The following is a 230,686-nucleotide window of genomic DNA, read 5'->3' as shown; positions in this document are numbered from 1 at the left end:
CATCCGAAGTTCGCGATCGTCGGCCAAGACGGCGTTCCCTACTCCGAGGTCCGCCTACCGGTCGGCGGCGACGGCACTAGTCTCGTCATCCCGCCCGCGTCGCGCTACGCGATCGCGGTGACGATGCCGAAAACCGGCGATCTCGTACTCGAGATGCCTCCCATGCCCAGAGCTCGCCCCATCACGAATCCCGGTGTGCTCTATACGAACAACGGCACCGACAACCCTCCCGCCGTACTGGGCACGGTCGCCGTCGACCCCTCGGTCATCAGCTACGAAGACGGCTTCTTCACCTTTCCCACCCAAAAGCTCATCCAAGTGCGACCCGACAGTGGCACCGGACAGACCACGCCGTTCATGCCCGGCCAGCAGCTCTACGCGTACACGTCTTTCGTCGATACTTCGGTCGGCGCGCCCGACGTGCGGCGCACGCTCACCGTCTCGGGTGGCTTCGGCAACGAGAAGGCCAGCAGCAGCGATCCCAAAGCCTTCACCTACGAATTCGACGACAACACCTTCCCGAACATTCCGCTGCTCCAGCCGCGACTCGAGTCGATCGAGGAGTGGCTGATCACGAACCTCAACAACGACGAGCACCCGATGCACATCCACGTGAACGATCTGCAGGTGATGCAGATCGTGGATCCAGTGGCGAATTCCAGGACCGGAGTGCAGATGTGGGGTCAGGACAACGTCAACGTGCCGGCCCCCGTGACCGACGAGAACGAGAACCCGCTGGTGCCCGCTTCGGTGGCGTTGCGTATGAAGTTCGACGACTACACCGGCACCTTCGTCATCCACTGTCATCGCCTGAATCACGAGGACAACGGCCTGATGGCGCTCGTCAACGTCATCCCCGCGGTATCGACCTATGCGGTGGCGATTCCGGGTTCGCCGGGCAAGTCCGCGACCGTGCAGGTCTACGACGGCAATGGCGACCGGCCGGTCGCGACGGTCACGCCGTTCACTTCGTTCGAGGGCACACCGACGGTTGCCATGGCCGATGTGAACGGCGACGGTGTACTCGACCTCGTGGCCGGTACCGGTGCGGGAGTGGCCTCGGAGGTCGTGGCGTACAACGGCGCGGACGTCGCACCCTTCAGCGCCGAACTGACTCGGTTCGCACCATTCGGCCCCGACTTCCGTGGCGGCGTCACCGTCGCGGGTGCCGGTATCGAGGGCAACGCGTCGACCGACAACATCATCGTCGGCTCGGGGCCCGGCATCGAATCGCAGGTGAAGATATTCACCTCTACCTTGCCCAGTGCGCGCGGCAAGGCGCCCGAGCAGTTTTCGAGTTTCACGCCGTATCCCGGCTCGACGACCGGAGTCACCATCGCCACCGGATTGGTCGACACCGCTTCGGGCCGAGCCAGCATTGTGACCGCCCCCGGGCCCGGCGACTCCCCTCGGGTCAAGACCTTCCGCTACGACTTGTACACCTCGACCGCCGCCGCGGCAGCGAAAGGCGAAGCGCACACCGATCATTCCGACGAACCGATGATGACCTCGGAATTCCTCGCCTTCGACGAGAGCTACCGCGACGGTGTCTCGCTGTCGACAGGATGGGTGGCCGGCGCCGAGGGCGGGGCGAAGAGCATCATCACCGGCATGCTCGGCGGCGACAGCACGGTGCGCGTGTGGTCGAGCGGGTCGCGGCTCGACGGGCAGCCCGTTATGTACACCGAGAGCCCGAACCACCATGCGGGCCCGGTCGCGTTCCGAGAGATCATGTCGTTCGTCCCGTTCGCCGACGGACCTGCGGGCGGCGGGGTGCGGGTCGGGACCACCAGTACAACCTCCGGCGCGGATCTGCTCGTCAGTGGGCAGTCGGGCAATGGGACCGAGGTCCGAAAGTTCGGACTGGGCCGAGCCGACCCACAGGTCACAAACCTGATGCCGACGCTGTTGACCACGATTCCCGCACCGACCGGGCCCGCACCGCTCGGCGGCCGATAGCAAGGAGTCGGATCTCAGGGCAGCGTCCAGAGCTGGGTCGTCACCGTATAGAAGACGACGACCCAGACCAGGTTGAGAGCGGCGACGACGGCAATACCCTGGAGGTTCGTCTTGGCGACCGGAGCATCCGAAGGCGGCCGCAGCCATCGCCGCAGCAGCCGGTTCACGTAGTACGGCATCGTGAAGAAAGTCATCACGAAGCTGGACAGCAGGTTGCCGATGAGCAAGCCCAGCCAGAGCGGCATCTGCAAGGGCGACAATGCGAGGGTGAGCAGCACGACGGTCGGATAGAGGCCGACCCATACCGCGACGGCGGTTTTGGTATCCGATGGAGTGGGAGCCTCGTTGCCGTCCTCGTCGAAGGCGAACCAGCTGCCGAACGAGTTCTCGATGGTGCGCAACTCGAAGTCGTTGAACTTCTCCCCCTCGGCGAGCAGTTCCTGACGCCGCTCCGAGGTGAGCCACGTGGCGAGGTTCGCCGCGGTATCGAAGCGGTAGAGCGCGGTCCACTCGTCCTGAACTCCCTCGATCGGGCGGAAGAGCTCGGAACCGCGGAAGCCTTCGAACTTTGCCTCCTCCTGACTCAGATGCGCCTGCCACGCAAGGAAATCCGCGACGCTGTCCGGAGTAACCCGATGGGTGACGACGACCGTCACCAGGGGTTGCGCGGCCCGCGTACCGCCGCTGATGACCTGCTGGGTGGCGGGACCGTCGAAGTATTGCCGCCCGTCGTCCAGGAATTCCTGACGGGTGGTGCTGTTGATCCAGTCCTGGAGATGACCGACGGAGTCGAAGCGGTAGACCACGATCCACTCCTGCTGCACGGCGGTAGGGACGGCGATCTCGGCACCGAGGAATCCGGTGTGGCCCGCGGCCGCACTGTTCAGGTCCTCCTGCCAGCTCTTGAAGGCTTTCTCGAAACCTGGGCGCACCTTCTGGCCGATGATGACGGTCGCGGCATTGTCGGAACCTTTCCCGGCGTCCATCGCACTCTCCTCACGGCTCGGATCGCGTCGGAACCGGGGTTTTCGCGATGAGCCGCCGGTAGATGCGCTCGGGAGTCAGCGGCAGCGCGCGGTATCGGATCCCCGTCGCGTTCTCGAGCGCGTTGGCCAGCGCGGGCGCTACCGGGTTGACGCAGCACTCCGCGATACCCTTCGAGTGCATCGCCCCGACCGAATCGGCGGAGTCGACGGTCAGCACCTCGGTGCGGGGAATATCGGCATAGGTCGGGATGCGGTAATTGCGCAGGTTCGGGTTGACCATGACGCCGTTGTCGTCGACGTGGAAGTTCTCGGTCAGCGCGAAGCCGATGCCCTGTGCGACGCCGCCCTCGATCTGGCCCCGGACCTGCGCCGGATTGATCAGGACTCCTGCGTCGGTGGCGTGCACGCTGTAGAGGATGCGGATCTCCCCCGTCATCGGGTGGACCGCGATTCGGAAGCCATGGGAGTTGAAGACGACGCTGCGCGGCGACCCGAAGGCCTTGCGCGCCTCCGTCAATCGGATGCCGCGTCGGTGCGCGACCTCGATCAGCTCCGACAGCGCTAAGCGGCTGTCACCGCAGATGACCCCGGTGTCGTCCATCACGCACGAAGCGATGTCGACTCGGGCATGTGCGGCCGCCAAAAACAGGATGCGATCGCGCAGGGCATCGGCTGCCCGCAGCACCGCATTCCCGGCGACGAACAGCCCGGCGCTGGCGAACGCGCCGGTATCGAAGCCGGTCCGGTCGGTATCGGACTGCACAAGGCGCACCCGTGACGGCGTGGTGCCGAGCTGGTTGGCCGCGATCTGCACGTGGGCGGTCGGGGTGCCCTCGCCGAACTCGACTGTGCCGATGGCAAGCTCGTAGATGCCGTCATCACCGAGGGTCAGCCAGGCTTCGGAGAGGTGGTCGGTCGGCGGCGCGGTCTCGTGCAGCGAGCTGGCAGCACCGATGCCGATCAGCCACCCGTCTCCCGGTGGCGGCTCGGTGGCGTTGCGCCGCAGCGCGTCATCGACCAGATCGATGCAGCGCCCGAGGCCCTCCTCGCGGAACATGACATCGTCCGGGCCATCGTCGAATGCGACGAGCGCATCACCCGGACGCACGATATTGCGCCGTCGCAGCTCGAGCGGATCCATATCGAGCGCGACCGCCAGCTCGTGCATGGCGGACTCCATCGCGAACGCGGGCTGAGTCATGCCGTAGCCGCGCAACGCGCCGCTGGGCACCGTATTCGTATAGACCGAATACGCGTCGAACTTCTTGTTCGGGCAGCGGTAGATCGCGACGGCCGTTCCACCGGCGAATAGTGTTTCGCCGCCGTGGTTTCCGTATGCGCCCGTATTGGACACATTGCGGACCTGGATCGCGGTGAGCATACCGTCGACTCGCGCGCCGAGCTTGATCGTCAGCGACATCGGATGCCGCGGCGACGCCGTCGTGAACTCCTCTTCGCGGGTGAACTCGAAACATACGGGTCGACCGGTGTCCAATGCGGCGAGGGCGACCAAATCCTCGGTGATGACCTCCTGTTTGCCGCCGAACGCGCCGCCGACCCGCTGACAGAACACACGCAGCTGATCGGGACGCAGGTCGAACAGATAGCCGAGCTTGGCCTTGGCGATCGACGGGGATTGGGAGCTGGTGCGAATGTGCAGACGACCGTCATCGATCCACGCGATCGAACCGTGCGTCTCGAGATGCGCATGCTGCACGCGCGGCGAAGAATACGTGCCCTCGTGAATCACATCGGCCTCGGCGAATCCCGCCGCGACGTCACCGACGTGCCCGTGGATCTCGAGCAGGATGTTCCGCTCCGGATCGTGCACGAACGGGTCGTGCGAGCCGTGCAGTTGTGGAGCGCCGTCGGTCATCGCCGCTTCGGGATCGAAGACCGCGGGCAGCGCCTCGTACTCGACGATCACCTTGCGACAGCCTGATTCGGCGGCCCCGACGGTGTCGGCCAGCACCGCGACCACCCGTTGTCCGACAAAGCGCACCACATTGTCGAGGATGTAGGTGTCGCTGGGATCGACGAGGTGGTCGGTGTGTATCGCGGTCGTGAACCGTTTGCGCGGCACATCCTCCCAGGTGTAGACGCGATGCACGCCGGGAACCGCGAGCGCCGCGCTCGTGTCGATCGACACGATGCGGGCGTGGGCGTGCGGAGAGCGCAACACCTTCAGATGCAGCATGCCGTCGATCGCTGTGTCCATGGTGAATTCGGCGCGACCGGTCACCACCTCGGTGCCCGCCGGAGTACCGACGCTGGTGCCGACGGCTCGGCCCGGCAGGGCGACCTCGATCCCGGTGACACCCTGCACCGCGTCTTCGATCGCCCGATAGCCGGTGCAGCGGCAGAGGTTTCCCTTCAGCGCGCGCGACAGATCCTGCTTCTGGGCGTCGGTGAGCGCCGCCGTGGTCATGATCATGCCCGCGGTGCAGAAGCCGCACTGGAAGCCGGGAGCGTCACGGAACTGCCGCTGCATCGGATGCAGGTCCGTGGGCGAACCGAGACCCTCGATCGTCGTGACCGCACGCCCGTCGGCTCGGAACGCGGGCGTAATGCAACTGTGCACCGGATCGCCGTCCAGCCACACCGTGCAGGCGCCGCAATCGCCCGCGTCGCATCCCTTCTTGACACCGTGGAAGCCGAGCGCGCGCAGGAATGTGCGCAGGCATTGGCCGGGATTCGGCTCGTCCTCGAAGGTGTCTCCGTTCACGATGTACGTCACGTAGGACCGCCTAGTTCGACGCGGATCTCCTCGGCGAAGTGCGCGGCCAGGTGGTGCCGATGGTCGGGCGTGCCGTTCGGATCGCTGAACCACAGGTCATCGGGTATGGCCTCGATGCGGTGCCGTAGTGCCTCGGCGTCGGGCATGCGGTCGAAGGCCAAGCGCACCGGCCGGGTGGTACCTGCGGTGATGGTGAGCAGCAGGTCCGCGGTCCCCGGTGACCGGGTGGCGATCATGAACAGCGTCGAGCGGCCCAGCCGCGTCAGGCTGAAGCGCCGGTGCGCGCAACGCTTACCCAGCGCGACGACCGGGATGTCGACGCGCCGCAGGATCTCGCCGGGCGCGAGGACGTTCCGGTGGTCGCCGATGACGAAATCGGCGGCATCGACGGTGCGTTCGGAACCATCGGGTGCCCACACGGTGTATGTGGCTTCGAGCGCGACCGCCAGCGTGATCATCGGGCCCGCGGGCAGCGACATGCAGATATTGCCGCCCACCGTTGCCGCGTTCCATACCTTGAACGACGACAGGAAGGCCTCGCAGCATGTGGTGAACAAGGCGCAGGCGGGCCAGTCGCTCAGCGGCACAAAGGCATTCAGCTCACGGATGGTGCACGTCGCGCCGATCTCCAGGCCTGCGGCGCTCGGCACCAGGCTGTCCCAGCCGAGTGCGGTGAGATCGACCAGACGGCGCAGATCCGGCTGCTCGGTCGAGAACAACCAGGTGCCCCCGGCCAGCCACGCGTCGCCGTCGCGCCAGGCCGCGCCCGGTCGGTCGGAAGGTCGCCGAACGATATCGGTGATCGTATTGAGATCCATAGCGCCGCTCCTTCGGAGAAGGTGCCGTGCCGCCGATCGCCCGCCGAGTTCGTCACGCCACGAATCCGCCCTGTCCGGAGGAATCGCCGTTCACGTACTCGCCTTCGGTCAAGGTACCCGACTGGACTACGGCCATGTCACCGATCAGCCCACAACCCGATCATCGACCGCGGCTACCAGCGCCATGTCCGTGTAGCACTGCTCCATTCGGCGCGTCGGCACGTAGGGCACACACGTTATCCGTGTGGGCTTTCCAGGATTTATCGGAGGAGGCGGCGCTCGAGTTGTTGGAGTACGGATCGGTTTCGGTTTGCATCCAGGGTCAGCGCGGCGGCCCAGATATGTGCCGAGATGATTCCGTTTTCGACGCGGTCCATCCAATCGCGGGTCGTGCTGCGTTTGTCCAGGGTGTCACTGTCCCAGGTGATCGGCTCGAGGTCGGGCAGGTGCACGTATTGCATCCGTGTGTACTCCCCGCCCCGGGCGTCGAAAATCGTTGCTACCCAGACTTCCTCGGCGTTCGAACCGTCGCGCGGCTCGTCCGGCTTCGCGGCAGTGGTTACTTCCGGTGGATTGCGAATCTCGCGCACCACCAAGTTCGCCGTGATCCGGCAGGCCAGCCCGAATCCCCACAGCTGGCCACCCATGCCCGACATCATCCGTCCGGCGATGTCCAGGATCGGTGAACCGGCGGTCGTGGGAGCGCTGTCGGACCAGAACTCCGCGACGCCTGCAGCACTGGCGTCGCCGGGCTCGCCGGTGCCCATGAATCCCCATACATGCACGAGCGCAGGGGCGGTGGTCTCCGCGCCGCGGCGACGCTCGATCATGGTTGGGAACAGAGTGTCGATGATGGACCGGTCCGGGTAGCGGATCACTGCTCCTACTCTAGAGATAGTAGGTCCCGGGCAGGAATGCGCACCGAACGAAACGTCATCCGAGCACGTCCCGACCGCCACAACGGCGATGAGTTACCACCACGCCTCGCGCAACTCGCCCGTCGTGGCCCCGTCGCCAGCAGCGATAGCGTGTTCTCGATCATCGCGGAGCCGTACACCCGCGCGGACATGATCGAGGGCAAGCAGGTGGCCGCCGCCGGACACGAAACCCCCGGCGTGCGAATGCAGCCGGGGGTTTTGGTCGTGCCGAATCGCGGTCAGCCCTTGACCAGTTCGGGGGCCGCGATTTCGGACTCGTCGGACGCTTCGGGGGCGGCTGCCCGGCTCGGCAGGAGCACTGCCATGACGATCACGATCAGCGCCAGGGTGGCGGAGACCAGGAAGGCCAGGCGCATGCCGTCGAGGTGCGCGGTGACGGGGTCGGTGCCGTCGGCGACGAGGCTGGTGCTGCGGGACGACATCACCGTCACCACCAGCGCGGTACCGAAGGCCGCAGCGACCTGCTGCAGGGTGCCGAGCATGGAGCTGCCGTGTGAGTAGAGATGCTGTGGGAGCGCGCCGAGGCCGAGTGTGAAGACCGGTGTGAAGGTTGCGGCCAGCGACACCATCAGCAGCACGTGCAGTGCGATCAGCTGCCAGTACGGCATGGTCATCGAGATTTGGGTGAACCCGGCCAGCGCCACGGCGATCCCGATCGACCCGGGAAGCACCAGCAGGCGTCCGCCGAACCGATCGAACAGGCGCCCGACGGTCGGTCCGAGCAGACCCATCGCCAACCCGCCCGGCATCACCAGCAGGCCGGTCGCCAAGGGGCTCAGGCCACGCAGGTTCTGCAGATACAACGGCAGCAGGATCATCGACCCGAGCATCGCCATGAACGCGACCGACATCAGCACCAACGCTTTTGTGTAGGTGCCCGCCCGCAAGACCCGCAGGTCCAGCAGCGGAGTGCCGGTGCGCTGCAGGCGCAGCTGACGGAACACGAACGCGGCAATGAGGGCCACGCCCGCGGCGACGATCAGCGCCGGGCTGGTGAGGTTGCCGCTCTCGAACCGGCTCAGCCCGAACACCAGGCCACCGAATCCGATCGCCGCCAGCACCACACTGGCCCAATCGATCGACCCGGCCTGCGGTTCACCGACGTTCTCCAGCTGACGAAGGCCGAGCCACGTGACGACCGCGGTGATCGGCAGCACCAGCACGAAAAGCCACCGCCACGAACCGATCTGCAGCACCAACCCGGAAATCACCGGCCCCATCGCGGGCGCCACCGAAATCGCAAGGGTGACGTTGCCCATCACCCGGCCGCGGTCCTGCTCGGGCACAACCGTCATCAGCGTGGTCATCAGCAGTGGCATCATCACCGCCGTGCCACCGGCCTGGATTACCCGCCCGAGCAGCAGTACCGCGAAGGACGGCGCGACGGCCGACAACGCGGTACCGGCCAGGAAGACTCCCATCGCCACGGCATATGCCTGCCGGGTCGATACCCGCTGCAGGAACCAGCCGGTGGTCGGGATGACGGCCGCCATCGTGAGCATGAACGCGGTGGACACCCACTGTGCCGCCCGTTCGGTGACCTCCAGGTCGGCCATCAGGCGCGGTATCGCGTTGATCATGATGGTCTCGTTCAGGATCACCACGAACGTCGCGAGTACCAGTACCCGGATGACGGTTGGTGTCCCTCCCGAAGCGGGGGCGGATCGTTCGGTGGACATCGGGTACCTCCGGAGCGCAGGGCGTTGACAGGACTATGTGTGGCCCGTTGCCGAGTCACCGAATCGCGTCTCGGCGCCACAGTGATCGAGACGGAAACGGTCGCTCGAACTCATCGGGCGCGCGTCAGTATTCCGGTCGGCACCGACACAAATCACCCGATTTTCCTGTCAATCCACCCGCGCGCTACCCGGAAATTGCTGTTCAGCCACCTTTCTCACAAGAGCGGACATCGAATCGTGAGCCTGGTCACATGGCCACGGCCGACTCGACAATCGAAGCCATCAGACTGGGCTCGGCCCGATTGCCGACGACGCCACGAACGCCGCGCCCGCAGCAAGCCGCTACGCGACGATCCCGTCAGATCTCAGCAGTTGGACGGCGCGGACTCTCCGCGAACCCGAGCGTCGAGCCAATCCATTACCTCCGGCGCACCCTCCACCGCCGCGGACAAATGCTCGGGCGCGGACACCCGCATCGTCTGCAACCGCACGCCGGCGTTGCACCAATGGCGGTCGGTGTCGTTGATGGCATCGACTGGAATCAGCGGGTCGCTCAACGAATGCCATTCGAACATCGGGATTTGCGGCACCCCTGCGTAGAGTTCCAGACTGTTCGCCTCCACCACCGACCGGGCTTCGGGACTGTCGGCGAACGATGTGGTGGTGACGAAGTCGCGAGCGCTGCCGTTGGCGCCGATGGCGAGGATTTCGTTGGTGCAGCGGTTGGCCATGGCGTCACGGAGCGCAAGGCCACGCGGGTTGAGATACGAGCTGGTCGGCATCTGGTCCGGGTACTCCCGCTCCAGCCCGATTGCCGCTGCCATGGCCAGCCCGAAGGCCGGGTGCGGCTCGAAGCCCAGCTCCTGCGCCATCGTCACCAGGTTCACCGGGACGCCGCCGACGGCCGCGCCCGCGAGCCGCAGCTCGGATGCGTACGACGGCTGCAGCGTTGCCGCCCACGCGGTGGCCAAGCCGCCACCGGAGTACCCGGCCAGCACCGCGGGGCTGTGCTGCACGGCGAGTTCGGGCAGCCGTTTCACCGCCCGGATGCCGTCCAATACGATCTGGCCACCCAAACGCCCGGCTCCGAGGGCGAACTGCGGTCCGAGATGATCCGGCAGCGCAATACTCCAACCCCGCATCAGGACCGCGTTCAAAAGCGACGCCGTCGTCCCCAGATTCAGATCCCCGCTGTACAGCGTGTGCGATACCGCGCACCCGGTGCCGAGCGAATTGATGAAATGCTGATACGACAGCAACGGCGCATCGGGCTGATGATTGAGGGGGGTAATGATCGTGGTGGTCGCCGCGATCGGCGCACCGTGCGAGTCATTGGACCGGAACTTGACCAAGGTAACGGCGGCGCCGGGGAAGACAGGCACCGGCGGCATTTCCCGCACGTCGAGTACGTCACCGGGGCCGTGCGCTCCTAAATCCGCCGGGGCGGCGTAGAACGGGTCCGGATCGGGCTGCGGATACAGCGGCGCGGCGGTTGCCGTCGTCGCCAGCAGCAGCGCGAATGCCACGCCGCCGAATGCACCGAGGGCATGGGCCCAACCAAGGCGCCTGCTGCCGCGGAAGAGAAGAAACAGACGAGCCACGAAGTTGACCTCCACTGGTCGCGCCTGGCATGCGTCGACCAGCCAGGCTGAATCCAAGCGCCGCCGTTGGCAAACCTTCAGCGACACACCGAAGAGAGAGCCGAACATGTCGAAAGCCGACACTGCACATGCGATATAGCCCAGGCCGGTAGCACTGTTGTCGAGGTTTCCAGTGCAACACGGCAGATAAGCCGCGCCGAAACGACCCGAAACTCGACAGCCCGATATTTCAGGGAACACGCTACCCGGATGAACGCAGGCTCGGGCACAAGTTGACATACGTTCTAGCGTTCACTGAGCAAACAGAAGAACGCCGCCTTTTCACCATAGGAATACGACCGCAGCCTTCCGCGTGGACCGGCCAACACTTCACTCAGCTCGACAAGAGCACGCATGGTGTCGCGCCTCGACGCGGTCGTCAGAACTAGGCGTGCCACGCACGGGTCAGTGCGAGCCGGAAGTTGTCGGTTTCCTCGGGGATGAGGCTGCTGATCGTTCTCTGTTCGAACTCGGCCACTTCGTCGGCGAGACCGGCCATGCCGTCTGTCGTCGGGTGAGGTGGATCAGCTCGACGCCAGCGCGCCCACCATCTTGATCGTCGCCCCGATGTCGACCGCGCCAAGACCGGCCCCTGCAAAGGAACCATCGCCCACGGCTATTCGACCTTGGCGCTGCTGATCCCGCTCTGGTCGCAGATCCTCGTCATCGAATACCGAGGCATGGCGATCAACTACGGCTACGCACCGCCCGAGGACGGTGGAGCGGAACCGAGATTCGGCATCAGCCACGGTGCCAGCGCCGACAGATCGGCCGCGGTCAGGCGCGGCAGCGGGCGCACGCGTTGCCACCTCTTCGATGGCGTGGATATTTCGCGTTCGCCTCCCTCGTACAGAACCTCGCACAGCGACTGGTTGCGCATATTGGTGTACCCGGACTGCCGGACGGCCGTGACCGTGCGTAGAACCCGCCGCCCGTCGTCCAGGAACACCCGATCCCCCGGGCGCAGATCCGATGTTCGTACGTTCTCGATATCCATTGCCTGTTACCGTCTTTCGATATTTTGGGCGAGTCTCGCGATGAGCCGTCGCGCCGCCAGCGCGCCGGAGTCGATATTGATCGACAGGTCCTGGAAGGCGATGCCGCCCCTTTCCTCTTCCGCGATGACCTCCTCTACCAACTTCAGCGCTACGACGTCCTGCATCACGGCGGTGTGGTTGCTGGTGTAGAGGAAGTCGGAGACCCACTGGTCATCGGTCGCGAAGTCTCGTGCCACAGCCCAGAAGTCGTGCACGGAGCGCGCGGTCTCGGGGGTGAGGGCGTACACGATCTCGGTATGGAACGCGCCCGAATCTGCGGCGGCGTCGTAGCCGCAGACATAACCATCCGGTGGGAAGCGGTCCAGTGGCGCGACCCGACTGTGCAGTCGGTAGAGGCACGGTGGAGAGAACTCGATATCGTGCCAACGTGTGATTCGGTCGTTGAGGCCGGTCGATTCGGTAAAGAACACCGGGCATGCGGCGTCATCCATATGCCTGCTGACCCGCACTACCCCCGCTGCCTCGTCGACCTGCGTGGTGCTCGGCGTGGCGGCCACTTCAGGCGAATAGCCCCCGTGCAAATAGGTTTCGTGCGACAGGTCCATCAGGTTGTCGATCACCAGGGCATAACGGCACGGGATGGTCTCGCGGCCGCAGATCGTGGTCCATCCGTCCTCGGTCAGCCAAGGTGCGCGCGGAATCGCCGCCGGTTCGGCGTCTGCGCGGTCGCCGATCCATACCCAGACGAAGGAATCCTGTTCCACCACAGGGTAGGAGGCCGCTGGGCCGCTGTGCGGGAGGCGTTGCCGCGCGAGTGCCTCCGCGCAAGTTTCGTTCTGGCCGTGCGTGAAATCGTGGTGGCCGCAGGCAATCCGGTCATCGCCGATCAGTTGCAATTTGGACAGCGGGTGGCTTCGGTGGCCGTAGTGGTCGGTCAGTGCCACGACGCCGCCGTCCTCGGTGCAGTGGAACACCAACAGCTCGTCGCAGATGGTCCGAGCGAACGGAACACGGCCGATCTCATCGCTGTAGGCGGCCACGTACCACTGCTCACGGACAATCCTGGGCGTCGAGCTCATCGGGATCTCCTGATCTGGGTACTGAACGGTCTGTTGCGCTGCAATCGTGTGACATAGGACCGTGTGAGCCAAGACACACTTCCGCTGAGCGGAAGTGCGGTCTATCGCCCTGTCAGCTCCCTGCTGATCCCGTGAGCCGCGGTGCGGACCGCGGGCGCCCAGGCGGCACGGCGAGAATCGGTCATCGGTAGGACGATCGAGATTGCGGCGACGACCTTGCCATGTGCGCCGAATATGGGAGCGGCGACCGAGTAGGCATCCAGCGTGATCTGGCCCTCGCTGATCGCCACACCGATGCGGCGCACCTCGGCCAGCGCCCGACGCAGTTGCTCAGGGCTACTGATCGTCTTCGAGGTGAACACCGCAAACGGGCGGTCGGCGACTGCGGCTACGAGCGCAGCCGGGGAATACGCGAGAATGGCCAGTCCAACGCCGGTCGCGGGCATCGGCCATCGTGCCCCCACCTTGGTGCGCACGGACACCGCGTTGCGCGCCGTGAGGAACTCGACGAACACCACGGCCGTGCCATCGGGAACCGCCAGTTGCACGTTCTGGTGGGTCGCCTCGTAGAGGTCCTCCATGAACGGCAGCGCGACGTCCCGCAGCGGACGGGCGCGCGGGCAGTAGGACGCGATTGCCACCATCCGCATACCGATCTGATATCCGCCTCCCGGCGCCCGATCGAGCGCGCCCCAGCGCAGGAGATCGACGACATGCCGGTAGACCGTGGTTTGTGGCAGTCCGGTGCGCTCGGCCAGTTCGGACAATTTGAGCACCATGTGCGAGCTGTCGAACGCTTCCAGCAGCAACAGCGCCCGGCCCAATACCGACAATTCGGTAGTCGCCATCGAATTCCCTTACCCGGACGCGACAGTGATCTCTGCGATCTGCGGGCCGCCATCCGCGAGGAATCGCGTCAGGCCGGTCAGCTGGCCCAGCGCCCGTTGTTTCCAGACGAATTGCTCGCGCTCGTCGCCACGGACCTCCGACATCAGCACCTTGACGGCTACATGACCCTCGAGCGGGTACTCGTAGTAGCGGTAGACCACGCCGAATCTGCCGCGACCGATCTCCTCGGCGGCCTCGAACCCCGCGACCGCTAATTCTGCTGCGATCCCGGTGTGCAGGTCCCGCTGTGTTGCGGCTTCGTCCAACTCCGACATCGAATCGTGTCGGCGATCGTCAGGTGCCCCGCGATGCGGCAGGCCAGAGTCCACGGACCGCCTCCTCATGTCCGCTGTCGAACTCTCGAACCATGCGATCACCTCCGCGACAGGACGGGTGCCGACCTGTAGCTCAACGATAACTCCGATGCCCTGGACAGATACCTCGCCGCGCGTCATCGCGCGACGTGAAGCGCGGTCAAGCCCCGGGGCATGGAGTAACTGAATTGTCGCCGCCTAATCCGGTTTTCGGTCAGGCGGTGAGTTGAAGATGCCGACCACGTCGGTGCGCGAGGCGGAGTCCGCGGCCGACTGGCGCGGATCGAGGCCTGATCAGCTATCGACGCCGTAATCGGTCCAGGCGACAGCGCGCAGCGGAAACGAGCCCATCCCACGCACCGGCGTCGGCAGTGCGACCAGCCGGGCTCCGGTGTCGGGGACCAGGTCCAGATTTGTCATCTGCTCGATGATCGGGATTCCCGCTCCGAGCAGCGCGTGGTGACACGCACGCGTCGGCAGGGACGTATCGTCGATGTCGAGCGAGTCGATTCCGACCAGCGCCACATTGGCGGCGACCAGCGCATCCGCGACCTCGCCGACCAGGAATGGGTGTCCTGGGCCCCGGTACGCGGGCGAACCCCACCGGGACGACCATCCGGTGTGCACGAGCACCGCCTTGCCCCATAGTCGCGCAGGGTCGCCGAGCACATCCGGTCCAACCGCGCGAATCCCCGCTGCGCGGATCATCACGATCGGCACGTTCAACAACCGCTCCAGTGGCAGCTCGGCGACGTCGGCGCCATCGGCGTGGAAAAGGTTGGGCGCGGCGATATAGGTCCCGGTGTTGCCGACCATATCCACGCGCGCAATGTCGTAGGTCATGTCGATCAGCGGCGACTGCCCACCCGAAGACTCTGTAGTGACTCGCGGTCCAGGCAGGCCCGGATAGGTGAGCATGCCAGCCGAGATCTGATGAGACAGCTCCACCATCGCCTTGCTCATGTCACAGACCGTACCGGCCGATCCCGCCATAAGCGGCGAGCTGCACAACCGGCATCGGCGCCGAATCGGCTGGATGAACAGCTGACCATGCGCTCCAACGTTTCGCCGAGGTCGCCGCGCACCAGCACCATTGCCCTGACCGGTGACAACCATCGACAACAGAAACGCCGCCGAGGTACGCACCCCGCCAGCAGGCACGTGCGTGCAGATCGGGCGGCCGCCGATACATGATCGGGATTATTCGATGAGGCCGTCAGCCGTTGCCGTAGACGCGGTCCGTTAGGACCAGGACGACCGCGCGGCGCTCGGCGGCCATGACCCTGTCGTACTCATCCCAGTCCTCGTGGGTGCCACCGGCCGCAGTGAATACCTCGCGCAGAAGTAATCGCAGCCGTTCGGCGTCCATACCGGGGGCCGGATCGTCCGGACCGGCGATCCAAACCAGCCCCTCCGCCGCGGCCCACTCCCAACCGACACGGACGACCACCGTCATGCGTGGCCGGGCACGCAGGTGGTCGAGCTTGCGGGTACCGCCACGTACCACCATCCCCACCACTTGCTCACCGGTCTCGGGGTGGTTCAACACACCCGCGTTGACCAGGGACGACTGGATCGTGTCGTCCGCCCGCAGCGTCGAGACGACGCATAGGCCGTGGTCACCGGCGATCAGCCGCGCGAAGTCCGCCAGATCGGTCACGCAAGGAGTCTACTTATCGGTGAACCTGCGGGCGACGAAAGACAGCGACGCCCCGCTGATCGGAACGCCCTACTCCGGCCAGCCGCTCTCCTGAACAGCCTTCGGCCACACACCCTTTCGCACGCGGGATCCGCGCAGACGCTCACCGCCCATGGGGCGTTCGGCTACACGCAGCGTCAGGTCTCGCGCCGCGAGGCTGCCGGGTATGGCAGACGTCCTCCCGTTTGGTCCGATTAGCGGCGCGTGGATGAGTTGGCGGCCACGCTGAGTTGCAGGGCTGGGATCGGCGGCCGTCGACGATCTGTTTGTATGTAACGATCTGCTGCGTTGGTGGAGGTACCTGGCGGCGATCGATGTGGCATGGGGTCAGCCAGACGACGCCTCGACAACATCTGCGACGGCCGATGTACAAGTTCAGTCTGGCCCGAGGCTTATCTGTCAGTCTGTCCGGTGAGCTTGTTTGCGCAGTGTTGGCCGGGCGGCGAAGGGCAGGCGATGAACAGCATGAGGACGGATGGTCTGACGATCCGGCATCTGCGGTATTTCGTGGCGGTGGTCGAGGAGCGCAACTTCACGCGGGCGGCGGCGCGGCTGCATGTGGCGCAACAAGGGGTCAGTGAACAGGTACGCCAGTTGGAGCAGAATCTGGGGGTGCGGCTGCTGGAGCGTTCCTCGCGGCGGGTCGAGCCGACCTCGGCTGGGGCGGCGTTCTACGCCGACGCCACCGCGATCCTGGCGCATCTGGATCGCGCGGCCGAACGGGCGCAAGCCATCCACCGGGAAGAGACGGGTTTGCTGCGGGTGGGATTCTGCGAGGGCGCGGCGTTGACGTTGACCGAGCCGATCCTGGATGCCATCCGGGAACGTCACCCCGAGGTGCAGGTGGAGTTGCGGCAGTTCAACTATGACGATCCGTCGGCAGGGTTGAGCGCGGGGGTGGTAGATGTGGCGTTGCTGCGGTTGCCGGTTTCGACACCGAGGCTGGTGGTCGAGAGGTTGTTCGCCGAGCCGGTGGTGTTGGCGTGCGCGGCCGGGCATCGGCTGGCCGGGCGAGCGGAAGTGACGGTCGCCGAGGTGCTGGAGCAGCCGCTGCTGGGTTCGGCAACCGATGATCCGGTGTGGAATGCGTTTTGGCAGTTGGAGGAGTTCCGTGCCGGTGCCGCTGCGCCGGTGGTGTCGCGGTCGACCACTCTGCTCGAGGAGATGGCAAAGGTCACGACCGGTGTCGGTGTCGTGGTGACCGCGGCCGCGGCTCGGTGGATCCCACTCCCCGGGGTGGCATATGTGCCGATCGCCGACGCCCCGCGCAGTGTCGTCGCGGTCGCGGCGCGTGGTGATCATCTGACTCCACTGGTCCGATCGTTCTTCGAGGTGAGTTGCGAGGTGCGTGATGCTCACCCGGAGTTGATCGTCGCGTTGGAGGCGCCGACGACTGCGGATCCACCGTGGTAAACAACTGATGAACAGCTACTAGCTGAGCCGGTGGATCGACGGATAACCGGTGTTTCCGTTCTCGCGCCGCGATTCCTAGCGTCGATACCGTGCAGAAGCCAGTGCAATGGACAAACTTCGCGGGTGATCAATCGTGTCGTCCCGCGGTGATCGAACGACCATCCGATCGATTCGAACTCATCTCCGCGATCGAGCGCGCAACCCAGGCGGGCCGCAGGGTGCGGGTAGCCGGCGGCGGGCATTCGTTCACCGACGGCGTGCTCACCGATGGCACGCTGATCACGCTCGAGCAGATGAACCGGGTGCTCGACATCGACACCAGCGCGGGTCTGGTGCGTTGCGAGGCCGGTATCACTCTGGGTGAGCTGAGCCGGGAGATGTGGCGGCACGGACTGGCCTTCGCCAACCTGGGCGATATCGACGTGCAGTCCATCGCCGGAGCAACGGCGACCGGCACCCATGGCGCGGGGGTGCGCCTGCCGAACCTGTCGGCCTCGCTGATCTCGGTCGAGATGACCCTCGCAGACGGCAGCGTCGTCGTAGCCGATCGGGGCCGACCCGAGCTGCTGCGCGCCGCACGGGTGTCGCTGGGCGCACTGGGGGTGGTCAGTGGCGTCACCGTGCAGGCGGTTCCGGCGTTCGTCCTTCAGAGCGTGGAGACGACCATGCCGCTGGAGGAGGTACTAGCCGATCTGGACGAATTCGTGGACGGCAATGACCATTTCGGGTTCTTCGCCTTTGGTCACAGCCCGTTGGTGATGACCAAGACCTGGAACCGCACCGACGTGCCGCCTCGTCCGCCTCGCCGGATCCAGCGCTGGTTCACCGATGAGTTCATCACCAACTACGCCTATTGGGGTGCGTGCGCAGTCGGGCGTGCGGTGCCCGCCTGGATCCCAGCGATCAACCGCGCCTGTACCCGGGTGTCGGGCACCCATCGCAGCGTCGACCGGTCCTACCGTGTCTTCGCCACGCCGCGGCGGGTGCCGTTGACCGAGATGGAATACGCCATCGACCGCGCCGACGCCGCGGAAGCGGTCCGTCGGGTCCTCGACGTCGCGCAGCGCCATCCCGCGCCCACTCCGCTCGAGGTGCGGTTCGTAGCCGCCGACGACGCCTACCTCAGCCCGGCACATGGCCGCACCAGCTGCTACATCGCCGTGCACCAGTACCGCGGCCTGCCCTGGCAGCCGTTCTTCGGTGAGGTCGAGCAGATCATGATGGAGTACGGCGGGCGCCCGCACTGGGGCAAGCGGCATTTCCGTACCGCGGACACACTGGCTCCGGCGTATCCGGAATGGAAACGCTTCTCCAACTTGCGCTCCCAGCTCGACCCGAACGGTGTTTTCGCAAACCCTCATCTGACCCGCGTGCTGGGACCGGTGCACTCGTGACATCTGTGCTGCACGCCAGGTTCCCGGAGCTGACCGGTTCCCTGCCGCGGCTGCCGCTGGGGTCCGGCCACACCCCGGTGCGCGCCTTGACCCACCTGTCGCCGGCCTCCGTGCCGATCTGGGTCAAGGACGAAGGTGCCTACGGGGACGGCGGGTGGGGTGGTAACAAGGTCCGCAAACTCGAGTGGCTGCTCGCCGACGCTCTGCGTCGAGAGCGCCGCACCGTCCTCACCGTCGGCGGGCTGGGCACCAACTGGGGCCTGGCCACGGCCTGCTACGCCCGCGAGTACGGGCTCCACACCGCCCTGGCACTGGTCGATCAACCCGCCGACGACCACGTGCGCGTGCAACTGCGCCGCCTGGCCGAATCCGGCGCGTCCTTGCACTTCACCCACACCAAGACCCGCACGATCGCGGCAGTGCCGCTACTGCTGGCCTGCTACCGGCGGCCCTACCTGATTCCGCCGGGCGGCTCGAACCCTCTCGGGCTACTCGGCTACGTCGAAGCCGCGTTCGAACTGGCCGACCAGGTCCGCACTGGTGCCCTACCGGAGCCGACCCACATCGTGGTGCCAGTCGGGTCCGGCGGCACCGTCGCCGGGCTGTGGCTGGGTCTGGAACTGGCCGGACTGACCGATGTCACGATCGTCGCGGTGGTTGTCAACGACACCCTGCGGCTGGACCGGCCCGCGCTGCGGCGGCTGGCACGCCGCAGCGCGTCCCTGCTCACCCACCGCGGCGCACAGTTGCCGGCAGCAGTGCTGGCAGACCGGCAGTTGCTGATCACCACCGAATGGATGGGTGCCGGTTACGGCCACCCCACCCCCGCGGCCACGTCAGCGGTCACCACCGCGCGCCACCGCGCCGGACTCGAACTCGAACCCGTCTACACCGGAAAGGCCATGGCCGCGCTTCTATACATGGTCGGCGCCGGTCAGCTCGGCACAGGACCCGTCTTGTTCCTCAATACCCATGGACCGCGATGACCGCTCTCACCCACCGCTCCGCCGTCGCTTTCGCTGTGCTCGGTTCCGGTTGGTGGCGCGCAGGCTCGCGCGGCGGTAGCGAGATTCCAGCCGGATGCGGTGCTGGCTACCGGTGGCTATGTGACTGTGCCGGTGGGGGTCGGGTCGTGGTTGTGCCGTCGGCGGCTGGTCATCCACGAGCAGACTGTCCGTTTGGGCTTGGCCAACCGGCTGCTGGCACGTATCGCGACGCGCATCGCGGTGTCCTCCGAATCGAGCTTGTCCTACCTGCCACACTCAGTGCGCGCAATGGCGGTCGTCACGGGCAACCCGGTGCGGTCGGAAATCCTCGAGGGAGGCAAGGCGGACAACGCAATCGAGGCGCTCGGATTGCTCCGACGCGGAGCGCCGCGCGGCCATCGCTGCACAAGCCCGGCTGCGTGCGCGACCGGAGGCAGCCGATCAGCTCGCCCAACTCGTGCTGTCGGTAGCGGACCAAAGACAATGGCCTGGTGCGGATTCCGCGAGTGTCAGTATCGACACGCCCTGGTCGGACATTTCGGGGTGGAACGGCAAGCTCATGATCTGTCGCGCTGCGGTCTCGGTGATCGGCAAGAGCCGAGACCACCGCGCGAATGCGGGCTGTAGGTGGTTGGGCGGGTAGTGCACTGAACCAATCGGCTGCCCGGACCTCGAACGGGTTCAACCGACGGTCATCTCGCCCATCTCCGACCATTCGCTCGCGTCGATGGTCTGGCTGATGATCCGTGGCGTCGATGCGAGGGCTTGCGGCAACTCGTCCATCGCGGTCGCGAAGTGGGCGCTGCCGACGTGGGCGGCGCCCGCGGCCTGATCACGGAAGGCTTCCACGAGAACGAATTCGGTGGGATCGTCGACACTGCGGGACCAGTCGAACCAGAGGTTGCCGTCCTCGGCGCGAGTGGCGGCGGTGAACGGAGCGACGAGGTCCAGCCAGCGGTCGCTCCATTCGGGCTTGGTCTTGAACTTCACGACGATGAAGATCATTGCGTTTCTCCTCGGTGAGTCAGGCAGCCCGCCCCCCTGGGGGTCGGGCGGTGCGTATTGCAAACTACCCATGGGGTGATCGCGCCAGCCTCGGATCGGTTGGGCGCGTCGAGCCGATGCTCAGGTCAATGCATGGAGGGTGTGCAGGACCCAGTGCCCTTTTAGATTTGTTTTGGCGTAGTAGAGGCTGGCGTCGGCGGCGTCGAGGAGGGATTCGGCGTTGGCACCGGCGATCGGTGTGACCACTGCGCCGATGCTGGCCGCTATGCGCAGCTGATGGCCGTCGATGGTGATCGCGTCGGAAAATACCGACATCAGTTGGTCCGCGATCACTGTTATCCGGTCGGCGGTGGCCGGCGGCGGGACCAGAACGACGAATTCGTCACCGCCCAAACGGGATATGAGGCAGCCGTGCTCCTGTAGTTCGTCCTGCAGGCGGGTCGCTATCGCGACAAGAACTTTGTCGCCCATGCCGTGACCGAAGCGGTCATTGATGTGTTTGAAGTGGTCGAGATCAGCGAAGCACAATCCGGCCCGGTCGCCTTCGTCCGCGGTGGCGATGAGCTCTTCGATCCGGTCGAGCAGGTAGCGACGGTTGGGCAGACCGGTGAGCGGATCGTGTCGGGCTTGCCGGCGGAGTTCCTGCTGGAGCCGGTGTTGTTCGGTGGCGTCGGCTCCGATGGCCAGTAGGTAGTCGGGTTGGCCGTCGGTTCCTTTGACATACGAAATGGCGAATGACATCCACCCGACGCTGCCATCGGCCCGCACCAAGCGCCGGTCGAGATTGACCGTGCCTTCCCCGGCGGGAACCAGCTTGTCGTACAGGAGAGCTCGGATCTCGTCTCGGTCGTCGGGATGGGCGAAGTCATAAACCGAGATCCCACGCAATGATTCGACAGGTACGCCGATCATGTCGGCGAGCCCGCGGTTGGCTTCCAACAGTGTGCCGTCGGTATCACCGATGGCGATCGCGACGGCCGTATTGTCGAACAGGATGCGGTACCTAGCGTCCTGGTTGTCGCGGTCGTTCTGCTCGGTCGGCCGATCAGCAGCAGGCTGTGCGTTGCGTGACTGGTCCATATGTTCCTGGTGGCCTTGGCCCAGCGCGGCCAACAGTCCGGCGAGCCGCTGTCGGGCGTCGGGTCGATCGCTGTAGTCGGCCAGCCGGTGCAAGACCTGAGCAGACAACGTCGGCACCCGCGGATCGGTGAATTGCGCGGTCGACAGCGCTGCCCCGACTCGAACACCCGCGCGCACGTCGAACGGATCGGCCTCCAGGGCTGCGGAAAGCTCACCGATCATGCCGGATAGTCGGTGATGTCCTCGGTCTGTCGGTGCGGATATGACACCAGCGTCAGCAAGCGATTGCCACCAGGTCCGAGCCAGCTCCACGCTCTCGGTGTCGTCCACCACAACCCTTCGATACGTTGCGCCGCTCGACCCCCTCGCCGAGCGCGGCGATGCATTCATCCGACGATAGACCGTACAGCTGACTATCGTGTGGAAGTTTCCCAGATAGCGGGACAATTACGCGAGATGGTTTTCGTTGAAGATCGAAATTCCCTTATACCTCAGGGTGGTGGTCTGCCACACCCAGGTAGCCTGCACGCATCCGAGCAGATCCTCGACATGAGCCGAAACCGGTTCCACGACAGACCTGTCGGTGAGTTCGCCGCAATACCGGCCGATCCTGGCCCGAACCCGGTGGAACTCGGTCAGCCGATCGCGCACGATCCGCCCGGCGTCGAGCACAGCCTCGGCAAGCGTGGCGCCAGGATTGTTCAGCAGGCACAGCGGGATCAGATTGAAATCGGCGCGGTCGTGGATGCATTCCTTCTCGAAGGAGAACACGTCGTTCATCAGCGCCCCGATCTCCACCGTCAACCGCCGCAACCGGTGCAGGTCGGCATCGAGCCCGGCGGCCTGAATCCGGTGCCACGGCAGATACTCATCGCGGCCGAACTCGCACAAAGCGATCGCCGGATACATCCCGGACACCTGCGCACGCAGGTCGATGTAGTCCGGTACCGCGAGCAACTCGCCGCGGGCGCGGGCGTTCTGATCGCGGATCGCCGGGCGCAGATGGTCGATGGTCGAATCGAGGAACCGACCCAACCAGTCCGGGTCCGCGTAACCGTCCAGCAGTTCCAGGAATTCGACGGTCGCGGCTTCAACCGGTGTCGGATCCATTGCGGCATTACGTGTATCGAGCAGTCCGCACAGACGTTCCACCGTTGCAGCGGCCTGACGCTGTTCGGTATCGGTCAGGTGGGCGAACTTCTCCCGTCCGACAGTGTCGTTGAGCCAGAACAGGATCGCGTTGTAGATCCCGATGGTCGTCATCCGCTGCGCGGTAGCAGCGTATGGATGCAGGTATGGAGTCATGCTGTTGTAATGCGCGCCCCCGACCTCCAACCAGATTCCGAACCGGCGGCAGAAACCTTCGACCTCCGCAGCCGCGCGCACCCCGAACCGATTCGGCGCGAACCCTTCGCAAAAGTCGACGATGTCACAGTCGGGAGTACTGAACAGCGTCCGCAACGACCACCCTCGCCCGGCCCCGACCAACGCCTCGTACTCGGTCCGCATCGCGGCGAGTTCCGCCTCAACCGCTGGCCCGTACTCGCCCACCATGAACTCCCTCCCGACCACACTCCGCCACAGCTCGACAACGAAATCCGAAGTGTGCCGGACCGATTCGGCCGCTGGCCGTGACTCGGTCATCGAATGATAAACGAATGTGAGCCAGATTGCTCCGTCGGATCCGCCGGCGCGACACCATCGATCCCCTTCGTGCCACGATGCGGATCGACTACTGATCCCAGCCAATGTCTTTGCACAGCAGGGCAAATGGCGCAGCGGCGCGCGGGCACAACGCGCGCGAACGCGAGGACGGCCACTGGGTATGGCGCTACGACCGGCTCCGCCCCACCATCGACGGCCGAGTCGACTTCACGGCGCTACGGGACGACGTGTCCGCCGTCCAAGCGCCTGCTACCGGTGCGCGGATCCACATCACCAATCGTCGACGACGCGGAACTGCTCCGCCGCCAACCATGTGCACGGGTGGCGGTGGTCGACGGCGCCGGACACTCGGTCCAGGGCGACCGCCCCGTCGAGCTGGCCGAACTCATCGGCGACTTCGCCATGAAGCCCTTGGGCGCGTAGCGCAGTGATGAGGCGGTCGTCGCGGCAGGAACGGCGCTACCCATGCACTGCCGCGGACCTCGCCTCGTGGCAGCCGCAGTGGCACGACGCCTGCGAGAAAGGTTTCGCCGACCTGGCCATCGCCTCTGCCCGGGTGCGCGATATGGCGGTACTCATCCCTACAGTCGATGAGTTCCTGAGCCATCTGGCTGTGCAACGGCGGCGATCGGGGCAGACTCTTAACCGGCTCGATCCCCTTTTTTCGAACCAGTGCAAGGCCGCCGCCGGATCTCGGATTCGCCGCGGCGGATCCGCCCTCGATCAAGGAGACAAACCATGCCCACTCGTGACTCCGTTTGGCCCCAGGGCACACCGTGTTGGGTCGACTGTCAGGTCGACGACACCGACAAGGCCCGCGAGTTCTACACCAATCTCTTCGGCTGGGAGATCATGGACAGCCCAGCCGACGCGGGCGGCTATCTGATGGCGCTGCGCAACGGCAAGCCCGCTGCGGGTATCGGCCCGAAGCCCGAAGGTATGCCGATGCCGTCGGCGTGGACCACCTACTTCGCCGCGGACAGTGCCGACGATATCGCCGGTAAGGTCACCGCGGCGGGTGGGCAGGTGTTCATGCCGCCGTTCGACGTCATGGACGTCGGGCGGATGTTCGTCGCCGCCGATCCCACGGGCGGCGTATTCGGTGTGTGGGAAGCCAAGGCGCATAAAGGCGCGGGCGTCTACAACGAACACGGCGCGTACTGCTGGAACGAACTGCACACTCGCGGCTACCAGCCTGCACAGGACTTCTACCGCAAGGTGTACGGCTGGAGCTACGCCGAGATCGGCGACGGGGACCAGTTCATCTACTCCACCTTCACCACGCCCGGCGGCGGCGACAGCGTCGGCGGCATGATGGATTCCAGCAAGGCGCCCGGCGAGGATATGAGCTACTGGCTCGCCTGGTTCCAATACGACGATGTAGACGCCGCCCTCAAACGTGCCGCCGAACTCGGCGCCACGGTCATGATGGGCCCCGAGGACAGCCCCTTCGGCCGCATGGGAGTGCTGAAGGCGCCACAGGGCGAGGTATTCGGCGTCATCGACACCAACGTCACCGTCGGCAAGCCGCCCGCCGGATCCTAGATTCACCTCGGCGGATCCGCCACTGAACCGGCGGATCCGCCACCGGCACAAGACAATTCGCGACACAAGGCCGTGGCCTCCGCCATCGGGTTGTGCCGCGACCAGGAATAAGCTGATCGCGCCGTAGCTGCGACTATCCGAGGAGTGTGCGGTGGACCAGTTTGCAATAGCCCGGATGCTCATCCGGCCCCCGCACAACGCCCGTCCGCAGCCGTGTTCAGGGGAACGGCTGATCAATATCAACCGCGATTTGCAGGAACACGATGCGGCGCACCATGATTCGCCTTGGGCGCACTACGCCGTCAGCTCGACCCGCTAGCCGACGGGCGGCAGGAAGGTCGTCACGAGCATGGTGTTGTAGTTCGGCAGCTGGGTCGACTGGTCGATCTTTCCTTGAGCCTTGGCCCAACTGCCGAGGCTCGTGAGGTTGTCGGCGAGATCGAGCTGCAGCTGAATCGTGTAGTCGAATTCGGGCAGGATCTTCTGGAGTAGCTCGGGTGCGAGCTGGGTGGCGCCGGCAACAGCGGAGATCGCGCTGTCGGTGCGCGTCGACAGCGCCGTGCTCGCCTCGTTCAGAGCTGCGAAGAATGCGCTCAGGGACGCCGATTTCTGGGCTACCGCGGTATCGGAGGCCAGGTAGAGGCTGTGCTGGTTGTAGCTGCCGCCCGGGAGTTGGACCGCGTCGTCGCCCAGGGCGGCGATCACCTGCGCCTGATACGGCTGGAAGATGGAGACGGCGTCGACGTTGTGCTGGACCGCGGCTGTGAGCGTCGCCTGCGGCGCGACCTGCACCAGATCGGCGTTGATTCCCTTGTCGGAGAGCGCTTTCGAGGCGAAGTAGGCCGCACTGGTGCCGAGCGGGGTGCCGATGGATCGTCCAGCCAAGCTTTCGAGCGAAGTGATTCCGGCACTGGGCCGGGCCACGATTCGTGATCCCTGCCAACGGGACCCGTCGGCGACGACGCGCAGTGATGGGGACCGCGTCAGGGTGGCGGCGGCCGGGACATCGGCGGCGGTGGCGACGTCGACCTGGTGCGCGGCGAGCGCTTGCAGCGCTTCCACACCCGAGGGGAAGTTCACGACTTTGACGTTCACGCCCTTCTTTTCGAACAATCCACCCTTCTGGGCGACGGGTATCTGTGCCCAGGACGGATCGACGACGAACGCGACCGTGAGGGTCCTGGAATCGGACCCGTCGGAGGTGGCGCATGCGGCGAGCGTGCTGGATATCGCGGTGACTGTCAGGACTGCGGTGAGCAGCCGCTTCGTGAGTGTTTTCACGGGGTCTCTTTTCGTGTTGCGGCAGGGAGTCAGCTGTCCAGCAGCTGTCGATCGTGGTGCTCGACGCCGAGTTCGTGATGCAGAGTGCGGCGGAGCTCGCTGTAGCCGGGTCGGTCGGCGAGCGCATCGGCGGGGCGCGGGCGGCTCAGCGGATTGGTGATGTGCCGGGTGATCTGCCCGCCCCTGAGCACACTGATGGTGTCCGACAGCCGAATTGCTTCGTCGACATCATGGGTGACGAAGATGACGGTCCGGTTCAACCGCGTCCACAGATCGATGAGCAAGTCCTGCATGCGCAGGCGGGTCAGGGCGTCGAGCGCCGCGAACGGTTCGTCCATCAGCATGACGGCGGGTTCGCCGGCGAGCATGCGCGCGATGCCGACGCGTTGGCGCATGCCGCCCGAGAGCTGGCTCGGGCGCTGCTTGCCCACCTCGCCGGACAGTCCGACGAGATCGAGAAGTTCGTCGATGCGCGCACGCCGCTGTTGGCGCGGAACGCGATGTGCACGTAGGGCGTAGCCGATATTGCCGGAAACGCTCATCCACGGAAACAGCACGTCGCGCTGGAAGGCCACGCCGCGACGCGGGTCCGGAGCCGTCACCGGTTCGCCGTTGTCGATCACCGTGCCGGAGGTGGGCGTGATGAGCCCGGCGAGACAGTGCAGCAGCGTCGATTTGCCGCTGCCAGAAGCGCCGACCAATACGGTGAACGAGCCGTCGGGCACATTCAGCGCGATATTCCGCAGTGCGGGGGCGGACTTGTTCGGGAATTGAACGACGAGATCCTGCGTCACGATGGTCATGTCAGTGCTCCTCATGCGCCCATCGCGTGATCGGTGCGGACATCGAGGCAATCGCCAGATCACATGCCGCCCCGATTATCCCGAGCACTATCAGGCAGAAGATCAGGCGATCGGCCTGCGAGAACAGTTGGGCTTGATAAATGCGGTAACCGATTCCCGCTGTGGTCCCGGTCATTTCGGCGACGACAATGAGTACGAAAGCCATGGCCGCGCCCACCCGGAGGCCGGAAACCACATCGGGCGCCGCCTCGGGCAGGACAATCCGAGTCATGGACTGCCAGCGCCCGGCGCCGAGGCAGCGCGAAGCCTGCAGGTAGTCGGCCGGGGTGCTCGCGAATCCGGCATGGCTGTTGATCCACACCGGGACAAATACGCCGAGAGCGATCACCAGGGTCTTGCTGCTCTCGCCGATCCCGAACCAGAGAATCGCCAGCGGCACGATGCCGATCGTCGGAATGGGAGAAAGCAACCTGAGCACCGGTTGCAGAAATCTACGCCCCAGCCAGGTGCTCGCGGTGATGATCGCCGCCGAGATTCCGGCGATTGCGCCCATGACGAATCCGAACAGCGCCCGCTGCAGGCTCGCTGCGATATCCGGAATCAGCAGACCCTCGGACCACAGGCTGTGCCCGGCCCGAATGACCTGCGGCACAGGTGGAAACAGCTCCCTGGGGAAGCGCCCGGTAGCCACGATGAGGCTCCACAGAATTCCCGCCAGAGCTAGGCCGCCGACGATTCCCCCGATCGCTCCCCAACGTTTGTCCGACGTCTTCATGGCGCGGTCCGCCGGTCAACGGGTTCGGGAGCCGACTGCGGGGCCCCGACGGGCACCCACTCGAACGGAACCGCCTGTGCGCGGTAGATGAGCGAGGTCCGGCTGAGGCGATCGACGCCCGGCACCCGGGGTTCGCGCACTTCCGGTTCCCCGGCTACCCCGTGGCCTTCGTACGGAGTCTGATACTCCCAGACCACCTCGCCCTCCGGTGTCACCTGGAACAGACGGCCATTCATGCCCTCGGCGATGAGGGTGTTGCCATTGGGCAGGCGCTGGGCGTTGCTCACGAAGGAGCTGAAGAACGTCCACGACGGCTGCCCGGAGTCCTCGGCTGTGTACTGCCACACGATCTGCTCGGTCGCCGGGTCGATCTCCAGGACGCGTGATCCCGCGTAGATCCCCAGCGCCGCAGGCGGATAGCCAGCCCCGCCCTGATTGTCGAACACCAGAATATTGCCCGCGCCGGGGATGCCGTCGGCGATGAAGTGCGGATTGTGCTGTCCGGAGATCTGATCGAGCGGGCGCGGCACCTTGTGCGCGTTGATCCGCTGATGCTGCGCTCCGGGATCGGCCGCGAAATACGGACCCAGTTTCCACACAATGGCTTTGGTGGACTTGTCGATCAGCGCGATCACATTCGCCTTGCGCAGACTGATGAGGATGTTGTCGGGATGGAATACGCTGCGCGGATCCGCGCGGTGCCACCGGTTCGGTCCCAACGTCTTGGCGCTGTTCATCTCGAGATAGCCCCAGGGATCATCCGGATCACGATCCACGGTATCCCGCAATGCTTTCCAGCCGACCTCGGAGAAGCCGAGCTCGTCGAGGTGATCGCCTGCCCGCCACTCCCACACGATCTCGCCTGCGGGCGTGACCTCGTACAGTCCTTGGTCGCCGACGATCTCGTTGCCCAGGCCGGGCACAATACGCGGGATGGTGACCAGCAACAGCCGATTCCCGTTCGGCAGTAGTTCCCAGTCGTGGTTCTGCCGCGCGGACCCGCCCGGGGCCTGCTCACCCCATTCCCATACCTGGTCCCCGGACCAAGTCAGTTGCCCCACCGTGCCATTCGCGTAGATGCCGCCCCTGGCGTCACCGCTGTGCGCGAGTTGTACGCCGACATCGCCAAGCCGGCCACCGGTGAGCGCGGGATCGATGATGCGCGGCGGCACGCCCGCGAACGGCCACTCGTGGACGACCGCACCGTTGAGGTCGATGAGGCGGGTGATCGAATCCGATCCGGTGTAGAGGACATAACTGTTGTGCGCCAGATCGGGATCGTAGTAAGTGACGCCAGTGAGCCGAACGAATGCCATGCCAATTACTCCACCAGTCGGTTGTTAAGTGCGTGAATCGCGAGCGTTACCAATCTAATCGATTTGCGTGGTCTTTCCGGCAGCCGTAGCGTGTGAGAATCAGGACGATTCAAACCATGTCCGACCTGCGCAATGTCGACCAGAATGGGGCAGTTGTGACCGTCAAGCGCGTGACCCTCGCCGACGTGGCCCGGCGGGCGGGGACCTCCACCGCTGTCGTCAGTTACGTCCTCAACGACGGCCCACGACCAGTATCGGATGCCTTGCGCGCACGCGTGATCGAGGCGCTGGACGACCTCAACTATCGCCCGGACGGCGTCGCCCGAGCCCTGCGGCGGCCGAACCGATGGCGGCAGATCGGGCTGCTCATCCCCGACGTGACGCTACCGCTGTTCGGAGCACTGGTCGGGCATATCGAGGTCGAGGCGCGACTGCGCAACCATCTGACGCTGATCGGCAACACCGGCTACGACCCGGAGCGGGAGCTCGAATTCGTCGGCGCCTTCGCCGACTCGGGCATCGACGGCCTGATCGTGGTGGGCGGCGCCAACGGTGCCGCGACCGCGAAACTCTGTGCCCAGAACCGGATTCCGATCGTCTGGGTGCACAACAACAGGGACCACGTCGATGCGCCCGTCATCGGCGCCGACCATCTCGAGGCCGGCGCGCTGGCCACTGGTCACCTCGCAACCACGCACCACCGCAGCGACATCGTGTTCGTCGGCGGATTCACAAGCGAGGACGTCCAACACGGTGACCGCGAAACCGTGGCGCAGCGCTATGCGGGCTACACCTCCGTCGTGGGCACTGCGGCCGCACGCCAGATCCGCACCGATCTCACCCCGGCGGGTGCGTACCACGCGGTGAGCCTGTACCTGGCCGACAACCCGACGCCCGGCGGCATGGTCGTCGGCACCTACGGACAGGCCGCCGCGGCGCTGCGTGCCATCACCGACGCGGGAGCGCGTATCCCCCAGGACATTTCAGTGGTCGGCTTCGACGGCGACCGCACCAACACCTACGGGCAACTGGTCCTCACCACGGTGCAGCAACCCATCGACACAATCGCGCGCGCGGCCCTCAATGCCGTGCTGAGTGCACACAGCGCCGCCGACGAGAGCCCCGCGGCCATCGATGTCCAGCTCGATCTCGCGGAGACGTGCGGCTGCCGACCGCCGATGCCCTTGGCACAACCGCCCCTGCCGCGTCTCCGCTAATCGGCCGGATCGGGAATATGGGTCAATTCCCCCTCCGGACATCACCGTCCGATTCCCGAATTCCACAGCAGTCGCCTATCTTTCGCCGAAATCCGAGACCACTGGTTACATCTTGTTGGACTTCGGCGTCCACTGCGATGGTTGCGAAAGCCAACGCTGCACCGGCACACCCGCGAGTAATAGGCAGGGGTCGTACGTTTGCACAGAATTAACGTGCAGAGCACACGATCGCGGCCGACAGGACCCGGCCGACCACTAAACTCGATGACGCGTCTTCGACACGGACACCGGCGTCACCGGAAGAGCGGAGCGGCTCGAACGGTTCTCAGCGCCCGCAGACACCGACAGACCATTGATGCGTCACGGCACTATCACACCGGCCGTTGAACAGCATCGACAGTCTGTCCCGAAACCAGCGACAACGCGGAGACCCTATGCCTCACGCCGACGTTAAAACCGCCCGCCACCTGGACGTCCGCATCATGACACCGGGCCAACTCGCCAGCGGCACATCCGCTGACCCAGCGACACCATCGCACAGAATTCCGCTTTCGGGCGATACCGGGCCATCCCGGCAACTCAGTTCGCTCGACGTCGTGCTGCTCAATGCCGAATCACCCACCATGCTGCTCCACGTCGGGTCGGTCACACTGCTGCAACCCCCCGCAGGTGGCGCGCTGAACGTCACGGCACTGCGGCGATTGATCGCGAGCCGACTACATCTGGTCGCGCCCCTGAGGTGGCGATTGCGCACCGTCCCGTTGGGTCTCGATCTTCCCTATTGGGAAGACAGCGACACCATCGACCTCGGGTATCACGTGCGCGAGACGCGCCTTCCTGAAGGCTCGACCGACGTGGCGCTGGCCGATCTCGCCGCCCGTCTGCACGCGCAGCCGCTCGACCGAAGTCGACCACTGTGGGAATGCCACCTGATCTCAGGGTTGGCCGAAGGCCGCCAAGCCATCTACACGAAGGTGCACCATGCCCTGATCGATGGCGTGTCCGGAGCGGAGGTCATGGCCGCGATCCTCGATATCGTGCCCGAGTCCCCGCCCATTCCGCCGCCGCCCGACGGGGTCCGATTGGGACGAACCCCCAATCCCGCCGAAGTCCTCGGCCGCGGCATCGCGCACACAATGACCCGCCAAGCCGATCGGGTGCGCCTGCCGCTGCGCCTGGGACCGATACTGCCGAACGCACTCGCCGACATGCGCAAAGTGAATCCCACGCTGCCGGGCAACGGCCCCAACGGCACCGACCGGTCCTTCGCCTTCGTCTCGCTATCGCTCGACACTGTCAAACAGGTCAAGAACAGCTTCGGCGGCACCGTCAACGACGTGGTAATGACGTTGTGCACCACCGCATTCCGCCGCTGGTTACTGGACCACGACGCACCGGCCGACGACCCGGCCGTGGCCGCGATCCCGGTATCGGTGCGCACCCAGGAGCAACTCGGCACCGCAGGCAACCAGTTCTCCATCATGCTGTGCGAACTACCGATCGGCGAACCCGACCCACAACACCGTCTGAAACTCACCCACGCCGCAATGCTGGACGCCAAGGACCACTTCCAAGCCACCCCACCAGCCCTGCTGCACTACGCCACCGCGGCCCTACCGCAGATCCTGCACGGCCTGGCCACCCGCCTACTCCTGCGCGTCGCCGCCCCCGCACTCCCAGTGGCCAACATGGTCGTCTCCAACGTGCCCGGGCCGCAGATACCGTTGTACGCCGGGGGAATTCCGGTGGCCGGGAGCTACCCCATCTCCATCCTCACCGACCTGTCGGGCCCGCTCAACATCACCGTCATGTCCTACAACGGCCACCTCGACTTCGGCATCCTCGCCTGCACCGACACCATCCCCGACGTCTGGAACATCGCCACCTACTTACAAGACGCACTCGCCGAACTAATTCAATAGCCGCTCACCCGGACCTGGGCATCCACTCGGGCCCAGGCTCTGCGCTGACAACTATCGGCAGATCATCACCACGTTGCCGATAACTTCCTCGACATGGCGCTGAAATGCCAGGCGGCCGCGCGCCTGGCGGTCCGAGACATGTTCGCTCACCGAATCTCGTCATAGCTCACGAGATCCGAATGCCGAGCCGGAGTTCGGACGCTGCGCAGCCCCAGCTTCGGCGGCCCGTGAGCACCACCGCCACGGCGGTTCAACCGCTGGCCCAGGTCGACGCCGATCACCGTTGAGGCACTATGGACAGTCGGCACAGGTGACGAGGAGGTCCAAATGACATACATTCCCGAGCCCACCAGGTACGACGGTGCAATGCGCTACCGCCGTTCCGGCAGGTCCGGCCTGGATCTGCCGCTGCTCTCGCTCGGCTTCTGGCACAACTTCGGCGACGATCGTCCATACCTCGTCCAGCGCGAACTCGCCCTGCGCGCCTTCGACCTCGGCATCACCCATTTCGACCTGGCCAACAACTACGGCCCTCCGTACGGGTCGGCCGAGATCAACGCCGGACGAATCCTGAGCGAGGATCTCGCGGCGTATCGCGACGAACTCGTCATCTCCACCAAGGCGGGATGGGATATGTGGCCCGGGCCGTACGGACAGGGTGGCGGGTCACGCAAATACCTGCTCGCTTCCCTCGATCAGTCGCTGACCCGACTCGGGCTCGACTACGTCGACATCTTCTACTCGCACCGATTCGACCCGACGACCCCGCTCGAGGAAACTGCGGCGGCACTGAATACCGCTGTCCGACAAGGGAAAGCGTTATATGTGGGAATTTCGTCGTATACCGCGAAGGATGCCGTCACGATGGCGACGATCTTGCGTGAGCTCGGCACACCACTACTGATCCACCAACCGTCCTACTCGATGCTCAACCGCTGGATCGAAACCGAAGGGCTGCTCGACGCCGCCGCAGCAGAGGGGTTCGGCGTCATCGGGTTCACCGCGCTCGCACAGGGCCTGCTCACCTCGAAGTACCTCGACGGCATTCCGGCGAAATCGCGTGCCACACAAGGCAAGTCGTTCCAGACGGACTTACTCGCCCCCGACATGATCGAGCGGCTACGCAAGCTGAACGCGATAGCGGATCGGCGCGGACAAACACTGGCGCAACTGGCGCTGTCCTGGGCGCTGCGCGACGACCGCGTGACCTCGCTGGTAATCGGCGCATCCACCACCGACCAACTCGATCAGAACGTCGCCGCGCTGGAAAATCTCGATTTCGACCCCGCCGAACTCGCCGACATCGACGCCCTCCTCGACAACGACGGCGAAGTCGATCTGTGGCAGTCGGCGCGCCGAGGCACGCTCTGAACAGGTGCCACTACGACACCTTTCGCGTCGCCCAGAGCGGCGCGAGCGATACCCTACAAAAGGCGCGGACCAGTTCGTGTCAGCTGCGAATCTCACCGGCTACGAGCGAACAACCGCCGTCGGCTCCGCATCCGGCCTCTTCGCCGGGAGAATATGGGGATTGAGTATGAGCGCGGGGTCCATGCCGTGCCGAATCGCCTTCATCAGGTCGATATCGACCGAGGATCTGCCGAGATGGATCCACGGGGCTTTCGAACGGCCGACTCCGTGCTCCGCGCTGATACTTCCGTCGTGGGTCGCGACCAACTCGAATACGAATTCGGTAATCCGCTGGGCGACCGCGGGAGCCACATCCAACAGATTCACATGCACATTGCCGTCGGCGATATGACCGAACACGATCAGCCGGACGGACGGAAATTCCGACTCGATCTCACGACGAAGAACATCTATGAAGGACTCCAACTCCGCGACAGGCGTCGTGACATCCAGTTTCACCGGCGGCGTCGCGGAGGAGGCGTTGACGGATTCGGTGTGGCTTTCCCGGAATTCCCAGAGCCGCTGACCACGCCCGTGCTCGAGCGTCGCGTCCACAACGAGATCGCCTGCCTGTTCAAGGGTTTCGAGCAACACCATGGCCACGTCCGGCGATCCGGATGCTTCGACGAGCAGATAGTACGGCGCGCTATCGCCGAGGGGATGGCGCAGGTTTCGGTGCTGTAGGACCAGTGTCATCCCGTCGTCCGTCATGAGCTCCGCTGCCTCGATGGTGAGCCCGGCCCGTCGGAACGCATCCGTCAAAGCCAATGCCGATTCGACGGTTTCGACCCCGGTCAGCACCACCTCGGTACGTGTCGGCGGTACGTGCAGCTTCATCAAGACCTTGGTAATGACCGCCAGCGTGCCCTCCGATCCAGCGAGCAGTCCCGGCAGGTGGTAGCCCACATTGTCCTTGGTGAAGTTCTTCCACCGGGTGAGCACACTGCCGTCCGACATCACGGCCTCGATGCCGAGCAACTGGGCTCGGGTGTCGCCGTACTTGATCACGCGAACACCGCCGGCATTGGTTGCCACGATTCCGCCCAGCGTGGCCGAGTCGCGGGAGGCGAGGTCGACACCGAAAGTCAGGCCCACCCGTCGTGCGGCGGTATGCGCCGCGGCGACGGTGGTGCCTGCCCCGGCCGCGAGTGTGCGGGCGACCGGATCGACCGCCTCGATCGCGTCGAGACGTTCCGAGCTCAAGACGATCTCGCCGTCCATCGGAATGGAACCACCCACCAGTCCGGTATTGCCGCCTTGGGCGACGACCCCGATTCGGGACTCGTGGCACAGTCGCATGATCCGGACTACTTCTTCGGTGCGGCCTGGACGCACCACCGCGGTGGTGCCACCGTGCCAGCGACCGGTCCAGTCGGTGACATAGCGCGCGGTCATCTCGGGATCGGTGAAAACGTGAGCCTTTCCGACGATATCGGACAGTTCGAGGACAAGACGTGCCGTCGCCTCGGGACTCATCCGACGGATCCTTTCAGCCGTGACGTGCGGGTCAAGAACCATCCGCCGACCAAAGCCGGAACCATGATCACCCCGGCCGCGATCACCGCGCCTCGTTGCACGCTGTCGGCGCTCGACGCCATCAACGCGACCACTCCGGCGAGGAACACCAGCGTCGCGATACTCGTATACGGCGCACCGATCAAGCGGAACGACGGACGCTCGACCAAGCCCTTGCGCCACCATTGCCACAGTTTCAGCTGGCACAGGATGATCGCCGCCCAGGCGGTGATGGTGCCCAGCGCGGACATGTTGAGCACGATCTCATAGGCATGCTCGGGTACCACGGCGTTCAATCCGACGCCGGTCAGCGCGATGGCACCGGTGGCGAGGATACCGACGTAGGGCACACCGCCGCTGGACATCCGCGCCGCCGCCTTGGGCGCGCTGCCGTTCATCGACATCGAGCGCAGAATGCGGCCGGTCGAGTACAGACCCGCGTTCAGGCTGGAGAAAGCCGCCGTCAACACCACCAGGTTCATAACCGAATCAGCGCCCTGCACACCGAGCTTCGAGAAGAACGTGACGAAAGGGCTTTCACCGGATTTGAATGCGGTGTAGGGCAGCAGCAGTCCCAGCAGCACCAATGAGCCCACGTAGAACAGGGCGATACGGGCAATGACCGAATTGATGGCCCGCGGCATGATCTTTTCCGGATTCTCCGCCTCACCAGCCGCCGTACCGACCAATTCGACGGCGGAATAGGCGAATACGACGCCGGTGGTGACGGTGACCAGTGGCAGCAAACCGGTCGGGAACAGCCCACCGTGGTCGGAGAGCACGCTGAATCCGGTGGACTCGCCTTGAATGGTGAATCTGCCTGTGAGGAAGACGGTTCCGATGATCAGGAAGCCGACCAGCGCAACCACCTTGATCAACGCTGCCCAGAACTCGAGCTCACCGAACCAGCGCACCGATACCAAGTTGATTGCGACGACGAGCGCCAAGGCGATGAGTGCGATGAGCCACTGGGGAACTACGTGGAACGTTCCCCAGTAGTGGACGTATGTGGCGATGGCAGTGATGTCCACGATCCCGCTCATGCACCAGTGGAAGAAGTACATCCATCCGACCGCGAAAGCCAGTTTCTCGCCATAGAACTCACGCGCATAGGAAACGAACGATCCGGAGGACGGACGATGCAATACCAGCTCGCCCAGCGCCCGCAGGATGAAGAACACGAAGATGCCACAAACCGCGTACACCAGGAACAGTCCGGGACCGGCAGTGTGCAACCGACCACCCGCGCCCAGGAACAGGCCGGTTCCGATCGCGCCGCCGATCGCGATCATCTGCAGTTGTCGCGGACGCAGGGCCTTGTGGTAGCCCGCATCCTCGGCGTGGAACGCGTCCGCGGGCGCCGACACCTCGGGATCGGGACGAACTGTCGCCATCGGTTGGTCTCCTCCGGTGACGGGGAATATATCGCCAATCAATGTACCGACGAATATTGGCACGATCAATAGGGGTGCGAAGCGGAGCGCAGTGGCTCGGCGAATTCGTCGACACCTTCGGCCTCGTCGGCGCGGTGTGGGTGCGCACACGGACCCGCCCGACGGCCGTGCCCGACCTCGAAACACACTGATATGCCGCATGATGCTGGTCGACCCGACCACACGACGTACTCAAAGATCCAGGAAGGCTCCTGGCCTGCCGCTTAGAATGGCGATGTGCAGCGCGCTGCAGTGACCGATCCCTGGCGTGTCCTGGTTCTCGGGTCCGGATTTGCGGGTCTGTGGGCGGCGCTCGCGGCGGTCCGGCGGCTCGACGAGCTGGGTGTGGCGGTCGGAACCGTCGATGTCACGATGATCAGTTCCACGCCGTACCACGACATCCGCGTACGCGACTATGAGACCGATCTGAGCACATCCCGCATCCCGCTGAGCGCTCTTCTGGACCCGGTAGGAATCGAGCACATCATCGGCGAAGTGACGGCGATCGATGCTCTGGCGCGAGTCGTGGAATCCACCGCGGGCGCACACAGCTACGACCGGCTGGTGCTCGCGTTGGGCAGCCAGGTAGTCAAACCCGATATCCCTGGCCTGCGGGAGTTCGGTTTCGACATCGACACCCATGACGCAGCGACCAGACTGCAAGCCCACCTGCGCCGGCTTGCCGAGGGCCCCACTGACCCGGCGGCCGCGACAGTAGTCGTCGTCGGGGCAGGCTTGACGGGGATCGAAGAGGCGACTGAGCTGCCCACGATGCTCGCCGACGCCTTTGCCACGCATGCCGTCGCACCGCGGGTCATCCTGATCGACCGCAACCCGTCGGTCGGCTCGGACATGGGTGCATCGGCGCGACCGGTCATCGAGGCGGCGCTGGCCCACACCGGGATCGAGACCAAGTTGGGCGTCGGGGTCCTCGCCATCGACGAGCGCAGCGTGACGCTCTCCTCGGGTGAAGTGGTGACCGCCGCCACCGTCGTCTGGTGTGCCGGCATGCGGGCCAACCCGCTGACCGCAGACTTCGGGGTCGACCGTGACCGGCTGGGTCGACTCCCCGTCGACGACTATCTGCGGGTCTGCGGTGTGCCCGGGGTATTCGCCGCCGGTGACGTCGCCGCCGCGAAAATGGACGACGAGCATATGTCGGTGATGTCCTGCCAGCACAGCCGCCCGATGGGCCGATGGGCCGGATACAACGTCATCGGCGATCTGCTGGGCCAGCCCGTGAAGCCGTTGCGGATCCCTTGGTATGTAACGGTTCTCGATCTGGGACCGGCAGGCGCGGTGTATACCGAGGGCTGGGACCGCCACGTGGTCGCATGCGGCGAGGAGGCCAAAGACACCAAGCGCGCCATCAACACCCGACGTATCTATCCTCCGTTGAACCGCGACCGAGATGCATTGCTGGCCGCCGCCGCGCCCGACCTGCAGGCCGCGCCCGAGCACGGACCCGAGTCCACCCATTGACTACCAATCGCGCTGATGGACACATGATCCGAGAGAAGCGGCAACGATCTCGGTGGTGACGGGCGCCTTCCGCACAGCACATGTCTCGCCCCCGCGCTCGACTCCCGACGCAGCCACTACCGGCACCGATCCCGACTCACACCATGATCACGGAGTCCGGCTGGAGCACGGGCAAGTATCGAGGTCAGTGAACGTACCGGGCGCTGAGGGTCGGTTGGCTCACACTTTGCGCAACTTGGAATCCATGGGATGATTACCCGGTGAGATCAGGCTTATCGACGTGATCCGCTTGGCTCATCTACAGAAAAGAATGAAGTAAGCAATGACTCAAGGCAGTGTGAAGTGGTTCAACGCCGAAAAGGGCTTCGGTTTTATCGCGCAGGACGGTGGCGGCCCTGACGTCTTCGTGCACTACTCCGCCGTATCCGGCTCGGGATTCAAGTCCCTCGAAGAAGGACAGCGCGTGGAGTTCGAGGTCGGACAAGGACAGAAGGGCCCGCAGGCCCAGGACGTCCGCGCTATCTGATCGACGCGGCTCGGTACAGCCCCGCACCCTCAGGGTGTGGGGCTGTTGCGTGTCCCGGGGCGGCATTGTTGGCCGTCCATCGGAGAACTCGCCTGATTCCAGCCGTACAGAATCGGGTCGAGCGCAACGGTTCCCCGAGGGGCACCACTCGATCGACGATGGGGGCGTTTCGGTCGAGGCGAAGGTGACTCCCCCTGTCCCCCAGGCGAAATCGGCGAGTATGCAGCCGAGACGCCAGCTACTGGCCGAGGTTACCTACCTCAACAGCGAACGTGGTGGTCAGGAGTTTGTCGCGGCCGGTGTCCGGATGGCTATTTCGCCACCCAGTTCGTAGCCACCGGACAGCTGCAGTCTGTCTCCGCTCCAGAATCGCCCGGGGTCATACCAGTTGGGGCTATGGCGCTGCGGCAACAGTCCCATCTCCTGGTATGTCGCCGCCACGATCTCCGCGCAATACGCGCTCTCCAAATCTCGGGCGGCCGACTGGCGCGGCTTGTGGCGCGGGAGTCGCGCGCGGCCGCGTAGCCAGCGACCGGCGAGACCGGCGGTGGATGGGAACGGGGTTCCGTCGAGTCGGGCGATGGTGCGCAGCAGGCTGTCATCCATCTCTCGGGTGGTCGGACGGTTCAACTGGCGCAACCAGGCCTGCTGACCGTAGCGGTGTGTCCACACCGACACGGCATCGCGCAGATTGTGCAACTGCACGCCGCGGTGCGCGACTCCCGACCACATGTCGGGCAGCGATCGGCCGAGCTCCGCATGCCAGATCAGCGCGGGCAGATCGTCGATCACGACGGACATGCCGACATGGTTCACCGGACTGTTCGTCGTCATCCGGATCGCGCGGTCGGCGGCCGAATGACCACGGAACAGCCAGATGTCGCCAGTTCTGGTGAGCTCGAGCGCTCGGTCGAGACTGATGCTCGTACCCGTCATGGCCGTAGCCTATGCGGTATGAGGTGGTGGAAGGCAGTGGGATTGGCGGGTGCGGCCGGTGTAGTCGCGACCGGCGTGGTGATCGTGCGCGCCGAGCGCCGTCGGCGTGCCTACACCCCCGACCAGGTCCGCGAACAACTGCACGAGCGATTCGCCCAAGCGACCTCGGCCCAGACGGCCGCTGAACACACCGCTCCGGGGTCGCGGGACGTCTCGGGTATCCGTCGGCGAATCCGGCGTTTGTTTCGGAGTGCTTGACCCACGCACCAACGCGACGTGCGTCAGGAGCCGATGACGTCGCAGGCGCGCCCCACGAGGAGCGGGTCGGCGGGGGTGACGATCTCGGGGTCCTTGTTGTCGTAGTCGAACAGACCGAGCACATGGCGCATCGCGTTGAGGCGGGCGCGTTTCTTGTCGTTGCTCTTGACCACGATCCATGGGGCGTAGTCGGTGTCGGTGTGCTCGAAGCTCTGTTCTTTGGCGGCGGTGTAGTCGTCCCACTTATCGAGCGATGCCAGGTCCATCGGGGACAGCTTCCACTGGCGGACCGGGTCGACTTGGCGGATGGCGAAGCGCGTGCGCTGTTCCAGCGGGGACACCGAGAACCAGAATTTGACGAGGTCGATGCCGTCGTCGACGAGCATGCGCTCGAAGAGAGGGACTTGGGCCAGGAATCGCCGATGTTGTTCGGAGGTGCAAAACCCCATGACCCGCTCTACTCCGGCACGGTTGTACCAGGAGCGATCGAACAACACGATTTCCCCGCCGGCGGGGAAGTGTTCGACGTAGCGCTGGAAGTACCACTGAGTGGACTCGCGAGTGGTCGGCTTCTCCAGTGCCACCACGCGTGCACCGCGTGGATTGAGGTGCTCCGTGAACCGCTTGATCGTTCCGCCCTTGCCTGCGGCGTCGCGGCCCTCGAATACGATCACCAGTCTGCGTCCGGTGGCTTTGACCCAGTTCTGCAGTTTGAGCAGTTCGATCTGCAGCAGGCGTTTGTCGGCCTCGTAGATTTCGCGGGCCAGACGCTCGTCGTAGGGGTAGCCCTCGCGCCAGGTGTCGACGGCGAAACCGCCCTGGGCAGTAATCAGGATCGGATCGTCATCGTCGAAGTCGTCGATGACGAAACCGGCGGTGTCGGAAAGGTCGACCGCCGACTCGAGGTCGCCGATCTCACTGAAGTCACGCAATAGCTGCCGCGTCGCGGAATCGGTCATTCCCTGGACACTATCGATGGATTCTGACCGAAAGGTGAACAGCAGCCGCGTAACTCGTACACGTCGCACTCCCAACACCCGTGCGGCCCATCCCGCCGGGCATTGGCAGTACGAGTCCGCAGTGACGAGTTGCCCTGCACAGGGCGGACTCTCAGTCGGTGAAGCCGGTCAGAGGCCATCCACCCGCGGCGAGTTTCGCGGCCACCTGCCGCAGTTCCACTTCGACCGGCTGGCTCTGGGTCACCTTGATGATGGCGTCCTCCACGTGCGCGCGGTCGACGGTGTCGGGGCGCTCAGCCAGCAATCGACCGAGTACCTGATGAAGTTCGTCATCGCTGAGCGACTTCTTCAGCAACGCCAACAGCGGGAAATAATCCTTCGGCGGTACGCCTTCGGGGTAGCCCGCGCGCAGCCAGTCCAGGATCTGGGTCAGGATGCTGTCGCTGTTGTTCTTCTGGTTCACCTGCGGTCCCCTACTTCTCGACCAGAGTCGGATAAATATGCTCGAAGCTGACCATCTTCCCGAAGCCCGACGCGACGATGATCGTGATGCCGAGAGCGATCGCGGCGATCACGACCAGAAACGAGACGGCCGCGAGCACATTGCCGAGCAGGTTGGGTTTGTGGACGACGCCGTCGGCCGATTCGTGGCCGTTGCCGATTGCCAGGCCGCGCACGCCGATGGCGAACAGGGCGGGCAGACCGGCGCCGAGCACAAGTCCGACCAGCAGGATCTTCCAGACGGACTCGAGGACGAGCTTGATGGTTTCCATTCGTTAGACCCTCGCGATCGCGTCAGCCGGGGTGACGGAATTGCTCTCGTCGTCCCATTCGGCATTGACATTGTTGTGGTCGACCTTCTGCTGCTGTGCGCGCCAGTACATGTAGCCCGACAATCCGCACAGGATCGCGAACGCGACCAGCGGCCCGGCCAACGTCGGGATCTTGGCGGCCACGAACCACATGACCGCTCCCACCACGGCCGCAGCGGGCAAAGTAATGACCCACGCGGCGACCATGCGCAGCGCAATGTTCCAGCGAACCGTGGCACCCGGCTTGCCGACACCGGAACCAAGGATCGAACCAGTAGCCACATGCGTCGTGGACAACGCGAAACCAAGGTCCGGCAAACTCATCTCCCGGTCGGCTCACACGAACGACTGCGACAGATCCCGCTGACAACGAATTCTGTGATGGCACCATCGGATTCCGCCCACGCGGACCACCCGCCCTCGCCGGCCTGCGGACTCAGGGGTGACCAGTGTCCGGGCCGGATCGCATGCGGGCCACGAACTGCTCGATGGCGGTCCACATCTGAGGGTTGAGTTGGGTGTGCTTGCCGGTGCCCACGACGGTCTGGGAGTCGACGCCGTGAGCGGCGAGTTGGGCGACGAGGATGCCGTGCAGTGGGGACGGGACGGTGGTATCGGTGACGTTGACGCACAACAGGATCGGGGCGTTGTAGCCACTGGTGGGTACGGTCATGTAAGCGTCGACGGCAGCAGGCATGGGCGCGACGGCCAGGGGCTTCGCCAGCACCTGGCCGATGCTGACACCGCGGACCCTGTCCATGATCTGGGGTGTGCACATCCCGCCGACGCTGTCGAGCACGGACCGGCCCTCGGGGGTGAGGTACTCGTCGACACTCACCTCGGGGCGGGCGGCGCGGAGCCCGGCCAACATGCTGACGAACAGGTCCATGAAACCGTCCGCAATTGCGGCCGGGGTGGGAGTGGCTGGGCCGAACATCGGCGCAAGCTTCTCCACGTCGGACTCGGGGTCGATCGCGATGGTGCCGCGGAAGTCCAGGTCCGGGGCATCGGTGGCCTGCAGGTGGCCGGTGCCGAGCGCGGCCTGCCCGCCCTGCGACGCGCCGACGACCGCCCATGTCCGCGACAGTTCCGGGTGAGCGGCGCGGGCGGCGCGCAGGAGGTCGATCGTGGCAGTGGCCTCGGTGTCGATCCCCAGGAAAGGATGCGGTCCGGTGTCGAAGCGGCCGAGGCCGAGGTAATCGGGCGCGATCACGGCGAGTCCCTGCGACGTCAGGTACCGGAGCAGCGCATCTTCATCTCCCGCAATCGTCTGGGCGGGGTGCTCGAGCGGATCGGACTGGCCACCGCAGCCCGGGCCGAGCCCGCTGGTGCCGTGGCCGTAGGCGATGATCGGCCAACCGGATGGCGGCGGGGTACCGCCCGGAACATACAGCGCTCCGCTAGCCGGCTGGATCGTCTCGTTCGGGCCGCGCATCCAGTACTCGATCACCGACCCATCGGCATCGGATATCCCGCGCGTGCCGTCGGGCAGCGGGTACTCCGCGATCAGGGTTCCCGGGGTTTGCGCATGCGCCGGAGCGGTATGGATCAGGAGTGCGGCGCCGACCGACAACGTGACCAGCGCCACCGCTCGCTTACCCACGTGGACAACTCGCATCGAACACCTCACATCCGGTCCGACACCCGTCACAATCGTGAACGAGCGTATAGATCAGAACGCGACAGCCAGGTCCAACACGCTGCTGCCGAAATCGGGTCGTACGCCCGCGCGCGACGGTCAGCACCCAGGGCATCCACAGCTTCCACGCCGAATAGCTGACGCCGACGACCATTCGAGCCACCGCCGATCAGGAATGCGCCGCCAAGCCATTCCGCGCGATCACATCGCTGAACCAGGCGGCGCTCTGCTTCGGTATCACCTGCTGACTGACGAAGTCGGTCCAGGTGAGGCCGAACTTGATCGAGTAGCCGTTGGTCGAGGCGAAGTTGTCCTGAAAGCACCAAACGATCAACCCGCGAAGGTCGACGCCATCGGCGATCGCATCATGGGCGGCACGCAGGTACGCATCGAGGAACGCGATACGGTCGCCGTCGCGGATCTCGCCAGAGGGCTCGACATAGTCGTGGTAGGCGACGCCGGTCTCGGTGATGTAGAGCGGGATCCGGGTGTACTCGTCGCGGACCCGGCGCAGCACGGAGGTCAGTCCCTGCGGAGCGACCCGCCACCCCATCGCGGTGATATCGGATCCACTCGACCCGAAACCGCCCTGCGTCGGCGACGAGACCGGCGGAACGGTTCGGTAGCCGGGCGGCTCGGTCGCCGCAGCGACGACGTTGCTCGTGTAGTAGTTGACGCCGAGAAAATCCAACGGGCTGTTGATTATCGCTAGGTCGTCTGCCTCGATGACCTTCGCGGTGTCGCCGAGCTTGCCGTAGTAGTCCAGCACATCGGCGGGATAGGCACCTGTGAATATCGGTCCGAGATAGGTTCGGTTCCAGATGCCGTCGAAGAGCTTCGCCGCCGCGGTGTCCGCCGAGCTATCGCTCGCCGGAAGGACCTCGATGATATTGAGCGTGGTCCCGATCGAGGCATTCGGATGGTTGACCGCGCGCATGGCTCGCACCGCCAGCCCCTGGCCGAGCAGCTGATGGTGAGCCGCAGGAAAGATAGCCCGCGGGTCAGCGATTCCCGGCGCGATCTGCCCGGTTCCATAGCCGAGCAGCGCCTGCGAGTTCGGCTCGTTGAGGCACAGGAAATGAGGCACACGGTCACCGAGTGCCTCGTAGACCGCGGCCGCGAAATCGGCGTAGCGCTCGGCGGTGTCGCGCACCGTCCAGCCGCCGGCGTCCTGCAGCGCCTGCGGCAGATCCCAGTGATAGATCGTGACGAAGGGCGATATACCGCGCATGAGCAGGGCATCGACCACGCGTTGATAGTGATCGAGCCCGGTCGGGTTGATGGGCCCCGTGCCGGTGGGCACGATGCGTGACCAGGAGATCGAGAATCGATAGACGCGAAAGCCCAGGGCGGCCATGAGATCGAAATGCTGCTCGAACCGGTCGTATTCCTCGCAGGCGATGTCGCCGGTGTCACCGTTGACGGTCTTACCATCGGTGTGGCTGAAGGTGTCCCAGATCGACGGTCCGCGCCCGTCCTGAGTGATCGCTCCCTCGACCGATTCGGCCGACGAGGCGGTTCCCCAGACGAAGCCGACAGGAAACTGAACCGACCCTGCGGGCGCCACCGGACCGGTGGGTCCGCGCGATGGTGCGACCGACGTCGCGACGATCGGTCCGCCGAATCCGAGCGCCCCGGCCAATACGCCTGCCGCCGCCAAGCGGCGCCGCGACAAGCGGGGTATCGCGCCGCGGACCGCGCGCGACGTAGCGTCCTCAGTCATCGCCCGCTCTTGGTGAAACTCTGGTACCAGATCCGCGCGGCGCGGTTCACCGTGTCCACCGCATCCCAACCCTTCCGGGGCGGATCAGGCAAACGATTGCCACCATGATCGTCCCGTTTGCTGTCGTTGTTCGAGTCAGCGGTTGCGGGGGCGCGCCGGTCGAGCGCATGGAGGTTAGGGACCTTGTTGATCAGCACGCCTCCAACAGGCAGGCTAGCGCGACAAAGTCACTGGGACTGCCGGTTCGGCGGATTTGATCTAGATGCGGACAGTCGTCGACGGCTCGGGACTCGACCGATGCGGCTGCACAACACTGTTCACCCCGCACAGGCGGCCCGGCGAGCACCCGAGCAGCATATGAAGGCGTCTCGGTGACTGCGGCGTCGGGTCGGCTCGTCGCGAACCTAGCGGCACGCGAGTCCGGCACAGGTGGTCAGTTCGGCAAGGCGACGGTCGAGTTCGGTGATGGTGGTGGCGTGCTCGGCTCGGCCGGTCGGCGTCTTGATCAGGTTGGTCAGTTGGTAGGGATCCGCGGTGAGGTCATACAGCTCGTATTCGCGCTCGCCGAGCGGGCGTTCACGTTCGTACCAGCGCACATACAGATACCGTTCGGTGCGCACCGCGATCCAGGACGGCATGTCGAAGGCATATATCGCCGGTGTCTCGGTGCCCGGAATCTGTTCCTGGACAATGCCGTTGCGGCCGTTGCTGCCCGGGCCGCCGTATTCGGCGGCGAAGTCGGTGCGCCAGCCGCCGGTGTCACCGTGCAGCACCGGTGCGAGCGAACGACCGTCCATCCGGTCGGGGATGGCGATATCGGCCCAGTCGAGGATGGTGGGTGCGAGGTCGATCGACAGGCCCATCGCATCGGTGGAGCCGTGGCTGATACCGGGACCGGCGACAGCGAGGGGTACCCGCATGGATTCCTCGTAGGGCGCCATCTTCTGGGTGAGGCGGTGGGCACCGAGGCTGTAACCGTTGTCGGAGGTGAAGATCAGATAAGTGTTATCGAGTTGACCGGTGCGGTCGAGAGTATCGACGATCGCGGCGACCATCTCGTCCAACGATTTCAGTGCGCCGAGCCGGTTGGTGTAGTCGATATCGTTGGTCGCCGCGATCGTCGCCGCGCGGGCGTCCGCGGTGTCGATAAGCCAACTGGGCTTATCGGAAACGTCGGGCTCCTGGAAGTTCGCCGACCGTGGCGCTGCGGTCGGCGTGGTCTCGGCCAGATGCCGTGGCGCGGGCGGGATCGGGAAGTGCGGGGCGGTGGACGCGGCGTACCAGAAGAACGGCTGCTCGGTAGTGGCGGCGTCGGTGATGAACCGCACGGACTTGTCGCTGATGACGTCGGTTTCGTAATCCTTCGGCGCCACACCGTATTTCACGTGAGTGCCATTCTCGTTGAGAGTGTAGTTGTAACCGGCGTACAGGAAGTTGTCGATGCCCGCGTTCCAGTCGTCCCAGCCGGGCGGAATGTGGTCGGGGTCGTGTTCGAGGCCGTTGAGATATTTACCCGCCATCCCGGTGCGATAGCCGGCGTCGTGCAGATATGTCGCGATGGTGTGGGATTCGTTGCCGTTGGCACGGAAGGCTTCGAAGCCGCCGACTTCGCCACCGTTGGTGAGAACGCCGGTGTTGTGCCCGTATTCTCCGGTCAAGATCGACGACCGGGCCGCGCAGCAGATCGGCATCGGCGCGAAACCGTTGGTGAAATCCACACCGCGGTCACGGATCAGCGCGGCGGTGCGCGGCATCGCCTGCCACACCGGCGTGGTCATCGCGTCGAGGTCATCGGCGAGGATCATCACGATATTGGGGCGGCGAGCATCAACGCGATCGGGGGTCGCCGACGCGACGGACAGGCACGTCGCAACCGACAGCACCAGCACGGCGGCCATGGCCGACCAACGCGACGAATCACGCCAATCCATCGAGGACTCCCTACCTGGAATATCGAAACCGGTACACGGCACATATCGACGCGCTGCATGGTATCGGCAGTATTTCGGCCGCCCTCATCTGCCTGGCGCGACGCCGCTGCGATGTCCTCTACGCCATGCTCAAAACCGAACGGCCCTACCGAGATCCCAGACCAGCCACGGCCTGAGCCTTGGCACGACCAGCCGACCGTGAACAACGCTTCGCAATATCGCGACCCGCCCCCATGAACAACACACCACCGATCACGAACCACGGATTCCACAACATCAGACTCCACCGAGTCTGATGCGGCCCGACCTCGCGACGGACACCTCCGGCATCCGCCGCCAGCGCGACCTCGACCAGGACACCGCGAGCCAGCAACAGCAGCCCAGCAAGCCCGATCATCCACGCCATAACCCAGCGCCACCGGCGCGGCATATTCATGGCTGCCGCCACACCGACGAACACAGCGCCAGCCAGAAGCGCAACAGCCACGCCCCACAATCCGGCAGCAACGAACATCGGCGGACGACGAGCCGCCAAATCCGAGCCCGCTGAGGACGCCAGCCCCACAGACCCACCCAAGGCCCAGAACAAGTGCACCGCTGCGAACACGCAGCTCCATATGACCGCAGCCACCACGGCCCAGCCCCTACAAGCAAACCTCATCCCACGCAGCATACGTCCCGACTTCCCCAATCCCATTGGCGGAGAACATAGGGACACCCCCCGACACCGAACGCTGGAGCCGCGTTGGCGAGCCACCGGCACAACCGACCGCAGCGGGCTCGGCGCGGCGTTCGGTGATGGCAATCAACGCTTTTCTGATAGCTCTTGTTCGTATGTTGCACAACATCTTTCACATTCCGCCCTCGCGCTCACGGGTCCACGTCGCGCATCCAGCACCAGAATGGCGGCCATCGACGTGTCCGTTCGCCAGCCGGGGAGCGAACCGCACATTTGCCGCGGTTCGCGTTCCGGTGTCCTGGTCCCGCCGCGGGCACCGGTTCCCAGGCAGCGATCATCGCCGACCGAACACTTCATCTCTTCAAGCGGTCGCTGATAATGTCGGCCGCGCGCAGCGACAACGCCATGATCGTGAGCTGTGGGTTCACGCCGAGTGACGTAGGCACCGCGGAACCGTCGACGACGTAGAGTCCGCTGTAGCCGAATACCCGATTCTCTTGGTCGAGGACCGCGCGTCGCGGATCTGTTCCCATCTGCGCGGTACCCAACGGGTGGAAGCCCGCCATCGTGATCCGGGACGGCGCGATCCGATACTTGGCCAGATCCCGCGCTGCGGCGACACTGGTGACGGTGGGGATGCCCTCGATGCGGTGCGCGACTTCGGTAGCACCGCCGTGCAGGAACATCTCGCTGACCGTGGCGATTCCTTCCTGGACCAGGGCCTGGGTTCGGCGAGTCACCGAGTAGCGGATGAGCGGTCGGCCGCCCGGTCCGCGGTACACGCGTCCGACTCCCTCGTCGCGGACCATCAGGCCGAAGTGTTCGACGCGGTCCCAGGAATCCATCCACCGGCTCAACTCCGAGCCGACGAACGGCAGCGCCGCCGCCCCGAGGCTGGGCGGGCTATTGACCCCTTCGTAGCTGATGCGCGGGTCGCCGTGGCCGAAGACGTGGTAGCCCTGCGGGATCGACTGCCAGGGGCGTTTATCGTCGACGCCGTCCATCAAACCGAGCACGCTTACCGCGGGATGGATGGAAAGGTTGGTCCCGAGCGCAGGTAGGTCGATGTTGTTTTCTTGCAGCAGCAGGGGTGTCCGCAGAGTTCCGGCGGCTATCACCACCGCCCGCGCCCGCACCTCGAGCGTACGTGGACTTCCATCGGGCGTATGCCCGTGTGCCAGCACGCCGATCGCGCGGTTTCCATGCATCAGGATGCGGGTCAGCGACATCTCGGTAACCAGTGCCGCTCCGGCGGTCATGGCGCGCGGGATCCAGCTGACGTTGGTGCTGCGTTTGGCATCAGTGGGGCAGCCGAATACGCAGGTGCCCTGACCGTCACAGGCGGGAGCATTGCGCGGCAGCGGTCCGTGGTGCGCGCCGATCGCTTCGGCTCCCGTAGCCATGACTGTCGAGACGCGGCCGAGCATGGACTGCTCGGCGTCGGCCACATCCAGTTCGACCTCGACTGCGTCGAGGTACTTGCCGAATGCCTCTGGCGTGAAATCGCTGCCGAGTCCCTTCTCATGCCGCCACTGCGCCAGGACAGCATCGGGGGTACGGAAGCAAGTGCCCGAATTGATGGCGGTGGTGCCGCCGACGAGTCGTGCGGTCGGGACGGTGACGACTGCGTTGCCGAGGGCGAATGTGGCTCCCGCGTCATGCCAGTACCGGTATCGGCGGTCGTCCGGGTGGGCTCGGAAGTCGTGGCGGGACGTCAGCGGCCCTTCCTCGACTATGACGACACCGAGACCGGACTCGGCCAGTCGCGCCGCCAAAGGTGCGCCACCGGCGCCCGACCCGACGACCACCACATCGCACTCGATCGAATCGGTGACGGCCAAGTCGGTCGGTGCCATGACATTGGCCTGCCATTTCGGCTCCGGGAGCACGACCGGCGAGGGTGTCGGCGTCGGGAAGCCGATGGCGGACAGGTAGTCCGCACGACCGAAATGCGCCGAACGCACCAGGGTGGCGATGGCGGCCAGCGCACGGGCAGCGCCCGAACTCGGTTTGCGTACGGTGGCTTGCACCAGCTCACGGCGAGTTCCGAGGTCCAGGCTGCGAAAGGGTCTGCCTGCTCGTAGTCGGATGCGGACATCCCATGCGGTGAGCGCAGCGCGCAGACCGCTCGAGATGTGGACGGGCATGTGCGAGAGCTGTTCCTGCAGCCGATCGATGGTTCGCTCGTCGGCGGCCGGCACGCGATCGGTGGGTACGACGACCGCTTCGGCGACCGCGAGCAGCTGTCTACGACGGACGGCGCTGAGCGGACTCGCGCCGGAGGAGGGGGTGTTTGCCGGCCGCAACGCTGTCCACGGCTTCCACGACAGCATGAACTCGACGACGGAGTTCATGAAGAACTGCATGTCACCGGTCGCGACCGACTGGTCGTCCTGGTAGAGGTGAGCGTGCATCGTCGTCTGGCTGGCCAGGTAGCCGCGCCCCCAGGTGATGTTCTTCTGGCCTTCCAGCCGCCACCTGCCGCCGTGTACGTCGACGAAACGCATCCGGTATCGGATGAGCCGTTTGGTCAGCGGCAGCACGATCACCTCGCCGGTGACCGCCGCACCATCGGTCCACGGCAGAGCCCGGATCGTTCCGGTCAGTCGAGTCCTGCCGTCGGTCAAGAACCTGGTAAAACTGCCGGCCTCGAGCCGCAGGTCGACCGCCACATGATGATGGGAGCCTTGCGAGTCGCGAAGCTCACCGCTCATCGTCTCGAAGAATGACACTGGCATGGTGGTGGTCCTAGTCGAAGGGGACAGTGGCGTCGGGAAGCAGCGATCGGGGGTCGTCCACGAGGAATTCCAGCGCTCCGCCGTGGTCGCTGCGCAGGACGAAGCCGTCGCCCGTGTGGGGTTGAATCCGCAGTTCCACCTGGGCGAGCTTGCTGTTGAGGCAGTAGCGGGTGGGGGCGGCGGGGTTCTGGTAGGGCAGGATCACGAACTGCTCGGGGCGCGCCGTCATCGACAGCGTCGCCGTCCCGGCGGCACCACGCATTCGAAGCCACCAGCGCGGGAAGGACGCGTCCACGCGTTGACGATGCAGGTCGAACAGCCGGTCGAAGCGGTAGATCTCATCACCACGCCGGACTGTCATCACGGAGAAGTACGGACTCATACGGTTGCCGATGGCCACGCGCGCGCTCGCCGCTTCGACATAGGCAAAGGGTTGCTGGTCGGATCGCTCGGAGAACACAGCTTGGCCCCAGACGTACTGCCGACTATGTGCGGGACCCCAGTTGTGCCCCTGCATGCCGGACCACCCGTCCAGTGCCCACACCTCACGGCCGATGGTGACGGTGCCGGAGCAATGCACAACCGGAAAGGGAGACACGACCTTGTTGGCGGGGAACCGCGATCGGCGCACGTTCGCCGCAGTGCCGATCAGGACCAAGGGGTCGGCAAGTTCGTCTGCACCGCGGGAGAAGGCGATGTCCCAACGGATGTCCTGACCGTCGCGGTCGAGGTGTCCACGCAACGCACCGCCCTCGCCGGAGACGGTGAAGGACGTTTCGCCGATGGTGATCATGTGGTCTCCATCGGCGGAGATCACTTTCGCGGCACCGTAGTCGATGCTCCGCCATACCGCGGTGGCGCTGTCACCGTCGAACACCGAGACCCACGCCTGGGCGAGGTTGCGACCCGAAGTCGAGGTCAGGAAGGTGGCTTTGATCCAGATCGCGCGTGGCGTGCTGGGGCAGTTGGCGCGAAAGAACCACGACTCGACCCGATCGGTACCGGGCTCCGTGACGGGGTCGTTCAAGTCGAAAGTTGTGTGCATGCGGGATTCCTAGTTCTTGGAGAAGCGGGCGAGCATCCGCGCGGCGGCCGATCCGATCCGAGGTGTCTTCGTCAGACCGGACAGCGTCGTGCGGGCGTCGGCCAGGGGCAACAGTGCCTCGAAGAAGGATTCGAGTTCGGGTCCGTAGGGATACCACCACGGGCGTTTGGGCCCGAAGGCTCCCACCGCCGGATATTCCACGGTGTGCAGCCAACTCGCGTCGATCAGCGCCTCGGGGCCGTGCGCGCGTCCGAATCCCGACTCGCCTACACCGCCCCAGGGAATCTCGGGCGCGGAGTAGAGGATGGCCGCGACGTCGTTGATCGACACCACACCGGCTTTGAGCCGTTCGGCGACGCGGCGAGCGGCGGTGACATCGCCGCTGAAAACGGAGGCGGTGAGTCCGAAACGGGTGTCGTTGTGCAGCGCGACCGCTTCGTCGAGAGTCGTAAAAGTTGTCGCGACAACCACTGGACCGAACGTTTCCTCCCGCCATACCGCCGTCGCGCACAAGTCCTCGCTCGTTGGCAGATCTCCCCCGGTGACCAATGCCGGACTCACCACCGATGAGGCGGGGTCTGGCGGCGGGAGGACGCGCAGACCGGAAGCCGTGGCTTGGCTGAGGTGCGCGCGCCAGGTGTTCTGTTGGCGAGCATTGATCGGCGGCGCGAGATCGGCTTCGGTGTCGATCATGGCCAGCTTCGCTTCTATTCTGGTCAGCAGCTGGTCGGCGATCGGCTCGGCCACGATCAAACGCTCGATCGAACAACAGGCTTGTCCACCATTGAAGGTGGCGCCCCAGGCGATCGCCGATGCCGTGAACTCCACATCGGCGTCCTCGCACACGATCGCCGCATCGACGCCCCCGAGTTCGAGCGTGACCGGGATCGGAAACTGCGCGGCTGCCGTCATCACCGCACGACCGGTCGCGACGGACCCAGTGAACAGCACCTTGTCCGGCCGTGACGACAACAGCTCTGCGGCGACCTGCCCGTCGCCCGTGACGACCTGACACACCCCGGGGGGCAAGCCCACCGCGTTGATGATGTCACCGACCAGCTGCCCCGTCCCGGGGGTGAGCTCCGAAGGTTTCAGTACCACGGCGTTGCCGGCCAGCAGCGCGGGTAGGACCTGGCTGAACGGAATGATGAACGGCAGGTTCCATGGCGCGATGGCCAGCACCACTCCATGCGGGCGATATGTCGCGACCGCCGAGCGCAGCGGAGAGGTCTTCTGTCGGATCCGCCGCGCAGCCAGGACCTCTTCGGCGTGCTCGAGATAGTACCGGGCGACCGCGACGGCAGAGGCGACCTCGTGCCCGAGCGCTTCGGCTCGCGGCTTGCCGTTCTCTCGACCGATCACCTCGGTGATTCGGTCGGCATGACGAATGATCGCCCGCGGCAGCTGAGCCAACGCGGTGACTCGCTCACCGACCGACATCGCTCCCCACGCGTCCTGCGCGGTACGGGCAACTGCGATGGCGTTCGGCGCGCGTGAATTCATGACGGTCGATCCTTCTCTTTTCCCGCCGGGGTTCGGCCGATGCCGGGCAACCCGATACTCAGCGACATGGACAGGTGGTCAAGTGGTCAGACCAATATAGACCGCCCCTTCGTCCAGGATCAATCCCCATTCCGAAATCCAGCGATCCTGCTCGGACCGCTAGGCTTACCGGCCCGGCCGGCGCTATCGGCCGCCACCTCCTGGGCGATGCCCACGCGCGGTCTGCGTCGGGCCGGCCACACTCCACCCGGCTCCCGAATCCGTCATCGACCAACTCTGGGCGTTCGTCCGAGGCCGGTCGGGCGCACCGAAAACAGGACGGTAGACACGGATTCGAGACCGCCGGGGATCAGACCGCCGCGGTTCATATTCCGGTGAGCACCGCCGGACGATGTTCGGTCAGTGCGGTGATCCCCGCACGAGCGTGCAGCCGCGCCAGCGCGATATCGCGTAGCTGCTGCCGCGTCGGCCGAGTCAGGACAGACAGCAGCGCGAGCCTCGGCGGGAGTGGCCTGCACTGCCAGCGGCGCCTTCGCCGTCGCTGGTTCGTCGCGTCACAACCACTCGTGCAGGATCTCCGCGACACGCCGGAGCGCCGCATCGGTGGTCATCCGCCAGTGTGTCGTGGCAATCGGGTGGTTGTGTACGGAACCCGCCACTGGGGCCATCCAGGTTGCGGCACCGACAGAACCCGTCGGATCGTCGTGGGCCGCGGTGAAGTAGACGAGGTCCCCGTCGAAGGACCGCGCACGATATGCCGCGCTGAGAGCCGCCGAACCGATGGCTGCGCTCACGACCCGTTCGATCCGTGCGGCCCCGAAGGATGCGAACGGCTCGGGAAGCGTGCTCAACCGCTGTGCCAACTGGGTCAATTCCACGGTTTCGTCCAGGCCGAATTCCGCGGCCCGATCGCCGAGCAATCCACCGAGCAGTTCCGGCGCCGTCACCTCGATCCCCGCGAGGCTGGATTCAGCGGCGGTGTCGAGCAGTCGACTGTCCATCATGCCCAGCAGCGCCACCTGCGCGCCCTCGTCCTGGAGTTGGACGGCCATGGCATGCGCGAGCACACCGCCGAGTGACCAGCCGAGCAGGTGGTAGGGACCCGCCGGTTGCACCGCACGAACGTGTTTGACGTAGAGCCGCGCCCAATCCTCGATCGAATCCGGTAGTGGGGCCGCCGAACCCAGAGCCGGTGACTGCAGTCCGTAGATGGGCCGATCCGCATCGAGGTGGGCTGCCAGCCCGGCGAACGACCACGCGATGCCCCCGATCGGATGGATGCAGAACAGCGGCTCGGCGGTGCCAGCGGTCCGCAGCGGCAGCAGCACATCGAATGCCGCGTCGGCACCGGCACCCTCCGCGCCGCGCGCCCGCAACTCCGCGACGATGCCCGCCGGGGTGGGGGCGGTGAACGCCCACATCACCGGAACCGTTTGGGCCACCGCCTCACTCAACCGAGCCGTCAGCTTGGTCGCGATGAGCGAATTTCCGCCGAGTTCGAAGAAGTTGTCATCCAATCCGATGCGATCGAGACACAGTACATCCGCGAAAATCTCGCAGACCAATGTCTGCAGCGGTGTCGTCGGTGCGCGGTAGGCGCGGGTCCCGAGCTCCGGTTCGGGCAGCGCCGCGCGGTCGAGTTTGCCGACCTGGGTCAACGGGACGTCGTCGAGGACCACGATCGCTGCGGGCACCATATGCGACGGCAAGGTCCGTGCGGCCCACTGGATCAGCCGATCCGGATCGATCACCCGGTCCGCGGCGGCCACCACGTACGACACCAGAACCGTTGCCCCAGCGGAATTCTCCCTGCCAACCGTAACGGCGAAATCCACTTCCGCATGGGCGGCCAGTACCGCGTCGATCTCGCCGAGTTCGATTCGGAAGCCACGAATCTTCACCTGGAAATCGGTACGGCCACGATGGTCGAGCCCGCCGTCGGCATTCCATGCCACCAGATCACCGGTGCGATACATCCGCGCACCCGGCTGAAACGGGTTGGCTACGAAACGATCCGCCGTCAGGTCAGCGCGACCGAAATAGCCCCGCGCCAACTGCACTCCGGCCAAGTACAACTCACCCGCGACGCCGACCGGAACCGGCCGCAACCGCGAATCCAGTACGTATACCCGACTGTTCCACGCCGGCCTGCCGATCGGTACGGCCGGCTCATCGAACCGGCCCACCTGATGGCTGGTGATCGACACCGCCGCCTCGGTCGGGCCGTACAGGTTGTACAGCACCGTCCGCGACACTGCCGCCTCGAACCGGCGCGCCAGCGCGGCAGGCAGGGTCTCGCCGATGGCCAGCACCCGGCGCAACGAATCCGGCAGCCGACCCGTCAGCAATGCGTCCAGCATCGACGGCACCGCGTGCAGCGTGGTCACGCCCTCGTGTGCCATCAGTTCGTTGAGGTACACCGGGTCGCGGTGGCCGTCCGGCGCAGAGATCACCAGCCGGCCGCCGCAGACCGCGGCCGACCAGAATTCCCACACCGACAAATCGAACGTCGCCGCCGTCTTCAACAAGACCGCGTCATCGACAGTCAATCCGAATTGCGCTGTCTTCCAGACCAACTGATTGACAATCGCACCGTGTGAGACCGCGACGCCCTTCGGGCGGCCCGTGGAACCCGACGTGAAGATCACATAGGCCGCGTGCTCGGCGCGCAGCGGCGCAATCCGCTCTGCGTCGGTGATCGGGGCCGCGTCCACCGCGGACAGGTCCAGTCGATCCAGCAGCACCACCGGCGCAGCGGAAGTCCCGAAACCCGCATCGGCATTCGTCAGCACACAAACCGGTGCCGTCGTCCCCAGAATGTAGTCGATGCGCTGCGCGGGTTGATCCGGATCGACCGGCACGTACACACCACCGGCCTTGCTCACCGCATACATCGCGACGACCAGATCCACCGAACGCCGAATAGCCAACGCCACCCGCGACTCCGGGCCGACACCCAATGAAATCAAGTACCGCGCAACCCTGTTCACGCGTCCATCCAGCTCACCGTAGGTGATCCGAGTACCATCGGCCGCGACCAGCGCCGTGGACTCCGGTGTGGCGGCGACGGTCTCGTCCAGCAACGACACCAGTGTGGCGGCCGTATCGACCTGGTGCGCGGTATCGTTCCACGCCGTGCGGATCCGTGCACTTTCTTCGGTCGCGAGCAGCTCGATCGCACCGACCGGTACCCGCGGATCCGCGATCACGGCATCCAGCACCCGCACGAACCGGTCCACGAAACTCTGCACCGTCGACTCGTCGAACAGGTCCGTGGCGTAGGTGAAGAAGCCGCCGATACCCGTCGGCGCACCGTCCTCGTCGTAGCTGTCGGCCATGATCACATGCAGATCGAACTGCGACAGCTGTCGATCCGTTGCCAACCCCGCGACGGTCAAGCCCGGCAACTCCATCCTGGCCGGGGCCAGATTCTGGAACGACAGCCCCACCTGGAACAGCGGATGTCGCGCCGTCGAGCGCACCGGATTCAGCACTTCGACCAACCGCTCGAACGGCACATCGGCATGGGCGAACGCTTGGACGTCGATATCACGTTGCCGCGCAAGCAACTCCGTGAAATCCGCACCCGCATCCACCCGGGTACGGAACACCAGGGTGTTGACGAACATACCGATCAGATCATCGAGTACCGCCTCGCCCCGACCCGCTATCGGTGTACCGATCGCAATATCGTCGCTACCCGACAATCGGGCCAGCAACACTGCCAATGCGGTATGCACAACCATGAACAGCGTCGCGCCCTCGGCCCGCGCCAGCCCCGCCAGCGCGGCATGCGCATGCGCATCAATGCGCAGCTCCACCCGGCCGCCTGCGAAGGACTGCACCGCGGGCCGCGGCCGATCTCTCGGCAACTCCAGCTGATCCGGCAGGTCGGCAAGGGCCCGCCGCCAGTAGGCGATCTGCTCGGCCGCCATCGACCCCGGCTGGTCCTCACTGCCGAGCACAGCACGCTGCCACACCGTGTAATCCGCGTACTGCACGGCCAACGGCGGCCGATCCGGGGCCTGCCCCAGCGCACGAGCCGCATATGCCGACGCCAGATCACGCGTAAGCGGGCCGCCGGAGTAGCCATCACCCGAGATGTGATTCACGACCATAGCCAGGACGAAGTCGCCGTCCGCGATCCGGAACAGTACGGCGCGGACGGGCACCTCGGCGGTCACGTCGAAAGGCGTCGAAACCAGTTCCAGCACAGCCGATTCCGCCTCGGCGGCACCGACGGTCCGGACCTCCAGCCGCGGCACGTCGCAGTGTCCGGGCGGCAGGATGACCTGCACCGGATCTGCTGCACCCGAGTCACCCACCCCCGGCTGCGGATACACGGTTCGCAGGATCTCATGTCGCACAACGACATCGGTGAAGGCCTGCCCCAGCGCAGCGATATCCAGATCGCCCGTCAAGCGGATCGCGACAGGTATGTTGTAGGCGGCCGACTCGGTATCGAACCTGTTGAGAAACCACATCCGCTGCTGTGCGGGCGATAGCGGAATTCGTTCCGGCCGTCGGCCTGCCACCAGGGCGCGGCGACTCCCGGTACCGGTGAGCTTCGACACCTCCCGCGCACAACCTGTGACGGTGGGCGCGGCGAACAGCACACGCACCGGAACCCTGGCATCCACCGCCGCGCCGAGGCGAGCTGTCACCCGCGTGGCGAGCAGCGAATTGCCGCCGAGCTCGAAGAAATTGTCGTCGGCGCCGATCCGCTCGATGCCGAGCACCTCGGCGAAGACACCGGCCACGGCGCGTTCGGCCACCGTCGACGGTTCGCGGTAGGTACGCGCCGCGAACTGCGGTTCGGGGAGGGCATTCCGGTCGAGCTTGCCGACCGCGGTCAACGGAATCTCGTCGAGCACCACGACCGACGCGGGAACCATATGTGATGGCAGGCTCCGCGCTGCCCACCGCGCCAGTTGATCCGGATCCAGCGACCGGCCCATCACATAGGACACCAGAATTGTGGCCCCGCTGAGGTTTTCGCGTCCCAGTGTCACCACGTAGTCCACATCGGGGTGCGCGGTGAGCACCGCGTCGATCTCCCCGAGCTCGATGCGGAAGCCCCGGATCTTGACCTGGAAGTCCGTGCGGCCGAGGTACTCCAACTCCCAGCCGGTAGCTGTGGCCTCCGGTACCTCGACCCATCGGACCAGATCGCCGGTCCGGTACATCCGCTCGCCCGGCGCACCCCACGGATTCGCGACGAAACGTTCCGACGTCGAGCCCGGACGGCCGTGATAGCCGCGGGCGAGCGCCGGGCCCGCCAGATACAGCTCACCGGTGACACCCGCGGGCACCGGGTGCAACCGCTCATCGAGCACCGCCGCCCACCCGCCGGGTACCGGACGGCCGATCGTAACCCGTTGTCCCGCAAGCAGAGTCGTATAGGTGGCGCCGATCGTCGCCTCGGTCGGACCGTATCCGTTGATGAAGCGGCGACCCGGCTGCCACCTGGCCAGCAGCTCCGGTGTGGTGGCCTCACCACCTGCGGACACCACCTCCAAGTTGTCCAGGCCGGTGGGATCGACAGTGCCGAGCAGCGCCGGGGTAATGATCGTATGCGTCACCCGTTCGCCGCGCAGCAGGTCGTGCAGTTCGGTACCGCCGACGATATCCGGTGCGGCGACTACCAGGGTGGCGCCGCTGTAGAAGGCGCTGGACCACTCCTCGACCGATTGGTCGAAACTCGGCGAACACACATGCAACATCCGATGTTGCGGCTCGAGTTCGAGCATGTCGACGGTGTGGCCGATGAGTGCACCGAGCCCGGCGTGGGTGACGGTGACACCCTTGGGTAATCCCGTCGACCCCGACGTGTAGATCACATAGGCCGGATGCGATATGCGCAGCGGCGCACGACGGTCCGCGTCGGTCACCGCTGCGTCCGAGTGAGCGGCGCAGCGAGCGAGCACCGCGGGATCATCGAACACCAGCCAATCCACCACGTCGGGTAGACCGGCCTGCTGAGCGACCGTAATGCCCACCACCGCACCGGAATCGGCCACCATGTGCCGCACCCGGTCCACCGGATAGGTCGGATCGACCGGCAGATATGCGCCACCTGCCTTGGCCACCGCCCATACCGCGGCGATCATCTCGTACGAACGTCGCATCGCCAGCGCCACCACCGTCTCCGGCGCGACACCTCGATCGATCAGTACGCGCGCCAGACGCGACGACAGCTCGTCGAGCTCACCGTAGGTGTACGCCCGCCCCGCATCGCGCACCGCGACTCGATCACGTCCGAAATCGAGTCCCCTGGCCAGCAGATCCGGCAGCAGCCCGACGGTAACCGGGGCGTCGCCGCCCATCCGGGTCAGCCACTTGTATTCGTCGTCGGCCAACAGCGGCAGATCGCCAACCCGCGCCGTGGGCTGGTCCGCGATCGTCGTCAGCACCCGAACGAACCGCTGGACGAACATCTCCGCCGTACCGTCATCGAAAAGATCACGCACGAAAGACATCTCGCCGCGCATCTGGGCCGAGGCGCCGTCGGCGGCCGAGATGGCCAGTGCCAGATCGCCGACCGCATCCGGCGGACTCTCGAACGACAGCGCCACCTGGAACAACGGATGCCGCCCCGGCGACCGCCGCGCTCCCAGCAGATCGACCAACTCGTCGAACGGAATGCCGGCGTGCGCGAACCCTCGCATTTCATCTTGGAATGCGTCGGGTAGGAGGTCGACGAAGCGCGCGCACCGATCCACGCGGGTACGCAGCACCAGCTCGGCTCGGTGACTGCCCGGCATCGGTGTCCCGATCGCGATGTCATCGGCGCCTGATAGTCGCGCGAGCACTACCGCCAATGCCGTGCGCACCACTGCGGTCCATGTCACGCCCGCCGTGTGCGCAAGCCGTCGTAGACCCAGGTGCACCTCGTTCGGCACCGAGAACTCCACCCGCCCACGGACATCGGACCGCACCGCGATGCGCGGCCGCTGCGTTGGCAGCTCCAGCCGATCGGGCAGGCCAGCCAATGCGGTGCGCCAGTACCGGGACCTGGTGATCGGATCGTCCGATTCGGCGTCGAACAGCAGCGCGATATCGGCCGCAGCACGGTCCGGTGTCGCGAGCAGATCGCCGAGCACGCGGCGAAGCCGGTCGGCTACCGCCTGCGCTGTCGCGTCGGCGACGATATCGCGCCGGTACTTCACCTGCACCAGCGTGCGGGTATTCAGGAAGACGACAACGGTGATCGGATAGTGCGTGAAATCGGCCCCGCGCATCTCCTCGATCCGCAACCCGTCGATGGCGCCGCTGGCCTGCTGTAGCCCCTCGGCGTCGACCGGGTAGGACTCGAAGACAAGCATCGTGTCGAACAGTTCACCATGGTGCACGGCAGCCGACGGAGCTTGCGTGAACGACGGTGTGGGTGAGGACAACCCGGCGATGCGCTGGATCGCGGCCAGTCCGAGGTGGTGATGATCCAGCAGCGACGCCTGCTCGGCCTGCAACCCATCCACCAGGGCCCGCACCGTCGTGTCCGGATCGAACCGGATCCGCACCGGGATGGCATCCACGAACAGGCCGATCATGTCGCCGATACCGTCGAGTTGCGGCGGTCGGCCGGAGACCGTCGCGCCGAATACGACATCGTCGCGTCCGGTGCTACCGGCGATGACAAGACCCCACGCCGCCTGTATCACGGTATTGGCGGTGACCTCGGCCGTAGCCGCGTACGCGGTGAGCGCCGAGGTCTGTGCGGTCGACAGATCGAATTCACAGAGGCCGAACCCGTCGCCAGCTGCCGCGGGCCACGCCAGTTCAGGGCCAAGCATGGTCGCGGTGGCGCCGGTCAACATGTCCGACCAGGCGCGTTCCGCGGCCTCCCGGTCTTGTTGCGCGAGCCACCGCAGGTAGTCGCGGTAGGGCCGGACCGGTGCGAGCAGTGACGTGTCGCCGCCGGTCGCGTACAGGACCAGGAGCTCCTTCATCAACAACGGCATCGACCAGCCGTCGAGCAGGATGTGATGTCCGGTCAACACGAGGTGGCTGTGCTTACCCACCCCACCGGCTGCGCCGTCTGCCGTCCCCAAGTGCTTACCCACCCCACCGGCGCCACCGTCTGCCGCCCCCAAGTGCTTACCCACCCCGCCGGCTCCGCCGTCTGCCGCCCCCAAGTGCTTACCCACCCCACCGGCTCCGCCGTCTGCCGTCCCCGAGTGCCCGGAGTCGGTGGTGTACACAGTGAATCGCAGCAGCGGCGCCACCGCCGGATCGAATCCGCGTCGCCGCTCGGCAACCAGCAGTTCCGGCAGCTCGGCATCGGACACGCCGTCGACAATCTGCCACGGCACCTCGACCTCGTCCACCACCAGCTGCACCGGCGTTCCGTCGACCGTGGGTACGAAGGCCGACCGCAGGTTCGCATGCCGGTCCAGAATGGTCTGCGCGGCTCGGCGCAACCGCCCCATATCCAGCTCGCCCGTCAGCCGCGCCGCCAGCTGGATGATGTAGGCGTCGATCGAACCGTCCAGTAACTCGATGAGCACTCGCAGCGAACCCTGCAGCGGTGACAGCGGCAGCACATCCGACAGTCCAGGATGGTTCCGCCGCCACTGGTCCAACTCGACCTGCGAGACCCGCACCAGGGGCACATCCGACGGAGTCAGACCGCCGGCAGCCGGATCCGTCGAGTGGTCGGCAATCGCGGTGAGCGCGGCCAGCCAGTCCTCGGCCAGCTCCCGCACTGCCGCCTCGTCGAGAATCGCGGCGGCAAAGGCGAACGACGCCACCATCCGCGGGCCGTCCGCGGTATCGCTGACGATCGTGTTGATGTCGATCACCGCGGACAGTGGCAGGTCCGGATTCGGCTCTGCGGCAACGGCTCCCAGTTCTGCAGTCGGCAACCAGCCCGCATCCGACAGGCCGTCGGCCACCGCACCGGCGGAGACACGGCCCAGGTAGTTGAAGCTGATCTGCCCGAGATCACCGGCCAGCGCGTCGGCGGTATCGGAATTCAGATGCCGCAGTAGTCCGAAACCGATCCCTCGATCCGGCACGGAAAGCAGTTGCTCCTTGACCGATTTCAGCACCGCGGCGGTCGCCTCGCCACCGGCGAGGGCGGCCTCGGTGTCGATACCGGACAGGTCGATGGCCACCGGACTGATGCTGGTGAACCAACCGACCGTGCGGGTCAGGTCAGCGCCGGGCACCGCGTCTTCCTCGCGACCGTGCCCCTCGAGCCGCAGCCGAGTGACCGGAGCGTCGATACCGCGCCGCGCCCGCCAAGTACGCACCGCCAGCGCGAGCGCCGCGAGCAAACTGTCGTTGGCACAGCCCTGGTACAGCGCGGGAACCTTGGTGAGAACCGCATCGGCGACCTCGACCGGCACCCGGATATCGAACACGCCTCTGGTCTGGAAGGTATCGGCCACCGGGTCCACGGCACGCGCGCCGAGCAGCGGATCCGGCGCGGCCAACACCCGCTGCCAATAACCGACCTCCTCGACACGGTCTCCCGTGGCGGCCACTTCCACCAAGGCGTGCGCCCAGCGCCGGAACGAGGTGCCGACGGTGGGCAGCGCCACCGGCTGCCCGGCGGTGCGCTGCGCCCACGCCAGCACCAGATCCGGGATCAGGATGCGCCACGACACACCGTCGACCGCGTAGTGATGGACCGCGACGGCGAGAGCATCGCGCGCATCGGGTCTGCGCAGCCACGTGAACGTGATCATCCGGCCCACAGCCGGATCCAACATGGCCAACGCGGAATCCATGGCAGCGTTGGCAATTCGGTTCAGCTCGGCCCGGTCGACACCAGCGGGTACCTCGACCTCGGCCACCAGCGCGTCGACCTCGACGTCACTACGCGCCAACACCTCGAACCGCCACGACCCGTCCACCTGCCGCACCCGCGAGCGCAGCACATCGTGATGATCGAGCACCGCGCCGACAGTGGCCACCACACCTGCTCGATCGATCCCCTCCGGCAAGCCGAGCACCATGCTCTGGGCGAACCGACCGAACGAACCGTTGGCGAGGAACCATGCCAGCACCGGGGTCAGCGGAACCGCGCCGACACCACCGCCGGGCAACTCCGCCAAAACCACCGCGGCCGACTCGTCACCAACCACGGCAACACGGGCCAACCCCGCGACTGTCTTGTGCTCGAACACATCCCGCGCGGTGAATACGATCCCCGCCGCCTTGGCCCGCGACACCAACTGGATCGACATGATGCTGTCACCACCGACCGAGAAGAACGAATCGTCCACCCCGACCCGCTCCACACCCAGCACCTGGGCGAAGAGTTCGGCAAGCCGCGACTCCACCGCGCCGACCGGAGCACGCGACACCGTCGTCGTGAACACCGGCTCCGGCAATGCTTTACGGTCCAGCTTTCCATTCGAAGTCAACGGAACCCGGTCCAGCACCACAATCGCCGCGGGCACCATATGCGACGGCAGCATCCCCGCCGCATACTCCCGCAGCCCGACCGGATCCACGACCCGCCCCGGCGCGGCCAGCACATACGACACCAAAGCCGTTGCACCGCCAGGCATTTCACGCCCCAGGGTGACCACGACATCGATGTCGACATGCCGGCCGAGCACCGCATCGATCTCGCCGAGCTCGATACGGAAGCCGCGGACCTTCACCTGGAAATCAGAGCGGCCGACATAGTCGAGCTGCCAATCCGCCAACGGATGGGCCACATTCCCCGACCGATCCTCGGGCGCCGCGTACCAGCGGACGAGGTCGCCGGTGCGATACATCCGCGAACCCGGCCCACCCCAGGGATTGGCGACAAACCGATCCGCGGACAACCCGGCACGGTTCCAGTAGCCACGAGCCAACGCGGCGCCGGTCAGATAGAGCTCCCCCGCAACCCCGGGCGGTACCGGATTCAACCGCGAATCCAGCACGAACGCCGAGCTACCCAGAATCGGCCTGCCGATCGTGATGTGCTGTCCCGCAACCAGTTCCACATTCGACGACATGACCGTCGCCTCGGTCGGACCGTAGGCGTTGAACAACCGGCGGCCCGGCTGCCACCTGGCCAACAGCTCCGGGGTCAGGACATCCCCGCCCACGAAGAGCACTTCCAGCTGGTCAACACCGGCCGGGTCGACCGTGCCGAGCACTGCGGGAGTGATGATCGTGTGCGTCACCCCCTCGGTCCGCAGCAACTCGCCGAGTTCCGCTCCGCCCAGGACCGTCGACGGCACGATCACCAACGTCGCCCCGACCGAGAACGCGCACATCCATTCCATCACCGACGGATCGAAACTCGGTGAACAGATATGCAGGTACCGATGGTGCGGCTGGAGGCGGTATTGACCGACCGAATGTTCGACCAAACCGCTCAATCCGCCATGGGTTACCGCGACACCCTTGGGCAAGCCCGTCGAGCCCGAGGTGTAGATCACGTAGGCCGGATGCTGCGTCCGCAACGGCACATTCCGCTCGCCATCGGTCACCGCGTCGGCGGACTTCTCAGCGCACAACACCGCGGTCGCCGGTGCATCCAGCACCAGCCAATCCACCTCATCGGGCAATCCGTCGACACAGTCGGACTCGGTAATGCCCAGGGTCGCACCAGAGTCGGTCAACATGTGCCGCACCCGATCCGAGGGATGAGCCGGGTCGACCGGCAGGTGCGCGCCGCCGGCCTTGGCGATCGCGACTGCTGCCAGCACCATCTCGTAGGAACGGGGCAGCGACACCGCGACCGGCAGTTCGGGACCGACACCCCGATCGATCAAGACTCTCGCCAACCGCGAGGACTGTTCGTCGAGTTCGCCATAACTGACCGACCGACCCTGGTATCGCACCGCAACCCGGTCCCGCCCCAGCGCGACTCCACAGGTCAGCAGATCGGGCAGCAACCGGGGCGCCCGCACATCATCGTCGTGGACCCGGGTGAGCAGGGCCAGTTCGTCGTCGCCGAGCAATGGCAGGTCACCGACCGGGTCCCCAGGTCGGTGCACCGCGGCCGCCAGCAACCGCAGGAATCGCTCGGCGAAGACCTCCGCGGTGCGACGGTCGAACAGATCGGGCGTGAAGGAGAGGTTCGCGGCGACGCCCGCGCCGTCTCGGTTCTCCCGAATGTGCAGGGACAGATCGAACGCCCCGCGGCCGACCGGAGTCCGATCACCGGCGGACAGCATCACCTGGACCAGCGGGTGACGCGCATCCGACCGGACCGGATCCAGCAATGCCACCAACCCGTCGAAGGGCAGGTCTGCTCGCGCGAATGCCTGTGGGGCAATATCTTTCGCCTTCGCAAGCAGATCGTCGAAGGAGATTTCACCCGGCACCCTCGTACGCAGTACCACCGTGTTGACCGGTCCACTTGTTTCGGCGGGGGTGCCGATCGCGATGTCATCGGTACCCGACAGTCGCGCAAGCAGTACCGCGAAGGTCGCGTGTACGACGGTGAACACCGTCGTCTCACGTGTCCGCGCGACCTGGCGTAGCCGATGCTGCAAATCCGCACCGATCTCGAACTCGACGCAGGAGTCCGCACGGGAGGACACCGCAGGCCGTGGGCGATCCGTGGGCAGGTTCAGCTCATCCGGCAGCCCCGCGAGCGCGGCGCGCCAGTAGCGCGTCTGCGAAATCGAGTCGCCGCGATCATCGAAGATCCGATTGATTTCCGCCGGCGTGCGCTCCGGCGTCGCGACGAATTCACCGATCAGCACCCGCAACCGCTCGGCGAGGGCCTGCGCGGTTGCGGTGCTGATCATGTCGCGCCGGTACTGCACCCGTAGCTGTAGTCGGGTGCCCAACTCGACCTGGACGGCCACCGGATAGTGGGTGAAGTTCCCACCTTGGAGATCGACGACTTCCAGCCCATCGATAGTCCCGTGGGCCTGCCGCAAACCATCGGTGTCGACGGGATACGACTCGAAGGCCACGAGAGAATCGAATAATTCACCCGTACCAGCGGCGCGCTGAATATCGGCCAACCCGATGTGATGACAGTCGAGCAGCGAAACCTGTTCGGACTGAAGCCGAATCAGCAGTTGCCGCACTGGCGCATCGGCGTCGACTCGAACCCGAACCGGGACCGTGTTCGCGAACAGGCCGACCATTTCGTCGACCCCGTCGACCTGCGGCGGCCGCCCGGAAACCACCGCGCCGAACACAACATCATCGGCTCCGGAACAGTCCGCGAGCACCAGAGCCCATGCTGCCTGGACCACGGTATTGACAGTTACCTCGGTCGCGGCGGCGAACGCCAGCAGGGCCGCCGTCTGCGCAGGTGGCAGGTCGGCGGCGCAGACCTCGTGGCCATCGGCCGGCGGCACGGGCGGCGGCATGGTCGCGGCCAGCAGAGTCGGCGTCAGGCCGGCCAGCGATTGGCGCCATCTCTTTATGGTGGCGTCCCGGTCGTACCGCGCCAGCCAGGCGAGATAGTCCCGATACGCCCGGACCGGCGGCAGCGGCGTCGAATCACCGTCGGCCGCATAGGAAACCAGTAGTTCCTTCATCAGCAACGGCATCGACCAGCCGTCCAACAGAAGGTGATGTGCCGTCAACACCAGATGTACGCGTCCGGAGTCCGTGCGATACACCGTGAATCGCAGCAGCGGCGCCACCGTCGGATCGAATCCGAGGCGCGCCTCGGTGGCCAGTAACGACGCCGGATCGGCGTCCGGTGTGTCGACGATCCGCCACGGGACCGCCAGACCCTCGGCGACGATCTGGACCGGGGTGCCCGTCGCCGAAGTTCCGAACGCGGCCCGCAGGATCATATGCCGGTCCAGCACCGTTTGCGCCGCCCGCCGCAGGCGATCCAGATCGATCACGCCGGACAACTCCACCGCCAACTGCAGCAGATAGGGATCCGCCGAATCATCCGAAAGCTGTGTCAGGAAAAGCAATCCGAGCTGCAGGGGCGACAGCGGCAGGACATCGACCAGACCAGGGTGCTCCCGCTGCCAGATATCGAGCTCCCCCTGGGTGACCCGCACGAGCGGGACATCCGCGGGCGTCAGGCCACCGGCCGCCGGATCGTGCACATGTCCGGCAAGCATGGTCAGTGCGGCCACCCAGTACTCGGCCAACTCCCGCACGGAGGCCTCGTCGAGGATCTCGGACGCATATGCGAACGAGGCATTCATCTGGGCGCCTGCGTCGGTATCGGTCACGACCGCGTTGATATCCACCACCGCGGCCGCGGGCATCGCCCGATCTTGGTCGGCCTCCGGGGTGCCCCAGTCGGCGGTCGGCAGCCAACTCCGATCCGTCAGCCCTTCCGGCACGTCGCTCGCGGAAATCCGACCGAGATAGTTGAAACCGATCTGGCCCAGCGCACCGCCGAGCTCATTCGCGGTTTCGGTGTCGAGATAACGCAGCATGCCGAAACCGATGCCTTTATCCGGCACCGCGACCAACTGCTCCTTCACCGCTTTGAGCATCGCCGCGGTCACGTCACCGTTGTTCCACACAGCATCGGCGTCGATGCCGGACAGATCGAGCACCACCGGATACATGCTGGTGAACCAGCCGACAGTGCGGTTCAGGTCGGCACCGGCAACGGCGGTTTCTTCACGACCATGCCCCTCGAGCCGTACTCGCGTCGCCGCGGCATCGACACCTCTTTTTGCCCGCCACGAGCGCACCGCCAGCGCCAATGCCGCGAGCAGACCGTCGTTGGTCCCACCTCGATACAGCAGCGGCAACTCGGTCAACACCGCATGGGTGACCTCGGCCGGCACCGCGACGGTGAAACGCCGCACCGTTGCCGCGGTGTCGACGCCCGGGTCGAGCGCCCGCGCCCCCAGCAGCGGATCAGCGACGGCCAGCACCTGCCGCCAGTACGACAGCTCGCTGGTACGGTCCGCGGCGGTCGCCGCCTCGACCAGACCGTGCGCCCACCGCCGGAACGACGTGCCGACGCCGGGCAGAGCGATCCGGTGCCCACCATCGCGTTGCGTCCACGCGGTCACCAAGTCCGAGATCAGAATCCGCCACGACACGCCATCGATCACGTAGTGATGCGCGACGAAGATCAGCGCATCCGGGCCGTCCGGTCGAGACAGCCAGGTGCATGCGATCATCCGGGCCGACGCCGGGTCGAGCGTGTCCAGAGCGGAATCCATTGCCGCACTGGCAGTTCCGCACAACTCATCGATGTTCAGACCCGCGGGTAGGTCGATACGAGTGAGCAGCGCGTCCACGTCCACCGCACCCGGCGGGAGAGTTCGCAGCTGCCATCGCCCGTCCGCGGACCACACCCGTGCGCGCAGCATGTCGTGGTGGTCCAGTACCGCGGCAAGTGTGGCCACCACACCGGCTCGGTCGATGTGCTCGGGTAGGGCGAGCACCATGTGCTGGGTGAACCGGCCGAACGACCTCCCGCCGGCCAGATAGGCGGCCAGCACCGGTGTCAGCGGAATCTCCCCGACACCGCCGCCGGGAAACTCCGCGAGCCTCGGCACGGGCTCGGCACCGACCACCGCGACTCGCGCCAACCCGGCCACGGTGCGCTGCTCGAACACATTCTGAGGGGTGAACACGATCCCTGCCGCACGGGCCCGCGACACCAGCTGGATCGACAAAATGCTGTCTCCACCGGCAGCGAAGAACGAATCCTCCGCCCCGACCCGCACACCGAGCACCTGGGCATACAACTCGGCGAGTCGAGATTCCACGGCGCCCACCGGGGCACGCGAGACCGCTGCCTCGAACACCGGCTCGGGCAACGCCGGCCGATCGAGCTTTCCATTGGAGGTCAAGGGGATCGCGTCGAGCACAACGATCGCGGACGGCACCATATGGCCGGGCAATGAGGTTCCCGCGAAGCGCAGAAGTTCTCCGATATCGATGGAAATGCCGTTCCGCGGCAGCACATAGGAGACCAGTACGGTCGACCCCGAGGGCGCGACCTTACCGAGAGTCGCGGCGTATTCGATATCGGAGTGATCGGTCAGTGCGGCGTCGATCTCACCGAGCTCGATACGGAAGCCGCGGATCTTCACCTGGAAATCCGAGCGGCCGAGATACTCGATTGCGCCATCGGTGATGCGGCGCCGCACCAGATCGCCGGTGCGATACATCCGCACACCAGGGGTACCGGCTTCCCCACCGAACGGATTGGCCACGAATCGCTCCGCCGTGAGCGCCGCCCGCCCCAGGTAGCCCTGCGCCAGCGCGGGACCGGAAAGGTAGAGTTCGCCGATCACTTCGGCGGGTACCGGCCGCAACCGCGAATCCAGCACCACCGCACCGACACCCGCGAGGGCGGTGCCGATGGTGATCGGCTGTCGAGGCACCAACTCGGCGCTACCCGTGGCGAGAATGGTGACCTCGGTGGGCCCATAGGCATTGTAGAAAGACCGTCCGACCGCCCACCGCTCCACAAGCCCTGGACCGAACGCATCACCCGCGACGACCACGACCCGCAAGGCGTCGAGTCCGACGGGATCAACCGACTCCAGCGCCGCGGGTGTGATCAGCATGTGCGTGACCCGCTCACGACGTAACAGGTCGGCGAGTTCGGCACCGCCGAACACCCTCGGCGGGGACACCACGAGCGTCGCACCGGAACTGAAGGCCAGCAGCAGCTCGAGCACCGATACGTCGAAGCTCGGCGAACAAACGTGCAGCACCCGGGAATCGCCGGCGACCGCATAACGCTCCCGCTGAGCGTTGACCAGCATTGCAAGACCTGCGTGGGTCACCACGACGCCCTTCGGGCGACCGGTGGAGCCGGAGGTGTAGATGACATAGGCCGGATGCTGTTCGGTGGGTGTGCGCTCCCGATCGACGTAGGAGATCGGATGTGCGGGCCGTGCCGCGATCCGCTCCCGGTGCAGCGGATCATCGATGTCGAGCCAGTAGATCCCGGTGCCGAGCCGCGAGCGATGCATCGAGTTGGTGAGCCCGAGCACCGCGCGAGAGTCGGCGACGATGTATGCGCTGCGCTCCGGCGGAAGGGTGGGATCGACCGGCACGTAGGCCGCACCGGTCTTGGCAATAGCCCAGACGGCCAGGACCGATTCGATCGAGCGGGTGAAGCCGACGGCAACGATGTCGCCGGGGCCCACGCCCCGATCGATCAGTTCCCGTGCCAGTCGCGATGACGACTCGTCCAGCTCCGTGTAGGTGAGTTCGCGCTGATCAGCCGGTTCGCCGGTCGGGTTGTAGCTGATCGCAATCGAGTCCGCCGCGGATTCGACCGCGGCGACCAGCAACTGCATGAAGAGCGGGCTACTCGATTTGCGGCGAATTCGACCCCGAACAGTGCGACGAACCCTATCCATTCGAGTACTACAGTCCTCTCGCCTCGAGCCCGCAGGTTGTGCCGAAACCCACGAACCCGGCTGGATCCCGGCACACCCTTGGCGGACCAGTGTCGAACAAAGCGAGAAGGAATCGATTTTGGAGCATTTGTGCCCTATCAAAGCACAGGCAGCGGCGTCATGATGTCACAACCGCTTCCGTCCCCGGGCCAGAGCACTTGCCGGTTGCCGAATCATAGCTATCCTTGCCGCGCGGCCCGGAGGCCCGCCTGGAACCGAGTTATCGGCAACCAAATCGCCACAGTCCGGGTGAAACTCACCGCCAGAGGCCGGGCGACCGAACAGCAGACCATATGCGCAGCGACGAACCCGGTGAGGTGAGCGTCGACGACATCGCTTCGGCCCACCGAGGCGATTCGATCAGTGCGTGACACCGCGCGGCATACGGGTCGTTCGTGACCGTGCTGCGGCCCGCCGTCCGTGGTGGCGACCACTGTCTCTTTCGTCGACAGAGCATGGGTCGGCGAACTTCGATCAGCTCGACAATCGAACTCCCTCGCCGGCGACCACACGGCCGCCGGGATCGGGCCGAGCACAGTCCTCGCGGAGGCCGGATCAGCGCGGTGGTCGGCTCATGTCCCGGTTCATCTGTGGGAGTTCGATGCTGATCGGCATCCGCAGCTCTGCCAGGTAGATCAGGGCTGCTTGCCGGAGGAATTCGTCGAAGAGCCAGTAGGCATCCGGCGCCAGCGGGACGACGGGGAGCAGTCCCTCGCGCACGGCGATGAAGGGACCCCAGCTCACCTCGAGCAGCGGAGACCAGACCGGTTCCCTGGGGATCGACAGCCCGTCGGCGATCTTGTCACCGAGTAGGAAGCGAGTGAACGCGCCGAGGACCGGCTTGCTGAGTACGGCGAGGTCGAGGTTGACACCGAGTCGCAGGAGCCTGTCGGCCAGTTGGATGCCTTCGGGGGTCGGCGCCAGTATCGGATCCAGAACCTGTGCGGCCTGGGAGTCGGCCTCGGCCCACGAGTTCGGGATGTACTCATCGCGGATGCCGAGCATATGCGCGCAGATCTGCCACGAGTGCAGGAAACCCTCCGACTCACCGGCAGGGATCGGCACTTTCCACGCGGTCAAATGCTTCATGACGGTGGTGGGCAGGCTGTGCCAGGTGACCATCATGTCGTTCTGGCTGATCGGAATCTCTTCCTCGGCGGAGTACATCCAGTGCGGGGACTGCGGCAGCAGGTGACGCACCGCCGCATGCACCAGCCGGGTCTTGACGCAGGTCACGACCATTTCGCCATCAGGGGCGTAGGCATTCGCGGTGCCGATGTCGTAGCCGAGTTTGGCGGTCTTGGAGATGCGGTCCTTCAGATCGTGACCGCCCTTGGAGTAGTAGACCGCACGCGCCTCTTTGGGAATGACCGTGCTCATCATGCCGCTGGCCAGCCCGTACAGCACGCCGAGATAGAGACCTCGCTTCTTGTTGAAGTCAACCGCGGTGGCCAGCTTGCCCTGATCGGCCCAGGGTGGCAGCTGACGGGCGTACTCCATGAAGTCACGCAACTCCGACGGCAGACCAGCAGGCAAGGGCTGACCGTTCCTGGTCCAGGTCCGCAACAAATCGTTGACCCTCGACACCTCTGCCCGGTCGAGCAGTCCGGCGACCAGTTCGTCGGCTTCTGGATCCCAGACGGTGAGCGGGTCGGCCCCTGCACCGGTGCCCGCCACTGAACCCTGCGGTGACCACGTCCACGGCTCGGCGCGCGCCGGGGTCACCTTGGTCAGTGCGCCCAACGCACCCAATACCCCGCCGGCCTTCAATGCGTTACGCCTGCTGAGTCCATCCATAGCTTCGCTACTCCTCATTGAGCCCGAGCATCGACGCGCATGCGATCCGTAGGCAGCGCCCGTTGCGCGGTTCCATCGATCAGAATACTCATTAACATAACAGGATTAAAGTCGGCCGGTCGGACTTTTCGCGATTTTGCTCGCACCCGCAACTCTCCGGACGAAGCCGACCCGGGGCGGCATGCGACAGACGGATAAACAGTACGGTAACAAGGATTTTCGCAATGGGTATGCCACAACCAGCCGAGGCCCGAAGACGAGCGGCGCTGGTCGCGTCAGTAGCCCGTTGCGGGAACCATCAGAACCTCGAATACGTAGTCACTTAATTGTGAAGACAGGTCTCTCGACGATGCACTTCAGCGATCAGGTCCGGTCCTGATGGGCGCGCAGCGCGCCTGAACATCTAGCCGCATCAAGGTGGCCGGTCCAAGAGCCCGCGCGGCATGATGGCGCTGCCAGCGGGCCATGAGCGTGGGATCCTCGGGGCCGGTTCGCCATTTGATGGTGCGGCGGAAGGCTTTTCGTCGTTCCCCGGCTTGCCGGGCTTTGCACGTCGTTCCTTGCGGGGGAAGACGACGGTGCGCATGCCGGGATCATGCAGGGCGTCGTCGACTCCTGTTCGCGTGGTACGCCCGCCGGCGGCGGTGTCATGATTCCGGCGTTGCCGGGAGGTTCGCCATGAGAGGAAGATCGATGGGGTGGATGCGGGGCGGTTGCTCCGCTTTAGCAGGGCTCTAATGATCGCTGACACCATGGGGTGATATTTATGCGAACGGATGGAGACAGCTGGGACATCGTGACGAGCGTGGGCCTGACCGCACTGGGGGTCGCCGCGTTTCGTGCACTCGAGACGCTGGATCGCGAGCCGATGATCCACGACGACTATGCGGCGTGGTTCGTCGAGACGGCGGGTGAACCGCACTTTCTGCGGATGCTGGACGACCCGGCGTCGGCCGGCACGGTCGGTCTGTTCAGGCAGTTCATGGGGGTTCGGACAAAGTTCTTCGACGAGTTCTTCGCTGCGGCGTGGCAGCGGGGTGTGCGGCAGGCAGTGATCCTGGCATCCGGTCTGGACGCACGAGCGTATCGGCTGGATTGGCCCGCGGGCACGGTCGTCTTCGAGATCGATCAGCCCCGCGTACTGGAGTTCAAGAACCAGGTGCTCGCCGATCACGGTGCCGTTGCCACGGCCGATCGGCGCGCGCTGGCAGTCGATCTGCGCGACGACTGGCCCGCCGCGCTCACTACCGCGGATTTCGATCCGGGGCGACCGGCAGCGTGGTCGGCCGAGGGGCTGTTGCCGTTCCTGCCGGGTTCGGCACACGACGCATTGTTCGAACGCATCGACGCCCTGTCCGCGCCCGGCAGCTGCGTGGCGACCGACGACTTCGGTCGCGGCCTGGACCAGCGCCACTTCGACATGGAGGAAAGGTTCTTCGGCAGCAACCCGTTCGGCAACCTGAACGTGCGCGACCTGTGGTACGACGACGTCCGCGCCGATCCCGGGGACTGGCTGACTCAGCACGGCTGGTCGGTCGACCGCGCCACCCCCTTCGATCTGGCTGCCGCCTACGGCCGCCCGATCACCGACTTGCCCGCCGACCTGCCCGCCGAGCTGCTCGACCGGATGCGGCAGGCGCGCTACATATCCGCTGAGAAGCACCGGTGAACCCACCGGACGAGCACCTCGAAAACGCCTCGAGACCGTCTCATGACGTTGATTTGACCCGTTTCCACAACTCGTGGAATTCCGGCGTCATATGACGTATACGTCGTGAACGCGTGCCGCTGCGGCCTCTCGCTCATCGGTCAGCATGCCGGGGTCGACTCTTCGCACCAATGTCCAGTGCCGTCCAACCGGGCAGCGCTGGAAACGCCAGGGCCCCAATCTAACCGCCTTCATCGATCCCAGCGGATGCCAGATTGTCGTGAACAAGTGCCCGGTCGAGCACCGCACAATGCGGTCGTATCTCGCACTCATCGGCGTCCCTCCATTTCTCATCGCGACGAGCTATCAGACGATGAGAGAATCGTCCGCTGCGAACTGAGAGATGGAAATCCCCCCTGGGGGTCAGTTGCTGCCCCCCGGGAGGACTCTGCCCGCTCCGGGCCGAAATACTCGCCGTACGCGAATCTGGCAGTTTTCGTACTGTCGGGCTGCGGCTGGGGCGGTTGGTACCTGGCCCGGCTTCCGATGGAGTTGCTCGCTGCGCCGGAGGTAGTTGGTAGCGACCCGGATGCTCGCGGCCGATGAGTTCTCGGCGCGGAGGGAAGCGGTGAGCCGAGACGTGGTAGCAATCGAGTCGATCGCTACCACGTTGGTTGTAGCGGATTGCTCGGCCACCGCTTGGCCCTCAGTTCGTCTGGATCGGCAGTGTCCGGCCGCGGTCAGCCGTGCTGTTTCAGAGCGGCTTCGGATCGTTCGGCGACATCGAGATCGATGTGCTGTATCTGGACGGTGACGCCGTCGGGGTCGGTGACCCGAATACTGCGACCGAAGTCCTCGTCGACGATCTGGTGGTCGTAGCCTGCCGCGGTGAGACGTCGGCTAATTGCGTCGAGGTCTTCGTCGGTGGAGAAGCCCAGTTCGACCGTGCCGGGCGGACGGCCCTTGGACACGGCGGCGTCATGGATGCCGACGGCGCCTGCTCCGGCGTCGAGTTGTGCCCAGACAGTGAGGTCGCCCTGGGGCATGTCGGCCAGGCCGAGGCCCGCATAGAACTTCCTGGAGGCTTCGACGTCGGTGACGTACCGGATGGGGAGCACGGTCAGCATGGGTCTGTCCCTTTCGACGGTGGAGCATTGCGATGTGGAAGGAAGGTTGTCAGCGCCTTCCATACAACCTCATTGACTAATAGTCAGTCAATAGGATTGATTCGGCCTTAAGATTGCCAACCGAAGCGCATCCGGACGAGCACAACTAGGGAGCCGACAGTGCCGAGAACCAAACCGGCCGAGGAGCGACGAGCAGACCTACTCGCCGCAGCACGCGAGGTTTTCGTGGCCAAAGGCGTCACCGCGGCCACGTTGGAGGACATCACGAAAGCGGCCGGTGTCTCCAAGGGACTCTTCTGGCAGTACTTCCATTCGAAGGAAGACCTGGTCTTCGTCCTCCGGCAGCAGTACGCGCAACAGTTCGCCGAAGTGGTCCGGGCCGCCACCCAGCCGGTGACGGACTGGGCGGTCAAGCTCGACACTTGCGTTCAAGCCTGCCTCGACCAGTACCAGAACGAACTCGACCTGCACGACGTCCTGTTCCGTCACACCACCTCCCAAACCCCGGACCAGCGACCGGCTCACGCAGCGCTGGTCGACGTGCTCGTCTCGATCCTGTCCGAGGGCGCCACCGCGGGGGCCTATCTGATCGACATCCCCGAGATGACAGCCAACCTGCTGTTCGGGGCCATGCAAGCGTTCGATCCGGCGTTCCGGGGCGGTGGCGAATTATCAGCCGCGGAGATACGTGCCACGCAGCAACTGTTCCGACGTGCTGTCGGCATCACCGAACCCCCTACGACCGACTGCGCGCCGGCGGCCAGCGCAGCACTGACTGCAGGAGGGGGCCCCCGAATGCACTGAGCCCGTGACGATCCGCGTGACACGGTCCGAACGCCTACGCGGCTCAGCCGAGCCCGTGGCCGACCGACATGGCCGACGGCTCTCTCACAGTCGGGTGTAATCCTGCTGATCCTGCTCGAACGCGCTCAGGATTTCCGGTGTCAGGGTCGGGCGGGTATCGGCGACCGCGGTCAGGTAGTCCTCGGTGGTCGCGGGTTCGTCTGTGTCGTCGCGCATTGCGCGTTCGAACGCGGACTGCGCGCCTGCACGGGCTGCATATTCGATGTCGGCGGGGGTGAATTGCGCTGTGGCGCACACCAAACGGTCGAGGTCGATGCTTTCGGCAGCGGGGCCGAGATATCGCCGCCAGATCGCGTTCCGTGCCGGTGCGTCCGGCGGGCCGACCGGAATCACATAGTCGAATCGACCGGGTCGCAGAAATGCCGAGTCCAATGAGCGGACCGAATTCGTCGCACAGATCAGCAGGCGGCTGTAGTTTTCCCGGAACGTCGGTATCAGCTTGAGCAGCTCGTTGGTGACTCCGTGTGCAGGGCTTGTCGCCGTACCCGAACGCGTGCCTGCGATCTCCTCCACCTCATCGATGAACAGCAGCAGCTCGTCGAGTTCGGCCAGCTCGGCGAATACCTCGCGCAGCGAGGCCGCGAGTCCACCCGTCGCCGCATCGGCCAACCGGGAGGGAAACAATTCGACGAACGGCCAACCGAGTCGGGACGCGACCGCTTTCGCGAAGCTGGTTTTGCCGGTCCCCGGTGGCCCGAACAGGATGACGCTCTTGGGCGGCAAAACCCGATAGCGTTCGGCCACATCGGGATTCGCCAAAGGCAACACGATCCGGCGTTCGATGATCTCCTTCTCTCGGCCCATCCCGGCCATCGACTGCCACAGTCCCGATGGAAGCAACCGCCCGCCCAGTTCGGCCAGCAGGGAGGACTGCGCGGGCGCCAATGGTTCCAGCAGCTCGTAGTAGACGAGGCCCGCCCGGCGCAAGTACCCGGAATTCTCGAACGCCGCCGATCCGGTGGCCCCCTCGGGGACGAGCGTGCAGATCCGCCGCACGCCGTTCGACCGCAGCCGCCGCTCCAGTTCGGCAAGCAGTGCACTGCCGATACCACGCCGCCGCCACCGCGCCGCCAGCGCCACCAGCAGGACCCAGGCCCGCTCGCCATGGATCTGGGCGACCGCCATCCCGACCATCTCTTCGCCGACCTCGGCCACCACCGCCGACTGCCCCGCGCGCGCGGTCGCCATCACCTCCGCCAGCGCGAACACCGGCTCGTCCGCAGCAGGCACACGGCTCTGCTCCCAGATCTGGATCCCCTGATCCAGATCATCGTCACGGAACTCGCGTAGTCGCCATACCGGCATACATACCTCGAACGGCCATTCGGCGGGCCTCGGACAACTCGGCCGTTCCTCTCAGTAAATACCCTCGGCAAGCCCCCCGCCACGACGAGAACAGACTCCGACGCGGTCTCTCGGCCGAGTCGCTGATTCGTGGGGCGCGGGTGATCGGGTCCGGACGGCTCGCGCAGCGCAGCTACCAGAGCACCGAGGCCGAACAGCGTTCGGCTGCTGTGGACCGTCTCGCGGGCTTGCGAGATGCCGCCGTACGTACCGAGGAACCCCGCCGAGGCCCGCACCGTCCAGCCGCTGATCGAGCGAGCATCCACAACTGCCGACGAGGGGACTTGGATCCTTCGAATTCTCTGTTGTCCGGCAACAGGGGACGCAGCTCAGGTAGAGGCGATTTGGTCTGCGATCTTGCATTGACGTCGACGGCAAGGTTTAGCGTTCGTCGCAGTCTCGCGAGGAGGTTACATGCTGATCGGGGAACTGGCCGATCGTGCGGGTACGAGTGCGCGCGCGTTGCGGTACTACGAGCAGCACGGGTTGGTGCAGGCACAGCGGTTGACCGTGACCGGCCCGCCGCCCAAGTGCGAATTCACCCGTTAATTCTCGCTCCCGTCGAGCCCGCACCACGACCATCGTTGCGTCCTAGCGGCGCCCCGCCCACCACGAAGGAATTCCAGCATGCAGTTTGCGATCAGTTACAGCACGGCATTCAACGGCACTGATCCCGACCGGCTCGTAGCGTTCGCCCAGCACGCCGAGTCGTGTGGGTTCGAGGCACTGTACGTCCAAGACCACATCGCGCTGTATCCCGGCGCCAACTACGGCGCCGGCGAGCTGCCCCCGACGTTGCCATATTTCGATCCGCTCGATTGCCTGAGCTTCGTTGCCGCGGCCACGCAGCGGATTCTGCTCGGCACCGGTGTGCTGTTGCTGCCATACCGGCATCCGGTGGTGCTGGCCAAGCGTCTGGCCACCATCGACGTGCTGTCCCAAGGGCGGATGCGGCTGCTCACCGTCGGACTCGGCGCCCTGCCCGGCGAAGCACAAGCCATGGGAGTGGATTTCCGCAGCCGTGGTCGGCGCGCGGACGAGGCGATCGATGTGCTGCGCCTGCTGTGGTCGGGCGGCCCGGAGGGCGTCAGCCACCGCGGCGAGTTCTTCGCCTTCGACAACCTGTGCAGCTATCCCAAACCCCACCAAGTGACCGAGCTGCCGATTCATGTCGGCGGTTCCAGCGCGGCCGCGGCGCAGCGTGCCGGACGACGTGGTAGCGGCTACTTCGCCGGCGGCATGCTGACCGAGCATGAGCGCGACCAGCAGATCGAGCTGGCCCGGAAGGCCGCCATCGACGCGGGCCGCGACCCTGACGCAGTCGAGTACACCCGCTGGGGATCGGCCGACATGCCCGCCGAAGGCATCTTGCAACTCGCCGACCACGGCGTGCACCGAGTCGTGGTCGGCTTCCCCCATGCCGACCCCGCACAGCAGCACGACCAGATGTCGGAATTCGCCGAACGTTTCGGTCTCACCCCGTGCGGCGCTGCCGACAACCATGGATGTCACTGATCGGGGCAGTGTCGCCGCCGGGGCTGTGCTCTCCTGGCAGCGCTAATCGCGCCAGACGGGCGGGCGCTTCGCCAGGAAGGCAGCCATCCCTTCGCGGGCGGCGGGAAGTTGAGCGGCGGCGGCCATGACTTCCAGGGCGAGGGCATAGGCATCTGCTTCAGGGCGGTCGAGTTGGCCGTAGATAGTGCGTTTGCCGAGTGCCTTGCTGGCCCGGCTGCCTCGGGTAGCGCGGCCGAGCAACTCGCCCACGGCGGTGTCCAGCTCGGCGTCTGGCACCGCTCGGTTGATCAGGCCCCACTGTTCGGCGGTGCGGGCATCGATCGGGTCGCCGGTGAGAGCCAGTTCCATCAGGCGTTTACGGCCGACGGCGCGGGCCACCGGCACCGCGGGGGTGTGGCAGAACCAGCCACCCTTGCCGCCGGGGAGCGCGAAACCGGCCGATTCGGCGGCGACGGCCAGGTCGCATGAGGCCACCAGCTGGCAGCCGGCAGCCGTGGCCAGACCGTGCACCCGGGCGATCACCACCTGCGGCACCGACTCGATGGTCGACATGAGCTCGGTGCACAGTGTGAGCAGTTCCCGCACGCCGTGCAGGTCGCGCGCGGCCACGTCGGCGAAATCGTGTCCCGCGGAGAACACCGGACCGTGCGCCCCGAGCACTATCCCGGTGGCGTCGGTCTCGCTGGCGGCCCGAAACGCGGCGAGCAGTTCGGCCAGATGCTCGCCCGACAGCGCATTGCGCCGCTCCGGCCGGTTCATGGTGATGCGCACCGTGTCGCCGTCCCGCGCGACCAGCACATGCCGATACTCCAAGGCGGTCATATCTCCACCGTAGATCTCTACGGACGGCGACACGACACCGCCGGAGTAATTCAGCACAGCCCACATGGCCGAGCCCGCTATCGGGGCACCGACCGAGTCCGTCTCGCCCTCGGTCCCGGCTGATCGTGTGGCCGTCCGGGTCTCGCAGATCACCCATGACCGTCTTCGACGAGAACCGGATCGATCGCGGAACGGTGTCGGTTGTGCGACGGATCGGTGGAGATACTGCTCGTTGGTGTCTCGGCCAGCGCGTAGCTGCCGCATGCTGGCGGACAGAGGTCGGCCCTGCACCCAGCGAAGGGAGATACCCGGTGGCATTGGGACGTCGTCGGCTACTGATCGGCTTCGCCAGTGCGGGTGGCCTCGCCCTGGCCGGATGCGGGCTGAGAGAGCCCGCACACCCCAAACCCGCCATGATCCGATTCGATCCCCCACCCGGCACCCACGACGTCGATGCGCGCAGCCCCGGCACGGTCACCGTCACCGACGGGACGCTGCAGTCGGTCGAATGGATCGACGAGACGGGCAGACCGCTGCCGGGCGCACCGGCACCCGATCATCGAACCTGGACCAGCGCCGAACCACTCGGCTACGGACACACCTACACCGCGAAAGCCGTGGCACACGGCGAAACCGGCGACGTCACCACCACGACAACCTGCACCACGGTACGGCCGCAACAGCTCATCGACGTCTCCCTGTGCTCCGCCAATCTCGTCGAGTTGGCCGAAAACGACACCTACGGAGTGGGTTTCGTGCTCGTAGCCCATTTCGACGAACCCGTCGATCAGGTGACCGCGGAACGTCATCTGAAGGTCACCACCCAGCCCGCCGTCACCGGCGCCTGGTACTGGCTCGACGATCAGAACGCACACTGGCGGCCGGAGCACTATCACGCACCGGGAACCAGGATCACGATCGCGGCCGAACTCTTCGGCCGCGCGCTCGGCGCGGGCCGCTACGGCGTGCGCGACCAACGGGTGTCGGTGATCATCGGCCCCGCGCACGTCGCGATCGCCGACGACGACACCAAACAGATCGAGGTCTTCGACAACGGGAACCTGGTCCGCACCATGCCCACATCGATGGGCAAGGGCGGCACCGCGGTCGTCGGTGGCAGAACCCTGTCGTTCTGGACCCGCCCCGGCATCTACACCGTGCTGGACCGAAACGACCCGGTGATCATGGACTCCGCCAGCTACGGCCTGCCCACCAACTCCGGGCTCGGCTACCGCACGAGCATCAACCACGCGGTCCGCATCAGCCACGACGGAATCTTCGTGCACGAACTGGCCGGAACTATGTGGGCCCAAGGCAATACCAACGTCTCCCACGGCTGCCTGAACATCTCCCCCAACGATGCCGCATGGTTCTACGACTTCGTCATCCCCGGCGACGTCGTCGAGGTCCGCAACACCGGCGGCGACCCCCTCGACATCTGGCAGAACGGTGATTGGAGCATGCCCTGGTCCGATTGGCTTCGCGGCGGCGCCCACACGTGACACGAACGGGCAGGTCACCGAATTCCCTATCGGCGACCCGTCTCGCATCCCATTCCGCTATCCCCCCGCGGGAACGTCTGCGTCGATTGGGTCGGACAACCGAGGGTACGTAGTTTGCCATAGGCGCATACAGCTGACTCGGCCAACAATACGCAAAAGGCCCCTCCGGCCTACAGTTCCAGGGGTCGACGCACATCCGGGCTACCGGCAGTAGGTGTGTCTTTCGATCTGTTCGCGGACAGGGGATTTCGGGCTATCGAGTGCGCCCCGTCTTACTCCGGACGGGCGGCCTGCTCCGCGTGCTGTGCGCGGCAGTCGAGGTAGTCGCCGGTCGATCTCGCCAGCCATCCGCTTCCCGCCCTTCGCCCTGGCGACACGGGTCGAGAAGCTGCGACCTGGGATATACCGGTGCGGATGTTCGGCCACTACGAGCACTTTCCCTCTGTATCCGCGCAAGCCGTGGTCGCCGTCGGTGATGCGGACACACTCATGGTCGACGGTCGGGCTCGCACGACATTCCGTACCGCCGGACCACCCCTAGTCCCCCATCGCCCCGGGGAGCAGGTCGTGCAGGTTTGAAGCCTCATCGACCCTGGATTGCGTGGGCTTCGAAGAAGTCCCACGCGAGGTCGGTCGCGTTCACCCCGGCCCACGCATCGGAGAGTTCGCCCTGCGCGGCACCCGGCCACGAGTGCCCCATCTCGGGAAGTCGGTAGATCTCGACCGTGCTGCCGTCGGCGCAGGTGGCCGTCGCGACGGTGATGCCATTGGCAAGGTCGTCCCGCGCAACCCCGGGAGCGCAGGCGAGGCGCTCCTGCCACTGTGTGATCCCGGTGTCGAATCGACCGAAGTAGCGGTCCTTGCCGCCGAGGAAGGTGATCACCGATACCGGTGTCGTCGGCTTGTAGGACGGCTGCGCCGCGGCGGAGCCGATGAAACCCCCGCTGACCGCGGCGATGGCGGCGAAGGTGCCGGGTAGTTCCACCGCGAGCTTGAAGGACATATCGCCGCCGTTCGAGATGCCTGCGGCATAGACGCGCTTCGGGTCGGCTTTCCAGGCGCTGATCATTCGGGCGAGGACAGTCTTGACGAAGCCGACATCGTCCTCCGAACCGCAGCAGAGGAAGGCGTTGAATCCGGAAGCATGCCCCTCTGGATAGACGACGAGGAAGTTTTCCTTGTCCGCCTTGGCATTCAAGCCGCTGGTGGTGGCGATCCGCGCCGCGTCACCGGGATAGAAGTGCAGGGCGACCACGAGCGGCAGGGCGGTGCTGCCGTCGTAGCTCGGCGGCGCGTGCACCACATAGGAGCGGGTCTTGCCGCCGAATTCCATGATGATCCGCTGGTCACCCGAGCCCGGCTTGTCGTCCTGTGTCGGGGCGGCGGGAGGGCTCGGCGAGGTCGGTGGCGCGGCGGGGCTCTGACAGGCCGTGGCCGACAGGGCACAACAGGCCACAGCGACGGCGACACTGCGGAGCCAGAACACCGACTCACTATGGCACGAAATCGATGCGCATTTGTGAAGACTGGGAATGTTCGAGAATGGTTGATTAACAACAGATATCGCAGACATGGACCGCGATCGGGCCGGCTGCATCGAGCTGGGTGCCCGGGCTCGACGGCAACCGCAGGCGTGAGCGATCGGCGCCTGACCACCCCACCGACCGTGCGGCCCAGCCCAGCAAGTTTCGAACTGCCACTTGCGAAATCCATCGCCTGACCTGCAGTGCACCAGGTATCTGGCACGTTCGTAAAGTCAACTGGCACAGGACAATTCGGTTCATTCTGTTCTCAGGGGCTATCGGCAGTTCGAGACCACGTCACGCGCGGCAGCGTTAGTTGTTCCGGGTCAGGACGTTGGTTACGCGGAAGATGACTGCTTCGCTGAGCACCTTCAGGCGGTGAGAGTGCTGCGACTGACGTGGATCCCGGGCCGCTATCGACGGCGGCAGATGTACAACGAGGCCTGCGGCGGTAGGTGGATACCGAAGGGCAGAGTCTCAGGACTCTACCGTGTAGAGGGCGGCGATTGCGGCGGCGCGGTTGCGAAGAGATGTGCGTAACCATTGCGGGGCCAGGACTTCCGCGCTGGTTGCGAGCTGCCAGAGCGCCCATTCTGCGTGTCTGGAGTCTTGAAAGGCCACCTCCACCCGCAGCCAGCCGTCTGGGTCCGTCTCTTCGGAATGGATGGCCAGCACGGTGCCCACCAGGTCCTCGCGCCGCGCCGGGTCAATTCGTGCCAGCACGCTGACCTGGTCGTCCCCGTTGCGGAACTGGAAGCTGCGTTCCTGCCAGACCTGGTCCAGATCGACCCGGTCGGGTCGCTGCGCGGGCACTTCGAGTTCTTCGGCGGCCAAGATCCGGGAGAGTCGATAGGTGCGATCGGCGCCACCATCGGTGGCCAGGAGGTAACCCGTATCGCGCACGGTGACCAGGCCGATCGGGTCGACCATGCGCCATTTCGGTGCTCGGTCCACCGCGGCATAGCGGATGCGCAACTTGTGTCCGGCCAGCACGGCGCGCCGGACCTCAATTATTGACTTGTCGGGCATCTCCTCGATCACCAGGCGGCGCGAGAGCAGGTCGGCCTCGGGTTCGATGAGCAACCGCTCGGTCACGGCGGCCGCGGTGTCCCGGTAGCTTTCGGGCAGCGCGTCTATCACCTTGAGCATCGCCGAAGCGAGCCCTGACCCGAGGCCGAATGCCTGCGCACCGCGCCGCGATCCGGCGACCAGCAGTGCGAGTGCTTCATCGTCGGTCAGGCCAGTGAGCTCGGTCCGGAATCCGGGCAGCAGAGCGAACCCTCCGTGTTTGCCGCGCTCAGCGTAGACCGGGACACCAGCCCCGGACAGCGCCTCGATGTCGCGCAGGACCGTGCGAGTGGATACCTCCAGCTCCCGGGCAATCACACTGGCCGACAGACGTCCACGCTGCCGCAACAGCAGCACCAGGGAGACCAGCCGGTCGGCGCGCATTCGCGAAAATCTACCGGCAATCACGACAGAAGGTGTCGTGATTTGTTGAGAGTCAGCGAACACGTCGATCGGTCACTGACGAAGGAGAGTTCGAGTGGGGACTCAGGTCAACCCTTGCATCACATTCAACGGCAACGCGCGGCAGGCGCTGGAGTTCTACCGGGAGGTCTTCGGTGGCGAGCTGGAGGTGGACGCCCTACCTGGCCATCCCGTCTTCGTCGCTCAACATGCCACCGCGACGTGCTGCCGCACCTGCTGGCGCGTTGGCATGGCATCCCCGCCGGGCAAGCGCTCGAGGACGCCGAGCGCAGCTATGTCTGTCCCCTGCTCCCGTCAGCAGTGATCTTCGATGAAGAGCATGCGACGGTCTGTGTCGGTGCGGAATTCGTGAGCGAGGTAACGTCCTGTCGCCCAGTCTCCGCCGGGCCCCTTGTAGCCGATTTTGATCTTGTCCCATAGCGTCGAGCGCTCGCTGTCGGGGACGAGTCGGGGACGAGTGCCGCCGCACTCGCCCAGCACGATGGTTGCGGCGCTGTCCTTGATCAGCCGATGGGCGACGCGGAGATCGATCCGTTTCTTCCGGAGCAACCAGGTGGTGCCAGAGTCGTCTGATAGCTGCACGGGCTGATCGAGCCGGTCGAGATTCGTCGGAAATATCTGCATGATGTGAGTATCGGTATCACGGCTGGTGAGGTCATCTGCTTTGTTAGCACGCCGAGTTGCCGGTAAGGCCGATTGACCTAGAGTCGCAGACTGTCTTGTTTCGCCAACTGCTTTCCGTCGACCTGACTACCGCGGTTACGCGCCGGATCAGCCGGTAGGGAGCCGGGCGCTCGAAGAGTTCGCCCGGTAAGGCTTCACGATCACCTTCACATCGACCTCGGTCCCCGGCTCCGGGGCGGGTCGAGATCGCTCAGCACGGCCGTACCGAGCCGGGACACCGGCCCCACCAGTTGCCTGGTGTGACCGGTGTCCCGGCATCGCTGTCAGCGGCTGAACGTGTGCATGAACCCGGTCTGCTGCCGGATTCGATTCAACTGCATCTCCGCCTCATTGGCCCGGTCCTGCGCCCGTGCCGCCTGATCTTCGGACTGCTGTGCCAACTGGCTGGACTGTTCGGCCTGATCCTGCGCCGCGGACGCCCGCTGCTGACACTGATTGGCCTCCCCCTGAGCCTGCTGCGCCTGACTCTGCGCCCGATCCGCCTCACTATGGGCCTGCTGCGCCTGATTTGCGGCCTGCTGCGCCTGCTGACGAGCCTGCTGCGCCAGCTGAACCGCCAGGCTCACATTCTGCTGCGCCATTTGCGCCTGATGACTCACCTGCCGCGCCTGCGCCTGCGACTGACGCGCCAGGGAAGCGGCCTGGTTCGCGGACTGGCGGGCGTTCTGCGCATCCATGCGCGCCTCATTGCACTGAGCTTGGAATTGGGCCAGGCTCATATCCGCTTCCCTCCCCGCCATGTCGATCCCCTCATCAGGACGGCTCCCGTTCGCCGACCGCCTATCAGTAGCTACTTCCTGAGTTGCCATAGCCGAACTCCCTTCCAAAGAAAGTGGATGCGGATTCGTACAGGAAGAACTCGAGGTGAACGGTCTCATCTTCACTGAAACCACACCACGTCGCAGCAAATTTGCCGCAACCATCCGAAGAGATCGCAAAACTCGACGAGATCGCCTGATTTCACAGCAATCCGAGCAGCCCGCGCCCACTCGACCGCGAGACCGGTGACAACTACCGCGCGGCAAATACCTCGTGTATTTCGGTTCCGATCAAAAGCGGGTCCTGCTGAGTCTGCGCGGACATGCCCTGCCGACCGAGCAGCTCGCAGACTTCTCGCAGGCGGCCGTCGCGATCATGGACTTCGGCGACGACAGTGTGGATACGACGCCAGTCCGCGTCGGTAATGCCATGCAGGACATCCAATTCGCCCCGCTCGACATCGACCTTGAGCAACCCGATCTCGCTGTCGCGGCAGTGTTCGTCCAGTATCGCCGAAACAGTGGCTACCCCGACCTCCAGCCGTACGCCGTCATGCAGGCCGGGAGTGATGAGCGCGATGGCCGCGTCGTCCAAGCCGCTGTTGTGCAAATAGATCTTGGTGGCTTCGTCATCGGCCTCGCGATCGGCGAAGAATCCGGAGTTCGCCGATGCGCGCGGATACCAGGTGAACGGCCGTGTGCCCGGCGTGGCGCCGACCGCGACCTGGAGGGATATCCCGTCCGGAACATGCGCGGCGATATTGCGGTCCAGGCAACGAAAGGTCATCGGCACGGGCTCGACCGCGATGACCTTAATTCCAGGGCAGGTGTCGGCGAACATCATCGCGCTGAGTCCGATGTTGGCGCCGATGTCGAGGGCAACATCGCCAGGGCGAAGGCGTGCGGCGGCACGCCGGTAGAACCCGTTCGTCGCGGTCGTCTCGCCCCACAGCATCCGGGCCTCGGCCGGGCTCGTGCAGGTCACCGTTCTGCCGTCGTCGAGACGCAGGTGCTGCAAAGTGGTCACCATTGTTCCATGAGCCTTTCGAGGACGGGGCCGACGATGGCGAGCGCATGTGGATGGCTCAATTCGAGGTGGCGGGCGTCGACGACGACGTTGTGTATGTCGCCGCTGACAGAGGGCCGCCACGTGTGCGCGATAGCGTCGTGGTCTGGGTGGTCTTTTCCGGCGGTGAAGAAGACCAGGTCGCCCTCGAAGACGTTCGGCCGATAGCCGGCGGAGATATCGCTCGCGGTTCGGAAGCTCTCCATCACCCGATCTGTCTGTTCGGCGGTGAACAGTCCGGTTGCGATCACCTGGTCCCGGATGACGTTCCACGCTTGCTCGTGGGTGGTGGCCTGCAGCTCGTCGCCGAGGTCGAACAGCTCTCGCCAGCCGCCGAGCAGATCGGCCATCAGCTGTCCCGGTGCGGCCTGGCCTGCAAGGGATGTGGCCGGTTGCGATGATGCCCCCGCCGCACTGTCCAGCATGGCCACGACGCCGACCCGATCGCCGTCGCGCTGCAGCTGTACCGCCATAGCGTGCGCGATCTGGCCGCCCAACGACCAGCCGAGCAGGTGATACGGACCCGTAGGCTGCACTCGGCGAATTTCGGCAACATAGCGTGCGGCCAGTTCGTCGACGGACTCCGCACGTGGTTCGCCGGACACGACGTGTGGATCCTGCAACCCGTACACCGGCCGATCCGGATGCAGATGTTCGATGATGCCGCCGTAGAACCACGCCAGACCGCCCGCCGGGTGTACGGCGAAGACCGCCGGCTCGGATCCGTTCGCGCGCAACGCCAGCAGCACCTTCAGGCCGGAGTCGCCCTCCGAGTCGTCGGCCCTGCGCGCCAACGCCTCCGAAGTCGCATCGTCGAACATCCAGGGCAATTCGATCGTCACACCACGAGTCCGCAACTCTGTTACCGCCATGGTGGCCAGCAGTGAATTGCCCCCCAGGTCGAAGAATCCGTCGGTCACCCCGACCCGCGGGGCTCGCAAGACCTGCGCGTACACATCGGTGATCACTTTCTCGGTATGAGTCCGCGGTGCGACGAACCGTACCGCTCCGTCGAAATCGGGAGCGGGCAATGCTTTTCGATCGAGCTTTCCGTTGATGGTCAACGGCAGATCGGGCAGGACCATGACCACCGAGGGCACCATGTAGCTCGTCAGCACCTCAGCGGCGGCCGCGCGGATCTGGCCCGGATCGATCCGCTGCCCGTCGCTGCCGACGACGTAACCGATCAGCTGATCGACGTCGCGCTCGTGGCGGTGCACCGCCACGGCGGCGCGCGACACCGACGGATGCCGGAGCAGCGCCGACTCCACTTCGCCCAGCTCGATCCGGTACCCGCGCAACTGAACTTGTGCGTCACCGCGGCCGGCGTAGGTCAACTCCAGCCCGCTGCTGGTCTCACGCCAGCAGCCGACATCGCCCGTCCGATACAACCGGCCGCCGTTCGGATCGAACGGGTTGGCCACGAAGCGGCTCGCTGTCAACGCCGGAGCTCGCAGGTAACCGCGCGCGAGTTGCCCGCCGGCGACATAGATCTCGCCGCGGACCCCGACCGGTACCGGCTGCAGCCGGACGTCGAGCACATACACCCGCAACCCCGGCAGCGGTGATCCGATCCTGGCCGCGCTCGGGCCATCGACCTCGGCGAAGGTCACATGCACGGTCGTCTCGGTGATCCCGTACATGTTGACCAATTGCGGCGATCCGGGCTCGTGCGCGGCGAACCAACCGGTCAACCGCGCCGCATCCAACGCCTCGCCGCCGAAGACAACATACCGGAGCACGAGATCGCCGTGGCCACAACCGGATTCGCGATATCGGCGCTCCGCGTCGACGAACCCGTAGAACGCCGAAGGGGTTTGGCTCAACATCGTGACGCGCTCGCGCGCCACCAGTTCCACCACCGCCTCCGGCGACCGGGACTTGTCGTAGTCGACGACGACCAGCCTGCCTCCGGTCAGTAGGGCGCCCCACATTTCCCACACCGCGAAATCGAAAGCGTACGAATGGAACATCGTCCACACGTCGTCGGGGTGGAAGTCGAATCGTTCGGCGGCGTGGGTCAACAATGTGACGGCTTCGCGATGGCTGACGGCCACCCCCTTCGGGGTGCCGGTCGACCCGGAGGTGTAGATCACATAGGCGAGGTTGTCCGGTCGCGCGGGCATCGGGCCGGAACAGTCCGCGACCACGGCCCCGGCCTCTTCGATCAGTAGCATCGGTGCCGCGTATCCCACTACTTCCGTCGCCATCTCGGCAGAGGTCAGCACCGCGGCGGGACACGCGTCGTCGAGGATGAAGCGCAATCGCTGCGGCGGGTTCGCCATGTCCAGCGGCAAATATCCCGCCCCTGCGCGCACGACCGCGAGCAGGCCCACGATCAGGTCGACCGAACGCGACAACGCCACTGCCACCAGGGTTTCCGGCCCCACACCGAGCTCGGTGAGTTGCACGGCGAGCTGGGTGGCGCGCTGATCCAGTTCCGCATAGGTCAGCTGCGACACACCATCGGTCACCGCGACCGCATCAGGCTGCGCCGAGACGCGGGAGGTGAACAGCTCGGCCAGGGTCACATCCTCGACCGCGACACCGTCGACTCCGGCAGCAGCCAGCACCTCGCGCCGCTGGTCGGGATCCACGATGTCGATATCGCCCACGGCGACAGCCGGATTCACAGCCAGCTGCTCCAGGATCCGGGTATACGACTGCGCGAACCGAGTCATCGTCGGCTCGACGTACAGATCGGTGGCGAAGGTCAGTCGTCCGACCATTCCGCCCGGACGGCCCCCTGCACCGAACCGTGCGACGAGCTTGACGTTCAGATCCGCGCGGGCCTCGTCGAAGCCGTTCTCGATCGGTTCGACGGTGAGCTCCGCCAGCTCCAATGCGGCTGCGCTGAGATCCTGGACGTCGAGTGTCACCTGATAGAGCGGCATGTGCGCGGTCGAGCGCCGCGGATTCAGCGCCTCCACGACCTCCTCGAAGGGCACATCGGCATGGGCGAACGCGGCGAGATCCGTCTCGCGGGTGGCAGCGAGCAGGTCGGCGAACGACTGCCGCGACGACACCCGCGACCGCAACACCAGTGTGTTGACGAACATGCCGATCAGATCGTCGAGTTCGCGGTCGCCGCGGCCGGCGACCGGGGTGCCGATCGCGACATCGTCGACGTCGGCCAGCCTGGACAGCAGCACGGTCAAGGCGGCGTGCAGGACCATGAACACCGTCGCGTTGGCCTCGCGGGCGAGGGCCTCGATGCGGGCATGCAACTCGGCGGACAGCTCGAAATCGATCGCGCGGCCGCGCATGGACGCCACCGGCGGCCGGGGCAGGTCGGTCGGCAGCTCGAGCAATTCGGGCAGCCCGGTGAGGCTGTCGGTCCAGAATCGCAGCTGCCGGGAGACGAGCGAGTCCGGATCGCGTCCGTCACCGAGCACCTCGCGCTGCCACAGCGCATAGTCGGCGTACTGGATCGGCAGGGGCAGCCAGTTCGGTTGTGTCCCTTGCCTACTCGCCTCGTAGGCCACCGCCACGTCCCGAGCGAGCGGCATCATCGACTGTCCGTCGGCGCAGATGTGATGCACGCAGATCGCCAGCACGTGATCACGGTCGCCGACGGCGAACAATTCGGCTCGCACCGGAGGTGTTCGAGTCACATCGAAGCCCGCGGAGACCACCGCCGCCGCCCGCTCCAGCACATCGTGTTCGTCGACCCGGATCGGCGGCAGCGCCGGTGCGACCTCGTCGACGCCGACCATGACCTGACAGGGCGTCCCGTTGATCATCGGGAACTTCGTTCGCAGCGACTCGTGTCGGTCGATGACCAGCGCGCACGCCTGCTCCAGCGCATCGATATCGAGCTCGCCCCGCAGCCGGATCACCAACGGGATGTTGTACGCACCGACCGAGGTGTCGAATTGATTGAGGAACCACATCCGCTGCTGCGCCGGGGACAGCGGTACTAGAGCTGGGCGGGTGCGCGGTGCCAGCGGCACGGCGACGTTCCGGTCGGCGGTCGTGAGATGCGCGGCCAGTTCGGCGACTGTCGGTGCGTCGAACAGGTCCCGAATACCGACGCTCACACCGAGTTCCGTGCGCAATCGCGCGACCACGCGCGTCGCCGACAGCGAATTGCCGCCGAGCTCGAAGAAGCTGTCCGCTGCGCCCACGGCGCTGACACCCAAGACGTCGCCGAAAACGTCCGCGATGCGCTGTTCGGTGTCGCTGCTCGGGGCGACCCATTCCCGCTCGACCGGGCATTCCGGCATGGGTAGTGCCGCCCGATCCAGCTTGCCGGTCGCGGTCAGCGGGAGCTCGGCGAGCGGCATCAGCACGTGCGGCACCATGTGCGCGGGCAGATGACGTCGCGCAGCAGCCTTGACGCCACTCGGATCGATGCGTCCGTCGCCGACCAGATAGCCGACGAGCTGGTCGGTGCCGCGCTCGTCTGTGCGCAACACGACCACCGCCTGGTCGACCCCGGGATGCCCGGACAGCACGGCTTCGATCTCGCCGAGTTCGATGCGTTGACCGCGGATCTTGACCTGGAAATCGCGGCGGCCGAGGTACTCCACGGCATGGTCCGAGGTCCAGCGGGCCAGATCACCGGTGCGGTACATGCGCGACCCTGCCGCGCCGAACGGATTCGCCACGAAGGTACCCGCGGTGGCCGCAGGCCGGTCCAGATACCCGCGCGCCAGCTGGACGCCCGCGAGACACAACTCCCCCACTACGCCGACCGGCACCGGCCGCAACCACGGATCGAGCACGACGGCCTCGACGCCGCGGATCGGTCCGCCGATCGTCACCACATTGTCCGGGAGCAGCGAACCGCTGATCCCGGCCAGAATCGTGGCCTCGGTCGGTCCGTACCCGTTCAGTAGCCGCCTGCCCGGCGCCCACAGCGAGACCACCTCCGGGGTCACCGCCTCGCCGCCGGCCATCAGCACTCGCAGCGAATCCATACCGGCCGGTGACATGGTGGCCAGCACGCTCGGGGTGAGGAACGCATGCGATACCCGTTGCGCCCGAATCAATTCCGCCAGCTCGTCGCCGGCGAACGCGTCCGGTGCCGCCACCACCAGCAACGCGCCGTTCGTATGGGCCAGCAGTACTTCGAGGACGATCACATCGAAACCGGGACTGCCCACGTGCAGCACGCGCGAACCGGTGTCCACGCCGAAACGGTCACGCACCACTGCGGAGAAATTCGCCAGCCCCTCGTGGGTAACCACGACGCCCTTCGGGATTCCGGTCGACCCCGAGGTGTAGGTCACGTACGCCGCATCCCGGATCTGTGGCGTCCGTAGGCGATCGGCGTCGGTGACGGCGGCCGCGGATTTCGCCGCGATGGCGGACTCGGTGTCCGGATCGTCGAGGACCAACGGGCACACCACGTCGCGAAGCAGATCCCGCGATGCCTCGACGGTGAGCGCGACCCGCACACCGGAGTCCGCGAGCATGTGTGCCACGCGCTCGGCCGGATTGCGCGGATCGATCGGCAGGAATGCCGCACCCGTCTTGGCCGTCGCCCACAGGCCGAGCACGAACTCCGCCGACCGCGCGATCGCCAGCGCGACTTGATCGCCGGGGCCGACACCGCACTCGATCAACTGCCGCGCCAACTGGTTCGACCGGGCATCCAACTCGACGTATGACATCGTGCCCCGACCCGAAAGCAGTGCTGCCCCAACTGGATTCACGCCGGAGCCCGCGGCAAGCAACTCCGCAAGCAGCTGCGGCGACGCGGCACTGCCACCCGTGGCGGGCACCAATTCACGCCGATCGGCTGTGGACAGCAGATCGACCGAATCGAGCCGCGCGTGCGAATCAGCCGTGATCGCGCGCAGCACGATGTCGAGCCGGGCAGCGAGACCGGACGCCGTCTCGTCGTCGATGCGGTCCTGTTGGTAGCGCAGGCGGACGTGCAGTTGGTCGGTATGGTGCGCCTGCACGGTGATCGGGTAGTGCGCGGCGTCGCGCCCCTGCGCCGAGACCACCCGCATGCCATCGATGTCGGCGTCGCCCAATCCGCTGCTGTCGACCGGGTAGGACTCGAACACAACCAGCGTGTCGAACAGGGACACGCCGTCCACAGCCGCCAAGATCTGCGGTAGTTCGAGGTAATGGTGGTCGAGCAGACGGGTGTTGTCGGCCTGCAATCGAGTCAGCGCGTCCTCGATGGTCCGGTCCCCGCGCACCTCGACGACTACCGGAATCGTATTGATGAACAGACCGATCATCGACTCGACCCCGGACACGTCGGCGGGACGGCCGGACACCGTGCTGCCGAACACCACGCGGTCGGCGCCGAGCAGGTTGCTCAATACCACCGCCCAGGCGAACTGGACGATAGTCGCCATCGTCACCGCGTGTGTCCGGGCGAATTCCACCAACTCGGCCGTCGTGTCGCTATCGAGAACGACCGGCAGATCGATCGGGATGGTCGCGGTCGTATCGGTATGCCGATCGGCCACCAGCGTGGGCTCGGCGACACCGCGCAGCGCGTCCCGCCACACCTCGACGCTTCTGGTGCGGTCGCGCCGGTCCAGCCATTCCAGGTAATCGCGGTAGGGCACCGCATCGGGCAACAGCTGCGGCTGTGCGTCCACCGCGTACAAGCCGATCAGTTCACGCCACAGCAGCGGCAGCGACCAGCCGTCGAGCAGAAGGTGATGGGCGGTCAATATCAGCCGGAAGTCTTGCGGTCCCACCGTAACGATCACGAACCGCAGCAGCGGCGGATCAGCCGGATCGAACCCGGCCGTACGCTCGGCGTCGATCACCTCGTCCAGGTCCGGTGCGCGCTCGGACAGCGTGATACTGCGCCACGGGAGGTCGGTATCAGCCGGAATCACCTGTACCGGAACGCCTTCGGCGGTTCGGACAAAGGCGGCCCGTAGGTTGTGATGGCGTGCGAGCAGGGCCCGCGCGGCGCGCTCGAGCCGATGCTCGTCGACCGCGCCCGACAGCGTGAGCACCGATTGCGCGATGTAGACGTCGAGGTGGCCCGCGGCGACCTCAGCATGGAACAGCAGCCCCGCCTGCAGCGGTGCCACCGGCCACACCTCGCTCAATTGTCCGTACCGCTCGGCGAACTCCGCCAGATCGCGCTGGGTGACGTCGACGAGCGGAACGTCTGCCCGAGTCAGTCCCCAGTCCTGGTCCGCGACGGCCGTGATGGCGGTCAGGACATCGACCCATTCCTCGACGAGTTCGGCCACATCGTCGTGGTCGAGCAACCGCGAGGCGTAGCCGACGTACGCCGACAGCTGAGGTCCGGCCGCCGCGTCGACGATGTTCACGTCGATCGTGAGGACCGCCGCCGCCGGCATATCCGGATCGAATGCGGCCCGTCGGTCGAAAGGTTCGTCGGTCGGAACCCACGGCAGGTCCGACAATGCCGTGAGATCGACACCGATTCGCCCGAGATTGTTGAAACTGATCTGCGGCTCCGGCAGGACAGCGAGTCGCTCGGCCGTCTCGGTATTCAGATAGCGCAGCAGGCCGTAACCGATTCCCTTGTCCGGGATGTCGCGCAGCTGGTCTTTGACGGATTTCACCGCCGCGCGCACATCAGTGAGATCGACATCACTCAGGTCGAGCGCCGCCGGATAGCGAGTAGTGAACCAGCCAACGGTTCGGGAAACGTCCGCGCCCTCGGCGATCTGCTCCTCGCGACCGTGCCCTTCCAACAGGACATTCATGCCCGCATACGCAATGCCGCGACGTCGCCGCCAGCGAGTCAGGGCCACGGTGAGAGCGGCCAGCAGCGCATCGTCGATGCTGCCGCGCACGGCCTCGGGCACCTTGTCGAGCAACGCCGAGGTCACTTCGGCCGGGAGCGATACGGTCAGCTGACGCACGGTCGACTGGGTGTCCAGCGCGGGATCCAAATCCGCACGTCCGAGCAACGGATCGGGTGCCGAACAGATCCGATGCCACAGCTCGAATTCGCGCGCACGCGCTGCCGCGGCGGCGATCGACGCAGTCGACCACCGACGCATAGAGGTGCCCGGCGCGGCCAACTCGACCGGCCGCCCGTCGGTGATCTGTTGCCACGCAGTCACGAAGTCGGGCAGCAGAATCCGCCACGACACCGCATCGACGGCCAGGTGATGGATCACGATGAGGGCACGCGCCTGCGCGTCGACGCCCGTTTCGGGCAGCAGGCACACGACGTGCACCATCGTGCCCACCGCCGGGTCGAGCCGGTCGAACGCCGTGGCGGAGGCCGCCTCCACCACCGCGGCGAAACCGGCACTTCCCGGAGCCTCGTCGGCACCGAAGGTCAGGACGGAGACCGAACCGGCGGTATCGGCAGCGCTCGGTGGCAGCACCTCCCAGCGTTGGGCATCGAGCCGCGAGCGCAGCACATCGTGGTGTTCGACGATCGCCCGCACGGTCGAGAGCACGTCGTCGACGCGCGCGTCACGCGGCAAGCTCACCAGCATCGACTGCGCGAACCGAGCCGGTGCCCCGAGTCGTTCGACGAACCAGGACACGATCGGCGTGAACGGAATCTCGCCCACACCACCGCCGGGCAGCTCGTCGAGCGACGCCCGCTCGGCGGCCTGCGCCACCTGCGCCAGTCCGCGAACTGTCTTGCGCTCGAAGATATTTCGAGCCGTCACGCCGATGCCCGCGGACTTCAGTCGCGAGGCCAACTGGATCGACATGATGGAATCGCCGCCGAGCGCGAAGAAGGAGGTTGTCGCGCCCACCGTCGCGACGCCGAGGACATCCGCGAAGGCGGCGGCGATGGCGCGTTCCAGTTCGGTCGATTCCGCGGCCGCACCGTCCTGGGTGGTCTCGAAGACGGGTTCCGGCAACGCTTCTCGATCCACCTTGCCCGTCGAGGTGAGCGGTAAGTGGTCGAGCACCGTGATTGTCGCCGGCACCATGTGGGCGGGCAAGGCGGTCGCCGCGTGATCGAGTACCGCGCTCGGATCGGCGACCGCTGGGGGTTCGGCCGTGATGTACGCGGCGAGCACAGGTTGCCCGCCGGGCCCCGTACGACTCACGGTGACCGCAGTGGCGACCGCCGGATGCGTGAGCAGCGCGGCGTCGATCTCGCCCAGCTCGACACGCTGACCCCGAATCTTGATCTGGAAATCGAGGCGGCCGATGTATTGCAGTGTGCCCTGCGTGGTCCAGCGGACGATATCGCCGGTGCGATACATCCGTGAACCCGGCTGACCGTAGGGGTTCGCCACGAACGAACTTGCCGTTGTCGCAGGGCGATTCAAGTAGCCGCGCGCCAGCGCGGTCCCCGAGAAGTGCAACTCCCCCGCCACTCCGATCGGCACCGGCCGCAACCGCGCGTCCAGCACCACCGCCTCTGCACCGCGGATCGGTCCGCCGATGGTGAGCACTTCGCCCGGGTGCACCGGATCGCTCATCGTGATCACGATCGTCGTCTCGGTCGGACCGTAGATGTGGTGCAATCGCCGCCCGTCCGCCCAGGCAGCGAGCAGATCCTCCGCCACCTTTTCGCCGCCGACCGTCAGCATCCGCATCGAATCCACGTCGGCGGGAGACATCGTCGCCAGCACACTCGGTGTCAGAAACGCATGCGTGACCTGATGCGCTCGGATCAGCGCGACCAGGTCTGCGCCGCCGAGTACTTCCGGCGGCGACACCACCAGCGCCGCGCCGGCGGCGTGCGCCATCAATGCTTCGAGCAGGACCGCGTCGAAGGCGGGTGCGGCAGCTTGCAGTACGCGCGACGTGCCGTCCACGCGATAGCGCTCGCGCTGCTCGGCCGCGAAGGCCGCCAGCCCCTCGTGGGTAACCACCACGCCCTTCGGCGTTCCGGTCGAACCCGACGTGTAGATCACATACGCCGCATCCCGAATCCGCAGTGTGCGTGGGCGATTCGCGTCCGAGACGGCGTGACCGGGACGTGCGGCGATGTCGGCGGCCGTGCCCGGGTCGTCGAGCACCAGCCAGCGGACGCCGTCCGGAAGGGATGTGCCCGCGACCGTGATGCCGACTTCGGCACCGGAGTCGTGCAGCAGGTAGGCGATCCGCTCCGGCGGATAGCGGAGATCCACCGGCACGAAGGTGGCGCCGGTCTTCGTGATCGCCCACATGGCGAGGTGATAGTCGGCCGATCGTGGCACGGCCAGCGCGGCACACATCCCCGGCCCTGCGCCCCAGGAAAGCAATTGCGCCGCAAGCTGATTGGCGCGGTAGTCGAGTTCGCTGTAGGTGAGGGTCCGAGTGCCGTCGATCAGGGCGATCGACGAGGGGGTGGTTGCCACGGCCGAGGCCAGCAGATCGGGAAGCAGCCGCGGCGCGGGGGCGTCGGTGCCGCGCGCCGGGACCAGCCGTTCGGCCTCCTCGGTGCCGATCAGCGCGATGTCACCCACCGGCCGCGTCGGATCGCAGACCACCGCATCGAGGACGCGAATGAACCGCTCGGCCAGCGATTCCGCCGTCGATTCGACGAAAACATCTGTGGCATAGATTATTTCGCCCTCGATACCGGCAGGTCGGTCACCGTCGAGGCGTTCGGTCAGCAACACCGTGAGGTCGGTCTTGGCCTGGGCGATACCCGCATCGAGCAGTTCGACATCGACATTCGGCAGCTGGAACCGGGCCGCCGGGGTGCTCTGCAACCCGAACAGCACCTGATAGAGCGGCGTATACGCCGTCGACCGGGGCCGGTCGAGCAGGTCGACCAGTCGCTCATAGGGCAGATCCGCATGCGCGAGTGCCTCGAGGTCGACACCGCGCACCTCCGTGAGGAGGTGCCGGAACGACCTGTCGTCGCGAACCGGCGTGCGCAGCACCACGGTGTTGACGAACATGCCGACGAGATCGTCCAGCGCCGGGATACCGCGACCCGCTACGGGCGTGCCGACCGACACGTCGTCGGTGTGTGCGGTGCGCGCCAAGACGATTGCCAGCGCGGAATGCAGCACGACGAATACGGTCACGCCCTCTCGACGGGCCAGCCGCACAACCTGGTCGTGTAGCCGCTGCGGTATGCCGAAACGAACACTGCGACCGACCATCGACATGGTCGCAGGCCGCGGTCGATCGGTCGGCAGGTCGAGCAACTCTGGGGCGTCAGCGAGAACCTCGGTCCAGTAGGCGATCTGCCGCGCGATCACCGATGGCGGATCGTCCTCGGCGCCGAGCATCTCCCGCTGCCACAGCGCATAGTCGACGTACTGAACTTGCAGCGGTTTCCATTGCGGCGCTTGGCCTTTCACCCGCGCGCAATAGGCGGCGAATACGTCGCGAGCCAGCGGTGGCATCGACGAGCCGTCGGCGGCGATATGATGGACGACCAGCACCAGAATGTGCTCGTCAGGGCCGGTGCGATACAGCCGCGCCCGCACGGGCACCGCTACCGAGACGTCGAAGCCCGTCTCGACGGTCTGCCGGATCCGCTCGCCCAGCACGATCTCGTCGGCGACCGGCTCCGCATCCAGTGCCAGACCATCCACTACTGCCGCCACATCCCGCACGACCTGACACGGTTCGCCGCCGACCGTGGGATACACCGTCCGCAGCGGCTCGTGCCGGGCCACCACGTCCTCGAACGCCGCGCGCAACGCATCGACGTCCAGCGCGCCGGTCAACCGAGCCGCGAAACCGATGTTGTAGGCCGCCGAGGCGATATCGAACTGGTTGATGAACCACAACCGTCGTTGCGCCGCCGCAAGGGGGATCGTCGCCGGGCGCGGCCGCGGCGCGAGCGGTATCAGCGACGATCGCGTGCGCTGCGCCAGGCGCGCCGCCAATCCGGCGATCGTCGGCTCCTCGAAGATATCGCGGATACCGACCTGGACACCGAGCGCCGCCTCGGCGCGCGCGGCGATCCGGGCAGCCGAGAGCGAGTCGACACCGATCTCGAATAGGTTCGCCCGCACGCTCACCTGGTCGCTGCCCGAGATTGTGGCGGCGATATCGGCCAGTGCCGCTTCGCGTTCGGTGCGTGCCGGCACGAATTCCGCGCCGTCGTCGAACGTCGGCTGTGGCAACGCGGCTCGGTCGAGCTTGCCGTTCGAGGTGAGCGGCATCTTCTCGAGCACCTCGACGCGGACCGGAACCAGATACGACGGCAGCGTGCGAGCGAGCTGGTCGCGAATCGCGCGACCATCGGTCACCGCTGCTGGCGCGAGCGTCACATACGCGACGATTCGCTCCGAGGTCGCGACAGCAACAGCACTGGCAACCTCCGGTATCGCGCACGCCGCCGCTTCGATGTCCCCCGGCTCCACCCGCTGACCGCGGACCTTCACCTGGAAATCGCTGCGGCCCAGAAAATCCAGCTCTCCAGTTCTCGTCCACCGCACCAGGTCACCGGTGCGATACAGCCGCTCCCCCGGCGCGCCGAAACGATGCGCGACGAAGGCTGTGCACGTCAGGTCGGCGCGGCCGTGATAACCGCGCGCCAACTGCACACCCGAGACATACAGATTGCCGACAACACCGACCGGTACCGGTTGCAGTCGCTTGTCGAGCACGTAGACCCGCATACCGGACACGGGCGCGCCGATCGGGACCATCGCAGGGGTCGCACCGGGCAGGCAGCGCGCGGCGGTGACCACCTCCGCCTCGGCCGGGCCGTACCAGTTCACCACCTCGGCCCGGGTGCATACGCGCACGGCGGCGTCGACGGTGTGCTGCGCCAGCGCCTCACCAGCGACGAATATCCGCCTGATCGAGGGCAATTCGGTATCACCGACGGCTTCGAGGAGAACATCGAGCATCGACGGGACGAAATGCACGGTGCTGACGTTTCGGCTCGCGATGACGTCCGCCAGATAGGCCGGGTCGCGGTGCCCGTCGGGTGCGGCCACCACGATCTGCGCGCCGATTTGCAACGGCCAGAACAACTCCCACACGGCGATGTCGAAGGTGATCGGAGTCTTGTACAGCACCGAGTCGGCCGCGGTGTGCGGCCACTGCTGCTGTGCCCACGCCAGCTGACTCATGGTCGCGGCATGGGTCAGGGCCACCCCCTTGGGCACGCCGGTGGACCCGGAGGTGAACAGAATGTAGGCCACGTTGTCCGGCCGCAGCGGCGCACACCGTTCCACGTCCGTGATCGGGGCACCGGACAGCCCGGCCAGATCCAGCTGATCGACACGAACGCAGGTGTATCCCTCGGGCAGTCCGTCGCCGTCCGCTGATGTTGTGAGCACCATCAGCGGTCGGGCCGCACCCAGCACACCGGCGATTCGCTCGCTCGGTTGATCCGGGTCGATCGGCAGGAAGGAAGCACCCGCCTCGAGCACCGCATATAGCGCTGTCACGAGGTCGAGTGAGCGCCGAATGGCGACGGCCACAACGGTTTCCGTCCGCACATTACGCGATATGAGCCACCTGGTGAGCCGATGGACACGGGCGGCGAAATCCCGGTAGGTCAGCGCATCGCCGTCCGGAAGTTGAATCGCCGGAGCATCGGGGCTGCGCTCCACCTGTTCATCGAAGGCGTCCACCAGGGTTCGGCCCACTGATACGGGGTCGCCGGTGTCGTTCCAACGCTTGAACATCAGCTGCCGCTCGCCGGCATCCAGCAGATCGAACTCACCGATCGGCGCATCGGCATCGGTCGAGACGCCGTCGAGCAGGCGAACGAACCGGTCGACGAAACGCTGTGCGGAGTCCGCGTCGAACAGGTCGGTGGCGTAGGTCAGGCGCAGCGTCATGCCGGTGGGCACGTTGTCCGGCCCGTGGTCCTCCGTCATCATGAGCAGCAGGTCGTAGATCGCGGCACTGTCGCCCGGGTCGATGGTCTCGACGGTGAGACTCGGAAGTTCCACGCGCGCCCGCACCATGTTCTGGTAGGCGAGCATGACTTGGAACAACGGCGTGTGCGCTGTCGACCGTGCCGGATTCAGCGTTTCCACCAGTTGCTCGAACGGTACGGTGGCGTGGTCGAAGGCCTCGATGTCGCTGTGCCGCACCGCATCCAGCAGGCTGGTGAACGTCTGATCGAGCGTGGCGCGGGTGCGCAGGACCAAAGTGTTGACGAACATCCCGACGAGGTGGTCGAGCGCCCGGTGGCCGCGACCCGCGTGTGGCACGCCGATAGCGATGTCGTCGCTGCCGGACAGCCGTGACAGCAGCACCGCGAGTGCCGCGTGCACCACCATGAACGTCGTCGCCCGAGCTCGCTGGGCCAGGGACTCCACCCGGCGCTGCAGGTCCGCCGGAATCTCGACGTGGATCACCGCGCCGCGGTGAGTCTGCTCCACCGGGCGCGGTCGATCGGTAGGCAGCTCGAGCAGTTCGGGTATGCCCGCGAGTCGGGTTCGCCAATAAGCGATATCGCGGGACACGGGTGAATCCGGGTCGTCCGGCGAGCCGAGCACCTCGCGCTGCCACAGGGCGTAATCAGCGAATTGGACGGTGAGCGGCGTCCAGTCCGGCAGGTTTCCACCGGCCCGCGCCCGATAGGCCGTCACGATATCGGCGGCCAGCGGCGCCACCGAATAACCGTCGCAACTGATGTGGTGCACGGCCACCGCAACCACCCAGGCCGTATCCGACAGCTGGTACAGCGCGCCCCGAACCGGCACGCCCTTCGACACATCGAATCCGGCGTTCGAGAACGTGGCCAGCCGACGTGCCAGCTCGCGCTCATCGATCCGCTGCGGGCTGAGGTCCCAGCCCGCGACGACATCGGCCGCGTCCAGCACCACCTGCGTGGGCATGCCGTCGACCGCCGGGTACACGGTGCGCAAGCTCTCGTGCCGCTCGACGACATCCCCGACGGCCGCCGCCAGCGCATCGACATCGAGCGCTCCGTCGAGGCGAAACGCAAGCGGCACAATGTATCCCGGCGAAGCCGGATCGAACTGATTGAGGAACCACATCCGGGCCTGCGCCGTCGACAGCGGCAGCCGGTCCGGTCTCGGTTTCGACGTCGGGGCGGGCAGACCGGGCACCCCCCGCAGCTGTGCGATGCGCTCGGCCAACTCGGCGACGGTGGGCGCCTCGAACATCATTCGCACCGGTACGGTCGCGTCGACCGTGGCGCCGATCCGGCTCAGCGCGCGCGTGGCGAGGAGCGAATTCCCACCCAGGTCGAAGAAGTCGTCGTCCGCGCCGACCGTCGGCAGGCCGAGCAGCTCGGCGAAGACCTCGGCGACGGCCTGCTCCACGAGCCCTCGCGGCGCCCGGTATTCCGCGTGCTCGCTCGGATCCGGAGCAGGTAATGCCCGGTAGTCGACCTTGCCGTTCGCCGTGAGTGGGACGGCGTCGATCCGGACGATCGCGGACGGCACCATATAGGCCGGCAGTCGCTCCAGCAGGAGGCGTCGAATCTGCTTGGTGTCCAATGTCTCTGGGGTGACCACGTAGGCGACCAAGCGTTGCTCGTCGCGGCCGGAATGCACCCGTGCAACGGCCGCGGTCACCTGTTCGTGTGCGAGCAGCGCTGCCTCGATGTCGCCCAATTCGATCCGGAGCCCGCGAATCTTCACCTGATCGTCGGCGCGGCCGACATAACGCAGGGCGCCGCCCTTGTCCCAGTGCACAAGGTCGCCGGTGCGGTACAGGCGAGATCCGTGCGCGCCGTCGAGCGGGTCGGCGACGAACGTCGCCGCCGTCAGATCGGGACGTTGGCGGTATCCGCGGGCCAGCTGGATGCCGCCCAGATACAACTCACCGGTTACCCCCACCGGAACGGGGTGCAGTCGCGAATCCAGCACATGCACGATGACATTCGGCTCGGGAACCCCGATCGGCACCGTGGAGACGCCGTCGATCCCGTCGATGCGATACGCGGTGACGCTGACCGCGGCCTCCGTCGGCCCGTACAGGTTGTCGATGCGCGCGTCGCTGAGATCCCGGAAACGGCGGACGGTTTCGGCCGGCAGCGCCTCACCGATGCACAGCACGCGCCGCAGGTCCGGGAACTGGCGTCCGACGGCCGTCTCGTGGAACGCCGAAAGCAACGACGGTACGAAATCCGCTGTCGTCACGTGATATTCGGCCATCAACCGGGCCACCGCGTCCGGGTTGCCGCTGCCGTCGGGGCCCGCGACAACCAACTTCGCACCACATGTCAAGGGGCAGAACAACTCCCAGACCGACAGATCGAAGGTGACCGGCGTCCGCAACAGCATGACGTCGTCGCCGAGTTCGTAGTGCTCGCGCATCCAGCGGAGTTGATTGACCACCGCGACATGCGGTACCGCCACCCCCTTCGGTACCCCGGTCGAGCCGGAGGTATAGATGACATAGGCCAGGTTCTCGGGACGCAGCGGCTCGAGCCGATCGGCGTCCGTCACCGGCGACGCATCCCGGTACTCGGCGTCGAGTTCCGCCAACGCCCATACCGGGACGTCGTCGGGCAGATTCGCTTCGTCGGACGGACGGGTGAGCACCGCCTGCGGCCGCGCAGCGGCGAGCACTGCGCGCACGCGATCGAGCGGATGATCCGGATCCAGGGGCAGGTAGGCCCCGCCGGCCGCGTGGATCGCGTACAGCGTGGCCAGCAGGTCGACGGAACGATGCATCGCCACGGCCACAACGGTTTCCGGACCGACTCCACGTCCGATCAACGCATGCGCCAGCGAATTCACCCGCGCCGCGAACTCTCGGTAGCTGAGTCGCGCACCGCCTTCGGAGTCGAGCACGGCCGTGCTGTCCGGCGTCGCCGCGGCCTGCGCGGCGAACAGGTCCGCGATCGTCGCAGACGATGGCGGCGTCGTCGTCCCGTTCTCGCGCTCGGCCAGCTCGCGCGCCTCGTACGCGGTCAGCAGCTCGATGTCGCCGACCGCGCGGGCGGGATCGGCGACCATCGCACGCAGCAGCAGCACGAACCGGTCGACCATCGAAATGATCGTCGCCTCGTCGAAAAGATCTGTGGCATAACTGAATTCGACTGCCATCGCACCCGGCTCACCGTCGTGCTCTGCGGTGTCGACGAGATTCAGATGCAGATCGTATTTGGCCACACCCGGATCGGCGATCCGGGCCGACACCGTCAGTCCCTCGAACTGCACCGTGGGAATTTCGATGTTGTGGAACGAGAACCCCACCTGCGTCAACGGTGCATGTGCCGTCGTGCGGGGCGGATTCAGCACTTCGACCAGGCGCTCGAACGGGATGTCGGCGTGGTCGAAGGCGGCCAGATCGGTAGCCCGGACCTGCTCCAGGATCTGGAGGAACGACGCGCCGGGTTCGATGCGCGTCCGCAGCACCAGGGTGTTGACGAACATTCCGACCAGGCGCTCGAGTCCCGGTTCGCCGCGACCGGCGATGGGCGTGCCGACAGCGATGTCACCGGTTCCCGAAAGCCGGGCCAGCAGTGCGGCATACGCCGCGTGCAGCACCATGAAGACCGTCACGTCGCGGCCGCGGGCCAGGGCGACCAGGTCGCGACCGAGGTCGGCGGGTAGTGTCGCCGACACCGTCGCACCGCGGAACGATTGTCGCGCCGGGCGCGGACGATCGGTGGGCAGGTCGAGCACTTCGGGCAGATCGGCCAGCGCAGCCCGCCAATACTCGACCTGGGTGGCGGCCGGGCAGCTCGGATCGTCCTCGGTGCCGAGCCATTCCCGTTGCCACAGAGCGTAATCCGTGTACTGCACCGGCAACGGCGACCACTGTGGCGCCTCGTGCCGGATGCGGGCGTTGTAGGCGGTCATCAGGTCCGCGGCCAGCGGCGCGAGCGAGGATCCGTCGAAGCTGATGTGATGGACGATGAGTACCAGGGTGTGTTGATCGGATGTACTGCGCAGCAACGTGATTCGGAACGGAACCTCGCGTGTGACGTCGAATCCGGCTGCGGCCGTCGCGGCGATGCGCGCCTCGACGTCTGCCGCCGCCACCTCGACCGGCTCCAGCGGGGGCAGTGCCGCCTGCACCGACACGATCAGCTGGTGCGGTCCACTGTCGCTGTCCGGATAAACAGTCCGCAGAGCTTCGTGCCGGTCGAGCACATCGGCGATCGTCGCGTGCATGGCGGACACGTCGAGAGGTCCCGACATGCACACGACCAGGGCGATGTTGTACAGCGCCGAGCCCGTGTCGAACTGATTGAGGAACCACATGCGGGCCTGGGCGGGCGACATCGGGATCCGCGCCGGGCGTTCCTGCGGAATCAGTGGTTCCCGCCCGGGTGCGTCGATGGCCCGCAGATTCTCCGCGAATGCCGCGATGGTGGGCGCGTCGAACACGGTGTGCAGCGGAATATCGACACCGAACACAGCGCTCAGCCGCGCGGCCACTCGCGTCGCCGACAGCGAGTTGCCGCCGAGATCGAAGAAGTTGTCGAGGACGCCGACCTGATCGATGCCCAGCGCAGCGCCGCACACACCGGCGACGATCTGCTCGGCCGCGTCGCGTGGCGCGACGAACTCGGTGGTCTCGGCGGCGAACACCGGTGCCGGCAACGCCGCGCGATCGATCTTGCCCACCGATGTCAGCGGTAGCGCGTCGAGCACCGTCACCGTGTCCGGAACCATGTGCGACGGCAGGCGTTGCGCGGCGTAGGCCGTCAGCTCCGCGATGTCGACGGTATCCGGCGCCGACGTGACATAGGCGGCAAGCCTCGGTCCGCTCTCCGTCGCAACGCTGACCGTCACCGCGGCCGCCACCGCTGGGTGCCCGGCGAGGACGGCTTCGATTTCGCCGAGTTCGATGCGCTGGCCGCGGATCTTCACCTGGAAGTCGGTGCGTCCGATGTATTCGAGAGTGCGCTCGGGTGTCCAGCGGGCCAGATCGCCGGTGCGGTACATACGTGCCCCCGCCGCACCGAACGGATCGGCCACGAATGCCGACGCGGTGTCCGCGGGTCGGTCGAGGTATCCGCGGGCGAGATGGATACCGGAGATGTACAGCTGTCCCGCCACCCCGACCGGTACCGGCTGCAGATTCGTGTCCAATACCAGGGTCTCGACACCGCGGATCGGGCCACCGATCGTGACGCGGGCAACGGCGCACAGCGGATCACTGATCGCGACCATGATCGTGGTCTCGGTCGGCCCGTACCCGTTGAACAACCGACGGCCGGGACTCCATACCGTGGCCGTTTCCGCCGATACCGCCTCCCCACCGGCGACCAATACCTGTAACGAATCCACATCGGCCGGCGACATCGTCGCCAGCACGCTCGGCGTGATAAATGCATGCGAAACCCGTTGCGTGCGAATCAGTTCCGTCAACCGATCCCCAGCGAAGACATCCGGCGGCGAGACCACCAAGGCCGCACCGTTCGGGTGCGCCATCAGCAACTCCAGGACCACCGCATCGAAGCCGGGAGCCGCCACCTGCAATACCCGCGCGGAACTGTCGATCCGATAGCGTTCACGTTGTTCGGCGGCGAAATTCGCCAAGCCCGCATGCGTCACAATGACGCCCTTCGGCTCTCCCGTCGAGCCCGAGGTGTACACCACGTACGCCGTGTTCGAGGCACGGCAGACGCGAATCCGATCCGCTTCCGTCACGGCGGCCGGGGATCGCGCCGCGATGCAGGCCTCGGTGCACGGATCGTCGAGAATCACCCGCGCGACCGCGGGCGGGAGCAGGCCCTGGGTTGCTTCCACCGTCAACGCCACCCGTACATCCGCGACCATGAGCGCGACTCGCTCGGCCGGATTCCGCGGATCCACCGGGACGAATGCCGCACCCGCCTTCGCCACCGCCCACATCCCCACCACGAGTTCCACCGACCGCGCCATCACCAGCGCGACCTGATCATCCGGACCCGTCTCCCACTCGATCAGCAACCGAGCGAGCTGATTCGACCGGACATCCAACTCCGCATACGACACCGTGCGTTCTCCCGACACGATCGCCACGGCATCCGGCTCCTGGACCCTCAGCAACTCTGCCAGCACCCGTGGTGCCTCGGCACGGCCGCCCGAGGCGGGCACCAACGCGGCTCGCTCGGTCGTCGACAGCACATCGACAGCACGCACTCGCTGCTGCGGATTCGACACGACCGATTCGAGGATCCGATTCAGCCGCGCGGCGAATTCCTCGATCGTCCCCCGATCGAACAGGTCGGTCGCGTAGGTGATCCGAAGTGCGAGATCGCTTGCCGCCCTGATGTTCTCGGCGACGGTGACAATGATGTCGACCTTCGCCGGTTGCGGTCCCGGATCCAAGATCTCGGCGGTGAGCTCGGACAGCTCCAGGCTCGGGCGGTCCATATTGTCGAAGGCGAGGTACACCTGACACAGCGGTTCGCGCGCCGCCGACGGCATCGGATCGACCGCTTCGACGATGCGTTCGTACGGCAGGTCGCTGTGGGCGAAAGCTTCGATATCGATGTCTTTGACTCGCGTCAGAAACTCCGTGAACGATTCGTCGCCGCGCACCTGGGTGCGCAGTGGCACCGTGTTGACGAACATGCCGATCAGCGGTTCCAGCGCGCGCTCGCCGCGGCCCGCGACCGGCGCCCCGATGGTGATATCCGCCGAATCCGACAGCCGGGCGAGCAGAACGGCCAACGCGGCGTGAACGACCATGAAGCTCGTGACATTCGCCGTGCGTGCCACCCGCTCGATCCCGGCGCAGGTCTCGGCGGGCAGCACTGTGTCGACGACGTCTGTCGACATGGACTGGCGAGCCGGGCGCCGACGGTCGGCGGGGAGTTCCAGCAGCCGAGTCATACCCGCCAATTGCGCTGTCCAGTAACGCAATTGGCGTGCCGCCAGCGAGTCCGGATCGTTCTCGTCGCCGAGCACACTGCGATGCCAGATGCTGTAATCGGCGTACTGCACGGTCAGTGGTCGCCAATCCGGGCCGTGTCCCTGCGACCTCGCTCGGTAGGCCGCTGCGAAATCGGCCGCGAGCGGTGGCAGCGACGATCCATCGCAGCAGATGTGGTGTAGGACGACGACCAAAACGTGCCGCCGCTGGTCGGTGCACGCGAGCAGTGCGACCCGGATCGGCGGACGTCGGCGCACGTCGGTCCCGGTCGAGGCCAGCTCGCGGATCCGATTGTCGAGATCATCGGGGCGGGTGAGCTGCGGGGTCGAATCGAGATCGGCAGCGACGTGCTCGGCCGACAGGATCACCTGCGTCCCTTGACCATTCACGGCCGGATAGACGGTTCGCAGGGATTCGTGCCGTTCGATCACGTCGGTCAGCGCCGAGCGCAGTGCCGTGCTGTCGAGGTGTCCGGTCAGCTGCAGCACCAGCGGAATGTTGTACGCCGCCGACTCCGGGTCGACCTGATTGATCAGCCAGATCCGGTTCTGTGCGGGCGCCAACAGAATGGGCTCGACGCGTGGCTGCGCCTGCAGGACGGGGCGGCTGGATTGCTGACCGGCTTCGATATGGGCGGCGAGTTGGGCGGCGGTCGGCTTGCCGAACAGGTCGCGCACCGATATCTCGCACCGGGTCAGCTCGGCGATCCGCACGGCAGCGCTGGTGGCGGTGAGCGAATTGCCGCCCAGGTCGAAGAAGTTGTCCAGCACACCGATCTGCGGAGCGCCCAGGACCTCGGCGAAGACTTCGGCGATGGTCTTCTCGATGACGGTGCTAGGCGCTACGTAGGTCGCGGCCGAACCGAAGGCCGGCTCGGGCAGCGCCCGATAGTCGACTTTGCCGTTGACGGTCAGTGGCAACGCCTGCAGAACGACAATGTGCGCCGGGACCATGTATTCCGGCAGCATCGAGCCGACGTGCGCGCGCAGCCCTTCGGATTCGCAGACCGCGTCGTCGGCGGGCACGACGTAGGCGACCAGCCGGGCCGCTTGCGTGCCCGGCAGGTGCACGACGACGACCGCCGTCGAGACCGCGCTGTGGCTCAGCAGCGCACTGCGGATCTCGTCCAGCTCGATCCGGAACCCGCGCAGCTGCACCTGCTGGTCGGCGCGTCCGCGATATTCCAACTCGCCCTTACTATTTCGGCGAGCGACGTCGCCGCTGCGATAGAGGCGCTCGCCCGGATCGCCGAACGGGTCGGCGACGAAGCGCCCCGCGGTCAGCCCGGGGCGGCCGAGGTAGCCGCGGGCGAGTTGCGCTCCCGCGACGTAGATCTGACCCCAGGCTCCCAGCGGCACCGGGCGCAGTCGTTCGTCCAGGATGTACGCGCGCAAGCCCGGCAGCGGTGGGCCTATCGTGCTCGGTGCGCCCGGCACGGCGCTGTCGGGCGTCAACCGGAGATAGGTGACGAAGACAGTGGTTTCGGTGATGCCGTAACTATTGGCCAGCACCGGCAGGTTCGGATTGTGCTCGTACCAGTCCGACAAACCCGTCGGATCGAGAGCTTCGCCCGAAAGGACGACCAGTCGCAGGGAGAGCTCACTGTCGGGTTCCCCGGCATCCGCATATCGCTGTCGCGCAGTCGCGAATTGATGGAATGCCGAGGGTGTTTGGCTCAAGACGCTCACCTTCTCGCGCGCCACCAGGCGCACGACGTCGTCCGGTGAACGCGTGGCAGGGCTGTCCACCACGACCACCCGGCCGCCGGTAACCAGCGCACCGAAGATCTCCCACACCGAATAGTCGAACGCAAACGAATGGAACAACGTCCACACGTCATCGGCGCGGACTCCGATTTCGGTACACGCGTTCGTCAGGTAGGTGGCGACCGCGCGATGGGTGATCGGCACGCCTTTCGGCCGTCCCGTCGATCCGGAGGTGTAGATGACGTAGGCGATGTTGTCGAGGTGCAGCGGGCGGGTGCGATCCACATCGGTGATCGGATGAGCGGTTTCCACACCGGAGTCGTCGTCGAACAGCAGCACGGGGCCGGCGTAGTCGGGTACCTGATCGTGCATGCTCCGGGTCGTCACCACAGCGATCGGATCGGCGTCGTTCAGCACGTAGTCGAGTCGATCGAGCGGGTGTGCGAGATCCAGCGGCAGATACCCGGCACCCGACTTCAGCACCGCCAGCGCGACGATGATCAGATCGGCATCGCGTGGCATCGCGATGGCAACCAGCGATTCCGGCCCCGCACCGAGGGCGATCAGCTTGCGGGCGAACCGGTTCGAGCGCTCGTCGAGCTCACGGTAGGTGAGAGCGGTCGTACCCGACGTGACGGCCACCGTGGACGGGGTGGCCGCGGCCTGTCGCGTCAGCAGATCGACGAGTGTCGCAGAGGTCGCCGCGCCGTCGCGGCCGGCGAGTTCGCCGAGTATGCGCCGCTGCTCGGCGGGGTCGACGAGCGGGATATCGACCAGGCGGGTGTCGACGGGCGAGTCCATCATGCGATGCAGGAAGTCGACGAATCGACCAGTGTGCGCGTCGAGTTCGTCCTGGCTGTACAGGTTGGCGTTGCCGTGCAATTCGATGAGCAGCGGCGCGTCGGCCCCGGAGCGGTACATATTGAGCTGCAGGTCGTCCAGGGCCCCGGAGGTCAGTGCGCGGTAGCGGCCGGTCGCCGAGCCGAGCCGAATCTCGGAATCGAAGAACAAGATATTGAGGATCGGGCCGAACGAGGTCGCGGCCGCGTCCAACGCGTTGGAATCGCGGCGCAGATCCTCGAACCGGTAGAGCTGGTGTCGCATCGCCAGGACGAGCTCGGACACCGACGCGCGAATCAGCCCTTCCACGGTGGTCGTCGCGTCCACGGCAAATCGGATCGGCACCATGTTCGCCAACATCGCGGCGGCGTTCCGCAAGCGCACCGTCATCCGTCCGGTCACCGGCAGCGACAAGACGACGTCGTCGGTGTCGGTCATGCGGGCGAGAAATGCGGCGAACGCGGCCACGACCACCTGCGCCGGCGACGCGTGCAGGTCGCCGGCGAAACGGTCGAGCATGGCGGTCAACCGCGACGGCAGCGGTCGACCGGCGAAGCGGTCGTCTTCGCTCCACTTGGCGGTGCGACCGGACAGACTCGTCGTCGGTGGCAGATCAGCGACCTTGTCGAGCCAGTACGCCTTATCGGTGTCGAACCGGCGGCTGGTGCGATATTCGCGCTCCGCCGCGATGATGTCCGCCAGCCCCGCCGCCACCAGTCTGGCCGGCGGCCTGCCCTCGAGCAGTGCGTTGTAATGCTCGGCCACTCGGTTCAGGATGTTGAACGCGCCATAGCCATCGATCACCAGATGATGGGCGCGCGCGTACCACAGATACCGGTCTTCGCCGAGCCGGATGAGCCGCGTCGCGGCGAGCCGGTCCCGGGCCAGATCGATAACCTTGGTGTTGTAGTCACGGCGCATCCATTCCATTGCCGCCGCGTACGGATCGTCTTCGGCGCTGAAATCCAGCAACGGTTCGTCGTAGACGATGCTGCGGTCGACGAATTGATACGGCTGACCGCCGGATTCGACCACCCGGACAACAAGAGATTCGGTCTCGTGGCCCGCGTCGTTCACCGCCTTGGTGAACGCGTCGTAGTCTATTGCCCCCTCGATCTCGACGTAGTGTGCGATATTGACGTTCGGGCCGCCGGGCAGGTTGTTCGCGAGCCACATTCCGTATTGCGCCCTCGAAAGCGGAATCAGATCCGTATCTCGGTCGGCAGGCGTGGCTGAATTCGGACTCATCGTCTAACCTCTCCTCGAATTCCGAGGCACGAGGGCAGCGCGCAAAAAAAGGCCCGTCCGTGCCCCGAATTTCCCGTAGGGGCATTCTTCCTTGCAGATGCAATTACATATGCACTTCACCGACGTTGAAGCGAGCGTCCATCCCCTGCTGCGGTCATGCGCCCCGTGTCCCGACCTTGCCGAGCAACCGTGCAACAAATTCGCCGTAACGGCGATATGACGATGTGCCGCCGCACGCGTGTAGACGTCCAGAAAACCCTGCTCACGCGAGGTCCATGGAGACCTCACCGGACGTGTCGAACTACGTACGGTATGTCCGTATCAAATGAAATCTGCGTTGTCGAAGTGGCCGATTCCCGCACCCCACCTCGGTTCGGGATCGCAACCCCAAAGTTAGGCTTGACCCGGGGCGGCTGCCGCTTCGAACATTACTCTGCCCTTCAAAAGACAAGATGCTCGCACGTCCACGCGCCGGAACGCCGTGTAGGAACCTTCTGCGCCCGCAATATATGGAGACCCGTTGCGCCACATCCATCTAATGCTACTGAACACCGGCTTTGATGTCTCGCACTCGACGTGAATCGATGAGTTCCGCGGGCGGAAGGTGTGATTCGATCGGTTGCGACACCGAACACCGCCGCGCCCGTTGCCCGACGGTCAGATAAATCGTGAGGGATGTAAATTCGGAGCCCTCTTACCGAGTTGGCCTGCGATTCCGGTGCGGCTCTCACGTAAAGACCGCTACCGCTACGGCGTGGCGTCACCCCGTGTCATCCTCTAGTACTCCAGCACACCTTCGTGATCGGTGATGAGGGCGCTGGGTAGTGAGGTTATGTGGCGGGTCGCGGGTCGGCCGCACATGCCCGATCACGTAGTCGCGCAGGTCATCTCGCAGACCATCATCGTCCACCGCAGCTGCCGACAGCGGGTGCCGCATCCGCCCCTCGGGCCGGTACCCCCGGCTCCGCAGGTGTCCAGCAGTTCTTATCCGGCAGCTCCGACACCATCCCACTAATGGTGTCGATGTCACCGATCCAGCCAACGAGCCCACGACGCCTCCTTGCCCCAGAGTCGCCTTTTCCTGACATCGACGCATTGTGCACCATATGAGAAGTGCGCACGCTGCGACACGCGCCGCATGAGCCAGGCCATATCAGACGGACCCGCTGAAGTGCGCGGCCGTACTCCGGCAGCCATGAGCCAACACGCAACCACAGCCGCAATGTCCCGACCGGCTTCTCCCGAGAAATAGGTGATAGATGCGAGCAAATGTCGGAAAATCGGGCAACGCGCATACCGAAAGTTTGCTTCCTCGCGAGCGGCCGGCTGACATCGGATTGTGATAGGGCATGACACCGCGTTCCGATCGTCGGAATATTCGTCATCGATCGACGCCGCAATCGCCCGCGCGCCCCCTTCCGACCATGTCCGATTCGAGCGCTGGATTACGACAAGTCGGCCAGCCGTGCCGGACATCTCGGCTTCGGTAGGTCGGTATCCCCCCGGCCGAATCTGCTCAGCGAGATCCGCGCGCATGGACAGTGACGGTGACGCCAGGTCGACGGCCGTCAGCAGCGGCGGACCGTACCCGGTCTCCCATTCGGCGATGAGTCCGTCCAAGCGATCCGAGAGTTCGGCATCGCCCGCGGCTGCCGGACGCCCCGACGACATCTCGCTCCAGGTGGCCCGTTCACCTGCCATTGTGCACATCCGAGAAGTACCTGGGGACGCACCCGCGATCCAGCCGGGCGGGATAGGGGTCGCCCAATCGGACTGGTAGGTGACCGTTTTCGTAGGCACGGTCCACGTGGATCTGCGACAGCGGTTCCGCCCCGAGTGCCCGGAACTCCCACCGTGTTCCCGTGGAATCCGGTTGCCAACCGTCCGGGTCGATCGCGTATACCCGCTGGACCAGTCGGTCGACGACAACGATGGCGTGATGGGCATTGCGTCTCGCCGCGCTGTTCACCCGCCACCATCGCCGATCTCGCTCATAGAGTCCTTCCGGGGACCGAAGGGCAGACGGCCCGGCATCCGGCCACGGCTGCGAGATGATGAGTGCGATACGTTCACCGACCGCGGTGAGGGCACCCCAGCGCTCATAGGCATGCGCCCGGTCCAGGCCCGTGACGGAGGCAACGTCGCCCAGCCCGGCCGTATTGTCGAGCGCGGCGGCAGCAGCTTCCGACATCCCGGCGTCGATCTCGCTCGCGAGCACACTGTGCACTCGCAGCAGGGCTAGTTGGAACTCACGCGCCTGCGCGAATTCCAGCTCACCATCCTCATAGCGAGTCCATGCCTGTGGTCCGAGCCCGCTCAGTTGGCCGGCGAGTCCGACCAGGATTGTCCGCACGGACCGTGACAGCCACAACCTCTCGGTTGCCCACATATCGCGCGCAAAGGAATACCCGCAGCCGTCCACCTGTCCATCGGTCATAGCCAAGGACTCTAGCTCGGAGATACTCACAGTTCACAGATTTACCGGATCGATCTCAATTAAATTTCTTCTCATGGCAAATTAGATAGCCAGATATTTGCATTGTGCCGATCAGTCGGTACGTAGCTACTTTTCGCTCGATTTCGACGGCATCAACCGAAACGGTCTTGCGGTCCACGACATCCCAGCTCGAACAAACCTGGACCCCAGATTGCAGACCTCGGGCAAGGCGAATGCCCGATGTCCTCCCCCAATCGATCGGCCAGCGTAACGATATGTCGTCCCGCCACCGACGTCTGGGCAGATGTGCGTTCCGCGAACACTGTCGTTGCTCGAAACGGGAGGACACACTGATTGCGAATCCGATGACATCCACGACCTCCGCCGCCGAACCCACCACCACGGCCAATCGGTTCGATTGGTCGATCGGCCACGCCGACGACACGATCGTGGTGACGTTCGGCGAGGAACGCGCCGGAATCGAGTTACCCGCTCCGCTGCGAATCGGGGTGGAGTTGTTCTTCCAGGACAACGGCCTGTCGGGACCGACCATCGCTATCGGTGGTCCGGTCGGGCGCCATATCCGGCTCGTCACCGGCATCAGCAAAGCCGATCGGGCCATCGAGTACCTCGAACACTGCGGGGCAGTGCTGCACGTCGGCCGCGCCGTATGGCGCCTGCCAGCCGTTTCGGGACCTGGCCTCGCATGGTCGGCGGGCGGCGGACACGGCCATCGCATACCCCCGCTCGTAGCGGTCGCCGCCGCGGTTCGAGCGGTGCGTCTGTACACCCCCGACGGACTCGAGCAACTCCCGCAGGCGTCACGTGGAGAATCATCGCTGGCTGCTCGGTAGGTGCCGATTCGGCTGCGGCCGAACAGCGTTCGACCATCGGCTAGCGCGTCCGACTGCAGCTGTCCCGCCACACCACCCGTTCACATGGGTGGCGTTGTCCGGCGGTGGCAGCATCCACGTGTTCTCAGGGGTGGGCGGCGATCGCCGCCTCTTGTCGCCCGGTCCGGGGGCGCTCCCATCGGCTACAACTCAGAACGCTCCACCGCGCATCGGTCAGCATCGGCAGCACGGTATCGGCGATGAGATTTGCTGCGGTCCGATACCCACCGCATAGCCAGAGCGAGAGGGCAGCGTGGGGGTCTTTGGCTAGCCGCGGCCGGCGTTGCGAGCAGTGCCGCGGTGGGCGGGCACGGTAGTGGGGTCTTCCGGCCAGGCGTGTTTGGGGTAACGGCCGCGGAGATCGGCGCGGACTTGTGGCCAACCGGTGCGCCAGAAGGATGCCAGATCTGCGGTGACTGCGACCGGACGTTGGGCGGGTGAGAGCAGATGCAGCACGATCGGGACGCGGCCATGGGCCACGCGTGGTGCGTCTGTCCAACCGAAGACTTCCTGCACTTTGACCGCGAGCACCGGCGGGTCGGTCGAGTAGTCGAGGCGGGGGCGGCTGCCGGAGGGGACCTCTAAGCGTTCTGGCGCCAGTTCGTCCATACGGGCGGCGTCCGGCCAGGGCAGCATGCGACGCAGTGCCTGTCCGGCGTCGATGCGTTCGAGGTCGGCGCGGCAGCGGGCGGCGGCAAGCTCGGGGCCGAGCCAGGTGTCGGCGGCGGCGAGCAGCGACTCGTCATCGACCGACGGCCAGGGGGCACCGAGGGTGCGGTGTAGGAAGTCGAGGCGCTGGCGCAAGGCGATCGCATCGGAATCCCAGCGCAGCAGGCCGAGACCGGTCGAGCTCAGTCCACGACGGACCGCAGCGCCGAGCGATCGGCGATCGGGGTCACGAATCAGCTTCACCGACAACACGATCGCCCCCAGTCGTTCGACCCGCCGGGCGACCACATCGCCGTCGATCCAATCGACCTCCTCGACGGTCGTCAGCAGGCTCGATGCGGCACGGCGGGCCAGCTGTTCATCGGCGACCGCAGCCAACCGTATCCACCCGTCGGAACGCCCCGGATCGCGAGTCGCGACGCCGACCGCCAGCCACTCCGCATCACCTGTTCCGGAGCCGGGCGGCAGCGTCACCGCCGTGCCGCCGACCATGAGATAGCTCGCCGAACCCGGGGCGCGCCGTCGCGCCAGCCGCTCCGGATGAGCCAGTGCGACAACGAAAGCCGGATCGTCGACCCCGTCCGACGCCTCGACCAATCCAGCCAGCCGCTCGACCTCCCGCCGCCAGCGCGCCGACCGCTCGCGCCGCAGCACACGCAGACCGGCCGTGAGATCGACTCCGGACACAAGGGTGTCGTCGTCGAGGACAGTGACCACTTCCGCAGCCGCCCGCGCACCGACCTCGGCCGCCCCGTCGAGCAACGCCCGCGCCAACCGAGGATGCAGCCCGATCCGGGCGATGCGCCGCCCACGGTCGGTCACATCACCATCTGCGTTCACGGCGCCCAACGCGCGCAAGACATCCCGGCCGGCCGCCAACCCACCTGGCGGCGGAGCATCCCACCATGCGAGGCCATGACCGTCAGCCGTGCCCCAACACGCCAGTTCCAACGCCAACCGCGTCAGATCCGCCGTCCGAATCTCCGGCTCCGGATAGGCAGGCAGCGTGCTGTGCTCGTATTCCGGCCAGCATCGCCACACCCGCCCCGGAGCCTCACGCCCGGCACGCCCAGCGCGCTGCTCGGCCACCGCCGCCGAGACTCGAACTGTCGCAAGCCCGGACAGCCCCCGCCCCCGATCGATGCGTGGCACCCGAGCCAGCCCCGAATCCACCACCGCCCGCACCCCGGGCACCGTCAAACTGGACTCTGCTACCGCTGTGGACAACACCACTCGCCGCCGCGGCCCGGGCCGCAACGCTATGTCCTGCCCCGCAGCGGAGAGTCTGCCGTGCAACGGAACGAGATCCACCCCGTCCACGTCGGCCAGCAGCGCTGTCGTCCGGCGGATTTCGGCTGCCCCGGGCAGGAAGACCAGCACGTCACCCTCGGTTCCGGCAAGCGCGGCCCGGGTGGCGCGCGCTACCTGCGCTTCGACCCGCTCGCGTGGCAACGACGGAACATACGTCATGTCCACCGGATAGGTCCGCCCTTGGACCTGCACCACCGGCGCCGCACGATCCCCACCCAACAGCACCGAAAGCCGTTCAGCCGCAACAGTCGCCGACGTAGCAAGCACTCGCAGATCCGGCCGCAACCCGGCCCGAGCATCGAGTAGCAGCGCCAACAACAGATCCGCGTCGAGATGCCGCTCATGACACTCGTCGAGCAAAACCACATCAACCCCCGCCAACTCGGGATCGCTCTGCAACCGTCGCACCAGCAACCCCGACGTGACGACCTCCACCTGAGTCTCCCGCCCTACTCGCCGATCCCCTCGGACCGAGTATCCGACGGTCTCCCCCACCGACTCCCCCAGCAAAGCAGCCATCCGCCCAGCTGCGGCCCGAGCCGCCAACCGTCGAGGCTCGGCCACCAGCACCCGCCCCGCAGTCCCCGAGGCCAACGCCAACGGCACCAAGGTCGTCTTCCCGGTCCCCGGCGGCGCGACCAGCACGGCAGTCTCGCGTTCGGCCAACGTCCCGACAATACGATCGAGAACACCGCGGACCGGTAGATCAGGAAGCTCAGGCAGTTTCATTACCGACAAGTCTGCCGTCTCGGCTCCGATCAACGACGTCCTACCCACCGCACGGATTGCGATAGGTCGCCCCGTATTTTGTGCCGATCGGATCAACGGCAAGCAGAAATGCCGCAAGGCAGTGGAGTCGGCAACGAGTCCACCCCGGCGGAAATGCCTATTACATCAGCGCTCAACGCCACCCACCGAGGCATTGCGGCCAACATCGTCGGCGTGGTGACGCGCTGCCCTGGTCCTACGAACCCAGGGCTTTCAAGGAACCGCTCCTCGCAACAGGTATCGGATGTTCACTGAACCGAGTTGGTTTCGTGGTCACGTACGCACGAGGTTTGCATCGCGAGTCCGGTCAACAATCCAAGGTCCCGTTGCGTCCGGCCACGTTCCCGGCCCCTGCTCCAGGTGCTCGGCGCTGATAGCCACCGACGTGCGGGGGCGCGGTCCTGCAGGGGTGACCACGATCAGTGCGGCCAGGTCGCGCCGGCCGAATTAGCTCTGACCCGAATTTCACCCTGGCGCAGCAACATATCAGCATCATCAATTTTCCTGGGTCGTGCGTACGCGGTGGCGTGACCGGGTGAAGCCGCTCGAGACAAGCTTGCACGACGTCACCGGCAATTTTGGTTACAGATTGGTGTCCACTACGTACTTCTGCTGAATTGCATACCAGCACTGCCGGATTCGGAAGCAGCAACCTCGATCCCGTGCGAGGCTGTAGGCCCCGGGGTCTCGAGCCGGGGAACGATCGCAGTGTTCGAAAGGGCAGACAATTATGACAACGACCGACGACCGGGCGCAGACCACCGACGACGCGGCCGCCGCCGAGGAGGAGACGACAGCTACCGAAGGCGAGGTGGCGGTGACCGAGCCGGAGACAGCCACCGCAGCCGAGGTCGAAGCGCCGACGGATGAGGGCGAAGTGGTGCTCGCTGAGGGCGAAGCAGCGGCCGAGGGCGAAGCAGCGGCTGAGAGCGAAGCAGCGGCTGAGAGCGAAGCAGCGGCTGAGAGCGAAGCAGCGGCTGAGAGCGAAGCAGCGGCTGAGAGCGAAGCAGCGGCTGAGAGCGAAGCAGCGGCTGAGAGCGAAGCAGCGGTTGCTGAAGGGGAAGCAGCCCAGCAGATTACGGCATCGGTGGCTGAGGACGATGTGGCCGCCGAGCGGGAGCCCGACGCTGCGACCGAGGATACCGAGGCGCCGCACGCTGAATCCGCATTTGCTGAGAGTGAAGTGGTGGCGGCTGAGGGTGAGACCGTCGCCGACGCCGAGGCGGAACCCGTAGCTGAGGCTCTCGACGTCAGTGAACCCTGGGCCGCCGAGAGCGATTCGGTTGCCGAGGGTGAGGCGGTCACCCATGCTGCGGCAGTCGAAGATGAAGTGTTGCAAGCCGACCCGACAGTCGAGGCCGAGGTTGCCGACGCGGCCGAGGCCTCGGCTGCCGAAGACGAAGGTGCTGCCGAGGCTCAGCCTGACGCTGAAGCGGTAGCGCCGGTGGCGGACGCCGATGCTGTTGCCGCAGAGACTGAAGCCGAAACAGCAGGCGAAGATGAAGTGCCGCAAATCGAGGGGGCAGTCGAGGCCGACGGAGTCGAGGTCGCGGGTGCGGCCGACGATACGGAGGCGGAGGCCGCCGAAGACGAAGTTGCTGCCGAGAATGAAGCTGCCGAGGCCCAACCTGACGCTGACGCAGAAGGATCGGCCGAAGGCGCGGAGTCGGCGGTGGAGACCGCTGCCGTTGCTGCGATTGAGGTCGAAGCAGTCGCCGAAGGTGAAATGCCCGACGCCGAGCCGGCAGTCGAGGCCGAAGCCACGGTCGAGATCACCGAAGACGCCGACACCGGCACAAGTGGGGTAACGGTGGCCGAGGAGAAGATGGCCAATGCCTCTGATGCGGAGGTGGTCGCTGAAGACGGTGCGGACGTCACTGAAACAACGGCTGGCGAGGACATCGCCGCAGAAGAAGGCGATGCAGTAGTCGCCGAGGCTGAATCGACCGTTGCGGAGGATTCGGAGGCCGAAGGGGCGCAGGTCGCTGCAGCGGAGGTGGCCGCTGGAAGCGAGGAACCCACCGACGGCGAGGAGGCGGCCGAGGCTGAAGTAGTTGAGGCCGAAGCAGCCGGCGTGACGAAGTCGGCGGCCGAGGCAGCTGCGGCGGTGCCACCCGTTGCCGAGCGTGCCGAGGTGGTCGAGCCGATTGAACAGGAACAGCCGGTAACCGAAGGTGAGGCAGCAGCGCAGGCCGTAGCCACAGCGGAATCTGCGGCGGTGGGTGTGGAAGCAGCCGAAGAAGACGCGACAGCTGACGGTCAGGAGGAGGTCGAGACCGAAGCCACCGGCGAGGAGGTGGCCGCCGAAAGCGAAACGCCCACGCAGGACGAGACGGTGGCCGAAGTGGTTGACGTCGAGGTAGCTGAAGAAGAGGGCGCGACCGAGGCCACCGAGGCGGAAGTGGTCACCGAAGCACAAGCGGTAGCCGAGGAAGTGGAAGTGCCCGCGGTTGCGGAGGCTGCGGCCGAACCGGAAGCCGAGGCAGCGGTGGCGGTTGTGGAACGTGAGGAGGTAGCCGGGGGCGAAACCTCTAGTGAGGTCGAGCAAGCGGCTGAGGACAGTCCCATCGAGAGTGACGTAGCCGAAGATGTGGCAGCGACCGACGACGCAGGCGTCGAGTCCGAACAGGAAGTGGAGTCGGTGGCGGTCGGAGCAGAGGACCTGGTGACCTATTCGAGTTCAGTCGTCCTGGCCACCGAGAAAGCGGCTGCCGCCGGTGCAGTGGCAAGAATCAGCGATCATGAAGCGATCATCAGCGATCAGGCGAGGATCATCGCGAAACTTCGACGAAGGGTGATGGTTCTCGAAACCATGGTCAAAGCGCAGGAGGCCCAAGCCAACTCGCTGGTCGGACTCGCCGCGACCTACAAGAACGAATTGTCCAGTCTCGCAGCCGATCTCATGGATCTCTGACCCGCCACCACGAAACACCGGGAAGTGCCTGTGCGCTGGAAAGCCCACGGCGCTTCCCGGCCTGTTCGACCATGCCGGTATCGATCGCTGGCTCGGCGTGCCGGGCCAGCTTCTATGCCCGCGTTCTCACTCGTCGCGCCGCGCGCGATCGCTTCCCAGAAACGCTGCCGGTGCTCACGCCGCGCCACCGGCAGCCGCCCCGGAGAACATCGCCAGCCTTCCGGTAGCAGCTGTCGCCCGATCCCGCGGCCGTTCCATCCCACACCTCCATATCAAAGGTGTTGCGACGACCGATTGAATCCACCAATTTCACCTCGTCGGCTTCAACCGACCAGGCGCGCAAGTCCACGCTGGTGCCGTGGATGGGATCGATCGCTGCGGCTGAACCTGTTCAGGATGCTCGCCTTCTGCAAAGAGGATGCAGCAGACATGCCCAGCCAGGTGGGACACGATGGTTTCTCAGCGCTGTCACAGCGACCGATCACTACCGTGCGCGCCGTGAGGAAGATGATGAATTCCGGGGGCGGCGCGACCGGACGCATGCTCAGCAAGGTGCCCGAAGTCACCGCATGGTTCTGGATCATCAAGATCCTGTGTACCACCGTCGGCGAGAGCTTCGCCGACTGGATCAACATGTCGCTGGGCGTGGGGCTGAACCTGACGGCGTTGCTGTTCACCGTGGTCCTCGCTGCGGTGCTGGGCTGGCAGTTGCGCCTGGACCGCTATGTGCCGTTCGTGTACTGGCTGACTGTCGTCGTGCTCAGTGTGACCGGCACGCTGTACACCGACATCCTCACCGACAATCTCGCTGTTCCTCTGGCGGTGAGCACCGGCGTCTTCGCCGCGGTCTTGGCGGTCGTGTTCAGCGTGTGGTTCGCGCGGGAGCGGACGCTATCGATCCACAGCATCGTCACCACACCGCGCGAGTTGTTCTATTGGCTCGCCGTTCTGGTCAACTTCGCACTCGGCACCGCGGCAGGCGACTGGACGCTGACGGTCACCGGGTGGGGCCCGGGCGTGTCGGTGCTGCTGCCGGCCGGTCTGATCGCGGCGATCGTGCTCGGGTGGCGGCTGGGCGCCAACACCGTGCTGTCGTTCTGGCTCGCCTATATCCTGACCCGGCCGCTGGGGGCGAACCTCGGCGACTGGTTCTCCTCCCCGACCGCCGACCACGGCCTCGGCGTGGGTACCGCCCTCACCAGCGTCATATTCCTCACCGCGATCCTCGCCACCGTCGTCTACCTCACCCGCAGCCGCCGCGACGTCATCGACCATCAGCAACCGGCAGCCACCACCGCCGCCGCCGACTCGGCCCGGGAGCGGCTCATGCTCGGCTACTACGCACTCGTCACTGCGCTGGCCGCGGTGTTGCTGGTGTGGGCGTCGGCTCAGCCGCACCCCACCGCGTCCGCGAGCGAGGAAGAAGCCGCGCCCGCCGCCGCGACCATGGTGCCCGGGCAGATGACCGCACAGTTCCCGCCGAGCGAGATCGCCAAATTCCGCACCATCACCCAGGACACCCTGACCAAAGTGCAAGCCGGACAGCACAACGACGCGAAGGCCCGGATCAAAGACCTCGAAACAGCCTGGGACCAAGACCAAGACACCTTGCAGCCCGTGGACAAAACAGCATGGGATGTCCTCGACGCCCAGATCGACAGCGCACTCGAAGCGCTGCGCGCCAGCAAACCCGACCCGGCGACCGAAACCCGAACCCTCACAACCTTGCTCACCTCACTCAGCTGAGCCGACCCGCACCGATACCCCCTCGCTCCGGCGGGCTGGAACCGACACGCTCACTCATCGACCTGCCAGCACCGCCCAGCACCCGGCCGCCCGGCACATCCACCGGTGGCCCACCCACGGAACACACGCCGATCACACAGCCCGACAGGGACCTACCACAGGAAAGCGCATGGCCATCACCTATTTGGAATCCATCGTCGTCGGGGCACTACAAGGGGTCAGTGAGCTGTTCCCGGTGTCCAGTCTCGGGCACAGCATCCTGATGCCGGCCTTGATCGGCGGGCAGTGGGCCAGCGACCTCGACATGTCCGCCGAGAACTCGCCCTATCTGGCGCTGCTGGTGGCCATGCATGTGGCCACCGCGCTGGCGCTGGTCATCTTCTTCCGGCGCGACTGGGTTCGCATCCTCAGCGGACTGTGGGACGCGGTGCGCATCCGCGAAATCCGTACACCCGAAGCCAGATCGGGCGTACTGCTGATCATCGCCACCGTGCCCGTCGGCCTGGCCGGACTGGTCATGGAGAAGGCGGTCCGCAACTACCTCGGCACACCCATCCCGACCTCGATCTTCCTGGCGCTCAACGGATTCGTGCTGCTGTCGGCGGAACTGCTGCGCAACCGCGTGAAGGCCGAACCGGTGCTGACCCCCACCGGGCGGCCCGCCGACCTGTCCATGCAGGACACCGTCGTGCTGCCCGTCACCGACCCGGACCGCGCCTCGGACGCGCGGCTGGCCCGGCTCAGCGTCAAGAACGCGACGCTCATCGGAGCCGCCCAGATCGCAGCACTGTTCCCGGGCATCAGCCGCTCCGGCAGTACGATCGTGGCGGGCCTGTTCAAGGGCCTGCGTCACGAGGACGCCGCCCGCTTCGCCTTCCTACTGGCCACCCCGGTTATCCTCGCGGCAGGCGTGCTGAAGACGCCGGAACTGTTCAAGCCCGAGAACCACGACATTCTCGGGCCGGCGCTGGCGGGCTCGATGGTCGCGGGTGTGCTGTCCTACATCTCGGTCAAATTCCTCACCTCCTACTTCGAGACCAAAACCCTCACCCCATTCGCGATCTACTGCCTGGTCGCAGGCATCAGCAGCGCAGCATTCTTCACCCTGCGAGGCTGATACGGCCGACGACTCCCACCCAGGCTCCGCGCTCCCCCTTGGGCAACACCGTTACGGAGTTGCGGCGCAAGACATTCGGTCACCGACGATCGACGTCTCAGGACCGCCACACCTCCACGCTCGGTTTCGGCCGGCAGCCTGGGCCGAGGTCGGAAAGCCGTGCAACAACCAGAATGAGACGCGCCATCACCAGCCCCGCCAGGCGGGCAACGGTATCTGAAGTGCGGTGCAGACGAGCGACGTTCGGCTGATCAGTCGGTTTGCGGCTCGCCGTTGTTGTCGGGTTCTTGTTCATCCGGCTTCGCTTGGTGGCGTCGGTGGTCCGTGAGTGCGATGAACAGCCGGAAGTTCGGAATCAATTCAAGCGCTGCGCCTTTCAGTGGCTTCCATTTTCCGTCGACAGTTATGCCGACTCGCCCGACATCGGCACTTACCTCCTGGATACTGGGCCAGGGGGTGGCCGGGCCGTCGGCGGAAATGTCGGTCGCGGAGATGCGGATCGGGCCGAAGTCGAGGGTTCCGCCTGCGTCGAGTTCTGCTGTGGCGGAGGCGAAACGGGCTTTGACGATGCAATCGTGGATTGTTGAAGCCCAATACTGTGGGTCTGTGTACCCGCCGCGTTGCCAGAAGTCGGTCCCGAAGAATGGTAAAGGCCAAGGAAAGTTCGGCGACGCCACCGACGACCGGAACGAATGGTCCGCCGCCCCCTCATCGAGACGAACACCGATAGCTAGCGCTCGTCCAGCGACGGCAACACCGTTTCACTGATGATCAGCAGCACCGCGGCAGCGACCGGGATGGCCAGCAGCGCACCGACGATCCCGAGCAACGCACCACCGAGCAGCACCGACACCACCGTCACGATCGCCGGCACCCGCACCGTTCTACCGATGATTCTGGGCACGAGAACATAGTCCTCGAATAACCGCAGAACGATGAAGAAGATGATGGTGGCCACCGTGACGGGCAGGGACACGGTGAGCGCGACCAGGGCCACGATGATCCCGGCCAGGGTGGAACCCACGACCGGGATCAAGTCGAGGACGGCGACCAGGACGGCCAGCAGCAGCGGGTAGGGCACATCGAAGATCAGCAGCCAGATGAAGGTCAATACCGCGGTTATCACCGAAATGACCAAATTCCCGAGGATGTAGCCGCCGACCTTCACGAAGATCTCGTCGCCGATCAGAATCGCGCGCGGTCGGCGCGAACGCGGAAACAGCCGGTAGATCGACGCGCGAACCTGTGCGAAATTGGCCATGAAGTAGCCGGTGAGCACCGCGACGATCACCGTGCCGCTGACGATGCTGAACACGAGGCGACCCGCGCCCAGGACACCACCGGCCAGCTTCGACGGATCGGAACCGAACCCCTGCTGGGCCCGGTCCTGCAGATGGAAGCGAGTGTTGAGGGTGTCGATGAGTGGATATCGTTGCCCAAGATGGTCGAGGTAGTCCGGAGCGTTGTGGACCAGCGCGCTGCCCTGGGTGACCAGCGGAGGTATCGCGGCCGCAAGGAACCCGGCCAACAAGCCGATCGCGACCACGAATACCGCGGTCACAGCGGCCCATCGCGGAAACCACGGCCGAACCAGCCACGACACGACAGGTTCGAGACCTATTGCCAGGAACAGTGCGATGGTGATCAAGACCAGCACTTGACTCGCGGCGATCACTGCTTGGATCGCGCCGTAGGTCACCGCCACTCCCGCTGCGCCTGCCATGCCGACCATGAACGGCGATCGCGGATCGAATGGTCGCCCGGGCTTGCCCAACGGGTTTCGCGTCGTGCTGGCCCGCGCCGCCGCCGCTTCCGCGGAAATGATCGGTCCGCCTTCATCGGAGGTGTGGGGTTGCCCGACCAGGTCGCTGTGGCCCTGCTCCGCCCCGTCGGGGGTGTGGCGCTCCTCGGTTCGGCCTCGGTCGTTGTCCTCGTTCACGGCGTGAGTCCGCGGGATTGCGCTAATGAGGCGGAGAAATCGGGCCCGTCGGCGGCAACGGTCATACCGTCGCTCGTCAGTCGAAAAGAATCGACAAGATCGCCGACGCCCAGGTGTCCGGGTTCGAATCGGGCGGAATCGTCGGCTTCGAGATCGGCCTCGAGCCAGCCCAGTACCTCATCGGCCCGGGAGAGCGGCGCGCCGTCGACATCGACCAACAGAAACTCTTCTTCGAAACCCACCGTGAGTGCCCGGCGCATCGGAACCGCCCTCTTCGTCGACCGATTATCCCTTGTCGGCATACCCTTAGGCCGATCTTGGAAACAGCGGCTCACCGTGCGATCGGCGCCGTGAATTACGGGCTCGGTTGGGGAACATGGCAGTTGGTGACCTTGGGGTTGACCCCCGCATAGTTCAAGGGCCCGGCGATGACCGTGACCGCGATGGTTCCCACGCTTGCGCAGTTCTGGTCCCGGTCGGTGAAGTAGCCACGTTGACCTGCCGCGACCACCCCGACGATCAGCCACACGAGCACCAGCAATGGCACTAACCGGCGCATCACCCACCTCCCCCGGGCACCGGGCCCAGACCACCGCGGTTCGCTCGGGCGGTTTCTCGCATTCGCTTCTCGCGGATCGAGGTCGTCTTGATCCGGTGGTCGAGTACAGATCGCTTCACCTGTTTCCTCCTCTATTCGGGTCGCCGCAACGGATAAGCACGGCCGATTTCGACCGGCGGAATATCGATCAGTAATAGTGGCGCCGGCCGCCGACAGCACGGCCACTCATCCCGGCAACCATCAGCACGGCGCCGATAATCAAGACAATTACTCCGACTGTAGTCAGCAATGGAATTCCGAAAAGGAATCCGGCGACGAGGAAGATTAGCCCGAGAATGATCATGATAAACACCTGATTTCAAAATACTGTGAGAGATTAAAGGATATGGCACAACGCCGATAAGGAGCGGCTACCACCGTCGGTCATCACACGATCGCCGATAGATCCAGACGAACCGGCTGGTTCAGTCCCGCAGGGCGGCCTTGACGTTCTCACCGGCGCGCTTCACATCACCCTGGGGGTTTCCTGGACTCGTCCCTCGTTGGTCTTGCCCTTACTACCGGTTACCCGGCCGACCTTCTTCTTGATATTGCCGAGGAACTCGTCGGCTATCCTCACTTTGTCGACGGCACTCACTGTGCCTCCTCGGATCGGAGACCATGCCGTTTCGGTACGGTCAACTATTGACTTCCCCGGTGATGCTGTTCGAAACAGGTCGGGCGATACGACGTCAGCCGCACCGAGTCCGGCCAGCAGTATTCGGCAATGATCCCGGCGGGAGGTTCCGAAACTACTCGAGTACGACCGATCACCACTTCCGGTAGCGACCTGAATCGGGTGGCCCGGAACCCGTGATCGATCCCGAACGCCGTCGGGCTGGACGAGGCCGCCCCACTGCTGCGCGCGGGCATCACGCTGAATTCCCAGTACATGCCGGGCCTCGCGCCGCACTTCGTGGCCGGGCGGGCTGAGCGAAATCGCAGCCGAGTTTGTCCAGGAGACGAAACCTTCTGTGTCCGTGGCACATTTGGTCACTGTGGCGGAAACCCGCGAAACCGGGCCGGCTATCGCACAATCCACACGTCGACGGCGCGCATCCAGTTACCCTGAGGTGATGCGATTCCGGTTTCGTAGGTATGCCCTGGCCATACTCGCCGCCGCCGCGTCGACCATGCTGCTGTGGACGAATGCACCAGCGGCGCCGCTGATCCGGCCGGTCGCTGCCACACCGCCGCTGGACCCGGGTTTTCTCTGGGGTGTCGCGGCCTCCGGATTCCAGTCCGAAGGCCATGCGCCCGATAGCAATTGGACGCGCTATATCCCTGCGCACCACGACTACGACGCATTGCAGGATTCGGTCGACTTCTATGACCGCTATGCATCGGACATCGACTTGGCGGCCGCGCTCGGCGTGCGGGTGTTCCGGATCGGGATCGAATGGGCCCGACTGCAACCGGCACCGGGGATGTGGGATGAGGGTGCGCTCCGCTTCTACGATGGCGTCATCGCGAACATCGTGCGGGCGGGGATGCGACCGATGATCACCCTCGACCACTGGGTGTACCCGGGTTGGGCCGTCGACCGCGGAGGCTGGCGCAGTCCGGAGATGGTCGACGACTGGCTGACCAACATGCGCAAGGTGGTCGATCGCTATGCCTCCCGCAATCCGCTGTGGGTCACCGTGAACGAACCGGCCGCCTACATATCGCACGAGGTCCGCCGCGGCGCCGCCGATCCCGGTGAGATGCTGGAGCGGATCGTGCAGGCACACAACGCCATCTACGATCACATCCACCAAATCCAGCCCGACGCACAGGTGACCAGCAACGTCGGTTATGTCGCCGGTGCGGAGGCGGAGGTCAACGGGGAATTCATCGACCGCGTCGGGTACCGGCTCGACTATGTCGGTATCGACTACTACTTCGCCTACGATCCGGCGCAGTCGCTGCTCGGGTCCATCACCAGAGCCACCGGATCTGCTCTTCCGAATCTGCCGGGCACGAACATCTGGGATCTGCCCTTACGCACAGAGGGCGTCTACTACGCACTGCAACACTATTCGCAACGCTTCCCGAACAAACCGCTCTACATCGTCGAAAACGGCATGCCCACCGACAACGGCCGTCCCCGGGCCGACGGCTACTCCCGCAGCGATCATCTGCGCGACACCGTCTACTGGATCCAGCGCGCCAAGGCCGACGGCATGAACGTCATCGGCTACAACTACTGGAGCCTCACCGACAACTACGAATGGGGCAGTTACACACCACGATTCGGCCTCTACACCGTCGACGTGCGCACCGACCCCGCCCTCACTCGCCGCCCCACCGATGCCGTGGGCGCCTACACGCAGCTCATCGCCACGGGCGGCGTCCCCGCCGACTACCGCCCCACCCGCAGCCCCGCGATCTGCTTCCTGGTCGATCCACCAGCCAGCTGCCTACCCCCGATCGCGGTCCCGTAGCCGCGTCCTCGCTGGTTGCTGATCGCTGAGGCGCCCGAAGGCCCCGCCGGAGAGCCGCACCCACTCGCTCGAGTCGATCGACACCCATTCGCGGGCAACCGCCGGTCCATCACGTGACCTCAGTATCTAAACGCGCCGTGATGCCCGGGAGCGAGCGCCGTGGAGCCATGCAGTTGGGCATCGAGTCCGTGGCGGATGGCTTGCTCGACCGGCGAATACGCACCATCCGGCCGATCCAACACACATGGGCTCCGAGACAGCAACGGTGGTTGGGCTATGAACCGCGGCACCTCGCCCCGATGTCGCTGCGCAGCATGCACCAGGAACGGGTGGCAGAGGTACACATCACCGGCACGGCCGGTGGCCGACACCTCGGGCAGATCGGCGGTCGCCGACACGTATGGGAACTGCGCCAAGTCCGCTCCCGCCTCCCCGAATGGTGCCAGCAGTGCGGGCACCCGTAGATGAGACCCGACCCGGATGCGGGTCGGCGCGTCGTCGACGCCGACATCCGAGAACAGGAACAGCATCAGCAGGGCGCGGCCCTTCGAGCAGAGATTCACTCGCCAGGTGAGATAGTCCGCAGGATCGTCGCCGGGGAAACTGACGTCGATATGCCAGCCGTCGTCGCCCGGTGATCCGCCGACCGGAAAGCGAATCGGAAAGGTGCCGAGGCTGTTTCGCGGCAACCAGCGCCCCGGGCCGACAAGCTGATCGAACGCCTCCGCCAACGCAGGCGCGGTCACCGCGTGCTCGAACGGTTCGTCGGCGAGGTCGCCGAGCCGGATCACCGGTTGGGTCCAGGTCGACCGGTCCCCGGGGTCGCATCCGGTCGCACGCCACAGAATTGCCCGTCCCTCGGCCGCCACCTCGCTCGGAAACGCCTGCTCCAGTTTGAGAAATCCGTCGGTGATAAACGAGTCGACCTGAGCGTCGTCGAGCATGGGATCCTTTCGCTGTCAGCCGCCCCCTACGATGGCCGACCGGAAGTCGCACCGCCACCGAATTTCGCGTCGGCAACACGACACCTCACGCCCGTGCACCCTCGATCGTGGTCTCGTCCGCTGACGGCGGTGAGTTCCCCACCCATCGACCGCGCCCGCCCAGGCGCCGGCATACGCCCCAACACCCGCTGCGACCAGGCCAGCGCTTCCGGTCCGGTGCTGACCTATCGGAGCTCACGACGACGAAGCTACCGAACCTATCGCGCGGTCGCGCGGACAAAGTCGACGACGACTGCGGCGAGTTCTTCGCCCTTGTCCTCCTGGAGGAAGTGCCCCGCAGAGGTGATGGTCGCCGGTGGATGTCCAGCGGCACCGGGGATTTTCGAGCACAACACCCTATCTCCGCCACGGGTGATCGGATCAGAGTCCGAGAAAGCACACAGGAACGGGCGCTCGAAGGTTTCCAGGGCAGCCCACGCGGCTCGGTTGGCGGGCGCGGCAGGATCCTCCGGACTGATCGGAACCAGTAGCGGGAACTGGCGGGCGCCCTGCTTGTAGGTGTCGTCGGGGAACGGAGCATCGTAGGCGGCGACCACCTCGGGGGTGAGGTCGGTCAGGCATGCACCGTTGACGATCTTCCCGGCTTGAAAGTTGGGCGTTTCCTGGCTGAAGCGCTGCCAGGCCAGGAACGCATCGCCGGGATGGCGGTCACCGGTCGGCAGAAACGTGTTCGCGGCAACGACTCTTGCGAAACGTTCGGAATGTTCACCGACCAGACGCAGCCCGATCAATCCGCCCCAGTCCTGGCATACCAGGGTGATCCCGTCGAGGCCGATCGCCTCGATCGCAGCCCAGGTCCACTCGACATGAGCCTGGTAGGTGTAGGCGTCACGGTCGGCCGGCTTGTCGCTGCGGCCGAAACCGACCAGGTCGATCGCGATCGCGCGCAGGCCGGCCGCCACCAGGACCGGGATCATCCGCCGATACAGGTACGACCAGGACGGTTCGCCGTGCAGCAGCAGCACGGCCTCCCCATCGGGTGGGCCTTCGTCCAGGTAGTGCACCCGCAGCGCGGTCCCGTCAGCGGCCGCCACCTCGACGTAGTGCGGTTCGAACGGGAAGTCGGGTAGCCCGGCGAACCGGTCGTCGGGCGTCCTCAGTATCCGCATGGCTCAACCTCTTTCGCCGAAAAGTGCTAGTTGCCGTTGCTCTGGACCCGACTCGGTTCGACGAGGACTGCGGCGCGACGTTCCGCTGCCATCACGCGATCGTACTCGTCCCAGCCGTCGTACTTACCACCGTCGGCCGTGAACACATCGCGCAGAAGCAGGCGCACCCCCTCGGCGTCGATCCATTGCCCGCGCACCGACGGCACGCGCCCTCCCAAGTCTCGGTGGTCGGCAGATGGGATGGCGACCCGGCCATCGCGGCCTCGGTGCCGAGTGTGATCAACAGGTGGCTGTTGCCGGTGCCGGAGTCACCGATCAGACACAGCGGCAAGCTTTTTCGGATCCATTCGCATTTGGCCAGGGTGTGGATCGTGGCGGCGTCGATGTGGGGGTTGGAGTCGAAATCGAAGGTGCGTAACGACTTGTCGCGTGGGAACCCGGCGCCCTTGATGTGGCGTTCGGAGCGGCGGCGGGCGCGATCGTCGCATGCCCGTCACGCCTTGTCTACATGCATACGAAACGTTAGGTATCCCGCCCCACGCTGCCAACCTGTGGGCGTCTTTCCTACTGGGTACTCCCCATCCTGCTGATACTGACCAAGTGTCAGGTGCTCTCCGTGTGAAAAACCGTCGTCATTGAGTGTCATGTTCGGTACATCCGAGGTGTGCATGACAGCGGTGTTTTCAAGCATTGTCAGTCTCCCCGGAACGTCGATATCGACAGCTGCGCCATCCCAGACGGCGAAGGCGTTCTTGGCCTGCAAGATCACGCCGAAGGCGACATGGCGACCTAACTTGGTGTTCCCCAGTTGCGCGGTGAGCCCATGTAGCGTTGCCGCTGGTGATTCAGCGTATTGGTCAGAGCACTCATTGAACACACCGACGTAGACCTCGAGCGTATCTCCCACTCGAACCTGCACCGAGTCGCCGAACTTCTCGTCCGAATCGGCATGTCGAATGCGCGTGAAATTGCGGCGATCACCGGCTTTTGGATCATCGGTGATCGAGTTCAGAACCGCATACGTCGCAGGCCTGTCCATGGTAAATAGTTCTCGCGCGGGGCCCCAGCCGCCACCATCGGAGCTGCCTGGGTCGGAATCAATGCTCATTTTGACTTCGGACGACTCGGTGGCGCCCCCGAGCTTGTCACGGTTCACATACAGCGTCCCGCCGACCGTGACGACGGCGACGAAGAGCGGCACCGCAATCCGGCTCACCCACCAGTGCCAGGAACGTTCCGTGAAGCCCTCACCCTCAGCCACGGACTTATCGTGCCCCTTACGCGAATCCGGTCACGCAGTTTCGGCCAATTCGCAACCGTAAAGAGAAGCCAACCGGGCTGAACTGGGTGCCGAATCCAAATCCCCAGCGTCGCAACCGTGCTCGAACCCTCGATGAATGCGATCAGCGGGCTCCACAACGACCTCCTCCCCTGGGCTAGTCCGGACGGTTAGCGGATAGCGAGTTGCCAGATCGGTAGCAGGCACAGGGACACAATGGTGGATTTGAGGACGGCGGAAGCGGCCAGATCGACGTCGGTGTCATAGGTTTGGGCGAAGGTGAACAGGTTCTGGGGAGCGGGCATAGCGGCGATCAGAATCAGATAGCCACGCCAGGGATCGGGTATCCCGGCCAGCTGCAACGCACCCCACATCAGCATCGGGAATCCGACACATTTGAAGGCGACAAGGGTGTTCTCGTCGGCGGTAGCCCCACGCCAGCGCAGGCCGGTGCCGCCAACGTAGAGACCGAGCGCGAACAACGCGACCGGGGATGCGGCGTCCCCCACGAAGGACAGCGATGTCAGCAGCACGCCAGGTAGCGGACAGTGCAGCGCGTTGAGCAGGACACCGGTCAGGCATGCCAGCACGACGGGTGTGGTCAGTGATCGCCCCACCCCGCGGATGATCCGCTGCCTCGGTGAGCGGCCGAGATCATCATCGTTGGGGGCCGCTTCCATAATGGTGATCACGACGACCGTCAGCACGAGCACTTGGAACAGCAGGATCGGGAAGATCGGGGCAGCGTCGCCGAACACCAGCACCAGTATGGGGATGGCGAAGTAGGCGGTGTTGACCTGGACACCGGCCATGATCCGCAACGCGACACCCCGAATACTGGTGTGGCGCACCAGCCGTGACCAGATCCCGACCGCGGCGCCCGCGGCGAGCGCGGTGATCGCGTAGACGGCCAGCGATGCTGGATCGAAGAGTCGGCGCAGGTCGCTGAGATACAGTTTGCCGAGCAGGTAAGCGGGGATGGCGAGACGGAACGCGAACTCGGACAACACCCGTGAGTCGCTCGCGGCGATGATCTTGCGGCGGGCGAAGATCACGCCCGCGGTGAATACCAGCACGATCGGGGTAACCGGACCCAAGACCTCCCCCACCCCACCGAGGGCACTCACTCGTGGTTTCCAATGCCATTCATTCGTGGATCTCCGTTCACAGGCGCAGGCCTCAGGTGTTCCGCCACAGTTCGAGTATCAGGATCGACCACAGCAGTTCAGCACCCCCGGTGGCGGCAACGCGTGAACCCTGCTGGGCGAGTGAGACTTTCACCACGACCGAGCCGAACACGCTGCTGGTGTGGGTCCACGGGAGACGATATCGCCGAACAGGTCGACATCGGTCGACCGGGCGCCATCATCGCGTGGACGGGCAGGCTCAACGGGTGTTCGGGGCCGTCGATGATCCGTTGCGGGATCAAGGTTTTCGCTGCGGCTGCACCGGCGCCTTGCCGATACCGTCAGCCACCTCGAGGTGTTCGGGTAGCTGGTGGACGAAGGCCATGATCGTCGGCGGCGGGAAAGGGATGCGCGCGCTTCCCTTGTGCACGAGCCAGAAGCCGGCGATGAGCGAATGAGCCAACATCGCCCGTTCATCGGCGCTTGGGCCCTCGAGGGGATCGCGTAGATATCGTCCCGCATGTCTTTCGATGCCGGATCGGACAACCTCCGCGGCCCTTGGATTGGACGCGGAGCGAAGCGTCAGGAGGAACGGTCCAGATGCTCCGACTCTGGTGCAGTTCGTTCCACCAGGCGGGCTGCTACGTCTCCGGAGAGAGTTCCAAGGTCGTCCGACAGCACCGTACGCGGCGTGAACGCAGCGTCGACCGCCTCGGCGAAGAGTTGCTCTTTCGAACCGAAGTGGCGATTGACCAACATTGCAGTCACACCGGCTGACTGCGCGATCTCGCGGACGCCCACGCCGTCGTACCCATGCATTGTGAAGGCGATCACCGCTGATTGAAGGATCGCCTCCCGAGTGGCGGCGGCGTTACGCGGCGTGCCGCCGACACTCCCTGGCTCATGCAATCCGCCGCGTACCGAGTCGATGGTCCGGTCAACACGTAGACTTCGCGCACTAACCGAACTATCCGGCCCGCGCCGCAGCACGGCAGGCTACCGCAACACAATTAGTGCGCTTTCTTATCACAGGAGCTGGGATGGGACTGCGGATTCTTCTACTGTGCAGCACGGACAACGGGCTGTGCCGTCGCGCGCGGCTCGTCCTGCAACGCAGCGGGAACACCGTGCGCACCGCGACGGTCGCTGACAGCGACGGCATCGGAAAAGTCGTCGCAAGAACCGACTTCGACCTCATCATCTGCCCGTACCTGACCACACGCATCCCCGACTGGGTAACTCGCCGCTGGTGGCCGAAAGTGGTCGTCATCCATCCCGGACCGGTTGGCGACCGAGGGCCCAGCAGCCTGGACTGGGCCATCACCGACCAGGAACCCGTGTGGGGCGTGATCGCGGTGACAGCCACCGACGTCATGGACGCTGGACCACTCTGGGCCACACGAACTGTCCCGCTCCCACAAGGCCAGCGAAAGTCCGATATCTATAGCTCGATCATCTCGGACGCCGCTGTTCAATGCATCATGGAGGTCGCCGACAAAGCCGCCGACCCCACGTACCGGCCCACCGACCAAGCTGACGCGCATCGCCCGATCGCGCACGCACGAACCCGGCCGAGGATGCGTCAGTCCGACCGCACGTTCGATTGGCGAGACGATTCCGAGCTGATTCGGCGACGCATCCTCGCCGCCGATGGATCTCCCGGGGTGCGTTCACACATCGCTGACCGCTCGGTATATCTCTACGACGCCCATCCAGGACGCAGAGACGTCGCCGCGTCAGCGGGAACGGTGGTCGGACGACGACATCACGCCCTGGAAATCGCGTGCGGCGACGGCAAGAGTATCTGGATAGGGCACCTGCGAGTCGACCTCGGCGACCGCTGGTCGTGTAAGGCACCCGCAGTCTCGGTCCTGGACCGAGCCGGGGTCCCGGCCCGCTCACTTTCGCCCATCGCGGGACAGGCTTCGGCATCAGCCACACCAGAAGTATTCGAAGACATCGCCTACCGATCGATCGACGAACAGGTCGGTGAACTCACCTTCCGCACTTACAACGGCGCAATGTCCACAGATCTGTGTCGACGGCTGGCGCGTGCGATCCGCGCCGTGTCGCTGCGCGCCTGCCGCGTACTGGTGGTGCGCGGTGAGACCGGGACGACGTTCAGCAACGGACTGCACCTCGGCGCCATCGAGTGCGCCGATGACCCCGCCAATGCGGCTTGGCAAAACATCGTCGCCCTCAACGAAGTGTGCAAGGAACTTCTGCTGTGCCCCAAGCTGACCCTCGTCGCCATCACCGGATCCTGCGGTGCAGGCGGTGCGGCGATGACGCAGGCCGGCGACGTTGTGGTCGCGATCGGTCGTGCCGTCCTCGACGTGCATTACGCCACAATGGGATTGCGTGGTTCCGAACTGCACTCACTCACGCTGCCGCGACGTGTGGGAGCGGCCACAGCACACCGCCTGCTCACCGAATGCGAGCCAGTCGACACGACACAGGCGCTCGATATCGGTCTGGTCGACCACATTGGCCCCGATATCGAGTTCGACCGCTGGCTGAACGAGCTGGCCCACGAATACGCGCTGCCGGAACTGTGCGAGAAGACCATCCGCCGCAAGCACGAACACCTTGCCCGCGATCTCGGACACCGACCACTGGAGGTCTACGAGTGTCGGGAACTGGCGGAGATGGCGGCAAACCTGTTCGACGACTCTCTCGGCTTCGCCGCGAAGAGGCGGGCATTCATGCAGAAAGCCTCTCCGCGACCCTCGCCAGGGCAAGGCGCGCTCGGCATGAGGACGACCTCATGAATTCCCGTCGCCATTGACCGGCGCTGCAGTAGCTCAGTGTTGAGCACGTAACTCGGCGAACACGGGCGCGGAGCGCCACTGACCGACCGTCGAGTGGCACATCGGCCATGCTCCGCTGGCGATATCCGAGCAGTAGGGACGATTCCGACGCTTGTCTCACGGATCGCTTCATTTCCTACTGTCATTGATTGTCCACGGCTCGGCGGGGGCTCGACGCCGGCTTTTCCACCGTGGTGCGCGGTAGGCGGCGACGGTGTGCGAACGGGTGGCCATGGCGACGGTAGCGGGCTCCCCGAACCAGCATTCGGGACTTTTATAGGACTAGACTTAGAGAAAAGTTCGTTCGTTCCTGGGAGCTCGATATGGGAACACGCGGATACGTTGGCCCCATCCTGGCCGCCACCTTGATTGCCTTGGGACCGAACGCAGTTGCGCCCGGCACCGCCGCAGCCGCCGGTCCGCAACCGGAGGCGACTTTCGCGGAGATGATCGCCCGCGAAGCCTGGTTCGTGGCGTCCGGGCAGGACCCCGCGCAATCGCCGCCTGGGGTGAACGTGCCGTGCACACCGTCGGCGTCCCATCCGCAGCCGGTGGTGCTCGTCCACGGCTTCCCCGCCAATCAGTACACCGGGTTCGCGCATATCGGGCCGAAACTGGCGAACGCCGGGTACTGCGTGTACTCCCTGAATTACGGCGGGACCAACGCCTTCGACGGCGGCATCGCCAGTGTGTCGGTGTCCGTGCCGCAGGTTTCCACCTTCATCGACAGGGTGCGTGCCGAGACCGGCGCCGCCGAGGTCGACCTCGTCGGGCATTCTGGTGGCGCGTTCGTTTCGCTCTACCTCGCCAAGACCGACCCCGCAGCGGCTGACCAGATCGGCGCGGTCGTCGCCTTGGCACCACCAACGCACGGAATCACCGGCGGAGTGGTCGCCGACGCGACACGGCTCGGGCTACGCAGGCTGGTCGCGGGCATATGTGGGATCTGCGAGGACGTCTCACCCGGCTCCGCCGCGATAGCCCGGCTGCGCGACGGCCCGATCGCCCGGACCGGCATCCGCTACACCACTATCGTGTCGGCGCACGACTCGATGGTGTCCCCACCCTCCACTGCGGCCATAGACGAGCGTGGCGTCACCGACATCGTCGTCCAGGACCAGTGCCCGGACGACCTGGTCGGGCACAGCGGCATGGCGTACGACCCGAGCGTGGACTCGATGATCCTGAACGCGTTGGATCCGGGGCAACCAGTGCCGGTGGAGTGTGGGAGCGGGCCGCAGTTCTGAGAGACGGATGTTCGACATCCAATTCGAGGGAATCGACGGCCAGCTCGAGACCCTGGTCTGGGAGCCTACGGTCGCGGCCGGTGCCGCAGAGGCGCCGTTTGGACAACGGTGGAGCGCGAGCGGATTCGGCGGCGACTCAGTGCGTTGACCGAGCGAGTCGGTGCCACCCCGCGGCTGCTATCGGGACCATCACACAACACCTGCACCTGTTCCAAGCACATGTGCCGCAAGACTGACATCATGTGGCTATGCGCGTGCTGATGCCGGTGCCCGACCGCGACTTCGATGTCACCGAGGTTGCCGTACCGTGGCACATTCTCACCGCTGCCGGTCACCAGGTCGTGTTCGCCACCGAGCAGGCGCGTACCGCGCCTGCAGCGGATCCCCGGTTGCTGGACGGGGTGATCTTCGGGCAACTCGGTGCTGAACCAGAACCGAAAGAGTTCTATCGTCAACTCACGCGCTCGCCGGAGTTCACCGCCACGGTGTCGTGGTCCGACGTCGATGTCTCCGACTTCGATGGACTTCTCCTGCCCGGCGGTCACGCGCCCGGCATGCGGCAATACCTCGGGGCGCCGGAACTGCAACAACAAGTGGCCCGATTCTGGGCGCTGGGCCGACCCGTCGGCGCCATCTGCCACGGCGTCTTGGTCCTGGCCCGAACCCAAGATCCCGCGACGGGGCGGAGCGTACTCGCCGACCGCCGCACCACCTGCTTGCCGAAGTACATGGAACGCACCGCGTACTTCACCACCGCCTGGCGGCTGGGCCGCTACTACCGCACCTACCCGGCCTACGTCGAAGACGAGGTCCGTGCGGCTCTGAACCACCCCGAGACCCAATTTCAGCGCGGCCCAATGGAATTCACTCGGCGCGGCACCGCAACGGACGATACGCCGGCCTTCGTTGTCGCCGACGGAAACTACCTCTCCAGCCGCTGGCCCGGTGACGCCTACCTATTCGGTCGCCGCTACCTCGACCTCCTCTCCGCCCCGCCGACCGGCTCGAACTGACCACTTTGCTGTAGACCAGAATCCCAAGCCTTGCGGCCGTCATTCCAATAGTCCGCGCGGATCACGTTGGTGCTCAACGGGTATGGCTGGTGTCCGCCGTTTGTTCGCCCGGGCCGTCATCTGCGATCCCGGTGATCGGGATGATCTCCGAGCGCACCGGAACTCCTCCCCCAGCCGCGCGGTCGTCTACGCCTTCTGCGCCCGAGCATCGCGCCCGGCCTGGGCATCACGTTGGTCGGCCTCCTGATCCAGGTCAGCTGGCTCAGCAGGCAGTCCACGCCGGTGAAGTAGGGCCTGGGCCGCCGCATGAGCAAATGACGGTGCCACACGACCGGGACCCGCCGACCGACTCACTCCATACGAATCGGTAAGCCTGTTCGCGGAGCGCGCGGCCGCCGCTGTCCCAGAATTCGAACTCACCGACGACAATCAGGCCGCGGTGGCACATCTGTCAGCAGCTAGCTAGCCGCTCACGCCGGGTCAGGTCGGTCCGCTACGGCCCGGTCGGGTGGATCTGCATGTCGCATAGGTAGGCGTCGTTCTGCAGGGTATGAGTGTCGGTCAGGTCCGGCGGGGTGACGAGGATGGTCTTTGCGATCGGGCATGGCCGGCCGTCGTCTTGCAGGGACGAGCCCTCGAGCACGGCGTGTGCCGGGTGACCCGGCTTCACCACAACGGCCAGCGGAGTCGGGTAGGTGTCGGGCTGGCCGCCCATGAATCCGCGCAGTGTGCGTTGGGCATGCACCGGCTGGCCGTACATCGTCAGCAGGTCCACGCCCGGGTAGCCGATCATCCTGCAGGAGACGCCGCCCACGCTCGCGAACTCCAGTTGGACTCCGCTGTGCGTTCTGTTCGGGGTCATCGGTGCAGCAGTGACGGCGACCTGTCCGTTGGAGCACTCCGGGATCGGTGTATCCGTCGGGTTCGATGTGGGGGTACCGGGCGATCCGTTGCTGGAGCTCGGCGAACCGCCGGAGTCGGGCGCACCCTGCGAACCACCGGAACTCGGAGGATCCGCCGCGGCGTTGGACGACGTCGGGACAGCCGTCGGGACAGCCGTCGGGCCGGTCGTCGGCACAGCCGAACTCTTCGAGACTGCCGACGTACCCGGCGGGTTGCTCGTCGAGCAGCCCGCCGCGCCGACCACGACTGCGCCCACCACTAGCGCCGCACCCACGGCCAATCTGTTCATGATCAATGCCCTCCCAGCATCGCCGCCGTATCCGGCTGTTACACAACACGATCGACGGATCACTTCTACAACGAACATATCCAGTGAAGGATCGATTGTGTTTCTCGCCGCGATCGAACAGATCGACGACTTCTTCGCACAGCTCGCTCGCTTGCCCCGCCACCGTGAACCGACCACCCGCCGACCTGCCCTCACAGGACTGAGCCGCAGGCGGGCGATCCGGCTGGTTATGGGCGGATCTAGCCTGGCAGCTGAGCGGTGGAGGGTCAGTATTCGCTCGTGCACTAATCGCGGCGGCTAACGGCGCTATCTCAGGTACTTCGAACATCGACACCCGTCGCCGATGTCGTAGATCGCGACGGTCTGGGTGTCCTCGAGGAGATCGTTCGAGGGCAGAGCCTTGATTCACCGGAGTTTCGATTTCCCTTCACTTTCGCGCACAACACTGTGCGGTACGCGCTGAAATGGTCACGATCGGTGCGGTCGGGGTCGACCGCCGCCACGTGATCGCTTGCCGCGATCCGGATCGACCAGGAGGTTCCATGTCCACCTTGGCTCGCCGCTGTCTCGGCCGACGAAGTCGCGGGGCCGCCGCGTTCGCCGCGCTGCTGGCGCTCGCCGCCACATCGTGTTCCAGCTCGTCGGACAAGGTATCGTTGCCCGACACCGCGACGCCGATCAAACATGTGGTGGTGATCTTCCAGGAGAACGTCTCCTTCGATCACTATTTCGGCACCTACCCGAACGTGGCGAACACCGACGGCTCGAAGTTCACCGCCGAGCCGGATACCCCGAAGGTAGACGGGCTCACCCCGGATCTGTTGTCGCACAACCCGAACAAGTTCCAGCCGACCCGGCTCGGTGGCCCGAACCAGCAGGTGACCTGCGACCAGGACCATGAGTACAAGGACGAGCAGGCCGCATTCGACGGCGGCAAGATGGACCAGTTCGTCGAGCATACCGAGGTCGCCGCCTGCAAGCCGCCGACCTTCGGCGCGCCCGGCCTGGTGATGGACTACTACGACGGCAATTCGGTGACGGCACTGTGGAACTACGCCCAGCACTTCTCGATGAGCGACAACTCCTACAACACCACCTTCGGCCCGTCTACGCCCGGCGCGATCAACCTGGTGTCCGGCCAGACCCACGGTGTGACGAAGGAATTCATGCCGGACGGTAAGCCGTTCCCGGACCACTACGTGATCGAGAACGCCGGCAACAACCAGGGCACCGTCATCGACGACCCGCAGCCCTTCGGCGACGACTGCTCGACCCGCGATCAGATCCAGATGAGCGGCACGAACATCGGCGACCTACTCAATAAGAAGAACATCAGCTGGGGCTTCTTCCAGGGCGGGTTCAAACCGACCGAGACCAAGGACGGCAAGGCTGTCTGCGGCGCCACCCACAACGTCGGCGTCGCGCTCGGCGGCACCGGTAAGACCGGTGACAAGGCGTTCGACACCAAGGCCGACTACATCCCGCACCACGAGCCGTTCCAGTACTACCAGTCGACGGCGAACCCGCATCACCTGCCGCCGAGTTCGGTGGACAAGATCGGCCAGACCGATCAGGCCAACCACCAGTACGACCTGTCGGACTTCTGGGCCGCCGCCGACGCGGGCCACTTGCCGGCAGTGAGCTACCTGAAGGCGCCGGGTTATCAGGACGGTCATGCCGCGTACTCGGATCCGCTGGACGAGCAGCGCTTCCTCGTGGAAAGCATCAACCACCTGCAGAAGTTGCCGGACTGGAAGGACACTGCGGTCGTCATCGCCTACGACGACTCCGACGGCTGGTACGACCATAAGTCCTCGCCGATCGTTACGTCCTCCGGTTCCGCGGAGGACACGCTCACCGGGGCCGGCGTCTGCGGTGACCCGACCGGCAAAACCGCCAAGTACCAGGGCCGCTGCGGCTACGGTCCGCGGCTGCCGCTGCTGGTGATCTCGCCCTACGCCAAGGCGAACTTCGTCGATCACACCCTGACCGACCAGACCTCGATCCTGCGGTTCATCGAGGACAACTGGAAGACCGGGCGGATCGGTGACGACTCCTACGACGAGCGCGCCGGCGTGCTCGATGCGATGTTCGACTTCAAGGCGACGGCACGGCCGACGCTGGCACTCGACCCGAAGTCCGGCAACGCGAACTGAACCCGATAGCACCGAGTCGTCCGGTCCCGTCCCCGAAAAGGACGTCAGGCCGGGCGGTTCGTGGGCGCGGTTGGAGCCGGTCTTCGCCGCAGAAAGTATACGTCGAGGCCAAACGTGGCGATCCAGCCATCTCGAATGAAGTCAACCGAGCGTAGAAGCTGTAACTCCTTGCAGCACAATATATTTGAGGACCATAGTTTGATCGCTTCCGAATCGCGAACGGAACGTGGATCCGCCGCCGACAGGCGGCGGTGTGAGCCAGGGTTGAGAGCCTGCCGGTGTTGGTGCGCCGAGTTCGAGTCCCGGATCCCGCACCATTAGACCGTTACTAGAAACATGGCCCGAATGAACGGCGCAAGCCAGGGCCGTGACCAACTTCACACACTCGCCACCCGACCGGGTGGCGAGTTGCGTTTCCGGCAGATGCCGCTCCAACACACCCTTGGCCACCGCAGCCGCCACATCTGGCTCCTGCCCACAGTTCAGGGCGGTATATCCGGCCTGGATCGCATGCAGCTCGGCGATAACCGGCTGGAACTCATGTCCGGTGACCTCCTCCTCAAACACATACAGCCGCTTGAAGATCGCCTGGTTCAGTCTGCGCCTAACCTTATCGCTGGCACCCTTGTACAGCGTGTAAGGATCACGCAGCAGTTCCAAGCAGGTCGTAAGAAATTCGGCTCCGGTGGATAGGTCAAGCTGCACCTTGCCTAGCTCTACCTGCAGTTTCTCTCTTTCGCGCCCGATCTCGGTCAGCCGCGTCCTGATCTTCGCTTGCGGCAGCGCTCCATCGGCGGCCAGCTCGATCAGGTTTGTTTCCTTCGTATCCAAGTCCTTGAGCTGGCCTTGCAGCTGCTTTCGATACAACCGCTGGGCTGCTTCACCTTCGGCGAGCATCTCATCGAGCGCTGTCTCCATGGTCGTGATGAAGTCGGGCGAGAATGTGATCGTTTTGTAGTACGCCGCTACCGTGTCCTCAATGCGGTCGGCGTTGTAGTGCGGCGAGTGGCATCCGGCGTTCTTCTGGTTGCCGATGCAGAAGAAGTACCAGTAGTCCCCGCCGTGCCGCCCCGGCGTGCGTTGGATGATCATGCGGCGAATCACCTTGTCGATCCGGCACCGGCCGCAGAACAGCGTGCCCTTGAGATAGTGGTGGTGGACTCTGCGGCGTTCGCCGGCCACGCCGTGCTCATCGAGCACTATCTGCACCCGGTTGAAAGTCTCTTCATCGACCAGCGCCTCGTGTCGGCCTGGGATCTCCTCGCCCTTGTAGGTGACGATGCCGATGTAGTAGTTGTTGCGAAAAAACCGAGCCCATTCCTTGGCCGTGACCGGTTTCGGGGCTCGCTTGGGTGTGCGGCGGGTATGAAGCCCACGGTCGCGCATGGTGTGCTCGATGTCGAGCAGGCTGTAGTCGCCAGTGGCGTAGAGCTTCCAAGCTTGCTCAACCAGCGGACCACGTTGGGTGTCAACATCGACGGTCCGGATCTTCCGACCATCTTCGGTCTGCACAAGCGAAAGTACCGACGCCGCTTCCAAGAGCCATCCCGCCAGATATGACTAAGCTGTCGAAGATAGAATCAATTATGATTCGCGCGGAAGACGAATTTCACGACATTCGCACTACGAGACAGGCTATCGTCGCGGATATTGCGTTTCGGGAGAAGCTGGATCTCGACTACACCGAGGAACGTGAAGCGATGTTTAATGCTCAGAAGCGGACGAATGGGGACATTCTGGATCGTGGTAGTTTCGAGACGTGGTTAAGGCAGCTTATTAATGCTGCGCCCAGCGATATTCTACTACTCTAGCGTTCTCTTCCTGCTGGAGACTCCGATTCACAAACTGGGACATCCGCTCCCGGTTCAGTCCCACAGTCCCGCACACGGCAGTGGCGGCAGATCGCCCCTCACCTCATCATCCACAGTCACGCTGAACTCCGGAAACCCCTGCGCCAGTTCATCAGCCACGTTCTGGGCCTGCTCAGCGCTCGCCTGGTAGTCCAGGCAGAGCGCACCGGATTCGATGTGGATGTGTCGGATACGCCGAGGCGGCTTCATGTCGCATCACCGCGGTTTGTTCAGGCTCAGCACCATCCGGCCCGCCTCGATCAGTGTGGCCTGCGCAGCTGTCTTGCGCGGGCACTGTTTTGCCCGGCAGGCAACATGGATCTGCATAATCTCGTGGGCTTGGGAAACAGAGAACGGCACAAGCGGTGCCCGGTGAGCGGTCGGATCACACAGTGCGACAGCCTGATACATAGCAAGGGAGTACATGGGCCGAATACCTTCTGGTTGGGCGACTTTGGTCTGGTCCAGCCTGTGTTTCGGGCCGCCAAGGGGCTATACCGCCAGGTGGCAGACCGCTATGCGTCCGGCGTATAGCCCGCCAGTTGCCAGGGGGTTAGGCTCGGGTCGTTTTACGTCAGCGGTATAAAAGACCAGGTCAGCGGTATAATTGGATGGAAGGAATTCCCGTTCAGCATGACGACAACCGAGTCCGATCAGCAGGCAAAGCCGCAGCGGCACAAGGTGACCGGCGATGTTCATTTAGTTCTGCGCCGCGGCGACAATGTGCTCTACGGTCAGCGCCAGAACACCGGCTTCGAGGATGGTGCATGGCACCTTCCTTCAGGGCACCTGGAGGCCGGCGAATCCGTCATCGCTGCTCTGATCCGCGAAGCCGAGGAAGAAATCGGCGTCGTGATCAAGCCGGATGACGTGCGATTCAGCCACATCATGCACAACTCGTCATCCGGTGGCCGCGTGGCCTTCTTCTTCGCCGTGACGAACTGGCAGGGCGAGCCAACCAACCGTGAACCCGACAAATGCAGCGCCCTTGAGTGGTTCTCTGTCGATGGCTTGCCAGATCACATGATCGGCTATTGCCGTGCGGCCGTACAGCACGTCGCTGACGGCAATCCGTTTTCGATCTACGGCTGGTAATTACTACGGCAGTCGCTCGATGGCCTGCAGGCTGACCTGCCCATGGAGCGCAGTATGGTCATCGGATCGGCCAGTGGGGCACTCCGGTGTGCACGACACCAGGGTGCCCCGCTGCCGAGCCTGGAAGATTTGCAGGCGATGACTGACAGTCGGCGAGCCGATTTACCGCTCCACGTGGGATCCGTACGAACGTCAGCGTCTGATCAGATCAGATCGTCGTTCGTCACCCACACGAATGCCACTCCACTCCGGGGCATTGCCCATCCGTCGAAGTGCAAGCCCACCGCTCTGCCGGGCACGGTGTCCGGTGTTCTTGTGGCGATACCCTTTTGGCTGCTCGCGATGAAGTCGACCATGTTGACGTAGGCGATGTCCGTGTCGGTGTAGTCAAGCTCAATGTCGATGCCGCGGGATGGTTGCTCCACGTCCAGGTGGAGCAGTCTGTTCTGTGGCGCCGGTTGGAGACGGTAGGTATACGAGATCGTCCGCGACTGGTCGTCCTCCTCGGGGATGCCGAGGTTGACCGTGTATGTCTGCGCCTCCTTTCGCGCACTGCGCCGAATGGGACGCTCTTCACCATCAACCGTGAACTGCACCAACTCGAAGGCGTCTTTCGAGCCAGCGTCCAGACCGTTCGTCGGGCGGTAGTACCACGCGAAGGTCGATGCGGGATCCTGGGTCAGCTCTCTGTATTCGTCGATGTCCGACACAGTGACGAACCGTCGGACCCGACTCGAGGGCACGGTGGTGTACTCGTGGCGAACGGTGATGATCATAGGCGACGGCGCTGTGCTGGCCTTCTCGGAAGCGGTTCCGGCGGAAGTTTCTTCAGCAGTGCTCAGTCGGATCGAAACCTTGACATCGTGCCAGCGTTCCACCGACTTCACCGCCTGGTCGCGAATATCGGCGTAGAGCTCACGCGCAAAGTCCTTGTCCCGAAGACGCATCGCCAGACTGTTGCCGATGATCCCGTCGAGCAATTCCGGCGTCGCGACACGACGCAGGTCTTCATCCTCGAAAGCGAAGCCCCTGATCACGGCTTCCTTCATCGCGGGCGCTTGCTCGACAAACATCCGACGAAGGCGTTCGTCGTCAGCTTCGCGCTTCTCGCGTTCGAAGAACGCATCGAGCCAGATGGAGAAAATCCCGGCACCGACCAGGATGGCGCCCAGTTCGTTCCAAGGGACTACGGCAAGCCATGCCAACTCTCGCACAGCTGGTAGGGACTTGCCGATCGCAATGAAAGCAGCACCCACCACGACAAACACCAGACCGGCGAGGATCTTCTTGGTTCGTTGGAATCGTTGAAGGGCGTCATTCATATGTCGCAACTATTGTATCAAGTAGCGTAGCGTGGACATAGAGCGAAAGAAATGGCGAGGCGCCCCAAGGGCTCCTCGCCATTTCCGCATTCACTCAAGTAGCACTAGCCGTTTCCGCCAGTGAAGCCGTTGCCGCCCATGGTGCCACCTCCTTTCATGTCACGCCCCAGTAGAAGCCAGGGCATTGCCAGGTTGGTGGAGGCCGATTCGCTGATGCCAAAGCTGCGTAGCGAGTCGCCCAAGCAGGTTGCGCTAGACCAGCTTCCACTCACAGAGTTGGCTGACTACCTCAGTCAACCGATCCGTGCTCATCCGCTTTCGCTCGATCTCCTCGGTGGATTCCTGCTGCGCGCCGTACTGCCACCACGCTTCGCCGGTCTTCCGGTCCATCACCAGTGACTGGGCCCCGATGGCAGGTCCACCGGCTATGCGAGTTGTAGTTGCTGCTCGAACTCGGTCGGTACCCATTGCTCACGGAATGCTTGCGGGGTAAGGAAACCCAGCGATCCGTGTGGCCGGTAACTGTTGTACTCGATGCGCCAATCCTCGGCAAGGACCCGCACCTCGGTCAGGGAATGAAACACCTCGCAGGACAGGAACTCGTCGCGGAAACGCCCATTGAACGACTCACAGACACCGTTCTGCCACGGCGATCCCGGATCGATGAACGAGGCATCGACCCCGGTGAACCGGCACCAATCCCGCATCGCGTGCGCGGTCATCTCGGTGCCATTGTCCATGCGAATGTGCATCGGCTTCCGCCCGGTGGCCACGATGATCTCGTGGAGCACACCGACCAGCTGATCGGCGGTGCACGACCGGAATGCTCTGGTGGCCAAGGCTTCCCGCGTGAACTCGTCGACAATGTTAAGGAACCGGACTTGTCGACCGTCGACAGTGACATCGACCTGGAAATCCAGGGCCCACATCTGATCCGGGAACGACGCCTTCAGACGCTGATTCCGACCCGGCCCGATGCGGCGTTTCTTACGCACTCGACTCGGTCGCTTCAATCCCTCCTCACGCCAGAGTCGTTGGGTGCGTTTGTGGTTGGTTACCAGACCCTCGCCACGGCACAACGCGTGCGCCTTCCGCCAGCCCCACCGCGGATGACGCCGGGAGATCACGCGCAGCCGCTCCCTCAGCGTCCGTTCGACCTCGGCGACCGCGCGCGGCCGACGTTGCACCGACCGCGACTGCCCCACCACTCGGCAGGCGCGGCGTTGCGACACCCGAAACCGCTGCTGCAGAACCACCACGGCCCTGCGACGGCGGTCCGGGCTCAATAGTTTCCCCGGTTCACTTCCTTGAGCATGTCGATATCGAGGGCCTGCTCGGCGACCATCTTCTTCAACCGCGCGTTCTCGCGCTCCAGCTCTTTGAGCCGTTTCGCGTCGTCGGATTTCATGCCGCCGTACTGGGCTTGCCAGCGATGCCAGGAAGCCTCGGAAATCTCGAGGTGCTTGCACACCTCCTCGATCGAGAATTTCTCCCCGATCAGCTTCTCGCCCTCGCGCAGCTTGCGGATGATCTGCTCGGGGGTGTGTCGTCGTCGCGCCATGTCGTGATCTCGTCCTCCTGCACCCATTCTGGTGCATCAGAACTCTCACAACCGCTGGACCTGCTCAAAGGGCTCCAGTCACCAGGAATCTGTCCTTCACGGCCGGGCCGCGGACCACCAAGCTCACCGTGAACGGCTCAGCCACCACCGCATGTACCATCGAGTGATGCAGGGCGTAGCTGGTGCCGACCGGTTCCTCGCGAGCCTGGAGCACGGGCAGTTTCGCCGGGTCGACCTGTTCGTCCAATTCGGCGTTCCCGAACAGGTAGTGCCGGTACTGGCCGCGCAGGATCCGGCTGGCATACGACCAACGATGGTTGTGCGGTCGGTCGAAATACCCTGGTAGGAACACGTGTAGCCGTATGCGAATGCCGGGGTCGTCGTCGCTGTGCAGCACGATCTTGTCGAGGATGTCGTAGTGCTCGCACATGGCCAGTAGTTCCGGCCGGTTGGGCAGATCGCCAAGCCGTGTGCGCACAATCCGAGGTTCGGCGGTGAGTTCGTTCAAGGCTTCGCGGCAGCCCCGTTCAACATCGTCGATGTCGTTCCAGTCGATCCAGCACAAGTTCTCCGCGATGCGATCCATCTCGTCCATCGCGTTCCTCATTCCTCGGGCTTGGCGCTGGATTTCCACAACCGGCAGACCGGCACGATGTCCTCGTATGCCGCGCAGGAGGCTTTGCCCATCACCAGTTCTTCGGCGGGGCAGCCTCCCAAGCACGCACCGGCTTTACAACCGCCGCAGGAACTTTCAGCCAGGACGCTGGTGAACAGGTCGAACTCGTTCGTGCCGTGGTTCAGTTGCACCTGTCCGTCGACCATCTGGGCGAAGTACAGATCGGTGTCGAACAGGAAGGAGCAGACGTAGCACCGGCCATCAGGGAAGATTGAGATCCGATCCAGCGTCCGGCCGATGCACCCCTGGTAGCCCTCGCTGGCGTAGCGCTCAATCTGATCACGCCGGGCATACGTCGGCTGGTACCACACGCGCGTCTTGTATTGCGGTGCAACCTGATTCAGGTGCTCGCAGAACTCCACCCATTCAAGCGGGTTCATCGCCATGTCCGCATTGCCGTGCCCAGTGCCGATGGTCGAGAAGACATGGAACTTCACCAGACTGACACCGAGGTGATCGGCGATGTCCAGCAGTTGCAGCACGTCACGCTCGTTGTGCTTGTTGACCGTGCAGATGATGCGGGTATCGAACCCGCGACGGGTCAGCTCAGCCGTGGTTTCAAGCGCTTGAGTGAAGGTTCCCGCACCACGGATGGCATCGTGGCTCTCGCCGCTGCCGCCGTCCAAACTGACCTGGATGTAGGCGAAGTCATCGGGTTCGAGTTGGCGGAACCGCCGCAGGGCCGGTTTCTGGGCATTCGTTGTGGTGATGACGTGCTCATAGCCCAGCTTGCGGCTCAGCCGGATCACCTCGCAGTAGTGCGGGTGCAGCGTCGGTTCGCCACCGAGAATGGTCAGCTTGTCACCACCCATTCGCCGCCAGGTAGTGAGCGTGTCCACGATCTGCGGCAAAGGCATCTTGAGTGCCCGGTCCAACCGCTCGCCCATATAGCAATGCTCGCAACGCAATTGGCACGCCTCGGTGATGTACAGGTAGACATTGCGGAAGCGGCCATAGGCCACGCGGTCGATGCGATCCGGTTCGGGCAGGTTGCCGCCACGCGGCATACGGGCATGGCCGTAGCCGTCGCTGTTCGTTCTCAGGCTCGGGGTGGGCAGATCAACGGTGGTCATAACGAAACGCTCCGGGAGATAAGCAGCGGGGCAAGCAGATTCGCCGCCCCGTCGATGGTGTTGGTGGTATCGAGCTGGGTGACGGCAATACCGGAATCGGTGAATCCGGCACGGATACCGGCTGCCGTTTGGTGGTAGCGCTGCATCCGTGCTTTGAACAGTCGAGGCGAATCGCCTCGTCGTGGATGAAGTAGCCCGCGGCACCGGGCGCACTTCCAGTTGTCGTCATCGCACGGAACTGCCGGCAGTCGAGGATCGGAGATCGGATCACGCTCGCAGCGGTGGCAGACCTTTCGGTTTCGCGATCGCTGTTTGAGCGTCTTGGCGTCGGTCAGCAACTCAATCGCCTCGATCTGGCAGCCCGGTGCCACTGGTCGCACAGCGGCGAGCAGCTGGTCGACTTGGCTGGCGGAACCCGGGAAGTTGTCCAGCAGCACGGTAGTGATGCCGGGATTGGTGCTGGCGGCGGTGAAGTACGAGCGCACCGCTTCCATCACAGTGAATTCGTCAATCCACCCCAGCCGTTCGCTACTGGTGGCGGTCGCCGCCAGCACCTCCTTCGATACGTGCTCACGCAGGCGAAAGACCCGGCGCCCAGGTTCTGATCCGAGACGCAGAGTGAGGGTGGTTTTGCCAGCGGCTGGCGGGCCAAATATGGGGACTACTAGGGACAATGCCACGGCCTACCCCTTTCCTAGCGGCCATTTCTGGAGACTGGCCAAGGGTGGCCCGGGGTGGCGAAAACGGCCACGACAATGGCGTATGCGGGGTATGTATGAAACGTATAGTCGTTGGTGTCAAGCCCTGGTAGGGTCACGCGACCAAGGCAGAAGGCAACAAAATCCCCAGGAAAACCCGGGAGCGGCCATCATGACGCGGGTACCCCATATGCAGCGCTACTGCGCGCGCTGTGGGACCAGGTTGAACAACTACAACCTCGAATCCTTCTGCGCCCCTTGTGAATCCGCATCCCGCGATGAGCGGCAACAACCACCGCTCCTGCCGCCTGCCTTCTGGCTGACTGATCAGATGCGCGATGCCCTTGCCACCTGGCATATGGGCCGCGTGATCTTCGCCTACCGCACGCACCCCTTCCACGGTCGTGCCCTGCCCCAGGAACTCGTCGCCAACTGGCTCGGGCTGACGCAGGCCCAGCTCAGCCGGATCGAGAAAGGTCCGGCACCCGAGCAACTGTCCAAGTTGATCCGCTGGGCCGAGGTGCTCGGCATCCCGGCCGAGCAGTTGTGGTTCAAGCTGCCTGCTGGTTCCGGCGCTACGCTCGACCATGTGAACCGCCAGGAATTCGTTCGTGCCGCACTCGGCGTCACGGTGGCGGCAGCGACCCAGCAGCCGCTCCTCGAACTGCTCGGCAAGATCGAACCGACGCCGATCCCATCGACGGTTGGGCTGACCGAGATCGAACAGGTGCGCACGGCCGCACGAGAGTTCAGCTCTTGGGATCACACCTACGGTGGTGGGCTGGTCCGTGAGGCTGTGTCCGCTCAACTTCGCTACGCCGTAAATCTGCTGGGTGCCAAGACGGCGGAGAAACACCGCACCGAGTTGCACAGTGCCGTCGGTTTCCTCGGCCACACAGCAGGTTTCATGGCCTTTGACGCCTATGCACACACCGATGCTCGCAGCATGTTCCAGCTCGGCCTGACCTGTGCTGAAGAGGTTGGTGACTGGCACCTCCGCGGGAAGGTGCTCTCGTCGATGGCACGGCAAGCCATCTGGTGCGGGCATCCAGATGACGGGTTGACCTTCATCGAGCTGGCGATGGTGCGCGCCGATCGCCTGACCGCAACTGAGCGGGCGATGCTCCATTCAGCGCGGGCACGTGCGCTCGCCAAGCTTCAGCGGACTGAGGAAGCTGTCCGAGCGGTCGGTCAGGCCGACGACGAATTCGCGCACGCCTCACCAGCAGACGACCCACCGTGGATGTCGTACTACGACGCCGCCCAGCACTCGGGCGATACTGGCCATGCCCTGTTTGATGTTGCGCTCGATGGTCGATTCGTTGGTGAAGCCAGGCAGCGACTGGAAGCGGCAGTTGCCGGGCATACGGCCGCTTTCGTTCGCTCGCGAGCGATTTCGGGGATCAAACTGGCGTCGCTGATTATGGCCACCGGCGATCCGGTCGAAGCAGCTCACTTCGGCCAGGCCGCGCTCGTTGACGCCGGACATCTACGCTCCCGGCGTGCGGCCGATGATCTGCGTGAGCTGCGCACGTTTGCCCAACCTCGCACGCACGCACCAGAGGTCGAGGAGCTGAACGTCCAGATCGACAGCACGTTGGTTCACGCATGACAAAAGCCTCGGATACCGACTGGCTGTCGATCGTGCGGTCCGCTGGTACTACGGTCGGGCTTGATGTGGACTGGGCTGAGCCAATTCAGGTGAGCGAGAACGCCATCTACCGACTGCCGGGGTGCGTCGTCGCTCGAGCCAGCCGACCAGGCCAATTGCAGGCAGCCCGACGTGAGGTGAACGTCGCACGCTGGCTGGAAGCATCCGGTGTTTCCGCCGTGCAGGTCGTGCCGGATGTCGACCAGCCGGTGGACGTCGATGGTCGGGCAGTCACCTTCTGGCGCGAACTGCCACCGCACAAACATGGCACGCCGACACAGGTCGCTGCGGTGCTCAAGCAACTTCACCACCTACCGGCCCCAACCGATTTCGATCTCGGGGAGGTGGCGCCGTTCGTTCGACTGGAACAGCGGATCGCAGCCGCCCACATCTTGACCGAAGACGATCGGGGTTGGCTGCGTGAACATCTCACCGAACTCCAGCAGCGGTGGGCACGACTGCCAAAAGGCCTGCCGTGGTGCGTCATCCACGGTGATGCCTGGGTCGGCAACGTGGCCGCAACGGACGACGGTCAAGTCGTCCTGCTCGACCTGGAGCGCACGTCGATCGGGCCGCCGGAGTGGGACCTGGTACATACGGCGATCAAGTGGAGATCGTTCGGGTGGATCACCGAGGAGCAGTACGCCGAGTTCTGCGGCGTGTACGGCTACGATGTCACTAAGTGGGCAGGCTTCGAACTGCTCCGCGATATCCGCGAACTGCGTATGACAACGATGGCGATGCAGGCAGCATCGAACAAGCTGGCGCTTCGGGAGCAGGCAGAGCACCGGCTAGCGTGTATCCGAGGCGATTACGGGGCACGGCCGTGGTCGGGGTGGAAGGCGTTGGAGTAACGGCGATGCTCATACTTCGCAAAGCTGCTGTCTGCCTATAGATGTCGGTGGTTCGGTGTAGCGTCACCTGCCTGTGGCGATAACTGATCGGGATCGGAAGCAGCTCTGGGGTCTCGCGGCGGCAAAGTGCGCAATCTGCCGACACACGCTCGTAGAGCCCGCCAAGGCTGAGGAGGACCGCGATGCCCTCATCGGCGAAGAGGCGCACATTGTCGCGCAGTCACCTGGTGGCCCACGTGCTGGTGCACCCCTCAAGGTTCACATCGACAGCTATGAAAACCTGATTCTGCTTTGCCGAAATCACCATCGCGTCGTGGACGAGCAGACCGCCAAGTACACCGTCGAGGTCCTGAAGGCGTTAAAGACGAAGCACGAGAAGTGGGTCCATTCGCGGCTTCACACGGTGCAAACCTACTCTGGACCGACCCGGGTGATACTGAAGGATCCCGAACGGCCCGTGGTGCTACCGAAAATTACCACAGGGAAGCAAGCGTGGAACGTTGTTCATAAGTCTCATGGCTACATGCTTGAAAGTCCGGACGAGGATGAGGCTTCTGCAGAAGCATGCGATAGCGCGGATGTGTTCCTAACTTCTGCGCGGGATTGGGGAGAAGTTAGCCTTGAGGTGGAAGATCAAGGCCGCACCGGTATTCGCGAGGCCGAGCGCTCTATGCGTGAATTACTGGATGAACTCGCTAGCCATAATCTGATCGCCTTCGGTGCATCTGTGGACATGGTTCTCAGAGGTGGCGGAGGGCCAGACATCGATTGGAAGACCGCGGTTATTGTTGTGCGCCTCAAAGAAGCTGTGGGCGACATTGACTCGCTGATCGTAATTTTCGGCGATCTGATGGATCTGCCCTCATTTGAACCTGAATCGCCAGACCAACCTAGGGCCGAAATGGGCTAGCAGGTCGCGAAATTCAGTGGCAGACGGCGACTCCAATCGGTAGTGTATCCATCCAACCAGAATTGCAAGAGTGTGTTTGGGAACGACGGTTGCCGACAAGTCGAAGGATCGCGATGGAATACCCCGATGACATCAACGTACTTGAGCACGGCATCGTCGTGCCGTCCGGTGAGGTCGTCTCCTGCTGCGGCGTCATCGCAACGACACGCCTTCCGATCTACTCGGGATTCACGCTTGCTATTGTCGGCATCGATGGTTCCTCGCTCAATGAGAAAACACTGAACATCGCTCGGATCGACCGCGCTCACGCGATTTCGGATTTCTATGAAGAGTACGATCTCCGCTACTCGCTTCACGCGACGCTGTATCACCTGAATCAGTTGATCACTCTCTATGTTCGTGGATGTCAGCTTTTCGAGGATACCTATCCAAACCCGAAAAATGCAGCCCAAGGAAACATCTCCGATCCCCGCATATTCTACGAGATCGACGCACTGCTCGGCGCGGCGAGAAGAGTGTACGAAGTAGTCCGGAAGATCCTGTGGAAGCACCATAATCGGGGATCGTCTGGCCGCTGGAGTTCGATCAGGACGGCCGTGAAATCACCGTTGCTGCCAGCGGAATTCGCGAAAACCCTTGAGCACAGCTGGAATAGCTATGGCGATACCCTCGCTGCCTACCGGAACTGCGTTGCACACTATGACCCGCTCACTAACGGACAAACGACGTGTTGGATGGATCGATTTGATGGAAAGTGGGGGATGACCGTGAAGCTCCCTGCGAATCCGTCGGTACAAAGTCGTGCACGATTCGACTTCGAGTCCGGACCGGACGCCCTGCAATACTGTCACACGATTGCCGCACACCTTGTAGAGCTCAGTGAGGAAGTGACTGCGCTACCAGCTGTAGCCGGACACCTCGCTGGCATGGCGGTCGAAGCGTAGTTTCCGTGGAGCGCGCCCTCTGGCGGTCAGCCGATTTCTGACCTTGGTTGTCTGTTGCACAACGCGAAATCCATTGCCATACAGGATATCCAGACTCCCTCCGCACCCCGTTTCACCGCATCCGATCGCAGGTCTTTTCGGCCGACTGGTCGCGCGATCGGACGATTGAGTCCGCATTCCAGGCGTCATTAACTGGGGGCAGTTCCAGCAGGAACTATCTGTGCGCTCGCCGGACCGCTGGTCGTTCCCTCGATCAACCGACCCGCGCGGGTGCACGCCTCGTCGAGGCTCAGCGGTCGTATCCGTAAGCGCAGCACGCGTTTACCGGCCGCTCGCACCGAGGAGGAGCGGATGTCGACACCCGAAGGATCCGGCAAGGAAATCACCCTTGCCATCCGGATCGACACTGCCCGGCATGCTCAGCTCACCTGGATCGCTGAACTACGCGGCACCAGCCTCAAGGCTGAATGCTTCAAAGCTGTCGATGCCTACATCGAAGCCGCGAAGAACGATCCCGAGCTGATGGCCAGGGCCAACGCCGCCCGTGCCGCCATCGAAGAGGAGGCACGGGCACGGCAGGCGGCGATCGACAATCTGTTCATGGCCACCCCGCCACCTCCACCCCAGCAGGAGGAGGAATCCGAGGCCGACGCAACGCAAGCCGACGCAACGGAGGAACAGCCAGAAGGTGGACGCCGTCCACGGCAACGCCGCAGTGGGCAGCAGGCAGGCGAGAAACCGTCGGACAGCTGAGCCACGCTCGGCACCCTGGTGCTACGGCCGGCGGATAGCGAATCGAGGAATCTTCCTCTTCGCTATCCGACCGGCCAACACTCAACCATAACCCGAAGGAGGTGATCATGAATGAACAATTCCCACAACACAATTCAGGCGACGAGCCGCCAGACGAACACTTCGAGTCGGGCGACACGGAAGCCAGCCGCGAGCAACAGCAATGGCCAAACCCACGCATTTACGTCACCAAGGGTCTGCCGCTCCGTGCCGAACTCACCGAGGGCACCTGGCTGGACATGGCACGCGACCCCGAGGCCATCTACGCCGAGATGTATGCCGTCCTCGGCCCGGAAGAAACCGAAACTTATGACGCCGACCGGCTCTACATCTGGGACTACCGCGGTTTCGGATCTTTCACCATTACGACCGGCGCCATCGGCTTGGAGGGCGTCGATAGCATCGGACTGCTCGCACAGGTGGCACGGGGCATCGCCGAACACGGCCCCGCCTACGCGGTCTGGGCAGAGGCCCACGAAGACGATCCGCACCTGTTTGATCACTTCGCCACGGCCTACCAAGGCCACCACGACAATATCGCAGCGTACGTTCGGCAGATATTCAAGCCACTTGGCATTGAGGAATTGCTCGCGCGGGCTGCTTCCGAAGGGCTTCAGAACTACGTTGGCCTCGACTACGACGGCATCGGCAGGGAAATGGTAGCGGAAGGCGATGTCATCGCATTTCCTGCCGACCAGGGTGGGGTATGGATTTTCACTGAGCAAGCGTAAACCCACCCTACAGAGCTATGTAACAATTGTGCCGTATGCACCCTCGCCCGCATCAGGCCACAACTAGGCATCCAATATTGCGAGAACAGTCTTATGCGTACATCTGTGAGGCATTGCATTGATCCAGAGCGGGACCAAATACCGACGCGACCGAAGCGGCTCTGGGAGAAATACTTCGGTTTCTTGCCGCGATAGGTCTGCGAGCTCTCGCCACGACTGAGTTGCATTTGGAAATACATCCAGCACATGACCACTCTCGCCAATATTCCACAACAGCAAATCATTAGCGGTGTCCGCTATGACTTCTTGGTTTGAGATATAGCTGATGAGGAGCCAGTGATGTTCGAGAAGATCCCGTAGACCACACCGCGCCGCCAGCAGGATTGCGGCCCACAAACAGTAGGCTCGATTCTGAAAGCTTTCGGTTATTGTTTCCCTATCCAACCCAATCAGCCATTCCGCTGTCTGCTGAATTGAATAATACGGGCTGGGGATGCCAGGTCCTTCGTCCGCATAGGTTGACAGTAGACCGTTAATCAGGCCAACAACCTCAGCTGCAGAAGCTTGCTCCTGCTCCGACCGAAGCAACGACGCAATATAGTTGTACAGCATAGGCGCGGAGGCTTCGCCGAAAATAGCCTTATAGCCTGATAGTTGCGCAAATTTTTCAGCGAGCTCCACAGGACAGTTTGGTGTAACGTCCCTGATCCCGCAGTAGTTCAAGTATGCAGATATATGACCGAGCAGTTCAGTGCAACGGAGCTTGTGTGTAAGCACGCCTTCGGAGAAGAATCCGTACGCGGTTTCAACAAAATTGCCCGAGTCTGCGACCACCTCATCAATGAGTGCACTGTATACGACCTCTATCTCGCCCAGAATGGTGGACTCTAGCGACGCAATACGCTGATCAGAAATTTCCCACTTGTGAGCAAAATGAAGGATGGTAACGAGTGTCAAAACCCACGCGTTGACTATCTCAATATAGTTATCGGCTAGATATTTGTTCGCAAGAAGGTAGCTGCAAAGAACACCCGCTGCCTGCAGCGCTTCAAACTTCTTCTGCTTCGACTTCTCTGTCGAGTACGAGTCGAGCCAATTCTCCAGGAATAGTTTGAATTCTTCCCTGTTTAGGGTGCTATCACCGTTCCGGCAGTACATATTGAGAAAGAGATTAAGGTCTTGAGGGTCAGCCGGGAAGAAGGCTCCATAACCATCGACGAAGCGCCTGACAAGCTCTTGCTTGTCAATTGTCTCGACAGGCATATGACGAGCTTGGCGCTGCCTCTGCGAGTAGTCGGCGATGACTTGTGGTACGGTACCTCTGAATTCTCCATTTGTAACCAGATAGCATTTCCACTTCTTCGGCGGCTTGGCGAAAGAAGAATGAACTGGCGGCAGCTGCGTCAGGTCGTTTACCTGACCGTTGATCTTAGCCCATTCGCTCGCATTTATGTTGCCACACTTCAGCTGAAAGCAGCATATCTCCCCCTTGCGGTTTAACGCTATTACATCTTTTCCTTGTTCATTGAGGCCGCCTTCGGCGCGCAGCACCGTATAACCCTCTTTAATGAGAAGTTGAACAAAGGGAGTCGTGAAGCTAAGTTCCTTACAGCTAATCAACCAGCTTTCGACGAGCCTGTTCTGCATCATACTCCCCCTTCTTTTGCGTAAGAATTTCGTTCAATCTCTGCCTGGCGTCCTCGTCATTATTCGCTTCTTCGAGCAGAGTTCTATACTTCTCCGCCATGCTCGGATGTATGACAATGGTGGGCATCTGCGGATTACCGAACTTGTCAAACGCTATGCTTATCTTGCTGATGGTTTCCAAGAATAGATCAACCGTTAGCGGCTTGCCGCTGGCATCGATTACATTTCCCGTCTCTGAAGTGACCTGATCCAGCACTCTGTAACTCTGCTGGGCCTGCTGCGCACCGAATTCCTTGGCCTTCTCCTCCAGGAGAGCCCGCACATCATCCACTGTCATCTCCGCCATTTCTTCATGGGATATGGCGAACTCAACTGAGCCAACCTCATAGGCCATATCTCGGCGGTCTTCTTGGTTGTCGAGTGTGTTGTGAACAAGCTTCTGACCCTCGTGCACGGAAAATCTGCGCACATCCCTAAACGGCCCAAGTTCCTCGCGGGCCTTCTGCTCAAAGAACTTCAGTAGCATTTTTTCTACCTCGCTCTTCAGTTCGGGATAAAGGGGAAATGCCACAACTGCAACCTCCAATCTTCTCTGAGTTATGCATACTTTCACTATAAACCAAAGCCCGTTAATTGGATCCAAGGACTTGCCCGCGTCGTAACATTCTAGGGATTGAGTGTCCGAAAGAAGCCGAGAACCTGATACCGGATAACATCGAATGGGTTCTTACCATCGTCCACGAGGCGCGCCATTTCGATCAGGTCTTCGTCACTCAGAAATGCGATCAGCTTCCCTTCCTTGACCCAAGCTCGCCGTCGTGCGGCCAAACCCGAATCGTTAGGTCCTTTTCTTGAAACCAAGAGCCCGAACATCCTGAACGCCTTGGACCAAAGGTAGTCTGCAAGTTGATTCACTTGGTTCTGACTTACTTCATCACTGTAGTTTTTGAACTCGGCAACGACGAAATATGTTTGGTAGTCCGCTCGAATCTGCGCCCACGACGATCCTGTTTCTGGAATGTCAAAGATGGCATCCATGATGTCCAAACCATCTTCGGTACGGGTCTGAATCGTGGGCGGATCCAGATGCTGCACAAATATCTCAGTCAATGACTGCGCTGCCAGCTTTTCAAAAATTGTCCAGCCCGGCTTGCCGAGGGGAACCGATGCAAGTCGTTCAGTGACTTTACGCTCGAATGTCAGTTCAGCTGAACCCTCGGGCTCAGTAAAAAGATCGGATAGATCTCGCGCCTCTGCCCGTTTCTCGATCAGCTCAGCAATATCAGGATGGCGATCGAGTAGCACATGCAGATCTGGTCGACCCCACCACCTGATCTTATTCTCATCGAGCAGAAGTCGAGAGCTGCGCCCAATCTCTTGGGAAGCGACGTAGAAAACTCCGTACTCAGGGGACTGAAGACGAAGGCGAGTCGCTACGTCGGCAACATGACGTGCAACCTGGACGGATGCTGCCCTCTTGGCGTACTGCTTAATGATGACGACAGCAGGCGCTCCATCTGGCGCCGTCCCGATGGCGTCGACGCCCCCATCTCCTCCACTACGCCGATCCGGAACCGACAGCTCGAATCCCTCACGCCGAAGCAACAGAACCGCAAGCGCCTCGAAGGTCTGCCAATCGAGAGCATCGAGATCAAGCAACGCTTCCTCCCATAGTGCTGCCAGCGACCGCTGGGCCGAGCACCGACAAGCCTATGTCGTCGCTCACCCCTTGCATCGGCACCGCGCGGCGAAGTGGTTCGCCGCCACAGCGACATTCGGCTTTATCGCCTTGCCACCGGCTCCCGCATCCTCACCCCTCGCCGGAGCAGTGCCAACCGCACCGTGCTGGAATCTGCTCCCAACTTCGCTCCGACCTGCTTGAGCGTCAACCCCTCCGTATAGAGCTGGGCTGCCCGGTCGATCTGATGTTCCTTCAGCCCCCGCTGCCGCATCGGCACACCCATCCGGCGTAGATGCCGGCTGACGGTCTGACGTTGGATCGAGTACTTCTCCGCCAGCTCGTAGACCGTCATCCCAAGGAGGTAGTCCCGCGCAAGCTCCATCTTCTCCCCTTCTGACAACTTCCGCATGTGCGCTGGCGGGTTCACTTCAGGCCGATCGACGCCGCGATCGGCCTCAGCCTGTGCTTCCGCCAACAGGGCCGAAAGCGCCTGACCAGCGGTAGCGAGATTGGAGTGATGCCTCAGGAAGCGCACCATCGAGGCCTCCGCCGATGTTTCGTGCCGAATGCCAGCGGTATGCCTGCTGTGCCGCACAATTGAACGCGGATGAAGGTTCGGCCAAAGGTAATTCATGAATATTCGCAAGACGCTGCTGGTTTCAGTGCTGGCGCCGCTGTTGGTTGCCGGCTGCGCACATGAGGGCTCGAAAACCATCGCGCACGCGGTGATTCAGCCCCCTGCCGCGCGACAGACCTTGCAGGTGCCGGTCGGTCCCGGGCCCTCGGGCACGTACACGGTACAGGCGCAACCGGCTCCGGGCAGCTGCCACTACCGCAAGTCCGGCGACGGGCAGCCACTGCCCGATCCCGCGTGCACCCCGGGAGCGGTCAATCCGAAGGTGGCCGCGGACAACCTCGGTGACACCATCTGCAAGAGCGGGTACACCTCCTCGATCCGCCCGCCAGCCAACATCACCAACCGGGAGAAGGACGCCGACGCGAAGTCCTACGACTACACCGGCCCATTGCATGACGCCGAGTACGACCACCTGGTGTCACTGGAGCTCGGCGGCGACCCGAACGATCCGCGCAACCTGTGGGTGGAGCCACCGTCACCCGATCACAAGCCGGGCGCGGGGCCGAACAATCCGAAAGACGCCGTCGAGAACACGTTGCACGCGCTGGTGTGTTCCAGCAAGGTCGCCTTGACCGACGCCCAGAACGCCATAGCCGCCGACTGGACCACGGCCCTGGTCGTCGTCGGCCACCCCAGCGGCAAGTAGACCACCCGCCGTATCGATTGCGGTATAACGGGGTTTCCGGTTTCGGCTGCTGGTCGAGTGGAAACGATTGCTGGCCTTGCCGACGGAAATCTGCACGAGAGTTCGGGGTCGGCCGCCGACATCCTCGCCCATGCCGCACACCATGGACACGATCCGGCAGCAATGCACTCGTGACCGAGACATAGGACAGCACGCCCGCGTCCACCGAGCCCACCAGCGCCGGACCGAGAATGTCGTGGTTCTCGGGCTTGAACAGTTCTAACTCACGAGACACCTCCGGAAACGGAGTAAGGGCGGGAGAACGACATAACCCCGACGATGGCGAGGGATGGAAACGCCAAGCCGTCGGGGTCCTGTTGTATGAAACGTCAGTAGAGGAACGGGGTTTCGGCCCACTACTGGCGCGAAACCGACGCTAGCTGTCCACAGTCAGGTCCGGCAAGGGCCGAATGCGAATACAGTTACGAGAGATCAAACCCACAGACACGCAACGCTTTTGGACAGTCTGCGCGGCTCGAAGATCGCCGTCACGCTGCTCTCGAGCCCAGGAGATTCGCCACATACCGCAGAAGCTCGGGCCGAGATCCCGCAGCAGCGCACGCTTCTGGAGAGCACCCGCGTGTCGGCCCGGCGCACGTCCGCGAATCTCACCGGCACCCTGCGCATCGCTGTTCGATCATTCGACGTCCACCGGGGTGCCGTCGGTGATGCGCACCAGCTCGTCGAAGTTGGTGGGGAAGACGGTGTGCGGGTGGCCACCGGCTGCCCAGACCACCTCGTACTTGGCCAGCCAGTTGTCGACGAAAGTGCGAACGTGCGCGGGGTGACCGACAGGGGCGACGCCACCGATGGGCTGGCCGGTGGCGTCGCGGACGAACTCGGGGGTGGCTCGGCGCACTTTGCGCACTGCGGCGTGCCGAGCGACGAGCTCGACATCGACCCGGTGCGCGCCGCTGGTCAAGACGAGCAGGGGCGAGCCGTCGGCGTCGAAGATCAGGCTGTTGGCGATGGCGCCGATCTCGCAGCCGAGCTGAGCCGCCGCGGCGGCCGCGGTGGGCGCGGACTCGGGCAGGACGACGATCGTCGGCTCAGCGTCGTGCGTGCGCAGGGCCTCGGCGACGCGAAGGGCGTTGGGGTGCAACTTGTCCGGCATGCGAACACTCTAGGACCGGGCGGGATCGCTCATGCGGGCGAGAATGGACAGTTCGAACGGGCGGAGGATGTTGGTGCGTTCCAACAGTGCACCGAACACACGACCACATGCACTCCGTGCCGCCAGAATTCACGACCGAGTCGCCCGGACACTTCCCGTTGCCGCCGTCGGTTTCGGCGAACAAACGACCCCGGAATCCGCGAACGAAGCCAGACAGGGGTTTTAGCGGTCGCGGATACCCGATGTCGTTTGCCAGTCGATCTGACGTATTGCCAAGGTTCTGGCACAAGTTGCGGTGTTCTGCTGCCAGGGTGGCCCGATCGGAGTCCGGTCGGGCCTGATACCCCGGTACGACAGGTGATCAGGACTCCAGGGTGATCCACGGGTGGATATCGACCGACAGAGTAATTCGCATGAGCACCACCGCATCTGCGCGCCGGCTCCGGACCCAGCAGTCACCGACCACCGCAAGGGTCTGGGCCGCACTCGGCGTCTACGTCCTGTCCACCCTTGCCGCCTCGGCTGTTCTACTTGCGGTGCAACCTCATTCGGGCATCGACCCGGCGGCGCTGTCACTGGTCCAGTTCGGCCCGGCGCTCGGCGCGCTGGCAACCTGGCTGACGTTCCGCAAAACCATCGCCCGACTCCTGCCCGCAGCAGTTTCCTCCCGGCGAGTAGGCGCAAATGCGCTGGCGATGGTCACGGCTTGTGTGTTGTTCTGGCTGTTGATCACGATGGCGGCTGTCATATCGGGCACCGCCCTTGTCGGCCCCTCAGCGGTCGGGGGTCTACCTTTCGCACTGTTCCTGCTCCTCCAACTCATCGGCGCGGGCGGCGAGGAGATCGGTTGGCGGGGCCTGATGCAACCGATGCTGGAATCTCGAATGACCAGGTTCGCGGCAATTTCGGCAACCGGGACGACATGGGCCCTGTGGCATGTCCAGGCATTCGCGGCGGGCCCGGTGACCGCGGCATGCTTCCTCGTCTCGGCCATGGCGTTCGCCATCGTGCTCGGATACCTGGGCAACGGAAGTTTCCGCCAGCGTGTGCTGACCGCGGCGATCGGGCATTGGCTGATCAATATCGCGTGGTATCTGTTGGCCGGTGACAACACCTTGGATCGACCACAGATCGTGTTCGTCGCAACTGCCGCCGCGCTCATCGCCACAGGCGTGATGGCGATAGGCGCGCTCCGCACCCACCGTACGCAGTACCGTCCGGGGCTGGACCACGAGCGGAGTACGCGCGCTGCCAATCCGGCAGAGCCGAGACGCCACGATCTGCCACATACCTGACGCACCGCAGCTCACGACTCGGCAACTGCGTCATGTCATCTGGCAGCGCCCCCCCGCCCGCGCCTACGCTGAGGCAAGCCGCGGCGGTGGGGGCGGGCCAATGTGGTGTGGAGGTCGCGCATCGCGTGCAGTACCTGTTGGCAGGAGCGCAGGAGTTCGGCGAGCGCGCCGGGGATCAGGGTTGCGGCGCGGAGGATCAGGACGGTGGCGCCGAGTGTGGCGAGGATTTGGTTGGTCACACCGGCAACAGTCGGCCACTCGGACGTTCGGGTGCATCACGGTTTGCAGAGTCGCGGGAACTGCATGACAGATGGTGGGCTGCGCCTCTACGCTCCGAACGAAACCGAACGAATTCCAGTCGGGTAGGCAGGCGTCGGGGTGATGGTCGATGTCGGGGGTGTCCGTACCCGCGAGCAACTGCGCGTGGCGTTGAAGAGGGTGTGTGGGCACCTGAGCTATGACGCCCTCGCTGAACGATCGAAGATCCCGAAGACGACGCTGCACGGCATTCTCAGCGAGAAGACCGCGGCGTTTCCACGGTGGTCGACCTTGCAACCGGTCCTGGTGGCCTGCGGTGTGACCGACCGCGAGTTGCATGCGTGGAAGGACGCGTATGAGCGCGCCAAAGCCGATGACCTGGGCCGACCGTTGGAGGAGATCGACCCGTTCGCGCTGGAGGTGCACCGGCCGATCTCTGCGGGGTCCGTGGCTGGTCTGCCACTGTTGCCTCGATATGTGCGGCGCGCACACGACGACCTGTTGGCAGAGGTGGTGAACCGGGCCGCAGGTGGTGAGAATGCGATGGCGGTGCTGGTGGCAGGGTCTTCGGCCGGTAAGACTCGCGCACTGTGGGAGGCGCTGACCCCGCTGCGGGACGCTGGTGGGTGGCGGTTGTGGCATCCGAGGAGTCCGACACGGCGCGTCGCGTTGGATGATTGGGGTCGTGTGCGGCCTCGAACGGTGGTGTGGCTGAACGAAACCCAGGAATACCTCGGCGGCACCACCAGCGGCGGCGATGAACCAGCCGCCGCCGCGCTGCGGGATCTGCTCGCCGACTCCACGCGGGCGCCGGTGCTCATCCTGGGCACCCTGTGGCCGGTGCATCACGACAGGCTCAGCAGCGAGCACGCCTCCCAGGCGCGAAAGCTGCTGGAAGACAACGTCATCGAGGTACCGGACTCTTTCGCCAGCACAGACCTGGACGCCTTGCGCGACATCGTCGTAGACGATCCCCGGTTGGCATTGGCACTCGAGCGCGCCGAAGACGGCCAGGTCACTCAGTACCTGGCCGGAGGCCCGGAACTGGTGGCACGGTACCGGTTCTCGTCCTCGCCAGCGGCGAAGGCGATCATCGAGGTCGCGATGGACGCCCGCCGCATGGGCCACGGCACCATGCTGCCGCACGCGCTGTTCGAGGAGGCCGCGCACGCCTACATGACCAGCATGCAGTGGGACTGCCTCAGCGAGGACTGGCTCGAACAGGCCTTGGCCGAGACGAGCCAACCGTGTCGAGGTGCCCGGGGACCACTCACCCGAGTCCGGCCCCGCCCTGGCACGTCGCGCGTCGGCCGCCGTACTGCTGCCGCAACCCGAGACAGCGGTACTGCTGATGGCCGCGGCCCGTTGTATCAGCTGGCCGACTATCTCGACCAGTTCGGTCGCACCGATCGAGCTGACCAGATCCCTCCAATCGGGTTCTGGGAAGCAGTGGCCCTGCATGCCGGCCCGCAAGACCTGACCACCCTTGGCGGGGCTGCCCACGGCCGGGGCCTATACCGTGACAGCGCCCAACTGTGGAAGAACGCCGCCCTCCACGGCGATCTGAAAGCCGCGCGAAATCTGACACGCTTGCTCCATCTGTTGTATCCCGATGACGAACGACCGGCAGTATGGGCTGGCGAACACGTCGGTCTCGACAACGCGTACTACGTTGCCGAAATACTGGACATGCTGAGGGAATCGGGTGCGAGCGACGCCGTCGATCAGCTCGCTCGACGCGCCGCCAGCACTGTCGCCCTAGACGACGCCTCCGGCGTTGCCAAGCTGATGGATGCACTGTGGGAAGCGGATGCGAGCGACGCGGTCGGTGAGCTCGCTCGACGCGCTGCTACTGCTGCCGCTTTCAACAACATGTACGGCGTTGCCGACCTTGTGAAGGCACTGCGGAAAGCAGGTGAGCGCGACGCGGTCGGTGAGCTTGCTCGACGCGGCACCACTGCTGCTGCCTTCGACAACCCATTCGACGTCGCGCTGCTGATGGACGCGCTGCCCGAAGCAGTCAAGGTTGACTTCCTCAGCGACTTTCTCGAGCGTCGATCCGCTGAGCTCGACAACCCGTCCAATCTTGCTCAACTGTTGGTCCAACTGCAAGAAATGGGTGCGAGCGAGGCGGTCGCTGAGCTTTCTCGACGCGCCGCCACCACAGTCGCCCTCGACAACCCATTCGGCGTTGCCGAGCTGATGGACGCGCTGCGGGAAGCAGGCGAATGCGACGCGGTCGGTCAGCTCGCCCGACGCACGACCTCTGCCGGCGTCGACACCGCGTATGGCGTTGCCAGCCTGATGGATGCGCTGCGGGAAGCGGGCGAGGCCAACGCAGTCGGTCAGCTCGCCCGACGCGCCGCCACCACAATCGCCCTCGACGACCCACGCGAGGTTGCCAAGCTGATGGACGCGCTGCGGGAAGCAGGCGAGAGCAACGCGATAGGTCAGCTCGCCCTACGCGCCGCCACCACAATCGCCCTCGATGACGCGTATGGCGTTGCCGACCTTGTGAACGCGCTGCGGAAAGCGGGCAAAAGTAGCGCGGTCGGAGAGCTCGCTCAACGCGCCGCCGCTGCAGTCGCCCTCGATGACGCGTTCGGCGTTGCCAACCTTGTGAACACGCTACGGAAAGCGGGCGAGAGCAACGCGATAGGTCAGCTCGCTCTACGCGCCGCCAGCGCAGTCGCCCTCGACACCGCGGGCGGCGTTGCCAACCTGATAGATGCGCTGCGGGAAGCAGGCCAGAGCCACGCGGTCGCAGAGCTCGCTCAACGCGCCGCCGCTGCAGTCGCCCTCGACAACCCGCGCGAGGTTGCCAATCTGATGGATGCGCTGTGGGAAGCAAGCGAGACCCACGCGATCGGTGAGCTTGCTCGACGCGCCGCCAGCGCAGTCGCCCTTGACAACCCACGCGGCGTTGCCTGGCTGATGGATGCGCTGCGGGAAGCAGGCGAGAGCGACGCGGTCGCAGAGCTCGCCCGACGCACCGCAACTGCCGTCCCCCTCGACAACCCACGCGACGTTGCCGACCTGGTGTACGCGCTGCGGGAAACGGGCGAGAGCCACGCGGTCGGAGAACTTGCTCGCCGCACTCTCGGCAACGCGTCCGACGCTGCCCGGCTGGTGAACGCGCTGCGGGAAGCGGGCCAAAGCGACCAACTCCGTGACCTCGCCCGACGCGCCGCCACCACCGTCGCCCTCGACGACGCGTCCAGCATTGTCAACCTGGTGAACGCGCTGCAGGAAGCAGGCGAGAGCGACGCGGTCGCAGAGCTCGCCCGACGCGCCGCCATCACCGTCGCCCTCGACGACGCGTCCAGCATTGCCGACCTGGTGAACGCGCTGCGGGAAGCAGGCGAGAGCGACGCGGTCGCAGAGCTCGCCCGACGCGCCGCCACCGCTGTCGCCCTCGACGACGCATACACCATTAGCCGGCTGGTGCACCCGCTGTGGCAAGCAGGGGCGACCCATGAACTCAGCAGACGGTTGCCTGCCGCGGGCTTGTTCGAAGAGTTCCTGCGCATCTGTGAGCGCCCGGCTGAGTTTCGGTTCGGGCGAGAGTCCGACGGGAACATCGCCGCTGCATGGTCATGGGACGATTTGGCATAGCAGCTCCTGCTGCGTTAGGGCAGCGAGCATGAAATCATGACCACCTCGACCGCACAGGGGTATGTTCGCGGGGTGGGAGGCAGGCTGGCGCTTGTGGTGGGGGCGGAGTGTACGGCGCTGCGCCGGTTGGGGTTTGCGGACCGGTTGGCGAGCGACCTTTCTGACCGGTTGAGTGCCTTGGGGGGTTGGGCATCAGCTACGAGTTCGGGTGGTGCGCTGCTGAATCCGACTACCGCGGAGCTGGTTTCGGCGGTCAAGGCAGCGTTCGCGACAGCCTCGGAGCAGCAGGCGGCGTTGCTGATCAGTTTCATCGGTCATGGTGTGGTGACCGGTGACGGGAACTTCTTTCTGCTGGCACGTGATTCGCCGGCACTGCCGGAGTCCGATACCGCATTGCACCTGGTACAGGTACTCAGCGAGCAGATGGACCGCCACCCGGTGGACGGGCTGATCGTCATGATCGACGCCTGCGAAACCCAGGAAGGCCTCACCTCTGCGTCGCAGCGGCTGACCGACCGAACGGCGTTGGCGACCAAGCGGATCGAGTTGTTGGTAGCGACCGGTTCCGAGAACGCCTATGACGGTTGTTTCACCCGTACCGCACTGTCGGTGTTCGAGCACGGACTGCCGGCCCGTGGGGAGAATTTGCTGCCGGTGGACCTGTTGGATCCGTTGACGTGGGGGTGTCCGCGTCAGGTGCCCGGGCATTGGGGTGTGGCCCATGGTGGAGATCCGGGTCTGTGGCTGGTGCCGAACGTCGCCCGCCGCGACGACGCCGTGCGGGGACGTTCGACGGCCGGTTTGGTGGATCAGCTCACCGATCGAGTGGCCCTCACAGACACGTTGCTAAGCCTTGTCGCCGAAGTATTCAGTGATTCCAGGAGCCGCCTACGCGTGGTGATCGGTCCGGCCGGTTGCGGCAAGTCAACGCTCATGTCACTGCTGATCCGTCCGGGACTGCTCGGGAAGACCTGGTTCAGCCCCGACTATGTGGCCGCCGCCGCGTTCGTCTCGGCCGCGACATCCCTGGAATCACTCGCGGTCGAGCTGTCGGAGCAGCTGTGTCGCCGCGTCGACGGGTTCGGCGACGCGGCCGCGATCGCTACGACCCGTGGTGAGGATGATTCGGAGGTCGATGTTTTCGAGGCGATGATCCTGCAACCGTTGGCGCGGATACCAACTCGGTGGCAGCCGATCAATATCGTGATCGACGGTCTCGATCAGGCCGAATCCGGTACCCGGGACTTGATCCTGACCGCCCTGTCGAAACTCGCCGGGAGCGACGAACTCGAGCATGTGAAGCTGATCGTGGGTATCCGGGAGGGCGCCGGTCTCGAGGATCAGCCATTGTTCGCCGGTCGGCATCGCGTCCGGATCCCAGCCCCGACTCTCGAGGAGATCGCCAAGGTTGTGGACACGGCTCACGAGGCCGCGACTCGAGAACTCGCGGACACCGCCGTGAGCGACTGGCAGCGGTGGATCACCCGACTGCAGGGACAAACGAATGTGGGCGGGTGGCTGCTGGCCCGGTTGCTGACCGAACTCGATAGCGACGACGCACTCGAAATCCGTGGCGGCATCACCGTGCCCGGGCTGGTCGGCAAGCGCATCCACCACACCCTCGACACCACCAATACTGCAACGTCCCAACCGATCCCCGCCCTACTGGCCGTATTGGCCGCCGCGGGATCCGGTCCAGTGTTACCGGTCGAACTCCTACACGCCGCACTCACCGCGCTCGGCCACACGATGACCGCCGGCGGACTGCGCGACAGTGTGGTCGCCCTAGGGATGTTGATCAACCGAGGCAACCCCGGAACCCGAGAGGAACTGCTCGGACTCGCACACGAAGAATTCCTCGACCCGATCGGAACCGAAGCCGGCCGACTCGGTACACCTGTCTTCGACGCGCACCGAGCGATCACCACGGCACTCGAAACCGTCACTGGTGACCGCAGCGCCGCCTACGCCCGCGGATCCGGTGTACGCCACTACCTAGCCTCCGGCGAACCCGCCGCCGCCCTAAAACTACTCGCCAACTTCGACACCCCCCGCCCTGCCGATAACCGCGACGCCTGGGCGTCCTGGCTGCCCCTGATCGACCAAACGCTCGGACCCCACCACCCCGACACACTCACCACCCGCGGCAACCTCGCCTACTGGCGCGGTGAGAGCGGTGACATCGCCGCTGCGGTCACCGAATACGAGCGGTTACTGACCGACCGGTTGCGGATCCTCGAGCCCGACCACGCCGACACCCTGACCACCCGCAACAACCTCGCCTACCGGCGCGGTCAGAGCGGTGACATCGCCCGGACGGTCACCGAATACGAGCGGTTACTGACCGACCGGTTGCGGGTCCTCGGACCCGACCACCCCGACACCCTCACCACCCGCGGCTACCTCGCATACTGGCGCGGTAAGAGCGGTGACATCGCCGGAGCGATCACCGAATACGAGAGGTTACTGACCGACAATCTGCGAGTCCTCGGACCCGACCACCCCCACACCCTCACCACCCGCGGCAACCTCGCCGACTTGCGCGGTCAGAGCGGTGACATCGCTAGTGCGGTAACCGAATTCGAGCGGTTACTGACCGACAATCTACGGGTCCTCGGACCCGACCACCCCGACACCCTCACCACCCGCGGCTACCTCGCATACTGGCGTGGCGAGAGCGGTGACATCGCCGGAGCGATTACCGAATTCGAGCAGTTGCTGACCGACCGGTTGCGGGTCCTCGGACCCGACCACCCCCACACCCTCACCACCCGCAGCTACCTCGCCGACTTGCGCGGTCAGAGCGGTGACATCGCCGGGACGGTCACGGAATATGAGCGGTTACTGACCGACAATCTACGGGTCCTCGGGCCCGACCACCCCCGAACCCTTACCACCCGAGACAACCTCGTCTACTGGCGAAGTCAGATGCAGGAAGGTTCCTGATCGACAAGACGATCAGAGTCTAGTGACTGATCTTGTCCAGTTCGTCGAGTTCCTTGTCGGAGAGCGACAGTCCCGCGCCAGCGAGGTTCTCGCGCAGGTGGGTCGTCGAGGACGTGCCGGGGATCAGCAGGATGTTCGGTGACCGCTGCAGCAGCCAGGCCAGGGCGACCGACATCGGCGTCGCGTCCAATCGGGAGGCTACGGTCGACAGCGCCGCGGACTGCAGTGGGCTGAAGCCGCCGAGCGGGAAGAAGGGCACGTAGGCGATGCCCTGTTCGGCAAGCATGTCGATCAGCTCGTCGTCCTGGCGGTAGGCGAGGTTGTACATGTTCTGCACGCATACGATCGGCGCGATCGCCTGTGCCTCGGCGATCTGGTCGGCTGTCGCGTTGCTTACTCCGAGGTGCCGGATCAGGCCCTGTTGCTGGAGTTCGACGAGTGTCTCGAACGCCTCGGCGACTGATTCGGGTTGGGGTCCTTCGGCGTTGCCGAGCCGGAGGTTGACCAGGTCGAGCGCTTCGAGGCCGAGTGTTTCCAGGTTCTCGTGGACGGCCCGGCGCAGATCGTCGGGTTGCCGGGCCGGGGGCCAGCCGCCCTGCTGGTCGCGGGTCGCGCCGACCTTGGTCACGATGTGCAGCGCTTCGGGATAGGGGTGCAGTGCTTCGCGGATCAGCTGGTTGGTGACGCGCGGTCCGTAGGCGTCGGCGGTGTCTATGTGGGTGATACCGAGATCGATGACCTCGCGGAGAAGGGTGAGTGCGCCGTCGTGATCGGCGGGCGGACCCATGACCCCGGGGCCGGCGAGCTGCATGGCGCCGTAGCCGAAGCGGGTGACGGTCAGGTCGCCCAGGGGCCAGGTGCCGCCGGGGAGCGAGGCGGAGAGCATGCTCAAACTCTGCCTTTCATGTTGATCTGGAGGTGGTGCCTGTCGGCTCCTTGCATAGTGTTGGGTAAGTAGCATCATGGTGGGAAGTAGGCACCTCAGAGTGCGTAAGGCACCCACGGGTGAGAGGAGCGGCGATGGCAACGATGACGGCAGCCCAAAAGAGAGAACAGGCCAAGGCGGAATATGACGCTTTCCTGGCGGTGTGTCCCAGTCGCAAGCTGCTCGACCGGATCTCCGACAAATGGGTCACGCTGATCCTCGCTGCGCTGGGTAGCGACGGCTCGCATGAGCCGGGCACCGGCTGTGCTGGTGAGCCTCGGTCGATGCGCTACTCGGAGCTGGCGCGCCTGCTGGCCGGCGTCAGCCAGAAGATGCTCACTCAGACACTGCGCTCCTTGGAGCGGGACGGTTTGGTCACCCGTACCGCGACGCCGACTGTTCCGGTCACAGTCTCCTACGAGCTGACCGACCTCGGTCTGTCGCTGTACCAATTGATGGGCGGTCTCAAGACCTGGGCCGAGATACACATGGACGAGGTGCTTGCCAACCGCGCGGCACACGACACCCCTGTCGCTTGAACCACGAAGCGGAGGCCTCGCATCAGTCCCTCTCCCATTGCCCGTCGCCCAACTCGCCGCGGTTGAGGTCACGAGTGACGTCAGTGCGCACGTAAGTAGGACAACTGGGCAGCGAGCTCTCATGCCGAAACCCGCGCGCGCGGTCGACCACGCTCCCAGGTCTGCCGGGCAGCTGGCGCAAACGTCCTATATTGCCGCTGCGCGCGATCCGAACCAGTCGCAGCAGCGGGCTGTCTACCTCGTCGGCGTGCTCAGCCGCGTCTGTTCATGTTGGCGAACAGCTCGCGGTTGGCCGCGCGGGCGGCGTCGAGCTCTCGAGCCGCGTGACTGCTCGATCAGCGGCTACTGCCGCGCATTCGGACAACGCCCGCGAGGGGCATCAACGGATTGCGTGAGATTTCCGAGCCGACCTGCTGCCTCGTTGACCAGCATCCGCGGGAGCCAACACCGGTGTGCGGCCGCGCAACAGTGTCGACTCATCCGCACACGGGTGCTGATGGGAACCAGTTCGACGGGACATCCGCGATCGAACCCGCGACCGGACTCACAGTCACCACAAACCTCGACCTGCTGGGGTCATCCGGGAACGCTATCTCCGCACTGCCATCGAGTTGAGGGAGAAAGACCAGCGGATCCGCGACGCACCCAGAGTGCGCGAGCCGTCTGACCGGACCGTGGTCGCTACTCGTTCCCTTGTCGATCCACTCCTTGGCGGCCTCGGTGGTTCCGAAATCCATCACCGCGTACATATGGTCTCCCTGGCTGGAGGTTGAACCCGGCGGCGAGCAATTGATCTCCGGCACAGACACGCCGCCTTGACTGGGCCAGGGGAGGCACAGGGCCCCTCGCCAGGAATCCGACGAGCCCTTCCTGCTCGAGACCAGTTTCGGGAACGTGTCCGCAATTACCTGATGTGCTTCTGGCCACGGTGAGGACAACACTGTTTTCGAAGGTGGCGAAGGTGGTTCCGCCGACGCCGAACTATGGGCGTCCCGGCCTACCCAGACCAGCGCCCCGGCCGTTGCGGCTGCCACAACCACTACTACGAGCACGGCAGCCGCGGCGATGACTCCGGTCTTGGTGCGTGCAGGCGGTCGCACCTGGCGGCCCGGCATCGAAAACTGTTGGCCGTCGGGCGCCGCCGGTGTTGCCGCCGTGGCGGGATGTGCCCAGTGCTGGACGATCGTTGCCCGCTGGGATGAACTCACTCCTACCGTCTCGGCGGCCACAGTCGATGCGTCGGGCCCGGTGGTCGGCTCAGCCGGATATCGGACCGCGTCGGCGATCGCCGCGGCGAATTCGCCGCAGCTGTCGAATCGTTGGCCACGCTCCTTGGCCATACCGCGAGCGAGGACTGCGTCCAGTTGCACGGGGAGATCCGGCCGAAGTCGCACCAGTGACGGCACCGGTGAGCTCAGGTGCCCGGCCACGACCTGCCCGGGGTGGTCGGCGGCGAAGGGCGACCGCCCGGCGAGCATGCTGAACAGGGTGCATGCCAGTGAGTACTGATCGGCGCGGCCGTCGAGGGGCTGGCCGGTCAGCTGTTCGGGTGCGGCGTAGGCGATCGTCGCGACGAAGGTCCCGGTCGAGGTGACCTTGGTGGTCGCGTCCTGCAGCCGTGCGATGCCGAAGTCGGTGAGCACGGCGCGTTCTCCGCGGCCGGCATCGGGGGCGGCGAGCAGGATGTTGGCCGGTTTGATGTCGCGGTGCAGCACACCGTGGGCGTGGGCATGGTCCAGGGCCGCGGCGACGTCGGTGATGATCCGTGCTGCCCGGTCGCCGGTGACAGTTCGGCAGTCCAGGCGACCGGCGTCGGATCCCTGGATGTACTGCATGGCGATCCACAGATGATCATCGTGAGTGCCACGATCGTAGATTCCCACGATATTGGGGTGCTCGAGCCGTGCCACAACGCTGGCTTCCCGCTCGAATCGCCGACGCAGCTCCGCGTCGCTGGAGACCTCACGGTTGAGCAGCTTCAGGGCCACCGATCTGGGCAGGCGAGGGTGGCGAGCAAGATAGACCGTGCCCATGCCGCCTTGGCCGAGTACACCTTCAATGACATGGTCCGCGAACGTTGCGCCGATGCCGGGATGAGCCACGAACCCCCCTTTCAGCGTTCTGCAGCAAGCGATGCCCGATGTCAGCATAGAGAAGCACTGCCAACATCGAGAGAAAGGAGTTCGACGCACCCGCTATCGAGGCTCGAACATCCCCACGAACGTCAGCTCATCGGCTACTTAAGACTGGCGGTAGGACCGGTGCTCGGCCAAGCTCTGGTCCAGGTGCCCGGTGAGACACTCCCTTACATCGGCTGCCCACCATCATGATTGGTGTGGCTCTCTTCTGGCTTGCGTCTTGCCGGGCGTCCTGCCGGGAGTGGCTGGAAAGGGGTTGCCCAGCTCGAAGTAGCGGTGACTCCCGCGCCGAAAACATTCGCTAGCCAGGGAGAACGCCGGTGGCGGTCATCATCGGAACGCTCAGCCACCATCGAGATCATCGATGCCCCAGGGAAGGTACTGGCCCTGGGCCGGTACGGCACCGACAAGGCCGGTTACGCCGAAATGCTCAATGCCGCACGCCGATTCGCCGATCGCGTATGGGCGGTGGAGGGCTGCGACGGCATCGGCCGCCACATCGCCCACAGGCTGGTCCACGACGGCGAACCGGTGATCGATGTGCCGGCGAAACTGCTGCAGGTGGGCCCATTAAGTAAAGTCGGTGACCCACTTGCGATTCGGTTCGGACGCGGTGGAGTCGCGGTCGAGAAGGTCCGGGGCGCGGCGATGACCGGTGCCTTTCCCGGCGACCGTGGTGCTCTCACCGTCGGACCTTTCAGCGATCACGATCTCGAACTCGGCATCCAGCGGTTCATCTCGACGGCTTCCGCCTGCATGGCGCGAAGGACCCTGGGTACATCGTCGTCGGCCATGCCGTAGTCATTCCACGATCAGTGTCGGCAGCCTTCGCGAGTTCCGCTTCGACTGACCGGTCCGATCAGCGCGGTCAGCTGCTCCCGCTGGGTGGTTCCGACCACCACCGGATACCGCTCGGCAGCCGCCCCGAGGCCCGCGTCGGCCAGCGCCGCCTCGACCGCGGCGCGAAGCCATTCGGTAGCGCGGAACTGCCGGTCGCCCTCTGCCGTGCGGTCGTCGACCTCGTACGCGTGGCATGTCCGATATTTCGCCGCGTCGAACGCGCGCAGCTTCGAGATTCCGCTCCGCCGTGCGCACAGCGAGTCGAAGATCGCGTCGGGCGTCTCCCCGATGGACGCGACAGCCGCCATCCCGGTGACATCCCACGGCATCAGTTCGCTCCGATCGCCCGGAGCCGGTTTCGCGCGAGCTTGCTGATCGAGTCGGTGCCCGCGACCACCACGGTCTCGGCGAGGCCCAGTTCGATCATGTCGGTCGCCATTCCCAACGCATACAGCGACGCCGCACAGGCACAGGCAACGGTGTGCACCCGTCCGACCTGGGGAAGGTCCCGCAAGGCCGCCGAGAAGTCGAGTCGATCGGGATCGAGCCCATCCCCAGTCTTCCCACCGGTTTCGCGCCACCAGAGTTCGGCGGACCGCTTCTCGCGCAACGCCAAGCCGAGGCGCACTTTCAGTTTGCGCCCTGAGGCGCTGTGTTTCGAATGGAGGTGAGAGACCTTCGTTTTCGGCCTGTCGTAGCAGGTCGGAGGAGCTGAGGGCCTTCGTTCTCGTCCCCGGGGCGTGGCAGGGCGGCGCGGCACTCGACGCCCTGGCCGCCACCTTCACCGAGGACCGCCGGGAACTCGGGGCTCAGGTCCGCACGGTCATCGCCGCCGACAGCGAGTTACAGGAGCGCGCCGCGTTCAAGCGCACCCGTTCGGCCGCGGCCATGACCGAGGCGCTGCACCGGCGCGGCGTGCCGGATCCGACCGCGAGCCTGGCTGCCGAACTCGGCATCCGCGCCTTCGACCGCAGCTTCGAGCAATGGACCGATGCGACCGAACCGCAGCCGCTCACCGAGTTCGGGCGGGCCGCATTCGTCGAGCTACGGGCCGCAACCGCCGCACTCTCGTAGGCCGTTGGCGCACACCGTGATCAGGACGCCCCGCATCAGCGGGCGAACTTGGCTATGGCCGACGCGGTTACCGGCGTGAACAGGTTGATCATGTTGCCGTCGGGATCGCAGAACAGCAGCGAGCGATTGCCCCACGGCATGGTCGTCGGCTCGTTGACGAAGTCGGCGACGGTATTGCGTAGCCGGCGATAGTCGGCGTCCACGTCGGCGACCTGGAACTCGATGATCGCGGTGTGATTGTCGGCCGGGCGCGCGCTGCCCGCCCCGAACAGGGCCACGGTTCGAGTGCTGCCGATGGCCAGGGTGCCCGCCGAGGTGGTGAGTTCGGCGAAATCCGGTGTTGCCCAGGCTGCTTCCACTCCGGTCACCTGCTCGTAGAACCCGACAAGGTGCTGGATGTCGGCGGTGATCAGACGAATCGAAACGAGATTCATGGCGTGCTCCTTCGCGGTGCGCGGCGGGCGGATCCCGCCGACATCCGCCACGTTAGGGCCAATACCGGACACTATCCGCCCGGTATTTGTGGAAGAGTTTTCGATGTGACGCGTCCTACCGCCCGGGTGCTCGGCCTGCTCGAGATCATGCAGACCGGCGGCACCCACACGGTCGGCGAACTCGCCGAACGCCTCGGCGTCGACGAGCGCACGGTTCGCAGATACGTCGCCCATCTCATGGACCTGGGCATTCCGGTCGATTCGGTGCGCGGCCGCTACGGCGGCTACCGGCTCGCTCCGGGATACCGGATGCCGCCGTTGATGCTGACCGACGAGGAAGCGCTGGCCGTGCTGCTCGGCCTGGTCACTGCCCGCCGGGCCGGATGGGCAAGCACCTCCGCGCACGCGGCCGACAGCGCCGCGGCCAAGCTGCGCCGGGTCCTGCCCAAGACCCTGGCCGCCCGATTGGACGCACTGTTGCACGCCATCGACTTCACCGCCGAGCCTCGCCCCGCCACGACGCCACAGACAGAGGTGCTGCTATTGCTGGCCGAAGCCGTTCGCGACCACCGGCCCGTCGCGATCGGCTACGCCGACCGGAACGGGCGACGCAGTGACCGGATCGTGCATCCGTACGGCATCGTGGCGCACGCGGGCCGGTGGTACGTGACCGGGGCGGACTCGGCCAGCGGCGAGACACGCTCGTTCCGGCTGGACCGAATCGCCGGAGCCACAACGTCTTCCGGTGCGTTCGCACTGCCCGAAGGATTCGAACCGGCGGCACATCTCCTGTCCACACTGGCCCGGATGCCCTACCGCCATGAGATCTCGGTCCGCGTCCAGGGCACCGTCGCCGAGGTCCGCCCGCACTTGCCCGCCGCGATCGCGACCATCGACGCAATCACCCCCAGCACAACGGAATCCGACACCGAACCATGGGTGCGGGTACGAATCCGCGCCGAACGGCTCGACTGGATCCCCGCCCTGCTGGCCGGGCTGGATCGCCGCTTCATCATCGAATACCCCAACGCGCTCAACGATTCCGTGCATGCACTGGCTCGGCGGCTGTTCGCGGCGACCGGCCGACCCGACCCCGGCAAGCCGGGAGCCGGTTCTCGACCGAACGTTCGCGATTGACCGCCGAGTTCCATCAGACCGCCGCGTAGGCGCCGCTGGTCGATCGTTCCCAGTTGCCCGAGCCGATGGCAGCCTTCTCGGCATCGGTCAACGGCGCCCTTTCCAGGAACGAGCGCCACGCCGCCGCTGGTGTCGAGATAGGGGAACCCGCCCGGCCGAGTGCCGAAGGTGTAGGGGTAGTCGGTGGAGTACAGCATGCGTCCGGTGCCGACGACCTCGGCGGTCCACCTCAGGTAGCGCTCACTGACGGTGCCGCTGCCCGTGACCCAGAAGTTCTGCCGGAAGTAGTCGGCCAGCGGCCGCTGGAGTTCGGCATTGTGCGCGAGGATCCCGGCGTGGTCGAGGTACGGGACGCTTCGGCGCCAATTCCGCCTGGGTCCGGTACGCCGCGATCGCCACAACCTGCTGCGCGCCGCCGGCATCCTCCCCGGCGGCCCCTACGGCCGCGCACGCGGCGCCACCCTGCGTCGCAAGATCGTCAACATCGCGGCCCGACTGGCCCGCCCGCAACGCCGGCCCACCCTGCACCTGCCCAGCCATTGGCCCTGGAAGTGCGCAGTTTCCCCGACAGGGTATGTCAGCAAATGCTGCTTCACACATAACCAAACCTGGGATGCTCCAGTTGTTGGTGTCAGCACGAAGTACGAGGCCGACGTTGACGCACTGCACGCTTCCACACGACCATGGGCAGGTGCACACTTGTGGCATGGAGGTATCTGAGTTCATCGCCGTCGCGCTGACCGCAGCGCCCCTGTCCCCGCCGCGGTCCTTGCGCCGGACCCAGGCGTCGACGTCACCGCGGCTGGCGTGATCGTGCCCGCCGGTGGGCCGGAGCCCGCGCCGCGCCGCCCGCTGAACGGTATCTCGGACGTACGCGCGTTCTTTCACACCAACGCCGTGCCGCTGTACTTCATCTCGCCGACCCCATTCAACCTGCTGGGCATCGACCGCTGGGTACGGAACTTCTTCTATTTGACGTACTTCGACTCTTTCGAGGGCGTACATCCGCGCGTGTTCGTGCCGCGGCGGCGCGATCGCAGGGATTTCGGGTCCATGGGAGATGTGTGCAACCACCTCCTGGGTGATCCCGAGACTCTCGAGTTCATCGCGCACCGAGGGCCCGGTGGCAAGGCCTGCTTTGTGATGCTCGACGAGGAGACCCAGGCCCTCGCGCACCAGGCGGGGCTCGAGGTCATGCACCCGTCGGCGGAGCTGCGCCATCGCCTGGGCTCCAAGATCATCATGACGCGCCTGGCCGACGAGGCGGGCGTACCGAGCGTGCCGCACGTGATGGGGCGGGTCGGCTCCTATGACGAGCTGCTGGCGCTCGCGGACGGCGGCGGGCTGGGAGATGACCTCGTCGTCGAGGCCGCTTATGGCGACGCCGGTACGGCGACGTTCTTTGTGCGCGGTCAGCGCGACTGGGACCATTGCGCCGGTGACCTGGTGGGGCAGCAGGAAGTCAAAGTCATGAAGCGCATCCGCAATGTCGAGGTGTGCATCGAGGGCACTGTGACCCGCCACGGCACCGTGATCGGCCCCGCGATGACGAGTCTGGTCGGTTACCCAGAGCTGACTCCGCGCAAGGGCGGCTGGTGCGGCAACGACATCTGGCGCGATGTGCTGCCGCCCGCGCAGACGCACGCCGCGCGAGAGATGGTACGAAAGCTGGGCGACGTCCTGCACCGCGAGGGACACCGCGGCTACTTCGAGGTGGACCTGTTGCACGATCTGGACTCCGACGAGCTCTACCTCGGCGAGGTGAACCCGCGCCTCAGCGGCGCAAGCTCGATGACGAACGTGACCACCGAGGCCTTCGCCGACGTGCCGCTGTTCCTCTTCCACCTGCTCGAGTACATGGACGTGGAGTACGAGCTCGACGTCGAGGAGATCAACTCGCGCTGGGAGCGGGGCTACGGCGAGGACGAGGTCTGGGGTCAGCTTATAATCACGGAGACCTCGCCGGATCTCGAGCTCTTCACCGCGACCCCACGCACCGGTGTGTGGCACCTCGACGACGACCGGCGTATCTCGTTTGCGCGCTCTGACAGCGACTGGGACTCGCTGATCGACGAGTCCGAGGCCTTCTACATGCGTATCGCGGCGCCTGGCGACTTACGCTGCGAGGGCGCCCAACTCGGCGTGCTCGTCACCCGCGAGCACCTGCAGACCAACGACTACCAGCTCACCGAGCGCTGCCGGGGCTGGGTCGAGGGCATCAAGGCGCAGTTCGCCTCGACACCCCTGGCGCCGGCCACGCCGATCGTCTCGCGACTGGTCGCACGAGCATGAGCATCGGCCGCACGAACTGCTCGACAAACCATCGAGTGCGAGCCCCCGATCCCGGCGTTCCCGCGTCCACAGCTGCGCCATACCCGCTACCGCGCAGGGCATGGGACGGCGTACTTCGCCGTCTACCGCCTCGCCGACGGTGTCGTCGACTATTGCTGGCCGAAACCGTCGCCTCAGCTTCGCCTCGGTTCTTGTGCAGCCAACCGAGACCGCCAACACAATCGCACCTGGGCTACCCGATCTCGTGCAGCTCGCCGCAGACTTCGGCCGAGACGATCTCCTATCCGCATTGCCCCCCGCTGGAATCAGCGCACCCTTGGTCATCCGACCACCCGGCGATCCCGTGAAGCCGCGCGCATGATCGGCGGCGAACCAGGTCGCGTCTCAGCCGGTATCTCACTGGACAACTGGCTGTCGTCGCCACATTCGCAGTGGTCATTCCAGCACGTCGAAGACTTCGTGCCGACCGCGATAATCTCGCGCGGGACCGGGCCAACCGCGGCGTTGCCCGCAGCCTGTGCCCCGATGGCCGAGATCCAGGTGACCAGCATTGATGGGGCGGCGACCACCGTTGGCGCGGTGATGGCCACCACCGCTACCGACGGGTGGGCCGTCGCCTACCGCGGTTCGATGGTGGTCGAGGAGTACCTCGACGGTTTGGGGGCCCAGACCCGGCACCTGCTGTTCTCGGTGAGCAAGTCGCTGGTGGCAGCCGTGGTCGGCGCGCTGCACGGGGCCGGTGCGATCGAGCTCGACGCGCCGGTCACGGCATACGTTCCCACCTTGGGAAACTGCGGCTACGCCGGTGCGACGGTGCGCCATCTGCTGGACATGAGGTCGGGTATCGCCTTCTCAGAAAATTACCTCGACCCGGCCGCGGAGATACACGTCCTCGAGCAGGCGATCGGGTGGGCGCCCAAGAGCAGTTCGGACATTCCCGCCACGCTGCGTGACTTCCTGCTGACCTTGCGGCAGAAGTCGGCTCACGGCGGCCCGTTCGAATATCGCTCGTGTGAAACCGACGTACTCGGCTGGATCTGCGAGATCGCCGGCGGCCAGCGGATGCCCGAACTGATGTCGGAACTGCTGTGGAGCCGCATCGGCGCCCAATGCGACGCCACCATCGCCGTAGACACGGTCGGCACCGGAATTTTCGACGGCGGCATCAACGCCTGCCTTACCGACACAATCCGGTTCGGGTCGCTGTTCTTGCACGACGGTGTATCGCTGACCGGCCAGCAAGTGGTGCCGCCGGCATGGATCGCCGACACTCTCGACGGCGGGCCCGACTCGCGTCAGGCGTTCGCCGCCAGCCCCGACGACAACCGAATGCCCGGCGGAATGTACCGCAACCAAGTGTGGTTTCCCTACCCCGGCAGCAACGTCGTGTTGTGCCAGGGCATGTGTGGTCAGATGATCTACATCAACCGCGCCGCGGAGATGGTCGCCGCCAAGCTATCCGCCCAGCCGGACTCTCAGGACCCGCAGATGCTGTTGGACACGCTGCGCGCCTTCGATGCTGTGGCACACGAACTGGCTGGAACCACTAGTTACTTCGCCCTGAAAAGCTCGGATCGGCGGTAGGGCGGCTGGTTCGCGGGTTCTTGTGGTCGGGTGCGGTTTCGGTGGCGGTCACGCCGCCAGAGCGGTGATCTTGGCCAGGTTGTGGGCGAAGATGCCGTGTCCGGTCCAGATTCTCGCACCGTCGATGCTGTGGATGCGGCTGCTGCTGAGGGTGCTGATTCGTCGGTCGCTGCCCGTTCGTCATTTGACGGTGCGGCGGAACGCTTTTCGCTTCTCCTCGGCCTGCCGGGTCTTGGATTGCCGGCCATATCGATCGGCTCATCGGTCAGGAGTCGACGTGGTTACGGTCGCCGCGCGGTGAACGTTGCTGCGCCCCGCCGAGTAAGCGGGGGAACCTCAGTTCGCGTTGTTACTGAAAGCCGAACATCAGCCAAGCTTGATGGCAGACCCAGTCGGGATACAGATCAGTCATCGCATCGTAGAGCTCGCGATCATTGCCGGTCGATTCCTGAAGGCGGCTGAAATCGGTGAGGTAGCGCCTGGTGTCGTTGATGGTCTCCGGCACGTCGGGCGCACCAGGCTTCTTGTGGCCGGCCACGACCGTCTTCGGCTTCAGCGCTGCCAACCGGTCCAGCGCAGAGATCCAGTTGGCACGGCTCGCTGCCGTGGTCTCGCCGACGTACATGTGGCATTGGTTGTACACCACGTCCCCGGCGACGACGAGGTCGATCGAGGGCACGTAGAGCGACGTCGTATCGACCGCATCGGTGCGCCCCTGCTCGAGGATGTGCAGTTCGTGCCCCTCCAAGGTGAAAGTCTCCTCACCGTAAGCCTCAGGTAGCACGATGCCAGTGGGCAATTGCCCGGGGAACAGCTTGCGGAACAACGGCATTATCTGTGACTGCGCCTGCATTAACTCCACCGATTTCGGTGTCGCGATTGCACGCGCATCCGGGAATCGCTGCAATAGCACGCTGAGTCCGGCGAAGTGATCGAAGTGGCCGTGGGTGATGTAGATGGTGGTGAGGTTGCGGTGATGCAACGCAATCCAATCGCCTAGTGCTTCGGCCTCGGCGATAGTCGTTTGGGTGTCGACGAGGACGGCGTCGTGCTCGCCGAAGATCAGCGTCGAGGTAGCAGGGTCGAAAGCTGGTGGTGGCCCGAACGGCCGCACTCGCTCGGCCACCATCTCCTTCTCCGGGGAGGTGAACACGTTGAGACTCAGAGCAAGCGACATCGTCATTGTTCCTTCCGATCGAGACCGCATCGGGCCGATAGCAGTACGAAGACGTGCACTTTCACACGACGATGGCTATAAAGTGAAAAAGCCTGCCACCGTGGCGTTTTCGAATTGATGCCGCTGGCGGTGGCGGATGTTGCCGAGCGGGGCGGGCGGATCGTAATTCGGGCGCGTACCCCTGACAGCCAGGCCCCGTGTCCGGGCTGCGGATTGGAGTCCGCGGCGGCAAAGCCTATGCATCCTGGCCGATCCAAACGGTCTTGGCGTTCATGAACTCCCGCATACCGAGGTCGGACAGCTCGCGCCCGTAGCCACTGCGTTTGACGCCGCCGAAGGGGATCTCGGGGTAACTGGTCGTATTGCCGTTGATAAAGGCCATGCCCGACTGCACGTCGCGGACGAACAGCTCGCGTTCGGCCTCGTCCTCGCTCCACAAATTCGCCCCGAGTCCGTAGGGGTGCCCGTTGGCCTCCCGCAAGGCATCCTCCATAGAAGAGACCGTCCACACCTGCGCCACCGGGCCGAAGACCTCCTCGTGGTACATCCGCATCTCCGGCGTGACGCCGGTCAGCACGGTGGGCGGGTAGAACCAGCCGGGCCCGTCCGGGCGTTCGCCGCCCAACAGCACCGTCGCGCCCTTGCCGACAGCGTCGTCGACGTAGGACTCCACCTCCCGCCGGCCGGACTCGGTGGCAAGCGGACCGACGTCGGTGCCCTCGTCCATCGGGTCGCCCACCACGAGCGCGCCCATCTTCGTCACGAACATCTCGATGAACGCGTCACCGATGTCCTGGTGGACGAAGAACCGCTTGCCGTTGATGCAGGACTGCCCGTTGTTCAGGCACCGTGCCTTGACCGCGACATCGGTGGCCAGCTCCAGGTTCGTCGACGGCATGACGATGAACGCGTCGGAGCCGCCGAGTTCGAGGACCACCTTCTTGACCTCGTCTCCGGCGATGGCGGCCACCGACCGCCCCGCCGGTTCACTGCCCGTCAGTGTCGCCGCCGCCACCCGTGGGTCGCGCAGCACCCGCTCCACTCTCCCCGAGGAGATCAGCAGGGTCTGGAACACGTCGTCCGGGAAGCCCGCGCCACGAAAGAGCTCTTCGAGGTACGAGGCGCATTGCGGCACGTTCGAGGCGTGTTTGAGCAGACCCGCGTTACCGGCCATCAACGCGGGCGCAGCGAACCGCATGGCCTGCCACAACGGCAGATTCCACGGCATCACCGCGAGCACCACACCGATCGGCTGATACGTCACGAACGTCCGCTTCGCCCCTACGCGCCCGCCGTCACCGTCCAAATCCCGAAGGAACGCAGGACCCTCGGCGGCGTAGAAACGCAGCCCGTGCACGCACTTGACCACTTCCTGCTCGGCCGCCCGGATGGTCTTGCCCATCTCCATGGTGATCATCTTGCTGACGCTTTCAACCTCCTTTTCCAGAAGGTCGGCCGCATGCTGCAGCCACCCCACCCGCTCCTCGACGCTCGTCAGCCGGTACGAGGCGGCCGCTGCCGCCGCCCGGGCGAGCTTGTCTTCCAGTTCCTCAGGAGTTAGTTCGTCGAACCTCCTGAGAACCTCACCCGTCACAGGATTCGTCGTTGTAATAGCCATAATCCACAGTAAGACCGCAGCATATCGCCAGCAATTCACCCATTTATGTGCTGTCGTACCAGCGCTGTTGGACGTCCGTGGCGTGGAGGGTCGGGGCAGGCGCGTGCGGTCACCGCGGCAACCTGTGGTAACAGCTTGCCGCATCTCGCGGGCCCCCACCGTCACCGATAACCGGTGGCGCGCACGGGCATCGAGCCAGGGGAAATCGCCCGCTGCTCAGTCCGGTCGACGGCACAGCTCCGCCTCCGTGGCGCCGTCCAGCTCAGCTGCGGACGCCGAGCGTGCCGGTCCAGCTGGCAGTGTCGAGACCGGCGCGCCTGGCCAGTGTGAACATGGCGGCGAGGTCGTTGTCGGTGCGCGGTTGGGGATCGTCGTCGGGGTAATGCTGCGCCTGCAACCGCACCATCGCCTCGGCGAAGGATCCAAGCACGTTCTCGGTGAGAGCGCCACGCTCGGCGTCGTCGAGCAGTTGGTCACACAGCTCCGGCATACCGGCGTCAGTGGCGTCGAACTCCAACCGTTCGGCGATCTCGCCGACCGCGTCCGCCCGTGTCGTCAAAGCCGAGATGCCGCAGTCGAGTCCATCGTCGGCCAGATCGTCCGGGTAGGGCACCCGGTGCCAGGCCCCCTCGTCGTACCAGTAGACACAGCCGACCATGTAGGCATCGATCAGGCCCCGCAGGTACTGCCGCGGCAACCATTCCGGTGCACCGGCCAGCAGGTCGATCGCGGGCTCGTACCCTTTGACCTTGCTCGATTCATCCTCCCCGACGAGCACCGCACGGCCCTCGTCGAACCACTTCAGCACCCACCAGGTGCAACCGCAGTCGTCCCAGTGCAGGCCGTCGTCGTCGATCCAGTATCCCGAACGATGGTGCTGCGGCTCGCGCTCCTCGTCGCGGTCGTAGGTCGCGACCGCGACGGCCGCCCACCGCGCCCACAGCAGTCGCGCATCCGGCAGGTCATCGGGGTGGCCGGGCCGGTGTAGCTTCGCCAATGTTGTTCTCCTGATTCGCCTTCGATGTCAGCCTAGGGGTTTCCGCGGGGTTTGCGCCGCGATGGGCGCAGAGTTGCCGGGCATTGCGTCTGTCGAAGTCGAAGCAGACGCGGATGACGCTGAGCAGCCAGCGAAATCGGCTGTTACTCGCACCTGCGGTCAGGTGGGCGACGACCTCTGCCACTGTCCAGGCACAGCACAGTGACTGCTGAGCCCACCCCATATCGGTCAGACCGGCGAGATCATCGGCCAACACCGCGCGTTCGGCGTGGACCATCGCCCACAACTCGTCGCGAGAAGTAACGTTCGACTCTCGACAAGCCTCCAAGTTCAGCGCAGCCTGCCCGTGCGAGCGGGGCAGTGAAGCGGTTCATTGTTCCGATCTCTAGTGACGACAATGCCCGCCTGAACTCATCGGTCTCCGCAAACACTGGCGGCACCACGAGCCACCAGCCTCAGGCACGGACCGCGGCGACGGCGGCGTCGAACAGTTCCGCCATATCCGCTTCGCCATTGCTGCGCGCCCAGGCGTGCATGGCGAGCTCCGAACAGGAAAGCGCGGCCGCGACAATCGCTCGCGCCCGCAATTCGGTGAGTTCATCGGGCCGCTCGGCAAGTCGCGCGGCGATATTGGGTGTCAAAGGTTCGAGCCACTGACGTTGCTTCTCCGCCTGCCGGGCGTGCAGCGACGGTGTGTCGTGCAGCATTCTGGTAAGCGCCAGCAGATCGCCGGGTGCGTACGCCAACTGCTCGACGAACACCCCGAACGCCGAACGCAATGCCTCCCACGGTGATTCGCTCATCGGTCGCGATTCCAGCGCGGCCAGCAGCAGGCGGCCCTGATCTTCGTGGTCGCCCAACACGATGTCTTCCTTCGTTCCGAAATAGCGGAACAGTGAACGCCTGGAGAGGCCGACCTCGTTCGCGATCCTGTCCATGGTCGTAGCGGCGAATCCGTACTCCAGGAACAGGCGCATGGCGACAGCGGCGATCTCGGCGCGCACCGCCCTCCTGGTCCGCTCGTGCAATCCCCCGACATCGACTTCCGGCATATCGCCACCGTACCGGCCTGCGCCCAGGATGCACTGTTTGGCACTCAGTGACATACTTGTCACACAGTGCAATCCTAGGAGGATCCATGACCGCCGTCGAATACCGCGGACAGACCACCGTCATCACCGGAGCGAGCGCCGGACTCGGTGCCGAATTCGCCCGTCAACTGGCCGCCCGCGGCTCCGATCTGATCCTGGTCGCGCGCCGCGCGGACCGGCTCGACGCGCTGGCCACCGAACTCGCTGCGGCCCATGGCATTCGGGTCACGCCCATCCCCCTCGACCTGAGCCTGCCCGGCGCGGGCCGTGCACTCGCCGCAGAGGTCTCGGCTCGGGCCCTGCCCGTCACCAGCGTGATCAACAACGCCGGTTTCGGCACCTTCGGGCCCTTCCACCGAGAGGATCCAGAACGGCTGCAAGCGGAAGTCGCCGTCGATATCGCGGCTGTCGTCGATATCAGCCGGGCCTTCATCGACCAGCTCCGACAGACGGGCAATGGAGTCCTGCTCAATGTCGCCAGCATGGCGGCGTATCTGCCCGTCCCGAACATGGCCGTCTACGCGGCGAGCAAGGCGTTCGTACTGAACTTCACCGAGGCGCTGTGGCAGGAATCGCTCGAGACCGGGCTGCGGGTGATGGCGTTGTCGCCGGGTGCGACCGCGACCGAATTCTTCGAGGTCATCGGCAATGACGCCGCGGCGGGCGGTACCCGGCGCGACACACCCGAACAGGTTGTCACGAGCGCCTTGCGCGCGCTCGATCGCCGAAACCCCGGACCCAGTACCATTCCTGGCCGCGGCGACAGGATCGCGACAGCCCTCGGCCGGATGCTCAGTCGCCGCCGGGGTGTACTGCTGATGGCCGGAATGACCCGGACCGACCGATAACCCGAACCGGCACGGGATGACGCCAGCGATCGCCCGCCGTGAGGCAGGCGCGTGCACTCGGGCATGTGCCATGCGCGCCGGGTCCGGGTGGGATCGCCCCGCCCGGACACGAAGAAGGAGTTCTCACCCCGGCTCCACGGCAGCTGCGCAGGGACGTCGAAGGCCATCACCCGAAAGCCATTGTCGGACACTATTTGTCCCCACATGACCTGATCAGCCTCGGACGGGTTCTGTACATTTCCGGCGTCCCGGTAGGTGATGACAGCTAGATTCCCACCGAAGACGGAGCTCGCACACCTCCGTCGGCAGATGGAAACACCAACAGCAGATTCCCGCACCTGCAGGCGGCGGAGGGTTGAAGCGTGCAGATCGAGGCGGAGACGATGGTTGAAAACATCGCGCGACATAGGTTTACGTTGCAGGCCGCGAAGATCGTGGCATTCGCGACGCTGATTGCGACCGCACTCACCGCGTGCGGGTCATCCGCACGAACCGACGCAGGGGCGTCCGAGCACTCCTATGACGCTGTGCTGCACATGATTCCGAACAACGGCCACGAGCTCGCCTTCTACGTCATCCCGGGACAACTACCCGCAATCGTGCTCGATGCGGGTGGCGGCGCGGACGCTTCCTACTGGAAAACCCTGGCACCCGAACTCGCCCGCGAGACCGGGTCGCAGATCATCACCTACGATCGCGCCGGGACAGGTCGAAGCGACGAAATCCCTGGACCCTGGAGTCCGCGGGATGCGGCGGCGGACCTGCGAGCCGGGCTGACACAACTCGGATTGCCCCACGACGTGGTCCTGGTTTCGCATTCGCTGGCGGGCGAGGTCGCGACATATATCGTCAACGAGTATCCGGACCAGGTTTCTGGTGCCGTACTCGTCGATGCCAACCTTCCCGAGTTCTTCACCGACGATGAAACGGCCAAGATCGTGGCCGCCAACGAGCAGCAGATCGCAGCCTTGCGCGATCAGCCATCCACGAAACAGACTCGCGAACTACTCGCTCAGGCAGCCGATTACGGTCCAACCCATCTCGCCTATCACCAAATGTCTTGGCCACAGGGCATTCTCGCCGTCATCCTCGTCTCCTCCTCGACCCCGTTCGAGGCCCCCGAGGACGCTCAACTTTGGAGAAATGCCCAGGCACAGTTCACTGCGGCCGCACCCTACCGCCGACTCATCGTCGCGGACAACAGATCTCACGAGATCCCGATCGACCGTCCGGATGTGGTCGGCAAAGCGGTCATGGACATGATCGGACGGATCCACTAGCACCGAATCCCGCCGAACAGGCATGGTTCGTCGTCGGCGCGGATGGTTCGCCTCAGCGCAGCAGTTCTGCTACTTCACGCCGGAGAGCTTGCGCCACCGCATCGACTGCTGGCGAGCGCGGGCCAGGCAGTCGAGCGACCACCATTCGACGCCGTTCATCCGAGCCGCCCTCGACGCCGATCAGCCGCACACCGGCAGGCACGGCTTGCGCGAGACTCACTGGAACCGTGGTGATTCCGCATTCCGCCTCGACCAGTTGCAGCTTGGTCAGCCAGTCGCGCGCGGTATGACCGATGCGCGGGCGACCGGGGAGGCCGGGCCAGACACCGAGCAGTGGCTCGCTGCCGGTGGGCGGGCTCGCGATCCAGACCTGATCGGTCAGCTCCGCGACCGGGACCGGATCCCGTTCGGCGAGTGGGCTGTTTACGGCTACCGCCACTCGGAGTGTGGCTTCGGCCAAAGCCGCGACATCCAACGGCGGTGTCTCGGCGTCGAACCGGCGATACGGCGGAGTTGACGACAGCACGGCCAGGTCGAGGGTGCGTGCTCGCAGGCCCCGAACCAGGGCAGGGGTCGTGCCTTCGCGGGTGGTGACGGTGAGATCGGGATGAGTGCGGCGCAGCGCGGTGAGCGCGCGCGGCACCACCAGTGCACCCGCGCTGATGAACATGCCCAGCCGCACCACCCCACCGGCCCGGGCCGCGCCCGTCAGCTCACGTGCGGCCGCATCCATCGCATCGAGCGCGGTCACCGCGTGCCGCAACAGGATTCGCCCCATCGGGGTGAGCCGCACACCATCGCGGCGGCGGTCGAACAATGTCTCACCGGCCGCGCGCTCCAGTGCGGCCACCTGACGAGAGACCGCGGACTGGGTGTAGCCCAGATGCTGTCCAGCCGCGGTGAAGCTGCCGCACTCGGCGATCTCGCGCAGCACCCGCAGGCCCGTCAACGACAGCTCCATGAGGATCCATCATACCCAGCATGCCGAACATTCGTTGGCCGCATGTGCTGCTGGGCCATAGATTCGATGTTGTTCACCCCCAACAGATTTCAAGGAGATCCCATGCCCTTCGCAGAGATCTATCTCCGTGACGGCACTACCCCCGAATATCGCAAGGCGATTTCGGCGGGCATTCACCAATCCATGATCGAGGTGTTCCAGATTCCCGAGGACGACTTCTTCCATGTCATCCACAGTCTGCCCGCCGAAAATATGCTGCACGCACCGGTCTTCTGGGGCATCGGGCGCAGCGACGAGTCGGTCATCATCCGGATGACGTTCAATGTCCGGCCCGCCGAACAGAAGAAGGCACTCTTCACCACAATCGCCGACCGGTTGGTCGAAAACCCCGGCCTGCGACGCGATGACATCCTCATGACCATCCTCGAGACCGCAGCCGAGAATTGGTGGTCGACCGCCCGAACAATCGACCCCGAAACCGGCTTCGACACCCGAATGAGCCCCGAGGCAGTCCGAGCGGGAACCATCAACTGATCGGTCCCGGCGAATAAGCTCAGCAGTCGGCAGTCCCTGGCGACCTCCATTGGTCGGGCCACCGAAAGCGGCTGTCAGAGAACCTCGGTGGCACGGTAGCGGCTCGCCAGCTGGGCGTGATTTCCGTGCAGGAGGAGCTGGGGCTCCGCTCGGATCCAGTCGTCGATGAGCTCGAGGTCGTCGATGCCTGGGAAACACAGTAATTCGCGGCGGCGGTGCGCTGTCCACAATGCCCGCGCGGCATCGCCGGTGGCATCGCACGCGAGTCGGCGGCATTGCTGCCCCGGTTCCATTCGGTGTCGACCAGACCGGGACAGACGACGGTCGTGGTGACGCCCGTGCCCTCGAGTTCGAGGGCGAGGGCGCGGGTGAACGCCACCGTGGCGGCCTTGGCCGCGACGTAGAGCGTCCGCGGGAAGCCCATCTCCACTGCGGCACTGAAGGCGATGCAAGTCGCGGAAATTGTGGCCGACGACGTTCCAGTGCGCTTGCTTGCCCAGCAAATGCAAGGCGACGAGATCGGCAAGGACCTGTTGCAGGTTCGCGTGTAGCCGCGGCGAAGCGCGGAACCCCGAGGTGGCGACTGCGGAGGTGTGGAAGATCGACGTGGTGGACATGGTTGCTCCCATTTCGTGACGGACCCCGATCGACCGGGGCAATCGGTAGTGGAACTGTCGGGGAACGCGGCGGCCGTGGTGTTCGGCCGCCGTCGTGGTGCACAGATAGGTGGCTTCGACCTGCGCCTTGTTCCCCGTCCGCTATCAGCATCACCGGTCGACACACTCGTGTCGCTAGCGCTGACGCCCATTCACCGCACCAGCCACCCGGAAAGATCGCCTACCCGCTGCCGCGAACTGCTCTCGACCGGAGCGACCACCCGATTGTCCGATCGCGGCGCGGGAGGATACTGAGTTCATGCCGCCGAGGTAGTCGCAGCTTCCTCACTGAACCGGATGCGCTGTCGGTTTCTGGGTGGCGCATCCGATCGTGGCCGGAGGTCGCGACCGGACGCGATATGGCCGGTGCTGCTGATGCCGCGCGATGGCTCGACCGAGGATGGTCCATCGGTACGAACAACAGCGGTCGAAAGATACCGATTCGGCAGTCGCGGAATCCGTTGTGCTGCAACGGGTGCAGCCAGCGATGAAGGGGCTGATCGCGTCTCGCTGTTGATGCCGGCGCCGCGGCACAGCTCCGTTTACAGCTTGCGGGCAGGCAGGGACTACCGCTGGCAGGAATAGGCGATGGGCGTCAGCGGTGGCGACTCTCGTTGCCCGCGGCGCAATTCTGATAGCCATGAATATCGTTAAAGCACAATCATCGATTCCGGTTATCGTCCAGGACGTCGCCGAGGCGCCCGCCACTCCTCGGTCTGCGGTGAAGTACGCGGTCGAAGCGATCGGGACCTTCTTTGTGGTCTTCACGGTCGGGTCCGCGGTCGGCAGCCACAGCCCGCTGACCCCACTGGCCATCGGGGCGGCCCTGATGGTGATGATCTATGCAGGCGGCCATCTCTCGGGCGGGCATTACAACCCCGCGGTGACCCTTGCGGCGCTGGTGCGCCGTCGAATCGGCCCGCGTGATGCGACGGCGTACTGGATATCGCAGTTCGGCGCAGGACTGCTCGCCGCCGTGGTGGTGCGGGCATTCGTCGACCCCATACAGCCGATCACAACAATGACGCTGTCCGGCCACAGGCTGACCGCGGCATTTGTCGTGGAAATGCTTTTCACCTTTGCGCTCTGCTACGTCGTGCTCAATGTCGCCACCAGCAAAAGCCATCCGGTCAATTCGTTCTACGGCCTGGCGATCGGTTTCACCGTGGTGGCGGGCGCGATAGCGGTCGGCTCCATTTCCGGTGGTGCGTTCAACCCAGCGGTCACCGTCGGCGCTGGCGTGATGAACGTCTTCGCCTGGCCGACGCTGTGGGTCTATCTGGTCGCGCAGGTCATCGGCGGCGTCGCTGCCGGGGTCGCCTTCTTGGGACTCAACCCCGATGACAGATAGCTGATCCGGGCGTCGATTCCACCTTCCTTTCCGACCGTTTCACCGAGACGTTCGACCAACACGAGTAGGAATTCACATGAGCAACGCAGTGCCCGAGCCGACGACAACAGATGCCGGTATCCCAGTGCCCAGTGACGGGCTTTCACTGACCGTCGGGCCCGACGGTCCGATCCTGCTGCAGGACCATTACCTGATCGAACAGATGGCCAACTTCAACCGGGAACGAATCCCGGAGCGCCAACCGCATGCCAAGGGTGGCGGCGCATTCGGTCGTTTCGAGGTGACCAACGACGTCAGTGCGTATACCAGGGCAGCGGTATTCTCCCCAGGGACCAAGACCGACACGCTGATTCGGTTCTCCACCGTCGCCGGTGAACGCGGTACACCCGATACCTGGCGCGACCCGCGCGGGTTCTCGTTGCGGTTCTACACGTCGGAGGGCAATCTCGACATCGTCGGCAACAACACACCGGTTTTCTTCATTCGCGACCCGTTGAAGTTCCAGCACTTCATCCGTTCCCAGAAGCGGCGCGCGGCGAACAACCTGCGCGACAACGACATGCAGTGGGATTTCTGGACATTGGTTCCGGAATCGGCGCACATGCTGAGCTGGCTGATGGGCGATCGAGGCATCCCGAGGACTTGGCGACACATGAACGGCTACTCCAGCCACACCTACAGCTGGATCAACGCCGCCGGCAAGATTTCTTGGGTGAAGTACCACTTCATCAGCGATCAGGGCATCGAATTCCTCACCCAGGCCGAGGCAGACCAGCTGGCCGGGGCCGACCCCGACTATCACCAGCGCGATCTCTACCGAACGATCGAACGCGGGAACTACCCGAGCTGGACACTCGAGATGCAGGTGATGCCGTTCGAGGACGCGGGGAGCTACCGGTTCAACCCGTTCGACCTGACCAAGGTCTGGCCCCATAGCGACTACCCCCTGATCGAGGTCGGCAGGCTGACTCTGGACCGCAACGTCACCGACTATCACACTGAAATCGAGCAGGCCGCGTTCGAACCCAACAATCAGGTGCCCGGCACCGGCCTCAGCCCGGACAAAATGCTGCTCGCGCGTGGCTTCGCCTACGCCGACGCACATCGCGCCCGCCTCGGCGTCAACTACAAACAGATTCCGGTGAACTCACCAAGGGTGGAGGTGCACAGCTATTCCAAAGACGGCGTGATGCGAATCAATAACGTCTCGGACCCGGTTTATGCGCCGAACTCCTACGGCGGGCCGCAGGCCGACCCGTTGCGCGCCGCCGAGGCGCTCTGGGACAGCGATGGCGATATGGTCAGAGCCGCGTACACGCTGCACGCGGAGGACGACGACTACGGCCAGGCGGCCACCATGGTCCGCGAGGTGCTCGATGACGCCGCCCGCGAGCGGCTGGTATCCAATGTCGCGAGCCATCTACGCAACGGAGTATCGGAGCCGGTCCTGCTGCGGGCCTTCGAGTATTGGAAGCACATCGACAAGGAGACCGGCGAGAAGATCGAGGCCGCCGTGCGAAGCGAGTCGACCTGATGTCCGCGCTCGATGTACTTGCCACGCCGAGCTTCATTCCAAGTAGTCGCGTTCAGCCACCACGAGCACCACGCGCCAGTACCGTCCCCGGCAACAGGTGCTCGGCCCGATCCACGCATAGAGGAGGCGAGAATCCAGTGACGACGGCGCTGCGGGTGCTCCTGGCCGATGATGATGTCCTGCTCCGCGCGGGTCTGGCCAGTCTGCTCACGCAGGCAGGGCTCGATGTCGTCGGGCAGGCCGAGGATGCGGCGGGCCTGCTCACACTGGTTCGGACGAACGTGCCCGACCTGGTGATCGTCGACATCCGCATGCCACCGACGCACACCACCGAAGGTCTCGACGCGGCACGGGAGATCCGTGCGGAGCTTCCGGAAACCGGCATCCTGGTCCTGTCGGCGCACTCCGACGTGGAGCACGCGATGGAGCTGCTGGCCAGCGGTGGTGGCGTCGGCTACCTCCTCAAGAACCGGGTCACCGATGTCGAGGATTTCCTCGACACACTCCAGCGAATCGCCAAGGGTGCCTCAGTTGTCGACCCGGTATTGGTGACCGAGCTGGTGTCGGCCCGACGACGCAACGATCCGCTCGCGGCGCTGAGCACACGCGAGCGGGAAGTCCTGGCGTTGATGGCCGAGGGTCGTTCCAATGCCGGTATCGCACGGCAGTTGTGGGTCACCGAGGGCACGGTCGAGAAGCACGTGCGAAGCATTCTTACCAAACTGAACCTGCCCGAAACCGGAGACGATCACCGCCGTGTGCTCGCGGTGATCACCTTCCTCGAGGCGCGCTGACCCGATCCGGCGCAAAGCCCCGGTCGCGCAGGAGCTCCTTCACAGCGTCAGCGGACAGTTCCGCCTTGGACAGAAAGCCGACCGCCGGGCTCCGAGTGATCAAATCCGCGAAGTCCTGTCGGTCGTGGGTGGAGATCACGATCACCGCAATGGTCCGGTCGAGTCGTTCGGCAATGTCGAAGCCACTGTCGGCGCCGAGACCGATGTCTACCAGCGCGACATCGGGTCGAAGTTGCTCGCTGCGCCGCAACGCCTCGGCGCTCGTCGACGCGACACCGACGACCGAGATGCCTTGCTGCTCGAGCAGGTTGCGAGCGGCGTCCAGGAAATGTGAGCTGTCATCGACGAGCAGGCAACGTAACCGCGACATCATGCCCGAAGTCTGTCTGAGCTGGCGGTGGTCGCGCATTACCGCCACCTGCAAATTTCCGCCGCGCGCCGCGACTTCTCGCTTGATCGAGGGCGGCCGGCCGTACTCGGATACCTGCTGCCCGGAGGTAGCGATGGGCGCTGGCGGTGGCGACAAAGCGCCCACCGAAGAGTGACAGTGACAACGTCCCTATCGAGAGATCTGGAGAGTGATATGAAGACAACGACTTTGGGAACAAGTGGACTCGACGTCTCCCGAATCGCGTTCGGCACATGGCAGCTCGGCGGCGACTGGGGCCGCTTCGACGAGGATGCGGCGATCGCCGCGATCCGCCGTGCCCGCGATCTGGGCGTCAACTTCTTCGATACCGCGCAGGCGTACGGTTTCGGCGCGTCCGAATTGCTCCTCGGCAAAGCATTGGGCAGCGAACTCGTCAGCCATCGCGACGAACTCGTACTGGCCACCAAGGGCGGCTTGCGCCGGACCGACACCGGCTTGGTCCGCGACGCCAGCCGGGACTGGCTATGCAGGGGCGTGGACTCCAGCCTGGCCGCACTCGGCGTCGACCACATCGACCTCTACCAGGTGCATTGGCCCGATCCGGCGGTGCCGATCGCCGAAACGGCGGGTGTCCTGGCCGACCTCGTCGCCCAAGGCAAGATCGGCCACGTCGGGGTGTCCAATTTCGATGCGGCCCAGATGGCGGAGTTCGCCACTACCTTTCCGGTCGAGACTCTGCAGTCGCCCTATGACCTGTTCCGGCGCGACATCGAGGAAGATCCGCTTCCTTATTGCCAGGCGAACGACATCGCTGTTCTCGTGTACGGACCGCTGGCGCACGGCTTACTGACCGGGACTATGACTGCGGATACGACATTCGCCGATGACGACTGGCGCAGCACGAGCACGGTCTTCCATGGTGCCGAATTCCACCAGAATCTGATGACGGTGCAGGCGCTACAGGCATTCGCCACCGAGCGGGGAGTCACCGTAAGTCAGCTGGCGATTGCCTGGACTTTGGCGAACCCGGCCGTCCATGTCGCGATAGTCGGCGCCCGGCGGGTCGACCACGTCGAAGACAGCCTTGGTGCGGTGGACGTTTCGCTCAGCGTGGCCGACCTCGACGAGATCGACAAGATCATGTCGGGGGCAACGCCGGTCTCCGGACCGTCACCGGAGAGCGTGTGACAGCCGAACATTCGAGCTTGTAGCGCCTGCCCGACCAGGCCGGGATGCCGCGGCGACCGCAAGCGCTGCGACAGCGGCGGCGAAGGCGGCGGCCCACGGTCCGCAGACCCCACGTATACGCTGCCAAGCCCTTACCGACTGCGGGAACGAGATGGCGAGGTAAGCGACGACGAACAGTGCGGATGTGACCCCCGCTCAGTGATGAGCGGGGGTCACATCGGTAGTCCCGCGAAACTCCATTGCTGAAGCCGATGCCCTGCCCAGCACCGGCCGCCACTGCGCCGACAACGAGCAAAACGGCCGACCGCCAGCATGTGCCGGCTACTCCGGCCAGCGGCAGCCTCGAATCGCCAGGTAGCGGCAATGACCCGCGCACCTGCGCGGGAGAGCATGGGTATGCGCGGCTCGTCGAGCCGCTCCGAAAGAACACTCACGAGCAAGGAGACCGGTATGGACATCGCAGTGTTGGGTATCGGACGGATGGGCCGGGCGCTGGCACAACGTTTGCTCCAGGACGGGCACCGGGTGGCGGTGTGGAATCGGACGAGAGGCAAAGCCGGGGAACTTCTTTCCGCGGGCGCCGAAGAAAAACCGACCATCGCCGACGCCGTCGCCGAGGCGGATGTAGTGATCACCATGCTGGCCAACGATCCGGCGGTCCGGGCGGTCGCGCTGGGGGAACTGCGGTCATCGATCGACCCGAGGACCATCTACATCGACAGCTCCACGATCTCACCGACACTCAGCGGCGAGCTCGCGGCGTCCTTCCCTGACCGCTTCGTCGCCATGCCCGTCGTCGGCAGCCCCGCGGCAGTGACCGCCGGGCAGGCGGTGTTCCTACTCGGCGGCGACGACAGCGTTATCGACCGCCTTGGTGCGATGGTTTCCTCGCTATCGGACAACAGCCGCCGTTACGACACCGCGCCGCTTGCGATCGTCGCCAAGCTGACGGCCAATCTATTGCTGCTATCGGGAGTCGTCGCGCTCGCCGAATCGTTTGTCGTAGGCCGTTCGGGAGGCCTCTCGGAGGATCAACTGCGGGATCTGCTCGGCGCCAGCCCAGCGGTCGCGCCCGCGCTGCAGAACCGATTCGAGAGTGTACTGACCGGTTCACATGACGGCTGGTGGGCCACCGCGCTCGGAGCCAAGGACGCAGGATTGGCGCTCGGCCTCGCACACCAGGCCGATATGGAATTGCCGGTGGCCGCCGTGGTCCAGCGCCAGTACGCGGCCGCGGCATCCTCCGGCCTTAACGCCGACATCGCAGCTGTCGCAGACCTCTACTGTTCGGCAACTCGAGCGGCAGGCTGAGCGGCGAGGCGCTGGAACCCGCGCGTGCGCAACCGTCTCATCGTCGCGCGGGTATGGCGATTTGCAGCGTTGTCCCAGCGGCGGGCGGGCTGGCGATCCGCATATTGCCACCGAGCGCCTCGACGCGGTCGATCAGGCCGACGAGCCCCGATCCCTTGGTGGGGTCGGCGCCGCCTCTTCCGTCGTCGCGTATGAGCAGCGAAAGTTTCTCATCGTCTATTTCCGCGCGCACGTTCACATTTGACGCCTGAGCATGCTTGGCGGTGTTGGTCAGCGCCTCGGCGACCACGTAATACGCACCAACCTCGATCGATGTGGGCAGCCGACGTTCGATCACCAACTCGAGGACCACCGGGACGCCGCAGCGGCGCGCCAGCGTCTTCAATGCGGGACCGAGCCCGCCTTTGGCCAGGATCGCCGGATGAATCCCGCGCGAAATCTCTTGCAGTTCCATCGAAATCCCGGTCAAGTCAGCCACGATGCCGTCGAGTTCGGCCTGGAAGGATGCCAGTTCGGGCGGCATGGACGCCTGGGTCCTGCGCAGTTGGAGTCCCAAGGAAACCAACCGTTGTTGCGCCCCGTCGTGCAGGTCGCGCTCCAGTCGGCGCCGAGCCTCATCAGCGGCCGCAACGATGCGGGCACGCGAGGCGATCAGCGCATGGTTGACGGCCTCGCGATCGCGTGCGGCACAAAGCAATGTCTCCAGCGCGGGCGCTACCCGTTCTCGCAGACACCGCCGGGTCGGCTCGGGTAGGTCGACAGGCGCCGACAAGGTGCCGAGCGGTGTGTTGCCATCGTGCAACGGGATCGTCCAGCGCTGGTCGTGGCTACGGATTTCCGCGAGCTCGATTGCCGCGAAACCCAGTCCGAGAGCCTGGGCAATGCATTGCTCGGCGATATCCAGTGCGGTCCGGATGTCACTGGAGCGCAACATGATACGGGCCAACTCAGCGGTGAGGTCGGCCGCGCGGCGGCGCGTATCGGCCTCGACCGCGCGTGCCCTGGCCACACCCGCGACGAAGTTCATCGACAACGCGACCATCAAGAAGACAGCGATCACGATGCCGTTCTCGATCGGTGCGAACTCCACGACGGGCCAGTTACGGAAGTAGTCGAACGCGATGGCACTGGCTATCGATGTCGCGGCCGCCAGCCCGATCCCCCATCGTGTCGAGATCACCAATGCGCCGAGCAGGTAGAGCACCCCGAAATCGTCTGCGCCGGTTGTTCGATTGAGTGCACAAACCGCGAGGGTCTCGACCCCGATGAACAGGGCGGCGATCACCATCCCTACGGCAAGCGTCGGAGATGCCGGGCGTACGACCAGTGCGAACAACTGTGCTCGCACCGGAGTTCGCGCAGATGGCACCATCAAGCGGTGGCTCGGTAGTAGCCAGCTCGACGTTGCCATGCGGCCATACCCCGTGGTTCGGAACCTGCGTCGTTCTTGATGGCGGACAGGCGTCTGAGGATCTGGTGCAGCGGCATCGCCAGATGGGCGGCGAGGTCGTGCATTACGCGCAGCATGGTGTCACTGTCGAGTTCGTGGGCAATGAGAATCTCATCCAGCACCATCGCGCAAAGCGCCTGCTCGAGCGTCAGCATCCGTTCCGGCAACCAGCTCAGCAGCCACCGGTCTTCGCGGGTTCCATCGGTTGTCGTGGCCGCGTACTCGGCGGAATTGGGACTGGTGACAGTGAACTGCGTGACCTGCAAAGCGTCGAGGTAGTAGTCGAGGATCGGCCTGCCGGCAGGGTTCGGCTGGGATAGACCGACTCTCATGCCATGTGGGGAGGAGGGAGTCATGTTCCTATGCTCATGGCCGGGCCGCGGCTAGTCCATGTCCGGCCGCACAGCGTCTGGACCTGCACATTTGGCACGCTGAGCCAAATTGGTTACGAACGCTGGACTCGGCGGTGGGCGAGCAAGCACCACGCCAGAACGACGTCCCTGGTGCACCGCAGATCCAGGTTGGTCAACTCCTGGAACCGGGCGAGGCGGTATCGCACGGTGTTGCGGTGTACGTGCAGATCCAGCGCGGTCTGGTCGAGGTTTCTGTCGTATTCGAGGAAATCCCACACCGTGTCCTCCACGTCCTGGCGACCCGGTTGACCGTCGTCCAGTGCGCGCAGGTATCGGTGTTCGAGGTGGGCGGCAGTGTCGGCACCGAGCATCGCCAGCGGGAGCGGCCCCAGGTCCGCGATTGTGACCAACCCGGTCAGCCCGAAGGTCTGGGCGATTTCGAGCGTCGAGACCGCTTCATCGAAGGCATAAGCCAGGTCGGTGAGCCCTGCCGGTTCCGCAGTAGCAACCAGCCATCTGTCGCCGACCACAGGGCATTTCGGCACGACGGCCACCAGATCACCGTCGACAACGGCGACCACGGGAAGGAGTTCATGGGTCGCGCACGTACGCTGCAGCACCGCCGTCAGTGCGGCCCAGTCATTTTGATCGGCCGGTCGGGCGCACAACGGTTGGTACTTCGCCGTCGGGTCCAGCCCGAATGTGCGGGCGTCCACACTGATGCGAGCGGCAGAGAGTTGCGCGTGCAGCAGTGCGCGCAGAAAGTCCACTCGCTGTTCAGCGTCTCTCCGCGCTGCCTCGACCGCCACTTCGTGCCGAACTGCATTGATGACTCCGGCGGCATCGTTGGCGAATCTCCACGCAAGATCGTGCGCCGCCAAGACGACCCGATCCGAAAGTCCCCGTTTCGACGCTTCCTCGTCGAGCGCGTCCAGCACGAACCGTGCCGAGATCTGAATGCTGCGGGTGAGCGCTTCCAACGGGAAGCCCTGCTCCACACGCCTTCGTGCGAGTTCCTGCAATGCACGGATACCACCGGCGTCGAGGCCGCCATCCGTTACGGGTAGTTGCTCGAGTGCGGACCGGATGATCGCCGCAGTGTAGGCCCGCAATTCCGCGGTCGGCACCGCTGCGTATTCGGGCATCCGCTCACGAAGCCGGGCGACAAGTGAGTCGACCTGATCGTCCAAGCGCTCGAGGTAGTACGACGCCAATATCAGAAGTTCGTCTCGGCCCTCCTGTTGTCGACCGAGCGAATCGCCTGCACTCGGCGAACCCAGTGCGTGGTCCACAAACATGAGCCTGCCAGCGGTGATCGCCGATCGCAATGAACACGCCCCGTAATCGTGCCACCCCAAGGCACCGATTCGACCTGGCGGCTAGGAGAGAGTAGTGAAGTCATGAATTGCCGCACTGATCGCAAGCGGTCCGGTCACCAGCAGTTGTCCTGCGACAGTGCCCAGAGCGCCGACCGCGTCAATGCCACCGAGGCCAGGGTGCCGACGGTGGCACCCATGCCGATGAAGCTGGTCGAGCGATTGCAGGACGCGTACGCCATATCGAATTGCGGCACCAACCTCGCCGTGTGACCGACGATGTCCGCCGCGATCGGGAACTCGAACTCATACCCTGGAACGTCAACGGCGTACCTGCGAGTGTCACGCCATTCGCAGCCTTCAGGTTGTTCAGCAGGGCGTCTTGGCGATCGAGTACCTCGTTCACCGCGACCTGGAACAGCTGTTCCTTGCTGTCGAAATGGTTGTAGTACGAGCCCATCCCGACGTCGGCGGCCTGGGTGATGTCCAGTACCGGCGGTTGAATTTCCCGGCGGCAATGAATTGCTGCGCGGCTATGATCAACGCCTCGCGGGTGCGCTGTTCGCCCCGTTCTACGCGGTCTGTGGCTCATCGTTTTCGTCCCTTTTACCGAGCGACGAGCGAGTCGCTCACCGCAGTTCCTGCTACTGCTCGTGCGGAGCAGGTATCTCGAACAGGCTGAGCGTTGTGCACACTGTGTGGTAGATGCCGATGAGGTTGGCGATGTCGGTCAATCCTTTTTTGCCAAAGCGGCTTTCGGCCTGCCGGTACAGTGTTTCGTCGACACGGTGATGGGTTGAAATCTGCCGCGTGACCTCTGCGGCGATCGTCTCGTCCTCGCTGAGGTCGTCGGGTATTCCACCGGTGCCGAGCACCCGGATGGCGTCATCAGATATACCGACTTTGCGGGCGGCGACAGAATGGGCGTACAGCTCGTAGTCAGCCTGCCAGACGGCGCCTATGGCAAGGATCACCACTTCCCGCGTCCGCACGCTTAACGATGTGTGCTCCCTCTCGCCCAACATGAGCTCGGAAGACGCTGACGTCATGGCCGGCCCGAGGAAACGAAGATCACCGGCAGGCGTTCGGAGTAGGCGCCAGCCACCCCGTTCAGCGCGGAGTACGTGCCCACGTTGTAGGTGGTGAACACGGCGCCGCAGCCGTTGACGCGGGCGTAGCCCTCGGCGGCATAGGCGACATTGAGCTCGTTGCAGCAGCCGATCTGCTGGAGGTTCTCGTTGGTCAGCAGCCCGTCGAGCACCACCAGGTTGTAGTCCCCGGGGACCATGAAGTAGTGCTCGAGTCCGATCTGCTCGAGCCGGGTCGCCAGATACTTTCCCACGGTGAAGTCAGCCATGATGACAGTTCCTTCTTCTCTAAGTCACGGACAATCAGGCCGGTGCGTCGATCGGGACGACGTTGATGAGCTTCTTGTTCACGAACTCCTGAATCCCCGTGCCCGCGAGTTCGTGCCCATAGCCCGAGATCTTGACCCCGCCGAACGGCAGGTCGGCCTTGGTCCAGGTGGGGTGGTTGACGAACACCATGCCGGTGTCGATTCGCTTGGCGACCTCCATCCCGTGGGCGACGTCCCGGGTGAACACCGATCCGCCGAGTGCACGTCACGGTCTCCAACACCTCGAACAAACCTCAGTCTTACTTCGGAAGCAACCAGAAACTGTTCGACATCCAGGGACGCCAATTCACCAACGACACAGTCGCGGAACTGAATGTCAACGACGCCAACGTCATCGGCACCGATATCAACCCCGGCAACAAAATCGAGGTAGTCATCGTTTTCGACGTCGCTGCCGACGCCGAACCGGCCGAGATCGAGTTCCACGACTCGATGTTCTCCGGCGGCGTGCGCGCTGCGTTGAAGTAGCAACCGCGTACCCTCACCGCCCAAGGCCCGGCCGAGTCCCCCTCTCGGATCGGGCCTTCGCCGGACCAGCGCGGGCTGCGCCGAAAAGTCAAGCAGCACAAGATAATCCTGCGAGCGATGATAGGGATCGCCGTACGTCACGGAGTACTCGACACCAACCCCGTCGACGGCGTCGCCGCATTCTCGCGACGCAGGAACCAGGCTCGGGGGCAAGGTCGAGGATCAGCGCGCCTTGCCCGCCTTCCGTGCGTGCGTGCACCTGACCCCCAGGGAACCAGTTTTCGTCCTGGGGCGCCCGGCCGGTGTTCTCCCGTCCAGGTCAGAGGCCTCTCAACGTCCAGCCCGCACTCCCCTGTCCACCTGGTGCCGTCCCGTCTCGGCAAGCTCTAGGCACGCTCGATATCGCCTCCAACCAGTACAGTAGGCATCGCTTCAGCTCATCGCCATGATGCCCACAGTGGCCGGGTAGCGACACTTGCCAGCAAGACCGACCCACTACATACAGATCTCCTGGTGGACGAGTCCCTCTCGCGCATTGCTGGCGGGGAGCACATGGCTGCCTCACAGAACAGGCAGTACCCCGACGGATCATCCCTTCGGGTGTGGGGAGCACAGAATGTGCTCTGCCTTGTCGCGGCCGATGTACTGATCATCCCAGCGACAGACCGTGACGGGCCGCTGCAGAGTCCGGACGTCGTGGCCGCAAGTGATCGGCCGGGATACTCTGGCTAGTGCCCGTTGGGTAGATCACGAGAAGCCGATGGTCGAGATCGATCCGTTCAAGACACAGCGTGATGGTGGTATTGATGTCGTCACGGAGTTGAGCGCTGCCGGTTTCGAGGATGCCGATGAGATCGGGCGGGGCGGTTTCGGGGAGGTGTTCCGGTGTACCCAGTCCGCCGTGGGTCGCACGGTCGCGGTGAAGGTGCTGACCGGCGAGCTCGACCAAAATCGGGAGCGGTTCTTACGCGAGCAACGTGCGATGGGGCGGCTGACCGGGCATCCGAATATCGTCGACATGCTCGAGGTCGGTGAGACCGCAAGCGGTCACCCCTACCTGGTCATGCCATATCACGCTCGTGGCTCCCTGGATGCGCGCCTGCGCCGCGACGGGCCGTTGTCGCTGGCAGAGGTGCTGCACCTGGGGGTGAAGATCGCCGGGGCGCTGGAAACCGCGCATCGGGCACAAGTGCTGCACCGCGATATCAAGCCGGGAAACATCCTGCTCACCGACTATGGTGAGCCCGCGTTGACCGATTTCGGGATCGCCCACATCACCGGTGGATTCGAAACCACGACCGGCACGATCACCGGATCACCGGCGTTCACCGCACCGGAGGTCCTCGGTGGCGACGCCCCGAGCCGGGCCTCGGATGTATACGGGCTGGGAGCCACGCTGTTCTGTGCGCTGACCGGGCATGCGGCCTTCGAACGCCGCAGCGGCGAGCAGGTGGTCGCGCAGTTTCTGCGGATCACCCAGCAACCGGTACCAAATTTGCGCGAGCAAGGAATTCCCGACGACGTGTGCGCGGTGATCGAGGCGGCCATGTCACGCGAACCACAGGACCGCCCCACCGCCGCGGTGTTGGGCGAGCAACTGCGTCAGGTAGAGCGCGATCACGGTTTCGCGGTCGACGAGATGGCGCTGCCGACCGAACCGGGAGCCGAGCATGCATCGGTCATCGCGTCGGTGCCCGCAGTGGGGAGTGGTGTTGGGAAGCTGCCGCTGGAGGTGACCAGCTTTGTCGATCGGCGCATCCAGGTGGCAGAGGTCAAGAACCTGCTGGCAGGGTCGCATCTGGTGACGCTGACCGGTATCGGCGGGGTCGGCAAAACACGGCTCGCGCTGCGCGTCGCCGACAAGGTGCAGCGAAATTTCATCGGCGGCGTGCGGCTGGTCGAGCTGAGTGATCTGCACGATGAACCATTATTGGTCGACGTCGTGGCCGCCGCCCTCGGTCTGCGGAATCAGGGCACCAGGCCGATGCTCGAGGTGCTTATCGGATACCTGTCGGCACGCGAGCTGCTCTTGGTGTTGGACAACTGCGAGCACCTGATCGAAGCGGTTGCGGAGCTGACTGACTCACTCCTGCGGGCCTGCCCGGATGTACGGATTCTGGCGACTAGTCGCGAGGCGTTGGGTATCGGCGGGGAATCGGTGTTTGCGGTGCCGCCGCTCGGGGTTCCGGATCCGGAGAGCAAGCCGTCGCTGCGGCGTCTGGCCCGCAACGACGCGGTGACATTGTTCGCCGAACGGGCCGTCGCGGCCGTGCCGGGCTTCGAGGTAGCCGATGACTCCATGCTCAGCGTGGCCGGGATCTGCACTCGGCTGGACGGGCTGCCGTTGGCTATCGAGCTGGCCGCGGCGCGGCTGCGTGCGATGTCCGTGCAGCAGATCTTGGCACGGCTGGACGACCGATATGCCCTGCTGACCCGCGGAACACGCAGCGCCCCGACGCGCCAGCAGACGCTGCGGTGGTGCATCGGCTGGAGCTATGACCTGTGCACCACGGTCGAGCAGCAACTGTGGAACCAACTGTCGGTCTTCTCGGGCGGTTTCGAGCTCGACGCCGCCGAACAGGCGTGCGGCACCATCTTGACCGAGGCGGAATTGCTCGATGCGTTATCCGCGCTAGTGGACAAGTCGATCCTGATCCGCGAAGAAACCGATGGCACGGTCCGTTTCCGGATGCTCGAGACCGTCCAGGAATACGGGAGGCAGAAGGCCGAGATCAGCGGGGAGTACCCGGAATACCTTCAGCGCCACCTGGATTGGTGCGAGCAATTGGCTCTCCAAGCGGAGGCGGAATGGATCAGCCCACATCAGCTGTACTGGGTTGCCCGACTGGAACGGGAGTTGCCGAATCTGCGGAAGGCACTGGAATTCAGCCTGACCGAGTCGAACGAGAGCGGGTTGCGAATTGTCGCCGCCCTATATCTGTTCTGGATGTTGCGTGGCCGGCTCAGCGAAGGACGTCACTGGTGCGAACGCGCGCTCGCTCATACGACCGGTGTGCAGACCGCCGACCGAGCCAAGGCACTCTACGCAGCCACTGCGATGGCCGCGATGCAGGGTGAACCAACAGCCACCACGGCCTATGTGGCGCAACTCCAGACCCTGGCCGAGCAGACTGCGGACCCCTGGGTCAGAGCCTTGCTTGCGCATTCCGAGGGCGCCAAGGCTCTTACCGAGGACGACGGCGATCCGGCCCGCGCCGGCAAAAACATGGCCGACGCGGTAGGGATATACGAAGCATGCGGCGACCTGATATTGCAGCTGGACGCCCAGTTCTTGCTCGGATGGGCTCATGCAGCGCAAGGCGATACGTCGCAGGCCATTGCCTGTCTCGAGAAGATGCTCGCCATTACCGAATCCTCCGGCGAAACGTTGGAACGGTCGTGGGCGATGTGGGCAACGGGATTCGCGCAGTGGCGAGGAGGCGAGTCCAATCGCGCCGAGCAATTTTTGAACGAGGGTATTCGGCTGGCCGGGCTGGTAGCCGATCCACTTATCACTGCCGCTTGCTCGGAAACGCTGGCCTGGATTGCCAGCGAACGGCACCAAGCTCGGCGCGCAGCTGTCTTGATGGGTGCCGCCGACTCGTTGGGCCAGGTTGCTGGCAGCTCCGCATTCATGTTTCGCAAATTGCTCGTCTATCGTGAGGAATGCGCCCGGAACAGCCGTAAGGAGCTCGGAGAACGAGCATTCGAGGCCGCTCGCCAGGAAGGCACCGCGATGAGTTTCGATACCGCGGCGGCCTTCGCGCTCGGCGACGAATCCGAAGCAGGACCAGTCCGTCCTCCGGCGGGGAATTTGACCAAGCGTGAGCGCCAGGTCGCGGATCTCGTCGCTCGAGGTCTGACCAACAATGCAATCGCCGCCCGGCTGGTGATTTCGCAGCGCACCGCCGAGGGACACGTGGAACATATCCTGACCAAACTGGGCTTCACCTCACGCGCCCAGATCGCGGCGTGGGCCGCCACACAATCCGAACTCTGAATCTTTCGGCTGTTACACACATTTCGCCCGTACGGTCACGGGCCGAGAAACAATCGTTCGTTCGGTAAGCGGGTTTCGGGCAGGCATTCATCCACGGCACGGAGTATGAATTCGATTGCACACCAGCGCTTTCGCTGCCAATCGCGGATCAGGTTATATGCCGCGGCAACAGTGGCGCGATAGTCAAAGGCCGTTCCGCCCAGCCAGATACGCACGTGAACATAACCGAGCGCCGGAAACTCCGCTCCCCGACAGGTGTCAGCAATGGACCGGTGCTGTCGGAGGCGCATCGTCGATATGCCACGCCGGTGTCAGCGCGTCCAAGAGTGTCCGTTTCAGCCATCGCGCTTCCTGGCTGTCGGCTCGACGAGGCCGCAGACCGGCGTGGAGCATCTCTACGAAACGCCGACGGCCGACACCGAACCCGACGAACAGGTCGGCGCGGCCGGCACCGCCGAATGGTGTCCAGCGGATGGCGAATTCGATCACCGGACTCGAATCGATGTCGACCGATCGGGCGGAGCAGAGAAAGTCCAATTGACTCAGCGACGACCGAACCCAGGACGAGCCGTACTTCATATCTGTCCTCGGGCTCGCCTCCTGGGCTCGCACACGCAGTTGCCCCTTCGATGACGAAGGGCGCTCATCGTGAATTGCGCTGGAGTTACTCCGCTGTCGATTTTGTGGATTCATGAGTGTCCTCGAGCGATAGTGCGTGGCCGCCGCCTACAGCCTCCTTTCCGCGATCACGATCAGCGACCGGAGAACTACCTACCCGCATACCTATTTTTTTCTGGCCGCGAAGGGGCCGTGGCCTGCCCGCTGAATCCCAACTTTCGCCGAGGCGGACCGCGGGAGCACGTATAGACCCGGGGGCCACCACCTGGCTTGCCGACTGGGCTCCGGGTTAGGCCGTAAGGGAACGGCGGGGCTCGACGATTCCGAGGCGTTTTCCGCGCAGAACCGCGTCGGTTCGGTTGCGGGCGCCGAGCGTCCGCAGCAGTCCACGTGTGTGTGCCTTTATCGTGTGCGGCGACAGCGACATCTGTTGCGCGATCTCACGATTCGTGGCGCCGGTCATCATCAGCCGAAGTACCTCGAGCTGACGGGCCGATAGAGCGGGCACACTGCCCCCGCGCGCGGGATCCCGCGGCGCGAGACGGCCCTTATCCCCTTGCATGACGGCACTCAAGAGCGTCCGCGCGTCCCAGTCCCGGCCGATCCAGCCCACGATGCTCCGGTCCGACACCGGGCTGGACCGGGACGTGCACACCGTCTCCATCGCCAGAATGCGGCATGGCGGCCACGCCTGCGCGATCTGCGGCGCGATCTCGTTGACGGACACATCGTCGAGCCAGTCTTTGACAATGGCGACGTGCGGTCGCCATCGCCGCGCCGCTTCAACAGCACCGTCGACCGAGGCCGCAGCGAAGCAGCGCTCGACCCAATCCTGTGTGCCGAGCAGCGCGCGGAAGCCGATGCGCACGACTTCGTGGTCGTCGACGATGAGAATCCTGCGGCCGTTCATCGTGCACCTCGCACCGATGCCGTGCCGGTGGGCGACAGCTGAAACAGTCGCTCCGCTGCATCCAGCCCATCTAGGAAGTGGCCGAATCTGTCACGTTTGGTCCGAAGATAGTCGAGATTATCGGTGGTTGCCGAGGGCGCCAGCGGGACCCGTTCCACTACGTCCAGACCGCAGTGCACCAGCGCGGCCACCTTGTCGGGATTATTCGTGAGCAACCGAATACCTTGTACGCCCAACCATTTCAGAATCTGGCCCGCGAGAGTGTAGTCTCGGCTATCGATCGGGTGCCCGAGTTCGAGATTGGCTTCGGCAGTGTCGAGCCCGTCGTCCTGGAGCGCGTAGGCCCGTATCTTTTCGAACAGTCCGATTCCGCGTCCTTCGTGACCGATGGCATAGAGCACGATGCCACGCCCAGCGTCGACAATGGCCTGTATGGCCCCGGTCAGCTGACGACCGCAGTCGCACCGCGAAGAACCGAACACGTCGCCGGTGACGCATTCCGAATGCAACCGGACGTGCACCGGATCGCCGGTCGTCAAGTCACCCAGCACCAGGGCCAAGTACTCGGAGCGCTCGGGCCAGACCGGCCGGAATCCGAATGCCCGAAATTCACCGGCCGAGGTCGGGAGCCGTGTCTCGGCCACGCACTCCACCAGTTGCTCTGTGGCACGCCGATATTGGACGATCTCCTCGACGGTCACCAATGCGAGATCATGCCTGCGGCTGAAATCGGCCAGCTCACGACATCGTGCCATTGATCCATCCGGCGACATGATTTCGCAGAGCACTCCGTAAGGCAGAAACCCCGCCAGCCGGGCCAGATCGCTCGCGGCCTCGGTGTGACCGCGCCGCTCTAGCACGCCGTGCGGCTTGGCCCGCAGCGGGAACATGTGACCCGGGCGAACGAGGTCAGCGGGGCGAGTCTTCGGGTTGCAAAGTGCCAGAATTGTCTCGGCCCGATCCGCTGCGCTGATCCCGGTACGCCCCTCGCCGGCGATATCCACCGAGACCGCGAAACCGGTCTCGAACGAGCTGGTGTTGTCCGAGACCATCGGCGGCAGGGCCAACTCGTCGAGGCGTTCTGGTGGCATCGCCACACACGTCAATCCACGCCCGTACTGGGACATGAAGTTCACCGCCGCGGGCGTCACCGCCTGGGCTGCCATCACGAGATCGCCTTCGTTCTCGCGATTCGCGTCGTCGACAACCACCACCATGCGGCCAGCCCTGATGCTGGCGATGGCGGCGTCGACTGCCTGAAGGGCATCCCTGGGACCGGATGCGTCGAATTCGCCCATTGTGATCTACCTATACGTCAGCCGAGGTTCTCGGGCCGGGCGGCAACCGCAGTTACCGGTATCACACCAATCTATACGTACGTTTGTTTACGCGCAACCCTCGATTCAGACCAAGGCAATCAATACGGGTCAGGTAACTCCTCGCTACGACAACATGTCAGGCGATCGACGATGTGGTCACGGGCGGCCGCGAGCACGACGAGCCGTCGCCGCAACTAGGATGTAATAGCTGTCAGCTATCACAAAGGATGGAGCAAGCCGAAGTCGTCGCGGTGACGGCCGGAAGAAGCTCCGGCTCGAACAACGCGGCCGACCGGACGGACCGGGTCGGCCGGACTGCGTCCACTTGCCGGTCGTCGGCAGAAGTGCCGGCCTCGCGGACGAGCACCGGCCACATGATCAACCATCAAGCGCCCCTTCACATCCCGAGCCTGATCAATCGCTGAGTAGGCCCGGGGCGCGGTGGCGGGATTGCTCCTGCCGAACCTGCCGTGCGCCTCTCAACGCAACGGGGCTCTCCACGGTTTCTGCCGTCAGGCTGGTTGCAGGGTCGCCCATCGATTCGGGGTCTTGTTGCCCTGCTAGCGATAACAGCTCACCGTCACGCTGTTCAGGTCGAACAACTCGGTCCCATCCACCGCAGTAATCGGCTGCCACCGCCCTGTGGCAGTAACGAACGGGCGGCGGATGTCCTTCCAACCCCAATGGTGCCGGGTTTGCAGCGTCTCACCGTCCACCCCCGCCGTTCGCGCGCCCTTGTTGCTCCGCACCCGATCCCACGCGACCAAAAGAAACGCGGGATCGGCAACGAGATTGAACAGATCATCGAACCTGCGATCTCGGATACCGTCCGATCTTGCTTGCCGAGCCCGACCCGTCTGGCAGTACCGAACCGTCCCGGCGTTGTCAGCGCTGCTTCCGTCCTCACCGGTGTCTCCCCGGATCGGACTGAGCCCCGCTCCTACCAGGCTGCTGCGAGAGCCCAGCGAGAAGGTCTTTTACCTCCCTCGATCCCTAGCGCCTCATGGCGCAAACGAGATTTGGGCCAGATCCCGGATTGGCGTGGGCGATTTCCTTTGCGAGAGTGGCGGACTCGAACCACTGGCCGATGTTCGGCCGCAGCCTTTCGTCGACGAATCGCCGCACGGTGGAGGCGATGTCGCGCTCTTCGTCCGAGAGCAGTGATGCCGTGTCGACCAGTTCGAGCGGACCGGTGGGGGCACTCATGAAAGATTCGTCCCTCTCGCGAGGTGAAATTTCGGCAAGATCTGGCGCGTGGCGCTCAAGAGACCTTGCCACCCCGCGCTTCGGGTCGTCGAGGCGTCGAAGAGTCCAGGCGATCAGTGAGAGGGACGAGCAGCCCGAGCGCGTCCGCAACGGGGATGCGCCGATAGTTCTCCGTCGCGAGCCCGTCTTGCACGATCGCTTGGCGACGTCGCGCGACGGCAGTGCGAACGGCTGCCGGGTACTCGCCGGCTCGCCGGGCGACGAACTCGATATAGCGCATTGCGTCGGACTTCGCGTGCGGCCCCATCTGCTCCCACTCCTCGTCGGTGATCCCGTCGGCTAGGCTCATCGTGGCGTTGGGATCCAGCGCCAACGCCGGGTTGGATTCCAAGTCGGTGCTCGTCGCAGTAAGTGTGATGTCAGGGTTCGACACGATTCCGCTTGGCGAGTAGGTGAACGCGCTCGTCACGCGATCGATCGCGCTGTTGGTCTCGCTCCAGCCGGCAGGAGTACGTCCGGCATAGTCGACGGCGACCGGCGTTCCGTCCGGGACGGCCAGCCGCGTGATGGCTCGATCGTTGATCGCCTCGAGCACGGCGATCGGGTCGCATCCGAGCACGACATCCTTGCGCGGCGGCCAAAAATCGAACATGGTGTGATCCCCCTGCGACCCGTCTACCGAGAAGATATAGATCTCGGGGTATTGAGCGATCGCCGCGCGCCGGGCGGGCTCGAAATCGAAGTAGGCAGTGATCGCCGCCTGGATCAGGAGGCTGGCGCCTATCCCGCCGAATGGCTCGTGCACCACGATTCCGAAGCGATCGGCCGGACTCCAACCGGGAAACAGTTCGTCGATCGTGGCCCGAGTGCTGTTGAGTTCCACCGAGAACATCGACGCGCTGAGCTGACTTGCAGTGTGCATCGAGCACTTCCTTACTTAAGTCCGGAAACGAGCTGGCGAGTCATCGCAACTCATCCCTTCATGGTGCCCAACATAGCGGATACATCGGCGCTCGAGTGGCCGACCCAAAATATCCGCGAAGGTTTATGGGCCGTCAACTCCACCCGAATCCCCTTGGGAACGTAGATAAATCCGCCAGACTCGACTATCTCGGACCGACCCCCGCAGACGAACTCCAATTGCCCGTCCAGGACATATAAAACCTCGTCGTTCACCATGTTGAACTCGCCGAGGCAGCAGGGATCGTCGTAGCGCATTATCCCGGCAGCCATAGAGCCGAGCGGATACACACCATTCTCATCGTGGCCCTCGAATATCCCCATCAGATCGTTGAGACGTCGGAATACGATGTCACCCTTTGCGATCGGTATCGGGCGAGTGACTGCTGTGTGTGGTTCTGTCACTTGTATCTCCATCTAGAAGTCCCGGCTGGTAAGTGCCGGTGATGGTTTCATCGAAGGAGGCATCGACGCATGCCACTCTCGATTCAGAATGTGTTTCGTCCGTGTTCATGTCAACTGAAACAGCGCACGAAAACAGACGATAGGACTACGTGGCGGGCGGTCGCTGCGGCACTGCGGACGACACGGGGGGTGGCGTCAATGGGTCGGTGTTCTGCAACTTGCGTCCCGATGCCACCCAGGCCGCGACCTTCGCCTTGACCTCCGCCGATACCAACAGTTCGGGCTCCATGTACCCGAATGAGCGGTCGATAGCCCTGCAGATCGTGTGGTCCGCCGTCGCCAACTCCTCCAGGTGGACGTAATACTCGGCGTCCTCCTGGTCGATCTCAGGTATATTTTCGAGCTCCGCTCCGGCGTAGCTCGTGTCGAGGGCGGAGGCGGAGGAGAATGCCCATTCGACTGCCTCGCCCACTTTTGCCTGAAATAGTTCCGGCAGCTGGTCGAGTGCACCGTCGAGGCGAGCCAATAGGTCGCGCAGCACAATGGCCCCGTGGGCCGCGATCGTCATTCCTTGGCCGTAGATCGGGTTATAAGACCCGACAGCATCGCCGGTCACGATGAAGCCCCGCGGTTGCCGTTCCAGGCGCTCCCACAGCCGGCGCTGATTGCCGGGCATGCGATATGTCTTGATCTCGCCCACGGGTTCAGATTTCAACACGACCTCACGCAGGAACGGGATCGGCGAATCCCCGAGAAAGTCGATGAACCCCTGCTCGTCGCCTGGTGGGTACTCCTTCATCATGCCCGCCGCGATGACCTTGTGTAGCCCGCCTTCTTGGCCGAGGATTGCCCCGCCACGGTTCGCCCCCGGATACGGCATTGCCCCAATAGCCGCCGCGCCTCCGGGAATCGCACCGGCCGGCAATCTCACCAGTCGGCTTGCATACCCCATGTACACGCGAACGTGCATCTCCTCGGGCCTCTCGTACCCGATGGACTCCATCCACTTCGGTGCTTGCGACCCGCGACCGCTCGCGTCAACCACGAGGTCAGCCTCTAGGACATCGTGACCGACCTTCACGCCCGTCACCCGCGTCCGATCCGGCGTTGTCGCAAGTCCCGACGCCGCGCCGACGCGGAATTCCACATTTGGCAGACCGCGCACGCGGTCGCGTACGACGTGCTCGAGCAGAGTGCGCGTGAAGCCGAGTAGCGCCACGTCGGACTCGCCACGGGCGCGCCAGCCGTACGCGGTCCAATACAGCGCATCTCGTACTTCATCGACCGTGGGGCAGCCGTGCTCGTCCATCTCAGCGCGCCAGCCCGGAAATAGCTCCTCGAGCAAATCCGCGCCGAGCGGCATCAAGGCGTGAAGCTGCTCGCTCTGCGGCACACCCTTGCGGGCAACCGGCGTCGTTGGCAGCGCGTCACGCTCCACGACCGTCACCTTCTCGAAGATGTCACTGAGCACGCGCGCGGTACAGAGTCCGGCGATACTGCCACCCACTACAACTGCGTGGTGGGTATTTGTTTGTGCATTTGTAGCCATCCAGCTGCTCCCATCATTCGAACCACCGAAGTGTCGAACAAGCTGTGTTCCTTTAGTTTTCAGACACGCACCACGAACGGGTGCGTTGGTGCCGTAGGGTGTCGAGCCGTGTGCGCGCTGGGCCGGTCGCACCATTGCGGACTGCGATCGACAATGGTGCGACCGCCGCAGTTCGTGGCGTCAGGCAGACTCGGACACCGAAGACAACGCAGGCGGCGCCATCGGGTCGGTGTGCAGCAGCTTGCGCCCAGACGCCACCCAGGCGGCCACCTTCTCCTTGACCTTTTCCGAGAAGAGCAGCTCAGGTTTCATGTACCCGAACGAATGCTCGAAGAGGATGGAGATCTCTGGGTCAACTGTCGCCAGCTCCTCCAAGTGGAGGAAGTACTCGTCATCGTCGTCGGAGAACTCAGGTATGCCTTCGCGTTCCGCGCCCTCGAAGTGCGCGTCGGTGGCGGCAGCGGTTGTGAACGCCCATTCGACCGCCTCACTCAGTCGCGTCTGGAACAGTTCGGGCAGCGTGTCGAGCTCGCCGTCGGCGCCGGCCAGCAGTTCACGCAGGGTGACCGCACCATGGGCCGCGATCGTCATCCCCTGGGCATAGATGGGGTTGTACGACGCAACCGCGTCGCCGATCACGATGAAGCCGCGTGGGCGGCGTTCGAGGAGCTCCCACAACCGACGCTGACTGCCCGGCATGCGATACGGCTTGATCTCGCCGACGGGCTCCGATTGCTGCACGATGGCGTGAATGATGGGACTTGACACATCCGAGAGAAAGTCGAGGAAGCCCTGCTCGTCGGTCGGCGGATAGTCCTTGATCATGCCGGCTGCGATGACCATGTGCAGGCCGTTCTGCGTGGGGAAGATGGCCGCCCCACGGTTCGTCCCCGGGTATGGAACTGCAATAACGCCTTTCGAGTCGGCGGGGAATGCCGCGGCCGGCGCCTTCACCAGTCGGCTGGCATACCCCACGTATGCACGTAAGTGCATCTCATCGGGCCTCTCGTAGCCGATGTCCTCCATCCACTTCGGTGCCTGCGACCCACGTCCGCTCGCATCCACCGCGAGGTCGGCTTCGACGACCTCGCGGTTGACGATCACTCCAGTCACCCGCGTGCGATCCGACATCGTCGCAAGCCCCGATGCCGCGCCGACGCGGAATTCCACATTCGGCAGAGCTCGCACGCGGTCGCGCACGACGTGCTCGAGCAGAGTGCGCGTGGTGCCCAACAGTCGCACGTCGGACTCCCCACGGGCGCGCCAGCCGGCGGCGGTCCAATACAGCAGGTCGTTCACTTCGTCGAAGAAGGGGCAACCGAGCTCCTGCATCTCGGCCACAAAGCCCGGAAACAACTCCTCGTGTAGGTCCAGGCCGAGCGGCATGAAGAGGTGGCCCTGCTCGCCCTGCGGCGTGCCCTTGCGACCAGCCGGCGCCGTCGGCAGCGCATCACGCTCGACTATCGTCACCCTGTCGAAGAAGTCGCTGAGCACGCGGGCGGTATCGAGGCCGGCGATACTGCCTCCGACCACAATTGCGTGATGCTTGTTTGTTTGTCTATTTGTAGCCATTTAGGTGGCCCCCTTGTCGTCGCTGAATCTCCGCATGTTCTCGAAGGATTCGCGCGTTTGAGATTTCTGGAGTGCGTATCGTGTGCGCCGGTCAGCGGGTACGGCTCATCGGCAGCTTTTTCTCAAACTGGAAGTCCACGGTTTCAGCCGTGAATGCCGAACCTTCACTACGGGATAAGGGCCGAGCGCTCGAGGACGCGTTGCAGGGTCGCGGCGGCGGCACTGCCGCTCTCGATCGCGCCGTCGATCCAAAAGGTCTTACCTCGAGCAATGTCTGCGGTGGCGAACGCGAGGCGCCGCTCAGGGGCTCGCATTCCTGCAAGGTGTTGGACGATCCCGACCGGAAGCGTCGCATAGGACCCGTCGGAGTACGGGTCAGTAGTCCAGTCGTGTCCTTCGCATTTGATGACCTTGCATCCCGGCATCATCACCTCGAGTGCTCGCTGAACGGCGTTGCGGTCGTTGACATCCAGCAGGTCTGATCTGGAGAAAAACGCGACCAGACTCGCCCCTTCGTATTCAGCCTCGGTGGAAACACGATAGATCGGGCCGGCCGACATGCCGGAGAAATTTGGAGGCGCGTTCTCGACCAGGGCGAAGGCCTTGACGCCCGTCGAACCGGGTCGCAACGCGCAGCCGCGTCGTTTGTCCTCATTCAGCGCGGGCGCGAACTCGATATCGTCCCAGCAGTTGACCGGCACGGCGACCACAACGCCACGAGCCGTTATCGACTGGTTGTCGGCCGTCGTCACAGTTACGACGGCCGCCTCCTGCTTCACTCGGACGACAGGTGTCGCCAAGCGGACCTCGATACCCGTATGCCCGACCATCGGCTCCAGCAGCGCGAGCGGTCCACCACCGATCTTCTTCTCGGCGGCCAGGGCTGAATTGACAAGGCTGTTGCCGTACTGCACGATCGACCAGATCCCGGCGAGAGCGCTGATTTCGGAGGTAGGAAAACCGCCCTCGATCAGCACCCAGGCATCGAAGAGGTCGCGCGTCGCGGGCTGTGGGTCCGCCTGCGCAAGGAAGTCACTCCAAGGGATGTCAAGGTCGCGGTAGGCCTGAGTCTCGATTGGCAGCGTCGGATCGAAGCGCGAGCCCGCGGTCAGCACATGGAGGGCCGTGCGTTCAAAGCTCTGGAGCTCCTCCGGATGGATCGGGACAGGTGTCTCAAAACGGTGGCCGCCGAACAGAGAACCGTAGGTTTGCGTCGGCGGTGACTGGTCATATCCCACGCCGTAGCGTTCGATCTCACGGTTCACGAAATGATTCAGGGTCGGCGAAACCCACGTACCCCCAAAATCTACCGCCAGTCCGGTATCGGCGAACGTTCCATGAAATACGCGGCCGCCGAGCCGATCACGGGCCTCGAGCACCAGTACGTGATAGCCGTCCTGAGCCAAATCGCGGGCCGCTGTGGCCCCCGCAAAGCCGGCTCCGATAACGATCGCGTCAAAGTCTGTGTTCAAGATCACTCCCTTTGTGACGGACAACAGAAAGACAGCCGATGGCTCGGAAGCAGATCGCCCTGAGGCCAACGGTCACGGCCGGCCGATGTCAAGCCCGCGGTGCGCTTTTGATCTGTCTCACATATGAGATTCCTCACCGAGATACCCGGTCAAGTGAAGCAGCGCGCGGGTTAGCCGTTTGGGTCATTGCGGCCTCCACTGAACTGATCAGTGACCCGGCTCAGCCACGATGACCCTCGTCAATTCCGAGTCAACTGCGCCTGGTAGTACTTTGTTGGGTCGGGAAGGTCTGATGGCACATTGGGCCGGTGCCGATCCAATGGGCAAGTGCGCGTTGAATTTCGCGCAGGGCGCCGTAGCGGGTCAGTCCTGCCCAGTGGCTTTGGGTCAGTGATCCACAGGTGATGGAACAGGTGGGTGGCGGTTCCAACATGACCCGCATGGCATACGCAGGGCAGCTCCGGTTACGCCCCGGTCCCCGCCCGGCGGCCTCCGGCTCGGGGACTACCGAAAAGGGCGGCGCGTTGCTGCGACGCTCAGCTGCGGAAGTCCAACTGCGTTGCGGTGCACAAGGTCTCGTGTCACCATACAGAAGGTCGCCACGGCTTTGGGTGCGATCATGACGGGCGTGGGTCTTCCTGGGCTTCGAATTGTCGCCTTTACCAAGGCTTTCGGCGATCTGGAGCATATTCCGGGCTACCGGCAACTGTGCGAGACAGCACGGCCGCGTGAGGGGATGGTGCTCGATTCCATCGTCCGCGCGGTGAGATCACCCGAGGTCTGGGTGGATCGCATTCGAGGCCGGCGACTTCGCCATGCCGCGGTCGGGGTCGACCCACGCGGTGGCGTCGCTGCCGTGGGCCACACGAGGCCACGACCGGCTGTTGACCGCCTACTGCCACGACACCGCCGCCGAAACACACGCCACCAGCAGCGAACCCGGCGAGGTACGCGGCCGTGCCCGCCATACGATCGCGACGCGGCCCGCGCCGCCGCTCGGCGTCCGTATCGCTGCTACAAGAAGCTGGCAAAATCAGCGACGTGAGACACGGTCTTAGTGAGCCTGCGCCACGCTGACTCGGAGTAGGCGCAGATGACCCAAACGGCTACCCCGCTAGACGTTTCTCTTGACCGAGGTGAATGCTGTGATCAAGCTCATATTTCACATCACTGAAGAGAACGCCTCGAATTAAAACGGCCGGCACGATCCTTGGCTTCAGCTCGATCTGCTCGTCGACCAATGACCGAGGTGAGTACGCAACGGAAAACAGGGTCAACATTGAATACTTATTTTGATGCGATCGTAGATGCGATCGTAATCGGCGCTGGCTTGGCCGGTGCGACGGCGGCGCGACTCGCCTCGAGATCGCTATGGCGCGCTTCGAACATCGACACTCGAGCGTTGGACAGGCTTTACGATTCAGATATGTAGCCGAGGCAACCATGTTCGGGGAAGCCGACACCGCCCGTCGTTACCACGGGACTATCGCCGCAAGCGACTCTACATATCGCTCATATGCTTCGACTAATGAACCTCGAATGCATCGAATGCCAGCGTGCCGAACTCCACCTACTCATCAGAAAGCACGTCCAACATAGCGACCGGTTCGGCGCCGGAAGCGAGCGATAGAGCGGAAGCGTCGCAGCGCTTGTGCTGGGCACACCGCGGTTGCAGCGGAATCCCGCTGAACAACTCCAAGGGAGTCGGTGTGATGGCAAGCAGGGATTAGCCGTCTATATCGAACCGAAATCAGATTTCTTTCAAATCGGCTAGAGCTATAGATGCCGCGGCCACCCCAGTTCGCTCAAAAGTTTGCTGGGACGAGATCCATGCAGAAGAGAGTCTTCGTCATCGCGACCACCCCCTGGCGGAGGCCCAAAATCCAATCGGGGGCGCTCCGTATGCGTCGCCAAGCCAGATAAGGAAGTAATCACGTGACCACATCACCAGTTTCGCCAGGCGAAGCGAGCGATCAATTTGACGCAGCGGTAAACCCGGTTGTTTCCGCTGGGGCATCGCCAGGTCTGCGCGGACGCCTCGGCGTCCCCGGACTCGTGTTCTCAGTGATGGCACTCGCGTCACCGTTGGCGGGCGTTGCCGGCTATCTCGCCTTCGTCATCAGCAACGGAAACGGCCTCGGGGCACCAGTAGCTATCGCGGCGATGGGCGTTTTGCTGCTGATCTTTTCGGTCGGATATGTCAAGATGGCCCAAGTCGTCCCGAACCCGGGTGGCTTCTACGCGTACGTCTCGGCGGGACTGGGGCGGATAGCAGGCCTGGGTATGGGCACGCTGATCACGATTGGATACACCGCCGGAACCGTGGGGTACTACACGTTCGGCGGAATTATCGCCAGCGGCACCGTGCAGACTTCCCTCCATGGTCCGCACATTCCCTGGTGGGTGTACACGTTGGCGTTCATCCTCATTGTCTCGGCGTTGACCTATCGCGGCCTCGACGGGTCTGTTCGCGTCATGACAGTATTGCTGACGCTGGAAGTCGCGATTGTCCTGATCATAGATCTTGTGATCACGTTTCGCGGCGGACCGAGCGGTCGCCCGCTCGAACCGTTCACCATGCACGCGATGACCTCCGGTTCTGTGCCTATGGCGGCATTGTTCGCCATCCTACTGTTCACCGGATTCGAAGTAACGACATTGTTCCGCGAGGAAGTCAAGGACCCAGTAAAGACCGTCCGGCGCAGTACCTACATCGCCGTCGTGTTGACTTCCGTGATATTTGCCTACTCGGCTTGGTGCCTGATCACCGCATTCGGCGTGGACGAAGTTATTCCGCAAGCACAAACGGATCCCACGGGCATGTTCGCTACCGCCGTGAACAGTTATTTGGGTAACAACATGATGACCCTCGTGAGCGTTCTTTTGATCACCAGTTTGTTCGCCTCGCAGTTGTCGGTCAATAACTCCGTCTGCCGATACCTGTATTCGATGGGTAAAGACCGCGTTCTTGCGTCCGCCCTCGGCGCAGCCCACGATACCCGGCATTCACCGCACCGAGCCGCCGTGACGTTGGGGCTCATCAATTCCGGCCTCACAGTCGTCGTCGTTGCAGTTCATTACGACGAGGTCAAATTGTTCACCTGGTCCACGTTCACGATTGCCCTGGCCATCCTTGCCAGCTATTTCCTGGTCGCCATAACTGTGTTCGTATACTTCCTGCGCAACCGACAAGCAGCGACGTTATGGAACTGGATCCTGTCGGGTATCTCCATCGTCGCACTGGGCGCGATGCTGGTGGTGGCCCTGCTCAACCCCGCGGCCATCGCCGGTCAGAGTTCGAGACTCAACTACCTAATTCCGATCGCGCTGCTCGTCGTCTTCTTCGGGGGCGCCGCGTATGCCTTGTACCTGCGCAACCGCAAGCCCGACGTTTATCGCCGGATCGGGCGTCAAGAGGCTCTGTAGAAGATCAGCTGGCTGGTGTTGCTCGGTGTGACGGCGTCGAGCAACACCAGGCTCGAAAGTCGCATATTCACCGAGGTCAGGTATCGCAAGTATTGGAGCAGCTCGGTGTGTTCACACAGACGACGATTCGTTGCATTTGCGAAGTTCACAGTGCCGTCGTTGAAGAACCACAGGACTGCCCGCCTGAACGTTCAGGTTGGTCTGCGACCTCGACGGGCGGCTCGGGTGGATCGCGGATCCGATCGACGACAGGCGACACGATAGTCACTGCTCCAAACAGCCCGGCGTGCTGCTGACGATGGATCCGAGCAACCGGAATGGGCGACAAAAGCTACGTCGAGAACGACATGATCACGCCGATCGAAAAGCCCGCCGAGCGCGGGCGACCGAACGACGTCGGCCATCGACGTTGCTGATGGACTGGCCGCGCCCCGGCGGCCGAGCGTGCGGCAACTCCTTGGATCATGACGGCGAACTCGGGCGACCGCTTATCGATGGGGACTGCGGAAAAGTCGAGCCCGGTGCGCTCGGCGTAGCGTTCCAGCGAGCAGGCCTGTGGCGGAATCTGTCGAGAGCGGTAACGAGGTTGGGTAGTCGTCCGACACGACGATCGCCGGACCGGGACATCGGTGGTGGCGAAGGCTCATCGATTGTCGTCGACGGCCTCGGCCAGGGCCGGTCGGGACTCAGCAATGCATCGGTGTGGGCGGTCACGCTTGCGTTCTCTCCACGACATGCGTTGCGCACGTTGCGGGATATCGGCGATGCACCGCGATCCACGACTCCGCAGGTGCGGAGATGCTGGTCGCCGTTGGTAAACCGACCGGTTTCGTCATGTTGGGTCTACTCGCCGGTCGGCCAGACGTGCCACCGCTCGTTCTGCATGATGGCGGTTACGAGGGATTCGGCTTTATAGCGCGCCGGGACCCAGGAAACTGATTGTAGGTGCGGTTCGCCCTCTCGAACTCGGCGGGCGTAAGCCAGCCGAGACTAGAGTGGCCGCGACGACGTCCGGGAGGAGTTCACGCTCGGGCAACGCTAGCGACCGGACGGAACCGCGCTGGTCAGACTGCGTCCACTTGCTGACTGCCGACAGTCGTGTCGGCCTCCCGGAACGAGCGGAACAGCCGCCTTTGTGCGGCAGCGACTCGCTGCGGATCGAGGATCTGGCCGGGGTCCAGTACAGCCTGGACTAGGAGACCGTCGAAAATCGCCATGATAATCCCGGCCGCATCATCTGCAGCCCGGTCGTCTCCCAGGCTGAAAGCCGCTGCCATTGCCGGGCGCAACTTGGCGTAGGACTCAGCGAGCGGCTGGCGTACACGCTCATCGTGCGGGGCCCGTGCCACGGCGATGAAGAATGCTCCCGTCAGCCCGGCGTATCGGCTCATGCCGGCGAGCACGACGTCGATCGCCTGCTCGAGCCGGTCACCGAAGTCCCGGGCCGGCAGGCCCACGATGTTTGAGACGACTTCGTCCTGCCAGCGTTGAAATGCCACGTCCATCGCCTCGGCCAGCAGACCGTCCTTGGAACCGAAGTGATACCCGATCGACGCCAGGTTGGCACCGGCTTCCGTGGAGAGCACGCGGGCGGTGATGGTCTCCGGCGGCATCGTCTGCAGGCAGCGGATAGCGGCCTCGACGAGAGCGGTTCGGTTACTGTGCTGGGCCATTACCAATCATTCGTAAGTCATATGAGTCGAGAAGTGCGACAAGACGATGCAGGCTGACTGTCTACCTCGACCATAACGTGGGTAGTCGCCCGAGCGAGCGGTCCATCTGCACACGGGTGTGTCGGCCGACGCCCTCGAGGCACCGACCGACACACCCGCACAGGGTCAACGCCCCAGGATCCCGGACAGTTGAGACGCGGCGAGGTCTCCGCTCTGGATCGCGCCGTCGATCCAGCCGACCAGACCGGGGGCGATGTCAGCGCTTGCGAAGGCGATTCGGCCTTCCGGCGCCCGCATACCGGACAGGAAGGGCAACATTCCGACCGGATACGCAGCCCAGGTGCCACCGGCGAGCGAGTCGCGAGCCCAGTCGTGTCCCCCTACCTCGACGACCGTGCACCCCGGCATGAACAGATCGAGCGCCTTCTGCACCTGGACACGATCGTGGATGTCGAACTCCACCTCACGGGGATTGTCGGGGCGGTGTCCCAGTGGCGTGAAATAGCTCATCAGCTGCGCGTCGCCCAGGTCGTATTCCGAGATGACCGTGGTGACACCACCACCCGATTCGACGCTGGCAAGACCGCTGAACGCCGGTGGCGCGTCCTTGACCAGGGCCCACCCCTTTCGGGCCGTACAGCCAGGTCGCAGCGCTGCACCCTCCCGTTTGGGGGAGCTCAACTCCGGCGAAAACTCGATCGAGTCCCAGCAGTTCACGGGAATGGCAAGGACAGCGCCGCGGGCCCGTACGATATCGCCGTCAGCGACAGTGACGGTCACGCAGTCGCCCTCCTGCTCGACCTTCGTGACAAGGGCGTTGCACCGGACTTCGGCCGCGCTGTCGGCGAGAATCGCCTCGAGCAGTTCCATCGATCGGGTCGGGCGCCGAAGCTCGAGGGTGAACCAACCGGCAAGGCTCTTGCCGCGATTGGCGGTCCACCACAGGAACATCAACGCGCTGAACTCGTCGGAAGGACGGCCGCCCTCGGTGGTGGGCCAGGATTCCAGCAGATCACGGAAGCCGGGCGGCGGATCGAGTCGGTCCAACATTTCTCGCCAGCTGATATCCAGATCGTCCAGGTGCTGTTCCTCGAGGGGCAGGGCCGGATCGATGCGATGGACCATCTGCAGCAGCTGGAATGCGGCCTGTTCGGATCCGAGAATTTCCTCCGGCAGGAGGGGAACGGGATGGGTGATTCGATGACCGCCGAATAGGTACGCGAAGCTCTGTGCGTCCCGCGAATGCGACCATTCCACCCCGTAGTGGTCCATCTCCCGTTCCATGAACGGGCATCCGGGCGGGCTCCAGGCTCCGCCCATGTCCACCGTCACGCCGGTGTCGCCGAAGGTATCGGTGAACACCTTGCCGCCCACTCGATTTCGCCCCTCCAGAAGCAGGACGCGATGACCCTCGCGCGACAGATTCCGGGCGGCCGTGACACCCGCGTACCCGGCCCCGACGACAATGACGTCCCAATCAGACTCGACCATCTTCGGCCTCCGTAACGCGATCAGCGGACCGCGGAATCGACGTCGAGCTTCTTCAGACCGGGCAGCACATCCCGGGCGAAGATCCGCATGCTGCTCTCGACATCGGCCATCGGAACACCGCCGGAGGCGAAGGTCAACACGAGGTGTCCGCATCCGGTCTTCTGCTGGATGGATTCGAGCTGGTCGCGGCATTCTGCCGGGTTGCCCCAGACACAGGTGTCGATGAATTCCTGCACAGCGGTGGCGTCGTCCTCTGCGCTGGTGTCGGCAGAGGTGTCGTAATGCTCGTAGCCCTTCACCTTCGCGAAGGTCTGCGACTTGTTGAGCCCATAGTGCCCGATCACGCTGTGGTAATAGTTGCCCATGTAGCGATGGGCGACCTCACGTGCCCGGTCCGAATCTTCGTCGCAGAAGACCAGAACGTTGGTCAGCGGCGCCGGTGCCGACCTGCCGTGTGCATCTTCGAATGCTGCCCGGTACCGCGCCACGTCCGCCGCCACGTCATCCCACGATTTGAAGGCGATGAGCAGAACCCCGACGCCGAGCTTGGCGATGATCTCGAACGAATCCGGCGACATAGCTGCGGCGAATGTGCGGTCGCGGAACGGCGCGGTCGGCGCCGGACGAAGATTCCGTTCCGGCTGCTGGAAGTGTTTGCCGTTGTATGCCAGTACTCCGGTGTCCAGCGCGGCGAGAACAATTTCGGCCGACTCGAGGAAACGCTCCCGGGACTCGTCCATCGGGATGCGCAAACCGTCGAATTCGGTCTTCCCTAGACCACGTCCGATGCCGAGGATCAGGCGGCCACCGCTGAGCATATCCAGGACGCTGATCTGCTCGGCGACCCGCGCCGGATCATGCCACGGCAGGATCACTGCCGCCGTGCCGAGCTGGATATCGGAGTCGAGCGCCGCCACAAAGGTCAGAAACTGCAGCGGGTCGGGCGTGATGTCGTAGCTGGTGAAGTGGTGCTCGGTGGCCCAGACACCGTCGAAACCCAGTTCGGCGGCCAATTCGGAGCTACGCACAGCGTTGGCCCAGACCTGTTTGTCGGTGAGGGCGTCCTCGTAGCTTTGGAAGGAAAGGCCGAGACCAACGTGCATGAGAAAACCTCTCGGAGTGGACCCGGCAGAGAGACGTATTCCCTCTGCGTGGACTGGTCGGATTTTTGCAACATGCTCATCGTCTGCAGCCCGCAGAGGGCAGTCAAGGAATCACAGTCCGGATTCACCCTATTGGGGTAGGCATCGGGATCGGCGGAGCACAATCCCAGCCGGTCGGCGAATTTCACGGCCACAGCATTCGGGGACTAGCCCATCGGGCTAGTCCCCGGTTCTTTCCCTTGACGGTGCCCGGCATCGAGCAGCAGCATCTTCGGAGTGATTCCGATCACACGCGGCGCACAATTTCCGGTCCGAATATCAAAAATCGTCGCCGGCTCCATTTCTTCCGGCGAGGAACGAAAGATGGAAATCGATGAACAAATTCACTCGAACGGCGGCCACGTCGACGTTCGCCATCGCAGCAATGTGTCTCGCGGCGGGCACGGCCGCCGCGGATCCGGCGGCCGCCGACTCGACGATGACCACCGAGGTGTTGCCGGGTGTGCGCTATACCGGTAATGCGGCGGATCATTCGGCGGCGGTGGACACCGCCATCGGATCATTCGCCCTGCAGAACGCCGCAGCGGCCGACACCGTGCCGGCACCGGTCGTAACCGACGTCGCGGACACCCCGCCCCTGCACAATGTCGACGCCACAGCCGATTTCAACGGCGCCCTGGGCGTTGTGGCGACGCAATTCGGCCTGGCGACCGGTGTGGGAACACTGGCAGGCGGAGTCGTCGGCGCGGGTGTCGGCTGCGTCGCAGGCGCGCTGACCGGAGGGTTCGTCGCCCTTCCCACCGGCCCGATCGCCCTGCCTGCCGCGGCCTTCGGATGTGTGGTCGGTGCGAGTGTGGGTATCGCGCTCGGCAGCGTCGCCGGTGCGGCGATCCTCGGCATTCCCGTCGGCATCGCGAGCGGGGTCCAGATGTACAACTCGCTGCACGATCAGGGCGATATCTGACGTCGCCCAGCAGCGACCGGGCGCTGAGTTCCCCGACTCCGCTTCGGCCGCCCGCGGCCCGGCTCCCGATCTGGGAGCCGGGCCGCGCTGCCATGCCCATCGCACGATCCGCGACAGTCACTCGCCGAGTGCGTAGGCGACGGCAGCGGCACTCGACATCTGCTCTCCACCCAAGCTCGCGGCCGCGAATCCCGCGCTGCCGAGCGCTGTTCCGGCATGTCGAACACATTCGTCGTGGCTCGCGAGTAGGTTCGGCAGCGAGATCGGCCAACTGCTCGCGGCGGTTGCCAGCGCCCCGGCGGCACCCATCAGCACCGCCGCCCGCTCCGGATCGGAGTTGTCGCACGCGATCCAGGCCAGCGCCTCGAGGCATATCGCCGTACCGACCGGATCGTCGACCAGCCGGGCCAGCCGAATCAGCGCTTCATCCAAAAGTTCGGTGGCGCTGTCGGATTCACCCGCTTTGCCATTTGAGCACACCCAATGCCCACAGCGCGTAGGACCGGCTCACCGACTCGCCCCGCGACTCGGTGATCCCCAGGACCCGGCGGTAGTACTCGCCCGCCCGCTCGGCGGATTCGAGCATCGCGTGGCACAGCCCCAGCATCGTGAGTGCTTCGACCTCCAACGCGAGTCTGTCCTGTCGATGAAATTCCACGACGGAGTCCTCCAGCAGGGCGGCGGCGCGCGAGATCTGCCCGCTGCAGTAGGCGAAAAAGGCGTCGGCATAAGCCACTACGACATCGACAGTCGAGTCCGCCAACGCCGCGGCCAGCGCGTGGCCTTCTCGCACCAGTATCTCGCCGGCCTCGAGATCACCCTGCATGTCGGCCAAAATCCTGTAGCGACGGCTCGCGGCCGGCTTCGGGAAGGCTGAGCGGGTCGACCCGCAGCACGACTTCGCCTCCGATACCCAGTGGCTCCCTGCTCGTCACCAGGATCTGTAGCCGCGCACAACCTTTCAACAGGGTCTCGCACAACTTCGCCGCGGAATCGATGATCTGCTCGCAATTGTCGAGAACCAGCAGCCCGGTGCGCTGCCCCAGGAAGTCCAGCAGCGTGTCCTCGGGTGTCCGCACAGATCTGCGCAACCCCAGCGCGGTGACAACGACACCGGCCAACAGTGCCTCGTCGACCAGCTCGCCCAATTCGATGAATCACACCCCGTCTGTTGAGTCCCGCTCGGCCGCAGTGGCGACACGTAGGGCCAACCGGGTCTTCCCCACTCCCCCGATACCGGTGAAGGTGACCAGCCGGGCGACCGACAGCAGGTGTTTCGCGTAAGCGACTTCCCGGTCGCGACCGATGAAACCGGTCAGCTCGAGCGGTATGTTGCGGCTCGGCAGCTCCGGGTGCATCCCTTCGGTGACGGGGCGCGGCGACGGCCGGGAGCCCGGGCCGAACTCACCGGGCTCGATCAGCAATGCCATCTCGTCGACGCGAAATCCGTTGCGGTGCTGGATATCACGGAGCTCCTCGCCGAGTATCTCGGCGGAGGGCTGGCGGTCTTGCGGATGAGCCGCCATCGCGCGTTCGATCACCGCGCACACATCGTCTGGAACACCCGTCTCGCGCAGATCCGGGACCGGCTGGGCGGTGATCCGGACGAACTGCGCCACCACCTGCTCCCCCTTGCGCCGCTCGAATGCCGCATGACCGGTGTCGGCATCGATACACGATCCCGAAACCGCCGCGCCCGATTTCCTCGACATCCTCGAAGCCAGCCGACTCCAGCTCAGCCGCCAGGGACGGGGCCGCCAGGTCTCGCTGCGTTTCGAACGGCTCGGGCTCTGTCACGGTCTACCAGGGTCTTTCGGATCTGCACGATATCGCTGTCCCGGCGTGCGGCACCAGGATCTGCGAACAGTCGGGTACTCATGTGGCGAGTTTGACAATCGCCGCCCCGATCAGCACCAGCGCTGCTCCGGCAATCTGTAGCCGGGTCAGCCCTTCGCCCAGGAATGCGGCGCTGAACAAGGCGATCACCAAGACCCCCACCCCAGCCCAGATGGTGTATACGACCGCGAGCGGTAAACCGTGCCGGATCACCTGGGCGAGCAAGTAGAAGGAGGCAACGTAGCCCGCCACTACCACGAGAGTGGGACCCACCCTGGTGAACCCGTCCACCAGCCGCAAGGACAGGGTTGCGGTCACCTCGCACAGAATCGCGGCGGCGAGCAGTATCCAGACCATCGAGCCTCCTTCGAAGTTCGCGTGGGTCGATCAATCCGGCGCACATCAGGCCGCCTCCACCCGCTAAGCGCGATCCGCCGGAGCTGTGACCGCGTAGCCGCCGCGGTAGAACAGCAGTGGCAGGCGTGCCGGATGGGCTGCGAGGTGGCGGACTCGGCCGACCACGATCGTATGATCGCCGCCGTCGTATTCCTTCCACAGCTCGCAGTCGATCCAGGCACTGACACCGGGCAGCAGCGGCGCACCGGAGGGGGTAGGGGTCCAATCCACACCGGCGAACTTGTCCGTTCCGGAGCGGGCGAATCGGGCGCTGTGGTGCTCGTGGTCTTCGGCGAGCACGTTGATGCAGAAGGCGCCGATCTCACGAATGCGCGGCCAGGTGGTCGAGCTCCGGGCCGGTGAAAAGGTGATCAGCGGCGGGTCCAGCGACAGCGACGCGAACGACTGGCAAGTGAAACCCGCAGGCCCTTCGGGTCCGTCCGCGGTGATCACCACGATGCCCGAGGGGAAATGGCCCAATACCTCACGCATTACCTGCGGAGGAGTAATGCCCGGAGCGACTGCCGTTTCCGGCGAAGACGTACTCATGTGTGATCCTCGTTCAATCGGTGTTTTCCCATCGTCGCTGTCGGCACGATGTTGTAATTCAGATGGAAGATGTTCTCCGGGTCGTATACGGATTTGAGTTCGGCGAGCTTCCGATAGACATCCGGTCCGTAGTTCTCCACGACAATGTCCGGGGCGACGTCGGAAATGCTGTGGATGTTTCCGGACGCGGGCGAAATGACCCCGTCGGCTAGCAGCGTCGCGTTGAGGCCGTCGATGAGCGCGTCGAATCGCGCCGTCTGCCCGATCCCCCGCCAGCCGGCCTCGATCATGACGCCCGGCCCGTGGCGGTGTTTGGCCGGCGTACCCAGCGCGTTGTCGATCGGTTTGCCCTCGACGATGATCGAGACCGTGGCGTGGCACTCGGCTTCGGTGAGCAGCTTGTCCGCATTCGCAGCAACGACCTCACCGAACTGTCGAGGCGAACAGGCCAGCTCGTAATCGGTCCAGCGCCGGCACAATCCGTCCTCGAACCCGGCCAGCTCGTCGATGCGCTCATGCAGCGCGCGGACCGCTTCGGGATACCCGTCGCGAGCGATCGAGTCGTCGACGGCGGGTGCCAGCGCACGGATCGAGCCGATCTCCCGGTCGGCGTCCTCGACGGCCCCCACATGGCACAGCACCGCTGAGACCGAGACCGCGCCGCACTCGTCGCGGCCGATGATCATTACCGGGTACATATAGTCCGAAGTTGCTTGCAGTGCGGTCAGTAACGTCGTCAGGAAGTCCGCGAGCCGCTCTCGGGGCGGCATCCAGGTGATCATCCCGGCGAGCACGCTCTCGGGCAGATCGTGCAGCGCGATCTCGATCTCGGTGACGACGCCGAAGTTGGAGCCGGCGCCACGCAATCCCCAGAGTAGTTGCGGGCGTTCACTTTCCGAACAGCGGACCAGCTCACCGTCGGCCGTCACGAGGGTCGCGGCGGTGATGTTGTCACAGACCATCCCGTACCGGTAGGTGAAGAAACCCTCGCCGCCATTGAGCGCGAGTCCGCAGAAACCGATCGCGGGCAGAATCCCCGTCACCGGAACCAGCCCGAACTCCGCGGCCTCGCGTACCACGTCTCCGGCCAAGGCCCCGCCGCCGACTCGCGCGCGACGCGCCACCGGATCGATGTGGACGCTGTTCATCCCGCGCAGGTCCAAGACCATGCCGCCGTCGTTGATCGCATAGTCGTTGGGGTTGTGGCCGCCGCAGCGGATCGAGACCTCGAGACCGTGCCGGCGCGCGTAGCGCAGCGCTTTTCGTACGTCGGCCGCACCGAGGCAACGCGCGATGAGCGCCGGCCGGCAGCCGTGGCGGCCATCCCAGATCGCGGCCGCTTCGTCGAAGCCGAGGTCTCCGGCGACCCGGACCTCACCTCGAAGCTGCAGGTCCTGGCCGGTGGTCGGTATCATCAAGGACTTTCTCTTTCTTGCGATCGGCCGTATCAGCCGGGATTCGTCCGCGGTAGGAACTATCGAAGGATGCTCTGAACCTTGCGGGCAGCGGTCAGACCGGATTCGATCGCGCCGTCGATAAACGAACTCCAGAGAGTGGAGATGTCGGCCGTCGCGAAGACGACCCGGCCCTCGGGCTCGGCGCACTTCTCGTGCGGCAGGTAGCGAGAGAGCACACCGGGGGCGAGCATGGGCCAGCCACCGCGCACATACTCGTCATCGGAGGACCAACTGTCGGTGTGGACCTCGGCAACCTCGATTCCCGGCAGCAGCTCACGCAGTGCCGCGGCGACCTTCTCATCGTCGGAGTCAGACAGTGCGGGACTGCACATGAACGTGATCAGCTGCTCGTCCTCGGAACGCTGCTCGGTCGTCCACAGAATGGCGATGGGCTCGCCGAGACGAGGCTGAATGAACACCCGTCGCGGCTCGCCCTTGATGACAGCAGCGGCCTTTTTGCCCCAGGAATTCTGCAAACCCGCCTTCGCCGTGGCCAGACGCTCGGCGGCCAGTGGCGGTGAGAATTCCAGGTGCGGCCACACGCCGCTCGGCGTAGCCACGACCGCCACCGCGCCGGTTACCACCTCACCGCTGGCGAGGGTCACCTCGACGCCATTCTCATTGGAGACGACACCGCGCACCGGCGTGGACAGACGCACTTCCGCGTCACCGTCGGCCAGAATGGCGCTGAGCAGACCGACTGTTCCATGCTTCAGCTTGGAGCCCATCAGCCCGTTGAACAGCGTCTCGTAGTTGTTGCCGCACGCGGCGAACCACCGCAGCAGGGCGAGGTAACTGCTCTGCTCGGGCACCTCGCTCGACAGCGTTGACAGCAGCGCTACCAGATGCGCATCGTCTCCGGGCCCGAGGTCGAGTTCATCGAGCCGGTCACGGACCGTCAGGTGGTCCAATTCCTTGACCGCTTCGGCGTTGTACATCGGGCTGTACGGGCGGGGAAAGACCGTCGTGGCGAGTTCGAAGAACCGCTCCACCAGATCTTTCTCACGGACGGCATGCTCTTCCGCGGTGGCCCATTCCGACCCGGCATCGGTAGGCGCCAATACCCAGTCGTGGTACACGGTGACTGCATCGACTACGTCGTCGGTAAGCCCGTAACGGGTCAGCTCCGACCAGGTGTGCGGTTGACCCCAATAAATGTAGGTTCCGCCGACGTCCAACTGCTGCCCATTGGACATCGTCGTGGTGTGCGTCCGGCCGCCGATGCGATCCGTCGCTTCGAGCACGATGGTCCGCAGACCTCGCGTCGCGCATTCTCGTGCGACCGTTGCGCCAGCGAAGCCGGCACCGATCACCACCACGTCGCAGTCGTAGGTGTCCTCATGCTGCTCATTCTTGGAAAGCATTATTTCTCGCTTCTGTTCCGGAATGCGAATCGCCGGACGGATTGTCGACCGGGCTGATACCGCGGCCCATCGGGGTGACCACGAAAGAGTGGGACGCCGCGCGTCGATATGACATTGCTCTCACCATTCGAGAGCGGTCAAGCAATATGGCACTGCGCTAGCCCATCGGGCTAGGCATGAGCCGGCGACGATATTGCGCACTGACCCAATGGGCGAGAATCGACCCTCTCTTCGTTGACAGCGCGCGAATGACCTTGCGACCGTGCCAGCTGCCACTATCCCCGAACCGCGAGGCTGCCATAAATGACCGACATCGATATGCTGCTGTGTCCGCAACGGCTCGGACCCGCACTGGTGGATGCCACCGATGACCACCGATGGCAGACATTCGATGCCGCACTGATCTCGGGCGGTAAATCCAACCTCACCTTCGTACTGCGCAGCGCCGCAGGTGAACTCGTCCTGCGGCGGCCTCCGCAGGGAGAATTGTTGCCCAGCGCCCATGACATGCGACGTGAGACGCGGGTGCAGCAAGCGCTGGCAGAGTCCGAAGTGCCTGTTGCCAGAGTGGTGCTCGCCGTTGAATCCCCCGACCTGATCGGGGTGCCGTTCTATGTCATGAGCAAGGTCGACGGCCACATCATCCGCGAGACGGTCCCCGGGGGCTACGCCGACACCGCTGCCGATCGGGTGCGCCTGACCAATGCGCTCGTCGACACGCTCGCACAGCTGCACCGCGTCGACCCCGGCGCCGTCGGTCTGTCCGATTTCGGCCGGCCCGACGGTTTCCTGACCCGCCAGCTCCACCGGTGGCAGGCGCAATCGGCAGCCAGCCGGGCACGGGAAGTGCCGGCGCTGGACGAGCTCGCTCGCAGGCTCACGACGACGATCCCCGTCGGCGCCCCGGCCGCCCTGGTACACGGCGACTTCCGGCTCGACAACTGCATGATGGACGTCACCGACCCGGGCCGGGTCGCCGCTGTTCTCGACTGGGAGATGTCCACGCTCGGCGATCCCCTGACCGACCTGGGCTTGCTCTCGTTCTACTGGACCGAGCCCGGCGATCCGCCGGTGCCGTTGGTCCCGGCCGTCACCTCACAGTACGGATTTCCGTCGCGGACGCACCTGCTGGAGCGGTATGCCGCCCGCACCGGATTCGACCTGACGGACTTCCCCTTCTACGAGGCGTTCGCGAGATTCAAATTCGCGGTCATCCTGCAGGGCATTGCCGCCAGGTCGGCCGCGGGAGCGATGGGCGGCCAGCAGTTCGGCGACCTCGACGAGGACGTCGCCCGAGTTGCGGAATCCGGCCTGGCCGCTCTGCATCCGACGCGATGACCACACACCCCGAGCAACCGCTCAGCCCAGGAGCATTCGATGGACTTCAGCCACTCTCCCCGCACCACAGAACTCTCCGCCTGCCTGTGGGAATTCATGCGCGACCACGTCTTTCCGGCCGAATCGGCACTCGGACACAACCACGGCGAGTCCACTGACCCCACAGAAGCGAAACTGCTGACCGCCCTGACCGACGAAGCACGCCGACAAGGTCTCTGGAACCTGTTCCTGCCCAGCGTCTCCGGCCTGTCGACAATCGAATACGCCCCTCTCGCCGAAATCTCGGGCTGGTCGCCGGTACTGGCCCCCCGGGCAATGAACTGCGCGGCACCCGACAGCGGGAACATGGAGATCCTGCACATGTTCGGCACCGAAGATCAACGCACGCGATGGCTCAATCCCTTGCTGGACGGCACAATCCGATCCGCCTTCGCGATGACCGAACCCGACGTCGCCAGCTCCGACGCCACCAACATCTCCACCTCGATCACTCGCGACGGCGACGACTACATCATCAACGGACGCAAATGGTGGATCACCGGCGTCGCCGACACGGCATGCGAGATCTTCATCGTCATGGGCAAGACCGACCCCACCGCACCACGCCACCGGCAGCAGTCGATGATCCTGGTCCCCCACGACACCCCCGGAGTGCGCATCGTCCGGCGCCTGCCGATCTTCGGATACTGGGACCGGCAAGGACATTCCGAGATCGTCTTCGACAACGCGCGCGTCCCCGCAGCCAACATCCTCGCCGGTGAGGGCGAGGGCTTCGCCATCGCCCAAGCCCGCCTGGGACCCGGACGGGTCCATCACGCGATGCGAGCCATCGGCATGGCCGAGCGAGCACTTGCGTTGATGGTCGAACGCGCGGGTTCCCGCACCGCCTTCGGGAGCCTGCTCCTGGATCAGGGCGTGGTCCGTGACCTCATCGCCCGGTCCCGCGTCGAGATCGACCAGGCTCGGCTACTCGTCCTGCACACCGCCTGGCTCATCGACACCTACGGCGCTCAGAAAGCGACCACCGAAATCGCCGCGATCAAGATCGCGGCCCCGGACGTAGCGACCAAAGTCATCGACCGGGCGATCGA

At 64.8% G+C, this 230,686-nt stretch carries 173 protein-coding genes and 11 pseudogenes (2 of these 184 only partly in view); 65 read left to right on the top strand and 119 right to left on the bottom strand.

From position 1 onward, the window contains the following. Positions 1–1,959: the 3' portion of a multicopper oxidase domain-containing protein gene (locus ACQP1G_RS22630; protein WP_433207774.1), read on the top strand. It extends 1,212 nt beyond the left edge of the window; only the last 1,959 of its 3,171 coding nucleotides appear in the window; the start codon falls outside the window, past its left edge; its stop codon occupies positions 1,957–1,959. A 14-nt stretch (positions 1,960–1,973) separates the two neighbouring features. On the opposite strand, the gene ACQP1G_RS22625 is transcribed toward ACQP1G_RS22630, so the two are convergent. The 12 genes from ACQP1G_RS22625 to ACQP1G_RS22570 form a co-directional block, all read right to left on the bottom strand. Further along, positions 1,974–2,945 carry an antibiotic biosynthesis monooxygenase gene (locus tag ACQP1G_RS22625; RefSeq protein WP_433207771.1) on the bottom strand — a complete coding sequence of 324 codons (972 nt, stop codon included), beginning with the start codon at positions 2,943–2,945 and terminating at the stop codon, positions 1,974–1,976. A gap of 10 nt (positions 2,946–2,955) precedes the next feature. Next, a complete protein-coding gene (locus ACQP1G_RS22620) occupies positions 2,956–5,682 on the bottom strand; it encodes a molybdopterin-dependent oxidoreductase (protein ID WP_433207769.1) in 2,727 nt (908 codons plus the stop codon). Next, positions 5,679–6,500 (bottom strand): FAD binding domain-containing protein, encoded by an 822-nt coding sequence (locus ACQP1G_RS22615; RefSeq protein ID WP_433207766.1) that lies wholly within the window; start codon positions 6,498–6,500, stop codon positions 5,679–5,681. The genes ACQP1G_RS22620 and ACQP1G_RS22615 overlap by 4 nt, the downstream gene beginning before the upstream one ends. Before the next feature lie 260 nt (positions 6,501–6,760). After that, on the bottom strand, positions 6,761–7,378 hold the full coding sequence (locus ACQP1G_RS22610) for a hypothetical protein (protein WP_433207763.1): 618 nt from the start codon (positions 7,376–7,378) through the stop codon (positions 6,761–6,763). Between the two features lie 278 nt (positions 7,379–7,656). Then, positions 7,657–9,117 carry an MDR family MFS transporter gene (locus ACQP1G_RS22605; protein ID WP_433207760.1) on the bottom strand — a complete coding sequence of 487 codons (1,461 nt, stop codon included), beginning with the start codon at positions 9,115–9,117 and terminating at the stop codon, positions 7,657–7,659. Between the two features lie 365 nt (positions 9,118–9,482). Further along, positions 9,483–10,643 carry a lipase family protein gene (locus ACQP1G_RS22600; RefSeq protein WP_433207758.1) on the bottom strand — a complete coding sequence of 387 codons (1,161 nt, stop codon included), beginning with the start codon at positions 10,641–10,643 and terminating at the stop codon, positions 9,483–9,485. An 811-nt stretch (positions 10,644–11,454) separates the two neighbouring features. Further along, positions 11,455–11,754: a hypothetical protein gene (locus ACQP1G_RS22595; protein WP_433207756.1), complete on the bottom strand. Its 300-nt coding sequence runs from the start codon at positions 11,752–11,754 to the stop codon at positions 11,455–11,457. Between the two features lie 6 nt (positions 11,755–11,760). After that, positions 11,761–12,834 carry a Rieske 2Fe-2S domain-containing protein gene (locus tag ACQP1G_RS22590; protein ID WP_433207753.1) on the bottom strand — a complete coding sequence of 358 codons (1,074 nt, stop codon included), beginning with the start codon at positions 12,832–12,834 and terminating at the stop codon, positions 11,761–11,763. A gap of 101 nt (positions 12,835–12,935) precedes the next feature. Further along, complete coding sequence (locus tag ACQP1G_RS22585; RefSeq protein ID WP_433207750.1) at positions 12,936–13,682, bottom strand: IclR family transcriptional regulator; 747 nt, start codon at positions 13,680–13,682, stop codon at positions 12,936–12,938. 9 nt (positions 13,683–13,691) lie between these two features. Beyond that, positions 13,692–14,051 (bottom strand): hypothetical protein, encoded by a 360-nt coding sequence (locus ACQP1G_RS22580; RefSeq protein ID WP_433207747.1) that lies wholly within the window; start codon positions 14,049–14,051, stop codon positions 13,692–13,694. 279 nt (positions 14,052–14,330) lie between these two features. Beyond that, positions 14,331–14,999: a cyclase family protein gene (locus ACQP1G_RS22575; protein ID WP_433207744.1), complete on the bottom strand. Its 669-nt coding sequence runs from the start codon at positions 14,997–14,999 to the stop codon at positions 14,331–14,333. A 253-nt stretch (positions 15,000–15,252) separates the two neighbouring features. Then, positions 15,253–15,696 (bottom strand): pyridoxamine 5'-phosphate oxidase, encoded by a 444-nt coding sequence (locus ACQP1G_RS22570; protein ID WP_433207741.1) that lies wholly within the window; start codon positions 15,694–15,696, stop codon positions 15,253–15,255. 504 nt (positions 15,697–16,200) lie between these two features. Between ACQP1G_RS22570 and ACQP1G_RS22565 the strand changes: the two genes are divergently transcribed. The 4 genes and pseudogenes from ACQP1G_RS22565 to ACQP1G_RS22550 form a co-directional block, all read left to right on the top strand. Then, the gene (locus tag ACQP1G_RS22565) at positions 16,201–17,148 is read left to right on the top strand and encodes a LysR substrate-binding domain-containing protein (protein WP_433207738.1); all 948 of its coding nucleotides are present in this window, start codon (positions 16,201–16,203) and stop codon (positions 17,146–17,148) included. Positions 17,149–17,237: 89 nt separating this feature from the next. Then, positions 17,238–18,542 carry a D-arabinono-1,4-lactone oxidase gene (locus tag ACQP1G_RS22560; protein ID WP_433207735.1) on the top strand — a complete coding sequence of 435 codons (1,305 nt, stop codon included), beginning with the start codon at positions 17,238–17,240 and terminating at the stop codon, positions 18,540–18,542. Beyond that, a complete protein-coding gene (locus ACQP1G_RS22555; protein WP_433207732.1) occupies positions 18,539–19,528 on the top strand; it encodes a 1-aminocyclopropane-1-carboxylate deaminase/D-cysteine desulfhydrase in 990 nt (329 codons plus the stop codon). The genes ACQP1G_RS22560 and ACQP1G_RS22555 overlap by 4 nt, the downstream gene beginning before the upstream one ends. 33 nt (positions 19,529–19,561) lie before the next feature. Further along, positions 19,562–19,756, top strand: a pseudogene (locus tag ACQP1G_RS22550) (glycosyltransferase); the annotation flags it as partial. A gap of 213 nt (positions 19,757–19,969) precedes the next feature. Here the strand turns inward: ACQP1G_RS22550 and ACQP1G_RS22545 are convergent. From ACQP1G_RS22545 to ACQP1G_RS22530, 4 genes are all read right to left on the bottom strand, one after another. After that, complete coding sequence (locus tag ACQP1G_RS22545; protein ID WP_433207729.1) at positions 19,970–20,176, bottom strand: DegT/DnrJ/EryC1/StrS family aminotransferase; 207 nt, start codon at positions 20,174–20,176, stop codon at positions 19,970–19,972. 33 nt (positions 20,177–20,209) lie between these two features. After that, positions 20,210–20,533, bottom strand: a complete 324-nt coding sequence (locus ACQP1G_RS22540) for a putative quinol monooxygenase (protein WP_433207726.1) — start codon at positions 20,531–20,533, stop codon at positions 20,210–20,212. A gap of 120 nt (positions 20,534–20,653) precedes the next feature. Continuing rightward, on the bottom strand, positions 20,654–21,835 hold the full coding sequence (locus ACQP1G_RS22535) for a diguanylate cyclase domain-containing protein (protein ID WP_433207723.1): 1,182 nt from the start codon (positions 21,833–21,835) through the stop codon (positions 20,654–20,656). A 225-nt stretch (positions 21,836–22,060) separates the two neighbouring features. Further along, a complete protein-coding gene (locus tag ACQP1G_RS22530) occupies positions 22,061–23,257 on the bottom strand; it encodes a terpene synthase family protein (RefSeq protein ID WP_433207720.1) in 1,197 nt (398 codons plus the stop codon). Positions 23,258–23,533: 276 nt separating this feature from the next. Here ACQP1G_RS22530 and ACQP1G_RS22525 point away from each other — a divergent pair, with 276 nt between their 5' ends. The 3 genes from ACQP1G_RS22525 (at position 23,534) to ACQP1G_RS22515 (ending at position 25,142) form a co-directional block, all read left to right on the top strand. Then, positions 23,534–23,701: a hypothetical protein gene (locus ACQP1G_RS22525; RefSeq protein ID WP_433207717.1), complete on the top strand. Its 168-nt coding sequence runs from the start codon at positions 23,534–23,536 to the stop codon at positions 23,699–23,701. 315 nt (positions 23,702–24,016) lie between these two features. After that, entirely contained in the window at positions 24,017–24,823 is an 807-nt protein-coding gene (locus ACQP1G_RS22520) for a VOC family protein (RefSeq protein WP_433207714.1), read from the top strand. A 151-nt stretch (positions 24,824–24,974) separates the two neighbouring features. Then, entirely contained in the window at positions 24,975–25,142 is a 168-nt protein-coding gene (locus tag ACQP1G_RS22515) for a hypothetical protein (RefSeq protein WP_433207712.1), read from the top strand. On the opposite strand, the gene ACQP1G_RS22510 is transcribed toward ACQP1G_RS22515, so the two are convergent. The 4 genes from ACQP1G_RS22510 to ACQP1G_RS22495 are packed head-to-tail and all read right to left on the bottom strand — an operon-like array spanning position 25,139 to position 28,998. Beyond that, positions 25,139–26,104: an ABC transporter substrate-binding protein gene (locus ACQP1G_RS22510; RefSeq protein ID WP_433207709.1), complete on the bottom strand. Its 966-nt coding sequence runs from the start codon at positions 26,102–26,104 to the stop codon at positions 25,139–25,141. The genes ACQP1G_RS22515 and ACQP1G_RS22510 overlap by 4 nt on opposite strands. 29 nt (positions 26,105–26,133) lie before the next feature. Further along, complete coding sequence (locus tag ACQP1G_RS22505) at positions 26,134–26,907, bottom strand: ABC transporter ATP-binding protein (RefSeq protein ID WP_433207706.1); 774 nt, start codon at positions 26,905–26,907, stop codon at positions 26,134–26,136. A gap of 1 nt (position 26,908) precedes the next feature. Beyond that, entirely contained in the window at positions 26,909–27,682 is a 774-nt protein-coding gene (locus ACQP1G_RS22500) for an ABC transporter permease (RefSeq protein WP_433207703.1), read from the bottom strand. Further along, positions 27,679–28,998: an aryl-sulfate sulfotransferase gene (locus ACQP1G_RS22495; RefSeq protein ID WP_433207700.1), complete on the bottom strand. Its 1,320-nt coding sequence runs from the start codon at positions 28,996–28,998 to the stop codon at positions 27,679–27,681. Before ACQP1G_RS22495 ends, ACQP1G_RS22500 begins: the two co-directional genes overlap by 4 nt. 116 nt (positions 28,999–29,114) lie before the next feature. On the opposite strand from ACQP1G_RS22495, the gene ACQP1G_RS22490 reads away from it, so the two are divergent. From ACQP1G_RS22490 to mgrA, 3 genes are all read left to right on the top strand, one after another. Then, positions 29,115–30,215 (top strand): LacI family DNA-binding transcriptional regulator, encoded by a 1,101-nt coding sequence (locus ACQP1G_RS22490; RefSeq protein ID WP_433207697.1) that lies wholly within the window; start codon positions 29,115–29,117, stop codon positions 30,213–30,215. Positions 30,216–30,649: 434 nt separating this feature from the next. Next, positions 30,650–32,137 carry a WS/DGAT/MGAT family O-acyltransferase gene (locus ACQP1G_RS22485; RefSeq protein WP_433207694.1) on the top strand — a complete coding sequence of 496 codons (1,488 nt, stop codon included), beginning with the start codon at positions 30,650–30,652 and terminating at the stop codon, positions 32,135–32,137. Between the two features lie 327 nt (positions 32,138–32,464). Then, positions 32,465–33,508, top strand: coding sequence for an L-glyceraldehyde 3-phosphate reductase (gene mgrA, locus ACQP1G_RS22480; protein WP_433207691.1), 1,044 nt, complete (start codon positions 32,465–32,467; stop codon positions 33,506–33,508). A gap of 99 nt (positions 33,509–33,607) precedes the next feature. Here the strand turns inward: mgrA and ACQP1G_RS22475 are convergent, their stop codons facing one another. Both ACQP1G_RS22475 and ACQP1G_RS22470 read right to left on the bottom strand, forming a co-directional pair. Beyond that, positions 33,608–35,023: an FAD-binding oxidoreductase gene (locus tag ACQP1G_RS22475; protein ID WP_433207688.1), complete on the bottom strand. Its 1,416-nt coding sequence runs from the start codon at positions 35,021–35,023 to the stop codon at positions 33,608–33,610. Then, positions 35,020–36,456, bottom strand: a complete 1,437-nt coding sequence (locus ACQP1G_RS22470; RefSeq protein WP_433207685.1) for an amino acid permease — start codon at positions 36,454–36,456, stop codon at positions 35,020–35,022. Before ACQP1G_RS22470 ends, ACQP1G_RS22475 begins: the two co-directional genes overlap by 4 nt. A 291-nt stretch (positions 36,457–36,747) precedes the next feature. Here ACQP1G_RS22470 and ACQP1G_RS22465 point away from each other — a divergent pair, with 291 nt between their 5' ends. Then, complete coding sequence (locus ACQP1G_RS22465) at positions 36,748–37,977, top strand: NAD(P)/FAD-dependent oxidoreductase (protein WP_433208723.1); 1,230 nt, start codon at positions 36,748–36,750, stop codon at positions 37,975–37,977. Between the two features lie 322 nt (positions 37,978–38,299). Next, positions 38,300–38,503 (top strand): cold-shock protein, encoded by a 204-nt coding sequence (locus tag ACQP1G_RS22460; RefSeq protein ID WP_327099590.1) that lies wholly within the window; start codon positions 38,300–38,302, stop codon positions 38,501–38,503. 279 nt (positions 38,504–38,782) lie between these two features. On the opposite strand, the gene ACQP1G_RS22455 is transcribed toward ACQP1G_RS22460, so the two are convergent. Further along, positions 38,783–39,439 carry a hypothetical protein gene (locus ACQP1G_RS22455; protein WP_433207682.1) on the bottom strand — a complete coding sequence of 219 codons (657 nt, stop codon included), beginning with the start codon at positions 39,437–39,439 and terminating at the stop codon, positions 38,783–38,785. Between the two features lie 18 nt (positions 39,440–39,457). Between ACQP1G_RS22455 and ACQP1G_RS22450 the strand changes: the two genes are divergently transcribed. Next, positions 39,458–39,697: a hypothetical protein gene (locus ACQP1G_RS22450; protein ID WP_433207679.1), complete on the top strand. Its 240-nt coding sequence runs from the start codon at positions 39,458–39,460 to the stop codon at positions 39,695–39,697. A 23-nt stretch (positions 39,698–39,720) separates the two neighbouring features. Here the strand turns inward: ACQP1G_RS22450 and ppk2 are convergent, their stop codons facing one another. The 14 genes and pseudogenes from ppk2 to ACQP1G_RS22380 all read right to left on the bottom strand — a co-directional run bounded on the left by ppk2 (position 39,721) and on the right by ACQP1G_RS22380 (position 71,793). Further along, complete coding sequence (gene ppk2, locus ACQP1G_RS22445; RefSeq protein WP_433207677.1) at positions 39,721–40,656, bottom strand: polyphosphate kinase 2; 936 nt, start codon at positions 40,654–40,656, stop codon at positions 39,721–39,723. A 151-nt stretch (positions 40,657–40,807) separates the two neighbouring features. Beyond that, on the bottom strand, positions 40,808–41,119 hold the full coding sequence (locus ACQP1G_RS22440) for a DUF3349 domain-containing protein (RefSeq protein WP_433207674.1): 312 nt from the start codon (positions 41,117–41,119) through the stop codon (positions 40,808–40,810). A 10-nt stretch (positions 41,120–41,129) separates the two neighbouring features. Then, positions 41,130–41,429 (bottom strand): hypothetical protein, encoded by a 300-nt coding sequence (locus tag ACQP1G_RS22435; protein WP_433207671.1) that lies wholly within the window; start codon positions 41,427–41,429, stop codon positions 41,130–41,132. A 3-nt stretch (positions 41,430–41,432) separates the two neighbouring features. Then, a pseudogene (locus ACQP1G_RS22430) lies at positions 41,433–41,774 on the bottom strand (inorganic phosphate transporter); the annotation flags it as partial. Positions 41,775–41,904: 130 nt separating this feature from the next. After that, a complete protein-coding gene (locus ACQP1G_RS22425) occupies positions 41,905–43,086 on the bottom strand; it encodes a lipase family protein (protein ID WP_433207668.1) in 1,182 nt (393 codons plus the stop codon). A gap of 190 nt (positions 43,087–43,276) precedes the next feature. After that, positions 43,277–44,830 carry a GH1 family beta-glucosidase gene (locus ACQP1G_RS22420; protein WP_433207665.1) on the bottom strand — a complete coding sequence of 518 codons (1,554 nt, stop codon included), beginning with the start codon at positions 44,828–44,830 and terminating at the stop codon, positions 43,277–43,279. Next, complete coding sequence (locus ACQP1G_RS22415) at positions 44,827–45,027, bottom strand: hypothetical protein (RefSeq protein ID WP_433207662.1); 201 nt, start codon at positions 45,025–45,027, stop codon at positions 44,827–44,829. The genes ACQP1G_RS22420 and ACQP1G_RS22415 overlap by 4 nt, the downstream gene beginning before the upstream one ends. A 207-nt stretch (positions 45,028–45,234) precedes the next feature. Further along, a complete protein-coding gene (locus ACQP1G_RS22410) occupies positions 45,235–46,761 on the bottom strand; it encodes a sulfatase-like hydrolase/transferase (RefSeq protein ID WP_433207659.1) in 1,527 nt (508 codons plus the stop codon). A gap of 145 nt (positions 46,762–46,906) precedes the next feature. Further along, positions 46,907–47,422: a DUF3995 domain-containing protein gene (locus tag ACQP1G_RS22405; protein ID WP_433207656.1), complete on the bottom strand. Its 516-nt coding sequence runs from the start codon at positions 47,420–47,422 to the stop codon at positions 46,907–46,909. Positions 47,423–47,793: 371 nt separating this feature from the next. Beyond that, positions 47,794–50,178: a GMC family oxidoreductase N-terminal domain-containing protein gene (locus ACQP1G_RS22400; protein WP_433207653.1), complete on the bottom strand. Its 2,385-nt coding sequence runs from the start codon at positions 50,176–50,178 to the stop codon at positions 47,794–47,796. A 10-nt stretch (positions 50,179–50,188) separates the two neighbouring features. Next, positions 50,189–51,223: a hypothetical protein gene (locus ACQP1G_RS22395; protein WP_433207650.1), complete on the bottom strand. Its 1,035-nt coding sequence runs from the start codon at positions 51,221–51,223 to the stop codon at positions 50,189–50,191. Positions 51,224–51,232: 9 nt separating this feature from the next. Further along, entirely contained in the window at positions 51,233–52,726 is a 1,494-nt protein-coding gene (locus tag ACQP1G_RS22390; RefSeq protein WP_433207647.1) for an aldehyde dehydrogenase family protein, read from the bottom strand. A 554-nt stretch (positions 52,727–53,280) separates the two neighbouring features. Then, positions 53,281–69,894 carry an amino acid adenylation domain-containing protein gene (locus ACQP1G_RS22385; RefSeq protein WP_433207644.1) on the bottom strand — a complete coding sequence of 5,538 codons (16,614 nt, stop codon included), beginning with the start codon at positions 69,892–69,894 and terminating at the stop codon, positions 53,281–53,283. A 657-nt stretch (positions 69,895–70,551) separates the two neighbouring features. Continuing rightward, on the bottom strand, positions 70,552–71,793 hold the full coding sequence (locus ACQP1G_RS22380; RefSeq protein ID WP_433207641.1) for an oxygenase MpaB family protein: 1,242 nt from the start codon (positions 71,791–71,793) through the stop codon (positions 70,552–70,554). Between the two features lie 766 nt (positions 71,794–72,559). Here ACQP1G_RS22380 and ACQP1G_RS22375 point away from each other — a divergent pair. Next, complete coding sequence (locus ACQP1G_RS22375) at positions 72,560–73,462, top strand: class I SAM-dependent methyltransferase (RefSeq protein ID WP_433207638.1); 903 nt, start codon at positions 72,560–72,562, stop codon at positions 73,460–73,462. Between the two features lie 719 nt (positions 73,463–74,181). Here ACQP1G_RS22375 and ACQP1G_RS22370 read toward each other — a convergent pair. Beyond that, positions 74,182–74,568, bottom strand: coding sequence for a VOC family protein (locus tag ACQP1G_RS22370; protein ID WP_433207635.1), 387 nt, complete (start codon positions 74,566–74,568; stop codon positions 74,182–74,184). A 159-nt stretch (positions 74,569–74,727) separates the two neighbouring features. On the opposite strand from ACQP1G_RS22370, the gene ACQP1G_RS22365 reads away from it, so the two are divergent. Beyond that, complete coding sequence (locus ACQP1G_RS22365; RefSeq protein ID WP_433207632.1) at positions 74,728–75,372, top strand: TetR/AcrR family transcriptional regulator; 645 nt, start codon at positions 74,728–74,730, stop codon at positions 75,370–75,372. A gap of 84 nt (positions 75,373–75,456) precedes the next feature. On the opposite strand, the gene ACQP1G_RS22360 is transcribed toward ACQP1G_RS22365, so the two are convergent. Beyond that, on the bottom strand, positions 75,457–76,737 hold the full coding sequence (locus tag ACQP1G_RS22360; RefSeq protein WP_433207629.1) for an ATP-binding protein: 1,281 nt from the start codon (positions 76,735–76,737) through the stop codon (positions 75,457–75,459). A gap of 453 nt (positions 76,738–77,190) precedes the next feature. On the opposite strand from ACQP1G_RS22360, the gene ACQP1G_RS22355 reads away from it, so the two are divergent. Next, positions 77,191–77,325 (top strand): MerR family DNA-binding transcriptional regulator, encoded by a 135-nt coding sequence (locus ACQP1G_RS22355; protein ID WP_433207627.1) that lies wholly within the window; start codon positions 77,191–77,193, stop codon positions 77,323–77,325. Between the two features lie 78 nt (positions 77,326–77,403). After that, positions 77,404–78,291 (top strand): TIGR03619 family F420-dependent LLM class oxidoreductase, encoded by an 888-nt coding sequence (locus ACQP1G_RS22350; RefSeq protein WP_433207624.1) that lies wholly within the window; start codon positions 77,404–77,406, stop codon positions 78,289–78,291. Positions 78,292–78,333: 42 nt separating this feature from the next. Here the strand turns inward: ACQP1G_RS22350 and ACQP1G_RS22345 are convergent, their stop codons facing one another. After that, the gene (locus ACQP1G_RS22345) at positions 78,334–79,113 is read right to left on the bottom strand and encodes an enoyl-CoA hydratase-related protein (RefSeq protein ID WP_433207621.1); all 780 of its coding nucleotides are present in this window, start codon (positions 79,111–79,113) and stop codon (positions 78,334–78,336) included. 311 nt (positions 79,114–79,424) lie between these two features. On the opposite strand from ACQP1G_RS22345, the gene ACQP1G_RS22340 reads away from it, so the two are divergent. Continuing rightward, on the top strand, positions 79,425–80,615 hold the full coding sequence (locus ACQP1G_RS22340; RefSeq protein WP_433207618.1) for an Ig-like domain-containing protein: 1,191 nt from the start codon (positions 79,425–79,427) through the stop codon (positions 80,613–80,615). Positions 80,616–81,198: 583 nt separating this feature from the next. Here the strand turns inward: ACQP1G_RS22340 and ACQP1G_RS22335 are convergent. Beyond that, positions 81,199–82,101, bottom strand: a complete 903-nt coding sequence (locus ACQP1G_RS22335; RefSeq protein ID WP_433207615.1) for an alpha/beta hydrolase family esterase — start codon at positions 82,099–82,101, stop codon at positions 81,199–81,201. Between the two features lie 514 nt (positions 82,102–82,615). Next, the gene (locus ACQP1G_RS22330) at positions 82,616–83,590 is read right to left on the bottom strand and encodes a helix-turn-helix transcriptional regulator (RefSeq protein ID WP_433207612.1); all 975 of its coding nucleotides are present in this window, start codon (positions 83,588–83,590) and stop codon (positions 82,616–82,618) included. A gap of 94 nt (positions 83,591–83,684) precedes the next feature. On the opposite strand from ACQP1G_RS22330, the gene ACQP1G_RS22325 reads away from it, so the two are divergent. Further along, positions 83,685–83,933: a DUF4186 family protein gene (locus ACQP1G_RS22325; RefSeq protein ID WP_433207609.1), complete on the top strand. Its 249-nt coding sequence runs from the start codon at positions 83,685–83,687 to the stop codon at positions 83,931–83,933. Here ACQP1G_RS22325 and ACQP1G_RS22320 read toward each other — a convergent pair. From ACQP1G_RS22320 to ACQP1G_RS22300, 5 genes are all read right to left on the bottom strand, one after another. After that, positions 83,924–84,253: a hypothetical protein gene (locus tag ACQP1G_RS22320; RefSeq protein WP_433207606.1), complete on the bottom strand. Its 330-nt coding sequence runs from the start codon at positions 84,251–84,253 to the stop codon at positions 83,924–83,926. The two genes, ACQP1G_RS22325 and ACQP1G_RS22320, sit on opposite strands and share 10 nt — an antisense overlap. 323 nt (positions 84,254–84,576) lie before the next feature. After that, complete coding sequence (locus tag ACQP1G_RS22315) at positions 84,577–85,032, bottom strand: hypothetical protein (protein WP_433207603.1); 456 nt, start codon at positions 85,030–85,032, stop codon at positions 84,577–84,579. 292 nt (positions 85,033–85,324) lie between these two features. Then, a complete protein-coding gene (locus tag ACQP1G_RS22310; RefSeq protein ID WP_433207600.1) occupies positions 85,325–86,101 on the bottom strand; it encodes an FkbM family methyltransferase in 777 nt (258 codons plus the stop codon). Next, complete coding sequence (locus ACQP1G_RS22305; RefSeq protein WP_433207597.1) at positions 86,095–110,520, bottom strand: non-ribosomal peptide synthase/polyketide synthase; 24,426 nt, start codon at positions 110,518–110,520, stop codon at positions 86,095–86,097. Before ACQP1G_RS22305 ends, ACQP1G_RS22310 begins: the two co-directional genes overlap by 7 nt. A 1,690-nt stretch (positions 110,521–112,210) precedes the next feature. Next, positions 112,211–112,957: a hypothetical protein gene (locus ACQP1G_RS22300; RefSeq protein WP_433207594.1), complete on the bottom strand. Its 747-nt coding sequence runs from the start codon at positions 112,955–112,957 to the stop codon at positions 112,211–112,213. Between the two features lie 365 nt (positions 112,958–113,322). On the opposite strand from ACQP1G_RS22300, the gene ACQP1G_RS22295 reads away from it, so the two are divergent. Beyond that, positions 113,323–113,811 (top strand): hypothetical protein, encoded by a 489-nt coding sequence (locus ACQP1G_RS22295; protein WP_433207591.1) that lies wholly within the window; start codon positions 113,323–113,325, stop codon positions 113,809–113,811. Between the two features lie 306 nt (positions 113,812–114,117). On the opposite strand, the gene hrpB is transcribed toward ACQP1G_RS22295, so the two are convergent. Then, a complete protein-coding gene (gene hrpB, locus ACQP1G_RS22290; RefSeq protein ID WP_433207588.1) occupies positions 114,118–116,559 on the bottom strand; it encodes an ATP-dependent helicase HrpB in 2,442 nt (813 codons plus the stop codon). Between the two features lie 769 nt (positions 116,560–117,328). Here hrpB and ACQP1G_RS22285 point away from each other — a divergent pair. From ACQP1G_RS22285 to ACQP1G_RS22275, 3 genes are all read left to right on the top strand, one after another. Further along, positions 117,329–119,512 carry a hypothetical protein gene (locus tag ACQP1G_RS22285; RefSeq protein ID WP_433207585.1) on the top strand — a complete coding sequence of 728 codons (2,184 nt, stop codon included), beginning with the start codon at positions 117,329–117,331 and terminating at the stop codon, positions 119,510–119,512. 507 nt (positions 119,513–120,019) lie between these two features. After that, positions 120,020–121,258 (top strand): COG4705 family protein, encoded by a 1,239-nt coding sequence (locus tag ACQP1G_RS22280; RefSeq protein ID WP_433208720.1) that lies wholly within the window; start codon positions 120,020–120,022, stop codon positions 121,256–121,258. A 169-nt stretch (positions 121,259–121,427) separates the two neighbouring features. Then, positions 121,428–122,375 carry an undecaprenyl-diphosphate phosphatase gene (locus ACQP1G_RS22275; RefSeq protein ID WP_433207582.1) on the top strand — a complete coding sequence of 316 codons (948 nt, stop codon included), beginning with the start codon at positions 121,428–121,430 and terminating at the stop codon, positions 122,373–122,375. 251 nt (positions 122,376–122,626) lie between these two features. Here the strand turns inward: ACQP1G_RS22275 and ACQP1G_RS22270 are convergent, their stop codons facing one another. The 6 genes from ACQP1G_RS22270 to ACQP1G_RS22245 all read right to left on the bottom strand — a co-directional run bounded on the left by ACQP1G_RS22270 (position 122,627) and on the right by ACQP1G_RS22245 (position 125,510). Next, the gene (locus ACQP1G_RS22270; protein WP_433207579.1) at positions 122,627–123,052 is read right to left on the bottom strand and encodes a DUF6585 family protein; all 426 of its coding nucleotides are present in this window, start codon (positions 123,050–123,052) and stop codon (positions 122,627–122,629) included. 53 nt (positions 123,053–123,105) lie between these two features. After that, the gene (locus ACQP1G_RS22265; protein ID WP_433207576.1) at positions 123,106–124,314 is read right to left on the bottom strand and encodes an AI-2E family transporter; all 1,209 of its coding nucleotides are present in this window, start codon (positions 124,312–124,314) and stop codon (positions 123,106–123,108) included. Next, entirely contained in the window at positions 124,311–124,574 is a 264-nt protein-coding gene (locus tag ACQP1G_RS22260) for a hypothetical protein (protein ID WP_433207573.1), read from the bottom strand. The genes ACQP1G_RS22265 and ACQP1G_RS22260 overlap by 4 nt, the downstream gene beginning before the upstream one ends. Before the next feature lie 95 nt (positions 124,575–124,669). Continuing rightward, a complete protein-coding gene (locus ACQP1G_RS22255; protein ID WP_433207570.1) occupies positions 124,670–124,873 on the bottom strand; it encodes a hypothetical protein in 204 nt (67 codons plus the stop codon). Positions 124,874–125,060: 187 nt separating this feature from the next. Further along, on the bottom strand, positions 125,061–125,216 hold the full coding sequence (locus ACQP1G_RS22250) for a DUF6131 family protein (RefSeq protein WP_433207567.1): 156 nt from the start codon (positions 125,214–125,216) through the stop codon (positions 125,061–125,063). A gap of 162 nt (positions 125,217–125,378) precedes the next feature. Further along, on the bottom strand, positions 125,379–125,510 hold the full coding sequence (locus ACQP1G_RS22245) for a hypothetical protein (protein WP_433207564.1): 132 nt from the start codon (positions 125,508–125,510) through the stop codon (positions 125,379–125,381). Positions 125,511–125,988: 478 nt separating this feature from the next. Here ACQP1G_RS22245 and ACQP1G_RS22240 point away from each other — a divergent pair, with 478 nt between their 5' ends. Next, positions 125,989–127,338, top strand: a complete 1,350-nt coding sequence (locus ACQP1G_RS22240; protein ID WP_433207562.1) for a family 1 glycosylhydrolase — start codon at positions 125,989–125,991, stop codon at positions 127,336–127,338. Positions 127,339–127,457: 119 nt separating this feature from the next. On the opposite strand, the gene ACQP1G_RS22235 is transcribed toward ACQP1G_RS22240, so the two are convergent. The 9 genes and pseudogenes from ACQP1G_RS22235 to ACQP1G_RS22195 form a co-directional block, all read right to left on the bottom strand. After that, complete coding sequence (locus ACQP1G_RS22235; protein ID WP_433207559.1) at positions 127,458–128,282, bottom strand: phytanoyl-CoA dioxygenase family protein; 825 nt, start codon at positions 128,280–128,282, stop codon at positions 127,458–127,460. A gap of 257 nt (positions 128,283–128,539) precedes the next feature. Beyond that, entirely contained in the window at positions 128,540–129,451 is a 912-nt protein-coding gene (locus ACQP1G_RS22230; protein WP_433207556.1) for a haloalkane dehalogenase, read from the bottom strand. Between the two features lie 26 nt (positions 129,452–129,477). Continuing rightward, positions 129,478–129,633 (bottom strand): annotated as a pseudogene (locus tag ACQP1G_RS22225) (pyridoxamine 5'-phosphate oxidase); the annotation flags it as partial. Between the two features lie 65 nt (positions 129,634–129,698). Continuing rightward, positions 129,699–129,938, bottom strand: a pseudogene (locus ACQP1G_RS22220) (ATP-binding protein); the annotation flags it as partial. Positions 129,939–129,944: 6 nt separating this feature from the next. Continuing rightward, positions 129,945–130,712 (bottom strand): hypothetical protein, encoded by a 768-nt coding sequence (locus ACQP1G_RS22215; RefSeq protein ID WP_433207553.1) that lies wholly within the window; start codon positions 130,710–130,712, stop codon positions 129,945–129,947. 188 nt (positions 130,713–130,900) lie between these two features. After that, on the bottom strand, positions 130,901–131,857 hold the full coding sequence (locus ACQP1G_RS22210; protein WP_433207550.1) for an AEC family transporter: 957 nt from the start codon (positions 131,855–131,857) through the stop codon (positions 130,901–130,903). Between the two features lie 298 nt (positions 131,858–132,155). Further along, positions 132,156–132,323: a hypothetical protein gene (locus tag ACQP1G_RS22205; protein WP_433207547.1), complete on the bottom strand. Its 168-nt coding sequence runs from the start codon at positions 132,321–132,323 to the stop codon at positions 132,156–132,158. Positions 132,324–132,344: 21 nt separating this feature from the next. Further along, positions 132,345–132,443 (bottom strand): annotated as a pseudogene (locus ACQP1G_RS22200) (TetR/AcrR family transcriptional regulator); the annotation flags it as partial. Further along, on the bottom strand, positions 132,440–132,847 hold the full coding sequence (locus ACQP1G_RS22195) for a TetR/AcrR family transcriptional regulator (RefSeq protein ID WP_433207544.1): 408 nt from the start codon (positions 132,845–132,847) through the stop codon (positions 132,440–132,442). The pseudogene ACQP1G_RS22200 and the gene ACQP1G_RS22195, both read right to left, overlap by 4 nt. A gap of 50 nt (positions 132,848–132,897) precedes the next feature. Here ACQP1G_RS22195 and ACQP1G_RS22190 point away from each other — a divergent pair, with 50 nt between their 5' ends. The 3 genes from ACQP1G_RS22190 to ACQP1G_RS22180 all read left to right on the top strand — a co-directional run bounded on the left by ACQP1G_RS22190 (position 132,898) and on the right by ACQP1G_RS22180 (position 136,927). Further along, entirely contained in the window at positions 132,898–134,628 is a 1,731-nt protein-coding gene (locus ACQP1G_RS22190) for an enoyl-CoA hydratase-related protein (RefSeq protein WP_433207541.1), read from the top strand. Between the two features lie 362 nt (positions 134,629–134,990). Beyond that, positions 134,991–135,914, top strand: coding sequence for an esterase/lipase family protein (locus tag ACQP1G_RS22185; RefSeq protein ID WP_433207539.1), 924 nt, complete (start codon positions 134,991–134,993; stop codon positions 135,912–135,914). Between the two features lie 248 nt (positions 135,915–136,162). Continuing rightward, positions 136,163–136,927 (top strand): type 1 glutamine amidotransferase domain-containing protein, encoded by a 765-nt coding sequence (locus ACQP1G_RS22180; protein ID WP_433207536.1) that lies wholly within the window; start codon positions 136,163–136,165, stop codon positions 136,925–136,927. 493 nt (positions 136,928–137,420) lie between these two features. Here the strand turns inward: ACQP1G_RS22180 and ACQP1G_RS22175 are convergent, their stop codons facing one another. Further along, positions 137,421–137,789 carry a DUF4232 domain-containing protein gene (locus ACQP1G_RS22175; protein ID WP_433207533.1) on the bottom strand — a complete coding sequence of 123 codons (369 nt, stop codon included), beginning with the start codon at positions 137,787–137,789 and terminating at the stop codon, positions 137,421–137,423. A gap of 10 nt (positions 137,790–137,799) precedes the next feature. Between ACQP1G_RS22175 and ACQP1G_RS22170 the strand changes: the two genes are divergently transcribed. Continuing rightward, positions 137,800–138,420, top strand: a complete 621-nt coding sequence (locus ACQP1G_RS22170) for a hypothetical protein (protein ID WP_433207530.1) — start codon at positions 137,800–137,802, stop codon at positions 138,418–138,420. Positions 138,421–138,661: 241 nt separating this feature from the next. After that, on the top strand, positions 138,662–140,275 hold the full coding sequence (locus ACQP1G_RS22165) for a phospholipase C (RefSeq protein ID WP_433207527.1): 1,614 nt from the start codon (positions 138,662–138,664) through the stop codon (positions 140,273–140,275). 141 nt (positions 140,276–140,416) lie between these two features. On the opposite strand, the gene ACQP1G_RS22160 is transcribed toward ACQP1G_RS22165, so the two are convergent. Beyond that, the gene (locus ACQP1G_RS22160; RefSeq protein WP_433207524.1) at positions 140,417–141,814 is read right to left on the bottom strand and encodes a recombinase family protein; all 1,398 of its coding nucleotides are present in this window, start codon (positions 141,812–141,814) and stop codon (positions 140,417–140,419) included. Positions 141,815–141,831: 17 nt separating this feature from the next. On the opposite strand from ACQP1G_RS22160, the gene ACQP1G_RS22155 reads away from it, so the two are divergent. Beyond that, the gene (locus ACQP1G_RS22155; protein WP_433207521.1) at positions 141,832–142,086 is read left to right on the top strand and encodes a hypothetical protein; all 255 of its coding nucleotides are present in this window, start codon (positions 141,832–141,834) and stop codon (positions 142,084–142,086) included. Between the two features lie 54 nt (positions 142,087–142,140). Here ACQP1G_RS22155 and ACQP1G_RS22150 read toward each other — a convergent pair whose 3' ends face one another. Continuing rightward, positions 142,141–142,335, bottom strand: coding sequence for a hypothetical protein (locus ACQP1G_RS22150; RefSeq protein WP_433207518.1), 195 nt, complete (start codon positions 142,333–142,335; stop codon positions 142,141–142,143). A 423-nt stretch (positions 142,336–142,758) separates the two neighbouring features. Between ACQP1G_RS22150 and ACQP1G_RS22145 the strand changes: the two genes are divergently transcribed. Beyond that, positions 142,759–143,220 carry an NUDIX hydrolase gene (locus ACQP1G_RS22145; RefSeq protein WP_433207515.1) on the top strand — a complete coding sequence of 154 codons (462 nt, stop codon included), beginning with the start codon at positions 142,759–142,761 and terminating at the stop codon, positions 143,218–143,220. A 203-nt stretch (positions 143,221–143,423) separates the two neighbouring features. Here the strand turns inward: ACQP1G_RS22145 and ACQP1G_RS22140 are convergent, their stop codons facing one another. From ACQP1G_RS22140 to ACQP1G_RS22115, 6 genes are all read right to left on the bottom strand, one after another. Continuing rightward, on the bottom strand, positions 143,424–144,542 hold the full coding sequence (locus ACQP1G_RS22140; protein WP_433207512.1) for a hypothetical protein: 1,119 nt from the start codon (positions 144,540–144,542) through the stop codon (positions 143,424–143,426). 252 nt (positions 144,543–144,794) lie between these two features. Beyond that, positions 144,795–144,932: a hypothetical protein gene (locus tag ACQP1G_RS22135; protein ID WP_433207509.1), complete on the bottom strand. Its 138-nt coding sequence runs from the start codon at positions 144,930–144,932 to the stop codon at positions 144,795–144,797. A 35-nt stretch (positions 144,933–144,967) separates the two neighbouring features. Then, positions 144,968–146,103, bottom strand: a protein-coding gene (locus ACQP1G_RS22130) for an IS3 family transposase (RefSeq protein WP_433191779.1) whose coding sequence is annotated in 2 segments (ribosomal slippage) — positions 144,968–145,842 and positions 145,842–146,103 — 1,137 coding nt in all. Because the reading frame shifts where the segments join, the coding sequence is not laid out codon by codon here. Between the two features lie 64 nt (positions 146,104–146,167). After that, a complete protein-coding gene (locus ACQP1G_RS22125; RefSeq protein WP_433207506.1) occupies positions 146,168–146,698 on the bottom strand; it encodes a hypothetical protein in 531 nt (176 codons plus the stop codon). A gap of 8 nt (positions 146,699–146,706) precedes the next feature. Then, positions 146,707–147,852, bottom strand: coding sequence for a radical SAM/SPASM domain-containing protein (locus ACQP1G_RS22120; protein WP_433207503.1), 1,146 nt, complete (start codon positions 147,850–147,852; stop codon positions 146,707–146,709). Further along, positions 147,849–148,532, bottom strand: a complete 684-nt coding sequence (locus tag ACQP1G_RS22115) for an AAA family ATPase (protein WP_433207500.1) — start codon at positions 148,530–148,532, stop codon at positions 147,849–147,851. Before ACQP1G_RS22115 ends, ACQP1G_RS22120 begins: the two co-directional genes overlap by 4 nt. Between ACQP1G_RS22115 and ACQP1G_RS22110 the strand changes: the two genes are divergently transcribed. The 7 genes and pseudogenes from ACQP1G_RS22110 to ACQP1G_RS22080 all read left to right on the top strand — a co-directional run bounded on the left by ACQP1G_RS22110 (position 148,477) and on the right by ACQP1G_RS22080 (position 154,432). After that, positions 148,477–150,162 carry an XRE family transcriptional regulator gene (locus ACQP1G_RS22110; protein WP_433207497.1) on the top strand — a complete coding sequence of 562 codons (1,686 nt, stop codon included), beginning with the start codon at positions 148,477–148,479 and terminating at the stop codon, positions 150,160–150,162. The genes ACQP1G_RS22115 and ACQP1G_RS22110 overlap by 56 nt on opposite strands. After that, positions 150,159–151,055 carry a phosphotransferase family protein gene (locus ACQP1G_RS22105; RefSeq protein ID WP_433207494.1) on the top strand — a complete coding sequence of 299 codons (897 nt, stop codon included), beginning with the start codon at positions 150,159–150,161 and terminating at the stop codon, positions 151,053–151,055. Before ACQP1G_RS22110 ends, ACQP1G_RS22105 begins: the two co-directional genes overlap by 4 nt. Positions 151,056–151,128: 73 nt before the next feature. Then, positions 151,129–151,353 (top strand): annotated as a pseudogene (locus ACQP1G_RS22100) (hypothetical protein); the annotation flags it as partial. Positions 151,354–151,368: 15 nt separating this feature from the next. Continuing rightward, complete coding sequence (locus ACQP1G_RS22095) at positions 151,369–151,965, top strand: hypothetical protein (RefSeq protein WP_433209623.1); 597 nt, start codon at positions 151,369–151,371, stop codon at positions 151,963–151,965. 113 nt (positions 151,966–152,078) lie between these two features. Continuing rightward, on the top strand, positions 152,079–152,909 hold the full coding sequence (locus ACQP1G_RS22090) for a hypothetical protein (RefSeq protein WP_433207491.1): 831 nt from the start codon (positions 152,079–152,081) through the stop codon (positions 152,907–152,909). A 351-nt stretch (positions 152,910–153,260) separates the two neighbouring features. Further along, a complete protein-coding gene (locus ACQP1G_RS22085; protein WP_433207488.1) occupies positions 153,261–153,662 on the top strand; it encodes a hypothetical protein in 402 nt (133 codons plus the stop codon). A 107-nt stretch (positions 153,663–153,769) separates the two neighbouring features. Next, entirely contained in the window at positions 153,770–154,432 is a 663-nt protein-coding gene (locus ACQP1G_RS22080; RefSeq protein WP_433207485.1) for an antirestriction protein ArdA, read from the top strand. A gap of 63 nt (positions 154,433–154,495) precedes the next feature. Here the strand turns inward: ACQP1G_RS22080 and ACQP1G_RS22075 are convergent, their stop codons facing one another. The 4 genes from ACQP1G_RS22075 to ACQP1G_RS22060 all read right to left on the bottom strand — a co-directional run bounded on the left by ACQP1G_RS22075 (position 154,496) and on the right by ACQP1G_RS22060 (position 158,298). Further along, positions 154,496–156,082 (bottom strand): hypothetical protein, encoded by a 1,587-nt coding sequence (locus ACQP1G_RS22075; RefSeq protein ID WP_433207482.1) that lies wholly within the window; start codon positions 156,080–156,082, stop codon positions 154,496–154,498. Next, entirely contained in the window at positions 156,045–156,650 is a 606-nt protein-coding gene (locus ACQP1G_RS22070; protein WP_433207479.1) for a hypothetical protein, read from the bottom strand. Before ACQP1G_RS22070 ends, ACQP1G_RS22075 begins: the two co-directional genes overlap by 38 nt. Before the next feature lie 95 nt (positions 156,651–156,745). Further along, the gene (locus ACQP1G_RS22065) at positions 156,746–157,738 is read right to left on the bottom strand and encodes a restriction endonuclease (protein ID WP_433207476.1); all 993 of its coding nucleotides are present in this window, start codon (positions 157,736–157,738) and stop codon (positions 156,746–156,748) included. 122 nt (positions 157,739–157,860) lie between these two features. After that, a complete protein-coding gene (locus ACQP1G_RS22060; protein WP_433207473.1) occupies positions 157,861–158,298 on the bottom strand; it encodes a hypothetical protein in 438 nt (145 codons plus the stop codon). Positions 158,299–158,392: 94 nt separating this feature from the next. Here ACQP1G_RS22060 and ACQP1G_RS22055 point away from each other — a divergent pair, with 94 nt between their 5' ends. Further along, entirely contained in the window at positions 158,393–159,043 is a 651-nt protein-coding gene (locus tag ACQP1G_RS22055; protein ID WP_433207470.1) for a hypothetical protein, read from the top strand. 676 nt (positions 159,044–159,719) lie between these two features. Here ACQP1G_RS22055 and ACQP1G_RS22050 read toward each other — a convergent pair. After that, on the bottom strand, positions 159,720–160,196 hold the full coding sequence (locus tag ACQP1G_RS22050; protein WP_433207467.1) for a YbaK/EbsC family protein: 477 nt from the start codon (positions 160,194–160,196) through the stop codon (positions 159,720–159,722). Between the two features lie 413 nt (positions 160,197–160,609). On the opposite strand from ACQP1G_RS22050, the gene ACQP1G_RS22045 reads away from it, so the two are divergent. After that, entirely contained in the window at positions 160,610–161,491 is an 882-nt protein-coding gene (locus tag ACQP1G_RS22045) for a lysostaphin resistance A-like protein (RefSeq protein ID WP_433207464.1), read from the top strand. Between the two features lie 35 nt (positions 161,492–161,526). Here the strand turns inward: ACQP1G_RS22045 and ACQP1G_RS22040 are convergent, their stop codons facing one another. Beyond that, positions 161,527–161,730: a hypothetical protein gene (locus ACQP1G_RS22040; RefSeq protein WP_433207461.1), complete on the bottom strand. Its 204-nt coding sequence runs from the start codon at positions 161,728–161,730 to the stop codon at positions 161,527–161,529. Between the two features lie 142 nt (positions 161,731–161,872). Here ACQP1G_RS22040 and ACQP1G_RS22035 point away from each other — a divergent pair, with 142 nt between their 5' ends. Beyond that, on the top strand, positions 161,873–165,364 hold the full coding sequence (locus ACQP1G_RS22035) for a hypothetical protein (protein WP_433207458.1): 3,492 nt from the start codon (positions 161,873–161,875) through the stop codon (positions 165,362–165,364). Positions 165,365–165,532: 168 nt separating this feature from the next. Further along, on the top strand, positions 165,533–168,310 hold the full coding sequence (locus tag ACQP1G_RS22030; RefSeq protein WP_433207455.1) for a tetratricopeptide repeat protein: 2,778 nt from the start codon (positions 165,533–165,535) through the stop codon (positions 168,308–168,310). 19 nt (positions 168,311–168,329) lie between these two features. On the opposite strand, the gene ACQP1G_RS22025 is transcribed toward ACQP1G_RS22030, so the two are convergent. Next, entirely contained in the window at positions 168,330–169,196 is an 867-nt protein-coding gene (locus ACQP1G_RS22025) for an aldo/keto reductase family oxidoreductase (RefSeq protein WP_433207452.1), read from the bottom strand. 134 nt (positions 169,197–169,330) lie between these two features. Between ACQP1G_RS22025 and ACQP1G_RS22020 the strand changes: the two genes are divergently transcribed. After that, complete coding sequence (locus ACQP1G_RS22020; RefSeq protein WP_433207449.1) at positions 169,331–169,774, top strand: winged helix-turn-helix transcriptional regulator; 444 nt, start codon at positions 169,331–169,333, stop codon at positions 169,772–169,774. A 476-nt stretch (positions 169,775–170,250) separates the two neighbouring features. Here ACQP1G_RS22020 and ACQP1G_RS22015 read toward each other — a convergent pair whose 3' ends face one another. Next, complete coding sequence (locus tag ACQP1G_RS22015; RefSeq protein ID WP_433207446.1) at positions 170,251–171,876, bottom strand: serine/threonine-protein kinase; 1,626 nt, start codon at positions 171,874–171,876, stop codon at positions 170,251–170,253. A gap of 312 nt (positions 171,877–172,188) precedes the next feature. Between ACQP1G_RS22015 and ACQP1G_RS22010 the strand changes: the two genes are divergently transcribed. Continuing rightward, entirely contained in the window at positions 172,189–172,713 is a 525-nt protein-coding gene (locus ACQP1G_RS22010) for a hypothetical protein (RefSeq protein ID WP_433207443.1), read from the top strand. A gap of 11 nt (positions 172,714–172,724) precedes the next feature. Here the strand turns inward: ACQP1G_RS22010 and ACQP1G_RS22005 are convergent, their stop codons facing one another. Both ACQP1G_RS22005 and ACQP1G_RS22000 read right to left on the bottom strand, forming a co-directional pair. After that, positions 172,725–173,081 (bottom strand): hypothetical protein, encoded by a 357-nt coding sequence (locus ACQP1G_RS22005; RefSeq protein ID WP_433207440.1) that lies wholly within the window; start codon positions 173,079–173,081, stop codon positions 172,725–172,727. Then, on the bottom strand, positions 173,081–173,380 hold the full coding sequence (locus ACQP1G_RS22000; RefSeq protein ID WP_433207437.1) for a beta-ketoacyl synthase N-terminal-like domain-containing protein: 300 nt from the start codon (positions 173,378–173,380) through the stop codon (positions 173,081–173,083). Before ACQP1G_RS22000 ends, ACQP1G_RS22005 begins: the two co-directional genes overlap by 1 nt. Before the next feature lie 260 nt (positions 173,381–173,640). On the opposite strand from ACQP1G_RS22000, the gene ACQP1G_RS21995 reads away from it, so the two are divergent. Further along, on the top strand, positions 173,641–173,826 hold the full coding sequence (locus ACQP1G_RS21995) for a hypothetical protein (protein WP_433207435.1): 186 nt from the start codon (positions 173,641–173,643) through the stop codon (positions 173,824–173,826). A 35-nt stretch (positions 173,827–173,861) separates the two neighbouring features. On the opposite strand, the gene ACQP1G_RS21990 is transcribed toward ACQP1G_RS21995, so the two are convergent. Beyond that, positions 173,862–174,260 (bottom strand): VOC family protein, encoded by a 399-nt coding sequence (locus ACQP1G_RS21990; protein ID WP_433207432.1) that lies wholly within the window; start codon positions 174,258–174,260, stop codon positions 173,862–173,864. Between the two features lie 105 nt (positions 174,261–174,365). Between ACQP1G_RS21990 and ACQP1G_RS21985 the strand changes: the two genes are divergently transcribed. The 4 genes and pseudogenes from ACQP1G_RS21985 (at position 174,366) to ACQP1G_RS21970 (ending at position 179,273) form a co-directional block, all read left to right on the top strand. Continuing rightward, positions 174,366–175,397, top strand: a complete 1,032-nt coding sequence (locus ACQP1G_RS21985) for a helix-turn-helix transcriptional regulator (RefSeq protein ID WP_433207429.1) — start codon at positions 174,366–174,368, stop codon at positions 175,395–175,397. Between the two features lie 346 nt (positions 175,398–175,743). Next, a pseudogene (locus ACQP1G_RS21980) lies at positions 175,744–175,946 on the top strand (IS1380 family transposase); the annotation flags it as partial. Between the two features lie 258 nt (positions 175,947–176,204). Continuing rightward, positions 176,205–177,689 (top strand): biotin carboxylase, encoded by a 1,485-nt coding sequence (locus ACQP1G_RS21975; RefSeq protein WP_433207426.1) that lies wholly within the window; start codon positions 176,205–176,207, stop codon positions 177,687–177,689. Positions 177,690–178,046: 357 nt separating this feature from the next. Further along, positions 178,047–179,273, top strand: coding sequence for a serine hydrolase domain-containing protein (locus ACQP1G_RS21970; RefSeq protein WP_433207423.1), 1,227 nt, complete (start codon positions 178,047–178,049; stop codon positions 179,271–179,273). A 349-nt stretch (positions 179,274–179,622) separates the two neighbouring features. Here ACQP1G_RS21970 and ACQP1G_RS21965 read toward each other — a convergent pair whose 3' ends face one another. The 5 genes from ACQP1G_RS21965 to ACQP1G_RS21945 form a co-directional block, all read right to left on the bottom strand. Further along, positions 179,623–180,456: an MBL fold metallo-hydrolase gene (locus tag ACQP1G_RS21965; RefSeq protein ID WP_433207420.1), complete on the bottom strand. Its 834-nt coding sequence runs from the start codon at positions 180,454–180,456 to the stop codon at positions 179,623–179,625. 229 nt (positions 180,457–180,685) lie between these two features. Beyond that, positions 180,686–182,068, bottom strand: coding sequence for an NADP-dependent succinic semialdehyde dehydrogenase (locus ACQP1G_RS21960; protein ID WP_433208717.1), 1,383 nt, complete (start codon positions 182,066–182,068; stop codon positions 180,686–180,688). A gap of 262 nt (positions 182,069–182,330) precedes the next feature. Next, complete coding sequence (locus tag ACQP1G_RS21955; protein WP_433207417.1) at positions 182,331–183,065, bottom strand: hypothetical protein; 735 nt, start codon at positions 183,063–183,065, stop codon at positions 182,331–182,333. Beyond that, positions 183,031–183,342 carry a maleylpyruvate isomerase N-terminal domain-containing protein gene (locus ACQP1G_RS21950; RefSeq protein ID WP_433207414.1) on the bottom strand — a complete coding sequence of 104 codons (312 nt, stop codon included), beginning with the start codon at positions 183,340–183,342 and terminating at the stop codon, positions 183,031–183,033. Before ACQP1G_RS21950 ends, ACQP1G_RS21955 begins: the two co-directional genes overlap by 35 nt. A gap of 178 nt (positions 183,343–183,520) precedes the next feature. Then, positions 183,521–184,117, bottom strand: a complete 597-nt coding sequence (locus ACQP1G_RS21945) for a TetR/AcrR family transcriptional regulator (protein WP_433207411.1) — start codon at positions 184,115–184,117, stop codon at positions 183,521–183,523. Between the two features lie 86 nt (positions 184,118–184,203). Between ACQP1G_RS21945 and ACQP1G_RS21940 the strand changes: the two genes are divergently transcribed. Further along, entirely contained in the window at positions 184,204–185,004 is an 801-nt protein-coding gene (locus ACQP1G_RS21940; RefSeq protein ID WP_433207408.1) for an SDR family NAD(P)-dependent oxidoreductase, read from the top strand. Positions 185,005–185,387: 383 nt separating this feature from the next. After that, complete coding sequence (locus ACQP1G_RS21935) at positions 185,388–186,284, top strand: alpha/beta fold hydrolase (protein WP_433207405.1); 897 nt, start codon at positions 185,388–185,390, stop codon at positions 186,282–186,284. 52 nt (positions 186,285–186,336) lie between these two features. On the opposite strand, the gene ACQP1G_RS21930 is transcribed toward ACQP1G_RS21935, so the two are convergent. Continuing rightward, a complete protein-coding gene (locus tag ACQP1G_RS21930; RefSeq protein WP_433207402.1) occupies positions 186,337–187,245 on the bottom strand; it encodes a LysR family transcriptional regulator in 909 nt (302 codons plus the stop codon). A gap of 102 nt (positions 187,246–187,347) precedes the next feature. Here ACQP1G_RS21930 and ACQP1G_RS21925 point away from each other — a divergent pair, with 102 nt between their 5' ends. Continuing rightward, on the top strand, positions 187,348–187,779 hold the full coding sequence (locus ACQP1G_RS21925) for a tautomerase family protein (RefSeq protein WP_433207399.1): 432 nt from the start codon (positions 187,348–187,350) through the stop codon (positions 187,777–187,779). 19 nt (positions 187,780–187,798) lie between these two features. On the opposite strand, the gene ACQP1G_RS21920 is transcribed toward ACQP1G_RS21925, so the two are convergent. Both ACQP1G_RS21920 and ACQP1G_RS21915 read right to left on the bottom strand, forming a co-directional pair. Then, complete coding sequence (locus ACQP1G_RS21920) at positions 187,799–188,203, bottom strand: SDR family NAD(P)-dependent oxidoreductase (RefSeq protein ID WP_433208714.1); 405 nt, start codon at positions 188,201–188,203, stop codon at positions 187,799–187,801. A gap of 22 nt (positions 188,204–188,225) precedes the next feature. Beyond that, a pseudogene (locus ACQP1G_RS21915) lies at positions 188,226–188,396 on the bottom strand (DNA starvation/stationary phase protection protein); the annotation flags it as partial. Between the two features lie 679 nt (positions 188,397–189,075). Here ACQP1G_RS21915 and ACQP1G_RS21910 point away from each other — a divergent pair. The 3 genes from ACQP1G_RS21910 (at position 189,076) to ACQP1G_RS21900 (ending at position 192,114) form a co-directional block, all read left to right on the top strand. Further along, positions 189,076–189,786 (top strand): MIP/aquaporin family protein, encoded by a 711-nt coding sequence (locus ACQP1G_RS21910; protein ID WP_433207396.1) that lies wholly within the window; start codon positions 189,076–189,078, stop codon positions 189,784–189,786. A gap of 76 nt (positions 189,787–189,862) precedes the next feature. Continuing rightward, entirely contained in the window at positions 189,863–191,320 is a 1,458-nt protein-coding gene (locus ACQP1G_RS21905) for a catalase (protein WP_433207393.1), read from the top strand. A gap of 137 nt (positions 191,321–191,457) precedes the next feature. Next, entirely contained in the window at positions 191,458–192,114 is a 657-nt protein-coding gene (locus tag ACQP1G_RS21900; protein ID WP_433207390.1) for a response regulator, read from the top strand. Here the strand turns inward: ACQP1G_RS21900 and ACQP1G_RS21895 are convergent. Beyond that, the gene (locus tag ACQP1G_RS21895; RefSeq protein WP_433207387.1) at positions 192,092–192,487 is read right to left on the bottom strand and encodes a response regulator; all 396 of its coding nucleotides are present in this window, start codon (positions 192,485–192,487) and stop codon (positions 192,092–192,094) included. The genes ACQP1G_RS21900 and ACQP1G_RS21895 overlap by 23 nt on opposite strands. Before the next feature lie 210 nt (positions 192,488–192,697). Between ACQP1G_RS21895 and ACQP1G_RS21890 the strand changes: the two genes are divergently transcribed. Both ACQP1G_RS21890 and ACQP1G_RS21885 read left to right on the top strand, forming a co-directional pair. Then, positions 192,698–193,672 carry an aldo/keto reductase gene (locus ACQP1G_RS21890; protein WP_433207384.1) on the top strand — a complete coding sequence of 325 codons (975 nt, stop codon included), beginning with the start codon at positions 192,698–192,700 and terminating at the stop codon, positions 193,670–193,672. 312 nt (positions 193,673–193,984) lie between these two features. Continuing rightward, on the top strand, positions 193,985–194,983 hold the full coding sequence (locus tag ACQP1G_RS21885; RefSeq protein ID WP_433207381.1) for an NAD(P)-dependent oxidoreductase: 999 nt from the start codon (positions 193,985–193,987) through the stop codon (positions 194,981–194,983). 37 nt (positions 194,984–195,020) lie between these two features. On the opposite strand, the gene ACQP1G_RS21880 is transcribed toward ACQP1G_RS21885, so the two are convergent. The 3 genes from ACQP1G_RS21880 to ACQP1G_RS21870 form a co-directional block, all read right to left on the bottom strand. Then, entirely contained in the window at positions 195,021–196,355 is a 1,335-nt protein-coding gene (locus tag ACQP1G_RS21880; RefSeq protein ID WP_433208711.1) for a sensor histidine kinase, read from the bottom strand. Beyond that, positions 196,355–196,765 carry a hypothetical protein gene (locus ACQP1G_RS21875; RefSeq protein ID WP_433207378.1) on the bottom strand — a complete coding sequence of 137 codons (411 nt, stop codon included), beginning with the start codon at positions 196,763–196,765 and terminating at the stop codon, positions 196,355–196,357. The genes ACQP1G_RS21880 and ACQP1G_RS21875 overlap by 1 nt, the downstream gene beginning before the upstream one ends. Before the next feature lie 113 nt (positions 196,766–196,878). Then, positions 196,879–198,078 carry a PucR family transcriptional regulator gene (locus ACQP1G_RS21870; RefSeq protein ID WP_433207375.1) on the bottom strand — a complete coding sequence of 400 codons (1,200 nt, stop codon included), beginning with the start codon at positions 198,076–198,078 and terminating at the stop codon, positions 196,879–196,881. A 108-nt stretch (positions 198,079–198,186) separates the two neighbouring features. Here ACQP1G_RS21870 and ACQP1G_RS21865 point away from each other — a divergent pair, with 108 nt between their 5' ends. Beyond that, positions 198,187–198,375, top strand: a complete 189-nt coding sequence (locus tag ACQP1G_RS21865) for a hypothetical protein (protein WP_433209620.1) — start codon at positions 198,187–198,189, stop codon at positions 198,373–198,375. Positions 198,376–198,454: 79 nt separating this feature from the next. Here the strand turns inward: ACQP1G_RS21865 and ACQP1G_RS21860 are convergent. The 4 genes and pseudogenes from ACQP1G_RS21860 to ACQP1G_RS21845 form a co-directional block, all read right to left on the bottom strand. After that, positions 198,455–198,645, bottom strand: a pseudogene (locus ACQP1G_RS21860) (TetR family transcriptional regulator); the annotation flags it as partial. A gap of 101 nt (positions 198,646–198,746) precedes the next feature. Continuing rightward, complete coding sequence (locus ACQP1G_RS21855) at positions 198,747–199,094, bottom strand: carboxymuconolactone decarboxylase family protein (protein ID WP_433207372.1); 348 nt, start codon at positions 199,092–199,094, stop codon at positions 198,747–198,749. Positions 199,095–199,147: 53 nt separating this feature from the next. Then, positions 199,148–199,459, bottom strand: a complete 312-nt coding sequence (locus tag ACQP1G_RS21850; RefSeq protein ID WP_433207369.1) for a thiamine pyrophosphate-binding protein — start codon at positions 199,457–199,459, stop codon at positions 199,148–199,150. 34 nt (positions 199,460–199,493) lie between these two features. Continuing rightward, positions 199,494–199,706 (bottom strand): aldehyde dehydrogenase family protein, encoded by a 213-nt coding sequence (locus ACQP1G_RS21845; RefSeq protein ID WP_433207366.1) that lies wholly within the window; start codon positions 199,704–199,706, stop codon positions 199,494–199,496. 11 nt (positions 199,707–199,717) lie between these two features. Here ACQP1G_RS21845 and ACQP1G_RS21840 point away from each other — a divergent pair, with 11 nt between their 5' ends. Then, positions 199,718–199,987: a DUF4352 domain-containing protein gene (locus tag ACQP1G_RS21840; RefSeq protein WP_433207363.1), complete on the top strand. Its 270-nt coding sequence runs from the start codon at positions 199,718–199,720 to the stop codon at positions 199,985–199,987. Positions 199,988–200,747: 760 nt separating this feature from the next. Next, the gene (locus tag ACQP1G_RS21835; RefSeq protein ID WP_433207360.1) at positions 200,748–203,987 is read left to right on the top strand and encodes a protein kinase domain-containing protein; all 3,240 of its coding nucleotides are present in this window, start codon (positions 200,748–200,750) and stop codon (positions 203,985–203,987) included. Between the two features lie 35 nt (positions 203,988–204,022). Here the strand turns inward: ACQP1G_RS21835 and ACQP1G_RS21830 are convergent, their stop codons facing one another. From ACQP1G_RS21830 to ACQP1G_RS21790, 9 genes and pseudogenes are all read right to left on the bottom strand, one after another. Beyond that, positions 204,023–204,202: a hypothetical protein gene (locus tag ACQP1G_RS21830; RefSeq protein ID WP_433207357.1), complete on the bottom strand. Its 180-nt coding sequence runs from the start codon at positions 204,200–204,202 to the stop codon at positions 204,023–204,025. A gap of 692 nt (positions 204,203–204,894) precedes the next feature. Then, positions 204,895–205,515, bottom strand: a complete 621-nt coding sequence (locus ACQP1G_RS21825; RefSeq protein ID WP_433207354.1) for a response regulator transcription factor — start codon at positions 205,513–205,515, stop codon at positions 204,895–204,897. After that, complete coding sequence (locus ACQP1G_RS21820; protein ID WP_433207351.1) at positions 205,512–206,813, bottom strand: bifunctional 3,4-dihydroxy-2-butanone-4-phosphate synthase/GTP cyclohydrolase II; 1,302 nt, start codon at positions 206,811–206,813, stop codon at positions 205,512–205,514. Before ACQP1G_RS21820 ends, ACQP1G_RS21825 begins: the two co-directional genes overlap by 4 nt. 1,065 nt (positions 206,814–207,878) lie before the next feature. Then, positions 207,879–208,040 (bottom strand): annotated as a pseudogene (locus tag ACQP1G_RS21815) (acyl-CoA dehydrogenase); the annotation flags it as partial. Positions 208,041–208,095: 55 nt separating this feature from the next. Next, the gene (locus ACQP1G_RS21810; protein ID WP_433207348.1) at positions 208,096–208,845 is read right to left on the bottom strand and encodes a hypothetical protein; all 750 of its coding nucleotides are present in this window, start codon (positions 208,843–208,845) and stop codon (positions 208,096–208,098) included. Positions 208,846–209,012: 167 nt separating this feature from the next. After that, entirely contained in the window at positions 209,013–209,405 is a 393-nt protein-coding gene (locus tag ACQP1G_RS21805; protein WP_433207345.1) for a cupin domain-containing protein, read from the bottom strand. A 145-nt stretch (positions 209,406–209,550) separates the two neighbouring features. Continuing rightward, positions 209,551–210,876, bottom strand: a complete 1,326-nt coding sequence (locus tag ACQP1G_RS21800; protein ID WP_433207342.1) for an FAD-dependent oxidoreductase — start codon at positions 210,874–210,876, stop codon at positions 209,551–209,553. 258 nt (positions 210,877–211,134) lie between these two features. Further along, positions 211,135–212,526: an FAD-dependent oxidoreductase gene (locus ACQP1G_RS21795; RefSeq protein ID WP_433207339.1), complete on the bottom strand. Its 1,392-nt coding sequence runs from the start codon at positions 212,524–212,526 to the stop codon at positions 211,135–211,137. Between the two features lie 167 nt (positions 212,527–212,693). Continuing rightward, positions 212,694–213,998: a flavin monoamine oxidase family protein gene (locus ACQP1G_RS21790; protein ID WP_433207336.1), complete on the bottom strand. Its 1,305-nt coding sequence runs from the start codon at positions 213,996–213,998 to the stop codon at positions 212,694–212,696. Between the two features lie 1,935 nt (positions 213,999–215,933). Here ACQP1G_RS21790 and ACQP1G_RS21785 point away from each other — a divergent pair. After that, positions 215,934–217,424 (top strand): APC family permease, encoded by a 1,491-nt coding sequence (locus tag ACQP1G_RS21785; protein WP_433207334.1) that lies wholly within the window; start codon positions 215,934–215,936, stop codon positions 217,422–217,424. Between the two features lie 1,064 nt (positions 217,425–218,488). Here the strand turns inward: ACQP1G_RS21785 and ACQP1G_RS21780 are convergent. From ACQP1G_RS21780 to ACQP1G_RS21770, 3 genes are all read right to left on the bottom strand, one after another. Then, complete coding sequence (locus tag ACQP1G_RS21780; RefSeq protein WP_433207331.1) at positions 218,489–219,097, bottom strand: TetR/AcrR family transcriptional regulator; 609 nt, start codon at positions 219,095–219,097, stop codon at positions 218,489–218,491. A 165-nt stretch (positions 219,098–219,262) separates the two neighbouring features. After that, positions 219,263–220,588, bottom strand: a complete 1,326-nt coding sequence (locus ACQP1G_RS21775) for a flavin monoamine oxidase family protein (protein ID WP_433207328.1) — start codon at positions 220,586–220,588, stop codon at positions 219,263–219,265. 20 nt (positions 220,589–220,608) lie between these two features. After that, positions 220,609–221,691 (bottom strand): LLM class flavin-dependent oxidoreductase, encoded by a 1,083-nt coding sequence (locus ACQP1G_RS21770; RefSeq protein WP_433207325.1) that lies wholly within the window; start codon positions 221,689–221,691, stop codon positions 220,609–220,611. A 373-nt stretch (positions 221,692–222,064) separates the two neighbouring features. Here ACQP1G_RS21770 and ACQP1G_RS21765 point away from each other — a divergent pair, with 373 nt between their 5' ends. Then, entirely contained in the window at positions 222,065–222,655 is a 591-nt protein-coding gene (locus ACQP1G_RS21765; protein WP_433207322.1) for a hypothetical protein, read from the top strand. 117 nt (positions 222,656–222,772) lie between these two features. Here the strand turns inward: ACQP1G_RS21765 and ACQP1G_RS21760 are convergent, their stop codons facing one another. The 8 genes and pseudogenes from ACQP1G_RS21760 to ACQP1G_RS21725 form a co-directional block, all read right to left on the bottom strand. Beyond that, positions 222,773–223,087 carry a hypothetical protein gene (locus ACQP1G_RS21760; protein ID WP_433207319.1) on the bottom strand — a complete coding sequence of 105 codons (315 nt, stop codon included), beginning with the start codon at positions 223,085–223,087 and terminating at the stop codon, positions 222,773–222,775. Positions 223,088–223,109: 22 nt separating this feature from the next. Beyond that, a complete protein-coding gene (locus ACQP1G_RS21755; protein ID WP_433207316.1) occupies positions 223,110–223,481 on the bottom strand; it encodes a hypothetical protein in 372 nt (123 codons plus the stop codon). Continuing rightward, positions 223,471–223,803, bottom strand: a complete 333-nt coding sequence (locus ACQP1G_RS21750) for a hypothetical protein (protein WP_433207313.1) — start codon at positions 223,801–223,803, stop codon at positions 223,471–223,473. Before ACQP1G_RS21750 ends, ACQP1G_RS21755 begins: the two co-directional genes overlap by 11 nt. Before the next feature lie 263 nt (positions 223,804–224,066). Further along, positions 224,067–224,316 (bottom strand): annotated as a pseudogene (locus ACQP1G_RS21745) (hypothetical protein); the annotation flags it as partial. A gap of 214 nt (positions 224,317–224,530) precedes the next feature. Next, positions 224,531–224,848, bottom strand: coding sequence for a DMT family transporter (locus ACQP1G_RS21740; RefSeq protein ID WP_433207310.1), 318 nt, complete (start codon positions 224,846–224,848; stop codon positions 224,531–224,533). Positions 224,849–224,911: 63 nt separating this feature from the next. Next, positions 224,912–225,436 carry a flavin reductase family protein gene (locus ACQP1G_RS21735; RefSeq protein WP_433207307.1) on the bottom strand — a complete coding sequence of 175 codons (525 nt, stop codon included), beginning with the start codon at positions 225,434–225,436 and terminating at the stop codon, positions 224,912–224,914. Then, on the bottom strand, positions 225,433–226,851 hold the full coding sequence (locus tag ACQP1G_RS21730; RefSeq protein ID WP_433208709.1) for an FAD-binding oxidoreductase: 1,419 nt from the start codon (positions 226,849–226,851) through the stop codon (positions 225,433–225,435). The genes ACQP1G_RS21735 and ACQP1G_RS21730 overlap by 4 nt, the downstream gene beginning before the upstream one ends. A gap of 59 nt (positions 226,852–226,910) precedes the next feature. Continuing rightward, positions 226,911–228,257: a flavin monoamine oxidase family protein gene (locus ACQP1G_RS21725; protein ID WP_433207305.1), complete on the bottom strand. Its 1,347-nt coding sequence runs from the start codon at positions 228,255–228,257 to the stop codon at positions 226,911–226,913. 303 nt (positions 228,258–228,560) lie between these two features. Here ACQP1G_RS21725 and ACQP1G_RS21720 point away from each other — a divergent pair, with 303 nt between their 5' ends. Together ACQP1G_RS21720 and ACQP1G_RS21715 are read left to right on the top strand one after the other, a co-directional pair. Beyond that, complete coding sequence (locus tag ACQP1G_RS21720; RefSeq protein WP_433207302.1) at positions 228,561–229,595, top strand: phosphotransferase family protein; 1,035 nt, start codon at positions 228,561–228,563, stop codon at positions 229,593–229,595. A gap of 39 nt (positions 229,596–229,634) precedes the next feature. Continuing rightward, positions 229,635–230,686, top strand: partial view of an acyl-CoA dehydrogenase family protein gene (locus ACQP1G_RS21715; protein WP_433207299.1) — the 5' portion only. 148 nt of this gene lie beyond the right edge of the window; only the first 1,052 of its 1,200 coding nucleotides appear in the window; its start codon is at positions 229,635–229,637; its stop codon lies beyond the right edge, outside the window.

It is taken from the genome of Nocardia sp. CA-107356, assembly GCF_050946365.1.
GTDB lineage: Bacteria > Actinomycetota > Actinomycetes > Mycobacteriales > Mycobacteriaceae > Nocardia.
The sequence above is the reverse complement of the archived record's forward strand: the minus strand, read 5'-3'. Positions and strand labels throughout refer to the sequence as shown.

Excerpts from the sequence above, each read along its gene's own strand:
- ACQP1G_RS22625 (WP_433207771.1), bottom strand. The coding sequence starts at position 2,945 with ATGGACGCCGGGAAAGGTTCCGACAATGCCGCGACCGTCATCATCGGC.
- ACQP1G_RS22615 (WP_433207766.1), bottom strand. The coding sequence starts at position 6,500 with ATGGATCTCAATACGATCACCGATATCGTTCGGCGACCTTCCGACCGA.
- ACQP1G_RS22605 (WP_433207760.1), bottom strand. The coding sequence starts at position 9,117 with ATGTCCACCGAACGATCCGCCCCCGCTTCGGGAGGGACACCAACCGTC.
- ACQP1G_RS22595 (WP_433207756.1), bottom strand. The coding sequence starts at position 11,754 with ATGGATATCGAGAACGTACGAACATCGGATCTGCGCCCGGGGGATCGG.
- ACQP1G_RS22590 (WP_433207753.1), bottom strand. The coding sequence starts at position 12,834 with ATGAGCTCGACGCCCAGGATTGTCCGTGAGCAGTGGTACGTGGCCGCC.
- ACQP1G_RS22585 (WP_433207750.1), bottom strand. The coding sequence starts at position 13,682 with ATGGCGACTACCGAATTGTCGGTATTGGGCCGGGCGCTGTTGCTGCTG.
- ACQP1G_RS22575 (WP_433207744.1), bottom strand. The coding sequence starts at position 14,999 with ATGAGCAAGGCGATGGTGGAGCTGTCTCATCAGATCTCGGCTGGCATG.
- ACQP1G_RS22565 (WP_433207738.1), top strand. The coding sequence starts at position 16,201 with ATGAGGACGGATGGTCTGACGATCCGGCATCTGCGGTATTTCGTGGCG.
- ACQP1G_RS22540 (WP_433207726.1), bottom strand. The coding sequence starts at position 20,533 with ATGATCTTCATCGTCGTGAAGTTCAAGACCAAGCCCGAATGGAGCGAC.
- ACQP1G_RS22535 (WP_433207723.1), bottom strand. The coding sequence starts at position 21,835 with ATGATCGGTGAGCTTTCCGCAGCCCTGGAGGCCGATCCGTTCGACGTG.
- ACQP1G_RS22530 (WP_433207720.1), bottom strand. The coding sequence starts at position 23,257 with ATGACCGAGTCACGGCCAGCGGCCGAATCGGTCCGGCACACTTCGGAT.
- ACQP1G_RS22520 (WP_433207714.1), top strand. The coding sequence starts at position 24,017 with ATGCCCACTCGTGACTCCGTTTGGCCCCAGGGCACACCGTGTTGGGTC.
- ACQP1G_RS22505 (WP_433207706.1), bottom strand. The coding sequence starts at position 26,907 with ATGACCATCGTGACGCAGGATCTCGTCGTTCAATTCCCGAACAAGTCC.
- ACQP1G_RS22500 (WP_433207703.1), bottom strand. The coding sequence starts at position 27,682 with ATGAAGACGTCGGACAAACGTTGGGGAGCGATCGGGGGAATCGTCGGC.
- ACQP1G_RS22495 (WP_433207700.1), bottom strand. The coding sequence starts at position 28,998 with ATGGCATTCGTTCGGCTCACTGGCGTCACTTACTACGATCCCGATCTG.
- ACQP1G_RS22490 (WP_433207697.1), top strand. The coding sequence starts at position 29,115 with ATGTCCGACCTGCGCAATGTCGACCAGAATGGGGCAGTTGTGACCGTC.
- ACQP1G_RS22485 (WP_433207694.1), top strand. The coding sequence starts at position 30,650 with ATGCCTCACGCCGACGTTAAAACCGCCCGCCACCTGGACGTCCGCATC.
- mgrA (WP_433207691.1), top strand. The coding sequence starts at position 32,465 with ATGACATACATTCCCGAGCCCACCAGGTACGACGGTGCAATGCGCTAC.
- ACQP1G_RS22475 (WP_433207688.1), bottom strand. The coding sequence starts at position 35,023 with ATGAGTCCCGAGGCGACGGCACGTCTTGTCCTCGAACTGTCCGATATC.
- ACQP1G_RS22470 (WP_433207685.1), bottom strand. The coding sequence starts at position 36,456 with ATGGCGACAGTTCGTCCCGATCCCGAGGTGTCGGCGCCCGCGGACGCG.
- ACQP1G_RS22460 (WP_327099590.1), top strand. The coding sequence starts at position 38,300 with ATGACTCAAGGCAGTGTGAAGTGGTTCAACGCCGAAAAGGGCTTCGGT.
- ACQP1G_RS22455 (WP_433207682.1), bottom strand. The coding sequence starts at position 39,439 with ATGACGGGTACGAGCATCAGTCTCGACCGAGCGCTCGAGCTCACCAGA.
- ACQP1G_RS22450 (WP_433207679.1), top strand. The coding sequence starts at position 39,458 with ATGAGGTGGTGGAAGGCAGTGGGATTGGCGGGTGCGGCCGGTGTAGTC.
- ppk2 (WP_433207677.1), bottom strand. The coding sequence starts at position 40,656 with ATGACCGATTCCGCGACGCGGCAGCTATTGCGTGACTTCAGTGAGATC.
- ACQP1G_RS22435 (WP_433207671.1), bottom strand. The coding sequence starts at position 41,429 with ATGGAAACCATCAAGCTCGTCCTCGAGTCCGTCTGGAAGATCCTGCTG.
- ACQP1G_RS22425 (WP_433207668.1), bottom strand. The coding sequence starts at position 43,086 with ATGCGAGTTGTCCACGTGGGTAAGCGAGCGGTGGCGCTGGTCACGTTG.
- ACQP1G_RS22420 (WP_433207665.1), bottom strand. The coding sequence starts at position 44,830 with ATGACTGAGGACGCTACGTCGCGCGCGGTCCGCGGCGCGATACCCCGC.
- ACQP1G_RS22410 (WP_433207659.1), bottom strand. The coding sequence starts at position 46,761 with ATGGATTGGCGTGATTCGTCGCGTTGGTCGGCCATGGCCGCCGTGCTG.
- ACQP1G_RS22405 (WP_433207656.1), bottom strand. The coding sequence starts at position 47,422 with ATGAGGTTTGCTTGTAGGGGCTGGGCCGTGGTGGCTGCGGTCATATGG.
- ACQP1G_RS22400 (WP_433207653.1), bottom strand. The coding sequence starts at position 50,178 with ATGCCAGTGTCATTCTTCGAGACGATGAGCGGTGAGCTTCGCGACTCG.
- ACQP1G_RS22395 (WP_433207650.1), bottom strand. The coding sequence starts at position 51,223 with ATGCACACAACTTTCGACTTGAACGACCCCGTCACGGAGCCCGGTACC.
- ACQP1G_RS22390 (WP_433207647.1), bottom strand. The coding sequence starts at position 52,726 with ATGAATTCACGCGCGCCGAACGCCATCGCAGTTGCCCGTACCGCGCAG.
- ACQP1G_RS22385 (WP_433207644.1), bottom strand. The coding sequence starts at position 69,894 with ATGCAGTTGCTGGTCGCCGCGGTCGAATCCGCGGCGGACTCGATTGCG.
- ACQP1G_RS22380 (WP_433207641.1), bottom strand. The coding sequence starts at position 71,793 with ATGGATGGACTCAGCAGGCGTAACGCATTGAAGGCCGGCGGGGTATTG.
- ACQP1G_RS22375 (WP_433207638.1), top strand. The coding sequence starts at position 72,560 with ATGCGAACGGATGGAGACAGCTGGGACATCGTGACGAGCGTGGGCCTG.
- ACQP1G_RS22370 (WP_433207635.1), bottom strand. The coding sequence starts at position 74,568 with ATGCTGACCGTGCTCCCCATCCGGTACGTCACCGACGTCGAAGCCTCC.
- ACQP1G_RS22360 (WP_433207629.1), bottom strand. The coding sequence starts at position 76,737 with ATGCCGGTATGGCGACTACGCGAGTTCCGTGACGATGATCTGGATCAG.
- ACQP1G_RS22355 (WP_433207627.1), top strand. The coding sequence starts at position 77,191 with ATGCTGATCGGGGAACTGGCCGATCGTGCGGGTACGAGTGCGCGCGCG.
- ACQP1G_RS22350 (WP_433207624.1), top strand. The coding sequence starts at position 77,404 with ATGCAGTTTGCGATCAGTTACAGCACGGCATTCAACGGCACTGATCCC.
- ACQP1G_RS22345 (WP_433207621.1), bottom strand. The coding sequence starts at position 79,113 with ATGACCGCCTTGGAGTATCGGCATGTGCTGGTCGCGCGGGACGGCGAC.
- ACQP1G_RS22330 (WP_433207612.1), bottom strand. The coding sequence starts at position 83,590 with ATGCGCGCCGACCGGCTGGTCTCCCTGGTGCTGCTGTTGCGGCAGCGT.
- ACQP1G_RS22320 (WP_433207606.1), bottom strand. The coding sequence starts at position 84,253 with ATGCAGATATTTCCGACGAATCTCGACCGGCTCGATCAGCCCGTGCAG.
- ACQP1G_RS22315 (WP_433207603.1), bottom strand. The coding sequence starts at position 85,032 with ATGAGCCTGGCCCAATTCCAAGCTCAGTGCAATGAGGCGCGCATGGAT.
- ACQP1G_RS22310 (WP_433207600.1), bottom strand. The coding sequence starts at position 86,101 with ATGGTGACCACTTTGCAGCACCTGCGTCTCGACGACGGCAGAACGGTG.
- ACQP1G_RS22305 (WP_433207597.1), bottom strand. The coding sequence starts at position 110,520 with ATGAGTCCGAATTCAGCCACGCCTGCCGACCGAGATACGGATCTGATT.
- ACQP1G_RS22300 (WP_433207594.1), bottom strand. The coding sequence starts at position 112,957 with ATGACCGATGGACAGGTGGACGGCTGCGGGTATTCCTTTGCGCGCGAT.
- ACQP1G_RS22295 (WP_433207591.1), top strand. The coding sequence starts at position 113,323 with ATGACATCCACGACCTCCGCCGCCGAACCCACCACCACGGCCAATCGG.
- hrpB (WP_433207588.1), bottom strand. The coding sequence starts at position 116,559 with ATGAAACTGCCTGAGCTTCCTGATCTACCGGTCCGCGGTGTTCTCGAT.
- ACQP1G_RS22285 (WP_433207585.1), top strand. The coding sequence starts at position 117,329 with ATGACAACGACCGACGACCGGGCGCAGACCACCGACGACGCGGCCGCC.
- ACQP1G_RS22280 (WP_433208720.1), top strand. The coding sequence starts at position 120,020 with ATGATGAATTCCGGGGGCGGCGCGACCGGACGCATGCTCAGCAAGGTG.
- ACQP1G_RS22275 (WP_433207582.1), top strand. The coding sequence starts at position 121,428 with ATGGCCATCACCTATTTGGAATCCATCGTCGTCGGGGCACTACAAGGG.
- ACQP1G_RS22260 (WP_433207573.1), bottom strand. The coding sequence starts at position 124,574 with ATGCGCCGGGCACTCACGGTGGGTTTCGAAGAAGAGTTTCTGTTGGTC.
- ACQP1G_RS22255 (WP_433207570.1), bottom strand. The coding sequence starts at position 124,873 with ATGCGCCGGTTAGTGCCATTGCTGGTGCTCGTGTGGCTGATCGTCGGG.
- ACQP1G_RS22250 (WP_433207567.1), bottom strand. The coding sequence starts at position 125,216 with ATGATCATTCTCGGGCTAATCTTCCTCGTCGCCGGATTCCTTTTCGGA.
- ACQP1G_RS22240 (WP_433207562.1), top strand. The coding sequence starts at position 125,989 with ATGCGATTCCGGTTTCGTAGGTATGCCCTGGCCATACTCGCCGCCGCC.
- ACQP1G_RS22235 (WP_433207559.1), bottom strand. The coding sequence starts at position 128,282 with ATGCTCGACGACGCTCAGGTCGACTCGTTTATCACCGACGGATTTCTC.
- ACQP1G_RS22230 (WP_433207556.1), bottom strand. The coding sequence starts at position 129,451 with ATGCGGATACTGAGGACGCCCGACGACCGGTTCGCCGGGCTACCCGAC.
- ACQP1G_RS22205 (WP_433207547.1), bottom strand. The coding sequence starts at position 132,323 with ATGTTGGCTCATTCGCTCATCGCCGGCTTCTGGCTCGTGCACAAGGGA.
- ACQP1G_RS22190 (WP_433207541.1), top strand. The coding sequence starts at position 132,898 with ATGGGACTGCGGATTCTTCTACTGTGCAGCACGGACAACGGGCTGTGC.
- ACQP1G_RS22185 (WP_433207539.1), top strand. The coding sequence starts at position 134,991 with ATGGGAACACGCGGATACGTTGGCCCCATCCTGGCCGCCACCTTGATT.
- ACQP1G_RS22180 (WP_433207536.1), top strand. The coding sequence starts at position 136,163 with ATGCGCGTGCTGATGCCGGTGCCCGACCGCGACTTCGATGTCACCGAG.
- ACQP1G_RS22175 (WP_433207533.1), bottom strand. The coding sequence starts at position 137,789 with ATGACCCCGAACAGAACGCACAGCGGAGTCCAACTGGAGTTCGCGAGC.
- ACQP1G_RS22165 (WP_433207527.1), top strand. The coding sequence starts at position 138,662 with ATGTCCACCTTGGCTCGCCGCTGTCTCGGCCGACGAAGTCGCGGGGCC.
- ACQP1G_RS22155 (WP_433207521.1), top strand. The coding sequence starts at position 141,832 with ATGACTAAGCTGTCGAAGATAGAATCAATTATGATTCGCGCGGAAGAC.
- ACQP1G_RS22150 (WP_433207518.1), bottom strand. The coding sequence starts at position 142,335 with ATGAAGCCGCCTCGGCGTATCCGACACATCCACATCGAATCCGGTGCG.
- ACQP1G_RS22145 (WP_433207515.1), top strand. The coding sequence starts at position 142,759 with ATGACGACAACCGAGTCCGATCAGCAGGCAAAGCCGCAGCGGCACAAG.
- ACQP1G_RS22140 (WP_433207512.1), bottom strand. The coding sequence starts at position 144,542 with ATGAATGACGCCCTTCAACGATTCCAACGAACCAAGAAGATCCTCGCC.
- ACQP1G_RS22135 (WP_433207509.1), bottom strand. The coding sequence starts at position 144,932 with ATGGACCGGAAGACCGGCGAAGCGTGGTGGCAGTACGGCGCGCAGCAG.
- ACQP1G_RS22125 (WP_433207506.1), bottom strand. The coding sequence starts at position 146,698 with ATGGACGAGATGGATCGCATCGCGGAGAACTTGTGCTGGATCGACTGG.
- ACQP1G_RS22120 (WP_433207503.1), bottom strand. The coding sequence starts at position 147,852 with ATGACCACCGTTGATCTGCCCACCCCGAGCCTGAGAACGAACAGCGAC.
- ACQP1G_RS22105 (WP_433207494.1), top strand. The coding sequence starts at position 150,159 with ATGACAAAAGCCTCGGATACCGACTGGCTGTCGATCGTGCGGTCCGCT.
- ACQP1G_RS22090 (WP_433207491.1), top strand. The coding sequence starts at position 152,079 with ATGGAATACCCCGATGACATCAACGTACTTGAGCACGGCATCGTCGTG.
- ACQP1G_RS22085 (WP_433207488.1), top strand. The coding sequence starts at position 153,261 with ATGTCGACACCCGAAGGATCCGGCAAGGAAATCACCCTTGCCATCCGG.
- ACQP1G_RS22080 (WP_433207485.1), top strand. The coding sequence starts at position 153,770 with ATGAATGAACAATTCCCACAACACAATTCAGGCGACGAGCCGCCAGAC.
- ACQP1G_RS22075 (WP_433207482.1), bottom strand. The coding sequence starts at position 156,082 with ATGATGCAGAACAGGCTCGTCGAAAGCTGGTTGATTAGCTGTAAGGAA.
- ACQP1G_RS22060 (WP_433207473.1), bottom strand. The coding sequence starts at position 158,298 with ATGGTGCGCTTCCTGAGGCATCACTCCAATCTCGCTACCGCTGGTCAG.
- ACQP1G_RS22055 (WP_433207470.1), top strand. The coding sequence starts at position 158,393 with ATGAATATTCGCAAGACGCTGCTGGTTTCAGTGCTGGCGCCGCTGTTG.
- ACQP1G_RS22050 (WP_433207467.1), bottom strand. The coding sequence starts at position 160,196 with ATGCCGGACAAGTTGCACCCCAACGCCCTTCGCGTCGCCGAGGCCCTG.
- ACQP1G_RS22045 (WP_433207464.1), top strand. The coding sequence starts at position 160,610 with ATGAGCACCACCGCATCTGCGCGCCGGCTCCGGACCCAGCAGTCACCG.
- ACQP1G_RS22035 (WP_433207458.1), top strand. The coding sequence starts at position 161,873 with ATGGTCGATGTCGGGGGTGTCCGTACCCGCGAGCAACTGCGCGTGGCG.
- ACQP1G_RS22025 (WP_433207452.1), bottom strand. The coding sequence starts at position 169,196 with ATGCTCTCCGCCTCGCTCCCCGGCGGCACCTGGCCCCTGGGCGACCTG.
- ACQP1G_RS22020 (WP_433207449.1), top strand. The coding sequence starts at position 169,331 with ATGGCAACGATGACGGCAGCCCAAAAGAGAGAACAGGCCAAGGCGGAA.
- ACQP1G_RS22005 (WP_433207440.1), bottom strand. The coding sequence starts at position 173,081 with ATGCCGTGGGATGTCACCGGGATGGCGGCTGTCGCGTCCATCGGGGAG.
- ACQP1G_RS21995 (WP_433207435.1), top strand. The coding sequence starts at position 173,641 with ATGACCGAGGCGCTGCACCGGCGCGGCGTGCCGGATCCGACCGCGAGC.
- ACQP1G_RS21990 (WP_433207432.1), bottom strand. The coding sequence starts at position 174,260 with ATGAATCTCGTTTCGATTCGTCTGATCACCGCCGACATCCAGCACCTT.
- ACQP1G_RS21970 (WP_433207423.1), top strand. The coding sequence starts at position 178,047 with ATGATCGGCGGCGAACCAGGTCGCGTCTCAGCCGGTATCTCACTGGAC.
- ACQP1G_RS21965 (WP_433207420.1), bottom strand. The coding sequence starts at position 180,456 with ATGACGATGTCGCTTGCTCTGAGTCTCAACGTGTTCACCTCCCCGGAG.
- ACQP1G_RS21960 (WP_433208717.1), bottom strand. The coding sequence starts at position 182,068 with ATGGCTATTACAACGACGAATCCTGTGACGGGTGAGGTTCTCAGGAGG.
- ACQP1G_RS21950 (WP_433207414.1), bottom strand. The coding sequence starts at position 183,342 with ATGGTCCACGCCGAACGCGCGGTGTTGGCCGATGATCTCGCCGGTCTG.
- ACQP1G_RS21945 (WP_433207411.1), bottom strand. The coding sequence starts at position 184,117 with ATGCCGGAAGTCGATGTCGGGGGATTGCACGAGCGGACCAGGAGGGCG.
- ACQP1G_RS21940 (WP_433207408.1), top strand. The coding sequence starts at position 184,204 with ATGACCGCCGTCGAATACCGCGGACAGACCACCGTCATCACCGGAGCG.
- ACQP1G_RS21935 (WP_433207405.1), top strand. The coding sequence starts at position 185,388 with ATGGTTGAAAACATCGCGCGACATAGGTTTACGTTGCAGGCCGCGAAG.
- ACQP1G_RS21930 (WP_433207402.1), bottom strand. The coding sequence starts at position 187,245 with ATGGAGCTGTCGTTGACGGGCCTGCGGGTGCTGCGCGAGATCGCCGAG.
- ACQP1G_RS21925 (WP_433207399.1), top strand. The coding sequence starts at position 187,348 with ATGCCCTTCGCAGAGATCTATCTCCGTGACGGCACTACCCCCGAATAT.
- ACQP1G_RS21920 (WP_433208714.1), bottom strand. The coding sequence starts at position 188,203 with ATGGGCTTCCCGCGGACGCTCTACGTCGCGGCCAAGGCCGCCACGGTG.
- ACQP1G_RS21910 (WP_433207396.1), top strand. The coding sequence starts at position 189,076 with ATGAATATCGTTAAAGCACAATCATCGATTCCGGTTATCGTCCAGGAC.
- ACQP1G_RS21905 (WP_433207393.1), top strand. The coding sequence starts at position 189,863 with ATGAGCAACGCAGTGCCCGAGCCGACGACAACAGATGCCGGTATCCCA.
- ACQP1G_RS21895 (WP_433207387.1), bottom strand. The coding sequence starts at position 192,487 with ATGATGTCGCGGTTACGTTGCCTGCTCGTCGATGACAGCTCACATTTC.
- ACQP1G_RS21890 (WP_433207384.1), top strand. The coding sequence starts at position 192,698 with ATGAAGACAACGACTTTGGGAACAAGTGGACTCGACGTCTCCCGAATC.
- ACQP1G_RS21885 (WP_433207381.1), top strand. The coding sequence starts at position 193,985 with ATGTGCCGGCTACTCCGGCCAGCGGCAGCCTCGAATCGCCAGGTAGCG.
- ACQP1G_RS21880 (WP_433208711.1), bottom strand. The coding sequence starts at position 196,355 with ATGGTGCCATCTGCGCGAACTCCGGTGCGAGCACAGTTGTTCGCACTG.
- ACQP1G_RS21875 (WP_433207378.1), bottom strand. The coding sequence starts at position 196,765 with ATGAGAGTCGGTCTATCCCAGCCGAACCCTGCCGGCAGGCCGATCCTC.
- ACQP1G_RS21865 (WP_433209620.1), top strand. The coding sequence starts at position 198,187 with ATGAATTGCCGCACTGATCGCAAGCGGTCCGGTCACCAGCAGTTGTCC.
- ACQP1G_RS21850 (WP_433207369.1), bottom strand. The coding sequence starts at position 199,459 with ATGGCTGACTTCACCGTGGGAAAGTATCTGGCGACCCGGCTCGAGCAG.
- ACQP1G_RS21835 (WP_433207360.1), top strand. The coding sequence starts at position 200,748 with ATGGTCGAGATCGATCCGTTCAAGACACAGCGTGATGGTGGTATTGAT.
- ACQP1G_RS21825 (WP_433207354.1), bottom strand. The coding sequence starts at position 205,515 with ATGAACGGCCGCAGGATTCTCATCGTCGACGACCACGAAGTCGTGCGC.
- ACQP1G_RS21820 (WP_433207351.1), bottom strand. The coding sequence starts at position 206,813 with ATGGGCGAATTCGACGCATCCGGTCCCAGGGATGCCCTTCAGGCAGTC.
- ACQP1G_RS21795 (WP_433207339.1), bottom strand. The coding sequence starts at position 212,526 with ATGGCTACAAATAGACAAACAAACAAGCATCACGCAATTGTGGTCGGA.
- ACQP1G_RS21780 (WP_433207331.1), bottom strand. The coding sequence starts at position 219,097 with ATGGCCCAGCACAGTAACCGAACCGCTCTCGTCGAGGCCGCTATCCGC.
- ACQP1G_RS21775 (WP_433207328.1), bottom strand. The coding sequence starts at position 220,588 with ATGGTCGAGTCTGATTGGGACGTCATTGTCGTCGGGGCCGGGTACGCG.
- ACQP1G_RS21770 (WP_433207325.1), bottom strand. The coding sequence starts at position 221,691 with ATGCACGTTGGTCTCGGCCTTTCCTTCCAAAGCTACGAGGACGCCCTC.
- ACQP1G_RS21765 (WP_433207322.1), top strand. The coding sequence starts at position 222,065 with ATGAACAAATTCACTCGAACGGCGGCCACGTCGACGTTCGCCATCGCA.
- ACQP1G_RS21755 (WP_433207316.1), bottom strand. The coding sequence starts at position 223,481 with ATGCAGGGTGATCTCGAGGCCGGCGAGATACTGGTGCGAGAAGGCCAC.
- ACQP1G_RS21740 (WP_433207310.1), bottom strand. The coding sequence starts at position 224,848 with ATGGTCTGGATACTGCTCGCCGCCGCGATTCTGTGCGAGGTGACCGCA.
- ACQP1G_RS21735 (WP_433207307.1), bottom strand. The coding sequence starts at position 225,436 with ATGAGTACGTCTTCGCCGGAAACGGCAGTCGCTCCGGGCATTACTCCT.
- ACQP1G_RS21730 (WP_433208709.1), bottom strand. The coding sequence starts at position 226,851 with ATGATACCGACCACCGGCCAGGACCTGCAGCTTCGAGGTGAGGTCCGG.
- ACQP1G_RS21725 (WP_433207305.1), bottom strand. The coding sequence starts at position 228,257 with ATGCTTTCCAAGAATGAGCAGCATGAGGACACCTACGACTGCGACGTG.
- ACQP1G_RS21720 (WP_433207302.1), top strand. The coding sequence starts at position 228,561 with ATGACCGACATCGATATGCTGCTGTGTCCGCAACGGCTCGGACCCGCA.